This window comes from Pseudoxanthomonas sp. GM95, from assembly GCF_900109775.1.
Classification (GTDB): domain Bacteria; phylum Pseudomonadota; class Gammaproteobacteria; order Xanthomonadales; family Xanthomonadaceae; genus Pseudoxanthomonas_A.
In genome coordinates this window covers 1,201,204-1,431,889 of the sequence record NZ_FOAX01000002.1, presented here as the reverse complement: position 1 = coordinate 1,431,889, position 230,686 = coordinate 1,201,204, and the positions used below count along the sequence as shown (strand labels likewise).

Genomic DNA, 230,686 nt, shown 5'->3' with positions numbered 1-230,686 from the left:
CGGTGATGTCCGGCGTCATCGGCGCGGTCTGCGCCAGCGCGGTCATCGGCAGGGCTGCGGCAAGCAGCAGGGACAGCAGGGAAGGACGCAGCGGCGCGTGACGCATCGTGGGCAGGCTCCAGGCAGATGACGGAACCGACAGTCTATGCGGGAGTTTGGCCGGTAGGCACCTGGACTGATGGCACCCCTGCACACTTTTCTGCTTGGCAGGCCGCCTCAAATCAAAAGCTTTCGTGCCGCTTCGCGGCCCGACCTACTTTCTTTGCTTGTGCAAAGAAAGCTAGGCAAAGAAGCGCTTTTCCACAGACGCATGTCTGGTCAACACACTCCGGGCGGCACGCCCGCTTCGCGGGTTTGCTACGGGACGAGGGATTTTTGGATGGGACATCCTGTCCCGTCCAAAAACGCCGCACATCCTTGCGCGGCGCCCTGAGGGTCTTTGCTTCGCCCCTTCGCCGTGCCTCATGGAGGTTGGGAAGCGGAAGCAAGAACCTGAGCAAAAAGCCGGAGCCGGAGCCGGAGCCGGAGCCGGAGCCGGAGCCGGAGCCGGAGCCGGAGCCGGAGCCGGAAATTTTTGCTGCAGCTTTTGCTTCAAGCGGGAGCTATCCCGCCCAGGGTTCAATCAATCGCAATCGGCACGCGCGTCTGCCCTTCGCCCTGCACGACGAAGCGTTCGACCGTGAGCGCCTCCAGCCCCATCGGGCCGTAGGAATGCAGGCGCGTGGTCGAGATCCCGATCTCGGCGCCCAGGCCGAGTTCGCCGCCGTCGGAGAAACGCGAGGAAGCGTTGACCATCACCACCGCCGCGCGCAGGGCGGCGACAAACGACGTGGCGTTGGTCTCGTCGCGCGTGGCGATCACCTCGGTATGGTCCGAGCCGTAGCGGCGGATATGGGCGATGGCTTCGGCCAGGTCCGGCACCACGCGCACCGCCAGGACCAGGTCCAGGAATTCGGCGGCGTAGTCCTCGTCCGAGGCGGGCCCGGCTTCGGCCACCAGGATGCGCGTGGCTTCATCGCCACGCAGCTCCACCTTGCACGCCAGCAGCGCCTTGGCGGCCAGCGGCAGGAAGGCCTCCGCGATGTCCTGGTGCACCAGCAACGTCTCCAGCGAATTGCACGCGCTGGGGCGCGAGACCTTGCCATCGACCAGCAGCTTCACCGCCAGCTCCAGGTCCGCGCTGGCATCGACGAACAGATGGCACACACCCTTGTAGTGCTTGATCACCGGCACGCGTGCGTGCTCGGCGACGAAACGGATCAGGCCTTCTCCCCCACGCGGAATGGCAAGGTCGACGATGTCGTTGAGCTGCAGCAGTTCCAGCATGGTCTCGCGGCGCAGGTCGGTGACCAGGGTCAGCGCGGCCTCGTCGATCCCAGCTGCGCGCAGCGCGCCCTTGAGCGCGGTGGCGATCGCGGTGTTGGAGTGGATCGCTTCCGAACCGCCGCGCAGGATCACGCCGTTGCCGGCCTTGATGCACAGCGCCGCCGCATCGGCGGTCACGTTGGGGCGCGCTTCGTAGATCATCGCGATCACGCCCAGCGGCACGCGCACCTTGCTGACGCGGATGCCGTTCGGGCGCGTGTCGTTGCGGGTGACCTGGCCGACCGGATCGGGCAGCGCGGCCACTTCGCGCAGCGCGGCGGCAATGCCGGCGATGCGTTCGGGATTGAGCGTCAGCCGGTCCAGCATCGCGCTGCCGATGCCCTTGTCACGCGCAGCCTGGAGGTCGCGCGCGTTGGCGGACAGGATCGCGTCCTGCTGCGTTTCCAGTGTGGCCGCCATCGCATCCAGCAGCGCGGCCTTGTCGTGCGAGGACAGCTGCGCCAGCGCCTGCGAGGCGTCGCGGCAGGCCAGGGCCTGGGTCTTGATGTCGTCGGTCATGGCAAGGTCTTCAACGCTGGAAGTGGGAAGGGAGGAAGATTTCGTTCACGGGACGCTTTACAGCAGCACCAGGTCGTCGCGGTGGATCACGTTCTCGCCGTAGCTATACCCCAGCAGCGTCTCGATGTCGCGCGAGTGGCGCCGGGCGATACGCCGGATGTCGGCGGCCGAGTACTGCGCGATGCCACGGGCCAGCTGGCGCTGCCCATCGGCGTCGCGCAGGCTGACCAGCACCATGTCGCCGCGGCGGAAGTCGCCCTCGGCGCCGGTCACGCCGCCCGGCAGCAGCGAGGCGCCCTTGTCCACCAGCGCACCCGCCGCACCGGCATCGACCAGGATGACGCCCGGTTCGACCGGCGCATGGCGCAGCCAGCCCTTGCGCGCGGCCAGGCGGGTCTGCCCGGCATGGATGCGCGTGCCGCTGAGGCGATCGTGCGCCAGGCCGCGCACCACCTCCGCATTGCGCCCGTTGAACAGATAGGTCTCCACGCCGGCCGCGCCCGCTTTGGCCGCGGCCTCCAGCTTGGTCCGCATGCCGCCGGTACCGACGCTGCTGCCGGTGCCACCGGCCATCGCGAACACCTCCGGCGTGAGCGCCTGCACCTGGTCCAGCGGCTGGGCCGCGGGATTACTGCGCGGGTCAGCGGTGTAGAGCCCGTCGATGTCGGTGGCGATGAACAGTGCATCGGCATCGACCAGTGCCGCGACGATGGCGGCGAGGTTGTCGTTGTCGCCCAGCTTCAGCTCGTCCACCGAGACGGTGTCGTTTTCGTTGATCACCGGTAGCGTGCCCAGCCGCAGCAGTTCCAGCAGCGTGGCGCGCGCATTGAGGTAGCGACGGCGATTGCGCAGGTCGTCATGGGTCAATAGGACCTGCGCGACCGGCCGCTCGAAAAATCGCTGCCACAGCGCGATCAGCTGCGCCTGCCCCAGCGCCGCCAGCGCCTGGCGTGCGGCAATCGCCGCGCCGGCGTCAGCCGCTTTCGGCACGATCGCGCGGCCCGCGGCGATCGCACCCGAGGACACGATCACCACCTCGCGCCCGGCCTGCACATGCGCCGAAACAAACTGCGCCAGCCCCAACGCGAACTTCGGCGACAGGCCCACGCTGTCGGCGGCCAGCAGGCTGCTGCCGACCTTGAGCACGGCACGCCGCCAGGTCGGGATCGACTGCGGGGTGAAAGGCGTCGCGGCGAGAGGGGCGGAATCGTTCATGCGGGCAGTCGATGCAGGGGGGATGCGAAGAACCGGCGGATCAGCCGGGCGTGTTCCATTCGTAGACGGTCAGCTCGGACGCATCGCGCAGCACCAGCGGATCCTTGGCGACGATCGCCTTGGCCTGTTCCAGGCTGTCGATGTTCTTCAGCACATAGGCACCACCACTGCCATCGCTGAAACTCCCGGTCCGCTCAAGCTGGCTTTCCATCTTGAGGTTCACCAGGAAATCCTTGTGCGCCCCGACCACATCGGCCGGGAAGTTCTCTTTGCGCTTGGCCATCACCAGGTACAGCTTCATCTGCGTACTCCTCCATCATGCGACTTCAAGGAAGTCACTGGATCCCCACCTGCGCGGGGATGACGATCTGAAAATTTCGTGGACTGCCTGAAAAACAACGAAGTTGCTGTTGTTGTTGTTGTTGCTCAGATCTTGATCTTCAGCGCCTTAAAGCGAGCCGAGCACCGGAGCGATGACGGGCCGTAGAGGCGCCCTTGTCTGAGCGCAGCGAGTTTGGGCGCCGTGCCCGGCATCGTGAGGAGCGGAGGGCACCGGCCGAAGGCCGGCTCGTGTCGGCGCTTGCGGTTTTGGCTACTTTTGCCAAGACAAAAGTAGCTCGCTCCGCAAGGCGTGAAAGCCCCTGCCTTTGGAGAAAGGCAGAGAACGACTCACCCCTCCAACACCTCCCACCGCGCCACCAGCACCTCCAACCTCAAATCCGCCGCCGCACCCGGCGACACCCGCGCAGCCAGGCTGCCTTCCGGCGTGCGTCCCTGCCCCGCGGTATCCGACGCGGCCGCAGCGGCCTTGTAGGCCTCGCGGAACGGCACGCCAGCCACTGCGGCCTCGACGGCCACGTCGGTCGCGTACATGCCCGAATCGATCGCCGCGCGCAGCTTGTCCTCGCGCCATTCCAGGTTGGCCAGCAGCGCCGGCAGCAGTTCCAACGCGGCCAGGCCGCGGCCGAAGCCGTGGAAGATTGCGCCCTTGGACCCCTGCAAATCGCGGTGGTAACCCGACGGCAGCGACAGCAGCTGCTCGATCTCGATCTTGGCCGCAGCCACGCTGGCGTGGGTCGCGCGCATCAGCTCGATCACGTCCGGGTTGCGCTTGTTCGGCATGATCGAACTGCCGGTCGTGTACTGCGCCGGCAGCGCGACGAAACCGTATTCGGCGCTGGTGAACTGCGACAGGTCCCACGCGATGCGGCGCAGGTCCAGCGTCGCGCCACCGAGAGCTTCCAGCGCGGCCAGCTCGAACTTGCCGCGCGAGAGCTGCGCGTAGATCGGCGAGACCTGCATGCGCGCAAAGCCGAGCGCGGCGGTGGTATGCGCTCGGTCCAGCGGCAGGTTGACGCCGTAGCCCGCCGCGGTGCCAAGCGGGTTGGTATCGACCAGCCTGAAGGTGTCCATCGCGCGGGTGGCGTTGTCGATGAAGGCCTCGGCCCAGCCGGCCCACCACATGCCTGCAGAGGACACGACCGCGCGCTGGATATGCGTGTAACCCGGGATCGGCAACGCTTCTTCGGCCTGGGCGCGATCCAGCGCGACCTTGGCGACTTCACGGCTCAGCTGGGCCACGCGCAACAGCTTGTCCTTCAGCCACAGGCGCGTGGCGACCAGGATCTGGTCGTTGCGGCTGCGGCCGGTGTGGATCTTGCGGCCGGCATCGCCCAGGCGCTCGGTCAGGCGCGCCTCGATGGCCGAGTGGCAATCCTCGTACTGCTCGTCCAGCACGAAGGCGCCACTGCGAAAGTCATCGGCCAGGATCGCCAGCTCGCGCTTGAGGTCATCCAGCTCCTGCGCCGACAGGATGCCGATGTGCTGCAGGCCTTCGGCGTGCGCGGTGCTCGCGGCGACGTCGTACAGGAAGAACTCGCGGTCCAGGATGACGTCGTCACCGGCCAGGAAAGTCTGGATCTTGGCATCGACTTCGACGCCGGGTTTCTGCCACAACAGGTTTGCCATCGGTGTTCTCCTGCGATGCCGGCCGCGGCGGGCATGAACGCGCTTGTTTGAATCCCCGCACATGGAGGTGCGGGCTGTTGCGAGGGACTCGCACTACATGATCGAGGTCAGTTCATCCAGGCCCAGGGCCAGGTTGAGGTTCTGCATCGCCTGGGTGGCGGCGCCCTTCAGCAGGTTGTCCAGCGTGGACACGATCACCACGCGCTTGTTGCCCGGCGCGGTGGTGAAGGCGCCGATCTGCACGCCATGCTTCCCGGCGATGTGGCTGACCCACGGCGCCTCGTCGATTACCTCGACCAGTGGCTCGTTGGCATAGCGCGCGGTGAAGCGCGCCTTGATCGCCTCGGCGGTCATCGGCTGCAGCAGCCACAGGTTGACCGTCATGGTGATGCCGCGGAAATGCGGCGCCACGTGCGGCATGAACTCCACTGGCACGCCCAGCTGCGCGGAGACTTCGCGTTCGTGCATGTGGTTGGTCAGCGCGTACGGCATCAGGTTGTCGTGCAGCAGCTCAGGATTGTTCTTGTCCGAAGGCGTGGTGCCTGCGCCGGAATAGCCCGACACGCCGAAGCACTGCGGCGGGCCGGCCAACTGGTCCAGCAACGGCGCGATCGCCAGCTGCATCGCGGTGGCGTAGCAGCCGGGATTGCTGATGCGCTTCTGCCCGGCGTATTTGTCGCGGGTCAGCTCCGGCAGGCCGTAGTACCAGCTCGGCTCAAAGCGGTAGTCTGCCGACAGATCCACCACGATGGTCTGCGGCGCGACCGCATCGATGGCTTTGACGTAGGGCTCGGCCTTGCCGTTGGGCAGCGCCAGGATCACCGCATCGGCACCTTTGGCGGCCGCCGCGTCGGCGTCGAGATTTTCATAGTGCAACGCGCCGGCGTAGGCCGCGCTGTGGTCGGCAACGGGCTGGCCTGCGAGTTCGCGCGAGGACACGAAGGCCAGTTCCAGGTTCGGATGCGCGGCGATCAGCTTGATCAGCTCCGCGCCGGTGTGGCCGCGTGCGCCGATGATGCCGACAGTGAACGTCTTTGAAGTCATGCGTATTGGTCCAGGCGATGCTGCAGGTTCGTCCTGACGGCAGGCCATTCGTGATCGAGGATCGAGAAGATGACGGTATCGCGCAGCGAACCGTCGGCGTGGCGCTTGTGGGCGCGCAGCACGCCATCCTGGCGCGCGCCGAGGCGTGCGATGGCCGTGCGCGAAGCGTGGTTGAACCAGCTGGTTTCCAACACCACCGAGGCCGCGGCCATCGCCTCGAAGGCATGGCCCAGCAGCAGGCGCTTGGCCTCGGTGTTGAGGCCGGTGCGCTGCACGCGCGGGGCATACCAGGTGTAGCCGATACTCAGGCGCGGCACGCTGGCATCCAGGTCATAGAAGCGGGTCGCACCGGCCACGTTGCCCTGCCCGTCCAGCACGGTGAACGGCAGGCACTCGCCACGCGCCTGCGAGGCCAGCGTGGTGGCGATGTAGTCGTCGATCGCCTCGGCCTTGGGCACGCCGGTGTACCACAGCGCCGGGAGCACGCCATCGGCGACGATGGCGCGCAGACCGTCGGCGTGTGCTGCGGCCAGCGGCACCAGGCGCACGTGCGCGCCAGACAGCGTTGGCACCTCGCGCCACGCCCGGATCGAAGCAGGAACGGCCGACATGGTCCTCAGCCTTCCAGCGTCGGCACGCGCGTGCCGCAATGGGCCACGCACTGCTTGATCTGGTCGAAATCGTCCATGCCGTACCAGAACACCTTCCACTTCTCCTGCTTGAAGCAGCCGTCGGACTCGGCGTAGTAGAAGATGTTGATCTGGTTGTTGTGGCGCGAGCGCCAGAACAGCTGCGGGGTTTCCTCGCGCATCACGTTCCACACCGCGCGGCCCAGGCCTTCGCCCTGCGCATCGTCGGACACGGCGAACTTGTCCAGGTACACCATGCCATCACCCTCGGTGAGGATGATCGCGGTGCGGTAGTTCTCGCTGACATAGGCGCGCAACAGCTGGGTGGTCTCGAAGTAGTTCGACACCAGGGTGCGACGGAAGCTGGATTCGATCAGCGCCTTCAGCTTCGGCAGGTCCAGCTCGTCCCACGAAGTGGCTTTCAGCACGCGCTCGCCGCGACGGACCAGCGTGCCCGAGCCCTTGTGGGTGAACAGTTCCTTGGCCAGGTCGGCCGGCCGGGTAATGGACACCGACGATTCCATCGGCAGCTTGTCCAGCAGGTCCTTGATCTGCTCGATCTTGACCTTCATGCCGCCATGGATCCACGGCTGCGCGATCAGGTGGTCGTACTCGGTGGACAGGTTGATCGAATCGATCACCTTGCCCGCCTCGTCCAGCAGGCCGCCGGTGCCGGTCAGGAAGATGATCTTGTACGGCTGCAGCTCGCGCACCAGTTCGTTGGCGGCGAAATCCGCGTTGATGTTGAGGATCTGCCCGGCCGGGGTTTCGCCCAGGCTGGTGATCACCGGGATCGAGCCGGCCTGCAGGCTGGCTTCGATCGGCGCCAGGTTGACGCCCTTGACCTCACCGACCAGGCCATAGGTGTCCTGGTCCAGGTAGTCGGCTTCGAACACGCCGCCGGTGATCGAAGTGGCGCGCGCGCCGGCCGCTTGCAGCGCTTCGACCAGCTTGAGGTTGGACGACTGGAACACCTTGCGCACGATCGCCAGGCCTTCCGGCGAAGTCACGCGCAGGCCGCCCACGGTCTGCTTGACGATACCGGCCGCCGAAAGCTCGGCATCCAGCTGCGGACCCGCGCCGTGCAGCACGATCGGGGTCAGGCCCACTTCCTGAAGAAACGTCAGCGACGAGGTCAGGTCTTCCAGCTCATCGCGCAGCACCGCGCCGCCGACCTTCACCACCGCAAAGCGCTTGGCGTCGAGCTGTGAGAAACGCTTGAGATACTGGCTGATCTCCTTCGCGCTGGCCATGCTGGAAAGCAGGCGCACGATGGTCTGGCGGGTCTGGGCGTTGGCGACGGGAATATTCACGGTGTGCGGGCTAACTCTTGGAAAGTGGCAGGCGGCACTGGGCCGGCGGCTGGGTGCGCTAAGGACTCAGCGCCCGTTGATGATGTGGTAGACCGATTCGGTGTAGCGCTGCAGCTGCTCCAGCGTCACGAACTCATCGGCGGTATGCGCCTGGGCGATGTCGCCCGGGCCATAGACCAGCGCGGTGTAACCGCCAGCCGAGAACAGCGAGGCCTCGGTCCAGAAGTCCACCGCATTGCCGATCGGCAACCCAAGCTCGTCGGCGACGTCGCGTGCGGCCAGGCGGCGTTCTTCGGCACGGGCGATATCGCCGGACGGCAGGCTCGGCCCGCGGAAGGTTTCGGCAAAGCTGGCCGCGGCCGGTTCGGCGAAGCCGGCGAACGTGGCCAGCAGGTCGTCGATGTCCATCGACGGCAGTGGACGGAAGCCGAAGCGCAGCTCGGTCGCCGGCGCGATCATGTTGGCCTTGATGCCGCCTTCGACCCGGCCGATGTTGAAACGCAAACCGGTGAGCCCACCGAAGCGAGCGTGGCTCAGCGACTCGACATGGTCCAGCGCCTTGCCGCCCCAGCGCATTGCCTGATGCAACGCGCTGGCCGATGGATCCTGCTTGCCCGATGCATGCCCGGCGCGCCCGGCGAAATGCATCAGCACCGAGCTGATGCCGCGATGGGCCAGCACGGCTTCGCTCATGGTCGGCTCGGCCACCAGGATCGCCTCGTACGGCAGGCCGCGGGCCAGGAACGCGGCGATGCAGCGCGGATCGTTGGCTTCCTCGTCGGAAGAAAACAGGAAGGCCGCATCGCCATCGCCTGCATTGGCGGCAGTGAGCAACGCCGCGGCCGCGCCCTTGATGTCGCACACGCCAAGCCCGATCACGCGATCGGACTCGCGGCGCATCACGTGCGGATCGGCGCTCCAGTGCGGCGAGTCGGGCACCGTATCCATGTGCACGTTGAACAGGTATTTCGGCGTGCCGCGCACCGCGTACAGGCTCACCGCGCCCGCACCGTGGTCGATCACTTCCACGTTGAACCCAGGCAGGTTGGCGCGCAGGTAATCGAAGATGCCGTCGGTGCCGATCGCACGCGGCGGATTGCGGGTGTCGAAGGACACCAGCTGTTCCAGATGCGTCAGGGTACTGTCGAGAAGCGTGGTCATTGCAGAAGTCTTGTGTGGTGCGAAGGTCAGGCCGCAGCCCGCGCGTAGATGTCCATGTCGACGATTTCCATCAGCCGCTCGGGCCGCGCGACCGATCCTGTGCGTACAGACCATGCGCATCGAAGGTCGCCAGCATGAAACGGCGTAGACCCTGCAACTGCGGGTGGGCCATGATCGCGGCCACCAGCTGCTTGCTGTAGCCGCGGCCGCGATACGCCGGCAGCACGAACACATCGGCCAGGTAGGCGAACGTCGCCAGGTCGGTGATGACCCGTGCGAACGCCACCTGCCCCACGCCGTCGACATAGCCGCCAAAGCACAGCGATCCGTCGATGGCGCGCTGCACCGTCTCGCGCGGAATTCCGCGCGACCAGTACGCGTCCATCAGAAAACCGTGGATCACATCCAGGTCCAGGCGGGCCTTGTCGGTGGAGATGTCGAGTGTCATGGAACGTCCTCAAGCCTCCGGAAGCAGCGATGCCGCCTCCGGAGGGCGATGGATCAACGGTCGCCGTTGACCTGCGCGTACAGCGTGGAGCTCATGCCGAACAGCTTGATGAAGCCCTCGGCCTCTTCCACGCCCCAGTCGGCCGACTGCGCGTAGGTGGCGCCCTTGGCATTGAGCAGGTGCGGCGACTTGACCGCCACGGCCTCGACGCGGCCACCATCGCTGCGCAGCACGACTTCACCGTTGACCTTGGCCTGCGAGGACTTCAAGAACGCTTCGATGTCGGTCTTGAGCGGGTCGTGGTAGAAGCCCTCGTAGACCAGCTCGACCCACTTGCGGGCCACTTCCGGCTTGAAGCGGTTCTGCTGCTTGGTCAGCACCGCGTCTTCCAGCGCACGGTGGGCGGCCAGCAGCGACACCAGGCCCGGTGCTTCGAACACGATGCGGCCCTTCAGGCCGATCACGGTGTCGCCGGTGTACACGCCCCGGCCCACGCCGTAGGCGGCGAACAACTTGTTGAGCTTGGCCAGGATCTTCTCGCCAGCGAGCTTCTCGCCGTCCAGCGCCACGGCTTCGCCTTCGACGAAGGTCAGCGTGACCGACAGCGGCGCTTCGGGCCATTGCGCGCGGGTGGCGCACCAGCCGCGGGCGCCCTCGCCCGGGGCTTCCCACTTGTCGATCTCGCCGCCGGACATGGTCAGGCCCAGCAGGTTCTCGTTGATGGTGTAGGCCTGCTGCTTGGCGCGCACGCCGAAGCCGCGGTCTTCCAGGTACTTCTGCTCGTAGGCGCGGGTCTGGGTGTGCTCTTTCTGGATTTCGCGGATCGGGGCGACGATCTCGTAATCGCCCAGTGCCTTGACTGCCAGGTCGAAACGCACCTGGTCGTTGCCCATGCCGGTGCAACCATGCGCGATGGCCTTGGTGCCCAGTTCGGCGGCGCGCTTGAGCGCGGCATCGACGATCAGGTAACGGTCCGACACCAGCAGCGGGTACTGGCCCTGGTAGCCCTCGCCGGCCCACACGAACGGCTTGACGAAGCCGCTCCAGATCGCCGGGCCGCCATCGACGGTGACGTGGCTGGCCGCGCCCAGTTCAGCGGCACGCTTCTCGATGAAATCGCGCTCTTCGGCATCCACGCCGCCGGTATCGGCGAACACGGTATGCACGGCGTAGCCCTGTTCCTGCAGGTAGGGAATGCAGAAGCTGGTGTCCAGGCCGCCGGAAAAGGCCAGCACGATGTCTTTCTTGCTCATGATCTGTGGTTCCGAAAAGTGGGGAATTACTGGGAAATCAGGGCGGCCATGATCGCCTTCTGCACGTGCAGACGGTTCTCGGCCTCATTGATGGCGATGCACTGTGGCGAATCCATGACCGCGTCGGTGGCTTTTACATTCCGGCGCAGCGGCAGGCAGTGGCTGAAGACACCGTTGTTGGTCAGGGCCATCTTGGATTCGTCGACGATGAAGTGCTTGTACTGGTCGCGGATCGGCTTTTCCGGGCCCCAGTTGCCGAAGTACGGCAGCGCGCCCCAGCTCTTGGCATAGACCACATCGGCGTTGGCGTAGGCGCTGTTGATGTCGTGGCTGACCTGGATCGAGCCGCCGCTTTCATCCACGTTGTCCTGGGCCCAGCCCATGTAGCGCTCGTCCAGGATGTACTCCGGCGTCGGGCACAGCAGGGTCACGTCCATGCCCATGCGCGTGGCGATGGTCAGCGCCGAGTTGGCCACGGCGGTGTTGAGCGGCTTGGGATGGTAGGTCCAGGTCAGCACGTACTTCTTGCCGCGCAGGTCCTGGGTGCCGAAGTGCTCCTGCAGCGCCATGATGTGAGCCAGCTCCTGGCACGGATGGGTGATGGTCTCCATGTTGATGACCGGCACCGGGCAGTACTTGGCGAAGCTCTGCAGCACGCGGTCCTGCCGATCCAGCTGCCAGTCCACGAACTTCGGGAACGCGCGCACCGCGACGATGTCGGCATAGCGCCCCAGCACCTGCGCCACTTCGGCAATGTGCTCCTCGGTATCGCCGTCCATCACCGTGCCCAGGTCGAACTCGATGGGCCACGCGTCCTTGCCAGGCTGCAGCACCACCGCGTGGCCGCCCAGCTGGAAGGTGCCCAGCTCGAAGCTGGTGCGCGTGCGCATGGACGGGTTGAAGAACACCAGCGCCACCGATTTGCCCTTCAGCTCACTGCCCAGTTTGCTGCGCTTGAACAGCGCGGCCTGGGTCAACAGGGCGTCCAGGTCCGTACGGGACCAGTCCTGGGTGTTCAGGAAGTGCTTCAGGGCCATCGAATCATCCTTTGCTGCGTCGTGGGCGGCGCGCGATGCGCGGTTGCGGTTGAAACTTTTCGGTAACAGGAAAACGAAAAAACCCAGCCTGTTGGCTGGGTTTTTCCGGTGAACAAGCGACGACCTCCGGTGACCCAGCTAGTTGCAGGATTCCGGTCGACGAGCACGCGATGTCATGCCCGAGGCCATCCGGGCGGCACTTGCGTACTGGTGCGAAGAGATCTTCATAGGGCGCGCATCCTCGCATGGGCCGTTGCTGCGGCGCAAGGCTTACGGATTGCCTGCACGGATCTGGCCGGGCGCATACGGCATCACCGACACGCGGATGCGCAGGCGATTGCCCGGATCCTCGGCCAGGCGCGAGCGGTACTTGGTGCCCTTGTAGACGTAATCCACGTCATAGGCGATCGGCCGACGGAACTCGCGCTCGACCGTGACCATGCGGCAATTGGTACCGGTGGCAGGCGGCGCGGGCGTGGCAGAAGGTTTGGTTTCAGCAGGCGGCGCGGACTTGTCGTCACCGCCGAAGATGCCCTTGACCGAATCGACCATGCGCGCAATGCGGCCTTCTTCCTTGGGCGTGTCCTCGCCGGTCTCGCCCTTGGGCGCATCGGCGGGCTCGTCGCATTGCTGCTCGGTGCGGGTGGCGCGCAGCACCTGGTAGACCGGGTCGACCGACAGCACCTGGGCGTAATCGATGCGCACGTTCTCCATCGGCACCACGGTCGCCTGCTGTGCAAACGCCGACGGGGCCAGGCCCGACAGGCAGACAAGCAGGAGGGCGCGGGGAACTGGGGGCATGCAGCAACGCAGAGCTAGCGACGGGGTCGACGACAGCACAGTGTAGGCAGCGCAGAACACTCGGGGCTGAATCCGGGCTGTCGGCGATCCCGGCCGGTCGCTAGAATTGCGGACCTGCTTCTCCGCACCCGTTCCCCATGCCCCTGCAGCTGTTCAACACCCTGTCGCGCACCGTCCAACCGTTCGCCCCGATCGATCCGGCCTGCCCGACCATGTATGTGTGCGGGCCGACGGTCTACAACTACGTGCATATCGGCAACGCACGTGGTCCGGTGGTGTTCGGCGTGCTGGCCCAGCTGCTGCGTCGTCGCTACGGCAGCCTGCGCTACGCGCGCAACATCACCGACGTGGACGACAAGATCAACGCCGCCGCGGCCGAACAGGGCGTGCCGATTTCCACGATCACCGACAAATTCGCCGCAGCCTACCGCGCCGACATGGCCGCGCTGGGCGTGGTGCCGCCGGACGTCGAGCCGGAAGCCACCGCGCACATTCCGCAGATCATCACGATGATCGAATCGCTCATCGCTTCCAACAATGCCTATGCGGCAGATGGTCACGTGCTGTTCGCCGTGGGCTCGTTCGACAGATACGGGCAGCTCTCGCGCCGTGATCCGGACGAGATGCTGGCCGGCGCGCGCGTGGACGTGGCGCCGTACAAGCGCGATGCCGGCGATTTCGTGCTGTGGAAGCCCTCCACCGACGACTTGCCCGGTTGGGAGTCGCCGTGGGGCCGTGGTCGCCCGGGCTGGCATATCGAATGCTCGGCGATGGCCGCCGCGCACCTGGGACCGACCATCGACATCCATGCCGGCGGCGTGGACCTGCAGTTCCCGCATCACGAGAACGAAGTAGCGCAGAGCGAATGCGCGCACGGCGGCCAGACCTTCGCCAGGTTCTGGCTGCACAACGGCATGCTCAACTTCGGTGGCACCAAGATGAGCAAGTCGATCGGCAACATCGAGCGCGTGCATGACCTGCTGCAGCAGCATCCGCCCGAAGCGCTGCGCTATGCGCTGCTGTCGGCGCATTACCGCCAGCCGCTGGAATGGTCCGACGCGCTGATCGAGCAGACTGTGCGCACGCTGGATCGCCTGTACGGCACGTTGCGCGATCTGGCCGATGTCGAAGCGATCGCTGCGATTCCCGCCAGCATCGAAGCGGCGCTGGACGATGACCTCAACACCCCGCAGGCCCTGGCCGAAGTGGCGCGCATTGCCGCCGAAGCGCGCAAGGCCGAAGACAACGAGCGCGCCGCCTTGAAGTCGCAGCTGCTCGGCGCGGGCCTCGCGCTTGGCCTGCTGCAGCAGGCGCCAGCCGAATGGTTCAACCGTGGCACCTCGGCCGACGACGACACCCGCATCCAGGCGCTGGTGGAAGCCCGCAGCGCGGCCAAGGCAGCACGCGACTTCGCCCAGGCCGATGCAATCCGCAAGCAGCTGGCCGACGAAGGCGTGCTGCTGGAAGACACCCCGCAGGGGGTCCGCTGGAAGCGCGGCTGATTGGGTTGTTCCTTCTCCCTTCGGGAGAAGATGGCCCGTAGGGCCGGATGAGGGTTCGGTCGCAACGCCTACGTGACGCCAACAGTTTGAAGGCTTCGCTCGACCCTCACCCCAACCCCTCTCCCCGAGGGAGATGGGCTTGAATCCCGCATTTTGGAAGACCAATGACCGACACCGTTTTCCCGATGGAACCCACCGCCGCCGACGCACAGGCGGCGATCAAGGACGAGTTCGCCTTCTTCTCCGACTGGGCCGAGCGTTACCAGTACCTGATCGACCTGGGCCGCAAGCTGCCCGCCTTCCCGGAGGAATGGAAGACCGAGGAACACCGCCTGCTCGGCTGCCAGTCGATGGTCTGGATCGTCCCGCAGGGCAACGCTGCCAAGCTCGACTTCCAGGCGATCAGCGATTCGGCCATCGTCTCGGGCCTGATCTTCCTGGCGCTGCGCGTGTACGCCGGCCGCTCGGCCGCCGAGATCCTGGCCACCGAGCCGGACTACATCGCCGACATCGGCTTGGCCAAGCATCTGTCGCCTACGCGTAGCAACGGCCTGGCGTCGCTGCTGGCCTTCATCCGCGAGACCGCCAAGGCGCAGGCCGCATGAGCGTCCCGGCCCCGGTCGAGGGCGAGGTCACCGCCCGCGAGGTCCTGCGCCAACCTGGCTTCATCCGCACCCTGGCCTATCGCATCGGTGCGATCGTGTCCTACCAGGTGGTGTCGGTCGCGGTCGGCTGGCACATCTACCAGATCACCGGCAATCCGCTGGCGCTGGGCCTGATCGGCCTGGCCGAAGTGCTGCCGTTCGTGTGCGTGGCGCCGTTCGCCGGCTATCTGGTCGACCACCTGCCGCGGCGCAAGCTGGGCATGGCCGCGTGCAGCGGCCTGCTACTGACGGCGCTGATCCTACTGGCGGTGAGCCGAGGCTGGCTGCCGATCCAGGGCGTGTGGCCGATGTATGCGGCGGTGTGCCTGACCGGCATGGTCCGCTGCTTCCTGACGCCGGTGTACAACGCGCTGTTCGCGCGCGTGCTGCAACGCCGCCAATACGCGCGCGGCACCAGCATCGCCAACGTGTTCTTCCAGTCCGGCCTGGTGCTTGGGCCCGCGCTGGGCGGCGGCCTGGTCGCCTGGGGCGGCACGACGCTGGCCTACTCGGTGGCCGTGGTGCTGGCCGCGATCTCGATCGGCGTGCTGTTCCCGCTGAAGGTCGAGGAACCCATCGCCACCGGTCCGCGCGCACCGGTGTTCAAGAGCATCGGCGAAGGCATGCGCTTCGTGTTCTCCAACCAGATCATGCTGGGCGCGATGGCGCTGGACATGTTCTCGGTGCTGCTGGGCGGCGCGGTGTCGATGCTGCCGGCCTTCATCCACGACATCCTGCACTACGGCCCCGAAGGCCTCGGCATCCTGCGCGCCTGCCCCTCGCTGGGCGCGGTCGCCGCCGGCCTGTGGATCGCCCGGCACCCGATCGACAAGAACGCCGGCCGCATCCTGATGATCGCCGTGGCGGCGTTCGGCGTGTGCACGATTGCCTTCAGCCTGTCGCGCCACTTCTGGCTGTCGGCCGCGATCCTGGTCGCCTACGGCCTGTGCGATGGCGTGTCGATGGTGCTGCGCTCGACCATCATGCAGCTGGCGACGCCGGATGAGATGCGCGGACGCGTGTCGTCGATCAACAGCATCTTCATCAGCTCGTCCAATGAGCTGGGCGCGTTCTACGACGGTGTGATGGCGCGCTTTCTGGGACTGGTACCGGCGGTACTGGTCGGCGGCTGCGTGACGTTGTGCGTGGTGGGAATTACCGCGATGCGGGCGCCGAAGTTGCGGAATTTGGCGATTAAGGATTTGCAGTAATCACGTAGCGTCTGCGCCTCGTTTTTAAGATCGAAGAACTGAAGCTAGAGGCTTTCGTGCGGCTTCGCCGCCCGACCTACTTTCTTTGCTTGTGCAAAGAAAGATAGGCAAAGAAACACACTCCGGGCGGCACGCCTGCGCTGCGCGCAGATTCGCTACGTGACGAGGGATTTTTCAAAGGGACATCCTGTCCCTTCGAAAAACGCCACACATCCATGTGCGGCGCCCTTCGGGTCTTGTCCTCGTCCCTGCGCCGTGCCTCACGGAGGATTTAAGAGCCAAAGCTAAAGCCAACGCCAGAACAGCGGCAAAAGCGAAAGGCGATGGAGCCGATCTCGCTGAATGAACACGCAGGCCCGTATCTCTAGCGCCAAGTTCGGCAGCTTTGCTTTTGGCTGTGGCTGGTGCTCAGCTCTTGATCTTCAGCGCCTTCAAAGCGAGCCGAGCACCGCAGGCGGAAACGGCCGAAGAGGCGCGGGTGTTTGAGCGTAGCGAGTTCCCGCGCCGTGCCGTTTCCGGTGAGGAGCACAGGGCACCGATGCGCAGCATCGGCGAGTGTCAGGCGCTGGCGGTTTTGCTTCCTTTTGCCAAGACAAAAGGGAGTCGCGCCGCGAAGCGGCGCGAAAGCTCTGCTTTACATGAAAGTCTTCGACACAAAGAAAAAGCCAGACGCAAAGCGCCTGGCTCGATCAAGAAAAAATCACGACTCACGCCAAAAGCGTGAGCCCCCAAATCACCAGATCAAATCATCCGGCACCTGGTACTGCGGATCCGCATACGGATCCTCTTCGACCGTCGCATTGGGATCGACGCGCAACGCCACGGCCGGTGCGAACAGTGCCTCCACTTCGTCCAGCAGCGCCGCGGTCACCAGCAGATAACGACCGGCCTGCTGGACGATGCCCAGTTCGCCGGCGTTGAGCGCGGTGAGCTGCTCGGCGGTGACGTGGATGCGCTTGATCTTGCCGCCGTACGGGAAATGGCGAACCACCTCGGCGGCCGGATCGTTGAGCGTCTTGCCTTCGATCAGGGCGTCGACCTTGGCACGGGCTTCGCGGCGCAGGCGGGCTTCTTCCTGCTTCAGCCGCTCGGCTTCGATCCGCTCATCCTTCTCGCGCTGGGCGCGGATGGCGTAGGCCTTGGCGAGGTCAATGTCCTCGCGCGAACGCGCCGGCCTGTTCGGCCGCGACTGGCCGCCTGGCTTGCCGCCCTCATTCGGACGCGCCTGTTGCGACTGGGGACCACGCCCCTGCCCGCCCGGCTTGCCACCGCCATGCGGACGGCCTTCGCCCTTGCCGCCGGCCGGACGCTGGCCAGCATGCTGCGGGCGCCCTTGCGGCTTGCCGCCGGGCTTGCGGTCAGGGGTGCGTTCGGGCTTGGGGGCCGGCTTGAAACCCAGCCCCAGCAGCTGGTCTCGCAGTGAATCAGTCATCGTGTTCGATCAATAGTGCGGGGGCGGCGGTTCTTCGCCCGGGTCTGCGTACAGCTCGGTGCGCACCTTGCGCAGATCGGCCAACAGGTGGCCGATCATGCCGGCGTTGCGATTGCCCTCGGCCCGCGCATCAGCCAGGGCTTCGCTCAACTCGGCCAGGGCATGTTCCTGGAAGGCAAGCCTGGTCTCCAGTTCGACCAGGCGTTGCTCCAACGCGTCAGGCAGCGAGGCGTCGGTTGCCGTCATTACTTGGCGATGCCGATCAGTTCAACGTCGAAGGTCAGCGTGGCTTCCGGGCCGATCGGGCCGCCCTGCGTGCCCTGCGCGCCGTAACCCAGCGAGGCCGGCACCCAGAAGCGGTACTTGGAGCCCACCGGCATCAGCTGCAGGCCTTCGGTCCAGCCCGGCACCACGTTGGCCAGCGGGAAGGTCGCCGGCTCGCCACGATCGTAGGAGCTGTCGAACTTGGTGCCGTCCAGCAGCTTGCCTTCGTAGTTCACACGCACGGTGCTGGCGGCGGTCGGACGCTCGCCGCTGCCCTGGCGCAGGACCATGTACTGCAGGCCCGACGGGGTGGTGACCACGCCCTTGACGGCCTTGTTCTTGGACAGGAAGGCCGCGCCTTCGTCACGGTTGCGCTGGGCCAGGCCGGCCTGGCGCTCGCTGGCGTAGCTCTGCACGACCTGCTGCGCTTCGGTCTCGGTCAGCAGCGTGGGCTGCTTGGCGAACACCGCGCGCACGGCCTGCATCAGCACCGGCAGTTCCACTTCATCCTTCAGCGGGGCCAGCTTGGGGCCGATCATGTAGCCACCGATCAGGGTGCCCACGTTCTGCTTGTTGACGGCCGGCGGCTGGGTGCCCGGCGGCTGGCCAGGCGGGGTCTGGCCGGACTTGGCGGCCAGGTTGGCGCGCAGCGCGGTGTCGGTGGCCTGGGCGTCGGTTTCGCTCAGCGTGGGCTTTTCACCCTTGATGGCGCCCTGCAGGGCGGCCTGCAGGCTGGCCGGATCGATGTAATCGGACACCGGCACGAACGAACGGCCAATGTCCATGCCGATGGCATAGCTGACCTTGTCACGCTGGGTGTCCAGCGTCTTCTTTTCCTGCGCCACTGCGTTTCCTCCGATCAGGGCCGAGGCCAGGCACACGCCCGCCACCCAAGTGCCAAACGATTTCATCCGGTGCATCCCTCATGCGACAAAAAGCGCCGGTGCAGCCGGCGCGACAGACGCACATTGTGGCATGTGCGCTCGCAGCAGGCAGGCGTTGTCCGCATGTACTGCCGGGCACGCACTCAGCAGGCACTTGATCACGCATGGCCAGCGCGCATGTCACAGAGCCGATGACCGCCCCGAAACCGGCTCTCGGCCCAATCCGGGCACCCCTGTCTTTAGTTGGGTGAACGAATGATGTCAGCGGTATTGACGCCCCTTTCTTTGGTGTTATAGTTGACTACAACACCACTCACCCAAAGCAGGGGGCACGCGATGGACAGCAGGCTCAGGAGTTCCGGAACGACATGGCTCGGGCTGACCTTGGTCGCCCTGGCCGTGGTGGGCCTGATGGCCCAGCTCCATCCCCAGCAGGCCGCGGCGATGCCGGCGGCCATGGAAGCCGCCGCCGCGGACGTGGTGCTCAAGCCGGTGCTGGAAACCAGCACCGACCCGACTCCTTCCCCAGCCCAGGACGGCATCCACCCTCGGCGGCGCGCGCTGTCGATGCCCTACTTCTCTTTTGCCCGTCTGTTGCGACCCGGGAGCTGAACCCATGACACCCATCCAGTGGAGCGACGGCGCTCCCATCTACCGCCAACTCAAGGAAAAGGTCATCGCCATGATGCTCGACGGCGAACTCAAGCCCGGCGACGCCCTGCCTTCGGTCCGCCAGGTGGCGGCCGACTACCAGCTCAACCCCATCACCGTTTCGCGCGCCTACCAGGAGCTGGCCGACGAGGCCCTGGTCGAGAAACGCCGCGGCCTGGGCATGTTCGTGACCGAGGAGGCTGCCAAGAAGCTGCTGGCCTCCGAGCGCGAACGATTCCTCACAGAAGAATGGCCGGCAGTGGCCACGCGCATCGCGCGCCTGGGACTGACGCTCGACGACCTGCCCAAGGGAGGCAATGAATGAACGCCGTGACCGCACCGGTCGTGCAGGCCAACAACCTGCGCAAGACCTATCGCAACAAGGCCGCGCTGGACGGCGCCAGCTTCCTGATCGACGCCGGCCGCATCGTCGGCCTGATCGGTCCCAACGGCGCCGGCAAGACCACCGCGCTCAAGGCCATCCTGGGCCTGACCCCGTTCGAGGGCGAACTGAAAGTGCTGGGCATGGACCCGCGCCACAGCCGCGACGAGCTGATGCGCGAGGTCTGCTTCATCGCCGACGTGGCCGTGCTGCCGCGCTGGATGAAGGTGTCCGAGGCGATCGACTTCGTCGGCGGCGTGCATCCGCGGTTTGACCGCGCCAAGTGCATGCGCTTCCTCGAAGGCACCCAGCTCAAGCCCAACCTGCGTGTGCGGGAGATGTCCAAGGGCATGATCGTCCAGCTGCACCTGGCGCTGGTGATGGCCATCGACGCCAAGCTGCTGGTGCTGGACGAGCCGACCCTGGGCCTGGACATCCTGTATCGCAAGCAGTTCTACCAGCGCCTGCTGGAGGATTACTTCGACGAGGACAAGACGATCATCGTCACTACCCACCAGGTGGAGGAGATCGAGCACATCCTCACCGACGTGATGTTCATCCGCGACGGCAAGATCGCGCTGACCGCGACCATGGATGACGTCGGCACCCGCTACACCGAACTGCTGGTCTCCGAAGCCACGGCCGAACAGGCCCGTGCGCTGCGCCCCATCGACCAGCGCGCCCTGCCCTTCGGCAAGACCGTGATGCTGTTCGACGGCGTGCCGCGTGAACAACTGGCCGCGCTCGGCGAAACCCGCAATCCCGGCCTGGCCGACCTGTTCGTGGCCATCATGAAAGGAACCTACGCATGAACGCCCCTGCCCGCACCTTGACCAAGCCCGGCGTATTCGGCTGGCTGCTGCGCCGCGAATACTGGGAACACCGCGGCGGCTTCCTCTGGGCCCAGGCCATCACCGCCGGCATCGTGCTGCTGTTCGCCCTGCTGGGCGCGGTGATTGGCGCGATCCAGATGCGCAGCCATGGCACTGGCGACACGGTTGGTGACGACTGGGGCGCGATCGCCGCCGGCTACGGCGTTGCCGGCGATGTCGCCATGCTGGCCGGCTTCAGCATCGCCGGGATCGTGGTGGCTTTCGTGGTGTTTTTCTACTGCCTGGGCAGCCTTTACAACGATCGCAGCGACCGCAGCGTGCTGTTCTGGAAGTCACTGCCGGTCTCCGACGCGATGACCGTGGCCTCCAAGCTGACATGGGCGCTGCTGCTGACCCAGATCATCTCGCTGGTGGTCGGCCTGCTGATCGGCCTGGGCCTGTGGGTGATCATCGCCCTGGCCTCCTCCTTTGCCGGCATACCAGGTGCCGGGGCGATCTTCACCGCCTCGCATCCGTTCCGCGTGATCGGCACGATGCTGGCGACCCTGCCAATCTTCGTCCTGTGGTCGCTGCCGGCGATCGGCTGGCTGATGCTGTGCTCGGCCTGGGCGCGTCGCGTGCCCTTCCTCTGGGCGGTGTTGGTGCCGCTGCTGTTCTGCGTGGTGATCAGCATCATGGGCGCGATGCCGGGCCTGCACCTGCCGCTGGGCGATGTCTGGTACCTGGTGATGTACCGCGGCCTGCTGAGCGTGCTGCCGGGCGCCTGGATCCCGCCAGAAATGGCGCGCCACGAGACCGTGGAAAGCGCCACCCAATCGGTCCAGAACCCCGCCCAGGCGCTGGATATGGTCCTGCACCACACCAGCAACCCGTCCATCTACGCCAACCCCGATCTGTGGATCGGCGCGGCGGTGGGCGTGGCCCTGATCGTCCTGGCCGTCATCGTCCGTCGCCGCCGCGACGACGCCTGATCGTTCCTCCAAGGAGCTTTGCGATGAATCCGTCACGCCACTTCCTGCGTCTTCCCACCCTGGCCGCGGCCGTGCTGCTGGCCCTGCCGATGCTGGCCCAGGCCGCCGATCCTGCGCACTGCAAGTTCTCCGAGCCGCGCAGCCTCAAGCTGGACCTGGCCGGCGCCACATCGGTGCTGTTCAAGGTCGGCTCCAGCGACTTGCGGCTCAAGGCCGGCAACGGCGCAGCCGGTGCATTGAATGGCCGCGCCTGTGCTTCCAGCGCCGACCTGCTCAAGGACATGCAGATCAGCCAGCAGCGCGACGGCGACAAGCTCGTCGTCACCCTGATGCCGGAGAAGAAACTGACCTTCAGCTTCAGCGGCAGCACCTACTGGTACATGGACCTGGACGGCACCGTGCCCAACGACGTGCTGGTGCAGCTGGACGTGGGCTCGGGCGATGCCTCGCTCACCGGCGCCAAGGCCGCCAGCGCCGATGTCGGCTCGGGCGATATCGACCTGCGCGACATCGCCGGCCCGGTTACGGCCAAGATCGGTTCGGGCGATCTCAAGCTCGACGGCGCCGCATCGTTGAAGCTGCTCTCGATCGGCTCGGGCGATGCCGAAGTCAACCGCGTCGCCGGCAAGGCCGACATCGGCAGCGTCGGTTCGGGCGATCTCAAGCTGCAGCGCGTGGGCAGTGTGAGCGTCGGCTCGGTGGGTTCGGGCGACGTGGAGCTGCGCGATGTCGGCGGCGACGTGACGGTCGGCTCGATCGGTTCGGGCGACCTCAACGTCAACGACGTGCGCGGCAACCTGACCGTGCGCAGCCGCGGCAGCGGCGACATCGACCAGCATGGCGTGACCGGCACCGTCGACGTGCCCAAAGACCACTGACCTTCCGCCCCTTTTTACGGAACACCACGCCATGAAGACTTCACTGATGCACGCCGCCGCCATCGCGAGCCTGCTGGCCTTGACCGCCTGCCAACCGGGCAGTGGCCCGGTGGCCCAGGGCATGGACCAGGCCCAGAAAGGCCTCGAAAAAGCCTCACAGGGCATGGAAGGCGCCAAGCAGGAAATGTCCAAGGTCCAGGAGAAACTGGCCACCGAGAACATGTCACTCAGCGACAGCGACCACGCCCTGCCCAAGGCCGAACTCACCCCGTCCGGCGCGCTGCTGATCGACGGCAAGCCGGTGGCGATGACGCCCGAGCAGACCGTGTTGGGCAAGGCGTATCGCACCCAGCTGCAGGGCGTGGCCAGCGATGGCATCGCCATCGGCATGGAAGGCGCCAAGCTCGGCATCGATGCCGCCGCGGCGGCGCTGAAAGGCCTGATGAGCGGCCAGGGCGGCGAAGCGGCCAGCAAGCAGGCCGAAGCCCTGGCCGAGCAGCGCATCAAGCCGCAGGTCGACAAACTCTGCGCCCGCCTGCCCGAGCTGCTCAAGACCCAGCAGGCCTGGGCCGCCGCCCAGCCCGAGTTCAAGCCCTACGCCAAGATGGACCAGTCCGACGTCGAGGACTGCAACAAGAACGGGCACTGGAATTTCTGACGATCGGACGTCACCCGGCCAGGCTCAGCATCTCGGGCCTCGCCGGGTGATCGCTTACAATTGATGCATGCGTATTTCGATCAAATCCCTGTTGCTCGCCACGCTGGCGGGCCTCTCACTGACCGCCTGCGGCGACAACGGTGAGCGTGCCTCGGCCCGCGCCGAGCGCATGAAGCCGGCCACCTCGGTCACCAGCATGGAAGTGTCCATGCGCCAGCCGCCGGGTGCGGCGGTCAGCATCGGGCCCGACGGCACGCTCAAGCTGGACGACGTCGCCCTGCCCCAGCCGCCGGAAAAGCAGCAGGTGCTGCAGAACTATTTCGGCCAGCTGCAGATGCGCCGGCAGCAGGTGCTCGACCAGCTGCAGGCCAATCCGGGCAAGCCGGTCAGCATCGCGCCGGATGCGCAGATCAAGCAGCTGCAGACCGAGCTGCTGGCCGAGTTCCCGGAGTTGCGGCCTTATGCGGGCAGCTTGGAGCTGATTCGGTTGGAAAGCCGCTGACGCTGGGCTTGATGCGCTGAAGGAAAAAAGCCGACGCATGCGTCGGCTTTTTTGTGCGAGCGATAGACGATTGGCAGCGTGATCGCGTTGCCTCGCCACCTGATCTACTCAGCGCGCCGGCCTCGCGAAGCACGCGAGGCGTTCGCACGACACGCGCGGCAGTGCCGCGCAAGCGTCTCGTGCTCACCCACCCCCACCCGCCTTGCCGTGGATGCCGCCCTTGGCCAATGCGGCCGGGTCCAGCAGCGGCTTGAGTTCAGCCTCGGTCATGCCGGTGACTTCGATCGCTACCTCCATCACCGGGCGATTCTGCTTGTAGGCCTGCTTGGCGATGGCCGCGCCCTTCTCGTAGCCGATCACCGGGTTCAGTGCGGTGACCAGGATCGGGTTGCGGTCCAGCGCGTTGCGCACGTTGTCCTCGCGCACGGTCAGGCCTGCGATGGCCGAATCGGCGAGCAAACGCGCGACATTCGACAGCAGCTGCACCGATTCCAGCAGGTTGGCCGCGATCAGCGGCAGGGTCACGTTGAGCTGGAAGTTGCCGGTCTGGCCGGCAATCGTGATCGCGGTGTGGTGGCCGATGACCTGTGCGCAGACCATCACCGTGGCTTCGGGGATCACCGGATTGACCTTGCCCGGCATGATCGAGCTGCCCGGCTGAAGTGCCGGCAGTTCGATCTCGCCCAGGCCGGCCAGCGGCCCGGAATTCATCCAGCGCAGGTCGTTGGCGATCTTGATCAGGGCCACGGCCAGGGCGTTGAACTGTCCCGACAGCTCCACTGCATCATCCTGCGCGGCCAGGCCTTCGAACTTGTTGTCGGCGCTCTCGAACTTGGTGCCGGTCAGCTCGCTCAGCGCCTTGGCCACCTGCTTGCCGAAGCGCGGATCGGCGTTGATGCCGGTACCGATCGCGGTGCCACCCAGCGGCAGCCTGCGCAGGCGCTTGAGCGCGTCGGTGATGCGGTCTTCGGCCGATGCGATCTGCGCGGCCCAGGTGTTGAACTCCTGGGCGAAGGTCAGCGGCATGGCATCCATCAGGTGGGTGCGGCCGGTCTTGACGATCTTGCCCAGCACCTTGCCGCGCGCCTCGATGGTCTTGCGCAGGTGTTTCAGCGCCGGCAGCAGGTCCTCGACCACGGCCAGCTGCGCCGAGACGCGGATCGCGGTCGGCACCACGTCGTTGGAACTCTGGCCCAGGTTGACGTGGTCGTTGGGGTGGATGGCGGCCTTGCCGCCTCGCGTAGCGAGGTTGGCGATGACCTCGTTGGCATTCATGTTGGACGAGGTGCCCGAACCGGTCTGGTAGATGTCGATCGGGAAATGCTCGTCAAAATGACCCTCGGCCACTTCCAGTGCGGCCTTGCGCACGGCCTTGGCCGTGGCCTTGGGCAGCAGGCCCAGCGCGGCATTGACGTCGGCAGCGGTGGCCTTGACCAGTCCCAGCGCACGGATGAAGCCGCGCGGCATCGGCCGGCCGGAAATGGGGAAGTTCTGCACGGCGCGCTGGGTCTGGGCGCCCCACAGGGCGGCTTCGGGAACCTGCAGTTCCCCCATGCTGTCGTGTTCGATTCGGACCTTCTGCGGCATCAGCGTGTTTCCTTATGGAGAAAGGCTACGGCTGGCACGCGGTGGTCAGTCCGCAACGGCTGGCTGGAAGCCCCGAAGGATACGCCCCGGGGCGTGACCGGGGCGAGGCAGGTAAACTGTGCGGCCTTCTCCGGGGCTGCCAGGCCGCGCCCACGCGCCGCACCCGAAGACCCCTTTTCCCCTTCGCCAGTTGCCTGACATGACCAACGCCACCCTGCTCGCCCTGTCGCCGCTCGACGGCCGTTACGCCTCCAAGGTCGACGCGCTGCGCCCGATCTTTTCCGAATACGGCCTGATCCGCGCCCGCATCAAGGTCGAAGTGGAATGGCTGCTGGCCCTGGCCGCCGAGCCGGGCATCGTCGAGCTGGCGCCCTTCGACGCCGCCGCGACCGCCAAGCTGCGCGCGCTGGCCGAGGACTTCAGCGTCGAGCAGGCCGCGCGGGTGAAGGAGATCGAGCGCACCACCAATCACGACGTCAAGGCCGTGGAGTACTTCATCAAGGAGCAGCTGAAGGACGATGCCGCGCTGGGCCCGGCGCTGGAATTCGTCCACTTCGCCTGCACCAGCGAGGACATCAACAACCTCTCCTACGGCTTGATGCTGGCGCAGGCGCGACGCGACGTGCTGCTGCCCAGCCTGGAAGGCGTCGCCGCCGGCCTGCGTACCCTGGCCCACGCCCAGGCCGACCAGCCGATGCTCTCTCGCACCCACGGCCAGACCGCCTCGCCGACCACGCTGGGCAAGGAAATCGCCAATGTCGTCGCACGCCTGGAGCGCCAGATCAGGCAGATCGCCGGCGTCGAACTGACCGCCAAGATCAACGGCGCGGTCGGCAACTACAACGCCCACCTGGTGAGCTACCCGGACGTGGATTGGCAGGCGTTCGCCAAGCGCTTCGTCGAAGGCCTGGGCCTGGTGTTCAACCCGTACACCACCCAGATCGAGCCGCACGACAACGTCGCCGAGCTGGGCGATGCCAGCCGCCGCGCCAACACGATCCTGATCGACCTGTCGCGCGACATCTGGGGCTACATCTCGCTGGGCTACTTCAAGCAACGTCTGAAAGAAGGCGAAGTCGGCTCTTCGACCATGCCGCACAAGGTCAACCCGATCGACTTCGAAAATGCGGAAGGCAACTTCGGCGTGGCCAATGCGCTGTTCGAGCATTTCAGCGCCAAGCTGCCGATCAGCCGCTGGCAGCGCGACCTGACCGACTCGACCGTGTTGCGCGGGCTGGGCACCGCGTTCGGCCACAGCCAGGTGGCGCTGGACTCGCTGGCCAAGGGGCTGGGCAAGCTGACCGTCGCCCCCGAGCGCCTGGATGCCGACCTGGATGCCGCCTGGGAAGTGCTGGCCGAAGCCGTGCAGACCGTCATGCGTCGCCACGGCCTGCCCAACCCGTACGAACAGCTCAAGGCGCTGACCCGCGGCCAGGGCATCACCGCCGACTCGATGCGCAGCTTCGTCGAATCGCTGGACCTGCCCGCCGAGGACAAGCAGCGCCTGCGCGACCTCACCCCGGGCCGTTACACCGGCCTGGCCGCGACGCTGGCCAAGGCGATCTGAGCCAGCCCACGTCGATGACCGAAGGCGCGCCATGCACCTGCTGATCAACATCGACGTGCCCGACCTGCCCGCCGCCGAAGCGCTGTACACGGCGGCGTTCGGCCTGACCCTCGGCCGCCGCTTCGGCGACGGCGCGGTGGAACTGCTCGGCGCCGCCGCGCCGATTTACCTGCTGGCCCAGGCCGACGGCACGCCCGCCGCCGCAGGCGCAAGCAGAACCTACGATCGCCACTGGACGCCGATCCACCTGGACGTGGTGGTCGACGACCTCGAATCCTCGCTGGCCCGCGCGCAAACCGCAGGCCTGCATCCCGAAACCGACATCCGCACCCAGGACTGGGGCCGCATCGTCCAGCTCGCCGATCCGTTCGGCCACGGCTGGTGCCTGCTGCAGTTCACCGGGCGCGGCTATGACACCATCGCGACCCCATGAAGCCTTCCAAGAAACCCGCCAGCTCCGCCGCCCTGCCGCCCATCGAAGTCGACGCCTCCAAGCTCGCGCCGCTGGGAATGACGCCGCAGTTGTTCCTGCGCCGCTACTGGCAGAAGCGCCCGCTACTGATCCGCAACGCCTTCCCCGATTTCGTTTCGCCGATCGAGCCTGGCGACCTGGCCGGCCTGGCCTGCGAGGAAGCCGCGCTCTCGCGCCTGATCACCTACGACCGCGCCCGCGACGGCTGGTCGGTGCGCAGCGGCCCCTTCCAGGAAGACGAATTCCCCGGCATGCCCGACCACGACTGGACCCTGCTGGTGCAGGACGTGGACAAGTGGGACCCGGACATCGCCGCGCTGCTGGAGGCGTTCGACTTCCTGCCGCGCTGGCGCATCGACGACATCATGGTCAGCTTCGCCGCGACCGGCGGCTCGGTCGGCGCGCACGTGGACCAGTACGACGTGTTCCTGCTGCAGGCCCACGGCCATCGCCGCTGGCAGATCGATGCCGGCCCCAAGCCGCCACTGGGCTTCCGCGACGATGTCGAACTCAAGCTGCTGCGTGAGTTCACCCCGACCCACGAGTGGGTGCTGGGCCCGGGCGACATGCTCTACCTGCCGCCGGGCGTACCGCACCACGGCGTGGCCGAGGACCCGTGCCTGACCTTCTCGGTCGGCATGCGCGCACCGTCGTCGGCCGAGCTGATCGCCGATTACCTGGACGCCCTGGTCGCCGACGCCGACGAATCCACGCGCTACCAGGATCGCGACCTGGCCCCGCCGGCCGACCCGAACGAGATCGACGCGGTGGCGATGGGGCGCGTGGTCGAGGCGCTCAATACCTTGCGCATGAACGACCCCGATCGCCTGGGCGAATGGTTCGGCCGCTTCATCACCACCTATCGCAGCGCCGGCGAAGCCGCGGTGCCGGAAGTCGCGCCCTCGCTGATCGAGGTCGAGGTCGCGCTCGACCAGGGCGGCCTGCTGCAGCGCCACCCGATGACGCGCATGGCCTGGCGTCGCGCGGCCAAGGGCGCGGTGCTGTTCGCCAGTGGCCAGGCGCTGCCGATGAACCTGCGCGATGCCCGCCTGCTGGCGGCCGTCGGCGAGCTGGATGGCGCGCTATATCAGACCTTGGGCGAACAAGGCCGCCAGGCCGTGTTGGCTCTGGTAACGTCGGGCCATTACGTGCTGCCTGGGACCGACGAAGATGACGACGACTACGACGACTGATTTCACCCTGCGCCCTGCCTCCTTCATTTCCGACCGCGAGGCCTTGCGGGCGGTCCGCGAGACCGTCTTCGTCGCCGAGCAGCACGCCCCGCCGGATACCGAGTGGGATTCGATGGACCCGGTCGGCGACCACCTGCTGGCGGTCAACGCCACCGGTGCGCCGATCGGCACCGCCCGGCTCACCCCGGACGGCCGTTTCAGCCGCCTGGCCGTGCTCAAGGCCTGGCGCGGCAAGGGCGTCGGCGAGGCGCTGTTGCGCGCCATGATCGAAAAGGCCCGCGCGCAGGGCTGGGAACAGCTGACCCTGTACGCCCAGGTCGCCAACGAAGGCTTCTATACCCGGCACGGCTTCGTCCGTTATGGCGAGCCCTTCGACGATGTCGGCATCCCGCACCAGTCCATGCACCTGGACCTGCGCCAGCCGCAGTGAGCGTCGAGCACCAGGCCCACGCCATCGAGGTCGTGTCGGCCCTGGCCGATGCGACCCGCGGCCTGCTCTGCATCTACACGCGAGACCTGGACCCCGGCCTGCTCGACGCGCCGGCGGTGCTGGATGCCTTTCGCGCTTTGGCGGTACGCCACCGCGGCGCCGAAATCCGCATCCTCATGCAGGACCCGGACACGCCCCAGCGCGCCGGCTCGGCCCTGATCACCCTGGCCCAGCGCCTGCCCAGCAGCTTCGTGCTGCGTGCGGTCACCGAACCGGTCGACCGCGTGTACCCGTCGGCCTTCGTCGCCAGCGATGGCGGCGGCTATTACTTCCGCGCCCTCGGTCACCGCTTCGAAGGCGAAGCCGAGCTGGACGCACCCGGCCGCAGCCGCCAGCTGCGCGAAGAATTCGCACGCTTCTGGGAGCGTGCCCGCGCCTGCACCGAACTGCGCGCGCTGGGGATTTAAGACGCCTGTTCCGGCGCAACTGGCAATGTCCCGCATAGTGGGTCATTTCCCCAAACGCTCCTGACGATCCCGTCCACGGACCCGCCCGGATTCAGGCCGAGGCCTATAATTTGATGGTTTCGCGGCGACAGCACGCCTTGATCGGCGATGCACCCAGGCTGTCCCGCCCGAGTTTTCCAACCCACAAAAGACGCCGTAGGCAATCATCGTGGACAATCTTCTCAAGCAGTTTGCGCAGTCCTCCCAGCTCAATGGCGGCAGTGCCGCTTATGTCGAAGACCTGTATGAGCAGTACCTGGTCGCGCCCGACAGCGTCGACCCCAAGTGGAAGGCGTTCTTCGACGGTTTCGAAGGCCGCGAAGCCGGCGACGTGCCGCACTCGGTGGCCATCGCCCATATCACCCAGGCGTCCAAGCTGGCCGCCAATGCCGCCAACGGCGAGGCACCCTCGGACGAGCGCGAGCGCCACGTCGGCCGCCTGATCACGGCCTACCGTTCGCGCGGCCACCTCGGCGCCAAGCTCGATCCGCTCAACCTGACCGAATCGACCACGCCGCCCGACCTGAGCCTGGAATGGCACAGCCTCACCGAGCGCGACCTGGACAGCGAGTTCAGCACCGGCGGCGTCGGCGGACAGCCGCGCATGGTCCTGCGTGACCTGCTGGGCCGGCTGAAGTCGACCTACACCGGCTCCATCGGCGCCGAGTTCATGCACATCCCCGACCACGACCAGCGTCGCTGGATGTACGAACGCCTGGAACAGGCCGGCGGGAACTACGGCCTGGACGCCGAGACGCGCAAGCGCACCCTGGAGCGCATTACTGCCGCTGAAGGCCTTGAGCGTTATCTGCACACCAAGTACGTCGGCCAGAAGCGCTTCTCGCTGGAAGGCGGCGACTCGCTGATCCCGATGATGGACGTGATCCTGCGCCGCGCCGGTGGCGACGCGGTGCGCGACATCGCCGTGGGCATGGCCCACCGAGGCCGCCTCAACGTGCTGGTCAACACCCTGGGCAAGAACCCGCGCAAGCTGTTCGACGAGTTTGAAGGCAAGTTCGAGCACGCCCACGATGACCGCGCCAGCAGCGGCGACGTGAAGTACCACATGGGTTTCTCGGCCGACATCTCCACCCCGGGCGGCCCGGTCCACCTGGCGCTGGCGTTCAACCCCTCGCACCTGGAAATCGTCGACCCGGTGGTCGCCGGCTCCGTGCGTTCGCGCCAGGAGCGCTACAGCGACACCGAGCGCAAGCACGTGCTGCCGGTCCTGATCCACGGCGACGCCGCATTTGCCGGCCAGGGCGTGGTGATGGAACTGCTGCAGATGTCGCAGGCCCGTGGCTTCGCCATCGGCGGCACCGTGCACATCGTCATCAACAACCAGGTCGGCTTCACCACCAGCGCCCGCGACGACGCGCGCTCGACCCTGTACTGCACCGACGTGGCCAAGATGGTCTCCGCGCCGGTCCTGCACGTGAATGGCGATGACCCCGAAGCGGTGGTGTTCGCCGCCAACCTGGCCTACGACTTCCGTCAGCAGTTCAAGAAGGACGTGGTCATCGACCTGATCTGCTACCGCCGTTGGGGTCACAACGAGGCCGACGAGCCCGCCGCGACCCAGCCGGTGATGTACCAGGTCATCCGCAAGCACAAGACCACCCGCGAGCTTTACGCCGAGCAGCTTGAAAAAGCCGGCGTGATCGCCGAAGGCGACGCCAAGGCGATGGTCGACAGCTATCGCGACAAGCTGGACTCGGGCGAATACACCACCGACCTGGCCAAGCCCGAGCGCGATCCGCTGGCCATCGACTGGTCCAAGTACCTGTCGGGCAAGCTGAGCGATCCGGTCGACACCACGGTCAAGTCGTCCAAGCTCAAGCAGCTGGCCAAGATCATCACCACGATCCCGGAAGGCGTGACCCTGCATCCGCGGGTGGCCAAGATCTACGAAGACCGCGCCAAGATGACCGAGGGCGAGCTGGGCGCCGACTGGGGCTTCGCCGAGAACCTGGCCTACGCCACGATCCTGTCCGAAGGCCACACCCTGCGCCTGGTCGGCCAGGACGCCGGCCGCGGCACGTTCTTCCACCGTCACGCGATCCTGCATGACCAGAAGACCGACAGCTATTACCTGCCGCTGCGCCAGCTGGTCGACGACCCGCAGGACGCCACCGTCATCGACTCGCTGCTGAGCGAAGAAGCGGTGATGGGCTTCGAGTACGGCTACTCCACGACCGATCCCAATGCCCTGTGCATCTGGGAAGCGCAGTTCGGCGACTTCGCCAACGGCGCGCAAGTGGTGATCGACCAGTTCATCGCCGCCGGCGAGGCCAAGTGGGGCCGTATCACCGGCCTGGCGCTGTTCCTGCCGCACGGCTACGAGGGCCAAGGCCCCGAGCACAGCTCGGCCCGCCTGGAGCGCTTCCTGCAGCTGTGCGCGCTGGAGAACATGCTGGTCTGCGTGCCGACCACCCCGGCCCAGTGCTTCCACATGATCCGTCGCCAGATGCGCATGACCACGCGCAAGCCGCTGATCGTGATGACGCCCAAGTCGCTGCTGCGCCACAAGCTGGCCGTGTCGACCCTGGACGAGCTGGCCAATGGCGAGTTCCAGCACCTGATCGGCGACGCCAAGGCCGACCCGAAGAAGGTCAAGCGCGTCGTGGCCTGCTCGGGCAAGGTCTATTACGACCTGCTCGAGGACGCCACCAAGCGCGAGCAGGACGACGTGGCGATCATTCGCGTCGAGCAGCTGTACCCGTTCCCGCGCGAAGCCCTGACCGCCGAGATGAAGAAGTACGGCAAGGCCACCGACCTGGTCTGGTGCCAGGAAGAACCGCAGAACCAGGGTGCCTGGTACCAGATCAAGCACCACCTGCAGGCCTGCCTGGGCAGCAAGCAGGAGCTCCACTACGCCGGCCGTGCCCGTTCGCCCTCGCCGGCGGCCGGTCACCTGGCCGAGCACGTCATCGAGCAGCAGAAGCTGGTTGCCGACGCGCTGGTCAATCCGTTCGTCGACGTCGTCGCCGAATAAACCCCAAGCACTTCCCAATACCTACCCGAAGAGAAATCTAGGACGCTCCCCGCATGGCAACCGAAGTCAAAGTTCCGGTACTTCCCGAATCCGTTTCCGACGCCACCATCGCCAGCTGGCACAAGAAGGTCGGCGACGCCGTCAAGCGCGATGAGAACCTGTTGGACCTGGAGACCGACAAGGTCGTCCTGGAAGTGCCCTCGCCCGTCGATGGCGTGCTGAAGGAGATCAAGTTCGCTGAAGGCGACACCGTGACCTCCTCGCAGCTGCTGGCCATCATCGAGGAAGGCGCCGTCGCCGCTGCGGCCCCGGCCGAAGCCAAGCCCGCCGCCGAAGAAAAGAAGGCTGAAGCGCCCAAGGCGGCTGAAGCGCCCAAGGCGGCCGAAGCGCCGAAGGCCGCCAAGGTCGAAGCGCCCAAGGCCGCCGGCGACACCGCCTCGCTGCCGCCGGGCGCGCGTTTCAGCGCGATCACCGAAGGCGTGGACCCGGCGCAGGTCGACGGCACCGGCCGTCGTGGCGCGGTGACCAAAGAAGACATCGTCAACTTCGCCAAGTCCGGCGGCGTGGGCAAGGCCGCCGGCGCGCGTCCGGAAGAGCGTGTCGCGATGACCCGCGTGCGCAAGACGATTGCCAAACGCCTGATGGAGTCCAAGAATTCCACCGCGATGCTGACCACCTTCAACGAGGTCAACCTCGCCAAGGTCTCGGCCGCGCGCAAGGAACTGCAGGACGAGTTCCAGAAGGCCCACGGCATCAAGCTCGGTTTCATGAGCTTCTTCGTCAAGGCCGCCGCCAACGCGCTGCAGCGCTTCCCGCTGGTCAACGCCTCGATCGACGGCGACGACATCATCTACCACGGCTACAGCGACATCTCGATCGCCGTGTCGACCGACAAGGGCCTGGTGACGCCGGTGCTGCGCAACGTCGAGCGCCAGTCCTTCGCCGATGTCGAACAGGGCATCGCCGACTACGCGGCCAAGGCCCGCGCCGGCAAGCTGGGCCTGGATGACCTGCAGGGCGGCACCTTCACCATCACCAACGGCGGCACCTTCGGCTCGCTGCTGTCCACGCCGATCATCAACCCGCCGCAGAGCGCGATCCTGGGCATGCACGCCATCAAGGAGCGTCCGATCGCCGAAAACGGCCAGGTCGTGGTCGCGCCGATGATGTATCTGGCGCTGTCCTACGACCACCGCATCATCGACGGCAAGGACTCGGTGCAGTTCCTGGTGGACATCAAGAACCAGCTGGAAAACCCGGGCCGGATGCTGTTCGGCCTGTAAGTGCTTCGAGCCCCTCTCCCACCGGGACAGGGGTTGGGGGCGCCAAGCCGACCCTTCCCAGCTCGACCACGATGAACGAGCCGCCGCGAGCCACAACAGTGAGCGGCCGGCTGTTCACCTCAACCTCTCGCAGTGGCTCGCTCCAGATCGCCATCGACTGATAGGCGATCGCGGCACACCCTCATCCGGCGCTACGCGCCACCTTCTCCCGAGGGGGGAAGGGAAAAGAAGGAATCTCCAAATGGCAGAGAACTACGACGTCGTCGTCATCGGTGCCGGCCCTGCCGGCTATCACGCGGCCATCCGTGCCGCACAGCTGGGCCTGAAGGTCGCGTGCATCGACGCGGCGCTGGGCAAGGATGGCAAGCCGGCCCTGGGCGGCACCTGCCTGCGCGTGGGCTGCATCCCGTCCAAGGCGATGCTCGATTCCTCGCGCCAGTTCTGGAACATGGGCCACCTGTTCGGCGACCACGGCATCACCTTCAAGGACGCCAAGATCGACGTGGCGACCATGGTCGGCCGCAAGGACAAGATCGTGAAGCAGTTCACCGGCGGCATCGCGATGCTGTTCAAGGCGAACAAGATCACCCCGTACTACGGCTTCGGTGAGCTGCAGCCGGGCAACATCGTCAAGGTCGCCCAGCACGAAGGTGGCGAGATCGAGCTGAAGGGCACCAACGTCATCATCGCGGCCGGCTCGGATTCGATCGAGCTGCCGTTCGCCAAGTTCGATGGCGAGACCATCGTCGACAACGTCGGCGCGCTGGACTTCACCGAAGTGCCCAAGCGCCTGGCCGTGATCGGCGCCGGCGTGATCGGCCTGGAGCTGGGCAGCGTGTGGAAGCGCCTGGGCGCCGAGGTCACCATCCTCGAAGCGCTGCCAGACTTCCTGGCGCTGGCCGATGCCGAAGTGGCCAAGACCGCGCTGAAGGAATTCAAGAAGCAGGGCCTGGAGATCAAGCTCGGCGCCAAGGTCAGCAAGACCGAAATCACCGGCAAGGGCAAGAAGCAGGAAGTGGTCGTCACCTACGCCGATGGCGAAGGCGAGAAGACCCTGACCGTGGACAAGCTGCTGGTGGCTGTGGGCCGCAAGGCCGCCACCAAGGGCCTGCTGGCCGAAGGCACCGGCGTCAAGGTCGACGACCGTGGCCGCATCGAGGTCGACGAACATTGCCACACCGGCGTCGATGGCGTCTGGGCCGTGGGCGACTGCGTGCGCGGCCCGATGCTGGCGCACAAGGGCTTCGAGGAAGGTATCGCCGTGGCCGAGCTGATCGCCGGCCTGCCGGGCCACGTGAACATGGACACCATTCCGTGGGTCATCTACACCGAGCCGGAGATTGCCTGGGTTGGCAAGACCGAGCAGCAGCTCAAGGCCGAAGGCGTGCCGTACAAGGCGGGCAGCTTCCCGTTCGCCGCCATCGGCCGCGCCGTGGCGATGGGCGAGCCGGCCGGCTTCGTCAAGGTGATCGCGCATGCTGAAACCGACCGCGTGCTGGGCATGCACCTGGTGGGCGTGGGCGTGTCCGAGCTGGTCCACGAAGGCGTGCTGACCATGGAGTTCAGCGGTTCGGCCGACGATCTGGCGCGCATCTGCCATGCGCATCCGACCCTGTCCGAAGCCATCCACGACGCCGCCATGGCCGTCAGCAAGCGCGCGATCCACAAGGCAAACTAAGCCACCCAGGTGGCTGGTCGAAGAAGGCTTCGTCTCGCGACGGAGCCTTCTTTCGTTTCCGCCGCCTCCCTTTCGCACAGGCCTCGCATGGCATCGACCACGCAGCTCAAGATCGGCGCCGGCGCCTTGTGGATCGCCGGCCTGGCGACGCTGGTCGCGGCGCTGCTGCTGCGCCAGCCACTGTTGCTGCCGGTCGGTGCGGTCCTGATCGGCGTCGGGCGCACCGCGATGACCCGCATCCTGCGGCGCACGCTGCCGCGCTGATCACCTGTCTTTCCAAGTTCAAGCAAGAGGAATCACCCGTATGAAAACCGTCTGCGTCTACTGCGGCTCCAACGCCGGCTCCAAGCCGATCTACGCCCAGCGCGCTGCCGAACTGGGCAAGCGGCTGGCCGCCGATGGCCTGCGCCTGGTCTACGGCGGCGGCAACGTCGGCCTGATGGGCACCGTGGCCAACGCCGTGCTCGAAGCCGGCGGCGAAGTCACCGGCGTCATCCCGCAGCAGCTGGCCGACTGGGAAGTCGCGCACCGCGGCCTGACCGAGCTGGAGATCGTCGGTTCGATGCACGAGCGCAAAATGCGCATGTTCGAACTGGCCGATGGCTTCGTCACCTTGCCCGGCGGCTTCGGCACGATGGAAGAGATCTTCGAGATGCTCACTTGGCGCCAGCTGGGCATCGGCAACAAGCCGTGCGCGTTCCTGGACATGGACGGCTTCTACGCGCCGCTGATCGGCATGATCGATCGCATGGTCGAGGAGCGCTTCCTGCACGCCGCCCAGCGCGCCGACCTGTGGTACGGCGAGGACATCGACGCGATGCTCGGCTGGATGCAGGCCTATACGCCGGCGCAGGCGAGCAAGTGGATCGATGAGAAGCGCGCAAGCGTGATCAAGTAAGCCAACGCCGCGCGGCGCGATCGTTCATGCGCCGCGCATCGCTGCAGTTCTCAAAATAGGAAGTGCCAGTCCCCGGCCGACCGTAAGCCCTGTTTCCCCGGCCGTTCCCGCGCCCGCGGCGTGAACTTGATCACGTCGCGCGCGCCCTGGGCGGACGGAAGGAAGCCCGACCCGCACAGACGGCAACGCTGTCTTACGCTGCGTCATCAAACGCCTCTACAATCCGGCTGGGGACAACCAGGGGTAATTGCATGGCACGTATTCTCATCGTCGACGATTCACCGTCGCAGCTGCTGGGCATCCAGCGGATCGTGGAAAAGCTGGGACATGAGTGGATCACCGCCGAGGACGGCGCGCAGGGCGTGGAAGTGGCCAAGCGCGAGCTGCCCGACATGGTGCTGATGGACGTGGTGATGCCTAACCTCAATGGCTTCCAGGCCACGCGCCAGCTGAGCCGCGAGACCACCACCAAGCACATCCCGGTGATTCTGGTGACCACCAAGGACCAGGACACCGACCGCATGTGGGGCATGCGCCAGGGCGCCAAGGCGTACCTGACCAAGCCGTTCTCCGAAGACGAACTGTCCGAGGTGATCGAGCGCATCCTCAGCGCCAGCAGCGAGCAGCCACCGGCGGCCTGATCCAGCATCAGGATGCAAACGAGAACGGGCGCCGCGGGGCGCCCGTTTTCATTCCCGCGATGACCGCCCGGCTCAGCTGTCGGCGAAGGCCTTGGCCAGCTTCTCGTAGGCCTTGCGCTGGGCGTCGGTCTCCGCGCGCGGCGCGGTGATCTCCAGTTCGACGATCTGGTCACCCGGCGTGGTGCCCGGCAGGCCGCGGCCGCGCAGGCGCAGCTTGCGGCCGGCTTCCGACCCGGCCGGGATCTTCAGTTCCACCGAGCCGCCCAGGGTCGGCACGCTGATCGTGGCGCCCAGCGCTGCGTCCCATGGGTTCACCTGCAGCACGTGGATCACGTTGCTGCCGTCGACCTCGAACTGCGGGTCGGCCGCGTATTCCACTTCCAGCAGCAGGTTGCCACCGCCGTTGCCCTGCCCGGTCAGGCGGATCGCCTGGCCCGGCTTGATGCCCTTGGGCACGCGCAGGTCCAGCTGCTTGCCGTTGACGGTCACGCGCAGGCTACTACCCTCGTAGACCGCCTTCAACGGCACCGACAGCTTGGCGCGCGTGTCGCCGCGCGGTGCCTGGCCGCCGCCAAAACCCGGGCCGCCGCCACGACGCTGGCCGAACAGGTTCTCGAAGAAATCGCTGAAGCCGGCCCCGCCGCCACCGGCGCCGCCGAACACTTCATCGAAGTCATAGCCCTGCCCCGGCCCGCGCCCGCCGAAATCCTGCGGCTGGTATTCCTGGCCCGGCCGATAGCCGCGCGCGCGCAGCTGGTCGTAGGCGGCACGCTTTTCAGGATCGCGCAGCGCTTCGTAGGCCTCGTTGACGGCCTTGAACTTGTCTTCGGCGTCGGCTTCCTTGCTGACGTCGGGATGATATTTGCGCGCCAGCCGGCGATACGCGGTCTTGATCTCCGCTTCGCCCGCCGACGGCTCGACGCCGAGCGTCTGGTAGTAGTCCTTGAATTCCATCGCACCTCCGCAAGAAAGCCCGCGACCTTGCAGTCGCGGGCTTGATCCTGGCCCCGAAGCGCATATCCGCGCCTCGACACCCGCACATGTGCCCGGCTGAGCCGGGCCGACCTGCACAGGTTACTGGATCGACTCGTGTCCCACCTGGATCCGACGCGGCGCGACCTGCGCCCGCTTGGGAATCACCACTTCCAGCACGCCGTTGCGACCGGTCGCGACGATGCCATCGGCATCGGCCGCTTCCGGCAGCGTGAAGCTGCGCGCGAACGTGCCGTGGCGACGTTCCTGGCGCGAGAAGCGCTGGTCCTCTTCGGCCTGCGGTGCAGTCCGCTCCCCCTTGATGCTCAGGACGTTCTTGTCCATCTGCACCTCGATCGCATCCAGGTCCACGCCCGGGACGTCGACGAAGATCACGAAGCGGCTGGCTTCTTCCTTCACGTCCACGCGCGGCGACCAGCCACCCTGTTCAGCGGCCTGGTTGGCCTGGACGAAACGCTCGATGACGCGGCCCAGATCGGCCTGTGCCGGGCGACCCGCCCAGCCGTGATAGCGCACAAAACTCATTGCAGTCTCCTGTCTGGTTGCCGTCGCGGATCAGGCCCGTGCGGCAGGGGCCCGTGGCCTCCATGACCAACAGATGAGCGCCCGCCCGGCGTTTTCAAGGGTTTTGACATGCCCTTGCCATCGGCGCTCCTAGGGTGGTGTTCATGCAGGGGCCAGTGCGGCCCGGGCCTCCCACCAAGACCGAAACGATGACCATCCAGAGCGGCGAACGCATTCCCGAGACCACCCTGACCCGCATCCGCCAGGGCGTGGAAAAGGTCGATACGCCGACGTTGTTCGGCGCGCACAAGGTGGTGATGTTCGGGGTGCCGGGGGCGTTCACGCCGACCTGCTCCGAACGTCACCTGCCCGGCTACATCGCCCACTTCGACGACTTCCGCAAACGCGGCATCGAGGTGTACTGCATCTCGGTCAACGATGCGTTCGTGATGAAGGCCTGGGGTGAAGCCGTCGGCATTCCCGAAGGCCTGCAGCTGCTGGCCGACGGCAGTGGCGATCTCACCAAGGCGCTGGGCCTGGACGTCGACCTGAGCGGCAACGGCATGGGCCTGCGTTCGCGCCGCTACGCGCTCTACGCCGAAGATGGCGTGGTCAAACACCTGTGGCTGGAAGCGCCTGGCGAATTCGCCGTGTCTTCGGCCGAACACGTGCTGGAACAGCTTCCGGCCTGATCCATCTCCTTCTACTCAACCACGAGGCAAGCCAATGTCCAAGACATCAGCCACCAAGTTCAACCACACCGCCGCCAGCGAACTGGCCGACAAGGCCACGCTGCGTGCCAACGCGCGCAAGAGCATCGAGGACGGCGCGATTACCGACAGCTACACCGCCGACCGCAAGGAAGTGATCAAGCTGCTCAATGAAGCGCTGGCCACCGAATACGTGTGCGTGCTGCGCTATTACCGCCATTACTTCATGGCCAAGGGCATGCTGGCCGATTCGATCAAGGCCGAGTTCCTGGAGCACGCCCAGCAGGAACAGGCGCACGCCGGCAAGCTGGCCGAGCGCATCGTCCAGCTGGGCGGCGAACCGGACCTCAACCCGGACACGCTGTCCAAGCGCTCGCACGCCGAGTACAAGGAAGGCACCGACCTGCGCGACATGGTCAAGGAAAACCTGATCGCCGAGCGCATCGCGATCGACAGCTATCGCCAGATGATCAACTACATCGGCGACAAGGACACCACGACCAAGCGCATCCTGGAGTCGATCCTGGAGCAGGAAGAAGAACACGCCGACGAATTCGCCGACATGCTGGAAGGCTGGATCGGCAAGTAAGCGGATCTGCAAGACGCAATGTGGGAAACGGGCGCCTGGTGCGCCCGTTTCTTTTTGAGGAAACGTATGGTGGGCGCTTGCTGCGCGACTTCATCGCAACGTTACAGATGCGCGCAGCCGTCAGCCGCTTTTGTGGGAGCCGCTTCAGCGGCGATGGAAACTTCTCTGTAAAGCCTCATCGCCGCTGAAGCGCCTCCAACAACAAGCAAAAAAAAGTAGCAACGCGACAACGGCAAGCCGTTCGCAAAGATCAGTCGCTAATGCAGCACCTTGAACCGCACCGTCGCCCATGCACCGCTGTCAGCCAACGCGGTCAGCGTGTGCTCGCCGGTCTGCTCGAAGCCGTGCTCGAAGCTGCGTGCGCCGTAGGTCTGTGCGATCCAGCGGCCATCGACCAGCCATTGCACGTCGGTCTCGGTGCCTAACGCCCGCAGCCGCACCGTCGCCGGCTTCAGGCTGCCCGGTGCGCGCGCGATGGTGGCGCGCTCGTTGAGGCCTTCGATCCGTAGTGAGGCGGCGGCATCACGTCCATCGGCCGCGCAATCGGGCGCCAGCGGCGGCAAGCGCGAGGCGCCGCGTTCGGCCGCCGTCAGCCAAGGCGATGCCAACGCGGGCCAGCGGGCGATCTGTGCCTCCTGCGGCGTGTGCGGTGCCGTACACGCGGCGGACAGGCGCTGCCCGCTACGGGCGTCGCGCTGGAAGGTCTCCAGCCCGCTGCGCCACAGGCGCGCGTCGCGCTCGGCGAACGTCGGCGGCACGTTGCCATCCAGCGTCCAGGCCTGCATCCGCTTCTGGCACAGCTGCGGCGCGGCCGGATCGGGTGGCAGGCCCAGCGGCCAGCACACCTCCAGCTGCGCCACGTTGGCCGGCGCCGGCGTGGTCATGGCATCGCCGCGCCCGCGCGGCAGGCTGTCGATCACCTCGAACATCAGCGGCAGCGCGGTCACTGCGCCGTACTGACCAGGCAGCGGCGTGCCATCCGGGCGGCCGACCCAGACGCCCACCGTGTAGCGCCGCGTGCCGCCGATCGCCCAGGCATCGCGATAGCCGTAGCTGGTGCCTGTCTTCCAGGCCACGCGCGGCCGCGACGCGGTATCGAAGGTGTCCAGCGCGTAGCCCGGGCGCGGGTTGTCCTGCAGCATCTGGCGCACGATCCAAGCCGCGCCGGGCGACAGCAACCGGCGATCGTTCTTCGGATCGTCCTGCGTGTAACGCACGCGCCCGGACAACCCGTCGCGATTGAACGCGGCGAACGCACCGACCAGATCCTCTAGCCGCGCGCCGGTGCCGCCGAGGATCATCGCCAGGTTCGGCTTCGCCCCGCGCGGAAAATGCAGGTCGATGCCGGCATTGGCCAGGCGCGCGGCGAAGCGCGGCGGGCCGACGTGATCCAGCACGTCCACCGCCGGCACGTTGAGCGACAGGCGCAGCGCTTCGGCCACGCCCACCGGCCCGTTGAAGGCCGTATCGAAGTTGCCCGGCCGATAGCCACCGAAGCCCTGCGGCGCATCAACCAGCAGGCTTTCCGAATGGATCAGGCCATCGTCCAGCGCCAGGCCATAGAGGAACGGCTTCAACGTCGAGCCGGGCGAGCGCCAGGCCTGGACCATGTCGACGTGGCCGAGCCGCTTCACATCGCCGAATTTGACCGAGCCAACATAGGCACGCGCTTCCATCGTCGCGTTGTCCACCACCAGCAACGCGGCCGAAGTGCGTTCGGGCAGGTTGGAGAAATACGCGGTGACGCGCTGCTCCAGCGTGCGCTGCAGATCCGCATCGATGGTCGACGCAATGCGCGTGGCCTTGGGCTGATCCTGGTGCAGGCGCAGCGCCAGCAACGCGGCGCTCAACGGCGGTTGCAGCGAGCGCGCAACCACCGGCTCGATGCGCGCATCATCGACCTGTTCCTGCGACCACACGTGCAGCGACACCATGCGCGCCAGCACCTTGTCGCGCGCGGCGCGCGCGGCCTGCGGATTGCGGTCCGGGCGCAGCCGGCTCGGCGATTGCGGCAACACCGCCAACAATGCGGCCTCGGCATGCGACAGGCGCGAGGCGGGTTTGCCCAGGTACGCCCAGCTCGCCGCTTCCACGCCTTCGATGGTGCCGCCGAACGGCGCGCGCTCCAGGTACAGGTCCAGGATCTGGCGCTTGCTCAGGTGCACTTCCAGCTGCACCGCACGCAGCAGCTGCTTGGCCTTGCCCCACGGCGTGCGCGTATGCGGGTCGAGAATGCGCGCGACCTGCATGGTCAGGGTCGAACCGCCCGAGACGATGTGCCCGCGCGTCAGCAGCTGCCCGCCCGCCCGTAGCAGCGCCCACGGATTGACGCCCGGATGCTTCCAGAACCAGCGGTCCTCGTAGGTCAGCAGCGCCTGTAGGTAGAGCGGCGACACCCCTTCGGGCGAGACCGGATAGCGCCACACGCCATCGCGATCGGCGAACGCCCGCAGCGGCGTGCCATCACGCGCGACGACCAGCGTGCTCGTGTCGCGCGCCTTGGGGAGCGGTGGGGGGAAGGCGAAGTCGAGGGCCAACAACGTGATCAGGAAGACAACCGTCGTCCAGCGCAACCAACTCCATCCGCGTTGCCGCAACAGTCTGATCACGGCACGTGCAGCGAGGTCACTTCGAACTCGTATTTGGATGCACGTTCGCGGACACGCAGGAATAGAACCAGATCGCTTCGCCCCTCTTCGACCGTGAAGAGATCAACGAGGACTTCCCACCATTCGCCCATCCACACGTACACCGAAGTCCACCATGTTTCGGGCGGCAGTGTGTCCAACGTGCCGCCGTAGGCCGCCACGTTGTCTGACAACCATGCTCCATCAATGGAAGCACGCAGCGAGACATCGGCAATCCCGCGTTCGAGCGCAAAATCACCATCCCTGAATGCAGCGACGATCGCCGCAATCGTCGGCCGCCAAGCGGACGGAACCACCTGCTCTCGGTCCTCGTTGCGCTGCACCGGAACGATGTCGTCTGGTTGCGTCATCCCCTGGCGCTTGGCACCACGACGATCACGGCTGTACCACCGTGATCGTCGCCGGGCTCGAAGCGCCCACGCCGCGGATATCCGGCCGATACATGTCTTCCACCAGCGGCGGCGGCACGGTGTAGGTGCCGGGCGTGACGGCGCGGACCAGGTAGAACACCTTCGCCCCGCTGCCGCCTTCGGGCAGGCGCAGCGCGGCCACGTAGCGGTCGTCGCGGAACTCCTCGTGCTTGACGTCGGCCGCGTCGCCGCGGTCGGTGATGTCGATGCCATCGACCACCACGTCAGCCCATTGCTTGGCGTCGGACAGGTTGAAGTTCTCGATCTCCAGGCCGGCCGGCAGCAGGTCGGTCAGCAGTGCGTCGGGCATGGCGGTGTCGGCGGTGATGCGCAGGCCGACGATCAGCGCGTCGCCCTCCTTCAGCGTGCCGCCCTTCCACTCGGTGCCGTCGGTGTTGTAGTAGCGCCGCACCACGCCGACCTTGGACTTGTCCTCGGCCGGGGCGCTGCGCGGCACGCCGGCGATTTCCAGGCTGGCGTACAGCGGTGGCGTGCCGGTCGGGGTGAAGCTCACGCCCTTGGCCAGCGTGTCGCCATCGAAGCTGCGCGCGAACAGGCGCTGCCCGTCCACCGCTTCGCTACTGCCGTTGGCCGCCCAGGTGCCGCTGACGGCCTTCGCCTGCGCATCGCCGAGCAGCGACTTGCCAAGCCGCGCCAACGCCACCTGCTCCTGTGTGCTCAGGTAGAACCAGCTGGCCTTGCGGCGCTCGTCCAGCTCGCGGCCCAGCGAGACCACGCGCGCGTCGTACTCGGGCTTGGACAGCTTGCGCTCGCGCACCAGGGCCAGCATCAACGCGTCATCGCGCAGCTGGGTGCCGTAGTCGCCGAGATAGCGCGGACGGTCGCCGGTCTTGTCGAAGCCCAGCGCGATCGCGCGCGCGCCGCGCTTGGTATCGCCCTGCAGCGACAGCGCGATGCCCAGATGCACCAGCGGCAGCCCGGTCATCGACTTGACCCGATCGTTGTCGTACAGCGCCCGCAGCGTGCCCAGCGGCGCACGGCCCACGCGCGCCAGCACGTAGCCCTCGTAAGCCTGGTTGGCGAAGCGCAGGTGATCGCGGAAGTCCGCGCCGTAGAACTGGTTGCCGCCCGACAGCAGGTCCTCGCTCAGGCGGTTGAGCGCCTTCTGCAGGACCGCGTCTGGCACCGCGAAACCGGCATCGCGTGCATCGAGCAGGAACTCGGTGACGTACGGCGTGATGTACGGCACCACATCGCTGTCATCGCCCCACATCGAGAAGTTGCCGTTGGCCACCTGCATCGAGGTGATGCGGCCGAACGCGCCTTCCATGCGCGCACGGCGCTTCTCCGCATCCAGTCCCTTGGTGCCCAGCAGGTCAGCCGTGGGCTGGTCCAGCAGCAGCGTGCCGTAGCCCTTGCTGGTGGTCTGCTCGATGCAGCCGTAGGGATACAGCAGCAGGTTTTCCAGTGACGAGGCGAAGGGAATCGGCGGCAGCGCGCTGACCACCATGCGTGCGTTGATCGAACCAGCCATCAATCCATCGCCGAAGCCGGCGCCCATCGTGATCGGCGCCAGCGGATCGATCACCCGGCTCTCGGTCCGCACCACGCTCGGCCAGCCGGCCCGCACCGGCACGTCGTACTTGCGATCCACCTTGAAGCCACCGGCGGCGCCGTCCACGCGGATGCGCACCTGCGCGGTGGTGTAGCCCTCCCTGGCCGTCAGCGGGAAGCTGAGCGTGGTCTTGGCGCCATCGGCCAGCTGCGCGGTGCGGCTGCCTTCGCCGATCGCCAGCGGGCCGATGCCGTCCACCTGCACCTTGAAGGCGCCGGGCTTACCTGTGAAGTTCTGCACGTCCAGGGTGACCATGCTGCGGTCGCCCGGCGCCAGCACGCGCGGCAGACTGGCTTCGGCCACCACCGGTGCGCGTACCAGGGTTTCCACGTCGCGGTTGCCGTACTGGTCGTCCGAATACACCAGCGCCGAAACCCGCAGCGTGCCGTTGAAATCCGGCACTTTCAGGATCACGCGCGCATTGCCCTTGGCATCCAGCTTCACCGGGCCGGCGAACAGGTCCACCGTCTGCACCTTGGCCGTCGGTCGCTTGGCCTGCGGCAGCGGTCCCAGCGCCATGTCGCCGCCGAAACGCAGCTTGGCCGTATCGCCCTCGAAGCTCTCGATCACCCGGCCGTACACGTCGAAGCTGTCCACGCCGAACCGGCGCTGGGCGAAGAACTGGCTGGTCGCATCCGGCACCGGATAGCGGGTGATGTTGAGGATGCCCACGTCCACCGCCGAGACGGTGACGTGCGCATTCTTGCCGGCCAGCTGCGGCACGCTGACGGTGACGGCCAGGTCCTGGTCCGGCTGCATCTTCTCCGGTGCCTTCAGGCCCACCGCGACGCGACGCGCGGCACGGTCCATCGGCACGTGCGCCACGCCGACCGCACGGGCCGGGGTGATCTTGGACGGCGCGCTGCCGCCGCGGAACACCAGCGCGGTCACGTACACGTCGTGTCGCTCCCAGTCCTGCGTTACCGGGATCTCGAAGGTGCTGCCCGGCTTCACGTCGATATTCTTGACGTAGAGCATGTGGTCGGACTCGACCATCAGCACGCCCTTGCCTTCATGCGGCGGCGTGACCGTCACTTTGAGCGTGTCGCCCGCGCGGTAGCCAGTCTTGTCCAGGGAGAGCTTGACCTTGTCCGGGCGCGCATCCAGGCCGCGGTTGTCGTCGCTCCAGCTCCAGCCAGCGGTGAACGGATAACGCGTGGTCAGGCCAGTGGCCGGGTCGAACACCTCCAGCCGATAGCCGCCCCACTCCACCGGGAACTCCACGCGCGCCGCCTCGGGGCCGACATCGATCTTGCGCGTGTCCACTTCCTCGAAGCGCTGGGTGTAGTCGAACGACCAGCCGGTGTCGTCGTCATGGGTCCAGTGATAGTCGCGGCGCTCGCGCACCAGCGTGACTTTCAGATTGCTTCCGGACAGCCGCTTGCCGGCCGCGTCCATGCGCGCGATCTCGAAGCCTGCCGTGCCGTTGGCATTGGAGCCTTCCTTGTCGTCGAACAGCGGCCGCACGCCCACCAGCGCCTCGGCCGGCCACATCACCCGCTTGAGCGTGCGGTTGATCGTGCGTCCGCCGGTTTCATACACGCTGCCGGAGACGATCGCCGCCACCGGCGTGACCGGCTTGACCTCGTCGGGCAGCGCGATGTCCTCTTCGTAATGGCCCTTGGCGTCGAAGGTCGCATCGACCACGTCCTTGGCTTCCTTGGGCAGATCCACCGTGGGATCGCCGAAGAACCAGCCCGGCAGTTTGTCCAGCGGATGCTGCTCGACCGCCACCGCCAGCCGCGCGGTGAAGCGGTTGCCGTCGGCCGGCGCGCCATACAGGTAGGCCGCGTCGGCCTGCAGCGCCAGCGGCGAACCCGGCTTGAGCGTGTCCGGCGCGGACAGGTCCAGCTTCATGCGCTCGGGCAGGAATTCCTCGATGCGCAGGGTCATGCCCTGCACCGCTTCGGCACTGCCCGGATCGGTGCGGAATTCCACCTGCCAGCGCCCGGTCGGCGCCTCGGCGGGGATCGCCTGTTCGAAGGAGAAATAGCCCTGCTCGGCGGGCTTCAGCCGGGTCTCGCGGAACACCTTGCCGTCGGGCTGCTTGAGCCGCAGGTACAGCGGCTGGTCGGCCTTGACCGGCTTGCCGTCGAAATCGCGCAGCAGCGCCGACACGCGCACCGTTTCGCCGGGGCGATACAGGTCGCGCCCGGACCAGGCGAACACGTCGAACCAGGCCTGCTCGCGCCCGGCCACGGCAAACTCGGACAGGTCCAGCGCCGGCTGGTTGAACGGCAGCAGGGTCACGTCCTTGCCGCGGCTGGCGACCAGCACCTGGCCGGCGTCCAGCGTGTACTTGAGCAGCGCGTTGCCGTTGCCGTCGGTCTCGCCCTTGAGCACGGTGTCGCCCTTGGCGTCGAGCACGCGCAGCTGCGCGCCCTTGGTCGCCTCGCCGCTGGCCAGCGAGGCGGTGTGCACGAACAGCGTGTCCTTGTAGGCTCGTGCGTGCAGCCCCAGGTCACTGACGCTGAAGAACGCGGTCTGCAGGTCTTCGGAGAACCGCCCGACCCGCTTCATCACCGCGAAGTACAGGCCCGGCTCCTGCAGCTGCTTGATGTCCTGGATCGGCAGGTAGCTGAGCGCGCGCTCGTTGGGCTTGCCGTCCAGCACGAAGCGGTTGAGGTAGACCGACTCGGCCATGTCGCCCAGCGGCGTGTGGTCGCCGTAGGAGCGATCCAGGTCCCAGGCACCGCGACTGCCGCCGCGCTGGTACTGGTCGAAGAAGCGCGGCAGGTCGGCCTCGCGCACGCGCAGGAATTCCACGTCCACTTCCGGCACGTTGATCGACACCACCGGCAGGCCACGGGTGTCCTTGGCCGGCAGCACGCTGCCCTGCGAGGCGAAACCCACCGAGGGCTTGAGCGAACCGGTGTGCACCACCTGCTCCACGCCCTTGCCCAGGCGTGCGCCCGCGGCGGCCAGCAGGTCGGCGTCGATCTTCACCGTGTAATCGCGCGCGGCCTCCACCGACGGGAAGCGCAGCACCTTGCCTTCGTCGCCCAGCACCCAGCTGCCACTGACCGGCGCGCCCTTGTCGTCGGTGACGTGCAGCAGCTTGTCGAAGTCCTGCGACTCCACCAGCGCCTGGCTGAATTCCAGGGCGATGGAGACCTCGCCGTCGTCCTCGTCCGGATAGGCATTGGCCAGGCCGAAGCCGGACACCGTCTTGGCCTTCTCGACCTTGACCGCCTCGCCGGAGACCTTGGGCAGGTCGCCGGTCTTGTTGCGATCACAGCCAGCCAGCGCCAGCACCGACAGCGCCGCGGCCAGCAGCATGGCGCGCCACGGATGTCGTGTTGAAAGGGATAACCCGGGAATTGACTGCTGCGCATCCTGCGCGTTGGCCTGCGTCGACGCGCGTGCGCCACGACCCTGCGTGCTCTCCATGAAACGCATTCTCCTGCCCAAGTTTGGGCGGGAGTATAGACCGCGGCCCGACTGCTAAAACGACGCTGCCGCCTCTTTTTCAAGAGACGGCAGCGCGGTGAAGCAGACGACGATGGCGCAGCGCGGATCAGGCGTCCGGCTGGGCCTCGACGCTGGCGGCGGCGGTGTCGCCACTGCCTTCGGCCAACTCGTCCTCTTCTTCCAGCGAGGCATCCAGGCGTTCGATCGCCTGCAGCTTCTCGCCCTTGGACAGGCGGATCAGGGTGACGCCCTGGGTGTTGCGGCCCACGCGCGAGATCTCGGTCGAGCGCGTGCGCACCAGGGTGCCGCCATCGGAGATCAGCATGACCTCGTCGGTGTTGCCCAGCAGCAGCGCGCCGACCAGCTTGCCGTTGCGGGCATTGGTCTGGATGCCGATCACGCCCTGGGTGCCACGGCCCTTGCGCGGGTACTCGGCCAGCGGGGTGCGCTTGCCGTAGCCGTTCTCGGTGGCGGTCAGGATGTAGCAGCCGGATTCGTCCTGGGTGGTCTCCAGCACGGTCTCGTCGGCCGCGGTGTCGACAACGTCATCAACCGCCTCGTCCTCGGACTCGTCTGCGCCCGCACCGGCGGCACGCTCGGCCACGATCAGGCTGACCACGTCCTCGCCCTTGCCCAGGCGGATGCCGCGCACGCCGGTGGCGGTACGGCCCATCGAGCGCACGGTTTCCTCGCCGAAGCGCACCGTCTTGCCGTTGGAGGCGAACAGCAGCACGTCGCGCTCGCCATCGGTCAGGGCCACGCCGACCAGCGCATCGCCTTCGTCCAGGTTGATCGCGATCTTGCCGCGCGCCAGGCGATAGGCGAACTCGGTCAGCGGGGTCTTCTTGACCGTGCCGTTGCGGGTGGCGAAGAACACATAGCGGCCTTCCTCGTACGCACGCACCGGCAGCACCGCCTGGACCTTCTCGCCGGCTTCCAGCGGGATCCAGTTGATGATCGGGCGGCCGCGCGCGTTCGGCCCGGCTTCGGGCAGTTGGTGCACGGCCAGCCAGAACACCCGGCCCTTGCTGGTGAAGGTCAGCAGCGTGTCATGCGTGTTGACCAGCCACAGTTGGTCGATGAAATCCTCGTCCTTGGTCGCCGCCGCGTTGCGGCCACGGCCGCCGCGCTTCTGCGCACGGTAGCTGCTGGCCGGCTGGCGCTTGGCGTAACCGGCGTGGGACAGGGTCACGACCATGTCTTCCGGCGCGATCAGGTCGAGGATGTCGAAATCTTCCTCGCTCTGGCGGATCTCGCTGCGACGCGCGTCGCCGAACTCGGCCTTGACGTTCAGCAGCTCCTCGCGGATGACCTCCTTGAGCACCTCGGGGTTTTCCAGGATGCGGATCAGGCCGGCGATGGTGTCCAGCAGCAGGCGGTATTCCTCGGTGAGCTTTTCCTGCTCCAGGCCGGTCAGGCGGTGCAGGCGCATTTCCAGGATCTGCGAGGCCTGCACTTCGGTCAGCTGGTAGCGACCGCCCAGGAAACCCACGCCGCTGGGCAGGTCTTCCGGACGCGAGGATTCGCTGCCGGCTGCGGCCAGCAGCGAGCCGACCAGGCCCGGTTCCCAGGTCTTGGCCAGCATGCGCTCACGCGCCTCGCCGGGATTGGCCGAGGTCTTGATGAGCTCGATCATCTCGTCGATGTTGGCCAGCGCGACGGTCAGGCCTTCGAGGATGTGGGCACGGGCGCGCGCCTTGCGCAGCTCGAAGATGGTCCGGCGGGTCACCACTTCGCGGCGATGGCGCACGAAGGCTTCCAGCATCTGCTTGATGTTGAGCAGCTGCGGGCGGCCGTCGACCAGGGCGACCATGTTGATGCCGAACACCGATTCCATCGGCGTCTGCGAATACAGGTTGTTGAGGACGACCTCGGCCGATTCGCCGCGCTTGACCTCGATGTAGATGCGCATGCCGTCCTTGTCGGACTCGTCACGCAGCTCGCTGATGCCTTCGAGCTTCTTTTCCTTGACCAGCTCGGCGATCTTCTCGATCAACCGCGCCTTGTTCACCTGGTAGGGGATCTCGGTGACGATGATCGCCTCGCGACCGGTGCGATCGTCGACTTCCACGTCGGCCTTGGCGCGCATGCGCACGCGGCCGCGGCCGGTGCGGTAGCCGGCGATGATGCCGGCGGTGCCGTTGATGATGCCGGCGGTGGGGAAATCCGGGCCCGGGATGTATTCCATCAGCTGGTCGATATCGATCAGCGGGTTGTCGATCATGGCGATCAGGCCATCGACGACTTCGGACAGGTTGTGCGGCGGGATGTTGGTCGCCATGCCGACCGCGATGCCGGCCGAGCCGTTGACCAGCAGGTTCGGGAACCGGGTCGGCATGACCGACGGCTCCAGCTCCTTCTCGTCGTAATTGGGCACGAAATCGACGGTTTCCTTGTCGATGTCGGCCATCAGTTCATGGGTCAGGCGCGACATGCGCGCTTCGGTGTAACGCATCGCCGCGGCGGAGTCGCCGTCGACCGAACCGAAGTTGCCCTGGCCATCGACCAGCAGGTAGCGCAGCGAGAACGGCTGGGCCATGCGCACCAGTGTGTCGTAGACCGACTGGTCGCCGTGCGGGTGGTACTTACCGATCACGTCACCGACGATACGGGCGGACTTGTAATACGGCTTGTTGCTGTGCGCGCCAAGCTCGTTCATCGCAAACAGCACGCGGCGATGCACCGGCTTGAGTCCATCTCGGACATCGGGGAGTGCGCGGCCCACGATCACGCTCATGGCGTAGTCGAGGTAGCTCTTGCGCATCTCGTCTTCGAGGTTGACGGGGATGATTTCCTTGGCGAGATCAGCCATTCGATGTCCGTGCTTGTATTCGGTACTTCAGGCCAAAACCCCGGCTGCCACAGAGACTGCAGCCACTGGATTCCGGAGGGAATTTCAACCGCGCGATTGTACCACGCGCGGCACCCCGGATGCGGCCCTGGATGCGGCGTAAATCAAGCACTTGCGCGTGGAACCAGGCTTACGCCGGCAGGCTTTGCGGCATGTTCCACTCGGCGTTTTCGGCCCTGCCGCGCGGCCTGTTGTCAAGCCTGTCGTGGCACGGCTGAAGCCTCAGCCGAAGGCGGCGCGCATCTTCTCGGTGGTCGGTGCCTCGACCACGCCTTTCTCGGTCACGATCGCGTCGATCAGATCGCCCGGCGTGACGTCGAAGACCGGGTTCCAGGCCTTGATGCCTTCGGCCACGATGCGCACGCCGCCGATGCCGTGCAGTTCGCCCGGATCGCGTTCCTCGATCTCGATCAGCTCGCCGCTGGCGGTGTCCATGTCCACGGTCGAGGACGGCGCCACGACCATGAACTTCAGGCCGTGGTGGCGCGCCGCGATGGCCAGCTGGTAGGTGCCGATCTTGTTGGCGGTATCGCCGTTGGCGCAGATGCGGTCGGCACCGACCACGACCCACTGCACCACGCCGGTCTTCATCAGGTGCGAGGCCGCCGAGTCCGCGATCAGGGTCGCGTCGATGCCGTCCTGCTGCAGCTCCCACACCGTCAGGCGCGCGCCCTGTTGCCACGGGCGGGTTTCATCGGCGAAGACCTTGAGGATCTTGCCCTGGGCCACGCCGGCGCGGATCACGCCCAGCGCGGTACCGAAGCCGGCGGTGGCCAGCGAACCGGTGTTGCAATGGGTCAGCACGCCACTGCCCTCGCCGATCAGCGCTGCGCCCAGCTCGCCCATGTGGCGATTGGCGGCCAGGTCCTCGGTAGCGATGGCTTCGGCTTCGTGTTCCAGCACCGCGCGCCAGTCGGCGCCTGCGGGCTGCAGCATGCGGCGCATGCGCGCCAGCGCCCACGCCAGGTTGACGGCGGTGGGACGGGCGGCGTTGAGGCGCTGCAGGGCCGGCTCGATCTTCAGCGACGCCTCGGCGCCGTCGGCGGCGTCGATGTCGCGCCCGGCCAGCACCGTGCCCCAGGCTGCGGCGATGCCGATCGCCGGCGCGCCGCGCACGGCCAGGGCGTGGATGGCTGCGGCGACGTCATCGCTGGTGGTGCATTCCACATGCTCCACCACGAAGGGCAGCTTGCGCTGGTCGAGCAGTTGCAGGGCATCGCCCGTCCACAGGATGGGACGGATGCGGTCGTAACGGGCGTAGTCGAAGGTGTCGTTCATCGGCCCATTTTAACCGGCACGATGTGGCGATCCCGATGTAGGGCGCGCGATCAGCGCACCCGAAACAGCGCGCGGCAGCCGCCGTCGACCCAGACGCCGTCGGCATCCCAGCCCCAGCTCTGGCCCTGCACGCAGGCGGTATCGGACATCTGCCGGATCAGTTCGACCGGGGTGACGGTCACCTGTGCCGGGCAGCGCTTGCGCGCCTGGTCCTGCGATTCGCAGCGGACCACGCGGTGCTTGAGGTCGAATTCGCCGCCGTCGTCATCGCCCAGGCCGCTGACGAATTCCGCCCGGCAGCCGTGGTCCACCCACACGCCGAAGCGACCGTAGTCCCAGGTACGGCCCTTGATGCAGGGCGTATTGGAGAGCTGCTTGGTCAGGCGCACGCCGGCCGAGGCGTCCACGTCGCAGTACTTGAGGTCCGCGCCCTTGGATTCGCAGCTGAAATGCTCGACAGCCACTTCCTCGGGAGCGCGTTCGCCACCGCCGAACCAGCGCCCCACGGTTCCGCAGCCGGCCAGTGCGGTCATCGCACATGCCAGCACGCACCCACGCACCCAACCGCTGTTCAACACGGACTTCCCCCGAACGGTACGCAAACTCGAACTCCCTGCAGGCACCACATGCCAGCACATTCACGTGTTTACGGTCCGTGTATTCCCAGCGTGTGTCAGGCCCGCGCGAAATCGAAGGCCAGCACATCGGCAATGCGGGGCGTTCCCAACATCGCCATCAGCAGTCGATCCATCCCCACTGCCACGCCAGCGCAGTGTGGCATGAGTGGCAGGGCGTCGAGCAAGTGCCGATCGTGGGGGCGCTGAACGAGCCCGCGCGCAGCGCGACGCTGGTTGTCGTGGCTGAACCGGGTTCGCTGTTCATCGGCATCGCGCAGCTCGTGATAACCATTGGCCAGCTCGACCGCGCCCAGGTACAGCTCGAAGCGTTCGGCCACCGGCGGATCCCCCGCTTTCGCGGGGTCAGGCTGACGGATCTGCGCCAGCGCCGCCTGCGAGGCGGGCCAGTCATGCACGATCGTGATCGCATCGTCGGCGAACGCCGGCTGCAGGTGGTGCGTGACCAGCAGGTCCAGCCAGTCGTCGCGGCCCAGCCCGTCGGCGTCGATCTGCACCTCGCCCAGCGCCGCCTGAAGCTGCGCCTGGCTGGCGGTGAACGGATCCAGGCCCAAGCCCTGCTGGAACAGCGCGCGATAGGTCAGCACGCGCACACTGGCGCTGCGGCCGACCAGCGCGAGCGCCTGCTGCACCAGCGCGACGGTCTCTTCGGCCAGGCGCACATGATCCCAGCCGACGCGATACCACTCCAGCATCGTGAACTCGGGATTGTGGCGGCCGCCGGCCTCGCCATTGCGAAACACGCGCCCCAGTTCGTAGCAGTCGCCGATGCCGGCGGCGAGCAGGCGCTTGAGCGGATATTCCGGCGAGGTGCGCAACCAGCGCGTGCGCGCGCCGGCGCTGACGTGGCCAGTGAACGCGGCGGTGAAGCTCTCGATGTTCGGCTCGGTGTTGCCGGCCTGCGACAACACCGGCGTCTCCACTTCCAGCACGTCGCGCTGCGCGAAGAATCCGCGCACCAGCGCGTTCAGCCGCGCGCGCAGCCGCAACACGTCAAGCGTTGCGGTCGGCCCCCAGGGCTGGCTCATGCGTGCTGGTCCAGGAACGCCAGCAGCTTCGCTTCGTCCCAGACATCGATACCCAGATCCTGCGCCTTCTTCAGTTTCGAACCGGCCTCGGCGCCGGCCACGACGAAGCTGGTCTTCTTCGACACGCTGCCGGCGACCTTGGCACCGAGGGCTTCCAGTTTGGCGCCGGCCTCGTCGCGGCTCATCGCCTCCAGGCCACCGGTCAGCACGACGGTCTGCCCGGTCAGTGGGCCGGTCTCGATCGCCGCCTGCTGCGGCGTGATCGCATCCAGCGTGGCCAACGTGTCGAGCGTGCGTCGCAACAGCTGCACGTGAGCATCGTCTTCCAGCCATCCGACGAGCGCGGCGGCCGTGTCCTTGGGCAGGCCGACGCCGATCAACGTTTCCAGCTCGGCATCGACGATGTCATCGGCGTTGGGCATCGCCGCCGCCAGGGTCTCGGCACGCACCTTGGTCAACTTGGGAATTTCGAGATCGGCCAGCAGCGTGAGCAGATCCAGGCCCTCGCGCAGCAGGCCGCTGGGCACATGCGTGTCGCCGATCTGCACGCCGCGCGCCAGCAGGTCGTCGATGGCCTGCTGGTTGCCGTCCTGGGCGAAGAATCCGCCCAGCGAACGCGCCACCTCGCCCCCGACATCGGGCACGCGCTTGAACACCGGCCACGGCAGGCCGCGAATCAACTGGAGATCGCCGAACCACGCCGCCAGCGCCTTGGCCGTGCTCTCGCCCACATGATCGATCCCCAGCGCAAACAGGAACCGCTCCAGCGTGGTCTGCCGGCTCTTGTCCAGCGCCTCGATCAGGTTTTCGGCCCACTTGGTCGCGATCTTCTTCCGGTTCCAGTCGAAGGCCGGCAGGCCAGCGCGCAGCAGGTCGGCCTGCCAGGTGTCGGGTGCTTCCTCGCCCTCGCCTCGAACGCTGGCGACGGTCGCCTCCAGCTTCGCGTACGCCCCGCTGGGCAGATGCTCGCGCGCCTCGCGCAGGAAGCCTTCGGGCGTCTCCGCGCCGGTGACCAGGCGCAGCTGCAGCAGCAGGTCCAGGTCGAGCTTGTACAGGTCGGCCACGCCCTGGACCACGCCGGCGTCGACCAGCACCTCGATGAACTTCTCGCCCAACCCATCCACATCCATCGCACGACGCGAAACGAAATGCCGAATCGCCTCCTTGCGCTGCGCCGGACAACTCAGCTCGCCGGAGCAACGCCAGGCCGCCGCGCCTTCCTCGCGCACGATGTCCGAGCCGCAGACCGGGCAATGCGTGGGCATCTGCCAGGGCTGGGTGCCCGGCGGGCGCTGGGCCTCGATGACGCTCACCACTTCGGGGATCACATCGCCCGCGCGGCGCACGATCACCGTGTCGCCGATGCGCGCGTCCAGGCGTTCGATCTGGTCGGCGTTGTGCAGCGTGGCGTTGGTGACGATGACGCCAGCCACCTGCACCGGCTCCAGGCGCGCGACCGGGGTGGCCGCGCCGGTGCGACCGATCTGGATCTCGATGTCGCGCAGCGTGGTGGACTGCTCCTGCGCGGGGAACTTGTGCGCGATCGCCCAGCGCGGCGCGCGCGAGACGAAGCCCATCTCGCGCTGGCCTTCGGCATCGTCCAGCTTGTAGACCACGCCATCGATGTCGAACGCCAATCCATCGCGGCGCGCGCCGATGTCGCGATAGAACGCCAGCAGGCCATCTGCGCCTTGCACCAGCTGCGACAGGTCGCTGACCGGAAAGCCCCAGGCGCGCAACTGCTTGAGCACGCCCGAATGGCTGTCCGGCAGCGCGCCGCCTTCCACCGCGCCGGTGCCGTAGGCAAAGAACGCCAGCGGCCGCTGCGCGGTGACGCGTGCATCGAGCTGGCGCAGCGAGCCCGCCGCGCCATTGCGCGGATTGGCCAGCACCTTGCCGCCGTGCAGGCGCGCCTGTTCGTTGTAGGCCTCGAACGCCGCACGCGGCATGTAGACCTCACCGCGCACTTCCAGCACGTCGGGCCAGCCGGTGCCGCGCAGCTTCAGCGGGATCGCCTTGACCGTGCGCAGGTTGGCGGTGACGTCCTCGCCGGTGGCGCCGTCGCCGCGCGTGGCGCCCTGGACGAACATGCCGTGCTCGTAGCGCAGGCTGATCGCTAAACCATCGAGCTTGGGCTCGGCGGAGAAAGTCAGCCTCTTGCGGCCGAGCTTCTCGGAAATCCTGCGCACGAAATCGGCCACTTCCTCATCGTCGAAAGCATTGCCCAGCGACAGCATCGGGATGGCATGGCGGACTTCGGCGAACTTCGATTCGGCCAACGCGCCGACACGCTGCGTGGGCGAATCGGGCGTCACCAGTTCTGGATGCGCGGCTTCCAGTTCATCCAGCGCGCGCAGCAGGCGGTCGTACTCGGCATCGGGGATGTTGGGCTCATCCAGCACGTGGTAGCGATAACTGGCGTCATCGAGCTGTTCACGCAGTGCGGCCACGCGGGCGGCAGGGTCGTTCGCTTGGGTCATCTGGGGATTTTACGTCGTCCGGCTGCGGGCCCGGCACTGCCGGAAGTCGCTTTCTGGGACCGTGGCGACAGCACCTGAACACGGGGGGCGATAGGGTCACCAGCCACGTTCCAAGGAGCATTCCCCCGTGCGCCCTTCCCTTTCCCCTTTCGACGCGGCCACGCGCCAACTTCGTGAAATCTGCTTGCCCCAGCGCCACGCCCAGGCGGTCCATCGGTGACGGTGGCCGCCGTCGCATCCCCCGCCCGCCCTGCCAGCGCGCGCATCGAGTCGCTGGATTTCATCCGTGGCGCCTGCCTGATCGTCATCGCCTTCGACCACATCTCCAGCTTCTCGCGGAAGCTGGGCTATACCGGCCGCGAATTCTTCACGCCGACGACGCTGGGCTACTCCTCGGCGGCCGAACTGTTCCTGTTCGTCTCCGGCGTGCTGATCGGCATCCTGCACACCAGGCCGGGCGTGTCGTTCTCCAAGCGCTTCGTCAAGCTCTCGCACCGCGCGGGGCACCTGTATCTGTACAACGCACTGGCCTTCGTCGTGCTGCTGGCCGCGACTACCGGACTGGCCACCTACGCGATGGAAGCGCTGGAGCTGAGCCGCTTCGCCCATCGCCCGGGTGAATCCACGATCGATTTCCTGCTGATGTCGAGCAGCCCGCCACTGCTGGACATCCTGTCGCTGTATGTGTGCTTCCTACTGGTGTCGGTGCTGTTTGTGCCGCTGTCGCTGCGCAGCCCAGCGCTGGCCTTCGCGCTGTCGCTGCTGCTGTACGCGGTTTGCCAGTGGCCACCGGCCCGCCAGGCGCTGGGCCTGCAGGCCGAAGGCCAGGGGCTCAACCCCTATGCCTGGCAGCTTTGCTTCATGGCCGGCGTGGTGTGCGGGCAGTTGGGCCTGCTGGCGCGGCTGGAAGCACTGATGCGGCAGAAACCCGCCGTGATCCTGACCATCTCGGCGCTGGCGATCATGACGCTGGCCTTCGTCGCCGATCGCAAGCTGGGGCTGACCGATGCGTGGTGGTGGGACAAGCACGAGCTGGGCGTGTTCCGCATCCCACACGCGGCGCTGGTGCTGGCCGCCTATATCTGGCTGTCCTGCCTACTGCGCGATCCGCGCATGCCGGCAGTCGCACGCTGGCTGCATGAAGCCCTGGCCAGCATGGGCCGGCATTCGCTGGAAGTGTTCACCGTGGGCATCGCGCTGACCTATGCGGTGTCGCTGCTGGTGGGCGAGCTGCGGCCGAACACGGCGGTCTTTTACCTGATCCTGGCCGGGGTGGCGATCGTGCTGTGGCTGTTCGCGCGCTATCTGGAGTGGCGCCGCGCCGTGGCGCGCTGACGACGTGTCCATTCGCGGTGAGGCCGGTCAGATGACGTCTTGCCGTTAGAGGTGATCAGGCGCGTGCTTGCGTCCTGATCCCTGGATGTTGACATGGCCGTCTCGACGTCGGATCGCCTGGTGCCGCTGGACTTCATCCGCGGCATCTGCCTGATCGTCATCACGCTCAACCATTACTCGCTGCTGGCGCAGCTACTGGGCTATCCGGGCAAGGCGATCTGGACGCCGACGACACTGGGGTATTCGTCCTCGGCCGAACTGTTCTTCTTCATCTCCGGCTACCTGGTCGGCGTGGTCTATGCGCAACCGGGCAGGTCGGCGGGCCTGTCGTTCGTGCGCCTGAGCCATCGCGCCGGGCACCTGTACCTGTACAACGCACTGGCCTTCCTGTGCCTGCTGGCGCTGTGCGGCACCTTGCCGCCCTACCTCGCCTTCGAGCTGCGGATGGGCGACCTGATCCGGTCGCCGCACCACGCGGTGCAGACCTTCCTGATGCTGCGCGACAGCCCGCCGCTGCTGGACGTGCTGCAGATCTACGTGCTGTTCCTGCTAGCCAGCATTCCGCTGGTGCCGCTGGTGATCCGATGGCCGTGGGCGGTGCTGGCGGCCTCCGTGGCGCTGTATGCGGTGAGCCAATGGCACACCGTGGCCGAATCGCTGGGCCAGCCGATCGAATCCGGCTACTTCAATCGCTTTGCCTGGCAGCTGCTCTTCATCGGCGGCATCGTCGGTGGCCGCATGCAGGTGCTGCAGCGGCTGCAGGACCTGGTGCGTCAACCGCGTATCGCGTTCGCGGGGCTGGCCGCGCTGGCGGCGATGACGGTGTTCTTCCTGATCGACCGCAAGGTGATGCCGCTCACCGACATGCGTTGGTGGGACAAGCGCGACCTGGCGCCGCTGCGGCTGGCCCATGCGGCGCTGGTGCTGTTCGCGTGGTTCTGGCTGTGCGAAACCCTGCAACGGGCGCGCCTGCAACGCTGGGGCGGCGCGCTGGCGGTCGAGGTGTTCTGCACGCTGGGCCGCCAGTCGCTGGAGGTGTTCACCTTCGGCATCGCGCTGTCCTACGCCGGCGCGCTGATGCTTCGGGCGCTCTCGCTGACACTGGTGCCTTACCTGGCGATCGCCGCACTGCTGGTGGTGATGATGTGGCTGTTCGCGCGCTACCTGCGGCTGCGCCACCTGCTGGTCATGGCGCCGGCAAACCCGGCCTGAGCCGGTTCGAACGCCTTACCAGCGCGGCGTCTTGCTCAGCGGCGGCGCCTCGTGCTGGCGGTCGTAGCCACGCAGCTCTTCGCGGATGTGCTGGATGCGCTGGCGGCCCAGCGCGTTGCGACTGTCGTCCAGCAGCACGCCGTCAAGCAGTTCGGCCATGCGCTGCACGTTGGGCAGCATCATTTCCCAGGCATCGAGCGCGGTCATCGGCGCCGGCAGGGTCAGGAAGAATGCAATCGCCGGGGTTTCCAGCTCGCGGATCGCGGCCATGTCGAAGCTGCCGGGCTGCATGATGTTGGCCATGCTGAAGACCGGCCCGCGCTCGGGGTGATGCTCGATCAGGCGGTGAAACACATTCATGTGGCCGAAAGTCAGACCGGTCTTCTCGGCCGCCACCACGATGTCCTCGCCGCGCAGCATCTGGCCGGACTTGGCCGCCACGTACAGCGAGATGATCTTGTCGAAATCTTGGCCCGGGCGCTTGCCCAGGTCGTTGTCCGCCTTGCTGGTATCGGCCAGGCCCAGGTCAGGCTGGACCACGCCGTCGCCGTTGTAGTCGGACTGCGCGTCGTAGCCGGTGTTCTCGCCGCCGAGGCTGGGCTCGACGCGGGACGGATCACGCTCACCCGATTCCAGGCGACGTCCCTGCGGCGGCTTCTTCGGCCGGCCGAACAGGATCATCGCGGCAATCAGGATGACGCCGACCACGGCGATGCCGATCCGCAGCATCAACACATCCGACATCAGGCGCTCCTTCTCCGAAACAGGCGAGATGGTGCCACGCTTGGCGCACGGCATCCATCCCTTGGATGACGCAGCGATTGCTGCAACGCGTTACGCCGCGCCCGCCAGGCGCGAGGCTTCGGCCAGGTCGACCGACACCAGGCGCGACACGCCGGGCTCGCGCATGGTCACGCCGGAGAGCTGGTTGGCCGCTTCCATCGTCGCCTTGTTGTGGCTGACGAACAGGAACTGCACCTTCTCGCTCATCTCCTTGACCATCGCGGCCAGGCGACCGACGTTGGCTTCGTCCAGCGGCGCGTCCACCTCGTCCAGCAGGCAGAACGGTGCGGGATTGAGCTGGAAGATCGCGAACACCAGCGCCACGGCGGTCATCGCCTTCTCGCCACCGGAGAGCAGCGAGATGCTCGACACGCGCTTGCCCGGTGGACGCGCCATGATGGTCACGCCGGTGTCGAGCAGGTCCTCACCGGTCAGTTCCAGGTAGGCATGGCCACCGCCGAACAGGCGCGGATAAAGCGACTGCACGCCGGAATTGACCCGGTCGAAAGTGTCCTTGAAGCGGCCGCGGGTCTCGCGGTCGATCTTGCGGATCGCTTCTTCCAACGTTTCCAGCGCAGCGGTGAGGTCGGCGTTCTGCGACTCCAGGTACTCGCTGCGGGTGCTGGCCTCGCCGTACTCGTGGATGGCGGCCAGGTTGACCGGCTCCAGGCGACGCATGCGGCCATCGATCTGCTGCACGGCCTGTTCCCAGTCCGAGAGCTTGGCCACTTCGGGAAGGGTTTCGATCACCGCATCCAGCACGAAACCGGCCTGCTCCACGGCAGTGGAGAGCTGCTCGGCCTTGAGGACGAGGGCCTGCTGGTCCAGGCGGCGCTGGGCGATGGCCTCGCGTTGAGCCAGCGCCTGTTCGTCGCGCTGCTGGCGGGTCTGCTCGTACTGGCGCAGACCGATGTCGATGCCGTCCAGCGCGGTGCGCGCCTCGGTCAACACGCGCTCAGTGCGCACGCGCTCATGCAGCGCGTTCTCGCGCTCGGATTCCAGCGACGACACCGGGTCGTCGCCTTCGTTGAGCTGCAGGGTGATCTCGCCCAGACGGGAATCCAATTGGCCGCGCTGGCCGCCCATGCGCTCCAGCGCCTGGGTCAGCGAGGCCACCTGGGTGCGCTGCGATTCCAGGGTCAGTGCAAGGGCGTGCGTGGCCTCGCGCACGGTGCGGGCCGCTTCGCGCGCGGCATCGCGGGCACCGGTGAAGTCACGGCGCTCGGCATCGAGCTGCTGCCGCGCGTCTTCCTGGTCGGCCATGCGGGTGACGGCGTCTTCCAGGCGCAGGCGCGCTTCGGCGGCCTGATCGCGGGCTTCGTCGAGCGTCTGGCCGAGCTGGCCGAGTTCGCCATCGATGCGGTCGATGCGGTTGCGCGCCGCATCGAGCTTGCCCTGCTGGCCCTGCAGCTGACCGGCCAGTTCGGACACGGCACGGTGCGCCTGATACAGGCTGCGCTGGGCTTCCTCGCGCGCCTGTTCGCCGGCCAGCGCGGCATCGCGCAGGTTGACCAGTTCCTGCTCAGCCTGCGTTTCGCGGGCCTGCAGGGTGTCGATCTCTTCGCGCAGCGACTGGATCTCGCGCTCGCGCAGCAGCGCGCCCTGCTTGGCCGCGCCGGAGCGCTGGACGTGAATCCAGCCCTCGCCCAGGCGCTCGCCGCCCTTGGTGATGACCGCATCGCCTTCCGGCAGCTGTGGCTGCAGCGCGCGTGCGGCGGTGAGGTCTTCGGCCGCGTGCAGGCGCGCCAACAGGCGGCGCACGGCCAGCGGGCCCTGCACCTTGGCGGCCAGCGAGGTCGCGGCGAAGGTTTCGCTGCCTTCCTGCGGCGAGACCAGCGCGATGCGGCCTTCGCCGAGGTCGGCCAGGGCTTCGACCAGCGATTCGGGCGCTTCAACCAGCACGCCTTCGATCAGGCGACCGAGCGCGCCTTCGACCGCGTTTTCCCAGCCGGCGTCAACGGTGAGCGCCTCGCCCACGCGCGTGGCCGAATCCAGCCCTCGCGCCTTGAGCCACGCCACCGCCGCGCCCTGCTCCTGGCCGAGCGCGGCCTGCTGCAGGGTCTCCAGGGAGGACAGGCGACCGCGTGCCGCCTGGGCGTGCTTGCGCACGTCGGCTAGCTGCGTCTGCAGCGTGCGCTGGCGCTCGCTGAACTCGTCCACGGCCTGCTTGCGCAGCTCGACCGCTTCGTTGAGCTCGTCCAGCGAGGCCTTCTTGATTTCGTGGTCTTCGAACAGCGCCTCGTACGCCGACGCCAGCGCCTCCAGGTCCAGGCCGGCGCGCTCGGCCTTGAGCGCTTCGCGGCGGCGATCGGATTCCAGCGACTGGCGATCCAGGTAATCGACACGGGTGCGTTCGACTTCGCCGGCACGCGAGGATTCGGCGGTGGCGCGGTTGTGCGCTTCCCAGCGCGCCTGCCAATCGGACAGCTTCGCCTCGGCCTCGCGCAGCGCGTCTTGGCGCATGACGTCGTCCTCGCGCAGCTGCTCCAGCTGCGGCTCGGCTTCGTCCAGCGATTCGCGCAGGACGGTCAGGCGCGCGGTGTCGCTGTCGATGTGGGTGCCAAGTTCGGCCAACTGCGCCTGGGCTTCCTGTTGGGCCTTGACCAGGCGATTGGAGAGATCCTTCTGGTGCTGGATCTGCTGCTCGATGCGGGCCAGGTTGCTGCCGACCTGGTAGACGTCGGCCTGGGCGCGGTTGAGGGTTTCCACCGCTTCATCGCGGCGCAGGCGGTCGCCTTCGATCTGGGCCTCGGCCTCGCGCTGTTCTGCGATCAGCTGCTGCAGGCGGGTTTCCTCGACCGACAGGCCTTCGCGCAGGCCGCGCAGGTCGCCGTCCAGGCCGCGGTATTCCAGCGCCTTCCATTGCGCATCCTTGATCCGGCGTTCTTCCTGCAGGGCTTGGTACTGCTCGGCCTGGCGCGCCTGGCGCTTGAGGTGTTCGAGCTGCTTGTCCACTTCCTCGCGCAGGTCGGTGAGGCGCTCCAGGTTCTCGCGGGTGTGGCGGATGCGGGTCTCGGTTTCCTTGCGGCGCTCCTTGTACTTGGAGATGCCGGCGGCTTCCTCCAGATACACGCGCAGGTCTTCCGGGCGCGCCTCGATGATCTGGCTGATCATGCCCTGCTCGATGATCGAGTAGCTGCGCGGGCCCAGGCCGGTCCCCAGGAACAGGTCGGTGATGTCGCGGCGGCGGCATTTGGTGCCGTTGAGGTAGTAGTTGCTCTGGCCGTCGCGGCTGACGGTGCGCTTGACCGAGATCTCGTTGAACGCAGCGAATTCGCCGGAGATGGTGTGATCGGAGTTGTCGAAGATCAGCTCGACCGTGGCCTGCGACACCGGCTTGCGCGCCGAGGAACCTGAAAAGATCACGTCAGTCAGCGAGTCGCCGCGCAGGCGGCTGGCCGAGCTTTCGCCCATGACCCAGCGCACCGCGTCGATGATGTTGGACTTGCCGCACCCGTTCGGACCGACCACGCCGGTCATGTTGGTCGGCAGGTGCAACGTGGTGGGATCGACGAAGGATTTGAAGCCAGACAGCTTGATCGTGGACAGGCGCATGCGACGTAGGGTTCCAGGACAGCGGCGCCACGGTTTCGCGCGCGCTGACTTAGGTGATGATCAGGATGACGTCTGGCGCGCAATACACTGATTAGCTTGAGGAATATTGCACACAAACCAGCCGTCGATCCTGCAGTATAGCCGCCCGCGCCAAGCCAGGCCGGCGGCGCTTCCTGATCGTCCGGAGTTGCTAAAGCCTACGCCGCAGCCAGCGTGACTCAGCGCGTGGCGATGCTCAGCTCGGTGGCCGGGTCGAAGACATGCAGGCGCCCGGCCGGTAAGGCCATCGAGAGCCGGTCGCCGACCTCGGGCGAGGCCTGTGGCGCGACGCGCGAGACCAACAGGTGCGGACCGAAGCGCAGGTGCAGGAAGGCTTCGTTGCCGACGAATTCCACGCCTTCGACATCGGCCTGGAACGCAGCCTCCCCCGTGGTCGCCGGCTGCAGGTCTTCCGGACGCACGCCGATCACCACTTCGCGACCGAGCCAGTCGGACAGCGCTGCCGGCAGTGCGCCCAGCAACGCGCGTTGGCCGTCGGCCTGGACGAGCGTGGCATGTTCGACGCTGCCTTCGAGCTGGCCGCGCAGGAAGTTCATCGCCGGGCTGCCGAGGAAGCCGGCCACGAACAGGTTGGCCGGACGGTCGTAGAGCACCTTGGGCGTATCGATCTGCTGGATCTGCCCGTCCTTGAGCACCACGATCCGCTGGCCAAGCGTCATCGCTTCGACCTGGTCGTGGGTGACGTAGATCATGGTGGTGCCCAGCTGGCGATGCAGGCGCGCGATTTCGGTCCGCACCGAGTTGCGCAGCTTGGCGTCCAGGTTGGACAGCGGCTCATCGAGCAGGAACACCGCCGGCTCGCGCACCAGCGCACGGCCCAACGCCACGCGCTGGCGCTGGCCACCGGACATCGCCTTGGGCAGCTTGTCCAGCATCGCGGTCAGACCCAGGGTTTCAGCGGCGGCCTTGATGCGTGCGTCGATCGTGGCCTTGTCGTGCTTGCGCAGCTTCAGGCCGAAAGCCAGGTTTTCGGCCACGGTCATGTGCGGATACAGCGCGTAGGACTGGAACACCATCGCGATGTCGCGATCCTTCGGCGCCACGTCGTTGACCACGCGCTCGCCGATCTTGAGGGTGCCGCCGCTGATGTCTTCCAGCCCGGCGATCATGCGCAGCAGCGTGGACTTGCCGCAGCCCGACGGCCCCACCAGCACCATCAGTTCGCCATCGGCGACCTCGAAACTGGCGCCCTGCACGGCCACCTGGCCGTTGTCGTAGACCTTGCGGACCTGATCCAGCTGCACACTCGCCATCGTGACTCCCGGGACATGAAACGGATTGCTGCATCGCGGCAGATCCTCCCTGCATGCGATGCGGTGTCGAAGGCTACGCCAGCACCCGTGACGGAAGCCGGCAAGCCGCGCTATTCTGCCATGTAAGCGTTTTCAAGACGCACTCATCCAATCGTCGACTTGCCGGAGGGGGCCATGTCGAAACCTGCCTCGCATTCGTATGCGGGACGTGGCCTGAACGGGCCGCGCGCTAACATCCGCCGCGCACAGCGGTCAGCCACTGCCGTCGCGCAGGGCCACGCATCTTCATCACCTTTGCAACAGGACTCCCGCATGACCTCACCCGACCCCGCGCAGTGCGTCCTGCTGGCCGATATCGGCGGCACCAACGCGCGCTTCGCGCTGGCCGACACCTCCGCCGACCAACCGTTCCTGGCCGAGAGCGTCCGGGAATACGTGGTCGCCGAGTTCCCGTCCCTGGCCGATGCGGCCAAGCACTATCTGGATGAAACCGGGTCCAAGGCGCGCAACGGCGTGTTCGCCGTGGCCGGCCGTGTCGATGGCGACGAAGCCCGCGTCACCAACCATCCGTGGGTGATCAAGGTCTCGCGCCTGCGCACCACGCTGGGGTTCGAAGGGGTCAAGCTGATCAATGACTTCGCCGCGCAGGCCATGGCCGTGTCGCTGCTGGGCCCGGGCGATGTGGCCCAGGTCGGCCCGGCGCGCTGGAAGCCAGCGCCGTTGTCCAAGAACAAGACCTACGCGGTGATCGGCCCGGGCACCGGCCTGGGCGCTGGCGGCTTGCTGATCCGCGACAGCAAGCGCATCGCGCTGGAAACCGAGGGCGGCCACGTGAGCTTCCCGCCGGGCAACCCGGAAGAAATCGAGATCCTGCAGCGCCTGTCGCGTCAGTTCGGACGCGTCTCCAACGAGCGCCTGATCTGCGGCCCCGGCCTGGTCAACATCCATCGCGCCCTGAGCGAGATGGCCGGCGAAGATCCCGGTCCGCTCAAGCCGGCCGATGTCACCAAGCGCGCGGCCGAAGGCGATGCCCTGTGCCTGCATGCGCTGGATGTGTTTTTTGCGGTGTTCGGGGCGATCGCCGGCGACCTGGTGCTGACCTTGGGCGCCTGGGACGGCGTGTTCCTGTGCGGCGGCCTGGTGCCGCGCCTGCTGCCGCAGCTGCAGCGCTCGGGCTTCCGCCAGCGCTTCGAGCACAAAGGCCGGTTTGCGCCGGCCATGGGCGGCATTCCGGTGCTGGCCAACCTGCATGCGCAGCCCGGCCTGCTCGGCGCGGCCGCGACCGCGGTGGAAACCTTCGGGGTTCCGCGCGAAACCCCGGCCGCGCCCGCGAAAGCCTGACTGGACTCGCATTGGTATGCGTATCGCCAGCCCACTTGGCTGGCGATATCGCGCTAGAATCCGGTCAAGCGCTGCGCCAGCGGTAAGTTGCGGACCAACTGGTATTGTCACTGGTCTCCACAGCAAGGCGCGCGACCTCCTTCCCGAGTCCGTCACAAGCTGCCCGCCATGACCCTGCATCCGCGTATCGAAGCCGTCACCGACCGTATCCGCCGCCGCAGCGCGCAACCGCGCCAAGCCTACCTGGACGGCATCGACGCCATCCTCAAGACCGGCCCGCAGCGCACCCGCCTGAGCTGCGGCAACCTCGCCCATGCCTTCGCCGCCAGCGGCCCGACCGACAAGGGCCGGCTGCGTGCGGACGTGACGCCCAACCTGGGCATCATCACCGCCTACAACGACATGCTCTCGGCGCACCAGCCGTTCGAGTCGTATCCAGAGGTGATCCGCCAGATCGCCCGCGACATGGGCGCCACCGCGCAGGTCGCAGGCGGCGTGCCGGCGATGTGCGACGGCGTGACCCAGGGCCGTCCGGGCATGGAGCTGTCGCTGTTCTCGCGCGACGTGATCGCCCAGTCCACGGCGGTCTCGCTCAGCCACGACATGTTCGACGCCGCGCTCTATCTGGGCGTGTGCGACAAGATCGTGCCAGGCCTGCTGATCGGTGCACTGGCCTTCGGCCACCTGCCGGCGGTGTTCGCCGCGGCCGGGCCGATGACGCCGGGCATACCGAACAAGGAAAAGGCCGCCGTGCGCGAGCGCTACGCCGCAGGCGAAGCCACGCGCGAGGAACTGCTGGAAGCCGAATCGGCCAGCTACCACGCCGCCGGCACCTGCACCTTCTACGGCACCGCCAACTCCAACCAGACCCTGCTCGAAGCGATGGGCCTGCAGTTGCCGGGCAGCTCCTTCGTCAATCCCGATACGCCACTGCGCGATGCACTGACCCGCGCGGCGGCTGAGCGCGCCCTGCACATCACCGCACTGGGCGACGATTACCGCCCGATCGGCCACCTGATCGACGAACGCGCCATCGTCAACGCGATCGTCGCGCTGATGGCCACCGGCGGTTCGACCAACCACACCATCCACTGGGTCGCCGTGGCGCGCGCCGCGGGCATCCTCCTGACCTGGGACGACATCGACGAGATCTCGCAGACCGTGCCGCTGCTGGCGCGGGTCTATCCCAACGGCGAGGCCGACGTGAACCGCTTTGCCGCGGCCGGCGGCACCCAGTTCGTGTTCCGCGAACTGCTCGACGCCGGAATGATGCATGACATCCCCACCATCGTGGCCGGCGGCATGCGCGCATTCTGCGACGAGCCGCGCATCAGCGACGGCCGCCTGGCCTACGCGCCCGGCATCGCCGCCAGCGCCGACGAAGCCGTGGTGCGTCCGGTGTCCAACGCGTTCGAAGCCCAGGGCGGGCTGCGCCTGCTGCGCGGCAACCTGGGCCGCTCGCTGATCAAGACCTCGGCCGTGAAGCCCGAATACCGCCGCATCCATGCCCCGGCCGTGGTGGTGGACGATCCGCGCAGTCTCAACAAGCTGCATGCTGCCGGCGTGCTGCCGCACGACTTTGTCGCCGTGGTGCGCTATCAGGGCCCGAAGGCCAACGGCATGCCGGAACTGCATTCGCTGGCACCGCTGCTGGGCCTGCTGCAGAACCAGGGCCGCCGTGTGGCGCTGCTCACCGATGGCCGCCTGTCCGGCGCATCGGGCAAGTTCCCCGCGGCCATCCACCTGACCCCCGAAGCCGCAAGCGGTGGGCCGATCGCCCGCCTGCGCGAAGGCGACATGATCCTGCTCGATGCCGAGGCCGGCATCCTGGAGGCGCAGGTCGATGCCGAGGAATGGAAGCTGCGCACGCTTGCCGCCGACACCGCCACGCCCTCGCACGACATGGGCCGCAACCTGTTCGCCTTCAGCCGCGCGGTCGTGAGCCCGGCCGACCAGGGCGCGCTGTCGATTTCCTGCGGCCCGCCCTCGCCCGAGCACGGCTGGGAAGTGGATGCCGAATACGAACTCGGCGACACCCCGGCCGCCGCAAGCGCGCCGCACGAAGCCAAGGACGCCTGACCGGCGCCACGCGCCGCCTCCTCTTTCCGCACAGGACACACCGATGATCATCTCCAAGCGCCAGCAGCAGACCGAAGACCTCCTGTCCTCCGCCGGCATCCTGCCCGTGGTGGCCGTGGACACCCTGGACCAGGCCCGCGGCGTGGCCAACGCGCTGCTGGAAGGCGGCCTGCCGGTGATCGAGCTGACCCTGCGCACGCCGGTGGCGATGGAAGCGCTGGCCACGCTGAAGAAGGAGCTGCCGGGCTTCGCCATCGGCGCCGGCACGGTGCTGACCATCGACCAGATCGGCCAGTGCGTGGGCGCCGGCGCGGACTTCATCGTCACCCCCGGCACGCCGGCGCACATGGCCGAAGCGCTAGCCACCGCGCCGATCCCGGTGATCCCCGGCGCGGCCTCGCCGACCGAACTGCTGACCCTGCTCAACCTGGGCTTTCACGTGTGCAAGCTGTTCCCGGCCACCGCCGTGGGCGGCCTGCAGATGATCAAGGGCCTGCACGGCCCGGTGCCGCAGCTCAAGCTGTGCCCCACCGGCGGGATCACCGAAGCCACCGCAGCCGAATACCTGGCCCAGCCCAACGTGATCTGCATCGGCGGCTCGTGGATGGTGCCCAAGAACTGGATCCAGGCCGGCGACTGGACCCAGGTGCGCGATACCGCCAAGCGTGCCGCGGAGATCGTCAGGCAGGTGCGTGGCGGCTGAGCCGTCGCGCCTTCGCTGTTATGCAGAAGCCGCCTCTCGAGGCGGCTTTTTTGTGCGCCTGATACCGCTGGCACACGTGCTCACGCGTTCAAAAAGCATCACGTGATGCCCCATCACAGGACCGATCGCGACGCGCCCTCGACAGCGCTGCAGTGACAGTGAGGCGGCTTGCCATCGCGTGCGTCCAGACGCACGCACGCCATTCATCCCGCACGTTTCATCGCCTGATCGAGACCCGCCCATGACCCCGCATCCTGCAGCACGTCGCTCCGTAGTGGCCAACGCCATCTACGGCCTGCTTAACCCGATTCCGTTCGGCTTCTTCGTGGCCGCGCTGATTTTCGATGTCATCTACGCCCGCACCGGCGTGATCCTGTGGATGAAGGCAGCCGCCTGGCTGATCGCCATCGGCCTGGTCATCGCGATCATCCCGCGCCTGGTCAACTTGGCCCAGGTCTGGATCACCGCGCGCGCCACTGCGCTGGGCGCGGACAAACTGGATTTCTGGCTGAACCTGCTGGCGATCGTGGTCGCGATCTTCAACGCCTTCGTCCACAGCCGCGATGCCTATGCGGTGATCCCGGCCGGCGTGTGGCTCTCGGCGCTGACCGTCCTGCTACTGGCCATCGGCCATGTGGTGATCGCGGTGCGCAATACGCGCACGGGAGGCTACGCCCATGGTTAAGTCCATCGCACGCAGCACGCTGGCCTTGGCCTGCACTGCCATGCTCGCCGCCTGCAGCGGCAAGGCCGAACTCGAACCCGCGCAGCAGTCCGGCGCCGCGCCGCCGATGCCGCAGGCCAAGCAATTCCTGGTGCCGCCGATGCAGGTCCCCGATGGCGTGGGCTGGAAGGACGGCCAGACACCCAAGGTCGCCGCCGGACTGAAGATCGAAAAGATCGCCGGCGAACTGCTGCACCCGCGCCAGCTCTACGTCCTGCCCAACGACGATGTGCTGGTGGTCGAATCCAATGGCCCCGGACTCGAACCGGTGACCACGCCGAAGCAGTTGATCGCCAACATGATCAAAGGCCGCTCGGGCAAGGGCGGCAAGGGCGGCAACCGCATCACCCTGCTGCGCCGCAATGCCAGCGGCGGTTGGGACAAGCATGTCTTCCTCGAACACCTGCACTCGCCCTTCGGCGTGCAGCTGATCGGCGACGCGCTGTACGTGGCCAACACCGACAACATCATGAAATATCCCTACACCGCAGGTCAGACGCAGATCACCGCGCCCGGTGAACTGTTCGCCGACCTGCCCGGCACCATCGAACACCACTGGACCAAGGCACTGCTGGCCAGCCCAGATGGCCGCAAGCTCTATGTCGGCGTCGGCTCCAACAGCAACATCGGCGAGAACGGCCTGGATGTGGAATACCGCCGCGCCGCCGTGCTTGAAGTGGACGTGGCCAGTGCGAGCAGCCGCATCTACGCCTCGGGCATCCGCAATCCGACCGGCCTGCAGTGGGAGCCGACCACCCAGACGCTGTGGGCGATTGCCAACGAGCGCGACGAGATCGGCGCCGACCTGGTGCCCGACTACATGACCTCGGTCAAGCCCGGCGGCTTCTACGGCTGGCCCTACAGCTACTACGGCCAGCATGTGGATACGCGGGTCAAGCAGCAGCGCCCGGACCTGGTGGCCAAGGCGATCAAGCCGGATTACGCACTGGGATCGCACGTGGCCGCGCTGGGCCTGTGGTTTTCGCCGGAAAACGCATTGCCGGCCAAGTTCCAAGGCGGCGCGTTCGTCGCCGAACACGGCAGCTGGGATCGCTCGCCGTTGAGCGGCTACCAGGTCGTGTACGTGAAGTTCGAACAGGGCAAGCCGGTCGGCGTGCCCGAGACCGTGGTCAGCGGCTTCCATTCCGACGACGAGAAGCAGCTTTACGGTGCGCCGGTCGGATTGGCGCAGGACAAGGATGGCGCGCTGCTGGTCGCCGATGACGTCGGCAATGTCGTATGGCGCGTGACCGCGGCCACGCCCTGATCCCTGCGTCTTGCGTCAAAGAAAAAGCCGCCCCTCGGGGCGGCTTTTTCGTGGTGCATATGGTGTCTGGCGCTGCGCTTATGGCGCGGCCACCTGCACCTGCGCCGGTAGCTGGGTGATGCGCAGCTCATTGCCTTTCCACTTCATCGGCTTGCCGTTGAAGGTGGTCTTGCCCGGCACGCTGGCGTAAGGCCACTGCAGCACCAGCCCGCCCTTGGGCAGCTTGAAGCCCGTCGCGGGCACGTCCAGCTGCACGGTGCCCGCATCGCGCCTGAGCATGTAGCTCAGCTGGCCATCGGGCGTGCGCAGGCCGCTGATCGCGATGCCCTGCCCGTCCAGCCATGCGGCGGGGATGCCCGCCGCCAGCACGATGCTGTCGTCGTCCTCGCGCGTGTAGGCGAACATGTCCAATGCGGTGCGGACGAAGTCCGAGCCCACCCACGCATGCGGCAGGTCACCGACGAAGAACGGTTTGCGCGGCGTACGCGAAACCACCTCCGCCCACTGGTTCCAGGCCAACGGCGTGCGATGGCCGAAGAAGAAATCCACGGCGTCGTTTGCCCGCTCACGCCAACCCAACCGCACGAACGCAGCCACGTTGCGCCACTCGTACGGCGTGTAGTCCTTCCACTCGCGGCGGCCATCGGCGCGCTTCTCGAAATCGGTCCAGTAGCGCTCGAAGGTGTTGTCCAGCAGCGGTTGCGGCAGCTGCGCCTGCTCGCCGGTCGGCGCCAGCGCGATCGTGGTCGAGGTCGAATCGAAATCCCCCAGCTCGGCCGAACCCGGCAGGAAATCCAGGTTGTGCTGCTTGGCCGCCAGTTTCAGCGAGTCCATCAGGTCGGCATGGAATTGATCGCGCGAGGCGGCCATGCGCTTGGCGTCCTCGGTCTTGCCCAGCAGCTTGGCCAGTTCGACCGCGTCCTTGTAGCCACGCAGCGCCCAGAAGTTGTCCCAGTACGAATGCACCGGCTTGGCCGAATACCCTTCGTGGCTGATCGACACCGGCATCATCCCGTAGAAGGCCGGATTCTTGGCCCGATTCGCCTCGGTGCGCTCGGACAGGCGCAGCTTCTCCATGTAGCGATATGCACCCTCCACGTGTGGCCACATGCGCTGCACGAACGCCGTATCGCCGGTGTAACGCCAGTAATCAGCCACCGCGAAGATCAGCTCGCCGTGGCTGTCGTTCTCCGGCACCGGGTCGCTGCCGCGACGGTCCACGCAGCACGGCACCATGCCGTCCTTGAACTGGTACGGCGCATACCAGTCGATGTACTCGCGCACCACTTCCGGCCGGCCCATGCGCAGCAGGCCCTCGGAGATCATTGCGCCGTCGCGGATCCAGCTGCGGTTGTACGAACGCGTGCCCGGCTGCAGGCGCGGGCCCACGCGCGAGATCAGCATGTGCGCGGTCGAGGTGCGCAGCGTGTCCACCAGCGCCTGGCCGGCGGCCGGTACGGTGAACTTCACCCGGTCCAGCTTGTCTCGCCAGACCTTGGCCACCGCGTCCTGGCGCGCCTGCGCGCTGCAGTCGGCCGCGGTCACGACACTGGCGCACCTGGGCTTGCCGGTCATCGGGATGCGCAGGTCGTACTGGCGCGATTCGCCCGGGCCCAAGGTGATCTCGTAGACGAAGGCGCCGGAGGCCAACCCGGTTTCATCGACCACGCTGGTGGTGTCCGGCAGGGCATCGGCAGCCAGCTGGGCCACGTCCATGCCGCCGTCGAAGTTGCTGGCGAACACCGCATCGGGTGCCTGCGACGCATACACCCGCGGGCTGCCGTTGACGCTGGCCGCCTTGCCGTTGAAGGCCAGCGTGTCGATCCGGCTGATGCCGCCCTGCACGCTCAGGAACTGGGTCGGCGGATTCACCTGGAACGGCCGCAGCGCCAGCGCCAGACGATAGCTGTGCGGCGTCGTGCCCGGGTTACGCAGGCGATAGCGCACCACCAGCTGCGAATCGGCCGGCGTGCCATCGGCGAAGGCCGTGGTGGTCAGCTGCAGCGACGGATGGGTCCACTCCACGCTGGGGATCGGCAGGTAGCCGTCCTGCAGGGTCTGCTTCTGCTGCACATCGGCCCAGCTCAGCACGTGGCCATCGGTGACCACGAAGGGCTCGACGCTGAAACCGCCGCGACCCACTTCCACCGCGCCGTCCTCGCCGATCAGGCCCTGCTCGGTGCCGCCGTCCAGGCCGATGATGGTCCAGTACGGCTGCTGGCCACTGAAGCCGCGCGGGAACCAGCCCTTGGGCGACTGCGCCGCCACCGCCTTGACCACATCATTGGGCGTGGCCGAAAACGCCAGCGGCAGCACCTGCAGTTCGGCCAGGCCGAACGAGGCGTGCGGGCCCTCCACCGGCAGCACGCGCACGTAGCGCGCTTCGCTTTCCGGCAGCGCGATCCAGTCGGTGCCGCCGTTGCCGTCCACCACCGAGCGCACATCGCGCCACTGCACGCCGTCATCGGAGAGCTGCAGCAGGTAATCGGAGGCGTATTCGCCGTCCTTCCACACCAGCTTGAGTCCGCCGAACTCGCGCTGCCTGCGCAGGTCCAGGGTCAGCTGCGGCTCGGTGGCCGCGTCGAAGTCCGCGTACCACGCGGTCTCCGGCTTGCCATCCACGGCCTGCAGCGCGTTGCTACCGACGTTCGCGCCCGAAGCGCTGGCCGCGCCGGTCAGCGGCGAGGTGTCCTCGGCCGGCAGCGGCGTGAACGTCAGCGCGTCCAGGCACACCGAACCCTTGCCGCCGGCGTTGTTGTAGATGGTGAATTCGAGTTTGACGCTCTTGCGCAGCGTCTTGTCCGGGCTGGGCCCCCACGCCTTGTCGATATGGCGCTTGCGGTAGGTGACCTGGGTCCAGTCCTCGGGGAAATCGTAACTGGGTCGATTGACCCACCACACGTTGTCGCCCGACGCATCGGTCAGCTTGAACTGCAGGTCGTTGGCCGGCGACTGGCCTCGCAGCTGGAAATCGAAGCGGTAGTTGTCCGGATAATTGATGTCCACCATGCGCTGCACGCCGGCGTAGCCGGACACGCCGTGGTAGTCGTAATCCAGGCACAGCGCCTTGCCGCCATCCGCGCCGGGCACGCTGCGCAGCGAGGCGGTGACCTGGTTGGAGGTGACCACTTTCCAGGTCGATGCGTCGTCGAAGGCATCGATGATGCGTGCGCCGCCGACAACACCCTGGGCCGACGCCGTCATGGCGATGCATGCCAGCGACAGTCCCGCGATGGTTCTGATCATCCCTCACCCTTTCATGATCGTCATAAAACCCGGAGGCCGCCCATGCGGCCTCCGGGGAACACCTTTTACCAGTTCAGGCCGAAGGAAAGCTTGAAGGTGCGCATCGGCAGCGCCAGCAGTCCGTTGGGCGTGGCATAGGCGGTGTTGAGGTCGCTCGCCGTGCCGGTGTCGGTGCTGTAGCTGGAGTAATTGACCCAGTTGAACACGTTGATGACGTCGGCCCGCACGTTCATCTTGATGTTGGTGCCGGTGTCGATCTCCTTGTTCAACGCCAGGCTGAATTCCTTGTAGCCCAGGGTGTGGTCCGGCGTGAACTGCTCGATGAAGCACTGGTCGTTGCCGGCCAGGCAGTTGTAGCCGTACACCGGCGTCTGGCTGGCCAGCGAGAGCTTGCCCGACAGCGAGATGTCCCACCACGGCAGATCGTAGATGCCGGTGGCGACGAGGCGGTTCTTGGGAATGCCAGCAGCCTGATGCCAGCCGTAATCGGCGATCGAGGCGTAATCCAGCGCGTAGTGCTCGCCGAACTGGCGATTCTCCTGCGCATCGGAATACGTGTAGGCCAGGCTCATGCCCCAGCCGGACTCGGCGTCGTAGGGCTTCTCGATCTTCATCGCCAATTGGTTGTTGCGCGTCTCCACGCCGTTGGTGCCCAGCACGATGGTGCTGTAGCCCTCGGGCGAATCGGTCGGCGAACCCGAGGTGGTGCCATCGGCCAGGTACGAACCGTCGGCACGGCGATTGCCGCGCAGGAACACGAAGCCGTCATGGCTTTCGATGCGGCTCAGGGACACATCGGTGAACCAGTCGTTGTTCCAGAAGTGCAGCGTGTTGCGCATGCCCACGCTGAACTGGTCGGAGTACGGCACCTTGACGTTGTTGTCGATCAGGTAGATCTCGCGACCGCCGCCACCGGTGGTGTCGTTGGCCAGCGTATCCAGCCCTCCCTGCGTGGCATAGCGGTCGTTCCAAGCCACGCACGGATCGCCGTAGCACGGCGTGTTGGCGCTGCTGAAGTAGTAGCTATAGGACTTGGAGTTGTTGTTGAGCTGTTCCAGCGCCAGGTAATCGAACAGATTGCGGTCGTAGGCACGGCCGGCACCGCCGTAGATCACATGGTTCTGGTCGCCGAACAGGTCATACGAGAAGCCCAGGCGCGGCTGCCAGGCATTCTTGAACGCCTTGCGGTTGTTGCCGGTGCTGATGTAGTCGTTGATGTTGTAGTTGGCATTGTCCAGGTTGGACCAGTTCTGCAGCGCGCTGGCGACATCGGACGGCGTGACGAAGTTGAGGAACGACGGCGTCTTCTCGTAGTCGTAGCGCACGCCCAGGTTCAAGGTCAGGTGTTCGTTGACCTCCCAATCGTCCTGCAGGTAGAGGCCGTACTGCTTGTTCTTGGAGGTGACCTTGCCGCTGTCGGTATCACCCCAGCTCGCCCTGTACGGCGTATCGGTGTCGGTGAGGATGTTGTAGTAGTACTGCGGATTGGCCGGATTGATCTGGGTCGAATCCAGCTCGACCGACTTGTACTTGAAGCCCATCTTGACGGTGTGGCCGCCGTGCCAGTCGATGCTGTCCAGGGTCAGGTCGTCCTGCAGCGCCCAGCCTTCCTGGCCCTTGTTCTGGTAGCTGCTGCCCGCACCCGCGGTGAGGATCGTGGATTCCTGGCCGGCGAAGGGGACGTAGGACAGCACGTAGCCCGAACCATCGGTCAACGGATCCTGGGTGAAATACGCGCTCTCATAGCTCAGGTTGAGGTCGTTGAGAAAACGCTCGCCGCTGTACTGCCAGCGCAGGTTGGCGCGTTTTTCTTCCTGGCCATTGCGGCTGGCGTGCTCGTAGGTGGTGGTGTCGCCCAGGTCGCCCAGGCCGTCTTCCTTGCGGTACTTGCCGGTCAGCTCGAACAGGCTGTTCTCGCCCAGGGTCCAGTCGATCTTGCCGAAGTACAGGTCTTCCTTGAACGGCGAGCTCTGCGTGCGCACCAGCGGCTGCAGATCTTCGGGCAGTTCATCCACGCGGTTGGAATAGATCGAACCGGGGATCACCGTGGCCGGCGTGGTGTACTCCTTGTTCTCGTAGGCGATGAAGAAATGCGCGCGGTCCTTGAGGATCGGGCCGCTGAAGGTCGCGCCCCACTCGGTCTCGGCGAAATCGTCACGCGTGCCGGCTTCCTTCTCCAACGGGCTCTCTCGACGCCAGCCATCGTTGGTGGTGTCCCAGAACATGCTGCCGTGGAAATCATTCGTGCCCGACTTGGTCGAGGCCACGATCGCCGCACTGGAGACCTGGTCGTACTCGGCCTTGTAGTTGGAGGTGATGACCTTGTACTCGCCGATCGCCGACTGCGGGAACGGATTGCCGCGACTGGAATCCTGGCCGGACACGCCACCAGTCAGCACATAGTTCTTCTGGCTGATGCCGTCGATGTAGACGTTGGTGCCATCGGCCGAGGTCGCGCCCGAGCGCATCTTGGTATTGCCGTCGCTGTCACGCGTGAACTGCACGCTGGGCACGGTGTCGGCCACTTCCAGGAAGTTGCGCGTGGCCTGCGGCAGGCGCTGGATCTGCACGTTGGAGATGTAGGTGGCGTTCTCCGAGGTGCGCGTTTCCACCAGTGCCGACGGTGCGGCGGTGACCTTGACCGCGCCCAGATCGGTGGCATCGCCTGCCGGTGTCGCGGCGGCGGTGTCGCCCAGGTTGAGCGTGGCGGTCTGGCCCACGGCCAGCGTCACGTTCTGGCTGCTGGCCGCGCCGTTGCTGACCACGTCGACCTTGTACGAACCCGGTGGCAAACCAGGCGCGCTATAGCTGCCGTCTGCGCCCGCCTTGACGGTGCGGCTGAAGCCGGTCGCGGTGTTGGTGACGGTGATGGTGGTGTCGGGCGCTGCGCCGCTGACCTGGCCACGCAAGGTGGCGGCTGTGGACTGCGCCAGCACCGGGGCGGTGATCAGCAGCAGGCTGCCGGCCAGGGCGCAGGCCAGGGCCGAGCGCTTGAAACGATGGGATCCAGCGTGGGGGATGGATTGGACTGACATAAAAGAACCCTCTCTTTCTTATTGTTGTTTCGTCACAAAACCCGGAATCCGATGGAGCCCGGGCGACGGTTGCGGCACGTGCGTGCCCTCCCAACACCACGGCGCGAGCCGTGGCCCGTGCGGGTCGATCTTTCGTCGACACCGCGCGATACCGATCGCCGATTGGCGACACGTGATGCCTGCACACGCACCTGTGCGACCTCCCGATCGCAGCACCGACACGCGTTGACGCAAATTGCAGGCAGCACAACACCTGGCGCCGACTACGCACCCAGGCGAAAAACTCCTCCGTAAGAGCCGTCGCTGCGCGCGACGACGTGGCATTCAACTCAGATCAAACGCGTCTCCGCAGGCGCCATCGCGTGCGATGGACGCGTGCATGCAGCACGACGACGGGATGAGCTTGTCATCCCTTGACGCTTCCCAACAGCAGACCTTGGATGTAGTACCGCTGCAGCAACAGGAACAACCCCAGCACCGGCACCACCGTGACCACGGCGCCGGCCATCATCATTTCCACGTCCATGACGTGTTCGCGCGACAGCGAGGCCAACGCGACGGGCAAGGTGTATCGGTCCTGGTCGGTCAGCACGATCAGCGGCCACATGAAGTCATTCCACGCCGCCATGAAGGTGAAGATCGACAGCGTGACCAGCACCGGCTTGAGCATCGGCAGCACAATCTGGAAGAACACCCGCGCCTCGCTGGCGCCATCCATGCGGGCAGCTTCGAGCAGTTCGTCCGGGATGCTGCGCGCGTACTGGCGCACCAGGAAGATGCCGAACACCGTCGCCAGCGCCGGTACGATCACCCCGCCGAAGCTGTTGACCAGATGCAGCTGCTTCATCAGCAGGAACAGCGGCAGCATCGTCACCTGCGCCGGGATCACCAGCGCCGCCATCAGCACCTGGAAGATCCGCTCACGCCCGACGAAACGCAGCTTGGCGAACGCATAGCCGGCCATCGTGTTGAACAGCAGCGAGCCCAGGGTGATGGCGATGGACACGACCAGGCTGTTGACGAAGTTACGCGCCATGCCGGTACGTTCGAACAAGGCGTGATAGTTGGCCAGCGTGGAGGTGCTTGGCAGCATCGGCGGCGGGAAGCGACTGGCTTCGCCCGCCGGCATGAACGACACCGACACCATCCATGCCAACGGCGCCACGCTGATGAGCGCAATGACCAGCAGCGCGCCATTGACCAGCACCGCATTCCAGCGGGTGCCACCGACTTCGTGACTCATAGAAAATCGTCCGCGCACAGGGATGTGCGCTGCTCTTGTGAGGGATTCACACTAAGTCCTTCTTGCGGCCGAAGCGCAGCATCACGGTGGTAACTGCCAGGATGATCAGGAACAGCAGGAACGCCACGGCCGACGCGCGACCGAGGTTCCACCACTTGAAGCCTTCCTCGAACATGAAATACAGCACGCTGACCGTGCTCTGCAGCGGGTCGCCACGGGTCATGACGTAAGGCTCGGCGAACAGCTGGAAGTAGCCGGAGATCGTGATCACACCGACCACCAGCAGCACCGGGCCGAGCATCGGCAGGGTGATGTGCAGGAACTGCTTCCAGCGATTGGCGCCGTCGATGCGCGCAGCCTCGTACAGGTCCTGCGGGATCGCCTGCAGACCGGCCAGGAAGATCACCATGTTGTAGCCGAAGTTCTTCCACACCGCGAACAGCATGATGGTCGGCATCGCCCAGTGCGGGTCACCCAGCCAGTCGATCGGCGAGATGCCGATGTGCGCCAGTGCGTAGTTCACCAGGCCATAGCGGGTATGGAACAGGTAGCGCCAGATCACCGCCACCGCCACCAGCGTGGTCACCACCGGCGCGAACAGCGCAGTACGGAACAACGCCTTGAAGCGCGCGGCCGGTGCGTTGAGCAGCATGGCCGCGCCCAGCGAGGCGGCGATGGACATCGGCACGCCCAGCAGCACGAAGTACGTCGTGTTCCACAGCGACTTCCAGAACATCGGCGTCTGCAGCAGGTCGATGTAGTTGCCCAATGCGACGAAGCGCAGGTTGTGCAGATCGGCCAGCGCGTACAGGTCGAAATCGGTCACGCTCAGCGCCAGTGCCGACAGCACCGGCAGGCCGAAGAAGACGCCCAGGACGATCAGCGAGGGGCCTGCGAAGATCCAGCCGGCGAGTGAGTTCTGCTTCATGGGGTGGCCTTGGCCGTCTCGGCCTCGCTGGTCTTGCCGTGGTCGCGCTCGTACATCCAGCGACGCTTGCCCAGAATCTCGTCCACGCGCGCATCCAGATCGGACAGGGCCGCATCCTGGGTCTCGCCGCCGCGTACGACACGTTCGGTCGCCAGGCGCATCTCCTGCACGATCCGCTCCCACTCCAGCACCTTGGGCGTGGGCTTGACGCGTTCGAGCTGGTCGGCGAATGCACGCGCCAGCGGATCACCTTCCAGCTGCGGTGTATGCCAGGTGGAACGGCGCGGCGGCAGGTCGCCGATCAAACCGTGGAAGCGCTGCTGGATATCGGGCCGCGAGAGGAACTCGACCAGCTTCCACGCCGCTTCCTTGTGCTGCGAACGCTGGAACAGCACCAGGCTCGATCCACCGGCGATGCCGGCGCCCGGCCCATGCGGACCCGGCAGCGGCATCGTGCCCCACTGGTCCTTGAGTGCTTCCGGCGCGCGATTGCGGAACTCGCGGATATTCCAGGGACCGGAAAAATAGAACGCGAAATAGCCATTGAAGAACTCATCCCAGACGTTGGACACCTGGGTCTCGGACAGCGGCGGCGCCCACTGCTGGGTGAAGGTGTTGGCGTAGAAGCCCAACGCGCGACGAAAGCCCGGGCTCTGGAAATTCCCACGGTTGTTGTGGTCACGCAGCAGCGGATCGTCCTGCTGCAGGCCCAGCGAGAGCTGCTGCTCGAACTCGTTGAGCGGCATCAGGATCGCGAAGCGGTCCTTGCCCACGTGCGCCTTGATCTGCGCCATCGCGGTGTTCCACTCATCCCACGTGTTGATCGGCAGCTTGACGCCAGCCTCGCGCAGGATGTCCTTGCGGTAGTACAGCAGGCGCGTGTCGACGTACCACGGGATGCCGACCAGCTTGCCCTCGATGACGTTGGTCTCCCAGATGCCCGGGAAGTAATCGTCCTGCTTCACCTCGGCCGAGCGCTGCACGTACGGCTCCAGCGGCGTCAGCGCATTGAGCGCGGCGAACTCGGAGATCCACGTGTTGCCCAACTGGCAGATGTCCGGCAGCGTGTCGGCGGCGAATGCCGTTAGCAGTTTCTCGTGCGCGGCGGTGTTGGGAATCTGCTGCATGTTGACCCGGATATCCGGGTTGGCTTTCTCGAACTCGGGCAGCAGCGTGCTGATCACCTCGCCCTCGCGGCCGATCGCCCAGAAGGTCACCGTGGTCTGCTGGCTGGGCGCACCGCCGCAAGCGGCCAACAGCGAGACGCACGCCGCCATGGCCAGCCACGACAGCGTGGTCACGGCGCGCGACCGGTGGCGCCGTCCCGGCAAGGCGACGGCGAAAAGAGAACGCAAAGACAACATGGTCGGGCCTTACTCGGGCTGCTGCGGACGCTGGGCGGGTTCGGTGGTCTGCTGGTTGGCACGCGATTCGGCCGTACCCAGCGCACGCGCGGTGGCCGCATCCATCTGGCTGCCGTTTTCATTCGCCGCCGGCTTGTTGGTCTCGGCCGGCTTCGGGGTTTCACCCTCCTCCGCCGCCAGCCAGCCGCCCTTGAACCCGGCGCGCTCCAGGCCCTTGCGGATGTGCGGGTTCTTCTTCATCACGTTCCAGACGAAGTCGTCGCGGTAGTTGGCGATCATCGCCAGGATCGGGCCCTGGTCGATGCCGATGTAATCGCTGGCCACCCAACCGTTGTCCGGCACGACGCGGCCGGTCTTGATCGGGATGTCGTAAGTGAAGCTGCGGTTGAAAGAATCCAGGAAGCCGTAGCTGGAATAGATGTAGTCGCCGAAGCGCTTGTGCATCTCCTCGGTGGCCGGGATCACGATCTCCGGCGCGAACGGCAGCGAGGCGATCGCCGCAGTCGGGGCAATGGTGCCGTCGTCGAAGTTGTCGCGCAGGCCGGCGCCGCGTGCCGAGTAGTGGCGGAACTCGCGCTGCTCGCCGCGGTACTCCTGCAGGGTCTGCTGCGGGCCGTCGGACGCGGTGAGGCCCCACACGTTCTCGCCGTAGTCCTTCCACTTCATCGGGTTGGCGATCGCGTACTGCCGATGCGCGTAGGCGGCGCGGCGGCTGTTCTCGAAATAATCCATGCCGTGCTCGCGCATGAAGTCATCCTGGATCCCGCGGAAGTCCACCCACACCTGCGTGTATTGATGGGTGAACAGCGGCCCGTAGGACAGGTATTCCTGGTTCTGGTAGACGCCCCAGATCTCGTTGTAGGTGCGCGTCCACACCTGCCAGGCATCGGGCTCCACCGCGTGCGTGGGCGAGCCCAGCGCCAGGATGTAGACCATCATGCCTTCGCTGTAGCCGGTCCAGTCGTGGTTGATGAAGTCGCTTTCCGGGAACCAGCCCATCGAGATCAGCGGCGAACGCGGCTGGATCCAGGTCCAGTCCACGCGACGATAGATCTGCTCGGCCAGGTCGCGGATCTGCTTCTCGCGCGGATCGTCCTTGTCGTAGTACGACTGCGCGAACAGCACGCCCATCAGCAGCAGCGAGGTATCCACCGTGGACAGTTCGACCCAGCTGTTGAAGCGCTCGCCACTCTGCATGTCCAGGAAGTGGTAGTAGAACCCCTTGTAGCCGGCCGTACCGGTCGGCTGCTTGCCCTGCTTGAGCCCTTCCAGGAACTTCAGCGTGGTCAGGGTGCGGTCCACCGCCTGGCTGCGGCTGACCCAGCCGTTCTCGATGCCGATCGGATACGCGGTCAGCGCAAAGCCCACCGAGGCCACCGACGCGAACGGCCGCGACGGATAGCGGTCCGGCGTCATGCCGTTGTTCTCGTTGGTGGTGTCCCAGAAGAACTGGAAGGTGCGGCGCTCGATGTCGCGGAACAGCGGCGGCAGCTCGGGCTTCTTGTCTTCCACGGGCAGCTCCACGGGCGGGCGACCGGTGACCTTGACCGGTTTGACCGGCGTGGGTTCGGGCGTCTTCTGGCAGGCCGCCAGCAGCACGACAAACACGCCCACCGTCAGTGGGGCCAGGAACGAAAGGACTCTGCGCGTTTTCAAGATTCGAAATCCGTGTAAACGGTTACATCGGTAAACGGATCCCCGCCCCTGGAAAGGCGCGGTCCCGCCATGCAATGCGCCGGCCGGCACCTTGAAACCGGTGCCGGCACGGGCGCTCAGATTACCAGTCCAGCCCAAGCGAAAGCTTGAAAGTCCGGGTGATGTACTGATTGACACCGACTGCCGTGCCGTCATCGAAGTTGACGTTGTAGCTGTCGAAGTTTTCCCAGTTGAAGACGTTGAGGATGTCCGCGCGCATGCGCAGCTTCACGTCAGTGCCGGTGTCCCAGATCTTCTGCAGCGCCAGGTCCATCTGCTTGTAGCCCAGCGTGCTGTCGGACTTGTACTGGCGGATGCGGCACTGGCCAGCGGTTTCCGGCGGGCAATAGGTCACGTAGACCGGTTCGGGCGTGGCCAGCACGAGCTTGCCGGAGAGCTGCGTATCCCACGGGCCATCGACCATGCCGCTCAGCACCAGCCGGTGCTTGGCCACGCCGCCGGACGAGAACCAGCCGTAACCGGCCAGCGTCGGATAATCCAGCGCGTAGTGCTCGCCGAACTGGCGGTTCTCTTCCGCGTCGCTGAAGGTGTAGGCGACGTTAACGTTCCAGGGCGAGGCATCGGAATACGGCTTATCCAGGCCGATCAGCAAGGAATTGTTGCGGCTTTCGATGCCGTTGGTGCCCAGGATCAGTGATCCGTAGCCCGGCACGCCGTACGACGACGCCGGCGATCCGGAAATGGTGCCGGGCGCGAAGAAACTGCCATCCGGCAAGCGGTTGCCCAGCAGAAAGGCGAAGCCATCCTTGGACACGATGCGCTGCAGCGCGACCGAGCTGTTCCATTGCTGCCCGGCGATCTGGAAGCTGTCGCGGATGCCGATGCTGAACTGATCCGAGTACGGCACCTTCAGGTTGTTGGCCAGCAGGTCGACCTCACGCCCCAGCCCCGGTGCATTGGCGACCAGCGCATCCAGCGTGGCCTGGTCACGCAACGACTCGTCCCAGTTCAGGCACGTGCCGGTCCCTGCCGCGCAGGAATGACCGGTCGTGTTGATCTGGTAGGTGTAGCTGGGGAAGGTCGCCTTGGTCTGCTCCAGCGCCAGGTAATCAAAGATATTGCGATCGTAGGAACGGCCGGCACCACCGAACAGCACGTGGCTCTCGTCGCCACTCAGATCGTACGAAAAGCCGATGCGCGGTTGCCAGGCGTCCTTGAACGCTTTGCGGTTATTGCCTGTGCTGATGTAGTTGGAGATATCCACGCCGCCCAGCGCAAGCGTCTGCGCGTAGGTCTGCCCGGCCGGTGCATTGGGATCCTGGCCGTAGATCGCCGCGACCACGCTTGGATCGGTGACTGCATCCAGGTAGCTCGGCGTTTTCTCGTAATCCCAGCGCAGGCCCAGGTTCAATTCCAGGCGGTCGGTGACGCGCCAGTCATCTTGGAAGTAGATGCCGAACTGTTTGTTGTCCGACTCCACCGAACCACCGTTGGTCCCCGCCAGTGGCGAGGTGAAGCTGATGGTGTACGGAATCTCGGTGCCAGTGTTGATGTCGTAGTAGTACTGCGGGTTGTACGGCTGCTGCTCGGTGGTACGCAGTTTGATCTGCTTGTATTTCACACCCATCTTGAACGTGTGGTCTTCCAGGCCTGAATAGGTCAGGTCGTTCTGGAACGAATACCCATCCTGGCTTTTGTCCTGGAAACCTCCATTGCCCGCGCCGCTACGAAAGATCACGTTGCCGGTGGGATTATTGCCGTCGGTCAGGATGTAGCCGTTGCCGAAGCTCTGCGGCGCCAGCTCGAAACTGGCTTTCTCATACGTCAGGTGCGCATCGTTGAGCCAGTCGCCCGCGGTCAGCTGCCAGCGCAGATCCACGCGGGTTTCCTTGACGTTCTGGTCGGTGCCATAGGTCGCCGAATTCTGGTCACCGACATTGGCCACGCCGGTCTCGTCACGAACCTTGGTGGTCAGCTCCAGCAGGTTATTCTCATCCACAGACCAGTCCAGTTTCCCGAAGTACAGGTCTTCGTGGAACGGGACGTTGCTGGTGCCGACCTGGTCCTGCAGGTTGGCCGGCAGGTCGGACACGTCATAGCCAGACGCCGGGAAGATGTCCTTGGGCGAGATGTAATCCTTGCCTTCGTAGACGAAGAAGAAGTGCGCCTTGTCCTTCACGATCGGGCCGCCGAAGGACGCGCCGTACTGTTCGTCACGCGAATAGATCTTCTCGGCACCCTCGCCCTGCTCGGTCACCTTCTTCTCGCGCCAGTCGGCGTTGGTGTAGTCCCAGAAGAAATTGCCGTGGAACTCGTTGCCGCCGGACTTGGTCACCGCGGTCACTGCAGCACTGGAAAGCTGGTCGTACTCGGCCTTGTAGTTGGACGTGATGACCTTGTACTCGCCGATCGCCGCCTGCGGGAACGGATTGCCGCGGCTGGAATCCTGGCCAGTGATGCCGCCAGCCAGCACGTAGTTCTTCTGGCCCACGCCATCGACGAACACGTTGATGTTGTTGGCGCTCTGCGCGCCGGACTGCAGCTTGGTGGAGCCGTCGCCCGGGTTGGTCTCGAACTTCATGCCCGGCACGGTGTCAGCGAAAGCCAGGAAGTTGCGCGAGGTCTGCGGCAGCGATTCGATCTGCCGCTGGGTGACGTAGCTGGCCACTTCCGAGGTCTTGGATTCTATCAGCGCCGGCGCGGTGACCTTGACCGTATCCAGGTCCTTGGCGCCGCCTTCCGGCGTGACCGCGGTGCTGCCGCCGCCATCAAGATTGAGCGTGGCGGTCTGGCCGACCTGCAGCGTGACCGTCTGCGAGGTGGCCGCGCCGTTGGCGACCACGTCCACCTTGTAGGCGCCCGGCGGCAGGCCGGCGACCGAGTAGTTACCGTCCGCGCTGACCGGCACGCTGCGGCTGAATCCGCTGGCGGTGTTGGTGGCAGTGACGGTGGTGCCTTCTGCGGCACCGGCCACCTGACCACGCAGCGTGGCCGAGGTGGACTGGGCAAAGGCCAGTGGCGCGGCGCCCAGCAGCAGGCAACTGGCGAGTGCGCAGCTCAGCAGCCTGCGCGCGGGTCGTTGGATCTGGGTGGTATGCGTCATGTATCGGCCCTCCCGGGGCTTGCCCAAAACGTGACTTGGGGGTTTTCAATAACGCAGCGGACCTCGCTGCATCGGGGGAATCCGCGCCGTCACGACGCGGGGAGTCATCCCTTGGTGGCCGGCGCGGAACTGCGCACGACCAGTTCAGGGACCAGGGGTTCGGGGGCCGGCAATGGCTGGCCCTTGGCATCGATGTCCTGCAGCAGGCGCTGCAAGGCGTTGGCGCCCAGCTCGGCAATGCTGATGCGCATGGTGGTGAGAGTGGGATGGACAAAGCGCGCCACCGGCACGTCGTCGAACCCGGCCAGCGCAATGTCTTCGGGCACGCGCAGGCCGGCTTCGTTGAGCGCGAACAGGCAGCCCAGCGCCATCATGTCGTTGGCGGCAAAGACCGCATCGGGCCGCGTCTTGGCTTGAAGCAGCGCGGTGCCGGCCTCCATGCCGGAGGCTTCGTCGAAGTTGCCCGATAGCACCTGCGGCGCCACGTCGGGCAGCAGCTCGGCCAATGCGTCCTGGTAGCCGCGCAGACGCTCGGCGGCGTCGAAGTTGCCTTCCGGCCCGGCGATGAAGGCGACGCGCCGATGCCCGGCTGCGACCAGATGCTTCACCATCGCTACCGCACCGCCGTGGTTGTCCACGTTGAGGACCGGATAGGCCTCGTCGGGCAGGTGCGTGTTGATCAACACGGCTGGCAGCCCGGCCGGCAGGTTGTCGGTGAGGAAGCCCGGCTGGTCGGCGTAAGGCGAGAGCACCAGCAGACCGTCCACGCGGCCGCGCATCGCACGCAGCGCGGCGCCCTGTTCTTCCTGCGCGCCGTGATAGCTGGACACCAGCAGGTGCTTGCGACGCTCGCGCGCCACGCCGTCAATGCCGCGGATCAGTTCGGAGAAGAATTCGCCATACAGGTCCGGCAGGACCACGCCGATGGTCTGGGTGCTGCGGCTGCTCAGGCTACGGGCCGCGGCATGCGGCTGGTAGCGCAGGCGTTGGGCGGTTTCCAACACGATCTGGCGCACGTCCGGGGCCACGTTGTGGTGCCCGTTCAGTGCCCGGGAGACCGTCGCAACCGAGACCGATGCCTCGCGTGCCACGTCCTTGATGGTGATGGTTCCGCTTCGCGACACGCCCGCCCTCCGCGGTCATGGTGACGTCAGTGGGCGCGGACTGTAATCGGTTCCACGCCATCGAGTAAACCCGACGTTTGGCGAATGTTAAACATCAGCTTGATCAAGAACTTGCGAAGAAGGGAGCGTTTTCATGTCCGCCCATGCCAACCCGGTCACGGCCAGACACGCTTTCAGCCAGCGTTTTCGGCCTCGGCTGGGGTCATCGCCTCGATGCTCAACGCATGGATATCGGTCTGCATCATGTCGCCCAGCGCGGCATACACCGCGCGGTGACGCGCCAGCGGCAACTTGCCGGCGAACAGCGGGCTGACCACGCGCACCCGGAAGTGCCCGCGCCCGTCGCGCGCTCCGGCATGGCCGGCATGCAGGTGGCTCTCGTCTTCCAGCTCCAGCTGCAGCGGCGCCAGGCCGGCTTGCAGCGCGGCACGCATGCGCTCCAGCCGCGTGCTCACGGCAGCACCTTCAGGAACGGACGCACATCCACACGGGCGTAGGCACCAGCCACCAAGTAAGGGTCAGCATCAGCCCATTCGCGTGCGGCGTCGAGCGAGTCGAACTCGGCAATCACAATGCTGCCGCTGAAACCCGCCGGCCCCGGATCGGGCGAATCGATCGCCGGGCACGGCCCCGCGACCAGCAACCGGCCGCCGTCCAACAGCGCCTGCAACCGGGCCAGATGCGCCGGGCGCACGGACTGGCGCAGTGCCAGGGAATCGGGAACGTCGTGACCTTCAATGGCGTACCACATCGCAAAACTGCCTGGCTGTTTGAACGGCCGACGATTGTACGGACCCGCGCTGCTGGACACGCGCCCGGCCAGCCCGTACTCTTTGAGTCAATTCGGCACGGCACGACCTGCAGCGGCCGTCGTCCAGCGCTCCTCGCGACGCCCACGGACGACCACCCACCGCTGCCACGCGCGTTACGCAGCCAGATCACCTTCTCCTCAAGGTCCCCGCCGCCAACCCCACGGGTGTGCGCCGCCTTGGGCTTACGTGCGAAGCGCTTTCGCCACGCAAGGCTTCATCGCAGCAGTCCCGCGCGCAGCCGGCCAGGCCCGCGTGGTTTTTCGCAATCGCATGCTCCATCGGCGCAGCCCGCCGAGGACGGCACCAACCGTAGTGTTGACGCGACACGGCCCGTACCTGATGACATCGCAACCCGCGCCCGGCGCGACCGCTTCCACCGACACCAGTCCGCAGACCCCGCAGCAGCACGAGATGCCGCTGGCGGTGGTGCATGGCCAGCCGGTGCTGCAGATCCCGCAGGACCTGTACATCCCGCCGGATGCGCTGGAAGTGATCCTCGACGCGTTCGAAGGCCCGCTCGACCTGCTGCTGTACCTGATCCGCCGGCAGAACCTGGACATCCTGGACATCCCGGTCCTGGAAATCACCCGCCAGTACGTGGACTACATCAACGTCATGCAGGAGCTGCGCTTCGAGCTGGCGGCCGAATACCTGGTGATGGCCGCGATCCTGGCCGAGATCAAATCGCGCATGCTGCTGCCGCGCCCGCCGGCGGTGGAAGGCGACGAAGGCGATCCGCGCGCCGACCTGGTGCGCCGCCTGCAGGAATACGAGCGCTTCAAGCAGGCCGCCGAGGACATCGACGCCCTGCCCCGCCAGGACCGCGACACCGCTCTGGCCCACGCCCACGTGCCGGACCGCGCCGCGATCAAGGTGCCGCCGGAGGTGGAACTGAAGGAAATGCTGCTGGCGCTGCACGACGTGCTCAAGCGCGCCGAGCTGTTCACCGGCCACGCGATCAAGCGCGAGGCCTTGAGCGTCCGCCAGCGCATGGGCGACCTGCTCTCGCGCCTGGAAGACGGCAAGTTCCACCGTTTCGAATCGATGTTCACCGCCGAGGAAGGACGCCTGGGCGTGCTGGTGACCTTCCTGGCCATGCTGGAGCTGGCCAAGGAGCAGCTGCTGGACATCGTGCAGGAAGCGCCGCTGGCGCCGATCTACGTCAAGTCGCTGGCGCTGGGCAACACCAACGAGCCGCTGCAGTTCTCCAGCGAGTTCGACGATTCCGACGCGGCCAACGACGCCTGACCCGGCGCGCGGCCGATCCGACAATCCCGGTTGATCCCGGCCTCATACGACACTGCATGCAAGACGAAGCCTTCGACCACGAATCCGACTCCTCCGCCCCGGCCGCCGTCGACCAGGGGTTGATCAACCGCATCGTCGAGGGCGCGCTGCTGGCGGCGAACCTGCCGATGACCACCGCGCAGCTGGAAGGCCTGTTCCCCGAGGGCCATCCGCCGCCGGAGGGCGCGATCGCCACCGCGCTGGAACAGCTGTCCGCGGCCTGCGCCGAGCGCGGCGTGGAGCTGGTGGAAGTGGCCAGCGGCTGGCGCTACCAGGTCAAGGCCGAGGTGCACGGCTGGGTCTCGCGCATGTGGACCGAGCGCAAGACCCGCTACACCCGCGCCACGCTGGAAACCCTGGCGCTGATCGCCTACCGCCAGCCGATCACCCGCGGCGAGATCGAACAGGTCCGCGGCGTGGCCGTCAGCAGCAACATCATCCAGGCCCTGGAAGAGCGCGAATGGATCCGCGTGGTCGGCCATCGCGACGTGCCGGGTCGTCCGGCGTTGTTCGGCACCACGCGCGGCTTCCTGGATTACTTCGGCCTCAAGCGCCTGGACGAGCTGCCGCCGCTGTCCGAATTGAAGGACATCGGCGAGCTGGACCCACAGCTGCCGTTCGCCAGCGCGCCGATCGCCGCCAAGGCCGACGCCGAAGGCCAGCCGGCCAGCGACAACGCCGGCAGCGACGCAGCAGACGACACCGCCGACGCAGATGCGTCGAACGAAACACCGGCACAGGATGTGCAGGCCGACGACGGCGATGACGCCGCCGAAAGCGCAGCGCAGGACACCGCGCCTGCCGACACCGATGCACCCGACGATGACGCCGCAGCCGCGGACGACATTGCCCCCACCGCCACGCACGCTGAACCCGGCGACGAGGCGGACGACACCCAGACTTCCCAACAACCTCAAGAAGACGACGCCGAAGCGGTCTCGTCGGAGCAGAAACCATGAGTGACACCCCCCGCAGCAAGCTGTCGCTGAAGCGCGACGCCGCCGCAGCCTCCGAAGTCCGCCTGGAAGAGCGCCTGCACAAGGTGCTGGCGCAGGCCGGCCTGGGCTCGCGCCGCGCGCTGGAACAGCGCATCGCCGACGGCCTGATCAAGGTCAACGGCGAGGTCGCGCAGACCGGCATGTCCATCACCAGCGGCGACCGCGTCGAGCTGGACGGCCGCACCTTCGTCGCCAGCGCGCTGACCGAAGCCCCGCGCGTGCTGATCTACAACAAGCCCGAAGGCGAAGTGACCACCCGCGAAGATCCCGAAGGCCGCCCGACGGTGTTCGAAGCGCTGCCGGCCCTCAAGGGCGCGCGCTGGATCGCCATCGGCCGCCTGGACATCAACACCACCGGCCTGCTGCTGCTCACCACCGACGGCGAGCTGGCCAACGCGATGATGCATCCGTCCTACGAGGTCTCGCGCGAGTACGTGGTGCGCGTGCGTGCGCCGGAAGGCCAGGACACGGTCTCCGATGAACTGGTCGAGCGCCTGCGCAAGGGCGTGGAGCTGGAAGACGGCCCGGCCAAGTTCGATGAAATCGAGCGTATCGGCGGCACCGATTCGCACGACTGGTACCGCGTCGCCCTCAAGGAAGGCCGCAACCGTGAAGTGCGCCGCCTGTGGGAATCGCAGGGTTGCCAGGTCAGCCGCCTCAAGCGCACCCGTTACGGCACCGTCGAACTGCCGCAGCCGCTGCTGCGCGGTCAGTCGCAGGAACTGCTCGATACCCAGGTGCAGGCCCTGCGCAAGTCGCTGAAGCTGGAAGACGGCACTCCGGCCGCGCTGACACTGCAGCCGGTGATCGGCCAGCGCAAGGCGTCCAAGACCGTGGTCAACGCCCGCGGCGCCGGCAATGCCTACGTCAACGGCCACAACAGCGCCGCCGATGAAGGCCGCGAGCTGCGCCGCTTCGACAACGTGCGCGAAGACCGCGGCCGCGGTGGCCGTGGCAAGGGCGGCGGCTTCAAGGGCGGCCTGACCGTCACCGGCGAAGCCGCGGCCAACCAGTCGCAGAAGCCGTTCAAGACCCGCGCCGCCAAGGGCCCCAAGCCGTTACCGGAAGGCAACCCGGCCGCGTTCCGCAGCTGGTACGTGCCCGAGGGCGTGGACACTGGCCCGACCGGCCACCGCAACGCCGGTCCCAGCGGCGCCCCGAAGAAGCCCTACGGCGGCAAGCCCGGCGGCCCGCGTCGTGGCGGTCCGGGCGCAGGCCCGGGCGGCGGCAACCCGTACGGCGGCTTTGGCGGTGACGAGCGCGGTCCGCGCGGCGGCCAGGGCGCCGGCCAGGGCCAGCAGCGCAAGGCCAAGCCGTACGGCCATCCGGGCAACGCGCCGAGCTTCCCGTCCGACCACGCTACGCCGGGCGCCTACAACCCGTACGGCCAGCGCCAGGCGCGTCCGGGCGGCGGCAACCGTCCGGCCGGCGGCAATCGCCCCGGCGGCAACGGCCCGCGTCCGGGCGGTGGTAATCGCGGTCCGGGTGGCGGCCGTCCCGGCGGCGGCAACCGTGGCGGCGGGCGTGGTCCGCGCGGCGGCGGCAACGGCTGATCGCAAGAGCGGCGGGAAGGCATGGGCGCGCCCGCGCCTTCCCGCTTCGCTTCAACCCGAGGTGCCGCAGCCCTCGCCCGCCCGGCTGACAAGCCTGCAAGGCGCGACCAAGATGAGAACCACTCTCATCGTCCCGGTTATACTGCGGCCCGGACTACCCCCAACTTCGACACGATCCGCCCATGTCTTCCGCTTACGGCGCCGAAACGGTGCTTGAGGTCCGTCACTGGACCGACGACTACTTCAGCTTCACCACTACCCGCGATTCGGGTTTCCGCTTCGAGAACGGCCAGTTCGTGATGATCGGCCTGGAAGGCGAAACCCGCCCGCTGCTGCGCGCCTATTCCATCGCCAGCGCCAATTGGGAAGAGCAACTGGAGTTCTTCAGCATCAAGGTGCCCAACGGCCCGCTGACCTCGCGCCTGCAGCACATCAAGCCCGGCGACAGCGTGCTGATCGGCAAGAAACCCACCGGTACGCTGCTGATCTCCGACCTGCATCCGGGCAAGAACCTGTACCTGCTGGGTACCGGCACCGGCATGGCGCCGTGGCTGAGCGTGATCAAGGATCCGGAGACTTACGAGCGCTTCGACAAGGTGATCCTCACCCATGGCGTGCGTTTCGAGAAAGACCTCGCCTACCGCGAGTATTTCGAGAACGAGCTGCCGCAGCACGAGTTCCTGGGCGAACTGCTGCGCGACAAGCTGCTGTACTACCCGGCCGTGACCCGCGAACCGTTCCGCAACCAGGGCCGCCTCACCGACCTGCTGGCCAGCGGCCAGATGGCCGACAGCCTGGGCCTGGAGCCGATCGACCCGTCGCGTGACCGCTTCATGATCTGCGGCAGCCCGCAGATGCTGGCCGACCTGCGCGCGCTGCTGGACAGCCGAGGTTTCGAAGCCTCGCACCGGATCGGCAACGCCGGGCACTACGTGTTCGAGCGCGCCTTCGTCGAGAAGTAATCGGCTCCCGCATTAGCGAGCTTCAAACCATCGGCGCCCACGTGGCGCCGATGTCGTTTCAGCCCAGCTCGGCGTCGATATCGCCGCGCAGCGACGAGGGCGCGTGGCGCGGCCCGTAGCGCTTGACCACCTGGCCGTTGCGGCCGATCAGGAACTTGGTGAAGTTCCACTTGATCCGCTCGGTGCCGAGAACGCCCGGCTTGTCGTGCTTGAGGCGCTTCCACAGCGGATGTGCGTTGTCGCCGTTGACCTCCACCTTGGAGAACATCGGGAAGGTCACGTCGAAGTTGACGCTGCAGAACTGTCGGATCTGCGCTTCGTCGCCCGGCTCCTGGTGGCCGAACTGGTCGCACGGGAAACCCAGCACCACCAGGCCACGATCACGGTACTGCTGCCACAGCACTTCCAGGCCACCGTACTGAGGCGTGAAGCCGCAGCGCGAGGCGACATTGACGATCAGCAGGACCGAGCCGGTCCAAGCGGAGAGCGGCTGCTCGCGCCCCTCAATGTCCAATGCCGAATACTCGAAGATGCCCCGCATGCGTCCATTCCCCAACTGCTCGCGCGAATGATAGGTGGTGAATCCTGTCCTCGCCAACAATGTGCGAACTACGTCAAATTTTTGTGTGCAATTCCACTCAGCATCTTTCGGATGACAGGTGCGTCATGCAGGACTTTGGTCACGCGGGCTGGCAGGCCGCGCTGGGTTAGCCTCAGCGATCACCTTTGTCTATGGATGCTGCACCGCATGACCACCCGCCTCGCCCTGGCGCTTGCCATTGCCCTTGGAACCACCATGCCCGCCCATGCCCAGACCGGCGCGCCGGCCGCCACCGGCCAGTCCGCGAATATCTTCTTCGCCGAGAGCCCGCTGCCGCTGCACTACCCGCAGTTCGACAAGGTCACCGATGCCGACTTCGCCCCGGCGTTCGATGCCGGCATGGCGCAGCAGCTCAAAGAGATCGACGCGATCGCCAACAACCCGGCCAAGCCGACCTTCGACAACACCATCGTGGCAATGGAAAAGAGCGGCCAGGTGCTGGACCGCGCGACGACGACCTTCTTCAACTTGGTCGGCACCGATACCAACCCGACGCGCGAGAAGCTGCGCAGCGAATACTCGGGCAAGTTCGCCGCGCATCGCGATGCGATCAGCCTCAACGGCAAGCTGTTCGCGCGCCTCCAGGCGCTGTACGACAACCGCGCCAAGCTGGGCCTGGACGCGCAGGGGCTGCGCCTGGTCGAGAAGTACCACACCGATTTCGTGCGCGACGGCGCCAAGCTCTCCGACGCGGATAAGGCCAAGCTCAAGGAAATGAACGCCGAGCTGGCCGCGCTGGGCACGCAGTTCAGCCAGAACGTGCTGAAGGAAGTGAATGCCTCGGCCGTGGTCGTCGATGACGCCAAGCAGCTGGCAGGCCTGAGCGAGTCGGAGATCTCCACCGCCGCCGACGAAGCCAAGTCGCGCAAGCTGGAGGGCAAGTACGTCATCACTCTGCTCAACACCACCGGCCAACCGCCGCTGACCAACCTCAGCAATCGCGACCTGCGCGAGAAGATCTACAAAGCCTCGATCAACCGTGGCAGCCGGGACAATGAATTCGACAACACCAAGCTGGTGTAGCGGATCATGACCCTGCGCGCGCAGAAGGCGAAGATGCTCGGCTACCCGACCTACGCCGCCTATTCGCTGGAAGACCAGACCGCCAAGACCCCGCAGGCGGTCAACGACATGCTGGGCAAACTGGCCCCGGCCGCGGTCGCCAACGCCAAGCGCGAGGCCGCCGACCTGCAGGCGATGATCGATACCGAGCAGAAGGCCGCCGGCAAGCCGAGCTTCAAGCTGGAAGCCTGGGACTGGGCCTACTACAGCGAGAAGGTGCGCCAGGCCAAGTACAACTTCGACGAGTCGCAGCTCAAGCCGTACTTCGAGATGAAGAACGTGCTGGAAAACGGCGTGTTTTACGCGGCCGGCCAGGAATACGGCCTGACCTTCAAGGAGCGCACCGACCTGCCGAAGTATCGCCCGGACACCTTCGTCTATGACGTGTTCGATGCCGATGGCTCGCAGCTGGCGATCTTCATCTTCGATCCCTATGCGCGTGCGTCCAAGCGCGGCGGCGCGTGGATGAATTCCTACGTCTCTCAGTCCGGCCTGACCGGCGACAAGCCGGTGGTCGCCAACCATCCCAACATCCCCAAGCCGCCGGCCGGCCAGCCGACGCTGCTGACCTGGGATGAAGTCACCACCACCTTCCACGAGTTTGGCCACGCGCTGCACGGCATGTTCTCGGACGTGAAGTATCCGTACTTCTCCGGCACCAGCGTGCCGCGCGACTTCGTCGAGTTCCCCTCGCAGGTCAACGAGATGTGGGCCGACTATCCGTCGATCCTCAAGCACTATGCCAAGCACCACCAGAGCGGCGCAGCCATGCCGCAGGCGCTGCTGGACAAGGTGCTGGCCGCGGCCAAGTTCAACCAGGGCTTTGCCACCACCGAGTACCTGGGCGCGGCGATGCTGGACCAGCGCTGGCACCAGATCACCGAAGACCAGGTGCCCGACGCGGCCGGCGTGATGGACTTCGAAGCCAAGGCACTGGCCGCCGATGGCATCGCCTACGCACCGGTGCCGCCGCGCTATCGCACGCCGTACTTCAGCCACATCATGGGCGGCTACTCGGCCGGCTACTACGCCTACATCTGGTCGGAAGTGCTGGATGCCAATACGCAGAAATGGTTCGAAGAACATGGCGGCCTGAGCCGCGCCAACGGCGATCGTTTCCGCAAGACGCTGCTGTCGCAGGGCGGCAGCCAGGACGCGATGAAGCTGTTTCAGGACTTCGCCGGCCACGCGCCGCAGATCGAGCCGCTGCTGGAAAAACGCGGCCTGGATGCCAAGGCCGAGTAAGTCCGGTCACCGCGCGATGCAGTCAATGCGTCGCGCGGGTTCTGGAATGCAAAAAGCCCGGCCGATGGCCGGGCTTTTTGCTGCCTGCATGTTCTGCAGGAATTATTTCTTGGGTGGCTCGATGATGCGCTGGCCATCGCCGGCCGGCACCGTGGAATAGACACGCCCGGTCTTGGGGTCCATCACGCGATTGGGCGCGACCTCGACCGCGCCGGTCACTGGCTGGCCGCGCGCATCGGTGACGTGGATCGGCTTGGGCGTCGGATCGGGCTGGGTGGAGGCCGGCTGTTCCGGGCGCTGCTGGACGATGCCGGTGTCGGCAGCCACCTTGGGCGCCGCAGTGCGCTGCGAGGCATCTGAGCGCACCGAGGATTTCTGCGCCGGCTGCGGCGCAGGCAGCGTGTTGCTACCGTTGCTGGAACTGCTGATCGGACGGAACGGCTCGACCTTGTTGGGCTGGTTGAGCTGCTGCGCGCCGGCCGCCAACGGCAGGGCCAGCAGCAACGCGGAAATCAAGGGAATGATGGGCGCCTTCATGGCAAAACCTTCCTCTGTGTCGAAGCAGTCACGTTAGCGCCATAGCGCTGCATCGGCGATGAAACCGGCGGTGACACACAGGTCAGCCTGCGGCGCTGGTCCGGCCGCATTCAGCCCAGGAAAGCCGGCCTTTGCATTGCCCCACACGTTGCGGCGCACAAACAACAACGGCGCCTTGCGGCGCCGTCGTGTCGGATCAACCTGCCTGCTGGGCGGGCTCTGCGCCGCCCATGTCCAGTTCGCTGGCTGGCTTCTTGGTCAGCGCGGCCTGGCGGCGCGGCTTGCTGGGGAAGGCGTGCCGCAGGATCCGCCACATCACCTGACCGAACTGCGAGAACAGCGAGCCGGTGTTGTAGTGCTGGCCGTAGCGCTTGCAGATGGCGCGCACCTCGACCGACATCGCCGCATAGCGGTTGGCCGGGATGTCCGGGAAGAAGTGATGCTCGATCTGGTGGCTCAGGTCGCCGGTCAGCACGTCGATGGCGGCGCCACCGCTGATGTTCGACGAACCGCGCAGCTGGCGCAGGTACCAGTGGCCGCGGGTCTCGTTGCGCACGCAATCCTTGGGGAAGGTCTCGGCATCGGCGGTGAAGTGGCCGCAGAAGATCACCACGTAGGTCCAGATGCTGCGCATCACGTTGGCCACCAGATTGCCCAGCAGCACCGGCAGGAAGAACGGGCCGGCCAGCGCGGGGAAGATCACGTAGTCCTTCAGCATCTGCCGGCCCATCTTGCGGCCGACCGGGCGGAACTGCGCGCGCAGCTGCTTGAAGGTCATCTTGCCGGCGAACAGACGGCCCAGGCGCAGGTCCTGGATCGCCACGCCCCACTCGAACAGCAGGCAGAAGATCACCGCGATCGGCGGCTGCAGCAGGTTGAACGGCTTCCACTTCTGCTCGGGGAAGATGCGCAGCAGGCCGTAGCCGATATCGTCGTCCAGGCCACGCACGTTGGTGTAAGTGTGGTGGCGGAAGTTGTGGGTTTTGCGCCAGTTCTCACTGGTGGCGACGATGTCCCATTCGTAGGTGCGGCTGTGTAGCTGCGGATCGCCCATCCAGTCGTACTGGCCGTGGATCACGTTGTGGCCGACGGTCATGTTCTCCAGGATCTTGGACAGTCCCAGCAGCAGCGTGCCAGCGATGCACAGCGGCCACAGCAGCACCGGCACGAACGCGCCGCCGATCGCACCAGCGAACAGCAAGATGCGGCCCAGCGCGCCGGTCCAGCGCACGGCCGAGACCGCGCGGCGGATGTAGCGCGCGTCCGGCGCGCCCAGCTGGGCCACGGTGCGCGCACGCACAGCGTCCAGCTCTTCGCCGAAGCGTTGCAGTTCGTCCTGGGAAAGCGGGCGGTTCTTGTGAGCCATTACAGGTCCAGAGTCAGGTCGGTGGCGGCGGCGCTGATGCAGATGCGCACGGTGGCGTCGGGTTCGGCCGAACGCGCGTTGGTCTGGGTGTCGCGGGTGATGCCGGCGCTGCGGGTGCAGGCGCAGGTGTTGCACAGGCCCATGCGGCAGCCGGAAGCGGGCCGCACACCCTGCTCTTCCAGCGCCTGCAACAGGGACCGGTCACGCGGCACGGTCAGCGTGCGCCCGCTGCGTGACAGCACGACTTCGACCGTACCGGTTTCGCCCGGCAGCGCCTGCGGCGGGGTGAAGGCCTCGGCATCGAAGCGCTGCACGCGGCCTTCCAGCAGTTCGCGTGCGCGCTGCACGAAGCCATGCGGGCCACAGGCGAACACGCTGCGCTGGTCCAGCTGAGGCACCAGCGCGGCCAGATCGGCCTGGCCGATCCGCGGTGCGAACGCGCCACGGCCGTCGTCCTCGCGGGTCAGTGCCAGCTGCAGGTTGAAGCCGTCGTGCCTGGCCGCCAGTGTCTGCAGTTCCTCGGCGAAGCAGACCTCGGCGCGGGTGCGGGCCCAGTACAGCAGGTCTAGCTCCACCGGCATGCCGGCGACATCGAGCTGGCGCAGCATCGCCATCAGCGGGGTGATGCCGCTGCCGGCGGCCAGGAACAGCCACGAGCCATGCACCGCGGCCGGCAGCGTCATCGCCCCGAAGGCCGTGCCCAGGTCGAATACCTCGCCCACCTTGGCATCGCGGCACAGGTGACGGCTGACGCGGCCCCCGTCCACTTCGCGCACGGTGATTTCGATCTTGTCGCCGTCCACGGCGCTGGGGCTGTAACTGCGGGTCAGGCGCGCGCCTTCCACCTCCACGCCCAGATTGACGTGCTGGCCCGGCCGCAGCCCGGCGAAATGCCGGTTGGTCTGCAGCACCAGAGTCACGGCATCGGACGAGGCCTGGCGGCGGGCCTTCAGGCGCGCCATCGGGCGCTCCCAGCTCCACAGCGGGTTGACCTTGGCGGCCCAGAAATCGAACACCGCCGGATCGACCAGATCGCGGGCGGCACGGAACGCCTGGGACAGCGGGGCGCGGGGACGGCGGGGCAGGACGGCAGTCATGAGGGTGCACTATACAGACGTGAAAACGGATGTCTATACACTTGTATATTCACGATAAGGCTATGATTCATCCGCCGTAACGCCCGGCGAAGGACTCGCTCGCCATGCCCTCCCCGGAAACCGCCATCGACACCACCGCTGAAGACGCCTCCCCCGCCCGCCGGGCCGGCATCTCGCGCCAGGACCTGCTGGCGGCGGCATTGCGCCTGGTCGGCCCGCACCGCAGCCTGTCCTCGCTGAGCCTGCGCGAGGTCGCGCGCGAAGCCGGGATCGCACCCAACTCCTTCTATCGCCAGTTCCGCGACATGGACGAACTGGCCGTGGCCTTGATCGACCTGGCCGGCCGCTCGCTGCGCCAGATCATCGGCCAGGCCCGCCGCCGCGCCCTGCGCGCCAGCAGCAGCGTGATCCGCCTGTCGGTGGAGACCTTCATGGAGCAGCTGCGCGCCGACGACAAGCTGTTGCACGTGCTGCTGCGCGAAGGCATGGTCGGCTCGGATGCGTTCAAGGCGGCAGTCGAGCGCGAGCTGACCTATTTCGAGGACGAGCTGAAGGTCGACCTGATCCGCCTGGCCGCCGCCGACGGCGCGACCCTGCACGAGCCGGCACTGGTCTCCAAGGCGATCACGCGCCTGGTTTTCGCCGCTGGTGCCAGCGCCATGGATCTGCCCCCCGCGCGCGACCCGGAACTGGTGGACCAGCTGTCGACCATGCTGCGGATGATCCTGACGGGATCGCGGGCGATGGCCGCTGAAAACGCGCCCCGCTGATTCAATCCATCGACCTGCGCCTCCCGTGCTATCGCTTGACGACCCAGCTTGGTCTGATCTTCAGGACGCTTACGGAAGCGCGGAAGCAATTCCCCTGCTTCTGGCGCAACTGAAAACATTTCCAGATAAATCCCACGCAGAATCTGAGCCGTGGTTTTCGCTGTGGAGCGCGCTGTGCCACCAAGGCGATGTCTATCAGGCATCCTTTGCAGCAGTTCCTCATATCGTCGCCACGCTTGCGAGTGCACCGAGGCGCGCGTCGTTCGACTACTTCCTGATTGTTGCCTGCATCGAAGTGGCGCGACACGAGCGGAACGTCGAAATTCCCAAAGCATTACGCGATGCATACCTTGAGGCGTTGGCACAGATGCCTGCCCTGGCTGGAAAAACATTGGTTCCAGGAGTGACCGCCGAACTGTGCATCAGCGCATTGGCAGCAAGCGCGGCTGCTGCAGGCCAGTTGGCAACTGCAGCGCTATTGACTGATATGGAGCTGGATGACATCGACGCGATGAGGGACTGGATCTTCAATCGCTAATCCCGCTTCTCCGTGCCAGTTATTGGACGCACTCACCCGCCCTGCTGGAACGTCACCACCTTCACATCCACATCAACGCATTGCGGGTCGTGGCAGACGCCATTGATCCAGACCTCGCCCGAACCTAGCATCACGCCGTTCTGGCTGACGAACAGCTCAGCATAGCGTTGCTTGGCGATGGCCTGCGCCACGACCGGCGTGACAATGTCCGGGTAATGCGCGATGAAATCCTTCGCGTTGTCCACCTGGATCTTGCCGGTCAGCGTCGACACCGCCAGCGGATAACGCACCAGTGCGGCGACGCCTGAACGATCGTCGGTGCCGACGGCGGCCTGAAGACGCTCCAACGCGCTGCGATAGGCCTTGTGATCGCCGAGCACCTTGTCGATGCGCGCGTCGACTTCAGCTTCCTTGCCTGCATCAGCAGGCATCGAAGGTTGTGCAGCTTGAGCGGGCGCTTCCGAAGCGGCAACGGAAGCCGGAGCCGCCATTGCATCGACAGGCGCCGCCGATGCGGGCTGCGCAGTCGCCTGTTCATCTGAATGGGCCGCACAAGCGGCCAGCGAGAGCGCCACCAGCGCGGGGCACAACAACAGCTTCATCCGAAGGTCCTCCTATAGCGAATGCGGGCCGCAGCTTGCCCGAGGGTGCGTTGACGCCACGCGAGGTCGGCGGGTCAGCCGGCGTTGGGCCGGGTCTCAGGAACTGAGACGGGCGAACCCAACGTTGTCGGCCTCTGCACAACCCGGCATGCACCCTGCCCGCTCATGGCCATTGCTTCCCACGACCTGATCGTCCTGCGCCCGGAAGGGCTGTACTGCCCGGCCGGCGACTTCCACATCGACCCGTGGAAGCCGGTGCCGCGCGCGGTCATCACGCACGGCCACGGCGACCACGCCCGCACCGGCATGGGCCGCTATTGGGCAACACGCGAGAGCCTGCCGATCCTGCAATGGCGGCTGGGCGAGCAGGACTACGCGATCCACGACTACGGTGAGGCTTTCCAGATTGGCGATGCGAAGGTTTCGCTGCATTCGGCCGGGCATGTACTGGGTTCGGCGCAGGTGCGCGTGCAAGTGGGCGATGAAGTCTGGGTGGCCTCGGGCGACTACAAGCGCCAGCCCGATCCGACCTGCGCGCCGTTCGAGGTCGTGCCGTGCGACACCTTCATCACCGAGGCGACCTTCGGCCTGCCGATCTATCGCTGGCCGGATACGCGCGAGGTGGCGCGCGACATCGTCGCGTGGCGCCGGCACTGCGCCGCGCGTGGCGAGGCGGCGATCCTGTACTGCTATGCGCTGGGCAAGGCGCAGCGGCTGTTGGCCGAACTGCGCGATCTGGACGATCAGCCTGCGCTGCTGCACGGCGCGATCCAGGTCGGCGTGGACGTGTATCGCGGCGCGGGCATCGCCATGCTCGACACCTTGCCGGTATCGGAGACGGCCAAGGGCAGCGATTACGCCGGGCAGTTGATCCTGGCGCCGCCTTCTGCCGCCGGCAGCCCGTGGATCCGCCGCTTCCGCAAGGCGCAGCAGGGCTTTGCCTCGGGCTGGATGCGGGTGCGCGGCAACCGGCGGCGACGCAACTACGACCGTGGCTTCGTCGTGTCCGATCACGCCGACTGGCCCGATCTGCTGCGCACCGTGCGCGAAACCGGCGCACGCCGCGTCATCGCCACGCACGGCAACACCGACGCGATCATCCGCGCGATGAACGAAGCCGGCATCGAGGCCGAGGCGTTTCGTACTGATTTCGGCGGTGGGGAGTGACCGCGGTCGGCATTTCGCAATCGTTCTCATGCCGTCATCCCCGCGACCGCGGGGATCCATGGACGTTGCGCTGCGGTTCCGCAGCGCAAAAAGCAGCGTCGCTGGGTTCCCGCTTTCGCGGGAATGACGTCTTCAAGGTGGCCTGCGTGCGTGATGCGCTCGACCTCGGGAGCTGCCACGCATGAAACGCTTCGCCGACCTCTATCGCGAACTGGACGAAAGCACCGCCACGGGCGACAAGCGCGCGGCGCTGATCGCGTATTTCCGTGACGCGCCGCCGCGCGATGCGGTGTGGGCGCTGTACCTGCTGTCCGGCGGCAAGCTCACCGGCGCACGCCAGAAGATCGCCGGCACCAACGAGCTGCGCGCGTGGATCGCGCAGGTCTCGGCCACGCCCGACTGGCTGGTGGACGACAGCTACGACCACGTCGGCGACCTGGCCGAAACGCTGGCGCTGCTGCTGGATGATCCGACCGATCCTCCGCCGGACCTCGGCCTGGCCGAATGGATTGAGGAACGCCTGCTGCCGGTCGCCAACCAGGATGAGGCCGTGCGCCGCGCGGTGGTGGTCGATGCCTGGCAGTCGCTGCCTTACGGCCAACGCCTGGTGTTCAACAAGCTGCTGACCGGCGCCCTGCGCGTGGGCGTCTCGCAGCGCCTGGTGCAGCAGGCGCTGGCCGAGATGAGCGGCATCGACATCTCACGCATCGCCCAGCGCATGCTGGGCACGTGGGCGCCGACGCCGCAGTTCCTGCAGGACCTGCTTTCGGAAGAAGCCCTGCCCAGCGATCGCCAACAGCCGTACCCCTTCTTCCTCGCCTCGCCGTTGGAGGCCGATGTGCAGACGCTGGGCGAGATCGGCGACTGGCGACTGGAATGGAAGTGGGATGGCATCCGCCTGCAGCTGATCCGGCGTCATGGCGAAGTCGCGCTGTGGTCGCGCGGCGAGGAGCGGCTGGATGGGCGCTTTCCCGAGATTGAACAGGCGGCTGCCACGCTCGCGCGCGACTGCGTGATCGATGGCGAACTCATGGCGTGGCGCGATGGTGAAGACGCGCCGATGCCCTTCACCGCCTTGCAGACCCGCATCCAGCGGCGCAAGCCTGGCGCGAAAACACTGGCCGACACGCCTGCGCGCGTGCTCGCCTACGACCTGCTGGAACTGGATGGCGAGGACCTGCGTGAGCGACCGCTGGACGAACGCCGCGCCCTGCTCGCCGGGTTGCTGGAGGCGCATGGCGATCCGCGCATCGTGGTCTCGCAACAGGTGCAGGCCGACAGCTGGGAAGCGGCAGCGCAACTCCGCAAAGGCTCCCGTGAGCGCGGTGTCGAAGGCCTGATGCTGAAGCGCGGCAGCTCGATCTACCAGGGCGGGCGCAAGCGCGGTGACTGGTGGAAGTGGAAGATCGACCCGCTCACCATCGATGCGGTGCTGATCTACGCGCAGGCCGGCCATGGCCGTCGCAGCACGCTCTACACCGACTACACCTTCGCGCTGTGGGACGGCGACGCGCTGGTGCCGGTGGCCAAGGCGTATTCGGGCCTGGACGATTCCGAGATCATGAAGCTCGACAGCTGGATCCGCGCGCACACCACCGAGCGCTTCGGCCCGGTGCGCGCGGTAACGCCGCATCATGTGTTCGAACTCGGGTTCGAGGCGGTCAACCTGAGCAAGCGCCACAAATCGGGCGTGGCCACGCGTTTCCCGCGCATCCTGCGCTGGCGCCACGACAAGCCGATGGCTGAGGCCGACCGGCTGGAAGACCTGAAGGCGCTGGCGCGGTGAGTGAAGCCAAACCACGCACACCGGCGCGCAAGGTCGCGCGGTTGAAGAACAAGCCGGCTGTTTCAGCTATCAAAGAAAAGCCTGCACCGCACAGCCGGCGATCGATCGAAGCGCCGCTGCTGGACTGGTTCAAGACGCGCGGCTGGAAGGCGCTGCCATTCCAGCGCGAAGTCTGGAGCCATTATTTGCAAGGCCGCTCCGGCCTGCTGCATACGCCGACCGGCAGCGGCAAGACCTTAGCCGCGTTCGGCGGGCCGCTGCTGGAAGCCGTGCGCGAGCGCAAACAGCTGACCACCGCGCTGAAGAAGAACCGCGTGCGCCCGCTGCAGGTGCTGTGGATCACGCCGCTCAAGGCGCTGGCCGCCGACACCACGCGCGCCCTCAACAAGGCCATCGCCGGCGTCGGCCTGGACTGGCAGGTGGGCCAGCGCACCGGCGATGCCAGCGCACGCGACAAGCGCCTGGCGCGTGCGGGCAAGCTCGACGTGCTGGTGACCACACCGGAGTCACTCGCACTGCTGCTGTCCTACCCCGACACTGCACCGCAGCTGCAGGACATCCGCGCGGTCATCGTCGACGAATGGCATGAGCTGCTGGCCAACAAGCGCGGCGTGCTGTTGCAGCTGGGCCTGGCGCGGTTGCGCAAGCTATCGCCCGGCATGCGCACCTGGGGCCTGTCGGCGACGCTGGGCAATCTGGAAGAAGCGCGCGATGCGCTGCTGCCCAACACGCCTGACGCGCCGATGGTCGCCGGCGTGCGGCCGCGCACGCTCACGCTGGAGACGCTGCGTCCCAAGGCCGGCGAACGCTTCCCCTGGTCTGGTCATCTCGGCCTGGCGCAGCTCTCGCGCGTGCTGGAAAAACTGCTGGCGGTGAAGACCAGCCTGGTGTTCACCAACACCCGCGCGCAGGCCGAGCTATGGCATCAGGCGCTGTCGTCGGTCTGGCCGGAAGACCCGGCCACGCTCGCCCTGCATCACGGCTCGCTCAGCCCCAAGTTGCGCAATGAAGCCGAACAAGGCCTGCGCTGCGGCACGTTGCGCTGCGTGGTCGCCACCTCCAGCCTGGATCTGGGTGTGGATTTCCCCGCCGTCGATCAGGTGCTGCAGATCGGCAGTCCCAAGGGCATCGCGCGACTGCTGCAACGCGCCGGTCGCGCGCGCCATCGGCCGGGCGAGGCTGGCCATGTGGTGTGCGTGCCGACGCATGCGCTGGAGCTGGTCGAGTACGCCGCCGCGCGCCAGGCCATCGCCCGCAACGAAATCGAACCGCGCCACGCGCCACGCCTGTCGCTGGATGTGCTGGCCCAGCATTGCGTGACGCTGGCGTTGGGCGGCGGCTTCGATCCCAATGCCTTGCTAGAAGAAGTGCGCGGCACCCAGGCCTTCGCCCAGCTGGACGATGAAACGTGGCAGGCCGTGCTGGACTTCATCGAACGCGGCGGCAGCGCGCTGGACCGCTATCCGGATTACCACAAGGTCGTGCGCGACGAAGATGGCGTCTATCGCGTGCACGACCGCAAGGTCGCGCTGCGCCATCGCCTGTCCATCGGCACCATCACCAGCGATGGCAGCGTGCAGGTGAAGTTTCTGCGCGGCGGCGGGCTGGGCTCGATCGAGGAACTGTTCGTCGGCCGCCTGCGCCGCGGCGACCGCTTCCAGTTCGCCGGCCGGATGCTGGAGCTGGTGCGGCTGGAGGACATGACCGCTTACGTGCGCATGGCCAAAGGCGGCGATGGCACCGTGCCCAAGTGGATGGGCGGGCGCATGCCGCTGTCGTCCGAGCTGGGGCGCGAGGTGGAAGCGGTGTTCGGCGGCGATCACGCGGCACCCGAGCTGCGTTCCATCGCGCCGCTGCTGGCCCTGCAGGAACGTCTCTCCGCCCTGCCCGCACCCGGCACGCTGCTGTGCGAACAGGTCAAGGCGCGCGACGGCTTGCACGTGTTCCTGTATCCGTTCGCCGGCCGCCAGGTGCACGAAGGCCTGGCCGCACTGCTGGCGCTGCGCTGGGGTCGCCTGCAGTCCAACACCTTCGCCTTCGCCGCCAATGATTACGGGCTGGTGCTATCGCCTGCGAACGCTGCCGAATTGGACAAAGCCGCGTTGCACGCGTTGTTGCAACCCGAACACCTGATCGAAGACCTCACCGCCAGCCTCAACCTGGGTGAACTGGCACGGCGCCAATTCCGCGAAATCGCACGCGTCTCCGGCCTGCTGCCGCCATCGCTGCCGGGCAAGACGCCGCGCAGCATGCGCCAGCTGCAGGCTTCCAGCGGGCTGCTGTTCGACGTGCTGACCCGCCACGATCCCGATCATCTGCTGCTGGGGCAGGCGCGCCGCGAGGTCTTCAGCGGCACGCTGGAACTGGACCGCCTGGCCGCCACGCTGCACGATTGCGCCCAGCGTCGGCTGCGTCTGCACCGCCCCACCAGCCTGACGCCGCTGTCCTTCCCGCTGTGGGCCGAAAGCCTGCGCGGGCAGCTCAGCACCGAGGACTGGAAGACGCGCGTGCAGCGCGCCGCGCAGCAGTTGGAAAAGAAGCATGGCCGTTGAGCTGGACCTGGAGATTGCCGGTGAACCGATGCGCGCCCTGGGCGACCGCGCCCTGTACTGGCCGGCGCGCCGGCGGCTGCTGATCGCCGATCTGCACCTGGGCAAGGGCGATGTGTTCCGTCGTGCCGGCATCTCCCTGCCCAGCGGCGGCACCTCGCACGATCTGGCCCGCCTGGCCGCATTGCTGGCGCACACAGATGCGCAGGAGCTGTGGATCCTGGGCGATGTGCTGCACGGCCCCGCGCCGCAGGCCAGCTGGCGCCGCCGCGTGGACGAATGGCGCCGCCAGCACCATCGCGTGCGCGTGGCTGCACTGGCGGGCAATCACGATCGTGCGCTGGCCGCCGCCACCGACCTGGGCTTCGAACTGCTGCCCGACAGCGTCGACGATGGTCCGTTCCAGCTACGCCACGATCCACATCCGCACGAGGAACTGCACGTGCTGTGCGGCCATCTGCATCCGGTGTTCAAGACGCCGGGCACGACGCAACGCTGGCCGGCCTTCCTGCTGCGCGAGCGGCTAACGGTGCTGCCGGCGTTCTCGCAGTTCACCGCCGGCGTGGAGCCGGACCTTGCGACGGGCGAACAACTGATCGTCTGCGTCGAAGGCGAGGCCATCGCGCTGCCTGCGGCTTAGGGCATCTCGGCCGCTGCCAGCGCTGGCACTGGCGCCGGCAGCACCGACACGTTCGCCAGCGCTTCGAGAAAACCCGGCGCCAACGCCAAGCGGCCGAACAACCCGCGCTGGGTGCCACTGAGCACGCGCAACATATGGCCGCGCCCACCGGGCATGCGCCCCAGCGGCAGGAAGGCGGCGTCGCGCAGCGCGGCCACGCGATCGCGGTTGGACTGGAACAGCGGCGTCAACCAGCGGCTCCAGAACTGGTAGATCGCCACATGCGCCTGGCGCTGCTGCTGGTAGCGCGCCAGCGCCGCGGGCAGCGCGGCTTCGGCACGCAACGCGTCGCGCAGGGCCGCCGCGTCCATCAGCGCCATGTTGACGCCCTGCCCCAGCTGCGGGCTCATCGCATGGGCCGCATCGCCCATCAGCAGCAGGCGGTCGCGATGCCAGGTGTGCAGCACTGCATCGCGATACCCGGCGCGCGCCAACTGCGTGCAGCCGGTCAGCTGATGCAGGCGCGCATCGGCCTGCGGCCACATCGCCGCGACCTCTTCGCGCCACGCGGGCATGCCGCCCTGCTCCCAGGCCGCGAACCCATCGGCCGGCAGGCTCCAGAAGAAACTCAGCCGCGGCGTGTCATCGCCCGGACGCGTGCCGACCGGCAACATGCCGATCATCTTGCGCGCGGCGATGTAGCGCTGGCGCAGCTCGTGCGGCCAGGCCCAATCCTCCTGCGGCACCAGACACCACAGCGCGCCCCACGGATAGGCCGCATCCGAACGCACGCCCTGCGTATGCCGGCGCAGCGCCGAGCCCGCGCCGTCGGCGGCGATCACCAGGTCGAACGGCCCATGCCAGGTGCCAGATGCATCGCGCACGCGCCGGGTGTCGTCGCTCACTTCCGTGATGCGCGTGCCGCAGCGTACGCCGCCGAAGCCGCTCCAGGCCTGCGCCAGCAGCGAGAACAACGCGCCACGCTGCATGCCCAGCCCGAACAGCTGCGGGTCCAGATCGAGATAACGCATGTCCATCACCGCGCGGCCGGCGGGCGTTTCGCCATACAGGCGCTCGATCCGGCGCCCATGCATCAGCGCCTGGGGCAGCAGGCCCATCTCCCACAGCACCTGCAAACCGGTGGGCTGCAGCAGGAAGCCCGCACCGACCGGCCCCAGTTCCGGCGCCTGTTCGAATACTTCAACCTGATGGCCATCGGCCGCCAGCAGCGCCGCGGCCGTCTGGCCTGCGGTGCCGTAACCGACGATGGCGATGCTGTGCCGTGTCCCTGGCATGTCGTGATGTCCTTCAGTCCTGTTGGCACATGGTCGCATGTGCCAACAGCGTGCTGCGATCAGGCCACGTAGATCGTCTTGATATTGGTGAACTCGTGCATGCCGTGATTGGCCAGTTCGCGGCCATAGCCCGAGCGCTTGCTGCCGCCGAACGGCAACCGCACATCGCTCTTGACGATCGCATTGACGAAGGCCGCGCCGCACTGCAGCTGCTGGGCCACGCGCTCGCCACGCTGCGCATCGGCCGTCCACACGCTGCCGCCAAGGCCGAAGCTGGTGTCGTTGGCCACACGGACCGCATCGGTCTCGTCCCGGACCCGCAGGATGCTGGCGACAGGCCCGAACAGTTCTTCCTCGTAAGCCGGCATGCCGGGCTGCACGCCGTCCAGGATGGTCGCCGGGTATTCCGCATGCCCTTCGCCCGGCTTGCCGCCCAGCAACACCGTGGCGCCATTGGCCACGCTGCTGGCGACCTGGTGATGCAGTTCGTCGCGCAGGTCTTGGCGCGCCATCGGTGCCAGGGTGGTGGCCGCGTCGTTGGGATCGCCGGTCTTGAGCTTGCCGGCGGCTTCGACGAAGCGCTGCACGAAGGCGTCTGCAATCGCATCGACCACGATGAAGCGCTTGGCCGCGATGCAGGTCTGGCCTGCGTTGTCGAACCGGCCTTTCACCGCGGCCGCGACGGTCTTGTCCAGATCGGCATCGTCCAGCACCACGAAGGCATCGCTGCCGCCCAGTTCCATCACGCACTTCTTGAGCACGCTACCGGCGGTGGCGGCGATCGACTTGCCTGCGCGCTCGGAGCCAGTCAGCGTGATCGCGGCCACGCGCGGGTCCTTGATCACTTCGGCGGCCTGGTCATTGTCGATATGCAGCACGCCGAACACGCCTTCCGGCACGCCGCCTTCGCGCAGCGCATCGGCAATGGCATCGGCGCAGCGCGGCACGTTGCTCGCATGCTTCAGCAGCACCGTGTTGCCCACCATCAGGGTTGGCGCCAGGAAACGGAACACCTGCCAGATCGGGAAATTCCACGGCATCACCGCGAACACGCAGCCGATCGGCTCGTAGCGCACATAGCTGGACTGCGCCTCGGTCTTGATCGGCTCGTGCTGCAGGTACTTGGACGCATTTTCCGCATAGAAATCGCAGGCGTCGGCGCACTTGTCGATCTCGGCCAGCGCCTCCTTCTTCAGCTTGCCCATCTCGGCGGTCATGACCTGCTGGATGGCGTCGCGACGCGCACGTAGCGCGGCCCCGACATTGCGCAACACCGCGCCGCGTGCGTCGAGCGAGCGCTGCGCCCATTCGGGGAAGGCCGCCTGCGCGGCATGCAGCGCGGCCTCCACCGCGTTGGCGCCCATCAACGCCTGTCGATGCTCGACCTGGCCGGTCGCGGGATTGGGGACTTCGGTCATCATGTGCGGCTCCGCAAATCTCGGAAACAGGCGCACATGATCCGCTCCGGCCTGTTACCCAGCCGTGGGCGGGCTGTTCTCGTGCAAGCGCCACACTTGTGAGAGCTGCTTCAGCAGCGATGGGGCTTTCTCAGGAGTGCCTCATCGCTGCTGAAGCAGCTCCCACAACAGCAGTTCCTCGTGGCCTTTAGCGGGCCGCGCTGTCCTGCTGCGCCGCGCCCGGTACCGGCGCGTCCTGCCAGCCCAGGCCCAGGCTCTTCTGCAGGGCCACGTAATCCACCAACAGCTGCACCTGCGCCTGCACGGCGCTGTCTGAGGCGTTGAGCTGCTGGCGCTGCACGTCCAGCAGGTCGATCAGCGAGGATGCCCCCGCGTCGCGTCGCTGCTGCATCAGCATGGCCGCGCGGTCGGCCGAGGTCTGTGCCTGCTGCGCGACCAGCACCTGCTTGCGCGCCGAACCGAAATTGGACAGCGCGGTATTGGCGTCCTGCAGCGCGGTCAGCACGGTGTTTTCGTATGCCGCAGCCCGGCCTTCGGTACCGGCACGCGCCTGGGCGACCTGCGCCTTGATCCGGCCGAAATCCAGGATCGACCAGCGCAGCACCGGCGCCACCACCGTCGCGGCCGAATCAGCGCCCAGGTCGCCCGGCGAGGTCGCCACCGAGGCCAGGCTGCCGTACAGCGTGACCTGCGGGAAATAGGCGGACAGCGCTTCGCCGATCTGCGCGTTGGACCCGGCCAGTTCGCGCTCGGCCTGGCGCACGTCGGGGCGGCGGCGGATCAGCGCCGCCGGGTCGTCGACCGGGATCTGCGCCGGCAGCCTCGGCAGGGCGTTGGCTTGTGCGAGCCGGTCATCCAGCGCGCCCGGCGCCTGGCCGATCATCAGCGCCAGCTGGTCCAGCGCGGCATCGCGCTGGGCTTGCAGCGGCAACAGCATCGCCTGCTGTTGCTGCAGCTGGCCGCGCATGCGCTCGACCTGCAAATCAGACGCCGCGCCGCGGCTGCGCCGCTGCGCGGTTAAGTCCAGCGACTGCTGCGCACTGTCCACGTTGCGTTGCCCGAGTTCGATCCGCTGCTGCAGCCCGCGATAGTTCAGATAGACCTGGCCGATCTCGGCGGCCAGGCGCACCTGCGCATCGGCCAGCTGTGCCTGCGCGGACTCGGCCTGCGCGGCCGCACCTTCCAGCGCACGACGGCGGCGGCCGAAGAAATCCAGCTCCCAGCTCGCATCGAACCCGGCCACGTACATGTTCGTGTCCAGGTCCGCGTCCTGCGTCGCCTGGCGGATGGCGGTGCCGGTGGCCGGGTCGGTGGCCTGGGCGATGCCCTCGCCCGCATCGCGAAGGCCATCCTTCACCGAATCCGGCGCTTCCACGCGCGCGTAGGCGCCGAGCGCGCCGACCTGCGGCAGGCGTTCGGCACGGCGCTGCGCGGACAGGCCGCGCGCGGCGCGCACCTTGGCATCGGCCGCACGCAGGTTGGGGCTGTTGGCCAGCGCGGTCTCGATCAGCCAGTCCAGTTGCGGATCGTTCAACGCGCGCCACCACTGGCTGGGCGGCGCGGCGTTGACCACGCCGGCGTTCGCGGCGCGGCGCAGCTGCGGTGCGTTGACCGCTTCGGGCGCGACGTCCGGGCGCACGTAGTCCGGCCCCAGCACGCAGCCGGACAGGATCAGGACGCTGGCCACGGCCAGCGCAGGGAGCGCGCGGCGCCAGGGAGCCTGCCGGGCTTGACCCGGCCGGTCTGCAAATCCGCCTGATGCGGTCCATCTTTCCGCCGCTTCTGGGCCCGTAGCCCCGCTACGCGCCGGCGAATCGTCGAAAACCTGGCCTCGCACAGGCGGATTTTCGACTCGACCGGTCAAACCCGGCAGACTCCTGGAATCAGTGCATCGCAAGGTGCGCCCCTTTCGGCAAAGGCTTGAGCAGGAAGGCCAGCGGGATCGAACAGCCCACGATCACGCCGAAGATCCAGAACAGGTCGTTGTAGGTCATCACCAGTGCCTGCACCTGGGTGATGCGCGCCAGTGCGCCGATGGCCTGCATCGCCGCATCGCCGCCGCTGCCGTGCAGCGCGCCGGTGATCTGCTGCAGGAAGTCCTGGCCCATCGGCGAGTTGGCCGTGGTCGAACTGCCCAGCACCTGCGTGTGATAGGTCAGGCGCCGGTCCTGGAAGGTGGAGATCAGCGCCAGGCCGATCGAGCCGCCCAGGTTGCGCGCGGCGTTGAACAGGCCCGAGGCATCGCCGGCCAGCTCCTTGGGCACCGAGCTGATCGCGGCCTGGTTGAGCGACATCATCGCCAGCGCCAGGCCCACGCCCTGCAGCAACTGTCCGGCGACGAAGGAGCTGCCGACGCTGGTCGAGGTCAGGTCCATGTTGATGAAGCAGGCGATGCCGAAGCACAGCAGCCCGCCGATCACCAGGATCCGCACGTCCACCGTTTCCAGCAGCTTGGGCATGAACGGCATCAGCAGTACCGTCGGCAGGCCCTGCAGCAGCAGCACGTAGCCGGACTGCTCGGTGTTGTAGCCGGAGACCATCGCCAGGAACTGCGGGATCATGTACATCACGCCGAACAGGATCATGCCCACGGCGAGCATCATGAAGAACACCGCGCCGAAGCTGCGGTTGAGCAGCACCTTGAGCTGGATCACCGGCTCGCGGCTGAAGACCTGCGACAGCAGCAGCGCGGCAAAACCCACCGCGGCCAGCCCCGACAGCCACAGGATGAATTCCGATTCGAACCAGCGCTCGCGCTGGCCTTCCTCCAGCACCACGGTCAGCCCGCCCAGGCCTGCGGTGAGCCCGAAGATGCCGAGCCAGTCGGCGTCCAGCAGCCCCGCCCAATGCGCCTTTTCGTGTTGCAGGCCCAATAGCAGCAGCGCCAGCAGGCCGATGCACACCGGCACATTCAAGAAGAACGCGTAGTGCCAGCTCACGTTCTCGGTCAGCCAGCCGCCCAGCAGCGGGCCGATCACCGGCCCCATGATCACGGTCATGCCGAACAGCGCCGTGCCCATCGTCTGCTGCGCCGGTGGCAAGCGCGTGGCCACGATGGTCAGCGCGGTGGGAATCAGCGCGCCACCGGCAAAGCCCTGGCCGATGCGGCCGATGATCATCATCGGCAGCGAGGTTGACAGCCCGCACATCACCGAGAACGCGGTGAACATCACCGCGCAGATCACCAGGAAGTTGCGCAGGCCCAGCGTGCGCACGAACCAGCCGGTGAGCGGGATCATGATGATCTCGCTCACCAGGTACGCGGTGGAAATCCACGTGCCCTCGGTGCCGCTGGCGCCGACCTCGCCCTGGATGGTCGGCAGCGCGGCGTTGACGATGGAGATATCCAGCGTCGCCATGAACGAGCCGATCGTGCCGGCGGCTACGGCCAGCCACGCGCCGGCGTCGGCCTTCTGCACGGCTTGCGGTGCAGCGTCGCCAGCGCTGGCGCTGGTGCTGCTCACGGCTTGTCGCGGTCCTGCGCGTCGGCGCGATCGGCTTCGTCCTGGGTCCTGTCCTTGGCATCCTTGGCCGAACGCGTATCGACCGTCGCGGTCACCGACATGCCGGGCACCAGCACCTTGCGCGCCTCGGCGCCGGCATCGACGCGGATGCGCACCGGCACGCGCTGCACGACCTTGGTGAAGTTGCCGGTGGCGTTCTCCGGCGGCAGCAGCGCGAACTGCGAGCCCGTGCCGGGCGACAGGCTTTCGACATGGCCGCGCAGGGTCACGCCGGACAGCGCATCGACCTTGATCTCGACCGGCTGACCTTCGCGCATCAGGCCGACCTGGGTTTCCTTGAAATTGGCGGTCAGGTACAGCGCATCGACCGGCACGATGGTCATCGTGCGCGCGCCGGCGCTGAGGAACTGGCCCACCTGCACGGTCTTGTCGCCCAGGCGGCCGGCGATTGCCGCCTTCAGGTGCGTATCTTCCATCGCGACCTGAGCCTGGTCGACGTTGGCCTGGGCCTGCTTGAGGCCCGCCTGCGCCTGCTCCAGCTGTGCCTCGCCCGCGGCGATCTGGCTGTCGGCCCCGGTAACCTGCGCGCGCGCGGCGTCGTACTGCGCCTTGGCCTGGTCGCGTTGCTGGTGCAGCTGTTCCTGGTGCTCGTGCGTATCGGCACCCGACGCGGCCAGCGGTGCGAAGCGCGCGACTTCGGCGTTGGCGAACTTCAGCTGCGCCGCGGCCGAGGTCACCTGCGTGCGCGACTGCGCCAGCTGCGCGCGATAGCCGTCCACGCCCGCCTGCGCGGCCACGATGTCGGCCTGGCGCACGGCCACCGCGGCCTGCGCCTGTTCCAGCTGCGCGCGATAGGTGCGGTCGTCGATCTGCAGCAGCGGCTGGCCCGCCTTCACCCAGGCGTGATCCTGCACGAACACCTGGGTCACATAGCCATTGACTCGCGGCGCCACGGCGACCGAATCGGCCTGCAGGTAGGCGTCGTTGGTTTCCTGCAGATAGCGGCCGACCAGCAGGTGGTGCACCAGCCAGACGATGAACAGCACCACGGCCAGCAGGCCGAGAATAATCAGGGTCCACTTCACCCGCGGGTTCTTCAGCGGCGAGGGCTTCTTGTCTTCGCCCTGCCCGTCCTGGGGTTCGGAAGCGCGCGCGTCATCGTGGCGGCGGTCGTCGTCGTGGCTGCTCAAGGTCGCGGATCCTGCGCGGGGGTGAGGTGGTCAAGGCGCCCGGCCTGGATCAGCGCCGGACGCCCTGCACGAAGGCCGCAGGATCCCAGATCACCGCGACCGTATTAGTCGCGCAAGTGAAACTCCAAGTACCACTTCCTGTCAACCGTTGTCCTGCAGCGCCAACTGCATGTCCAGCTTGCGGCGCTTCTCGCTGCGGTACATCAGCCACCAGCCGATGAAGGCGCAGACCGAGACGATCACGATCATCAAGGTCGCCAGCGCGTTGATCTTCGGGCTCAGGCCCAGCCGCACCGAGGAGAACACCTTCATCGGCAGCGTGGTCGAGCTGGGGCCGGAGACGAAGCTGGCGATCACCACGTCATCCAGCGACAGCGTGAACGCCAGCAACCAGCCCGAGACCAGCGCCGGCGCGATGATCGGCAGCGTGATCAGGAAGAACACCTTGATCCGGTTGGCGCCAAGGTCCATCGCCGCTTCTTCCAGCGACTTGTCCAGCTCGGCCATGCGCGAGGACACCACGACGGTGACGAAGGCCAGCGCGAAGGTCGTGTGGGCGATCCAGATCGACATCATCCCCTTGGGCTGGAAGTGAAACAGGTCACCCAGCGAGACGAACATCAGCAGCATCGACAGGCCGATGATCACATCGGGCATCACTAGCGGCGCGGTGATCAGGCCGCCAAACAAGGTCTTGCCGGGGAAGCGACGCATCCGCGTCATCACCAGCGCCGCCAGCGTGCCCAGCACGACCGAGGCCGTCGCGGTCCAGAACGCGATCCGCAGGCTGACCCAAGCCGCATCCAGCATCGACTGGTCGCGCAGCAGTTCGCCATACCACTTGAACGAAAACCCGGCCCAGACCGTCGCCAGGCGCGAACTGTTGAAGCTCCAGATGATCAGCAGCAGCACCGGCAGATACAGGAAGGCAAAGCCCAGCCCCAGGATCGTCCAGGTGGGCCAGCGCGCACGGCCGACGGTACTCATGTCAGCCTCCCTTCGATCTCTTTCTGCTGGACCCGGTTGAAGATCAGGATCGGGATCATCAACAGCAGCAGCATCGCGATCGCCACCGCCGAGGCCAGCGGCCAGTCGCGGTTGGCGAAGAACTCATTCCACAGCACGCGGCCGATCATCAGCGTGTCCGGGCCACCCAGCAGTTCGGGGATCACGAACTCGCCCACCGCCGGGATCATCACCAGCATGCAGCCGGCGATGATGCCGGCGCGCGACAGCGGCAAGGTGATCTTGAGGAAGGCCTTCCACGGCCGTGCGCCCAGGTCGTAAGCCGCTTCCAGCAGGCGCCCGTCATGCTTGACCAGGTTGGTGTACAGCGGCAGCACCATGAACGGCAGGTAGCAGTAGACGATGCCGATGTAGGCGGCCAGCGGGGTGTACAGGATCTGCCGGCCTTCGATCCAGCCCATCGACTGCAGCGCGTCGATCACGCCGAGCTTTTCCAGCAGCTGCCCGCCCGGACCACTGCTCTTGAGAATGCCGATCCACGCGTACACGCGAATCAGGAACGAGGTCCACGACGGCAGCACCACCAGCATCATCGCGATGTTGCGGCTGGACGGTGGCAGCTTGGAGATGACATAGGCCATCGGGTAGCCGACCAGCAGCGTCAGCAGCGTGGCGATCGCCGCGATCTTCAGCGAACTCCAGTACGCGGCGATATAACCGTTCTGCAGCGCGCCTAGCTGCAGGAAGTTGGACAGGTTGAGCTTGAGCGCGACCTCGGCGTTGTCCACTTCCAGGATCGGCGTATACGGCGGCATCGCGATCGCCAACCGCGCGAAAGAAATCTTCAGCACGATCAGGAACGGGATGGCGAAGAACACCAGCATCCACAGGTAGGGAATGCCGATCACGCCCCAGCGCGGGCCGGGCGTCACCTTGCGCAGCAGTTCGAAGAGGGTCGGCGTGCTCATTGGGTCAGCACCACGCCATCGTTGTCGCCCCACCACACCCAGACCGTGTCGCCCCAGGTCAGGCCCTCGCTGGCCCAACGCTGGACGTTGGCGAAGTTGGCCATGATGGTGAAGCCGCTGGCCAGTTTGACGTGATAGACCGAGTGGCTGCCGAAGTAGGCAATGTCCTCGATCACGCCCTTGGATTTGTTGTGCGGCTGGGCCGGCTCACTCTTGGCGATGCCGAGTTTTTCAGGACGGACCGCGAAGGAGACTTCCTGGCCTTCGAATCCCGAGATGCCGTGGCCGATGTAGATATCGGTGTCCAGCTGCGGCGAGCGCAGGGTCACGAACTCCGGCTCGTCCTGGTCGATCACCGCGGTGATCATGTTGACCGAACCGATGAAGCTGGCGGCGAAGCGATTGGCCGGCTGCTCGTAGATTTCATCGGGCGTGCCGACCTGGCGGATACGGCCGGCGTCCATCAGCGCGATACGCGTGGCCATGGTCATGGCCTCTTCCTGATCGTGGGTGACCATCACGCAGGTCACGCCGGTCTTCTCGATGATCGACACCAGTTCCAGCTGCATCTGCGTACGCAGCTTCTTGTCCAGCGCGCCCATCGGCTCATCGAGCAGCAAGAGCTTCGGCCCCTTCGCCAGCGAGCGTGCCAGCGCCACGCGCTGCTGCTGGCCGCCGGAGAGCTGGTGCGGCTTGCGCTTGGCCAGCTTGTTCAACTGCACCAGCGAGAGCATCTCTTCCACGCGCCTGGCGATATCCGGCTTGGACATGCCGTCCTGCTTGAGCCCGAAAGCGATGTTCTGCTCGACCGTCATGTGCGGGAACAACGCGTAGGACTGGAACATCATGTTGATCGGCCGCTCATACGGCGGCAGGCCATTCAATTCCTGGCCGTCCAGGAAGATATGCCCAGCAGTGGGATGTTCGAACCCGCCCAGGCAGCGCAGCAGCGTGGACTTGCCGCAGCCCGAGCCGCCCAGCAGCGCGAAGATCTCGCCCTTGCGGATCGACAGGTTGGTGTCGTCCACGGCCAGGAAGCCGTCGAATTCCTTGCGCACGTTCTCGATGCGCAGGTAACCCTCTGCGCCCGGCGTGGGTGATGGCCCGTGGCCTGCAACTGCCTGTTGTTCCACTGCTGCCATGTCGATCCCCGTCAGTGCCTCGTGCCGCCCGGCGCGCGTGGCGCCGGCGGTGCGTGCTTGCGTTCACTGGCGCGTGTGCGGGCCTTGCGCCCGCCACACGGCAAGCGGGGCAGGCCTTGCTGGCCCGCCCCGCGGTGGTCTTACTTGTTGGTCTTCAGGTCAGTCCACAGCCTGGTGTACTGCTTGTCCACTTCCGGCGGGATGATGGCGAAGGTGAAGAGTTTTGCGGCCACTTCCGGCGGCGGATAAATCGTCGGATCGCTGGTGATCTGCTTGTCCATCAGGTCCTTGGCCTTGGGAATGGCGTTGGGATAGCTGATGAAGTTGGAATTGTTGGCCATCACCTGCGGATCGAGCAGGTAGTTGATGTAGGCGTAGGCGTTGTCGACGTTCTTGGCGTCCTTCGGGATCGACAGCATGTCGAACCAGAGCGGCGCGCCTTCCTTCGGGATCGAGTACGCGATCTTGACGCCGTTACCGGCTTCCTCGGCGCGGTCGCGCGCCTGGATCACGTCACCGGACCACCCCACCACCAGGCAGGTATCGCCGTTGGCCATCGCGTCGATGTAGGACGAGGAATGGAACTGGCTGATCGAAGGCCGGATGGTCTTCAGCAGCGCGGCGGCCTTGTCGATCACCTTCGGATCGGTGCTGTTGGGGTCTTCGCCCAGGTAGTTGAGCGCGATCGGCACGATCTCGCTGGGCGTATCCAGGAAGGTCACGCCGCAGTCCTTGAGCTTGGCCAGGTTCTCCGGCTTGAACACCAGGTCCCAGCTGTTGGTGACATCGGTGTTGCCGAAGATCGCCTTGATCTTGTCCACGTTGTAGCCGATGCCGGTGGTGCCCCACATGTACGGCACGGCGTACTTGTTGCCGGGGTCCTGTTTCTCGATCCGTTTCATCATCTCCGGGTCGAGGTTGGCCAGGTTGGGGATCTTGGCCTTGTCCAGCGGCAGGAACACGCCGGCCTGGATCTGGCGGCCGAGGAAGTTCAGCGTCGGCACCACCACGTCGTAGCCGCTGGAACCGGCGAGCAGTTTGGCTTCCAGCACCTCGTTGCTGTCGAACACGTCATAGGTGACGGTGACACCGGTGGCCTTCTCGAAGTTGGCGTTGGTGTCCTCGGCGATGTAGTCGGACCAGTTGTAGACGTTGACCGTCTTGGAGCCTGCGGCCGGTGCCGCGCCCTCGCCCGCGGCTGGCGCCGCCCCGTCCTTGCCGCCACCGCCGCAGGCGGCCAGCGTGGCCGTCGTCAGCATCACACCCAGCATTCGCAACTTCATCGTGTCTCTCCACTTGAGGCCCCATCCATGCGGGGCATTGAGCAGGCAGGACGGACCGCAACATCGCAGGCCGTGCGTTTGGTCCCTCCCCAGGGAAACGTCACACGCCAATGGCCTCGGCCGTGTCTTCCAGTGCGGCCCAGGCTTTCTCGAACAGCTCGTCGACCTGCGCGCGTGTGATCACCAGCGGCGGTGACAGCAGCATCGAATCGTAGGTCGCACGGAGGATCAATCCATGTCGCAACGCGTGGTCACGGCAGAGCGCCCCCACTGTACCGCGCTCGTCGAAGGTTGTGCGCTGGCCCTTGTGCGGGACCAGTTCGAGCGCGCCCATCAGCCCGGCAATGCGCGCCTGGCCGACCAGGCGATGTTCGCCCAGCTCGGCCCAGCGCTGCGCCAGGTACGGCGCGATCTGCGTCTTGGCTGTCTCCACGATGTGTTCTTCCTGGAGGATGCGGATGTTCTCCAGCGCCACCGCCGCGCACACCGGATGGCCGGAATACGTCGCGCCATGCGCCAGCTCGCCACCCTGCGCCTTGAGCACGCCGGCGACGCGATCATTGAACATCGCCGCGCCCAGCGGGATGTAGCCGGAGGTGATGCCCTTGGCGATCGTCATGACATCGGGCATGAAACCGAAGTGTTCCGAGCCGAACCATTCGCCGGTACGGCCGAAGCCGCAGATCACTTCATCGGCCACCAGCAGCACGTCGTACTTGCGGCAGATGCGCTCGATTTCCGGCCAGTAGGTGCGCGGCGGGATATAGACGCCGATCGCGCCCATGATCGGCTCGCCGATGAAGGCGGCCACGCGCTCGGGGCCGAGTTCTAGGATCTTGTCTTCCAGCCGGCGCGCGGCGACCAGGCCGTATTCGTCTTCGGAGAGATCGCCCCCGTCGTAGAACCAGAACGGCGGTTCGATATGCGCGATATCCGGGATCGGCAGGCCGCCCTGCTTGTGCATACCCTTCATGCCGCCCAGGCTGGCACCGGCCATCGTGGTGCCGTGGTAGCCGTTGTGGCGACCGATGAAGATGTTCTTTTCCGGCTGGTCCTGCACCGCCCAGAAGTGGCGCACCAGGCGCAGGATGGTGTCATTGGCTTCCGAGCCGGAATTGACAAAGAACGCGTGGTTGAGATCGCCCGGGGTCAGCTCGGCCAGCTTGGCCGCCAGCCGGATCGTCGGCTCGGTCGTACACTGGAAGAAGCTGTTGTAGTAGGCCAGCTGCGTCATCTGTTTCGACGCGGCCTCGCCCAGCTCACTGCGGCCATAGCCGACGTTGACGCACCACAGCCCGGCAAAGGCATCGAGCAGCTTGTTGCCTTCGGCATCCCAGACGTAGCAGCCCTCGCCCTTGGTCAGGATGCGCGTGCCCTTCTGCGCTAGTGCGGCGTTGTCATTGAACGGATGCAGGTGGTGGGCGGCATCGAGGTCTTGGAGGATGCGGGTCTGCTGGGTATCCATCACTTGTTTCTCAACTTTTGAAGGCAAGGGCAAGCGCTTTCGCGCTTGCAGCGCGAGCTACTTTTGTCATGGCAAAAGTAGCCAAAACCGTGGGCACCGCCTCAAACAGGGGGTGGTCAACGCAATCCGATGCTTCGCATCGGTCCCCTGTGCTTCTCGCAGGCCCGGGCACGGCGCCCAAACTCGCTTCGCTCAAACAAAGGCGCCTCTTCGACCCGAACCTGCTGCGATGCGCGGCTTGTTACACGTTTAACAGCAAGAACTCGCGTTCCCACGAACTGATCACCCGGAAGAACGTCTCGTATTCCTTGCGCTTGACCGAGATGTAGGCGCGCACGAAGCGCGGGCCCAGCAGTTCGTGCAGCGCGGTAGCGCCTTCCAGTTCGTCCAGCGCCTCGCCCAGCGAGCGCGGCAACTCAAAGCCGAAGTCCTGCGCGCTGGACGCCAGCGGCTTGGTCGGGCTGAGCTTGCCCTGGATACCGAGCAGGCCGCAGGCCAGCGTCGCGGCCATTGCCAGGTAGGGATTGGCATCGGAGCCGGCGAAACGGCTCTCCACGCGCGTATTGTCCAGCGTGTCCTTGGGCACGCGCAGGCCGCAAGTGCGATTGTCGTAGCCCCACTGCACGTTGATCGGCGCCACCTGGCCGATCGCCAGGCGGCGGTAGGAATTCACGTTGGGCGCGAAGAACGCCATCGTCAGCGGTGCGTACTTCTGCAGGCCGCCGATGTAATGGTGGAAGGTCTTGCTCTCCTTGCCTTCCACCTTGCCGGCGAAGACGTTCTTGCCGCTCTTGCGATCCAGCACGCTCTGGTGGATATGCATCGCGCTGCCGGGCTCGTTCTCCATCGGCTTGGCCAGGAACGTGGCGTAGATGCCGTGGCGCAGCGCGGCCTCGCGCATGGTGCGCTTGAACAGGAAGACCTGGTCGGCGCGGCTGAGCGCGTCGGCATGGGTGAAGTTGACCTCCAACTGCGCGGCGCCGGATTCGTGGATCAACGTGTCCACGTCCAGCTCCATCGCGTCGCAGTAGTCGTACATCAGGTCCAGGATCGGGTCGAACTCGTTGACCGCGTCGATGGAGTACGACTGGCGCGCGGTCTCCGGGCGGCCCGAGCGCCCGGCCGGCGGCAGCAGCGGGAAATCCGGGTCGGTGTTCTTCTGCACCAGGAAGAACTCCAGCTCCGGCGCGACCACCGGCTGCAGGCCTGCTTCCTCGTACGCCTTGAGCACGCGGCGCAGCACGTTGCGCGGCGCCAGGTCGTGCGGCTGGCCGTCCTTGGTCCAGCAGTCGTGGATCACCTGCGCGGTCGGATCAGCCGCCCACGGCACCATGCGCACCGTCGAAGGATCGGGCCGCAGGAACATGTCCGAGTCCGACGGACTGGTCAGCTCGTAATAGTCGTCCGGGTAATCGCCGGTGACGGTGGTGGCGAAAATGCCTTCGGGCAGGCGCGTGCCGTAGTCATGGCTGAATTTGTCGGCCGGGATGATCTTGCCGCGGGCGATGCCGGTGATGTCCGGCACCAGGCATTCGACCTCGGTGATGCGTCGCTCCTTGAGCCAGCGCCGCAGGGAGTTCTCGGGCTGTTCGATCGGCGTGGATTGCTGGGTCTGGCGACGGCTCATGCGAAGGCAGGTTCCTGGCGAAGACGGGCACGGGCGCGGCAGGCATCGCCGAAGGCGCGGAAAATACCGGTGTAGAAGGCGTTCTGGGTGACCTTCCACTCCGGGTGCCATTGCACGCCGAGCAGGAAGGTCTCGCCAGCATGGCGGAAGGCTTCGATCAGACCATCGGGCGCGGTGGCTTCGACGATCAGGCTGTCGGCCAAGCGTTTCACGCCCTGCCCGTGCAGCGAGTTGACGTGCTGCTGCGCACCGCCGAACGCCGCCAGCACGCCACCAGGCGACAGCGCCACCGCATGGGCCGGGCCGTACTGCGCATCCAGCGGTGCGTCCTTGTCCTCGCGATGATCCATGAAGCCGGGCACCTCGTGCACTTTCTGGTGCAGCGTGCCGCCCAGCGCCACGTTCACTTCCTGGAAGCCGCGGCACACCGCCAGCACCGGCACCCCAGCCGCCAGCGCCGCGCGGACCAGGGGAAGCGTGGTGCCGTCGCGCGCCGGGTCATGCAGGTTGCCGTCCCAGCTGGGTTCGTCGGAATAGTGATGCGGCTCGATGTTGCTGACCGCGCCGGTGAGCAGCAGGCCATCCACGGTGTCCAGCAGCACGGCCGGATCCAGCGCCGGCGTCAGGGCCGGCCACAGCAGCGGCACCCCGCCTGCGCCGTCGACCACCGCCCGCACGTATTTCTCGCCGACGGCCAGAAACGGGTGCAACCCGATCTGCTTGCGGTCGGTGGGAATTCCGATCAGCGGCGGCTTGGCCATGCGGGATGCAGCTCGCGTGGGGCGTTGCCGCAAAGTAGCGTGGGCGTTTTATTTTTACAACACGGCAGCCGCCAGCGCCTGGATTTCGCGGACTGGATGGGCTTTTGCGGCCAGGACCGGCGCGCAATGTTGAGTATTCTTGACAGCGCCACGCCCTGATAAGCTGGCCCGAACCGCTGCGTAAGGCTGCCATGACCGCCCGTTCCGACGCCTCCGACGACGCCCTGCGCGCCCGCGATGCCGCCACCCTGGCGTCCCTGCCCGACCTGGAATCGGTCGACCTGCTGCTGCCGGACATGAATGGCCTGCTGCGCGGCAAACGCATCACCGCCGATGCGCTGGACAAGATCTACCGCGATGGCGTCTGCCTGCCGATGTCGCTGATCGCCACCGACATCACCGGCAACACGGTCGAGGAGACCGGCCTGGGCTACGACATCGGCGATGAGGACCGCATCTGCCGGCCCGTGCCCGGCTCGTTGCGGCCGGTGCCGTGGTCGCCGCGGCCGATGGCCCAGCTGCTGCTGGCGATGGAGGACGGCCACGGCGGCGTGTTCGAAGCCAACCCGCGCGAGGTGTTGCGCCGGGTCGTACAGCGCTTCACCGAGAAGGGCCTGACCCCGGTAGTGGCGATCGAACTGGAGTTCTATCTGTTCGACCGCCTGCCCGGTATCGATGGCCGCCCGCAGACCGCGGTCAACCCCAACACCGGCGCGCGCAATGCGTCGACGCAGGTCTATTACATGGAAGACCTGGACGACAACCGCGGCTTCATCGATGCGGTGTCGCGCGCGTGCCAGGCGCAGGACATCCCGGCCGATACCGCGGTGGCCGAATACGCACCGGGCCAGTTCGAGATCAACCTCAAGCATCGCGCCGACGCCGTGCGCGCCTGCGACGAGGCGGTGATGCTCAAGCGCACCATCAAGGCCGTGGCCCAGCAACAGGGCCTGCAGGCGAGCTTCATGGCCAAGCCGCACGTGGACCAGGCCGGCAGCGGCCTGCATGTGCACGTGAGCGTGCTGGATCGCGAGGGCCACAACATCTTCGCCGGCAGCGAAGCCGCGCCGGCCGACACATTGCGCCACGCTATCGGCGGCCTGCAGCGCAGTGCGCGCGACACCATGTTGCTGTTCGCCCCGCACGCCAACAGCTATCGCCGCTACGTGCTCAACGCCTTCGTGCCGCTCGGCGACACCTGGGGCTTCAACAACCGCACTGTCGCGATGCGCATCCCGCACAGCGATGCGAAGAACGCCCGCATCGAGCACCGCATCGCTGGCGCCGATGCCAACGTCTACCTCGCCTGCGCCGCGGTGTTGGCCGGCATGTTGCATGGGCTGGAGCAGCAGTTCGATCCGGGCCCGCCGATCGTCGGCAACGCCTACGAGCAGACCGAAAACCGCAGCCCGTACTGGCGCCAGTCGATCGACGACTTCCTGGCCAGCGACTTCATCGCCAGCCAGTTCGGCGAGCGCTTCCGCCATATCTACGGCCAGCAGAAGCTGAAGGAACTGCGCAGCTTCGAAACCCAGGTCACCGACCTGGAATACGCCTGGTACCTGCGTGCGGTCTGATCCCGCGCACGCCGGTTATCCGCCCAGCTGGTACGCCGCCAGCGTCGCTCCACTGCCGCCGCAGCCCGCGCTGGCAGGCCGCGTCGAGTGCGATGTCTGCATCCTCGGCGCCGGTTACACCGGCCTGTCTGCGGCGATGGAACTGGCCGAAGCCGGCTATCGCGTCGTGGTGCTGGAAGCGCAGCGCATCGGTTGGGGCGCCTCCGGTCGCAACGGCGGCCAGGCCATCGTCGGCTTCGGCTGCGGTGAAGAAAAGCTGGAAGCGCTGGTGGGGGCGGACGACGCCAAGCGCATGTTCGACCTGTCGCTGGAAGGCCTGGATTGGCTGCATGCGCGCCTCGCCCGCCATGGGATCGAGGCGCATTGGCGCCCCGGCCACGCGACCGTGCCGCTCAAACCCCGCCAGCAGCGCGACGTGCAGGCGATGGTCGAACACTTCAACACGCGCTACGACCATCCGGTCGCATGGTGGGACCGCGAACGCCTGCGCGAGACGTTGGCCAGCGACCGCTACCTCGGTGCGCTTTACGACCCCATCAGCGGCCACCTGCATCCGCTGGCCTATGCGCTGGGCCTGGGCCGCGCCGCCATCGCCGCCGGCGTACAGGTCTTCGAGCGGTCAGAAGTGACCCAGCTGGTGCGCGGTACGCGCCCCGTCTTCAAGACCGCCCAGGGCGAAGTGCACTGCGATTTCGCGGTGCTGGCCGGCAACGCGTTGCTGCACGGGATCGCGCCGGAACTGGAAGCGCGGATCATGCCGGTCGGCACCTATATCGCCGCTACCGCGCCGCTGGGCGAGGCAGGCGCGAAGGCCTTGATCGGCAACGACATGGCCGTGGCTGATACCGCCTGGGCGCTGGACTATTACCGGCTCAGCCACGATCACCGACTGCTGTTCGGCGGCCGCGCCAGCTATTCCGGGCGCGATCCCGGCGACCTGCAGGCGATCATGCGTCGGCGCATCGCGGGCGTGTTTCCGCAGCTGGGCGATATCGCGCTGGACTACGTGTGGGGTGGTTTCGTCGACATCTCGCTCAACCGCGCCCCGCACTGGGGGCGGCTGCAGCCGAACCTGTATTTCGCCCAGGGCTTCTCCGGCCACGGCGTGGTGGCGACCGGGCTGGCCGGCAAGCTGATCGCCGAGGCCATCGCCGGCCAGGCGCAGCGACTGGACCTGTTCGCGAAGATCAAGCACGCGCCCTTCCCCGGCGGCCAGGCCTTGCGCACGCCGCTGCTGGTCGCGGCGATGAGCTGGTACAAGCTGCGCGATGCGCTGTGGTGAACCAGCCGCCACATTGACGCGGCAGAAAAAGAAACGGGCCCGGTGTTTCCACCGGGCCCGTTGCGTTTGAAGCGATGCCGCTGGATCAGTGCTTGACGCTGTCGTGGCGACGGATTGCCAGCAGCGCCACGATCGTGATCACACCGGCCGCGCTCAGGTAGAAGCCCACCGACTGCACGCCATAGGCATCGGCCAGCATCTTGGCCACGTACGGCGCCGGGGCGGCGCCCAACACGCTGGCCAAGTTGAACGACAGCGACGAGCCGGTGTAGCGCACTTCGGTCGGGTAGACCTCCGAGAGCAGCGTGCCGACCGGGCCGTAGGTCCAGCCCATCACGAACAGGCCGATGCACAGGAAGGCGATCACCAGGCCCGGATGCCCGCCCTGGAACAGCACCGGGAACAGCAGGCCGAAGATCACGATGCCCACGCTGGCCACGATCATCGCGCCGCGTGCGGTGAAGCGGTCGCCGAACTTGGCCGACAGCGGGATGCCGGCGGCGAAGAACAGCATGCCCACCATCTGCATCAGCAGGAACTGCTGCTTGGTGTAGCCCAGCACGCCGGTGCCGTGGCCCAGCGCGAACACGGTCATCAGGTAGAACAGCACGAAGGTCGCCAGCGCGCCCAGCGTGCCCAGCACCAGCGGGCCGAGGTGCTGCGAGAACACCGCGCGGAACGGCACGCGAAGGCGCTCGTTACGCTCGATCGCCTTCTGGAAATCCGGCGTCTCGTTGATGCTCAGGCGCACCCACAGGCCGACGATCACCAGCAGCGCCGAGGCCAGGAACGGCACGCGCCAGCCCCAGTCGGAGAACTGCTCGGGGGTCAGCGACGCGCCCATGATCAGGAAGGTCGAGGCCGACAGCAGAAAGCCCAGCGGCGCGCCCAGCTGCGGGAACATGCCGTACCAGCCGCGCTTGCCCGGGGGCGCATTCTCGGTGGCCAGCAGCACCGCGCCGCCCCACTCGCCGCCCAGGCCGATGCCCTGGCCGAAGCGGCACAGGGTCAGCAGCACCGGCGCCAGGATGCCGATGCTGTGGTAGGTCGGCAGCAGGCCGATCACCACCGTCGAGATGCCCATCGTCAGCAGGGCCGCCACCAGCGTGGCCTTGCGGCCGATGCGGTCGCCGAAATGGCCGAACAGTGCCGAGCCCACCGGGCGCGCCACGAACGCCACCGCGAAGGTCGCGAGCGAAGCAAGCTGCGCCGCCACCGGATTCTCCGGCGAGAAGAACAGGTGCGGGAACACCAGCACCGCAGCGGTGGCGTAGATGTAGAAATCGAAAAACTCGATGGTGGTGCCCATCAGGCTGGCCAGCAGGACGCGGGACGGCTTGTTGGCGGGGACGGCGGCGACGGAGGACATCTTCAGGATTTGTTCCGGTAACAAAGCGGGCGGATTCTGTCACGTTTGATCCGCTTCGGCGCCATTGGTTGCAGCGGTGACCGTTGGACGCGCGGAACAGGACGATTTACGGGTCGAGCCCTTCCACCGCATCGCGTGCCAGCGGCACCAGTCCGTCGCCGCCTTCGCGCACGTAGCGCAGCAGTTTGCGGCGCATGCCGGGCTCCCAGAACCGCACCAGATGCTGGCGCACCCCCTCAGCGCCGGCGGCCGGATCGGCCTCGGCCTGGAAGTAGGCGGCGATGTCGTTGGCCATCTCGACCAGTCGCACGGTGCGTTCGCTGCCATCGCTCATGGCGCGGCCTCCTGTTCGATGAAACGCCGGGGATGGGTGTAGACCGCATGGCCGTCGTCGCGGGCAAAGCCGAGCAGGGTCAGCCCGGTGCGTTGGGCCAGCGACAGTGCCAGCGCGGTCGGCGCGGAGATGGCGGCCATGAAGGCGATGCCGGCGCTGGCCGCCTTCATCGCCATCTCGTAGCTGGCCCGGCTGGTGACCACCAGGAAGCCGGCCTGCGGAGCGTGCCCGGCGCGATGCATCGCGCCGATCAGCTTGTCCAGCGCGTTGTGGCGACCGACGTCCTCGCGCACCAGCACCACGCGCCCATCGGCCAGCGCCCAGCCGGCCGCATGGGTCGCACCGGTGCGCGCATTGAGCGGCTGCAGGCTGCGCAGTTCGCGCAGGGCGCGCTGGAGCGCGGTGGACGTCACCGCGATGCCCTCGCCCACCGGTGCTGGCGAACGCAGCGCGGCTTCCAGCAGTTCGCTGCCGCAGACGCCGCAGCCGCTGCGCCCGCTCATGCTGCGCCGGCGCTGCTGCAGGACCTGCTCGCGCTCGACGGGAATGCGCACGCGGATCTCCACGCCTTCCAGCAGATGTTCGACCGAGGTGACCTGCGCATCATCAAGCGATTCGACGATCCCTTCGCTCAGCGCGAAGCCCTGGGCGAAGTCTTCCAGGTCGCCCGGCGTGGCCATCATCACGGCGAAGGGCGCGTCGTTGTAGACGAAGGCCACCGGCACTTCTTCGGCGATGTGGTCGTCCACGGTGCGCGCGGTATCGCCGCGGCGCCGGGCGACGCTGCGCACGACGCTGCCGGCATCTTCGTTCAACACAGATGTTTCTTGATGGGTCATCGCCCTAGTCTGCCGCAGGCAGCAGCTGCTCCTGTAACGAATCGAACGCCTTGTGGCGCTGCTGCCAGTCCGAAGGCTGGCTGACGCGGGTGACCTGCACGGCGGTGACCTTGTATTCCGGGCAGTTGGTGGCCCAGTCCGAGTTCTCGGTGGTGATCACGTTCGCGCCCGAGCCAGGGAAATGGAAGGTGGTATAGACCACGCCCGGCTGCACCCGGTCGGTGATGCGCGCACGCAGCACCGTGTCGCCGGCACGGCTGGCCACGCCGACCCAGTCGTCGGCGGCGATGCCGCGCTCCTCGGCGTCATGCGGATGGAGTTCCAGCCGGTCCTCGTCGTGCCAAGTGGAGTTTGGCGTGCGCCGGGTCTGCGCGCCGACGTTGTACTGGCTCAGGATGCGCCCGGTGGTCAGCAGGAGCGGGAAACGCACGTTGACCTTCTCGCGCGTGGGCACGTACGGCGTCAGCATGAACTTGCCCTTGCCGCGCACGAAGCCCTCCACGTGCATCGTCGGCGTGCCATCGGGATGCGCCTCGTTGCACGGCCACTGCAGGCTGCCCATCTCTTCCAGACGCGCGTAGCTGACGCCGGTGAAGGTGGGCGTCAGCCGGGCGATCTCATCCATGATCTGCGATGGATGCGTATAGGCCATCGGGTAGCCCATCGCATTGGCCAGCAGCTGGGTGATCTCCCAGTCGGCGTAACCGGCCTTGGGCGCCATGATCTTGCGCACGCGCGAGATGCGGCGTTCGGCATTGGTGAAGGTCCCGTCCTTCTCCATGAAGGAACTGCCCGGCAGGAACACATGCGCGAACTTGGCGGTTTCGTTGAGGAACAGGTCCTGCACCACCACGCACTCCATCGCGCTCAACGCGGCGGTGACGTGCTGGGTGTTGGGATCGGACTGGCCGATGTCCTCGCCTTCGATGTAGAGGCCCTTGAATTCGCCATCCAGCGCGGCCTCGAACATATTGGGAATACGCAGGCCCGGCTCATCGTGCAGCGGCACGTTCCATTCCGTCTCGAACAGGGTCCGCACGGCCACGTCACTGACATGGCGATAGCCCGGGAACTCATGCGGGAACGACCCCATGTCGCACGAGCCCTGCACGTTGTTCTGGCCACGCAGCGGATTGACGCCCACGCCGGGCCGGCCGACGTTGCCGGTGGCCATCGCGAGGTTGGCGATGCCCATCACCGCGGTGGAGCCCTGCGAATGCTCGGTCACGCCCAGGCCGTAGTAGATCGCCCCGTTCGGCGCGCCGGCATACAGGCGCGCGGCGCGACGGACCAAGGCCGGGTCGACGCCGGTGTCGGCCTCCAGCGCTTCGGGCGAACGGCTCGCATCGGCCACGTAGGCGCGCCACTTCGCAAAGGCGTCGGCCTCGCAGCGCTCGGCCACGAACGGCTCATCGACCAGGCCTTCGGTGACGATCACATGGGCCAGCGCGTTGAGCATGGCCACGTTGGTGCCGGGGCGCAGCTTGAGATGCACATCGGCCGCGCCATGCGGCGTCTTGACCAGGTCGATGCGACGCGGGTCGATCACGATCAGCTTGGCGCCCTGGCGCAGGCGACGCTTCATCTGCGAGGCGAACACCGGATGGCCATCGGTCGGGTTGGCGCCCATCACCAGGATCACGTCGGCAAACTTCACCGAATCGAAGTCCTGAGTGCCGGCCGATTCGCCCAGCGTCTGCTTCAGGCCATAGCCGGTCGGCGAATGACAGACACGGGCGCAGGTATCGACGTTGTTGTTGCCAAAACCGGCACGCACCAGCTTCTGCACCAGGTAGGTTTCTTCGTTGGTGCAGCGCGAGGAAGTGATGCCGCCGATGGAGAACTTTCCGTACTGCTGCTGCAGGCGCTTGAACTCGCTGGCGGTATAGGCGATGGCCTCCTCCCAGCTCACCACCTCCCACGGATCGGTGATCTTCCTGCGGATCATCGGCGTGGTGATGCGGTCCGGATGGGTGGCGTAGCCCAGGGCGAAGCGGCCCTTGACGCACGAATGCCCGTGATTGGCGTGGCCATCGGCGTTGGGGGCCATCCGCACCAGGGTGTCGCCCTGCATTTCGGCACGGAACGAACAGCCCACGCCGCAGTACGCGCAGGTCGTCACCACGCTGTGGTCGGCCTGGCCGAGCTGGATCAGCGACTTCTCCGACAGCGTCGCGGTCGGGCACGCCTGCACGCAGGCGCCGCAGCTGACGCACTCCGATTCCAGGAAAGCCTGGTCCTGCCCCGCCGAGACCTTGGAATCGAAACCGCGGCCCTGGATCGTCAGCGCGAAGGTGCCCTGCACTTCGCTGCAGGCCCGCACGCAGCGCGAACAAACGATGCACTTGGATGGATCGAAGCTGAAGTAAGGGTTGGACGCATCCTTGCCGACGAACAGCGGATTGACGTGGCCGTCCTGGCTGACCGGCTTGGTGTGGTTCGCGCCCTCGTAGCCGTAACGCACTTCGCGCAGGCCAACCGCGCCGGCCATGTCCTGCAACTCGCAGTGGCCGTTGGTGGGACAGGTCAGGCAATCCAGCGGATGGTCGGAGATATACAGCTCCATCACCCCGCGCCGTAGCTGGGCCAGCGTGGAGGACTGCGTGCGCACCACCATGCCTTCGCTGACCGGCGTGGTGCATGAGGCTGGGTAACCCTTGCGGCCTTCGATCTCGACCAGGCATAGCCGGCACGAACCGAAGGCGTCCAGCGCGTCGGAGGCACACAGTTTCGGGATCTTGGTTCCCATCAACGCTGCGGCGCGCATGACCGAGGTGCCGTCGGGCACGTCGATCCAGTGACCGTCGATGGAGACGCTGACTTTCTTCAGCGGCTGCAGCTGGAACAGCTGCGGGTTCGGGGTACCAAGATCGGTTTCTGCGATGGAACGCATGTCAGCCTCCTAGGCAGCATTGTTCTGCCGGATGCGGTCGAAATCTTCGGGGAAATGGTCCAGCGCACTGAGCACCGGGAACGGGGTCATGCCGCCGAGCGCGCACAGAGAGCCGTGCAGCATGGTCTGGCAGAGATCGCGCAGCAGCGCCTCCTGGACGGCGCCATGCGTGGCGAAGCGGTCGATCACTTCCACGCCGCGCGTGGAGCCGATCCGGCACGGCGTGCACTTGCCGCAGGATTCGGCCGCGCAGAATTCCATCGCATAGCGCGCCTGTTGCAGCATGTCGACGGTGTCGTCGAACACCACGATGCCGCCGTGGCCGATCATGCCGCCGACCTTGGCGAACGCTTCGTAATCCAGCGGCGTATCGAACAGGGATTCCGGCAGGTACGCGCCCAGCGGCCCGCCGACCTGCACCGCGCGGATCGGCCGGCCCGACGCAGACCCGCCGCCGTAGTCGTAGAGCAACGTGCGCAGCGTGGTACCGAAGGCCAGCTCCACCAGCCCACCGCGCGCGATATTGCCGGTGAGCTGCAGCGGCAGCGTGCCGCGCGAGCGGCCGGTGCCCTGCGCCTGGTACGCGGCCGCACCATCGGCCAGGATCGCCGGCACCGCGGAAAAGGTGATCACGTTGTTGATCACCGTCGGCTTGCCGAACAGCCCTTTGATCGCCGGCAGCGGCGGCTTGAAGCGGACCATGCCGCGCTTGCCTTCCAGGCTTTCCAGCAGCGCGGTCTCTTCGCCGCAGATGTAGGCGCCGGCGCCGAGCCGCACTTCCAGGTCGAAGCGCCTGCCGGAACCGGCGATGTCCGGCCCCAGCCAGCCGGCGGCATACGCGTTGGCGATCGCGGCATTCAACGCGCGCCAGGCATGCGGGTATTCGCTGCGCAGGTAGATGTAGCCGTGGGTGGCGCCGACCGCGAGCCCGGCAATCGTCATGCCTTCGACCAGGCACAGCGGATCGCCCTCCATCAACATGCGGTCGGAGAACGTGCCGGAATCGCCTTCGTCCGCATTACAGACGATGTATTTCTGCGGCGCCTCGGTGTCGTGCACCGTCTTCCACTTGATGCCGGTCGGGAACGCCGCGCCGCCACGTCCGCGCAGGCCCGCATCGGTCACCGCCTGCACGATCTGCGCAGGCTCCATGGCCAATGCCTGCTGCACGCCACGCCAGCCGCCATGCGCCGCGTAATCCTCAACATCCAGCGGATCAATCACGCCCACGCGCGCGAACGACACGCGCTGCTGATCCTTGAAGTACGCATGCTGGGTGATATCGCCTAGCCGCAGGCCGTGTTCACCCCCGTCCAGCCAGCCGGCATCGAACAACGCGGCCACGTCCTCCGCAGCGACCGGCGCATACGCGATGCGGCCGGACGGCGTCGCGACTTCCACCAGCGGCTCCAGCCACAGCAGGCCGCGCGAGCCGTTACGGACGACGCGTACCTCGACACCACGCGCGTCCGCTTCGCGCACGACAGCCGCGGCAACCGCATCAGCACCAACCGAAACCGCCGCAGCGTCACCCGGCACATAGACCGTGACCGCGCTCATGCGGCCTGCTCCTCGCGGCCTGCGCACTCAGCCAGCAGCGCGTCCAGTCGCGCCGGCGTCACCCGCCCGTGCAGCTGGCCATCCAGCAGCAACGCCGGCGACAGCGCGCAGTTGCCCAGGCAATACACCGGCTCGACAGTGAAGCGGCCATCGGCAGTGTGGTGCGCGTCCGGCGACAGGCCGAGCTGCGCGCGCGCATGTGCCTCGAGTCCGCGTGCGCCCATCGACTGGCACGCCTCGGCCCGGCACAGCTGCAGCACGTGCCGGCCCGGCGGCGCGCTGCGGAAGTGGTGATAGAAGCTCACCACGCCGTGCACATCGGCGCGGGTCATGTTGAGCGCCGCGGCGATCGGCGCGACCGCGCCTTCAGGCACGTGGCCCAAGGCGTCCTGCACCGCATGCAGGATCGGCAGCAAGGCGCCGGGGCGCCCGCGATGCCGGGCGATGGCCACCTCCACCGGCATGACCTGCTCGGCGTCCAGCTGCGGCACGACTTCGGTGACCGATTCGATATGCCTAGAGCGCTTGCCCATGGGTCTGGTCTCCTTTCAAACAGCGCTAGTGGAACAACGCGAGCGCCTTCTGCAGCGTCATCCACACGCCCCACAACAGCGGCACGCCGACGGCGATCCACGAGACCGCCACCAGCACGCCCTGCCCGCCGGCCACGGCCACCGGTGCGCCACCGGCCACGGCAATCGCGGCCTTGGGCGGCTCGGTCTCGCGCAACTGCGCTTCGGTCATGTGGTACTTCGAGTTGACCGGGCGGATCGCCAGGTTGCACAGGAAGCCCAGCAACAGCAGGCCGGCCAGGATGTACATGGTCTGGTCGTAGACGCGCGCCGGCGGCAGGCCGCGGCCCAGCTGCCAGTCGCGCAGGTAGTTGACGATCAGCGGGCCGAAGATGCCGGCCGCGGCCCACGCCGTGAGCAGGCGGCCGTGGATCGCACCGACCATGCGCGTGCCGAACATGTCGGCCAGATAGGCCGGCACCGTTGCGAAGCCGCCGCCGTACATCGACAGGATGATGCCGAAGCCCAGCACGAACAGCGCCACGCTGCCGGTGGCACCCAGATGCGGCGCGGCGGCGTACAGCACCATGCCCAGCACGAAGAACACCGCATAGGTGACCTTGCGGCCGATCTTGTCCGACAGCGAGGCCCAGACGAACCGGCCGGCAATGTTGAACAGGCTCAGCAGACCCGTGAACGCCGCGGCGATGGTCGCCAGGCTCTTGAGCTGGGCTTCGTCCAGCTCGCGGAAGCCGGCGTCCACGCCGATCAGGCGTCCGCCGAACACTTCCTGCAGCATGGGCGAGGCCATGCCGATCACGCCGATGCCCGCGGTGACGTTCAAACACAGCACGGCCCAGATCAGCCAGAACTGCGGCGTGCGCCAGGCCTGGTGCAGGTGCACCTGCGCAGTGGTGATCATCGCGTTGGCGCTGGCCGCCGGTGGGGTCCAGTTGGCGGGCTGCCAGCCCGCGGGCGGAACGCGATACCCCAGCGCGCCGCACAGCATCGCCACGAAGTAGATCAGGCCCATCACCACGAAGGTCTGCCACACGCCGACCGACGTCGCATCGGCGAAATGCTTCATCAGCAGGTCGGCCAGCGGTGAGCCGATCATCGCGCCGCCGCCGAAGCCCATGATCGCCATGCCCGTCGCCATGCCGCGGCGGTCGGGGAACCACTTGATCAGCGTCGACACCGGCGAGATGTAGCCCAGGCCCAGGCCGACGCCACCGATCACGCCCGAGCCCAGCCACATCAGCCACAGCTGGTGCATGTACACGCCGACCGAGGAAATCAGCAGGCCGCCGCCCCAGCACACCGCCGCGACGACGCCGGCCTTGCGTGGACCGGCCTTTTCCAGCCAGCCGCCCCACAGCGCCGCCGAACACCCCAGCAGCACGAAGAACAGCGTGTACATCCAGCCCAGCATCTTCACCTGCCAGTCGCAGGTGGTGGTGAACAGCTGCGCCAGCGCGCTCATTTCGGCCGGGCACGCGACCGGCGCGGTCACGCCGATGGCCTTGGACAGCGGCAGCCAGAACACGCTGAAGCCGTAGGCCATGCCGATGCACAAGTGGATGGCCAGCGCGGCTGGCGGCACCAGCCAGCGGTTGAAGCCGGGCTTGGCGACGATGCGTTCGCGCGAGAGCAAACCGGGCGAAGCGAGACGGGAACCGGGTACGACGTCTGATGTGCTGGCCATGAACTCTCCCGAAGCGGTGGCTGGCGATACAGGCGTCATCGGGTGCGGCGCATATGTTCCCGATGACATAAGACGCGTGGGGTGCGCCGGATTCTAGACCCGTCCAATGCGGCGCTGCGGCGTTTCAACGCCCGCCAATGGTCGAATAATCGGCTCTGCAGGACCGATAGCACCGGTCAACATCCTGCGCTGCCCTGCACCACCGCCCGCCGAGGAGGCCCGCCCGTGTACAAGGTCGAGATCCGCCCGCAATGGACGCTACAGACCGTCGAGGGACAGGCCCTGCCGCCGCGCCTGATCGACCTGCTGCTGGCCGTGCACGAGACCGGCTCGCTGGCCGCGGCCAGCCGCAACGCCAACCTGTCCTATCGCTACGCCTGGGGGATCCTGCGCCAGGCGCAGGCGCTGTTCGGCATGCCGCTGCTGCGCTCCACGCGCGGTCGCGGCGCCCGGCTCACGCCACTGGGCGAGCGCCTGGTCTGGGCCGACAACCGCATCGCCGCGCGCCTGTCGCCGATGCTCGACAGCCTGGCCACCGAGCTGGAAGCCGAACTCTGCCGCAACCTGGCCAGCGCCGCCGCGCCACTGCGCCTGCATGCCTCGCACGGCTTCGGCGTGGAAATGCTGCGCAAGACAATGGCCGCGCTGGAACAGCCACTGGACCTCAAGTACCGCAGTCCCGACGACGCGCTGACTGCGCTGCGCGCCGGCGCCTGCGATCTGGCCGGCCTGCACCTGCCCATCGGCGGACTGGAAGGCGAACTGCTCCGCCATTATCAGGATCGGCTGGACGAGGCCGGCGATCGCGTGATCCATCTGGCGATGCGCCGGCAGGGTCTGGTCGTGGCACCAGGCAACCCAAAACGCCTGCGCGTGCTGAGCGACCTGCTGCGCGACGATGTGCGCTTCATCCATCGCCAGCCGGGCTCGGGCACGCGCCTGCTGCTGGAATGCATGCTGGCGCGCGAAGGCCTGCCGCTGTCGGCGATCCACGGCTGCGATGTCGAGGAACTCACCCACGCCGCGGTCGCCGCCTACGTGGCCAGCGGCTTGGCCGATGTCGGCCTGGCGCTGGAACCGCCGGCCCGGCGCTACGGGCTGGACTTCATCCCGATGATCACCGAGCACTACTTCTTCCTGTGCCAGGAACCTGCACTGCACAGCGGCCAGTTGCAGCCGATCCTGGAGCTGCTGCGCAGCGATCGGTTTCGCCACGAGCTGGGCCAGCTGCCCGGCTACGACCCCAGCTACTGCGGCACGGTGCAGACGCTGGCCGATGCGTTTCCTTCGATGGCGTCGGCCAAGGCCGATGCCATTTCGACCTAACGCCACGCAAGTCAGATGCGCCGCACGTGCGCGGCGCGCGGGCTTACGCCAGCAGGCCGGATTCGCGCATTGCGGCTTCGACCTTGGCCTGGTTGGCCGGTTCCAGCTCGGTCATCGGCAGGCGCAGGGTGCCGCCGCAGTGGCCCAGGCGCGACACCGCCCACTTGACCGGGATCGGGTTGGCTTCGACGAACAGCTGCTTGTGCAGCGGTAGCAGGCGCTTCTGCAGGGCGACGGCGGTGGCGACGTCGCCGGCGATCGCGGCCATGCACAGTTCGTGCATCAGGCGCGGGGCGACGTTGGCGGTGACGCTGACGTTGCCATGGCCGCCCAGCAGCATCAGCGCCACGGCCGTGCCGTCATCGCCGGAATAGATCGAGAAGCCTTCCGGCGCCTCGCGGATCAGCCACTGCGCGCGCTCGATATTGCCGGTGGCTTCCTTGATGCCGATGATCCCCGGCAGCTGCGCCAGGCGCAGCACGGTGTCGTGCGCCAGGTCGGCCACGGTGCGGCCGGGCACGTTGTACAGCACGATCGGCAGGTCGCCGGTGGCCTCGGCAATCGCGGCGAAATGGCGGTACTGCCCTTCCTGGCCGGGCTTGTTGTAGTACGGCACCACCTGCAGCTGGCTGTCGGCGCCGACTTCGCGCGCGAACTTGGCCAGCGCGATGGCCTCGGCGGTGGAATTGCCGCCGCAGCCGGCCATCACCGGCACGCGGCCAGCGGCCTGCTCGACGGTGACGCGGATGATCTCGCAGTGCTCTTCGACATCGACGGTCGGCGACTCGCCAGTGGTGCCGACCACGCCGATGCAGTCGGTGCCTTCGGCCACGTGCCAGTCCACCAGTTTGCGCAGGGCGGCGTAGTCGACGCTGCCGTCCTGGTGCATGGGGGTGACGAGCGCGACGATGCTGCCGCGCAGAGGGGCATGGGAAGTGGTCATGAAGGCAACTGAACGGGTGACGGAAAAGAAGAGCGCAGATTCTAAGCGCCGCAGCGCAGCATCGCGCGCCTTTGGATCCGTGATTTGCTGTAATGCCCGGCGGTGTCACTTGCAACCATTTATCCAGGGTCACCGCATGCTGTGAGCGCGTCGATTTCCGGCCCGCCGGTTCGTCATGGTCAAACAAGCGCACAGATCGCGCGCGCAACGCATACCCCAAGGAGAACGTTCGTGATCCCCAAGAACCTGCTCTGCCTCTGGTATGACGGCACCGCGCTGGATGCGGCCGAGTTCTACGCCAAGACCTTCCCCGACAGCCACGTCGGCCCGGTGCATCGCGCGCCGGCGGATTTCCCGTCCGGCAGGGGCGGCGACGTGCTCACCGTCGAATTCACCGTGATCGGCATTCCCTGCATCGGCTTGAACGGCGGACCGGCGTTCAAGCACAGCGAGGCGTTTTCGTTCCAGGTCGCCACCGACGACCAGGCCGAAACCGACCGCCTGTGGAACGCCATCGTCGACAACGGCGGCCAGGAGAGCGAGTGCGGCTGGTGCAAGGATCGTTGGGGCCTGTCGTGGCAGATCACGCCGCGCGCCCTGACCGAAGGCTTCACCGATCCGGACCCGGCCGTGGCCAAGCGTGTGTTCGAAGCGATGATGACGATGCGCAAGATCGACATCGCCAAGATCGAAGCCGCGCGCCGCGGCTGAGCGCCGCGCCCAAACAAAAACCCCTGCCCGCCTCGCGGCGGACAGGGGTCTGGTCTTACACAACGAAAACGTGAATCAGGTCTTCGGCAGCGCGTAGGCCACGACGTAGTTGCCGCGCTTGGTCTTCATGAAGTGATGCCCGGTGGCGGTGATCACCACGTACTCGCGGCCATCCTGCTCGTAGATCATCGGCATCGCCTGGCCACCAGCCGGCAGCTTCGCGGTCCACACGGTCTTGCCGGTCTTGACGTCGATCGCGTGGATCAGGTCATCGGTCGCCGCGGCGATGAAGGCCAGGCCCGACTTGGTCACCACCGAACCGCCGTTGTTGGGCGTGCCGATGTTGATCGGCAGGCCGGTCGGCAGGCCGAACGGGCCATTCTTGCGCGCGGTGCCGAACGGGCGATCCCACACGGTGCGGCCGGTGCGGATGTCGATGGCGCGGATCCCGCCGTACGGCGGCTCGGTGCAGAGCATGCCGGTGTACTTCAGCTGCCAGCCGGCGTTGACGTCCACGGCCACCGGGATGCCTTCCTGCGGATCGCCCGCGCCTTCGGCGTGTGCGTCGGCGGCCGGATCGTTGAGGATGTCCTTGGCTTTCCAGCCCAGCTTGTCGGCCACCGCACGCGGCACCAGCTTGGTGTAGTTCACCATGTCGTTGTAGTTGGCGATGATCAGGCCGCGGGCCGGATCGAACGCCACGCCACCCCAGTCGATGCCGCCGTTGTAGCTCGGGTAACCCAGGATCGGGTGCTCGGTGCTCGGCGGAGTGAACTCGCCGCGGTAGTCGGCCTGGTGGTACTGGATGCGGCACACCAGCTGGTCGATCGGGGTCAGGCCCCAGGTCTTGGCCGGGGTCAGCTCCGGCTGGGCCACGGTAGCGAACTTGGAGAACGGCTGGGTCTTGGTGCGCTCGGACGGCTCGAAGCCACCCTGCGGCACCGGGCGCTCTTCAACATCGAACAGCGGCTTGCCGGTCTCGCGGTTGAGAACGTAGATCTCGCCATTCTTGGTCGGGAAGATGATCGCCGGCGTGCGGCTGCCATCCTTCTGCGGGTAGTCCACCAGCGTCGGCGGCGAACCCGGGTCATAATCCCACACGTCGTTATGCGTGTTCTGGAAGGTCCAGCGCGGCATGCCGGTGTCGATGTCCAGCGCGGTCAGCGACGGCGAGTACTTCTTCTCGTTGGCGTTGCGGGTCGACGAGTAGTAATCGCCCGAGGCATTGGCCACCGGCAGATACACCAGGCCCAGCTTGTCGTCGCCGGTGAACGAGGTCCACACGTCGGGCGAGCCGCGCTTGTAGAGGTCCTTGCCTTCGCGCGGGGCGGGGTTAAGCGGATCGGCCGCGTCCCAGGCCCACTTCAGCTTGCCGGTACGCACGTCGTAGGCCTTGGTCACGCCGGCCGGGCCGAACGCACGCTGGCCGTCGACCGTGGTGTGCGCGACCACCAGCGTGTCGCGGATCACCGCCGGCGGCGAGGTGATGGCGACATAGCCCTGGTAAACCTCGCCCATGTCGTCGGTGATGCTGATCTGGCCGTTGTCGCCGAAGCCGGTGCAGCGCTTGCCGGTGTCGGCGTCCAGTTCGATCACGCGCGCATCGAGGGTGCCGACGATCACGCGACGGTCGCACAGCGCGCCGGTCGGGGCCGATGCGGCGGCGACCTGCTGACCGTCAGCGGCGGCCGGCGTTGCGGCGGTCGCGGGCTCGGCGAAGTACGCCATCGAACGGCACGAAGGCGTGTACGGCACCGACTGCGGGGTGATGCCCGGATCGAATTCCCACTTGTGCTCGCCCGTGGCCGCGTCCAGCGCCACCACCTTGTTGAGGTAGCCGCACACGTAAACCAGGTTGCCGATCTTCAGCGGGGTGTTCTGCACGCCCCAGCGGGTGTCGGTCGGGATGTCGCCGACTTCGGCCTGCCAGGCGACCTTGAGGTCCTTCACGTTGGCCGGGGTGATCTGCGCAGCGGACGTGTAGCGGGTCGTGGCCTGGTTGCCGCCGTAGGCCGGCCAGTCGGTGGAGGCGATGTCATGCCCCACGCCCGTGCCGGTCTGCGCTTCGAAGGTCGGGCTGTCGCCATCAGGCACGTCCGAGGCTTCAGTCACGTGGTGCGGCACGAAGGCCAGGCCACCGGCCACCAGAAAGGCAGCGACCAGCACGCCAGTCACGCCATTGGCCTTCGCCCGCGAGACACCAGCATGCAGCGCCGGCAGCAGCAGCGAGAACCAGATGCCGAACACCAGCACCAGCGCGAAACGCGGCACCCAGCCCCAGTAATCCGTGCCGGATTCCCAAATCGTGAACAGCAGGGTCAGCACGAACAGCGTGCCGAACCAGCCGGTCGCGCTCGCCCGGCCACGCCAGAGCTGGACTGCACTGCCCAGGCTCAGCACGCCGGCGATGGCGTAGTACCAGCTGCCGCCCAGCGCGATCAGCCAGAGGCCGCCGCCCAGCAAGAAAAGGCCGAATGCGCATAAGCAAAGCGCAAGCAGCCACCGCCCCGCGCGTGCGGGGACCTGTGTGGATGTCGTCATGTTCATCACCTGAAGAAAACTCCAACGCGCTTCCGCTCACGGGGCGCGTTGATCGTGGGAGGGTTGCAGGCGGAAACCGCCTGTTCCTGCCGGGACGTCGGGGGCCTTGCGGGTCCGGGGGCGTACTGGCGTGGCTTACGGCCGCAATGCATCGCGGTTGGGCCTGTTCAGAAGATTACTGAAGCGTCATTCAGGCGAAAGTGAAGACATCGCATCATCCGTCGGGCGCGATTGACGCAATTTCGGCAGCGCACCGGCACGTAAAGAAATAGAAATTACAATGAAGGGTTGAGTTTGCCGTGGGCCGCACGAGCCGGCCGATCTGCGCCAGCGTTGCGCTTGAAGTGTCCAGGTCGGCCGATCACCGCTGAAGACCGGGCATTCCCGGGACTTCGTGCAGGTTCGACGGCCCGCGCTGACCGCGCGGTTCTTCACTGTCGCGGCCGGCAAGCGCACGGCCAGATCAGACGGCCAGCGTCGCCCCTCGTAGAACAATGCTTGTCGCCAAGCACGACACGCCGCTTTCGCTGGACGGCACAGTCCCACGCCCGCCGCGCTCGCGGCGCGGATGAAAGCAGCTGGCGGAGCGCGCCAGAGGCGCCCCACCAGCGGCGAAGCTCAGCCTTCCAGATTGATCCAGGTCGCCTTGATCTCGGTGTACTTGTCGAAGGCGTGCAGCGACTTGTCGCGGCCGTTGCCGGACTGCTTGTAGCCGCCGAACGGCGCGGTCATGTCGCCGCCATCCCAGTAGTTCACCCACACGCTGCCGGCGCGCAGCTTGCGCGTGACGCGATGCGCCCGGGCGATGTCGCGCGTCCAGACCGCAGCGGCCAGGCCGTACTCGCTGTCGTTGGCGAACTTCAGCGCCTGCGCTTCATCGGTGAAGCCAATCACCGACAGCACCGGCCCGAAGATCTCCTCGCGGCTGATCGTGTGCCCATGCTGCACGCCGTCGAAGATGGTCGGCGCGATATAGCAGCCGCCCTCCTCCACCTGTGCCTGCTGCCCGCCCAGCGCCAGGCGCGCGCCTTCTTCTTGGCCCTTGGCGATATAGGCCATCACCCGCGCGACATGGCCGGCATCGACCATCGCGCCCATTGCGGCGCCCGGCGTGAACGGATGCTGCGGCTGCAGCTTCCTGCCGGCCTCGACCACGCGCGCGACGAACTCCTCGCGGATCGACTCTTCCACCAGCAGGCGCGAGGCCGCGGTGCACACCTCGCCCTGGTTGTAGAAGATCGCCGAGGCCGCGGCCTGCGCCGCCTTGTCCAGGTCCGGCGCATCGGCGAAGACGATGTTCGGGCTCTTGCCGCCGCATTCCATGTAGGCGCGTTTCATGTTCGACAGGCCGGCGCACTGCAGCAGGCGCTTGCCGACCGCGGTCGAGCCGGTGAACACCAGGCCATCGACATCCATGTGCAGCGCGAGTGGCTCGCCTGCGGTCTTGCCGAAACCCGGCACCACGTTGAACACGCCAGCCGGAATGCCCGCCTCCATCGCCAGCGCCGCCAGGCGCAGCGCGGTCAATGGCGACTTTTCCGAGGGTTTGAGCACCACCGAATTGCCCATCGCCAGCGCCGGAGCGATCTTCCAGGCCGACATCACCAACGGGAAATTCCACGGCACGATCGCGCCGACCACGCCCAGCGGCTCGCGCGTGATCATGCCCAGCTCGCCCGGACCGGTCGCCGCCACTTCGCCGTAGACCTTGTCGATGGCCTCGCCGGTCCAGGCCAGGCAGCGCGCCGTGGCCGGCACGTCGTAGCCCAGGGCATCGTCGACCGGCTTGCCCATGTCCAGCGACTCCAGCAGCGCCAGCTCGTCGGTATGCGCAGTGACCAGTTCGCCGAACTTCTGCAGCACCTTCTTGCGATGCACCGGCGTGGTGTTGGCCCAGTCGCCGACTTCGAAGCTGCGCCTTGCGGCCATCACCGCCTTGTCGATATCGGCCGCGCCGCCGTCGGCCACCTGCCCCAGCACGCGCCCGTCGATGGGGCTGATGCAGTCGAAGGTCGCGCCGCTGGCTGCATCCACATAGCGACCGTCGATGAAGGCCTGGGTGGCGATGGACAGCGTGGCGGCCTGGGTCTTGCGGGATTCCAGCGTGGCACTCATGGGCATGTCCTGTGGAGGCGCGGAAAGTCAGAAGGTGGCAGGCGTATTGGCACTGACGATGACGGCCTCGGCATCGCTTAAGTTGCGGAACCGGTGCGGCACGCGGCTTTCGAAGTAATAGCCTTCGCCGGCCTGGAGCACGCGCACCTGGTCGCCGACGGTCACCTCGACAGCGCCGGAGACCACCACGCCGCCTTCCTCGCCGGCATGGACCAGCATCGTCTCGCCGGTATCGGTGCCCGGCGGCATCACCTCGCGCAGGATGCACATCTGGCGCTGGGTCACGCGCTGGCCGACCAGGAAATAGTGCACGCCGTTGCTGCCCACATCGGGCGTGTCGGCGACGGTGTAGAACGGGCTGTCCGGCGGTCCGGCATCCAGGTCCAGGGTGAAGAAATCGGCCAGCGAGATCGGGATGCCATCCAGCACCTTCTTGAGCGAACTCACCGACGGGCTGACCTTGTTCTGCTCGATCAGCGAAATGGTGCTGTTGGTGACACCCACGCGCTTGGCCAGCTCGCGCTGGCTCAGCTGTTTGGAAGTCCGTACCTGCTGCAGGCGTGCACCGATGTCCATCGACCCGTGGCCCTCGAACGTGTTGCGGATTCTTGACACTACGGCCGCATTGAGCCCCTTTCCAGGCTTGGTTGTAAAGTTTTTTCAACGCGATACGCTAGCCCGACCCGCCCTCTTGGGCCGACTGCCGGAGTACGCATGAGCGCCGATTCGCTGTCCCCGAACGCCGGCTACGCCGCCCATTACGCCGAGCTGGGCGCGCAGATGCCGGCCTCGATGGAGGCGTTCTGGATGCCCTTCACCGCCAACAAGGCGTTCAAGGCCAAGCCGCGCCTGCTGGCCAGTGCCTCGGGCATGCACTACAAGGACGTCGAGGGCCGCGAAATCCTCGATGCCTGCGCCGGCCTGTGGTGCGTCAACGCCGGCCATGCGCGCCCGCGCATCGTCGAGGCGATCAAGCAGCAGATCGGCACGCTGGATTTCGCGCCCAACTTCTCCATGTCCTCGCCGCTGCCGTTTGTGCTGGCCGAGCGGCTGGCCGCGCTGACGCCGGGCAAGCTCAACCACGTCTTCTATACGAACTCCGGCTCCGAATCGGTGGACTCGGCGCTGAAGATCGCGCTGGCCTACCACCGCGCCCGCGGCGAGGGCCAGCGCACGCGGTTGATCGGCCGCGAGAAGGCGTACCACGGCGTCGGCTTCGGCGGCATCGCCGTCGGCGGCCTGCCCAACAACCGCAAGTGGTTCGGCCCCGGCCTGCCCGGCGTGGACCACCTGCGCCACACGCTGGACATCGAACGCAACGGTTTCTCGCAAGGCCTGCCGCCGCACGGCGTGGAATGGGCCGACGAGCTGGAGCGCGTGATCACCCTGCACGATCCGTCCACGATCGCCGCGGTGATCGTCGAGCCGATCTCCGGCAGCGCCGGCGTGATCCTGCCGCCCGATGGCTACCTCAAGCGAATCCGCGAGATCTGCACCAAGCACGGCATCGTGCTGATCTTCGACGAAGTGATCACCGGCTTCGGCCGCGTCGGCAAGGCGTTTGCCTCGCAGCGCTTCGGCGTCACGCCTGACATCATCACCGCTGCCAAGGGCATCACCAACGGCTGCGTGCCGATGGGCGCGGTGTTCGTCTCGGAGGACATCTTCGATGCCTTCACCCACGGCCCGGACAGCGCGATCGACCTGTTCCACGGCTACACCTATTCCGGCCATCCACTGGCCTGCGCGGCCGCGCTCGCCACGCTGGACACCTACGCAGAAGAACAGCTCTTCGAAAAGGCGATCGACCTGGGCGACTACTGGCAGCAAGGCCTGCATTCGCTCAAGGGCCTGCCCAACGTGATCGACATCCGCAACTTCGGCCTGATCGGCGCGATCGAGTTCGCCCCACGCGCCGATGCGCCGGGCGCACGCGGGTTCGAAGTGTTCCGTCGTGCGTTCGAGGATGGGCAGATGCTGACCCGCGTGACCGGCGATGTGATCGCGCTGTCGCCGCCGTTGATCCTTGAGAAGGAACACATTGATCGGATCTTCAATGTGTTGGGGGATGTGATTCGGGCGACGGCGTAGGCCGTCCTTTTTATTGAGCAGAAAAAGCAAAGGCTTTCACGCCGCTTCGCGGCGCGAGCCACTTTTGTCTTGGCAAAAGTAGCCAAAACCGCCAGCGCCTGACACTCGCCGATGCTGCGCATCGGTCCCCTGCGCTCCTCGCCGGAAACGGCACGGCGCGGGAACTCGCTTCGCTCAGACACCCGCGCCTCTTCGGCCGTTTCCGCCTGCGGTGCTCGGCTCGCTTTGAAGGCGCTGAAGATCAAGAGCGAAACCAAAGCAAAAGCCAAAACCAAGGCAGCCGGGCTTGCTCGGCTGCCTTGCTGTTGCCGCTGTTGCTTCTGTTTCTCTGGCTTGCGCTCTCAAACCCTCCGTGAGGCACGGCGGAGGGGCGAGACAAAGACCCGCAGGGCGACGAGCATGGATGCACGTCGTTTTTGGAAGGGACAGGGATGTCCCTTCCAAAAAATCCCTCGTCACATAGCGCACCTGCGAAGCAGACGTGCCGCCCGGAGTGTGTTGACCAGACATGCGTCTGTGGAAAAGCGCTTCTTTGCCTACCTTTCTTTGCACAAGCAAAGAAAGTAGGTCGGGCGGCGAAGCCGCACGAAAGCTCTCGCTCCAGAGAAAGGCGACATCAGACACCAGCAATCAAACGCGCGGTAACACCACCACCGCCACCGCCCCACCCTCACCATTCCCCAACGACACGCGGCCGCCATGCAACCGCACCACCTCGCGCACGAACGGCAGCCCCAAGCCCGTTCCGCGCTGCCCGGTCGCCGGCGCCGCCAGTGAATAGAAGCGCTCGAACACCCGCTCCAGCGCGTAATCCGGCACGCCCGGCCCGCCATCACGCACGCTGATCTTCACCTGATCACCGTCCGCCACCGCGGACAACCCGATCCGCCCGCCGCGGGGTGAAAACGCAATCGCGTTATCCAGCAGGTTGGACAACGCCTGGCGTAGCAGGAAGCCGTCACCCTGCGCCGCCAGCCCTTCGGCGACGTCGATGTCCAACGCCACCTCGGCCGCGCGCAGCCGGGTACCAACCGCCTCGGCCGCTTGCGCGAACACCTCGGCCAGCACCACGCGCTCGCGCGTTTGCAGCCAGCCGTGCTGTTCCACTTCGGCCAGGGCCAGCAGCTTGTCGATGGTCAGGGTCAGGCGCTGCTGCTGATCCAGGATGTTGCGCGCGAAGCGCTGGCGCTCGGCCTCTGGCAACGGCTCCTGCAGCAGCTCGGCCGCGCCACGGATGCCAGCCAGCGGGCTTTTCATCTCGTGGGTCAGCGACTGCACGTACTGCTCGACGTAGTCCTTGCCTTCCAGCTTGCGGCGCATGGTTTCCAGCGCACGGCCCAGGTCCCCGATCTCGTCGCGACGCGGCTTGGGCGGCGCCACCGGCTGGCCGGCGCTGACCGCCTGGGCATAGCGATTGAGGCGGCCGATGCCGCGCGACAGCCACCAGGTCATCAACAGTCCGATCAGTGCGGACAATCCGATCAGCCAGCCACCGCGACGCAGGATGCTCTGCTGGCTGGCCGCGATGAAGGGCTCGAAGGTGCGATTGGGCTGCGACAGGGTCAACACGCCGATCAGTTTTTTAGGCGTCATGCCCGGCGCATAGATCGGCGCGGCCACGTGCATCACGGTGTGGACCTCGTCCTGTGGTGACTCGGGGCTGGAACGCGCGCCGTATTCACCGCGCAGGGTGCGATAGACATCGTTCCACTGCGAATTGTCACGCCCAAGGTCCCGCCCGCGCGAGTCGAACACCACCACGCCGTGCGCGTCGGTGATGCTGACCCGGTAATCGACGCGCTTCTTGGGGATCTGCCAGATATGCGCATCCACCTCGCGCTCGGCCGCCGCTTCCATGTCGCGGGAGAACGTACCGCCGTTGATCCTGCCGGCCGCTAGGTCGTCGGCCGCCATCACCGCCAGCACGTTGGCCGTGTCGACCAGCGTCGATTCCATCGCCTGGCGCACGCCAGGCTTCACTTCATTGACGAAGACGCGCATCACGAAGAACGCGGCCAGGCCGGTGATCAGGAAGAACCCCAGGAACAGGCGAAGGCCGATCTTCACCCGCTACAGCTCCAGCGAATAACCGATCCCCCGGTGCGTGCGCACTGGATCGGGATCGACGCCGGCCGCGCGCAGCTTGGCGCGCAGGGTCTTGATGTGGGTGTCCACCGTGCGATCAGCGCTGTCGGCATCGCGGTCCCAGCCGCGGTCCATCAACTGGGCGCGGCTCAGGATCGCGCCGGGGCGCTGCAACAGCGCGGCCAGCAGTGCGTATTCGTAGCGGGTCAGGTCCAGCACGAGATTGCGATAACGCACCCGGTGGCCATCGCGGTCCACGCTGAAGTCGCCCTGCGCCGGCGCTTCGACCGGCGCGGCGTTGCTGCGACGCAGGCGCGCGCGCACCCTGGCGACCAGCTCGCGCGGCGAGAACGGTTTGGCGATGTAGTCGTCGGCGCCCAGCTCCAGGCCCAGCACGCGGTCGATCTCGTCGTTGCGCGCGGTCAGGAACAGCACCGGCACATCGCTGAAGCTGCGCAGCTGCCGGCACACGTCGAAACCATTGCCATCGGGCAGGCCCACGTCCAGCACCACCACATCCACGCCGCCCGCACGCACGCGCGGCACCGCCTCGCGGGCCAGCGTCACATGTTCGACCTGCAGGCCTTCGCTGCGCAGCGCGTAGAGCACGGCGTCGGCAATGGCGGCTTCATCTTCGACGACCAGCACGTTGGGCATGGCGCGCAGCATAGCCGTGGCCCGCTGCGACCTCTATCCTCTACCGATGAATTACCGACACGCCTTCCACGCCGGCAACCACGCCGATGTCCTCAAGCACATGGTGCTGGTCAACCTGATGGAGGCGCTGAACCGCAAGGACAGCCCGTACTTCGTGCTGGATACCCACGCGGGCCGCGGCCACTACCTGCTGGCCTCGCCGGAAAGCCGCAAGACCTCCGAGGCCGAGGACGGCGTGCTCAAGCTGTTCGGCCAGGCGCGCCTGCACGAAAGCATCGAGCGCTACCTGCGCGCGGTGCAGTCGCACAATCCGGTCGGCGCGCTGGTGGCCTATCCTGGCTCGCCGCTGCTGGTGGCCCAGCACCTGCGCGAGCAGGACCGCCTGGCCGCCTGCGAGCTGCAGCCCGAGGAAGCCACGGCCCTGCGCGATCTGTTCCACCGCGACGCACGCGTAGCCGTGCACGGCCGCGATGGCTACAGCGCGATCAAGGCGCTGCTGCCGCCGCGGATCGGCGAGACCAAGTTCGGCCGGGGCCTGGTCCTGATCGACCCGCCGTACGAGGCCCAGGACGCCGAATATCCACAGATCATCGCCAGCGTGCGCGAAGGCCTGACCCGCTGGCCCAACGCGACCTGGGCGATCTGGTATCCGATCAAGCAGCGCCGCACCCTGCTGCCGTTCTTCCGCAAGGCGGCCGCGCTGCCGGCCAAATCCATCTGGCTGGCCGAGCTGCAGGTGCGGGCGGACGATTCGCCGCTGCGCCTGGCCGGCAGCGGCATGCTGATGATCAATGCGCCCTGGCAGCTGGAACAGGAGATCGCCCCGGCCCTGCCGATCTTGCAGAAACTGCTGGGCGACACCGGCGCCACCACCCGCCTGGAATGGCTGAAACAGCCGGAATAAACCTGTCCGTGGCGCCTCGCACGATGTAATTTTCTCGTGTAATCCGGATGTCAAATCGGCTTTCACTCCACGCGTGCCAGCATCGAATCCATGAGCGCGCAAAAGCGATTGCCGCCTTGGCACGAGAAATTCCGGCTGCGTGATGGCCGGGAACTGTTGATCCGCCCCATCAGGCAGGAGGATGCGGCGCCAATCCGTGGTGCATTCCCGCTGCTGGAGCCACACGAGATCCGACAGCGTTTTCTCACGACCATGGCTGAACTCCCGGCAGAACAGGCGGCCCGCCTGTGCAGTCCGGATCCCCGTAGCGAATTCGCACTGGTTGCGGCCGAGCCACTCCCTCCAGGCGAGGCTTTGGTCGGCGCGGTGGCGCGGGCCCGGGTGCCTAACGGCGCCCGGCATGCCGAGTGCGCCATCCTGGTCAGCCGCTTCATTGCCGGCCAGGGCGTTGGTCGGCATCTGATGCGTCGCCTGGTGAAGTGGGCGCGCGGGCGCAATCTGCAGCAGCTGCATGGCGATGTGCTGGACGACAACCAGCCGATGCTGCAGCTGGTCAAATCGCTGGGCTTCCGCGTCCTGCCAAGTCATGACACGCCGGGGCTGGCACGGGTGGTGCTTGACCTTGAGACCGCGGGCGACAAGGCCGGCGATCCGGATCCGCAGCCAGCGGCTTGATTCGACCTTGCTCGCGTCGGGCGCATCCGACACGACAGCGGGCTGACGGACCCTTGCACTTCCCGCAGGCATGGTCGACTCAAGGCTATGCCGCTGCGCCATAGCGCGCTGTCACGCGGTTTGCCCGGCCCGGCACGTTAAAATGGGCGACTGATGAGCAAGTCTTCCCCTTCCCTGCCGCTGCCGCGTGCCGGCCAGTCGCGCGCCTGGTGGCGCGCCCCTTCGTCTCCGACCGCTCTGGCCTGGTATCTGATCCAGGCCGCGCGCGCGCACGACGGCCCGCTGCTGGCGATTGCCGCCGACAACCAGGCCGCGCACCAGCTGGAATCGGACCTGCACACCCTGCTGGGGCCCGAGGCCGACCTGCCCGTGCTGCCGTTCCCGGATTGGGAGACGCTGCCCTACGACCGCTTCAGCCCGCATCCGGACATCATTTCCCAGCGCCTGTCGGCCTTGAACCGCCTGCCCACGCTGGGCCGCGGGATCGTGGTGGTTCCGATACAGACATTGATGCAGCGCCTGCCGCCGGTGGCGCGCATGGCCGGCAGCAGCTTCGACTACAAGGTCGGCCAGAAGCTCGACTTCGACGCGGAGAAGCGCCGCTTGGAAGCGGCCAGCTACCGCAACGTGCCGCAGGTGCAGGACCCGGGAGATTTCGCCGTGCGCGGCGGCCTGCTGGACGTGTACCCGATGGGCGCCAAGGCGCCGCTGCGGATCGAGCTGTTCGACGAGAACATCGACACCATCCGCGCGTTCGATCCGGAAACCCAGCGCTCGCTGGACAAGACCGACGCCATCCGCATCCTCCCTGGGCGCGAAGTGCCGCTGGATCCGCGCAGCGTCGAGAAGGCCATGAACACCCTGCGCGAGCGTTTCGACGTGGATACGCGCAAGAGCGCGCTCTACCAGGATCTGAAATCCGGCATCGCCCCGGCCGGGGTTGAGTATTACCTGCCGCTGTTCTACGACCAGACCGCGACGCTGTTCGACTACGTCGGGCCCAAGGCGCTGCCGCTGCTGGCCGAACCGGCGCTGGCCAACGGCGATGCGTTCTGGCTGCAGGCGCAGTCGCGCTACGAGCAGCGTCGCCACGATGTCGAGCATCCGGTGCTGCCGCCGGACGAGCTGTACCTGGCGCCCAATCCGCTGCGCGAAGTGCTCAACACGCTGCCGCGCATCGAGCTGTGTGGTCCGACGCATCCACGCTTCGAAGAGTCCAAGCCGCTTGGCGATGTCGCCCTGCCGCCGCTGCCGCTGGCCCCGCGCGATGCGCCGGCAGGTGAAGCGCTGAAGACCTTCCTGTCCGGCTATCCGGGCGGGGTGATGATCGCTTCCGATTCGGCCGGCCGCCGCGAGGCGCTGATGGAAGTCATGCAGTCCGCCGGCCTGGTGCCGGAGGTCGTGGCCGACTTCAACGCCTTCCTCGGCAAGACCGGCGGCAAGGCCAAACCCTTCGCCATCGCCGTGGCGCCGTTGGAAGACGGCTTCGCGCTGGAAGACCCGCGCATCGCCGTGCTCACCGAGCGCCAGCTGTTCCCCGAGCGGGCCAGCCAGCCGCATCGTCGGCGCCGCAGCGGCAAGGAACCCGAGGCGATCATCCGTGACCTGGGTGAGCTGTCCGAAGGCGCGCCGATCGTCCACGAGGATCACGGCGTTGGCCGTTACCGCGGCCTGGTCACGCTGGAAGCCGGCGGCATGCCGGCCGAGTACGTCGAGATCGAATACGCCAAGGGCGATCGCCTGTACGTGCCGGTCGCGCAGCTGCATCTGATCAGCCGCTATTCCGGCGCCTCGGTGGAAACCGCGCCGCTGCATTCGCTCGGCGGCGAAGCCTGGACCAAGGCCAAGCGCCGCGCCGCCGAGAAGGTGCGCGACGTGGCCGCCGAACTGCTGGAAATCCAGGCCCGCCGCCATGCGCGCGCCGGCCTGGCGCTGGACGTGGACCGGGCGATGTACGAGCCGTTCGCCGCGACCTTCCCGTTCGAGGAAACGCCCGACCAGCTGCACGCCATCGACTCGGTGCTGCGCGACCTGGCCAGCAGCCAGCCGATGGACCGCGTGGTCTGCGGCGACGTGGGTTTCGGCAAGACCGAAGTCGCCGTGCGCGCGGCCTTCGCCGCCGCAAGCGCCGGCAAGCAGGTCGCCGTGCTGGTACCGACCACGCTGCTGGCCGAGCAGCATTACCGCAATTTCCGCGACCGCTTCGCCGACTGGCCGCTGCGCGTGGAAGTGCTGTCGCGCTTCAAGACGCCCAAGGAGATCAAGGCCGAGCTGGCCAAGCTGGCTGACGGCCAGCTGGACGTGATCGTCGGCACCCATCGCCTGCTGCAGCCGGACGTGAAGTTCAAGGATCTGGGCTTGGTCATCGTCGATGAGGAACAACGTTTCGGCGTGCGCCAGAAGGAAGGCCTCAAGGCGCTGCGCGCGAACGTCCACCTGCTGACCCTGACCGCCACGCCGATCCCGCGCACGCTCAACATGGCCATGGCCGGCCTGCGCGACCTGTCGATCATCGCCACCCCGCCAGCCAACCGCATGGCGGTGCAGACCTTCGTCACCGTGTGGGATGAGGCGTTGCTACGCGAGGCGTTCCAACGCGAGTTGGCGCGCGGCGGCCAGGTCTACTTCCTGCACAACGACGTGGAAAGCATCGGCCGCATGCAGCGCGACCTGCAGATCCTCGTGCCGGAAGCGCGCATCGGCGTCGCCCACGGCCAGATGCCCGAGCGCGAGCTGGAACAGGTGATGCTGGGCTTCCAGAAGCAGCGTTTCAACGTGCTGCTGTGCTCGACGATCATCGAATCGGGCATCGACATCCCCAACGCCAACACCATCATCATCAACCGCGCCGACCGCTTCGGCCTGGCCCAGTTGCACCAGTTGCGTGGCCGCGTCGGACGTTCGCACCATCGCTCGTACGCGTACCTGGTCGCACCGGAAACACGCTCGCTGACCGATGACGCGCGCCGTCGCCTGGAGGCGATTTCCTCGATGGACGAACTGGGCGCGGGCTTCATGCTGTCCACCCACGACCTGGAAATCCGCGGCGCCGGCGAGCTGCTGGGCGAAGACCAGAGCGGCCAGATGGCCGAGATCGGCTTCAGCCTGTACACCGAGCTGCTGGATCGCGCGGTGCGCTCGATCCGCAAGGGCCAGCTGCCCGACGTGGACGCCGGTGAATCGCGAGGCGCCGAGATCGGCCTGCACGTACCCGCGCTGATCCCTGAGGATTACCTCCCCGACGTCCACACGCGCCTGACCCTGTACAAGCGCATCTCCAGCGCACCGGACGTGCACGAACTGCGCGAACTGCAGGTCGAGATGATCGACCGCTTCGGCCTGCTGCCCGATCCGGTGAAATACCTGTTCGCCACGGCCGAACTGAAGCTCACGGCCGACGAACTGGGCATCCGCAAGCTGGAGCTGGGCGAGAACGGTGGCCGCATCGTGTTCGACAGCAAGCCCAAGGTGGACCCGATGACCGTCATCCAGATGATCCAGAAGCAACCGCGCATCTACGCGATGGACGGCCCGGACAAGCTCAAGATCAAGCTCCCGCTACTGGAAGTGGCTGACCGGTTCAACGCGGCGAAGGGACTGCTGGCGGCGCTGGCGCCTGCGGCTTGATTCTCCCAACGTCTGCCGCGTTCGACACCACCAAGATTCCTGTTTCTGTCTAGGATGCGAACAACGACGCTAGGAAGACGGTGAGATGGGTGCCAAGACATGGATGCTGGTCCAATCGGAACAAGACGCCCGCTACGCCCTCGCAAAACAGCCTGGACTGGATCGGGCCGCAACGCATCAACTTGCGGCACGCATGTTTCCCGGCGAGATGTTGGAGTTTGTAGGCGAAGGGAGCTTAAGTTTCACCAGCCCGCCAGATGACGAGATCTACCTAGGGTGTTTCCCAGGCGTCTCGATCGTCGCTGCTGCCGAATTCGCGCTCGACTACCCATCGCAACTTCCGATGCGTTTCATTGAACGCATCGGTGCGGGAACCGTGACACTCCACGCGATGCACAGCGTGGTCGATTGGCTGGCCTTTGCGCAGTGGCGCGACAGGCACCTCATTCGTAGTTTGAGCCTGTCTCCGGACAGCGGCGTGCTGGAAAACATCGGTTCTCCGTTCAAGTTCGAAATGCCTTTCTGGGCAGGTGATCACCCCGCGATAGATCCAGCCGAGGCCCAGGCCGGCGAAACCTATCCCTTTGTCTTCCATCCACTTGAACTCGGCGAAGCTGCGCTGGCGGCATTCTTCGGTTATCAATTGGAGGGCGTGTACGGCACAGCGTTAGCACCGTTAGATTCCGAGTCAATTCCTCTATTGATTTTCAAGCGAGTCAAAACGCACAAGAAAGCTTGGTGGAAATTTTGGTGACCGCCGTTCTCAAATCCACCAAGCACTCTGACGAAAGCGGGACCATTCATTTCCTGGGAGAAGAATCATGAAACGTGTCACCGGCATTGGCGGCATCTTCTTCAAATCGCCTGACCCGAAAGCGCTCAGCGCCTGGTATCGCGATCACCTTGGCCTCGACGTCAGCGAATGGGGGGGCGCGGTGTTCCAGTGGGGAGGCGCGGATAGTGCGGCCGGCATGACGATCTGGAGCCCGTTCGCGCACGACACCAGTTACATGGAACCCAGCACCGCCTCGTTCATGATCAACTTCCGGGTCGATGATCTGGATGCGTTGCTCGCCGTCCTGCGCGAAGAAGGTTGCGACGTCGTGGACAAGATCAGCGATTCGGAACAAGGCAAGTTCGGCTGGGTCATCGACCCGGACGGCAACAAGGTCGAGCTGTGGGAACCGCCGGTCGGCGGATAACAAAAAGCTCGGTAAGCATCGCTGGATCAAGCAACCACGAACAGGATTTCGATGCCACAGTTCCTTGTGATTCCCATGGCCGCCCATGTCGCATGGGCGGCGCTGTTGTACGTCGCCCTGACCGTGGCGCGGGCGCCGGCGGTGTGGGGCGTGGGCCGGCGGGCCGATGGCAGCAATCCCCTGGCCGGCGTGGAGCCGCGCATCAGCGCCAATCTCTCCAATCAGTTCGAGTGGCCGCTGTTCTTCCACGTGGCCTGCGTGCTGTTGATGCTGTTTCCCATGGGCACGGGCGCCGCGGCGCAGGCGCTGGCCTGGGCCTTCATCGCCGGACGGGTGCTGCATAGCGGCGTGCAGATCCTGACCCGCAACGTGCGGCTGCGCGGGCTGGTGTTCACCTTCAACTTCCTGGCAGTGCTGGGGTTGTGGGGCCTGCTGGTCGCAGGTTTCGTCACGCGGCAGGCCTGAATCGCCAGCACCTTGATTGCGATGCGATTGCCAGCGGCCACGTCCTGTTCGGGTTTGCGAAACCGTACTCCTGCGGCTGGGCAATAATTCGCCGCGGCGTGTGGCTGGTGCATGGTGTGCCGGCCGCGCAACGCCGCTTTCCAGGGAGGGATGCCACCGATGCAGCACATGGGGGACCAGGCGCTCGATTACGCACCGCCACAGGCGCGGGTGGCCGACGACTGGCGCTGGCGTGCGCCGCGGCCGCATCGCCGCTTCTGGCTGACCTGTCTGGCCAGCGTGCTGCTGATGCCCCCGTTGGCGATGATGATCGGGTTTTCGCCCGACGCGCCGGGCCTATCGGCCGCTTTCCTTGTCGTCTGTTGGGCCCTGCCAACGGCTTGGTACCTGTGGCCCGAAGTCAGTGAAGGCCAACTCGGCAACGGCCGCGTCCTGATGGCCTCGTTCAAGCTCGTGGCTGGCACCTTGTGCCTGGCCATGGCGCTACTCTTCGTCGCGCTGGTGGGCTCGCTGCTGTCTCTGCAGCTGGAGACTTACCTATGAGTACCGCTGTCTTCCGCAACTCACACGGAGTGCGCGCCTGATGGACCTGCCCCAGCGCCAGGCGTGCCCGATCTGCAGTACCGAGGTCATCCCCAGTCCGCGCTATCCGCGCTACCTGTGCCCGGCCTGTGCCGCGCGCGCCGCCGATCGCGATGGACATCGCCTGGTGTTTGCCAATGCATCGTTGTCCGGTGGCTTCATCGCGCGCTATGCGCAGTCCGGCGCGCCCTACGCCAGCCATGACTGCTATGTGGATGGCATTGCCTGCCGTGCCGACGAGGCGCGTTTCGGCGGGATCGTGATCCAGGCAGTGGACGTGACGACGGGACCGCGACACTGATCGGAGAACGCGGCATCGGCTTGCTCGAACACCGTGCGTGACTCAAGCCGCAGCGCTGACCCTGCCAACCCGCTTACTCCGGCAGCAAGGCCTGCAGGCGTGACGCGCGCCCGGTCAAGCTTGCCAGCACTTCGGCACGCGTCTCGGCATCCAACGGGACCAGCGCCTCGAAACGATCGCCGATCCAGGTCGCCACCGGGATGCCGTCGCGGAACACCACGCGGTTGCCCGGCACGCGCGCCACGCGGTCGCCCGGCAGCACGCTGCCCAACAGGTTGGCCGGGTCCGAGGCCGACAGACTGATGAAGCGGCCATCGTGTGCCCGGCGGCGCGTCTCGCGCAGCAGGCCGATCGCCTCGGGCAGCGCGAACTGCTCGCCGGACAGCCCATCGATGAAACGCCCGCCGCGGATCTCGCCACGTGCCTCCAGCCGCTGGTAGACGCGCACCAGTTCGCGCCAGGCCGGCAGCCAGCCGGCTTCGCGTTCCAGCAGGCGCCAGCCCACCACGCCATAGCGCTGCAGCAGCAGGCGGGCGATGTGTTCGACCGATTCGCGGCGGGCTTCAGCTTCCAGCGCGCGTGCATCGGGGGCAGCCGCATCGACGGTCGGACGCGCGCGGACCAGCGCCCAGCGCCCCGCATCCTGAATACCGAACAGGGGCACCCGCCGACGCCGGCGTGACAAGGCAGAAGGCCGCTTGGAGGCCGGCACCAACAGCGCGCGCAGGCCGCCGAAGCTGTCGCAATGCACCCGGCCACGGGCGACCAGTTCGGACAACGCGTCCTCCAGCTCGGTCGACATCAACCGCGTGCCGTCGGCGATCTCGTCGAAAAACGAGGCGCCATGCGTGGCCAGGTAATCGGCCACGCGCTGCGCACGCGATCCCAGCGCAGCCTCGCCCTCGCCTTCCGGCGCCAGCCGTGTCCAGTGGCCCGCGCTGCGCCGTGGCAACAGCAGCAGCGGCGTCGAACGCAGCGAGGTACCACCGCCTTTCCCTACCGTATTCGGCGGCGGTCGCAGGCGCGTCCACAGCGTGCGCCCGGCGACGCAGAGTTCGTCCAGCCACGCCGGTGCATAGTCGTGCACGCGGGCCGACAGCAGCTCGCTTTCCCAGACCGCAGCCTGGGCTTCGTAGCCTTCCAGCTGGGCCAGCACGCCGGCCAGCGCTTCAGGCCCAGCCACGCGCGTATCGGCATCGACGTGCTGCCACTGGAACAGGAACCGCGCGTAGTCGCGCACCGGCACCGGTTCGATCTCGCGCCGCAGCCGCCCCAGCGTGTAGCGATGGATGCGCGCCAGCAGGTGCCGCTCGCACCATTCCTCGTGTTGTGCGCCCGGACTCAGGCGCCCGGCGATCACGAAGCCATCGCGCTGCAGGGCCAGCAGCGCCACCTCCACGTCGCGCTGCGGCAGGTGCAGGTCGGCGGCGAGCACCGCCGCCGGCACAGGGCCGAAGCCGGACAGCCGCGCGCGCAGCAGTTCGCGCAGCGCGGTTTCCGGCTGCCAATCCTCCACGGCATGGCCACGCGGCACGCGGATCGGTGGCGTGGGATGCGCCTGCGGATACAGCGGGCCGAACTGGGCCAGGCGCTCCGCGCCGATCCACAGTCCGGGCGCGCCTGCGCCGTCGCACAACCGGGCGGCGCGGCCGTCCTTGGCCAATGCCGCCAGCCACGCGTCCCAGCCCACGTTCGCGGCGACCTCGTCCGGCGTCAGCAGGCCCAGACCGGTCAACGCCTCGTGCATCTCGTCGGCATCGCGCACCTGCGGCCAGGCTTCCACGCGCACGGCGGCAATGGCTTCCGGATCCAGGCGCCCCAAGTCGTCGACCGTGTCCGGATCGGTGTAACGCCGCGCCCGCACCGCCTGGGTGCGACGCTCCTCCAGCGGCGCATCGTCGAGGAAGGCGTATGGCTTGGCCTGCAGCACCTCGGCCGCCAGCGGCGATGGCGCCGCCAGGTCGCGGGCGAGCAGTTGCACCTGCCCCGCTTCCATCCGCGCCAGCAGCGCCAGCCAGCCTTGCGCGTCCATGGCCTCGTGCAGGCAATCCTCCAGCGTCTGCGCGACAAGCGGGTGATCGGGCACTTCGCGCTCGCCCACCAGGTTTTCGGCGCAGGCCACCTGGTCCGGGAACACCGTGGCCAGCAGGTCTTCGGACTTCATGCGCTGCAGCTGTGGGGCGACCTTGCGCCCGCCGGTGAAGCGCGGCAGCGCCATGGCATTGGTGGCGTTCCATCGCCAGCGCGCGCCGAACAGCGGCGCATCCAGCAAGGCCTGCACCAGCACGTGCAAGGCACTGCCAGACTTGAGGTAATGCCAGACTTCTTCCAGCGGAAAGCTGTGACTGGTGGAAAGCGAGAGGATGATCGCGTCTTCGGTCGCGGCGGCCTGCAGCTCGAAATTGAAGGTGCGGCAGAAGCGCTTGCGCAACGCCAGGCCCCAGGCGCGATTGAGCCGGCTGCCGTACGGACTGTGGATCACCAGTTGAGTGCCGCCGGAACCGTCGAAGAACCGCTCCATCACCAGTTGTTGCTGGGTCGGCAAGGTGCCCAGCGCCAGCGAGGCAGCGCACAGGTAATCGGCGATCTGGCGGGCCGCTTCGGCCTCCAGCGCCAACGCATCGCGCAGCATGGCCAGCACGGCGTCATGGCCGCCGCGAGCCATCGCCTCGCTCACCTGCGTGCGCAGGCGCGAGACGGCATGCGAGAGCTCATCGGTACGCCCGGGCGCTTCGCCGATCCAGAACGGGATGTTCGGCGCCGCGCCGCGCGCGTCCTCCACCCGCAGCCGGCCTGGTTCGACGCGCAGGATGCGGTAGCTGGTGTTGCCCAGCTGGAACACGTCACCGGCGAGGCTCTCGATGGCGAAGTCTTCGTTGACCGTCCCGATCGTGTCCGACTGCGGCTCCAGCAGCACGCTGTAATCGCCGGTCTCGGGGATCGTGCCGCCGCTGGTCAGCGCGGTCATGCGCGCGCCGCGGCGCTGGCGAAGGCGGCCGTTGACCGCGTCGTGGTGTACGTAGCCGGCGCGCTGCCCGTTGCGGGTGGCAAAGCCTTCGGACAGCATCCGGACCACCGCGTCGAAGTCCTGTCGCGACAACCGTGCATACGGCCACGCGCGCCGCACCAATGCGAACAGGGCGTCCTCGTCCCAATCCTGCGCGGCGATCTCGGCGATCAGCTGTTGCGCCAGCACATCGCGCGGCGCTTCGGGGATGCGCAGCGCATCCAGCTCGCCACGCTTGATTGCATCGAGCAACGCCGCGCACTCGACCAGCTCGTCGCGCGATTGCGGGAACAGCCGCGCCTTCGGCGTGCCGCCCACCGCATGGCCCGAACGGCCGGCGCGCTGCAGGAAGGTGGCGATCGAGCGCGGCGAGCCGATCTGGCAGACCAAGTCGACATCGCCGATATCCAGGCCCAGCTCCAGCGAGGCGGTGGCGACCAGCACCTGAAGCTGGCCGGCCTTGAGGCGCTGCTCGGCCAGCAGCCGCGCGTCGCGCGCCAGGCTACCGTGATGCGCGGCCACGACCTCCTTGCCGAGCAGTTCGCCCAGATGGCGGGTGACGCGCTCGGCCATGCGCCGGGTGTTGACGAACACTAGCGTGGTGCGATGGGCACGCACCAGCGTGGCGATGCGTTCGAATACCTGCTGCAGCTGGTCGCCCGACATCACCGCCGACAGCGGCGTGGGCGGCAGCTCCAGTGCCAGATCGCGCTGGCGGGTGTAGCCGATATCGACGATGGCGCAGTCGGGGATGCCATCGGTCACCTGCGCCGCGCCGACCAGGAAGCAGGCGACGTCCTGGATCGGCTTCTGCGTGGCCGACAGTCCAACCCGGGTGAGCGGTGCGGCGCACAGGTGCTGCAACCGCTCCAGCGACAGCGCCAGATGGCTGCCCCGCTTGCCCGCGGCGACGGCGTGGATCTCATCCACGATCACGGTCTGCACGTGGCGCAACGATGCCCTGCCCGACTCGCTGCCCAGCAGCACGTACAGCGATTCGGGCGTGGTCACCAGCACATGCGGCGGCAACCGGCGCGCCGCGGCACGCTCACGCTGCGGCGTATCGCCGGTACGTACCGCGGTGCGGATCGCCACGTCCGGCAACTGCAGCTGCGCCAACTGCGCGCGAATGCCCGCCAGCGGCGCCTCCAGGTTCAGATGAATGTCGTTGGATAACGCCTTGAGCGGCGACACGTAGACCACGCGCGTCTGGTCGGGCAGCACGCCGCCTGCTTCCACGCCTTCGCGCACCAGCGCGTCCAGCGCAGCGAGGAAGGCGGTCAGGGTCTTGCCCGATCCCGTCGGTGCCGCGACCAGGGTGTGGCGTCCGGCCTGGATCGATGGCCAAGCCTGTACCTGCGCCTGCGTTGGCGCGGCGAAGGTCGCGTCGAACCAGCGCTGCACGGCAGGATGGAAGTGCTCGATCGCGGACATGACCAGGCGCACGAAAGTCAGGGAGTGGATCCAACATGGGGGCGCCGATCACGTCGGTCAATGTGCGTTGCGGTACTGCTGTGACCGCTCGCCTGACACGAATTGGGATGCAGGCCACATCTGTACACGCTGCCTGAAGGTTTTGCCAACAACCGGTTGCCACATGTTTTACGTCTTGGTCGATAGCGTCGTGGTTGCCCGCGTAGGCATCCCCCGACTGCGCGACACAAGAGGACGAACACCGATGATGGCTCTCAAGCATGGATACGAGGAAGACACGCTAGAAGCACCGCGCTGGTCCCAAACCGGCAACGACCACACCGAAGCACCCGAGCTGCAACCTGCCGTCTTCGAGCAGGAAGATCCCCGCGCCATCGCACGCGCCCTGAAGCAATCCGCTGAATCCAGCATGCGCCGCAAGGCGCCGCCGTTCCGCTCGGCCATGTCCATGCTGGTCTTCTACATCAACCGCGCAGGCAAGACCTTGCCGCAACGTCGCGTGGACATCCTGGAACAGGCCAAGGACGAACTCCGCGACCTGTACGGCAAGCCGCGCAAGGCGGCTTGAGCGTCATTCGCCCTCCTGGCCGTATGCCATGCATGCGGCGCAGGCTTGGGGTGTCGTCCTACTTGAGGAACAGTCCGGCGTAGTCCGGCGCCACGTAGGCCTGCAGCACCTGCGCCGGCACATCCACGGTCTGGGTGCCGTCGGCGTACGAACCGACCTGGTAGGGCGGGAACACGAAGCGGATCGCCGCGATATGGCCGTCCGCATTCATCACCGGCTGGAACTGGCTGAAGTTGGCCGCGTCCGGGCCGGTGCCTTCATCGATCATCTTGTTAGCCGACTGCAACAGCTGCGCGCGGTCTTCCGGCGTCATGCCGTCGCCATCGGCGCGCAGCGAAGCGCTGGTGTGCAGTTGCTCGCGCACATAGCTGCTCACGGCCTGCAGGCCTTCAGGCGTTGGCAGCATGGTCTGCGTGGTCAGCAGGGCTTCGTGCTTCGGCAGCCAGGTGAAGCGCGCGACCAGCGGTTCGCCATGGGCGCCGCCGGTGTACCGGCCGCCATCGGCGGAGACCGAGACGACTTCGGGCGTATCAGCCACCATCTCGAAGGCCAGCGACAGCTCGTACGGTGCCGGTGGCTTCTCGCTCCCCAGCCCGTTGACGGCCTGCATCAGCTCGGCGCGCGCGGCGTTGGCGTAATCGCCGACGGCCTTGGCCAGGCCCGGGTACTGATTGATCTTGTCCGGATAGCTGATCCCCACGACGTAACGCGGATCGGATTCGGCGACGTCGTGCAGGGTCGTATCCGTTGCAGGCGTCGCAGCAGGTACTTCGGCTGGCGTGGACGCAGGCGGCGGCGTGCTGCCCGTGGGCGTGGCAGGCGGCTGGTTGCAGGCGGCCAGCAGGCTGGTCAGCAGCAGCGACACGACGATGGTCTTTCCGGTTCCCACGTTCGACATCCTTACCAAGACGGGTACCGCGGAAGTGTACCCATCTGTCAGTGGCCCGATGCTGCGACCAGCGTGGCGTATTCGGGATGGCGCTGCAGAAAGGCAGCCGCATAGGAGCACGCCGGCACCACTTTCAAACCCTGCGCGCGTGCATGGGCCAGGGCGGCTTCGGTCAGCTCGGCCGCCAGCCCCTGGTTGCGCAGCGCCTCGGGCACCACGGTGTGCACCAGATGCATCCGGCCCTCGACCATGCGGTAGTCCAGGATCGCCGACTGACCTTGGACCTCCAGCCGGAATCGGCTGGCCTGTGGCTCGTGCTGGACACGCGATGGCATACGCCTGGACCTGTCTGGAAGGGAGAAACATGCCGGCCGGGCCAGGACTGACGCAGCCTTCGCCAAGGATGGCCCAATTGCGTCACTTTCCGGCAAAAAGCCCGCCACTGCGGGCTTTCCGGGGCAGCCAAACCCCGACTGAACGCTTGGCACGCTTCCTGCATTGACCACCCCGAGATCATCTGGACAGGGGAAGTGCAATGAGCCACATCGAAGACGCGTTTCAAAGCAGTGGTGGACCGAGCGACTTCACGCTGCTCGAGGGGTTGTACCAGCTTGCCGTGACCGGCCATACGCAGGATTGGGAATTCGAGCGCCTCAACAATGCGGTGTATGAGCGCCTGATTTCGTCCTACGAGAACGAAGACGTCACCTTTGCCCAGCACAACAGCGCGCTTGCCGGTTCCTGATTTGGCAAGCCGCCCAGAACACCAGCTTCAATATTGAAACAACGGGTGACGGGGGTCGCCCGTTTTTTTTGGCCGGTGCGCTGGGAGGGAAACCGCGGCCTCAGCCGCGGTTGTCACGCTTGCCCTGGTTGCGGCGATCCTGCACCGAGGCACTGCCCTGCACCGCCTTGACCCGGCTTTCGGCCAGATGCAGCTCGTTGGCCTTAGCCGCGGCCTCCAGCGGAACGAAGCCGCCGTCGGAGGTGTGGCCCACAGTGTCGTCCAGCAGCTGCCACGGCTGCGGCTGGCGATCGTGTTCCTGCTTGGCCGCCAGCAGTTCCTGGGTCTTGGCCAGCGCCTGCTCCGGCGTCACCTTCTTCTTGCGCGGCGCCCTAGGCGGCTTGCGCGTATCCAGCACCCGCGTCTTGGAGACAGGCGTGCGCTTGGTGATGACGGCGGCCTTCTTCGCTGGCGCCTTCTTGGCGACCACCTTCTTGAGCGCAGGGGTCTTGGCGGCCTTCTTGGCAACGGCCTTCTTGCCCGCTTTCTTCGCGACCTTCTTGGCGACGGATTTCTTCGCGACCTTGGCCGGCGACTTTTTCGCGAGCGTTTTCTTGGCGACCTTGCGCGCGACCTGTTTGGTCGCTTTCTTGGTCGCTTTTTCCGCCGCCTTCTTGACCGTGGACTTCTTCACGGCCTTGCGCGCGGCGGTCTTGACAGCTGACTTTTTCACAGCCTTCTTGACGACTTTCTTTGCGGCCTTCTTGGCGACCTTTTTGACGACCGCCTTCTTGGCGGCGGTCTTCTTGGTGGCTTTCTTCGCGGCCTTCTTGGTCGCGGCCTTGCGGGTGCGTGTTGCCATCGTGCAGTGCTCCTGATTGCTCACACACGGTCTTGGATAACACGCGAAACATTCAGAAGCAGTGAGCCGTGCGCGCCGGGATTCAGGCCCCAGCGCGCGCTTGCAGGCCCGTCAGAACGTCGGCCGGCTCATCTCCGACAGGAAGTGCTGCAGCACTTGCGGACGCATGATCAGCATGAACATCAAGCCGTAGGCCGCCCCGGCCAGGTGCGCGCTGTGGTTGACGCGGTCGCCGCCGCGGCGGTCCATCCAGATGCTGTAGGCCACGTAGAGGATGGCGAACAGGATCGCCGGCATCGGGATGACGAACACGAAGATCTTGGACCACGGTGCCAGCAGGATGAAGGCAAACAGCACCGCCGACACCGCGCCCGAAGCGCCCAGGCTCATGTAGTTGGGGTCCTTCTGGTGCTTGAGGTAGGTCGGCAGGATCGCCACCACCAGCGCCGAGAGATAGAACAGCGGGAACACCCACAGCGTGCCGGTCTGGTCTTCCATGAAGCCTTCGATCTGCCGGCCAAAAAAGAACAGGGTGAACATGTTGAAGAACAGGTGCATGAAGTCGGCATGGATGAAGCCATGCGTGACCAGGCGGTCGTACTGGTGCTTCTTGTCGATGGCCGGCGGCCACAGGATCAGCCGGTCGGCGATGCGGCGGTTGTTGAGGGCCAGCAGCGACACCACGGTGGTGACGGCGATGAGGATCAGAGTGAACATCGAAACCCTAGCAGTGAGCGTTGGAAGCCCGCCCGGTCAGGCGGTGCGGTAATTGTCCTGCATCGGATAGCGTCGTGCGTACCAGGCGAAGGCCAGCGTCGCCACCAGGGCGAAGCCGGCGAAGAAGAACATCAGGAAGGCGTTCTCGCTCAGGCCCGCACTGGTGATCTGGCGGGTGACCGCCTCGTTGCGCACGCCGGCATTGGTCAGCAGCACCCACAGGCTGCCGAAGGTGCTGGCCAGGTACCAGAAGGCCATGATCACGCCCTTCATCGCCGCCGGCGCCTGGCTGTAGGCGAACTCCAGCGCGGTGGCCGACAGCAGCACTTCGCCCAGGGTCAGCAAGGCATAGGGCACGATCTGCCAGGCCAGCGACACCGGCACGCCGCTGTCCATCTCCAGCTGCAGGCCGCCGGCGAACACCCAGGCCAGGCACGCCAGGCCGATGCCCACGCCCATGCGCCGCAGCGGCGTAGGTTCGATCCCGATCCGCCGCAGCAGCGGATATAGCACCAGATTGTTGAACGGGATCAGCAGCATCACCAGCAGCGGATTGAGCGCCTGCATCTGCGCGGCATCCTTGACCAGCCAGCTCGGCCACCAGGCCAGGTGGTGCGGAATCACCATCGCCTGGCCCTGCAGCACCCAGGTGGAAGCCTTCTGGTCGAACAGCGAAAAGAACGGCGTGGTCAGCGCGAACACGATCAGGATGCGCAGCACTGCACGCACGCCGTCGACCGCTTCACCCGGATGCAGCGCGCGGGCGCGCTCCAGTTGCAGGGAGGCACCCGCACCGCCAAAGGCGATCACCAATCCCAGCGCCAAGCAGGCCGACGCGACGAAGCCCAGCACCGGAATCGCCGCCAGCGCCCCCAGTGCCAACACCCCGCCAAGCCCAGCCACGATCAACCCCGGACGGCCCTGCCCCGGCGCACGCGCCAGCAGTGCCGAACGCACCACCTTGAGGAAAGCATGCGGATCGGCCGCGGCCGGCGGCACATGCACGTACCGCTTGCGCCCCAGCCAGAACACGATCGTGGCGATCAGCATCAACACGCCCGGCACACCGAAGGCCACCGCCGGCCCGTGGCTGCGCAGCAGGATCGGCGTCAGCAACGCGGCAAAGAACGAGCCGAAATTGATGATCCAGTAAAAGGCATCGAACACCATCCGGGCCAGATGCTTGTTGCTCTGGTCGAACTGGTCGCCGACGAAGGACACCACCAGCGGCTTGATCCCGCCCGAGCCCAGCGCGATCAGGAACAGCCCGGTGTAGAACCCCTGCCGGTGGTCCTCGAAGATCGCCAGGCACGCGTGTCCGGCGCAGTAGATCAGCGAGAACCACAGCACCGTGTTGTATTTGCCGAAGTAGCGGTCGGCCAGCCAGCCGCCCAGCAGCGGGAAGAAGTACACCCCGATGACGAAGCTGTGGAACACATCCTTGGCCATCGCCGCGCGATCGGCTTCCGGCGCATACAGCAGCAGGGTGCCGATCAGGAACGAGGTCAGGATATTGCGCATCCCGTAGAAGCTGAAGCGTTCGCAGCCTTCGTTGCCGATGATGAAAGGAATCTGGCGCGGCAAACGGGCCGCAGGCTGCAAGGCGTCGGTCATTACGGAACTTCGGACAGGAATCATCCAAGCCTACCCGAGCCCCGCCGCGACCTCGCTGACCACCCTGTCATCGATACGCGGCGCCATGTGTCTTTGGTCGACTCGGCGAAACCGCGTCGCGCTGGCATCATGTGCCGGCCTTGAAAACGATTACACGCTGATCCGGCTCCGCCAACGCCATCGCTCGCCCGCCGTCTTCTGCGGCAGGAAGCCTCGCCCCGCGACCAGGTCTCCACTGACTCCGATTCCATTCCTGGGAGGGAAACCGCATGTCCATCCACCCGATGCCCCTGGCCCTGCTGCTGGCCGTCTCCGCCGCCCTGCCTAACGCTGCACGTGCGCAGGAGGCCGCGCCCGCCGGCACCACGCCGGCCTGGATGGACCGCAGCCAGTCGCCCGACGCCCGCGCCAAGGCCTGGGTGCAGGCGCTGACCGAAGACGAAAAGTACCGCCTGCTGCGCACCGAGTTCGGCTTCGATTCCAACAAGGGCAAGCAGCCCCAGGGCAGCTACGGCGCGGCCGGCTACATGCCGCCGATCCCGCGCGTGGGCATCCCGGCGATCCAGGAATCCGACGCCGGCCAGGGCACCGCGCATCCGGGCGCCTCGGGCACCGGCTCGACCGCCCTGCCCGCCATGCTCGGCGTGGCCGCCAGCTGGGACCCGGCCATCGCCCGCGCTGGCGGCGAGATGATCGGCCGCCAGGCGCGGCAGAAAGGCTTCAACGTGCTGCTGGCCGGTGGCGTCAACCTGGTGCGCGACCCGCGCAACGGCCGCAACTTCGAATACGCCGGCGAAGATCCGCTGCTGGCCGGCGCCATCGTCGGCAACGCGATCGCCGGCGTGCAGTCCAACCATGTGGTGTCCACGCTCAAGCACTTCGCGATCAACGACCTGGAAACCCACCGCAACTTCCACAGCGCCGACATCGACGAGACCGCGCTGCGCGAATCGGACCTGCGCGCGTTCAAGATCGCCTACGACATCGGCCAGCCCGGCGCGGTGATGAGCGCCTACAACAAGGTCAACGGCACCTATGCCGGCGAACACGCCTGGCTGCTGACCACCGTGCTCAAGGGCGAATGGAAGTTCCCCGGTTATGTGATGAGCGACTGGGGCGGCGCGCACACCGCGGCCAAAGCGGCACTGGCCGGGCTGGACCAGCAGTCGGCCGGCGAGGTGTTCGACAAGCAGGTGTGGTTCGACAAGCCGCTGCGCGCGGCCGTGGCCAAGGGCGAAGTGCCGCAGGCGCGAATCGACGACATGGCCCAGCGCGTGCTGCGCACACTGATTGCCCACGGTGATGTGGACTACCCGATCAGCGTGCCGCAGACGGTGGATTTCGAGGGCGATGGCCGGGTGTCGCGCGACGCCGCCGAAGCCGGCGCGGTGCTGCTACGCAACCAGGGTGCGTTGCTGCCGCTGTCGAACAGCATCAAGGCGATTGCGGTCATCGGCGCCCATGCCGATGCCGGCGTGTGGAGCGGCGGCGGTTCGTCGATGGTGCGTCCGCCCGAAGGCAACGCCGTGCCCGATCTGGAGCCGACCGGCTGGCCAGGCCCGGTGATGATCCTGCCTGACTCGCCTTTGAAGGCATTGCGCGAGGCCGCACCGAACACCGAGATCACCTACAACGACGGCAAGGATCCAGCGGCCGCCGCTGCACTGGCGGCGAACTCCGAGGTCGTCATCGTCGTCGCCCAGCAGTGGGCCGCCGAGAGCCTGGACACGCCCAGCATGACCTTGAGCGACCACCAGGACGCGCTGATCGAAGCCGTGGCGAAGGCCAATCCGCGCACGGTCGTGGTGCTGCAGGCCGGCAATCCGGTGCGCCTGCCGTGGCTGTCGCAGGTGCAGTCGGTGCTGCAGGTGTGGTTCCCCGGCAGTCGCGGTGGCCAGGCCATCGCCCGCCTGCTGACCGGCCAGGCCGAGCCCGGCGGCCGCCTGCCGCTGAGCTGGCCGCAGAACGAAAGCCAGCTGCCGCGCCCGGTGATCGTCGGCTCAGGTGCGGGCAACAAGACCACCCCGGACTTGAACATCGACTACAACATCGAAGGCGCCGACGTCGGCTATCGCTGGTTCGCGCGCGAGGGCTACCGGCCGCTGTTCCCGTTCGGCTACGGCCTGGGCTACACCCGCTTCCGCTACGCAAACCTCAAGGTCAGCCAGGACGGCACGCAGCTGGTGGCCGAACTGGACGTCACCAACACCGGCGCCCGCGCCGGCCACGCGGTGCCGCAGCTCTACGCCAACGCGCCGGACGGCAGCCCGCTGCGCCTGATCGGCTTCGACAAGCTGGAACTGCAGCCCGGCGCCAGCCAGCACGTGCGCATCGCCATCCCGGCCGAGCGCCTGGCCCGCTACGACGCCAGCGCCAAGGCCTGGAAGGTCGCGGCCGGCACCTACAAGGTGTGGCTGGGCAGCGACGCGGCCACGCCGCTGGAAGCGATCACGCTGGCCCTGCCGGCGCAGACGCTGGAGTGATGAACCCCGTGGCGCCGGCCGACGCGGGCACCACGATCGGTTTCAACATCGCATCCGGTTGACCGATCGCCACAGCCCGACCCGTTTACAAGCGCGTGTCATCGGCCGACACTTCGGACCTCAACCTGAACAGGGGAAGCGCATGTCGCGTCGGGGATCGCGCACGCGTCCGTACCGGGGAACCAAGACCTGGAGCAGCGTGCTGGCCGCCGGCGCACTGGCGTTGGCTGCGTTCTGGTTCCAGGGGCCACATGGCAACACGCCTCATGAGGCTGGCCGACCGGGTACGGAAGCCCCTAGACCAACCGCGCCAAGCACCGCGAATCGCGGCGACGCCCTCCCGACATTTCTTCCCGCAGAAGCCCGCCAGACATTGGCCCTGATCGCCCGCGGCGGGCCGTTTGCGCATCCGCAGGACGGCGGCGTATTCGGCAATTACGAAGGCCACCTGCCCCAGCAGCCGCGTGGCTGGTATCACGAATACACCGTCGAGACGCCGGGGCTTGCGCACCGTGGCGCAAGGCGCATCATCACCGGCGGCACTCCGCCAAGCACGTACTGGTACACGGACGACCACTACGCCAGTTTCCGTCCCTTCCAGGTCTCCGGGCCATGAGCAGCCACGATCCGCATCTTGAAGATCCCGCCCACGCCGGCGTGTTCTTCGTCAGCGGGCAGGACCTGGACGTGCTGGCGGCATTCGCCTTCGATGCGCAGCTGCTGGTGCGGCGGGTGGACCTGATGGGTGCCCGCGACAAGCGCACCCTGCTGCTGCGGATGGCGGTGGCGCTGGATTTCCCGATGTCGTCGGGACGGAACTGGGACGGCCTGCTGGACAGCCTGCGCGACCTGGCCTGGCTGCCGGCGCCGGGCTACGTGCTGTTGCTGGAAGGCGCCGGCGAGCTGCACGTCCACAACGAGCCGGACTTCGACACGCTGGTGGCGATCCTGGACGAGGCCCAGCGTGCCTGGGGGGCGCGCGAGGTGCCGTTCTGGGCGTTCCTGGCGCTGCGCGACAAGGACATGGCCGAACTCGAAGACTGACACCGCGCTTCGCAGCCACGGCCGAAGCTGCGATCATGGCGGATGGAAGATTTCTCGACTCTGCCGCTGTCCGACGCGCTGCGGCGCGGCCTCGACGCCGCCGGCTATACCCAACCCACCGACATCCAGGTCCGCGCCCTGCCGCCGATCCTGGACGGCCGCGACGTCATCGCCCAGGCCCCGACCGGCAGCGGCAAGACCGCCGCCTTCGCCCTGGGCCTGCTCACGCGCATGGACACCAACCTGGTCAAGACCCAGGCGCTGGTGCTGTGCCCGACGCGCGAACTAGCCGACCAGGTGGCGCGTTCGATCCGGCGCCTGGCCGTGGGCCAGCCCAACCTCAAGGTCACCCTGATCTGCGGCGGCATGTCGCTGGAACCGCAGCTGGCCTCGCTGGAACACGACCCGCACGTCATCGTCGGCACGCCTGGCCGCGTGCAGGAGCTGATGCGCAAGAAGGCGCTGCACCTCAACGGCGTGCGCGTGCTGGTGCTGGACGAAGCCGACCGCATGCTCGACATGGGCTTCGAAGACCAGATCCGCGAAATCGTCGGCCGCACGCCCAAGGCCCGCCAGAGCCTGCTGTTCTCGGCGACCTGGCCCGACGCGATCCGCGCCATCGCCCAGGACAGCCTGAAGGAACCGGTCGAAGTCGCCTCCGATGAAGCCACCACCGCGCCGCCGGACATCCTGCAGCGCTTCTGCGAGGTGGAACCGGCGATGCGCCAGAAGGCGCTGGCCGGCCTGTTGCTGCAGCAGCGCGTCGAACCGGCGGTGGTGTTCTGCAACACGCGTAAGGACGTGGACGAGGTCGCCAACTCGCTGCAGGGCTTCGGCTTCTCGGCCCTGGCCCTGCACGGCGACATGGAACAGCGCGACCGCGAGGAAGTGCTGGTGCGCTTCACCGGCGGCAGCTGCAATGTGCTGGTCGCCAGCGACGTGGCCGCCCGCGGCCTGGACGTGGAGGACGTGGCGGCGGTGTTCAACTACGAGCTGCCGACCGATACCGACACCTACACCCACCGCATCGGCCGCACCGCGCGTGCCGGCCGCAGCGGCCTGGCCTTCAGCCTGGTCACCTCGCGCGAGCTGCCGCGTGCGCGTGCGCTGGAAGAACTGGCCAGCGCCCCGCTGGAATGGATGAAGACCCCGCTGGCCACCGGCCGACCACAGCAGCCACCGCGCGCACCGTTCGTGTCGCTGCGCGTGGACGGCGGCAAGAAGGACAAGCTGCGTCCGGGCGACATCCTCGGCGCACTGACCGGCGACGCCGGCCTGCCGGGCAGCGCGATCGGCAAGATCATCATCGGCCCGGTGCGCAGCTACGTCTCGATCAAGCACGCCCAGGCCGACAAGGCCGTGTCACGGCTGTCGACCGGCAAGATCAAGGGTCGCAGCTTCCGGGTGCGCGCGATCTGACGCGCGTTTTCCGCTGCGTAAAAACAGCGAAGCCGGGTCGCGAGACCCGGCTTCGTGCGTTTCAGGTCTGCACTGCTCAGGGATAGCGCAGCGTGGCCGTCAGCGGCAGGTCGGCCTGCCAGCGGCCGCGGCCACCGAGCGACTGCAGCTCGATCAGCACCGCCGCGCCTAGCACATCGCAACCGGCCTGGCGCGCCAGCGAGTGCGCCGCATGCAGCGTGCCGCCCGAGGCCAGCACGTCATCGACCAGCAGCACGCGCGTGCCGCTGGGCAAGGCATCGACCTGCATCTGCAGGGTGTCGGTGCCGTATTCCAGGCCGTATTCGACGGTCAGCACGTCACCCGGCAACTTGCCTGGCTTGCGCACCGGGACGAAGCCGCATTTCAGCGCTCGCGCCAGTGCCGCGCCCAGGATGAAGCCGCGCGACTCGATGCCCAACACCGCCTGCACGCCGGCCTCGCGCCAGGGCGCGGCCAGCGCGCCGGTGGCGGCGGCAAAGGCGGCAGCATCGGCCAGCATTGGGGTCACGTCCTTGAACAGGATCCCCGGCTTGGGGAAATCAGGCACATCGCGGATCAGACCCGCCCATTCGTTTTCGCCGGACATCAAGGTGCTCACGTACGTGGATGAACGTCGATCCTACTGCACCCGGCCGCCGCTGCCAGCCCATGTGGTCGCTTCGGTCATCAGGAACTGCACGACAGCATCGAGCAACCGGCCTTGGTGCGCGCCCAGTCCGGCCGTTTGCGCGCGAACCCCTCCCTGCCTGGCTGGTCGTCGTACGGTCGGCGCAACACCTCCAGCAGGTCGTGCACGCCACCCAGGTCGCCGGCGTGGGCGCGGTCGATCGCTTCCTGCGCCAGGTAGTTGCGTAGGACGTAACGCGGATTGGCCGCGCGCATGCGGGCGCGACGCGCGGATTCGTCGCCGTCCTGCGCACAGCGCAAGGCATAGCGCTGCAGCCATTGCCGGAAGGCATCGGCATGCGCGTGGTATTTGGCGTCGTCGTAGAACGCGTCATGCAGCGCATCGAGCGCTTCGGCACCTGGCGGGTCTTCGCCCAAGCCGCGGAAGAACAGCGCCATGTCCACTTCAGCCGCCCGCAGCAGGTTGCGCAGGTCGGCCATGAGGCTCAGGTCTTCCGCGCGGCATTCGGCCAATCCCAACTTGGCGGCGGTATTGATCTTGTCGGCGGCGGCATAGGCATCGGCGTAGCCCTGCAGCGCAGCCTGCAACGGCGCCGCATCGGTGAACAGCGGCGACAGCGCGCCCGCCAACCGGCTCAGGTTCCAGAACGCCACCTGCGGCTGCCAGCCGAAGCGATAGCGTCGCCCCTGTGCATCGGTGGTGTTGGGCGTCCAGTCCAGATCGAAGTCGTCGATCCAGCCGTACGGGCCGTAATCGATCGTCAGCCCGGTGATCGAGAGGTTGTCGGTGTTCATCACGCCATGCACGAACCCCACCCGCATCCAGTGCGCCATCAGCGTCGCGGTACGCGTGCAGACCTCGGCAAACCACGCCGCGTCGCGGGCCTCGCTCACAGGACCGTCCAGATGCGGGAAGTCACGCGAAATCGTGAAATCCACCAGCTGCCGCAACAAGGCGGTATCGCCGCGCGACGCCGGCAGCTCGAAATGCCCGAAGCGCAGGAACGACGGCGCGACCCGACACACCACCGCGCCCGGTTCCGGCGCGGCATGGCCGTCGTAGAACATGTCGCGGACCACGTCTTCGCCCGTGCCCAGCAGGCACAGCGCCCGCGTGGTCGGCACGCCCAGGTGCGCCATCGCCTCGCTGCACAGGAATTCGCGGATCGACGAGCGCAGCACCGCCCGGCCATCGGCGAAGCGCGAATACGGCGTCGGCCCCGCGCCCTTGAGCTGCAGCTCCTGGCGTGAACCATCGGCCGCGATCACCTCACCCAGCGAGATCGCCCGCCCATCGCCGAGTTGCCCGGCCCAGTTGCCGAACTGATGGCCGCCATAGTTCGTCGCATACGGCGCCATGCCCCGTAGCAACCCATTGCCGCCGAAGACCTGCGCGAACTGCGGATCGTCGATGTCCGGCGCCGTCAGACCCAGCTGATCGGCGACCTCGCGCGACCAGGCCAGGACACGCGGCGCCCTTACTGCGGTGGGCGTGACGCTGGACCAGAGCGCGCCCTGAACTTGGCGGACGTGCGGCCCGGTCAGCGGATCGCCAGGTAATTCCGCCAGCAGGCGGTTGTCGAAGTGCAGGTGCATGCGCACAGCCTACGCGTCGCTCGCCGAATGCGGTGCCAATGCTGGCGCACAGCAGCGTTGCGCAACGCCACTCTTGAAATCCAGGCATAAAAAAACGCCGGGACAAGCCCGGCGTCTTTCTCACACAGGTGACGCAGTGAGGCGGTCGGTTAGACGGCCTGCACCTGGTCAGCCTGCATGCCCTTCTGGCCCTGGACGGCCACGAAGGTGACAGCCTGGCCTTCCTTCAGCGACTTGAAGCCGTTGCCCTGGATCGCGCGGAAATGCACGAACAGGTCCGGGCCGCTCTGCGGGGTGATGAAGCCGAAGCCCTTGGCATCGTTGAACCACTTGACGGTGCCCGACTGGCGCGAGGAATCGTTCATTTTTACTACTCCTGAAAAACATTGATGGGTAATCGCAACCACGAAATATCGCAATTGAGACTGGGTTTGCAGGCGTAGGAAAAACGCAAACGATGTAGCCGATCTGTCGATCTACCGCATCAGGTCTCACGATTCACGGTGAGCCTGGCAAGCACAGTGGGCGCACCATACTCAGGTTGCTGGAAAAAAGCCAACACAATTCCAAGCCTGTTCATCCGGCTGGAAACGAAATCTCAAGCGTGTGCAAACATCTGTCGCGTAAATTCGAATTATTTCCATATAAATCAAATATTTGTATAAAGAAATTGCCATTTCCGGCCCTGCATTTCAAAGCCTGAAGCTGCTTTGAAAATGCCGCACTGCACCAGATGTCGGGTCGACAAAGGCCACGGACCGGGCCAACAGTTTCAGCGGATGCGCGAAATCGTCGGCCTCTTCCTGGTCGCTGGCCAGCGCCGGATACCAGGGATCGTGGCGAATCGGCGCGCCCAGTGCCGCCATATGGACGCGAAGCTGGTGCTTGCGGCCGGTGACCGGCTCCAGCCCGTAGCGCCAGTCGCCTGCACCCTGCTCGAGCACTTGGATGTGGGTCAGGCTGTTCGGCTCGCCGGGGACTTCTTCGGTGGTGAAGAACGGCTCGCCGCGTGCCAGCCGGGAGCGCCGCTCCATCGGGAACACCGCCTCCGGCAGCGCAGGCGCAAGCGCCTCGTAGCGCTTGGTGATCGCGTGCTCGCGGAATAGCGCCTGGTAGGCCGCACGTGACTGACGATTGACCGAGAACAGCACCAATCCGGCGGTCAGACGGTCGATCCGATGCAAAGGCACCAGATCCTGGCAGCCAGTCTTAAGCCGCAGCCGCGCCAGCAGCGTTTCATGCACGAAGCGGCCGGCAGGCACCACCGGCAGGAAATGCGGCTTGTCGGCCACCAGTAGATGCGCGTCGTGATGCAGCACCTGCTCGGTGAATGGAATCGGCGTCTCGTCCTCGACTTCGCGGAAATACACCAGCTCCAATCCGGCGCGCCACGGATGGTCCGCGGCCAGCGCCACGCCGTGCGGGTCCTGCACGCAGCCGCGCGCGAAGCGCGACGTCCACTGTTCTCGGGAGATGTGCGGAAAACGCGCGCACAAACCTTCCAGCAACGTCGCCCAAGGACCGGGCGGCAACTGCAACCGGCTTGCGACCGGCACTGGAGAATCGGGAGGCAACATGGCGGAAAACGCGGAATCTGCGCCTCGAAACAGGCGAACCCGTATCATGGTGCCTGTTTTTCATCGGGACCCGCATGGCTCTCTCCGCCACGATCCGCAAGGTCGAACTCCAGATCAGCGACCTGGACCGCAATCATTACGCCAGCCACACCCTCACCCTGGCCCAGCATCCTTCCGAAACCGACGAGCGCCTGATCGCCCGGCTGCTGGCCTTCGTGCTGCATGCCGACGAGCGCTTGGAGTTCGGCCGCGGCCTGAGCAACGAGGACGAACCCGACCTGTGGCGGCGCGACTACACCGGCCAGATCGAGCAGTGGATCGACCTGGGCCAGCCCGACGAGACGCGCCTGCGCAAGGCTGCGGGGCGCTCACGCGAGGTGGTGGTGGTCAACTACGCCGGCAACCCGGGCGATGTGTGGTGGCAGAAGAACGCCGCCTCGCTGCGCCGCATGAAGCAGCTCACCGTGATCGACCTGCCGCATGCGCAGATCAAGGAATTGGCCGAACGCATCCAGCGCACCATGCGCTTCGACGTGCTGGTGCAGGACGGCGAGACCCAGCTGATGGGCGACGACCTGCAGATGGTGCTGGTGCCCACCGTGCGGCATTCGCCACAGGGCTGAAGCGTGGTGTTCACCCATGACGTGCTGGTCATCGGCGGCGGTGCGGCCGGGCTGATGTGCGCGGCCACCGCGGCCGGCAATGGCCGCAACGTGCTGGTGATCGAACATGCCAACCGCGTCGGCAAGAAGATCCTGATGTCGGGCGGCGGGCGCTGCAATTTCACCAATACCGGCACCACGCCAGCGAACTACCTGTCGAGCAATCCGCATTTCTGCCGCTCGGCGCTGGCGCGCTACACGCCGCGCGACTTCATCGACCTGGTCGAAAAGCACCGCATCGCGTATCACGAGAAAGAGCTGGGCCAGCTGTTCTGCGACGACTCGTCCAAGCAGATCGTGGCGATGCTGCTGGCCGAATGCGCCCAGGCCGGCGCGCGCATCGCCACCAGCTGCAGCGTGGACCGCGTGCAACAGCAAGACACTGGGGGCTACGCGGTGCACACCTCGCAGGGCGTGTTCAGCGCGCCCTCGCTGGTGATCGCCAGCGGCGGCCTGTCGATCCCGTCGATGGGCGCCAGCGGCTTCGGCTTTGCGCTGGCCAAGCAGTTCGGTCACACCGTGCTGCCGACCCGCGCCGGATTGGTGCCCTTGACCCTGAGTGGACGCCCGCAGGAACAGTTGGCCGACCTGGCCGGCGTCGCCCTGCCCGTGCGCGCGACCAGCGGCAAGACCGCCTTCGAGAACGCAATGCTGGTAACCCATCGCGGGATCAGCGGCCCGGCGATCCTGCAGATTTCCTCGTACTGGCAGCCCGGCCAGCCGCTGCACCTGGACCTGCTGCCCGGCCGCGACGCGCTGGAGGTGCTGCAACAACAGCGCACTGAACGGCCCGCGGCCGAACTCAAGACCGTGTTGTCCGACCTGCTGCCGCGTCGCTTCGCCCTGCGGCTGTGCGAGCACTGGCTGCCGAACAGGCCGATGAAGCAGTTCAACGAACCGCAGCTGCGCCAGGCCGCCGACCTGCTGCGCGCCTGGCCACTGGTGGCCAGCGGCACCGAGGGCTACCGCACCGCCGAGGTCACGCTGGGCGGCGTGGAGACGCGTGAAATCTCGCAGGCCACGTTCGAGTCCAAGCGCGCGCCGGGCCTGCATTTCATCGGCGAAGTGCTGGACGTCACCGGCTGGTTGGGCGGCTACAACTTCCAGTGGGCGTGGGCGTCGGGACACGCCGCCGGGATGGCCGTCTAGACCAAAGCATTACTGCGGCGCAGCACGCCGATTTTGGCGTGCGTGGCATGATCGACGCACCGCAACACACCGCGTGATCCCCGTGCACCAACCGATCAAAGGCAAGGCCACGTCGCTGGATATCGCGCACCGCGCCGGCGTCTCCCAGCCCACCGTGTCGCGCGCCCTGCGCGGCAGCCCGATGGTCAACGAGGAAACGCGTCGGCGCATCCTGGCCATCGCCGAGGAACTGCATTACAAGGTCGACAAGAACGCCTCCAATCTGCGCACCCAGCACACCGGGACGCTGGCCCTGCTGTTCTTCGAAGACCCGACGCCGGACGAATCGGCGATCAATCCGTTCTTCCTGTCGATGCTCGGCTCGATCACCCGCGCCTGCGCGCTGCATGGCTACGACCTGCTGATTTCCTTCCAACAGCTTTCCAACGACTGGCAGGCCGATTACGAGGACAGCAAGAAGGCCGATGGCCTGATCCTGCTGGGCTACGGCGATTACCTGCAGTCGCGCGTGCGGTTGGAGCGGCTGCAGCAACAGGGCACGCGCTTCGTGCGCTGGGGCGCGGTGCTGCCTGGCCAGCCGGGCGTGTCTATCGGCTGCGACAACTTCCAGGGCGGGCACGACATCGCCGCGCACTTGATCGCGCAGGGGCGACAGCGCATCGCGTTCGTCGGCCATGCCTCGGCCCATTACCCCGAGTTCCAGGAGCGCCATCGCGGCGTGGTCGCGGCCTTGGCCGAGGCCGGCATCGCGGCCGATCCGGCCCTGCAGGTCGATGCGGAAACCAGCGAGCAATCCGGCTACGACGCGGCGCGCACCTTGCTGGAGCGAGGCGTGGCCTTCGATGCGCTGTTCGGCGCGAGCGACCTGATCGCCATCGGCGCGATGAAGGCGCTGCTGGAAGCCGGATGCCGGATCCCAGACGACGTGGCGGTGGCCGGTTTCGATGACATCCCGCTGGCCGGCTTCGTCGCGCCCGGCCTGTCCACCGTGCAGCAGGACACGCGGCAGGCCGGCATGCTGCTGGTGGACACCCTGCTGCAGCTGATCCACGGGCAGCCGGTGGAGAGCCAGACGATCCCGGTGAAGCTGGCCCTGCGGGGTTCGACGCGCTGCCGTTGAACGACACATCAGGCATGAAACAACGAAGGCGCCCGAGGGCGCCTTCCTGCTTTCTGGCGAACACCACGCTCAGTCGCGCAGCCGATGGCCCATGTCTTCGGCCAGGCGCCCGCGCAGGGCCGCGTTGTCCAGCGGCTGGTCGTAGAACAGCACCCGCACGCCGTGCGCCGGCACTTCGATCCGCGCCGCTTCGGCCACCTGCACCGTGGATGCATCGAAACCATCGCGCCACACGCCGGGCTGCAGCAGCTTGTCCAGCATGACCGTCGACGCGGCATCGGCCTTGTTGAGCAGGACCAAGGCGGTTTGCGCTTTGCCGTCGTGCTCATACACGCGGTAAAACGCGGCGGTGTCGCCCTTCATCGCCAGATTGAGCTGCAGCCCGCGTTGCAGGGCGATCGAATCGCGACGCAGGTTGGCGATGCGCTTGAGGTTGCGATAGATCGCGCTGTCGTTCGCCGCGTTGACGCGTTCCTGCCCGTAATAGTTGCGGTTGCCGGCGTGTTCAGCCGCGCCACGCATGAAGCCGGTTTCCGAACCGTAGTACACGGCCGGAATGCCGCGCGCGGTAAACAGCCAGTTGTGTGCGTCGATGAAGCCGTTGTCACTGGCATCCAGGCGCGCCATGTCGTGGTTGTCGTAGAAGGTGACCAGGTCGTACGGATTGGCGTACGGGCCGTCTTCCAGATACAGCGTGCGCTCCAGCTCATCAAAGCCGCCGCCGTCCTTGCCGAACACCTTGGACAGCTTCCCGCGCTGCGGGAAGTCCAGCACGCTGTAGTGGCCGTTGCGATCCAGCGTATGCCCGGCGATGAACGCCGCGTCGTAATCGAAGGCCTCGCCGAACATGAAGAAGCCCGGCCGCTTGGCACGGATGCGATCGGCGAATTTCTTCCAGAAGCTGTGCGGCATCCAGCCGATGGTGTCCACGCGGAACGCCGCGGCGCCCTGGTCGATCCACTGCGAGTAAGCGCCGACCAGATACTCCAGCACCGCCGGATTGTCCTCGGCCAGGTCCGACAGCTCGGCCAGGCCGCCGCCAGTGTTGTAGAACGCGTGCATCGGGGTGTGCTGCGGATCGAGCTTGGCCGGGTCGAGGTTCTGGTGGTCGGCCAGCTTGTGGCCGTCCTTGTCGAAGAGCTGGCCGAACTTGGGCTGCGCCTTGGGCATCGAGAACGCGGGCGAGCCGTGATTGGCGACGATATCCAGCACCACGTCCAGCTGCTGGCCCTTCATGGCCTTGGTGAAGCCGGCGAAATCCAAACCCTTGCTGGGCAGGTGCTCATCCAGCTTGTAGAAGTTCACACCCCAGTAGCCGTGGTAACCGGTCTTGCCCTGGTCAGTCAGCGAACTGCCCCAGCTCACCGGCTTGCCGCCGGTGAAGGCCTCGTCCGGGTTGTCCACGATCGGCGTCACCCACACTGCACTGAAGCCCATGTCGCGGATGTAGCCGGCGTTGTCGACGATGCCTTTGAAGTCGCCGCCGAGGTAGCCGATGTTGTCGCTCTGCCCCGCTGGCGCGCCCGGCGTGGGGATGTCGAAGGTGCGGTGTTTGCCGCCCTGATTGCGATGGTCGTTGGACGGATCGCCGTTGACGAAGCGGTCGGTCACCACGAAATAGATCGACTCGCTGGCGAAGGGTTCGAGCGTGCCGTACAGGTCGTCGACTGGCGTCTGCTGCGCGTGGGCGGGCAGCGCCAGGATCGTGGCCAGCGCCAGTAGCGAGATCGGGAAACATTTCATGCGTGGGATTCCAGGCGGGGTTCGCGGACGCGCAGCGTGCACAGGCCGGCCACGACCAGGCTCAGGCCACCGACGGCCAGCGCGTTGATCGGCGCGCCGCCCAGCACGGTCTTGACCAGCAGGCCCAGGATCGAGGCGGCCACCAGCTGCGGGATGACGATGAAGAAATTGAAGATGCCCATGTACAGGCCCATCTTCTGCGCCGGCACGCTGTCGGACAGCAGCGCGTAAGGCAAGGACAGGATCGACGCCCAGGCGAAGCCCACGCCGGCCATCGACAGCAGCAGCCAGTGCGGATCGCGGAAGACCAGGAAGGACAGGAACCCTGCCCCGCCCAGGCACAGGTTGAGCAGGTGGCTCCAGCGCAATCCGATCGCACGCACCATCCACGGGATCACGATCGCGGCCAGCGCAGCGAAGCCGTTGTAGGCGGCGAAAAGCACGCCGACCCAGTTCGCGCCCTCGTTGTAGGCGATCGAGGTCGTATCGCTGGTGCCGAAGTGGGTGCTGGTCACCGCATCGGTGGTGTAGATCCACATCGCGAACAGCGCAAACCAAGAGAAGAACTGCACCAGCGCCAGCTTGCGCATCGTCGTGGGCATGTCCATCAGGTCGTCGACGATGGCGGCATACATGCCGCCGCGCGCGTAGCGCCGGCCGAGCAGCAGCGCGCCACACACCGCCGCGCCGCCGCCCAGTACGTAGAGCTGCTTGTCCAGGCCGAACACGGCGACCAGCGCACAGCCGGCCAGGCCCAGCACCAGGGCGGCCATCCCGATGCGCACGCGCACGGCAGCATTGACGGGCGACCCCGTGCGTTCGATCTCCGCCGAGGGCGCTTCGAGCTCGCCCGCCAGCTGGCCCGGCGGGTCCTCGCGCGTGGTGAAGACCGTCCACAGGATGGTCAGCAGCAGCACCGCGCCGCCGAAGTAGAACGCGTAACGCACCGTGTCCGGCACCTCGCCCGGGCCGGCAGTATTGGCCACGCCGAAGTGCGCCAGCAGCCACGGCAGCAGACTCGCCACCACCGAACCTACGCCGATGAAGAAGCTCTGCATCGCATAGCCCGAGGCGCGCTGGCGCGTGGGCAACAGGTCGCCGACGAAGGCGCGGAACGGCTCCATCGAGATGTTGATCGAGGCATCCAGCACCCACAGCAGGCCCGCGGCGATCCACAGCGCCGGCGAATGCGGCATCGCCAGCAGCGCCAGCGTGGCCAGCACCGCACCGACCAGGAAGTACGGCCGGCGCCGGCCCAGCCCGGTCCAGGTGCGATCGGACAGGTAGCCGACGATGGGCTGCACGATCAGTCCGGTCAGCGGCGCAGCCATCCACAGCACGGGAATGTCGTCCACCGACGCGCCGAGGGTGTGGAAGATGCGGCTGACATTGGCGTTCTGCAGGGCGAAGCCGAACTGGATGCCAAGGAAGCCGAAGCACATGTTCCAGATCTGCCAGAACGACAGGGTGCGGGTACGGGTCATGACGCGTGGAGTTCCCCTTGCGACGGCGCGCCTGGCGTCTTGGACAAGGCCAGCGGGTCGCGTGCCGACATGGTGACGGTTGGCGTCGCGGTTTCCATGCTGCAGTGCAAACAACGTCGCATTGCCCGAAGCGCACCGCGACGACCGCAACGCGCCGATGCAATTGCGCACGAAACCGCCTGATTCAAGGCGTTTCTCGCTGCGGATGAAGCATCGAAGGTCCCCTTGCGATACCGATCTTCGACCGCGCACGCGACCACGCGCTGCATACGTATTCATGGCCGCACATGACCTTGGGACCGCGACGACCGCAGGCCCGCATGGAATAGTGGCGCCCGCTTCGGCCAGCGCGCTTCGTCCACGCGCGCGGCCAGATCTATCGGGGAACGGCAATGAACAACTGGTGGCGCGGCGCGGTGATCTATCAGGTCTATCCGCGCAGCTTCAAGGACACCAATGGCGATGGCGTGGGCGACCTGCCCGGCATCGTCGAGGGGCTCGACTACATCGCCGCGCTGGGCGTGGACGCGATCTGGATCTCGCCGTTCTTCAAGTCGCCGATGGCCGACTTCGGCTACGACATCGCCGACTACCGCGATGTCGATCCGCTGTTTGGCACGCTGGCCGATTTCGATGCGCTGCTGGCCAAGGCGCACGGCCTGGGCATCAAGGTCATGATCGACCAGGTGCTGAGCCATTGTTCGGACCAGCACGCCTGGTTCCAGGAAAGCCGCCAGAGCCGCGACAACCCCAAGGCCGACTGGTACGTGTGGGCCGATCCGCAGGAGGACGGCACTCCGCCCAACAACTGGATGTCACTGTTCGGCGGCGTGGCCTGGCGCTGGGAACCGCGGCGCGAGCAGTACTACCTGCACAACTTCCTGGGCGCGCAGCCGGACCTGAACTTCCACAACCCGGCGGTGCAGCAGGCGACGCTGGACAACGTGCAGTTCTGGCTGGACCGCGGCGTGGACGGCATGCGCCTGGACGCGATCAATTTCTGCTTCCACGACGCGCAGCTGCGCGACAACCCGCCCAAGCCCAAGGACAAGCGCGTGGGCCGCGGCTTCAGCCCGGACAACCCTTACGCCTACCAGTACCACTACTACAACAACACGCGCCCGGAGATGCTGCCGTTCCTGGAGCAGCTGCGCGCGTTGATGGACCGCTATCCGGACGTGGCGGCGCTGGGCGAAATCTCCTCGGAGGATTCGCTGGCCACCACCGCCGAATACACCGGCAAGACGCGTCTGCACATGGGCTACAGCTTCGAGCTGCTGGTCGATGACTTCAGCGCGGCCTACATCCGCGAGACTGTCTCGCGGCTGGAAACGGCGATGGGCGACGGCTGGCCGTGCTGGGCGATCAGCAACCACGACGTGCCGCGTGCGGTCTCGCGCTGGGGCGGCGCCGGCGATGACGCCTTTGCCGCGCAGCTGGTGGCGATGGTGTGCTCGCTGCGCGGCTCGGTGTGCCTGTACCAGGGCGAGGAACTGGGCCTGAGCGAGGCCGAGGTGCCGTTCGAGCTGCTGCAGGATCCGTACGGCAAGACCTTCTGGCCCAACTTCAAGGGCCGCGACGGCTGCCGCACGCCGCTGCCGTGGCGCGATGCCGACGCCGGCGGTTTCAGCAGCGGCCAGCCGTGGCTGCCGGTGCCGGCCGAACATCGCGCGCGCAATGTCGCCGCGCAGGAAGCCGATACGGACTCGGTGCTGCAACACGTGCGCCGCTTCCTGGCCTGGCGGCGCCAATACACCGCGCTGGTCGAGGGCGAGATCACCTTCTTGCCCACCGACGAACCGGTGCTGGCGTTCCTGCGCGAGCACGACGGACAGCGCCTGCTGGTGGTGTTCAACCTGTCGGCACAATCGCACGCCTGGACGCTGCCGGAAGGCTTCGCCGCGACAGCGCTTGACGGTCACGGCCTGTCGGCCGCGACGCTGGACCACCGCATGCTGGACCTGCCCGCGCGCGGTAGCTGGTTCGCCACACTGGCGTGATGGGCGTGCGCGCCACGGCCAGGCTGGCCGGGCTGCTGCTGGCGGTGCACCTGGCCGCGCCAGCGCGGGCAGATGCACGGTCCGATTGCGACGGCCCCGCGTTCGCGCGCGTGCTGCAACCGAGCACGCAACCGGCCATCGACAAGACCGCCAGCGCGTACTGGCTGGATGCCGCGCACCTGCGATGGCCCGGCCATCCGCAGGAGGCGCGTTACGCGTTGTTCGTCGCCGACGCGCCAACCTTGAAGTTGGAAGGCGACCGCCTGCTCGGCGCGGATCGCCGCATCGCGTTGCAGCGCTTCGACGCGCCGCTGACCGATGACCTTACCCAGCGGTTCGGCTTCATCGGGGCCGGCGCCACGCTGGCGCTACCACCCGCTATACAGGTCGAGCTCGACACGCTGCTGCAGGGCCAGGTCGTCCTCGCGCAGCTCGATGCCAACGGCCGCGTGATCGATCACACCGCCCTGCAGTTGCCCGGTGCGCTGGATGATCGCTATGCCGCGGCCGCACAAGTCCCGCTGGGCGCGACGCTCACCGCCAACGCCACGCAGTTCGCGCTGTGGGCACCGACCGCGCGCGCGGTGCAGCTGTGCCTGTATCACGACGACGCCAGCGATGCGTTCGAGATGCAGCCGATGACGCGCGATGCTGCTACGGGCGTGTGGCAGCGCCACTTTGCCGGCAGGCGCGGTGGCACGTTCTATCGTTTTCTGGTGGACGTGTTCGTGCCCGGCACCGGGCTGGTGCGCAATCGGGTCAGTGATCCCTACGCCGTCAGCCTGGGCGTGAATGGCGAACGCAGCGTCGTGCTCGATCTGGATGACCCCGCACTCGCCTCGCCGGGCTGGCGGCAGCAGTCGCGCCCGCCGGCGGCGGACGACAACAGCCAGTTGTCGATCTACGAGCTGCATGTGCGTGATTTTTCGCGCGACGATGCCAGCGTGCCGGCCGCGCACCGCGGCAAGTACCTCGCGTTCACCGACACGAGCAGCGACGGGATGCACCATCTGGCCGCGCTGGCGCAGGCCGGCCTGACCGATGTGCATCTGCTGCCCGCGTTCGATTTCGCCAGCGTGCCGGAAGCCGGCTGCGTCACGCCGCAGATTCCGCAGACGCCCACCGATAGCCAACTGCAGCAGGCCGCCGTGATGGCCAGCGCCGCACGCGACTGCTTCAACTGGGGCTACGACCCGCTGCACTTCGGTGCGCCGGAAGGCAGCTATGCCAGCGACGCGGCCGATGGCACGCGACGCGTGATCGAGTTCCGGCAGATGGTGATGGCGCTGCACGCGCTGGGGCTGCGCGTGGGCATGGACGTGGTCTACAACCACACCTCGGCCTCGGGCCAGCAGGCGTCGTCCGTGCTGGACCGGATCGTGCCTGGCTACTACCAGCGACTGGATGCCCAGGGCCGCGTCGCCACCTCCACCTGCTGCGCCAACACCGCGACCGAACACCGGATGATGGCGCGGCTGATGATCGACACCGCCGTGCGCTGGGCACGCGACTACCGCGTCGACGGGTTCCGCTTCGACCTGATGGGCCACCAGCCGCGCGCCGCGATGGAGGCCTTGCAGCGCGCCGTCGATGCGGCAGCCGGGCGCCACATTCCGCTGCTCGGCGAAGGCTGGAACTTCGGCGAGATCGTCGATGGCGCGCGCTTCGTCCAGGCCGCACAGGGGCGTCTTGGCGGCACCGGCATCGGCACGTTCTCCGACCGTGCACGCGATGCGATCCGCGGCGGGACACCGGGCGATCGCGGCGACGCGCTGCGCGACAACGTTGGCTGGCTCAACGCCGACTGGCGACGCGACGCCGATTCACCTGCCCTCGCCCATGCCGCCGACCTGCTCAGGCTCGGCCTGGCCGGCACGCTGGTCGACTTTCCCGTGCCCACGCACGACGCGCGCACGGTGCGTGGCGATGCGCTGGACTATCGCGGCCAGCCAGCCGGCTATGCGACCGCGCCGGGCGAGGTCGTCAATTACGTCGAGAACCACGACAACCACACCCTGTTCGATATCGACGCGCTGCGTGCGCCAGACGGCACTACCGCGATGGACCTGGCGCGCATGCAGGCGCTGGGATTGGCGACCGTCGCCTTCAGCCAGGGCGCGGCGTATTTCCATGCAGGCGGCGAACGACTGCGCTCCAAGTCACTGGACCGCAACAGCTTCGATTCGGGCGATGCGTTCAACCGGCTGACGTGGACGGGGGCCGACAATGGCTTCGTCCACGGCCTGCCGCCGGCGCCGGACAACCAGGCCGACTGGCCGCTGCTGGCGCCCAAGCTCGCCGATCCCAACTTGAAGCCAGGCGCTGCGGAGATCGCGTTTGCCAGCGCGCGCTTTGAGGACTGGCTGCGCATCCGTGCCAGCTCATCGCTGTTTCGCCTGCGTACCGCCGACGAGGTCCGCGCGCGCCTGCGGTTTCCCGCCCTGTCGGGCGATACCGCGGCGTGCGTCGTCGTGGGCCATCTACACGGCGGTGAACTCGACGGACAGCGCATCGGCAACGATGGCTTCGCCGAAGTGCTTTACCTGTTCAATGCCTGCCCGGATGCGCGCGCCCCCGTGGTCGCCGACGCGCGTGGCAAGCCTTACGTGCTGCATCCGGTGCAACGCGAGACGCGCCCACGCGCCGATCCACAGCTGGCCCAGGCCCGTTTCGACCGCACCACCGGGCGCTTCACCCTGCCCGGCCGCAGCGCCGTGGTCTATGTGATCGAACGCGCCCGCCAATAGCGCGATCAGCCGATCGCGCAATTGGCCGCGATGAACTGTTCGTGCGTCGGCATGCTCTGCACGCAGGCATGGATGACGCCGCGGATGTTGTCCAGGTACGGGCCGATCTTGGCTTCCGGATACACGTCCACCAGCGGGTGATAGCTCGCCGGACGCATGCCCTGGCCATGCATCACCTGCAGCCAGCTGACCTCGGCGAACATCTCGTTGGCGTCGCGGAAAATGCGTCCGCTGCTGCGGAACAGGTCCATGCGCTGTTGAAGCGAATCCGGGATCGCCATGGTCCGGCACTGGTTCCAGAACGGCGTGTCGTCGCGGTCGGTGGCGTGGTAATGCAGGATCAGGAAATCGCGGATGCGATCGAACTCGAAATCCGCATGCGCGTTGAAGGTGGCGATGTCGACCGGATCGAAGCCCGCATGCGGGAAGAACGCGGTCAGGCGCGCGATCGAGGACTGGATCAGGTGGATGCTGGTCGATTCCAGCGGCTCCATGAAACCGCTGGAGAGGCCAATGGCGATCACGTTCTTGTCCCAGAACTTGCGCCGTTTTCCGGTCACGAAACGCAGCGGCTTGGGGTCGGCCAGCGCCTCGCCGTCCAGGTTGGCCAGCAGCGTGGCGGCGGCCTCGTCATCGCTGATGTGCGCGCTGGAATAGACGTAGCCGTTGCCGGTGCGGTGCTGCAGCGGGATGCGCCATTGCCAGCCGGCCTCGCGTGCGGTCGAGCGCGTGTACGGCGTCAGCGGGCCGGCCGACGCGCACGGTACGGCCAGTGCACGGTCGCATGGCAGCCAGTGGGTCCAATCCTCGTAACCGGCCTTCAATGTCTGCTCGATCAGCAGGCCGCGGAAGCCGCTGCAATCGATGAACAACTGGCCTTCCAGCGACTGGCCGTTGTCCAGCTGCACGGCGGTGATGAAGCCATCCTCGCCGCGCTGCTGCGCGTGCACCACCCTACCTTCCACGCGCACCACGCCGCGGCGTTCCGCGTACTGGCGCAGGAAGCGCGCATACAGCGCCGCGTCGAAGTGATACGCGTAGGCGATGTCGGCCAGTGGCGAGTTGGGCCGATCCAGCGTCGCGCGCATGAAACGGTTGTCGTGGCAGGCCGCGGTATTGATGGAGTACTGCTCCAGCGGCGCGGCCTTGCCCTGGGCGAACATCTTCAGCCAGTAGTGGTGGAAGCTGACGATGCCCAGATCGCGGCCGATCTTGCCGAAGCCGTGGATGTACGACTCGCCCTTGCGCCCCCAGTCGACGAACTCGATGCCCAGCTTGAAGCTGCCGCGCGTCTGCCGGATGAAGTCATCCTCGTCCAGGTCCAGCGCCTGGTTGTAGAGCTTGATCATCGGGATCGTGGCCTCGCCCACACCGACGATGCCGATCTCCTCCGACTCGACCAGGGTGATCTTCGCGTAGCCGCCCAGCACCTTGGACAGGGCCGCGGCGGTCATCCAGCCGGCCGTGCCGCCGCCAACGATGACGATGTCGCGGATCTGGGAGTGCGTCATGGATAGTCCTGCAGCGTAGGAAGAAAAGCGCGTATGCCACGAATGCTACGCACCTGTGCGAACGGTTCACGCCGCCGCGCAGCATCGCCGGACTGGATCGCGATCATGGCGCGGACTGTGCCGGCAGCACCAGCGTCATCTGGTCCATCCACAGCGGATCGTGGCGCCCGTCGCCGCCACCGAAGGCCATGCCCTGCGGCGATGGCACCAGGGCGCGATAGCCGCCGTCGTAGTCCCAGGTGTTGATGACCAGCGTGCCGCCATCCGGCAACGCAGACGTGGGCACGGTGAGGATCACCTCGCCATGCTCCGGCACGGCTTCGACGCGCGGCGCCGGCAGCAGCGGCGTGCCTTCGTTGCCGGCATCAGCCCCCTCGGCGGAGGTCAGCACCGCACTGGCGCCGTGCACGCGCAGGCGATATTGCCAATGCAGGCCATCGGGTAGCACGTCGTTCTGCAGCGGCATCGCGGCAGGACCCGGCATCCCCGGCACGGAAAGGTAGACGGTGAACGCCACATGGTCGAAGCCGTTGGGAAGCTGCCACACGTCGAGCATGCGTTCTGTGCGCAGGGTCAGGCGCAGGACATTACCGGCACGCTCCACCTTGGCCGCGCGTAGGTCCAGCGTGCCGCGCGTGTCGCGGCCGGGATCCTTGAAATAGCGATAGCGCCCGCTTGGACCGCAGTCATCGCCAGCCGGATCGTCCACCGCGGCGACCGGCGTCCATTCGCGATTGATCCGGAACACCTGCGGCGCCGAGGCCTGACTGCCATCCCAGGCCACGCCGCGATGCGGCACGTCCGGATCGGCCAGGCTCGACGCATCGGCGTCGAGCTTCCAACGCCCCTGCGCATCAGCCTGCGCGGTGGCGGCCTGCGCCAGGTCGCCATCGACGACCCAGGCGATCTGCGTGCCGGGGGCCGCCTGCCCGCTGACGGCATAGGCGCGCGTGGGCGGCGTGGCGGGCAGCGGATCGACACGCGGCGCGGGGCTTGCCGACGCGGGTTTGGCTTTCGTGTTCGCGTCCGCCTGCACGGTCCACACCAGGCCTGCCTGCGGCGGCAGCAGCAGGTTCAGGCGTCCCTGCCCATCGACCTGCAGTGCCTGGCCCGGCGCGTCGGTGGAGAACGCAGGCACCAGCCTGGCGCCTGCCGCAAGCCCAGTGTCCATCGCATCCACCAGCACCGGATGCGCGGCCGTGTTGAACGCCACCAGCCGCTGCTGGCCCTCGAAGTCGATGCGATACACCAGCCCGCCGGGTCCGGTCGCACTGCTGGCCAGCACGGTCGGATTGCCGCGCGACAGCGTCTTGTCGCCGCGCCGCAGCGCGATTACCGATTCCAGATACGCGTACAGCGGCGCCTGCATGTCGAAGTGATCGCGCCCCTGCGCGCCGAAGCCGCCCGCGAACATCGCCGTCCGCTGGCCGGTATAGCCCTGCTCGGTGCCGTAATAGATGACCGGGATGCCGGGCAGCGTCATCAACATCAGCAACGCCTGCTTCAGCGCCGGCGTGCTGCCGTTGGACAGGAAGCGGTCGACGTCGTGGTTGTCGATGAAGCTCGGCATGCGATGCGGATCGCGATGGACCTGCATCATGTTGGTGATGCGGAAAGCCAGGTCCGCGGTCGGTCTGCCGCGCGCGAAGACCTCGGTCGCGGTGCCGTACAGCGGGAAGTTCAGCATGCCCGGCATCAGCGGCTTGCCGGCCGCATCGCGCACATAGGTTTCGATCCGCCTGGCCTGCGTGTCCTCGCCCGGACGATCCAGGCCGAAGCCTTCACCGAAGGAGAGGAAGTCATCGCGCCCGGTCTGCCGCGCCACCACTTCCACGCCCGGATGCGCCGGATCGGGAGCGTGCAGGAACGCATCGAAGAACGCCGGCGGCACATAGAACGCCGTATCCACGCGGAAGCCGTCCACGCCCACTTTGCGCACCCAGTCGGCGTAGGTATCGCGCAGCACCTGCTGCACGCGTGGATTGTCGGTATTGAGGTCGTCCAGCCCGGCGAGCTGCCAGTCCAGCATCTGCGCCTGGTCGGCGAAGCTGCGGATGTCCGGCGTCCAGTGATAGATCGCCTCGGCACGCTGGGCTGGATCGCGCGCATCGTTGCGGTCGAACGGTGCCTGCACCGGCGCCTGCCGCTTTTGCGTGTCGGTCTGGCGGAAGAAGTGCCTGGCCGGGTCCTTCGGGTCCCACGCGCCGTCGTAGCCGAACCAGTCGCCGGTATGGTTCACCACGATGTCCTGCACCAGGTACATGCCACGCCCGTGCAGGTCGCGCGACAGCGCTTGGTAATCGGCCAGCGTACCGAAGTGCGCATCGACCGCGGAAAAATCGCTGGCCCAGTAGCCGTGATACCCGCCGTAGCGCACGCGCGGATTCCACCACTGGTTGGCAACCGGCGGGGTGATCCACAGCGTGGTTGCGCCCAGGCCAGCGATGTAATCCAGCCGCTGGCGCAGGCCGGCCAGGTCGCCGCCGCTGAAGCGTGCGCTGTCGGCCGGATCGTATTCATCGGCGTGCTGGTCGTTGTTGCGCGGATCGCCATCGGCGAAGCGGTCGATCATCGCGAAGTAGATGACCTGGTCGCGCCAGTCCGGTGACGGCACGTGCAGTGGTCCTTCCTGTGCATTGACCGCGCCACTTGCCAGCACACCCGCTGCCAACGCGATGCGCAAAGCGCTTCGTGCAATGCAGCATGTTGCGCCCGCAGGCCGCTGAAACCGTTTCTTCCTCGCCATATGCGCATTCCTCCGCCCCGATGCGGAACGCACCGTAGCAATGCGTAGCGCGCCGATCGTCATCGTCGCGTCATGAATACGTATGCAGGCCGATGCATCGGCGCGAGCCGGCACTACCATTGCCGCCCATTCGAAAAGGCCATGTTTTTCTGCCTTGGCGAAGCACCGGCCCAGAGGGGGAGCCGGTCCGCAACTTGAATCGCAGTACCAACATTGACTGGAGGGGAAAATGTTGACTCCCAAGCGCAACCTGCTGTGCGTGGCCCTGGCCTCGGCGCTGACGCTGGCCACCACCCATGCCGCCGCGCAGAGCGCGCCGACCGATCCGCCGGGCACGCCCGCCGACGACAGCACCGACAAGACTGATGGCAAGGCGACCGACCTGGACCGGGTCAAGGTCACCGGCATCCGTCGCGGGATCGAGGCGGCCATCGATACCAAGCAATCGATGGACAACATCGTCGAGGCGATCTCGGCCGAAGACATCGGCAAGCTGCCCGACGCCAGCATCGCCGACTCCATCGCGCGCCTGCCCGGCCTGACCGCGCAGCGCTACAACGGCCGCGCGCAGCAGATCAACATCCGCGGGTTTGATGGTGGGTTCGCCACCACCAACCTCAACGGCCGCGAGCAGGTCAGCCTCAACATCAACCGCGGCGTCGAGTTCGACCAGTACCCGTCGGAACTGGTGAGCCAGGTGGTGGTGAGCAAGACCGCCGACGCCGCGCAGATCAACCAGGGCCTGTCGGGCACGGTGGACCTGCAGACGGTGCGTCCGCTGTCCTTCGACGAGCGCGTCACCGCGGTCAACTACCGCCGCGACATGAACAAGATCGAGGACCAGAAGAAGTTCGGCGAGCGCTACAGCCTGTCCTACATCGACCAGTTCGCCGACCGCACCGTCGGCCTGGCGCTGGGCTACGCGCATCTGAACAATCCGGGCCAGGGCTACGAGTTCAACTCCTGGGGTTACGACGGCAACGGCGGCCTGAGCGGCTCGGACCTGTTCACCTATGAGCGCGACAACACCCGAGACGGCTTCGCCGCCACGCTGCAATGGGAACCGAACGAGAATTTCTCCAGCGTGCTGGACGTGTTCTATTCCAAGTTCGACCGCGACGAGAACAAGCGCGGCGTGCAGTTCGGCCTCGCCACCGACACCGTGGGCCAGACCAGCGGCAACGGCACCGTCACCCAGGGCACTGCCACGGCCAGCCCGGTCGTGCTGCGCAACGATTACAACGGCGCCAATGACAAGCTGCTGTCGATCGGTTGGAACAACAAGCTGAAGTTCGCCGAAGCCTGGACCCTGAGCACCGACATCAGTACCTCGATCGGCCATCGCGACGAAACCGTGCTGGAAACCTATGCTGCCAGCGCCGCGCCGGTGGAACTGGGCTACACCTACAACCCCGATGGCTATTTCGACTTCGACTTCGGCCAGGACTTCACCGACCTGGATGCGTTCTCGCTGATGGATCCGGGCGGCTGGGGTGGCGACCGCGCCCAGGCCGGTTACCTGAAGAAGTTCAAGGTCAAGGACCAGCTCACCGCCACGCGGATCGACCTGGAACGGTCCTTCGACGAAAGCATGTTCAGCAAGATCCGCTTCGGCGCCAACTTCACTGACCGCGTCAAGTCGCGTGATTCACAGGAGTTCACCCTGTGCATCACCCAGGAGTGCACCGAGAACGTGCCCGGTGCGATCACCAGTGACCTGGCCACCGTGCGCGGGCTTGGTTTCGCCGGCCTGGATTCGTTCGTGTCGCTGGACCCGATGCAGCTGGTGGACACCGTCTACTACCAGCTGGAGAAGGATCACCCGGACATCGCCAAGAAGGATTGGGAAGTGCGCGAGCGCGTGGGCACCTTCTACCTGCAGGCCGACATCAACACTGACCTGGGCTCGATCCCGGTCAAGGGCAACGTCGGCATCCGCGCGGTCAATACCGACCAGTCCTCGTCCGGCACCGCAACCTATTCGGGCAATGCCATCGGTGAGGAAACCAACGCCGGCCTGAGCTACATGGAGTACCTGCCCAGCCTCAACCTGACCTTCCAGTTTCCGGCCGACCAGTATGTCCGCCTCGGCCTGGGCCGGCAGATGGCGCGCCCGCGCATGGACGACCTGCGGGTGAACTTCGACATCGGCTACGACGCGACCCAGGAGATCTGGACCGCTACCGGCGGCAACACCAAGCTCAAGCCGTGGATCGCCAACGCGGCCGACCTGTCCTACGAGTGGTACTTCGGCGGCAACAAGGGCTATTTCAGCGCCGCGTACTTCTACAAGGACCTGCGCTCCTACATCGTCAACGCGATCACCGACTTCGATATCCGCAACACGCCCTACCCGGCCGCGCAGTATCCGGCCGACGCAGGCTTCGCCGGCAAGTTCACCCAGCCGATCAATGGTGAGGGCGGCAAGATCCACGGCTACGAGCTGGCCCTGTCGATGCCGTTCGACCTGCTGTGGTCGCCGCTGGAAGGATTTGGCCTGCAGACCAGTTACTCCGATACCACCAGCGCGATCGAGCCCCAGAATGGCTTCGACCGACTGCCCGGCCTGTCCAACTACGTGTCCAGCACCACGCTGTACTTCGAACGCTGGGGCTTCTCGGCCCGCGCCAGCCGGCGCACGCGCTCGCACTTCGTCGGTGAGGTCATCGCTACCGGCGGCGACCCCGCGCTACAGACCTTCGACGCCGAGGCGGTGGTGGATTTCCAGCTGGGCTATGTCTTCCAGTCCGGCCCGTTGAAGGACCTGTCGTTCCTGTTCCAGGTCAACAACGTCACCGACGAGCCGTTCAAGCAATACAACACCTTCTCCGATCGCCCGGCCAAGTTCTCCGAGTACGGCCGCACCTACCTGCTGGGCATGAACTACAAGTTCTGATCGGTCACCGCTTGGATAGACATGGGCGCCACGGGATTCGTGGCGCCCTTTTTTTGCGCGGCGCTCAGGCGCCGTCGGCCGGCTCCAGGCGCGGGGTGATCGCATCCTGGCGTGGCAGGCGTCGGCCGGCGCGGCGATCGGCTTTCCAGCACAGCCAGCCGGCGATGAAGAATGCGGTGGCGCCCAGCGACAGCTTGAGCGGCTCGTGCGCGACCAGCGGCGACAGCACGCCGGCCACCACCGCGTTGAGCGTCAGCTGCACGAAGGCCTGCAGCGACGAGGCCAGGCCGCGCTGGCGCGGATACAGGTCCAGCACCGCCAGCGCCAGGATCGGGAACACCAGGCCCATGCCGGTGCCGGCCACGAAGATCGGCAGCACCGCCCACGGCACTTCGAAGGTGGGCGATAGCGACGCATAGGCGATGCTGGCCGCGCTGGCCACCGCGCAACAGATGAAGCCCACGCGCACCTGGGCGGCGGGCTTCAACTTGCCGGCCATGCGCCCGGACAGCCACGAGCCCAGGGTCATGCCGCCGATGGTCGGGATGAACAGCCAGGCGAAATCCTGCTCGGTCTTGTGCAGCAGGTCCATGACGAACACCGGCGCCGAGGCGATGTACAGGAAGATCCCGCCGAACATGAACGCACCGGCCGCGGCCAGGCGCTGGAAGCGGCGATCCAGCGCGATCGCCTTATAGCCTTGCCACAATCCGCCGACAGAAAGCGGCGTGCGCGCGGCGACCGGATGGGTTTCCGGCAGCCACACCTGGGTGGCCACCAGCAGGACCAGGCCGAAGGCGACCAGGAACCAGAAGATCACCGGCCAGCCCGCGCCGGCGCCCAAGATCCAGCCGCCGATGATCGGCGCGATCGCCGGCGCGATGCCGAAGATCATCGACACCTGGCTCATCAGCTTCTGCGCCAGATGGCCGTCGTAGAGATCGCGGATCACCGCGCGGCCGACGATCATGCCGGCGCCGGCCGAAAAGCCCTGCAGCGCGCGGAACGCCAGCAACGTCCCCAGATCGCGCGACAGCGCGCAACCCACCGAAGCGCCCACAAACACCACCAGCCCGCCCAGGATCACCCGCTTGCGGCCGAACGCATCGGACAGCGCGCCGTGGGCCAGGCTCATCACCGCATAGGCCAGCAGGTAGACGCTGACCGTCTGCTGGACCGCCATCTGGTCCACGCCCAAGCGCTGGGCCAGCTGCGGGAAGGCCGGGAAGATGGTGTCGATGGAAAACGGCCCGAACATCGCCAGCCCCGCCAGCAGCAGGGCGAGACGACGGGTCGAGGTGGCAGGCAACGGCATGAAGGATCCTGGAAGGGCGGCCGCCCGGCGCGCGGAAACGGCAAGGCGCAGGCCGCGCAAGTAGCGCGCGGCCCGGAGACGACAAGGGAAAGTGCGCAAATGATAGGCGCTGCGCCCGCCGCCGGTCACGGCCCATGGGCCGGACAGGCCGTTTCGTGACCGCATCGCCGGCCTGCCGCGCCCGGGCATACGCGCGCGCGGCCGGCCCGTATAATCGGCCCGTAGTTCAGGTGGGAGAAGCGGCGCAGGCCTTCGGGCGGCGGCCGCTGCCGAAGGCGCAACGCCCGTAATCGCTCAGGCCCGATACCACCGCAGGCAGCACACACTCTGGAGAGACCGGCCGCCCGAGAGGGTCGGCGCCGGCGCCGAAGGGGCACGAAGCGCAGCGTGACCGCGCTTTTAAACTCTCAGGCAGAAGGACAGAGGGGCGCGAGGAAGACCGTGGTCGTTCCCACAGGTCCGCATGGCGGATCGCGGGCAGGCCGCGGCTTCCAACTCTTTCGCGTGCCCCACCCTTCGGATGCCTGCCATGTCCCAGAACACCCCCTCGCTGCGCGACCTCGAACACCACTCCGCGTTCGTCGAACGCCACATCGGCCCCAACGACGCCGAAATCGCGCAGATGCTGTCCGTGGTCGGCCATCCGACCCTGGAGTCGATGACCGACGCCATCGTCCCGGGCAAGATCAAATCCCCGGCGCCGCTGGCGCTGCCCGAGGCAATCACCGAAGAAGAAGCGCTGGCCAAGATCCGCCAGATCGCGGTGAAGAACCAGGTGTTCAAGAGTTTCATCGGCCAGGGCTATTACGGCACCCACACGCCCAAGGTGATCCTGCGCAACATCCTGGAAAACCCGGCCTGGTACACCGCCTACACGCCCTACCAGGCCGAGATTTCGCAGGGCCGCATGGAAGCGCTGATCAACTTCCAGACCCTGTGTGCCGACCTGACCGGCATGGAGATCGCCAACGCCTCGCTGCTGGACGAAGCCACCGCCGCCGCCGAAGCGATGACCCTGGCCAAGCGTTCGGCCAAGTCCAAGTCGGACGTGTTCTTCGTCCATGACGCGGTGCACCCGCAGACCCTGGAACTGCTACGCACCCGCGCAGAGCCGCTGGGCATCGTGCTGGAGCTGGGTACGCCGCAGCAGGCGATGGACGCTGAATGCTTCGGCGTGCTGCTGCAGTACCCGGACACCTTCGGCCATATCGGCGACTACAAGGCGCTGGCCGATGCGGTGCACGCGCGCCACGGCCTGGTCGCCGTGGCCACCGACCTGCTGGCTCTGACCCTGATCGCCGCGCCCGGTGAATGGGGCGCTGACATCGTGGTCGGCAACTCGCAGCGTTTCGGCGTGCCGTTCGGCTTCGGCGGCCCGCATGCCGCGTTCATGGCGTGCCGCGATGCGTACAAGCGCTCGATGCCGGGCCGCCTGATCGGTGTCTCGATCGATTCGCAGGGCAATCCGGCCTATCGCCTGACCCTGCAGACCCGCGAGCAGCACATCCGTCGCGAGAAGGCGACTTCCAACATCTGCACCGCGCAGGTGTTGCTGGCGGTGATGGCCTCGATGTATGCCGTCTACCACGGCCCCGAGGGCCTGACCCGCATTGCCCAGCGCACCCATCGCCTGGCCGCGATCCTGGCCGCCGCGCTGCGCCACGCCGGCGTTGAAGTCGGCGAGCACTTCTTCGACACCCTGCACGTCAAGGGCGTCGACGCCGATGCGATCCACGCCAAGGCCCAGGCCGCGGGCATCAACCTGCGCGTGATCGACAGCGAAGCGCTGGGCATCAGCCTGGACGAGACCACCACGCGCGCCGACCTGCTGGCGCTGGCTGGCCTGTTCTGCGCCACGACCGACGAAGCCGATGGCAGCGCCAACGCCGGGGAAGACGCCTCGCCGGATGCCATCATCGACGCACTCGATGCCGCCACCGCCGATGCACTGCCGGAAGGCCTCAAGCGCACCAGCGCGTTCCTGCAGCATCCGGTGTTCAACACCCACCACAGCGAGCACGAACTGCTGCGCTACATGCGCGCCCTGGCCGACAAGGACCTGGCGATGGATCGCACCATGATCCCGCTGGGCAGCTGCACCATGAAGCTCAACGCCACCGCCGAGATGATCCCGGTGACCTGGCCCGAGTTCGGTGCGATCCATCCGTTGGCCCCGTCGGCACAGTCCACCGGCTACAAGCAGCTGATCGACGAACTGGAAGCCATGCTGGTCGAGTGCACCGGCTATGACGCGGTAAGCCTGCAGCCCAACTCCGGCGCACAGGGCGAGTACGCCGGCCTGCTGGCGATCCGCGCCTACCACCGCTCACGCGGCGAAGGCCATCGCGACATCTGCCTGATCCCCGAATCCGCGCATGGCACCAACCCGGCCTCGGCGCAGATGTGCGGCATGAAGGTCGTGGTCACCAAGTGCGATGCCAACGGCAACGTCGATGTCGAAGACATCCGCGTGCAGGCCGAGAAGTATTCGGACCGCCTGGCCGCGCTGATGATCACCTACCCGTCCACGCACGGCGTGTTCGAAGAGGACGTGGTCGCCATCTGCGAAGCCGTGCATGCACACGGCGGCCAGGTCTACACCGACGGCGCCAACATGAATGCCCTGGTCGGCGTGGCCAAGCCCGGCAAGTGGGGCTCGGACGTGTCGCACCTCAACCTACACAAGACCTTCTGCATCCCGCACGGCGGCGGCGGCCCGGGCGTGGGTCCGTGTGCGGTCAAGTCGCACCTGGCCCCGTTCCTGCCGCGCACGCTGGGCGGCGAAGGCGATGTCGGCATGGTCTCGGCGGCGAGCTTCGGTTCGGCCTCGATCCTGCCGATCAGCTGGATGTACATCACCATGATGGGCACCGGCGGCCTGCGCAAGGCCACGCAAGTGGCGCTGCTCAACGCCAACTACATCGCCAAGCGCCTGGCGCCGCATTACAAGACGCTCTACACCGGCCGCAACGGGCTGGTGGCGCACGAATGCATCCTCGACGTGCGTCCGCTGGAGAAAGCGACCGGCATCAGCGCCGAGGACGTGGCCAAGCGCCTGATCGACTTCGGCTTCCACGCCCCGACGTTGAGCTTCCCGGTCGCCGGCACGCTGATGGTCGAGCCGACCGAAAGCGAATCCCAGCACGAGCTGGATCGCTTCATCGACGCGATGATCCAGATCCGCGAGGAAATCCGCGCAGTCGAAGACGGCCGCCTGGATCGCGAGGACAACCCGCTCAAGCACGCCCCGCACACCGCCGTGCAGGTCTCCGGCAGCGAGTGGACCCACGCCTATCCGCGCGAGCTGGCCGCCTTCCCGCTGGCCAGCCTCAAGCAGGCCAAGTACTGGCCGCCGGTGGCGCGCGTGGACAACGTCTACGGTGACAAGAACATCATGTGCGCCTGCATTCCGGTGGATGCGTACAAGGATGACGTCGAGGCCTGATCCGCTTGACGGTGAATGAAGAAGCCCCGCTCATGCGGGGCTTTTTCTTGGCCACTCGGCAACGTCAACCCGGTCGGCATCCCGGCGCAGATCCACCTGCCATCTGGACGCCACCGGACATTTGGCTTCTGATGTGGCGACATCGCCCTCACACCGCACCGTGCCAAGCCATCGCCAGGCGCCTGTTCGCAAGACGCGGGCCGACCCTCACCCTGCACGGAACCTTGCATGACAACGCATTCCCTTCGATTCGATCAATCACGCGCCACGGCACGCATGATCCGCCGTGCCCTGCTGTTGCTCGCCCTGCTGTCGCTGTGCACGGCGCATGCCTGGGCCGCGTCACCGGCCGAAGGGAAGCCCAGGTCCAAGCCTGGCCACGGCTACGTGATGCCGTCGACCGAGGTCTTCGACCTGACCTCCGACGGGGGTGAGGTGTATCGGATCTTCGTGTCCTTCCCCGGCAGCGGCGAGGCGCCCAAGGACGGCTATCCGGTGCTGTACGTGCTGGATGGCAATGCGTACTTCGGCTCGTTCGCCGCGGCACGCTGGGTGCAGGAATTCGAGCCGGTCGGCCAGTCGATCATCGTCGGCGTCGGCTATCCCGGCGATGCGGCCTGGGACGTACGGCGCATGAACGACTACACGCAGCCGCTGCTCGATCCGCCGCCCAAGCAGTGGCGCGAGCTGGCCAAGTACAAGAGCGGCGCGCGCAAGCCGTTCCTGGACTTCCTCACCGGCAAGCTGCGCACCGAGATCGGCAAGCGCTACACCGTCGATGACACGCGCAATGCCTTGTTCGGCCATTCGTTCGGCGGGTTGTTTGCGCTGTATGCGCTGTACGAGCGGCCCGAGGCGTTCAATACGATCGTGGCCGCCAGCCCGTCCTCGGAATGGAACGAGCAAGGCATGCTCAAAGAGGAACGCGCCTTTACCGAGCGCCTGACCAGCGGCCAGATCGGCAAGACCAGCAAGCTGATGGTCGTGGTCGGCGACCAGGACAAGGACGACGATCCCGAACCCGCGCGCGCCCTGGTCGATCGCCTGGACCGGCTCTCCGGCTACGGCATGCGCGTGCGCCTGCATCGCTACGAAGACGAAGTACACGTGACCGTGCCGGCGCGTTCGGTGACCGATGTGCTGCGGTTCTCCTTCGAGATCCGCTGAAGGCCTGAAACGCTAGAACTCGAACGCCGGCACGCGCTGGCCGGCGTCGTAGCCGGCGTGACGGATCCGGTTGCGGCCTTCGGACTTGGCCTGGTACAGCGCGCGGTCGGCGGCCTGGAACAGGGCGGTGGTGGTGTCGTCCTCGCCCATCCAGTCATGCCGGCGGATCGCCACGCCGATGCTGACGGTCACGTGGCCCAGCGGCGAGGCCGGATGCGGAATCCGCATGTGCGAGACCGCCATCAGCAGCCGACGCGCCATCTCGTCGGTGGCCTCCGGGCTGCAGTCCGGCAGCACCACGGCGAATTCCTCGCCGCCATAGCGGGCCACCATGTCGCTACTGCGTTGCAACGTCGACTTGAGCGCGGCGGCAACCTTGACCAGGCAGCGGTCGCCCAGCACGTGGCCCTGGCTGTCGTTGAACTGCTTGAAGTAATCGATGTCGATCATCATCAGCGAGCAGCTCACGCCGCTGGCCAGGGTTTCGCGCATGCGCGCGTCCAGCGCGCCGCGATTGGCGATGCCGGTCAGCGGGTCCACGCCCAGCTGGCGCTGCAACTGCTGGTTGCTGCGGTCGGCCAGGTCGGCCTGGTCCTCGTGCTGGCTCTGGATCACCGCCACGCGCAGGCCATACATCACCGCGGCCAGCAGCACCGCCGCCGCGCCTCCGAAGAAATTCAGCCGCGACAAACTGATCCCCAGGATCAGCACGCCCAGCGCGATCGCCACCGGCGCGAACGCCGCGATCGTCCGCACCGTCTGCAGTGAAGGGCGATAGCGGCGCAACCACGTTGGCGGCGCGCGCCAGGCCATCAGCGCCACCAGCACGAAGGCCAGGTCGATGATCGTCGGCCCCCACCAGGTCTGGCCGCTCATATCCAGGCGATTGAAGACGGCCGCGGCGGTCGCGTTGCACCACAGGAACACCGAGGTGATCCAGTAGAAGTAGCGCCGACTGGTCGTGCCCGCACCGAACAGGCGCACGCTGGCCAGGATCGCCAACGAGAAATCAATCGCGTCGGCATGCCAGATCGCCAGCCAGATCGCCGCCGGATCGCCGGGGTTGTCACCGCCCATCACGGTGGAGATCAGCAGGATCAGCAGTGCCGCCAGCAGCACCGACATGCCCGCGTCCAGGCCCTTGACCAGGGCCGGCTCGCGGCCGGTGAAGGCGCTGGTGATCAGATACATGCAGGGGATGGTGTACATGGCCGACAGCACGTTGGCCCCCATCCCCAGTCCCTGTGCATGAGCCGGCCACAGCACCGAAGCCAGGATCATCAGCGCCCACAGCACCTGCATGGTCAGCGCGAGGGCCAGCAGCAGCCATAGCGTGCGTGCCATGCCGTGGGCACGCACGCGCCGGTGCAGGGTCGCCCCGACGGCACTGCAGAACACGCCGATCCGCAGCAACTGGCCGGTGACCTCTGCGTGCGCACCGCCGCCTGCCGCCACCCACAGGTGCAGCAGCATCAAGCAGAAGCCGATCGCGGCAAAGCGCATGCTCAGACGTTCCCCAACGCCATCTCCCCCGGCGCAATCGCGCCTGGCTGCAAAATGGTAGCGCACCGCCCTGCGGGCGGCCGTGCACGCCAGCACAGGCCCAGGTCGGTGAGCCCAGGTCGAAGCGGCGTCATGACGCCACGGCGCGGGCGGCGGATGCGACCGGCGCGACGTCGCTTTCCCAGCGATTGCGGCCGTCGCCCTTGGCGCGCTGCAGGGCGGCATCGGCATCGCGCAGCAGCGGCCCGACGCGCTGGCGACGCCAGGCCGGCCGGCTGGCCACGCCGATGCTCACCGTCACCACGCCCGAATCGGTCGCCGCATGGCCGATGCCCAGGTCCTGCACCGCGCGCAGCAGGCGCTGGGCCACGACCGGCGCGTGGGCCGCCGAGGTATTGGGCAGCACCACCAGGAAACAGTCCTCGCGCCAGCGCGCGACCTGGTCGCCGGCCCGCATCAGGCTGGACTGCAAGGTGTCGCCGACGCGCTCCAGCACTTCGTCGCCGGTCTCGGTGCCGTAGCGCAGGTTGAAGGCAGTAAAGCGGTCCACATCGACCATCAGCACCGTGCAGGTGCTGTCGCTGCGACCGCGTTCGCCGAGGATGCGCTGCAGGTGCAGGCGCACCGCTTCGCGCGCCAGCACCACCGCGGCGGACATCCCATCGGGCGCGATCTCGAACCGGCGCTCGTCGCGCACGCGCAAGGTCTGGTGCATCGCGCACAGCACCAGCGCCAGCACCGAGGCCACGATCGTGGAGACATGCCCGTGCTGCCACAGCAGCAGGCCGCAGCTAGCGATCGCCAGCGCCACCAGCATCGGGATGCCCCGGCAGAGCCGCCGCGCCAGTTCTGGCAACAGGCGCCACCGGCGCACGCGACGCGGCAGGCCCAGCGCCACCGCCCAGCTCAGCACGAACAGCGGCCACGCCGGTGCCAAGGTGGCGCCGATGGACTGCGCATCGCCCAGCCCGCCCAACGCCGGCCGCCCCTGCACGGCATCGGCCAGCAGCACCACGAACACCGCCAAAAACAGATTGCCGCGTGCCAGGTCCGCCGTGGCCAGCAGGCGCACCAGCGCCATGAAGCCCATCAGCATCCACGCCACGCCGCTGCCGTGCAAGCTGGCCAACATAGCGAACAGCAGCGCCAGCAGCACTTCCAGCACCAGCACCGGCGAGACGCCGCGGCCGCTGGGCGCACTGGTCACCAGCCAGGCCGCGCCGGCCAGTTCAACCGTTGCGGCGATCGTGACCCATGTTTGCAGCCCGGCCGCGGCGGCGATCAACCCCGCGACACGGGCGCAGACCAGGCCGCCCACCATCCACCACTGCCAGCGGCCGGCCAGGCTTTCGCTGGCGCGGGACCGCCAGCTCACGCCCAGCAACGCCAGGAATCCCAACACCACGGCAAGGAAAAGGGAGAGCGCGCCGGTCCCCGCACCGGACTGCACGCTCAATCCCACCCCCACCCAGACCACCGTGCCCAGCACGGCGAAGACCAATCCCAACAACCGCCCATGCGCAACCACGGGTCCACGCAAGACCGACGGTTGCCCATCCCCCTGATCCGTTACCTGCATCCGTGCCTGTCGTGCTGCCTCCTGCTGGTCCAGCCCATCGCGCATTCCCACTCCGAAGCGGTGGGCGCCCTGGCCCACCATCCTGTTGTGGGCCGTATTCAGCAATTTCCGTGCCGACTTTATTTTTCGCCAACCACCTCACATTCCCGAGTCGGAAGTTCCGTTCGCCGCGTCGCTGCATGACGCTGCACGTCACCGGGGTGATCGGCACCGGCACACGCCACGCGCTTGCGTGACGCGCGCCACCTCACCAGTCCAACCGAAGCCCCGCATTGCCCTGCAGGGTGCGCCGGCGCTGGTCGTCTGTGCTTCCCAGGTTGCGGCTGTAGTCGGCGACGAAGAACACGCTCGCATGCGCGCCCAACCGCGCGGCCACGCCCGCGCCGAACTCCAGCATTGGCGCATCGCTGCGGGTGCGGAGCACGTCCTGATCGAACGCCACCCGATCCGTGCCGCCGCTGCCCTGCCACAGGTTGAGCTTCAGATATGGCTGCCAGCGGTCGCGCGTGGTCGGGTAATCGCCGGCCAGGCGCAGGCCGATGCGGCCGATCCACTGCGCGTCCGCATCGAAAGCGATCTGCGCGTAGGGATCGGCCTGCCGGTCGAAGTCCAGCCGCTGCCAGACCAGCTGCGCCTGCGGCTCCAGCGACCAGTGCGACTCGTCGCGCCAGCGCACCGGCTTGCCGACTTCCAACGAGGCGGTCAGCCCATCGCCGTCGGTGTCGATCCCGATCCCGCGCGCCGATGTGGAATGCCCGTCGAAACGATGGCCCATCAGCACCGCATCCAGATAGGCGCCCTCCGCACCCACGCGCGTCCAGTAGAGACCGAGGTGATCGTCATCCATCTCCGCACGACCGGCCTGCAGGTGGTTCCACCCCAGCGCGAAGCCGCGCACGTCGCCCTGCATGCGGCTGTGTCCGACGAACACGCCGACCTGGTCGCGGCGCCCGGCGTCATCCACGCCCGCATACAGATCCAGGCCCACCTGCGCGCCGGACAGCGATCCGTCGAAAGCCGGCGCCGCATCGCCGCGCCATGCCACCTCATCGCGCTGGCCGAAAACCCGCAGCCAGGCCGCGCGGGCCACGCCCTCGCCTTGCAGCAAGGCCTGTTCGCCCTGCCGCTCGTGGAACGTGCCCAGCGCTGCCTGCGCCAGTTCGCGCGCCAGCGGCACGGTCGCCGCGTACACCGGCACTTCGACGCGATAGAGCGGGATGACCTCGCCCTGCGCCGCCACCGCGCCCGGCGTTGGCGGCGCGACCTCGCCTACCGGCAGCGGCGCGGGCGTGACCGGCACTGGTGGAATGGCCGGCGACGGTGTCGGCGGTTCGGCTGCGACCGGGTCGGCTGGTGGCTCGGGCGGCACCGGTGGCGGCACCAGCGGATCGGGGTTGTCCGGCACGTCAGGCGGCGCGGTCGCGATCGGCGGCGGCGCGGGCGGCGTGGGTTCGGGCTCGACCGGCGCCGGCGGCGACACCGGCGGCTGGGCCGGATCCGGCGCGGGCGCCGGCGTGCTCGGCGTGGGCGTGTTGACCAGGGTCGAGCGCAGGTACCAGTTCTCGCCGGTTCCGGCCGACACGCCGCCCTTGAACAGGAAGTATTCGAACGCGCCGGCGGCCACCGTGCGATCCAGCGCGAACGCCGTGGCGCTGGAAGTCGCGCCATTCACCCCCTGCACCACCAGGATGCCGTCGGCCAGCGTCGCCGCGCCGGTGCCGCCGGCGTTGACGATGCCCAGCCCGGTCGTGCCGCTGGCAGAGCCGCCGTCGAGCACCAGCCGGTCACTGGCCGAGGCATCGTCGCCCAGCACCGTGTCCAGGAAGATCGTGCCGTTGTTGCCCGCGTAGTTGCCGGTGATGGTGAACGCATCACCGACGCGCGCCCCGTTGGTCAGGTCGATCCTTCCGGCGTTGACGACGTTGACCAGAGCGCCAGCGGTGAACGGCGCAATCGCCGTGTCCATGCCGCCGGCGTACACGGTGCTACTGGCGTCAATCTGCAGCGCGCCGGTGCCGGTGCCTGCATCGCCCAGGCGCAAGGTGCCATCCATCAGCAGTTCGGAGTCGTTGTTGAGCGCGACGGTTTCCCAGCCCGTCAGCCGCGCGACGCCGCTGAAGTCCACGTTGTCCAAGGTCAGCGCATCGGTGCCGCTGCCGCCATCGAGCTGCGGCAAGGCGCCGAGGTTGGCGGCGGTGAGGTTGGACAGGGCCGCCGTGTCGTTGCCGTCGGCCAGGTCGACGATGCCGTAGACGATGCCGCCGTTGTCCCAGCTGAAGGCATCGTTGCCGAAGCTCATCCGCACCTCGCCGCGGACCACGCCGCCGGTGATCGCCACGCGGTCGTCGCCCCCGCTGACACTGATGTTGCCGCCGATGTAGCCATCGCGCAGGTAGATCGTGTCGCGCCCGAACCCGGTCACCAGGTTGCCGTCGATCGTGCCACCGGACATGTCGAAGGTGTTGTCGTCCAGCTTCATGTTGACCCGGCCGATCCGGCCGCCGGTCATCTCGGCATAGTCGCCATCCTCAAACGCACCGACGATGCGCCCGCCGGTCATGCGGAACGTATCGAGGTTGTCGCCCTGCAACAGCGCGCCGACCTGCCCACCGCTCATGACGAAGTCATCGACACCCGCCCCCTGGCTGACGATGCCGTCGATGGAGCCGCCGCTGATCTGCACACGATCGGCGCCGGCGCCCTGGTCGAGGCTGGGCAGACGCCCATCGGACATGACGAACGCATCGTCGCCATCGCCCTGGGTAACCGCGCCGGTGATCGCCCCGCCCTGCATCTCCAGCCGGTCGGCACTGCTGCCCGTGCGGATGCCGCCGGCGCCGCCACTGATGCTGCCGCGATTGACGATGCTGGACGCGCCCGCGCCTTCGAACGACACGCCCCAGCCCGCCGCGGCGCTGATGCTGCCGTCGTTGATCAGGCTGCCGCCACCGGTCGAACGCAGGCCGTGCGCGCCCGCTCCGGTCACCACGATACTGCCGGCGTTGTCGAATACGTTGCCACTGCCCCCGTTGAAGAACACGCCATTGGCACTGGCGCCGCTGGTGACGATGCGACCGCCGGCGATCTGCTGGATCGTGTTGTCGTTGCCGTCGGCCTGCACCGCATCGGCCGTGGCACCTGCGGTTTGCAGCAGGCCGCTTTGCTGGACCCGGTTGCCGCTGCCCTGCAGGTAGACCGCATCGAAGGCATTGCCCGCGCCCAGGGTGATGCTGCCGGCGCTGTCGAGCACGCTGGCATCGCGCAGGGCGACGCCGGCGCCGCTTGCGGTCTGGATCTGCGCGCCGGCAAGCAGGTTCACGCTGACGCCGGCGCTCCCCGCGACTGCCTGGACACCGTTGGGATCGGGATTGGGCGCCTGCGCATCGCAGGTCACGGACTGGCCGCTGGTCGGCGTCGTTGTGGAACAACCGGCCTGGGCGTTGGGGGACCAGCCAGTCGCCAGGGCGCACAGCACGCTGGCGAGGGCGCCGGATAACGGCGAAACACGGGGCGCGTGCATGCAACTCCTCCCTGATGCCAGGCGATGCACGTTCCATCGCTGGCCTGACCCGCCCCTGTGTCACCGGCTTTTACAGGAGGTGTCGGTCGACGCCACGTGAGGCCAAGCGCGCGATTCGCGCCCCGCACCCGACGCAGTGAAGCCTGCGCTTCGCATGGATGCGGCGCACAGCTGCGTCGTGCGCTGACGCCCTGCGTCACTTCAGGCGTGATTCCAAGGGAATTGAACGCGCCACGCCGGGCCTTGGAGGCCAGCGGCCGATGCCGACACGATGCGTATGAATGGCGGAATTTCGCGCGTATGCGCGTCCTGTGACGCAACGCTCATAATGGGTGGCACGCATTTTGCTGATTCCACCTATCCCCCATTCCTCTGGCCGGCAGGCAACTGCCGGCATCCCTGCGCGACATGTCCGGAACCTACAACCCTCTCATCGTCCTGGCGTCCTATCTGGTGGCGGTCTTTGCCGCCTACGTCGCGCTCAGCATGACCGGCCGCATCACCGCCAGCACCGGCCGTGCGGCCAAGGCCTGGCTGGTCGGCGGCGCCTGCACGATGGGTTTCGGCATCTGGTCGATGCACTTCGTGGGCATGCTGGCCTTCAAGTTGCCCGTCCCGCAGGGCTACGACCTGCTGATCACGCTGTATTCGCTGGCGATCGCCATCGTCGCCTCGGCCTATGCGCTGTGGATGGTGACCCGCGCGACCCTGCCGACCAGCCAACTGCTCGGCGGCGGCACGATCCTGGGCGTGGGCGTCGCCGCGATGCACTACTTGGGCATGGCCGCCATGCGCATGCAGCCCGGCATCGATTACGACCCGATCTGGTTCACCCTGTCGGTGGTGATCGCCATCGCGGCCGCGATCGCGGCGCTGTGGCTGTTCTTCCGCCTGCGCAGCGAACGCATCGCGCACCTGTTCGCCTTGCGCGTGGCCGCGGCCGGCGTGATGGGCCTGGCCATCATCGGCATGCACTACACCGGCATGGCCGCGGCGAACTTCCCGCCCGGCAGCCTGTGCGGTGCGGCGTTGAACGGCGGCATCTCGCCGCCGCTGCTGGCCGCGTCGGTCGGCATCTCGACCTTTGCCATCCTTGGCATGGCGCTGGTGACGACCGTGCTCGACCGTCGCCTGCAGGAGCGCACCGCCGCGCTGGTCGCCTCGCTGGAAAAGGCCAACACCGAGCTGACCCACCTGGCCCTGCACGACGGCCTGACCCGCCTGCCCAACCGCGTGCTGCTGGAAGACCGCCTCAACCAGGCCATCGAGAACGCGCGCCGCGCCAAGCGCCGCTTCGCGGTGATGTTCATCGACCTGGACGGCTTCAAGGGCATCAACGATGCCTACGGCCACCACGTCGGCGACCGCCTGCTGCTGCAGCTCTCCTCCAACCTGCTGGAGAGCCTGCGTTCGGAAGACACCGTGGCCCGGTTGGGCGGCGACGAGTTCGTCGTGCTCACCGCCATCGATGCGCCCGAAGACGCCGCCACCATCGCCCACAAGCTGATGCAGCTGGCCAGCCTGCCGCTAGAGATCGACCGCAACGAGATCGCCGTGTCGGCCAGCATCGGCGTGGCAATCTATCCCGAGGACGGGCGCCGCGTGCAGGACCTGATGGCCAATGCCGATGCGGCCATGTACGCGGTGAAGGAACGCGGCCGCAACGGCTACCAGCTGTTCGAGCCGGATATGAACCAGGGCGCGCACGAGCGCATCGCCCTGACCCAGGACCTGCGCCGCGCGATCCAGCGCAACGAGCTGTATCTGGACTACCAGCCCAAGCTGGTCGCCCCGGCCGGCCCGATCACCGGCGTGGAAGCGCTGGTGCGCTGGCGCCATCCCGAGCGCGGGCTGATCATGCCCAACGACTTCATCTCGCTGGCCGAGCGCTCCGGGCTGATCATCGAGCTGGGCCGCTGGGTGCTGGAAGAAGCCTGCCGCCAGCTGGCCGAATGGCGCGCCGACGGCTATCAGCTCGGCAGCATCGCGGTGAACCTCTCGCCAACCCAGTTCCGCTCGGACCTGCTCTACCACGACGTGCGCAGCGCGCTGACGCGCCACGGCCTGCCGCCGGCGTCGCTGGTGCTGGAGATCACCGAGTCGATGGCCATGCACGATCCGGAGAGCAGCCTGGAGATCCTGCGCAAGCTGTCCGAGCTGGGCGTGAGCATCTCCATCGACGACTTCGGCACCGGCTATTCCAGCCTGATGTACCTGAAGAAGCTGCCGGCCAGCGAGCTGAAGATCGACCGCGGTTTCGTCCGCGACCTGACCACCGACAGCGACGATGCCGCCATCGTCTCGGCCATCGTCGCGCTGGGCCGCACCCTGGGCCTGCAAGTGATCGCCGAGGGCGTGGAAACCAGCGAGCAGCAGGCGCTGCTCACCTCGCTGGGTTGCACTTCGCTGCAGGGCTACCTGCTGGGCCGGCCGAACGACTCGGCTACCGTGCGCGGTGGCTTCCAGCGCCAGCAGGCGCCACGCGACGACGATCGCGATGCGGATCCGGACATCGCGTTGGACGGCCTGGTCCCCAGCTTCAGCTGATGGCATCCGGCGCCAGGCGGGCGCACGGGACACCTCCGCGTGTGCGGGCGCACACCGGGCGCTGCCGCACGGGATCGTCCGCGCGGTAACAGCGCATCAAAGATGCCGGGCGTGAAGAAATCCTTCGGCTGCGGGCACGGTGTGTTGACACCACCATCGTGAGCATGGGGTTCCCCCGCCAGCCACATGGAGTCCTGTTGCCATGGCCGCCCGCAAATCCGCCACACGCTCTGCCCCCGCCGCCAGAACCGCCGACCTCCGTGGCCAGGGCGATGAACTTCATCAGCAAGCGGGCGGCACGCATCCGCCCCTGACCACCAACCAGGGCATCCCGGTCAGCGACAACCAGAACTCGCTGCGCGCAGGTCCACGCGGGCCGACGCTGCTGGAAGATTTCGTGCTGCGCGAAAAGATCATGCATTTCGATCACGAGCGCATCCCCGAACGCATCGTCCATGCCCGCGGCACAGGCGCACATGGCTACTTCGAACTGACCAAGTCGCTCTCCCGATACACCACCGCCAAGATCCTGACCGAGGTCGGCGAGAAGACGCCGCTGTTCACCCGCTTCTCCACCGTGGCCGGCGGCGCCGGCTCGGTCGATACCCCGCGCGATGTGCGCGGCTTCGCGGTGAAGTTCTATACCAAGGAAGGCAACTGGGATCTGGTGGGCAACAACATCCCGGTGTTCTTCATCCAAGATGCGATCAAGTTCCCCGACCTGATCCATGCGGTGAAGATGGAGCCGGACCGCGGCTTTCCGCAGGCAGCCAGTGCACATGACACCTTCTGGGACTACATCTCGCTGACGCCCGAGGCGACCCACATGATCATGTGGGCGATGAGCGACCGCGCGATCCCGCGCTCGCTGCGCATGATCGAAGGTTTCGGCATCCACAGCTTCCGCCTGCTCAACGCGAAGGGCGAAAGCACGTTCGTCAAATTCCACTGGCGACCCAAGCTTGGCCTGCAGTCCACCGTGTGGGACGAGGCAGTCAAGCTGGCCGGCGCCGATCCGGATTTCCAACGGCGCGACCTGTTCGAAGCCATCACCGCCGGCAACTTCCCCGAGTGGGAACTGGGCGTGCAGCTGTTCACCGAACAGGAGGCCGAGGCGTTCCCGTTCGATCACCTGGATCCGACCAAGCTGATCCCGGAAGAACTGGTACCGCTGCAGATCGTCGGCCGCATGGTGCTGGACCGCTGGCCGGACAATTTCTTCGCCGAGACCGAACAGGTCGCCTACTGCCCGGCCAACATCGTGCCCGGCATCGACTTTTCCAACGATCCGCTGCTGCAGGGCCGGTTGTTCTCGTACCTGGACACACAGCTTTCGCGCCTGGGCTCGGCCAACTTCCACCAGATTCCGGTGAACGCGCCCAAGTGCCCGTTCGCCAACAACCAGCGCGACGGCCACATGCAGACCCAGATCCCGAAGGGTCGGGTGGCGTACGAGCCTTCCTCGTTGCAGGACGACAGTCCCCGCGAAACCCCGACGGGCTTCCGCAGCCATGCCACGGCCGACGATGGCGTCAAAGGTCGCGTGCGCGCGGAAAGCTTCGCCGACCACTACACCCAGGCACGGTTGTTCTATCGCAGCCAGAGCAAACCAGAGCAGGCGCACATGGCCTCGGCACTGGTCTTCGAGCTGTCCAAGGTCGAAACGCCGCACGTGCGCGAAGCCGTGGTCGGCCAGCTACGCCACGTCGATGGCGACCTGGCCCAGCGCGTCGCCGATGGCCTGGGCATGGACGGATTGCCGCCCGCGCCGCCAGCCGCCGTGGAGGCACAGGACATGCCGCCCTCGCCCGCCCTGCAGCTCATCGGCAAGATGAAGGACACGCTGAAAGGTCGCACCGTTGGCATCCTGGTCCACGACGGCTCCGATGCCGCAACGGTCAAGGCCTTGCAGAAGGCCGCCACCGCAGCCGGTGCAAGCTGCAAGCTCGTGGCGCCCAAGCTGGGCGTGCAGCTCTCCGATGGAAAAAGGCTGGCCGCCGATGGTCAGCTGGCCGGCACGCCGTCGTTCGTGTTCGATGCGGTGGCGGTGATTCTCGATGCCGAAGCCGGCAAGCGCCTGGCCAAGGATGCGGCCGCGATCGATTTCGTCAGCAATGCCTGGGCGCACCTGAAGGCCATCGCCAGCGATGCGGGCGCGCAGCCATTGCTCAAGGCCGGCAACGTTGGCAAGGACGCGGGTATCGTCGATGCGGCCGACGCCAAGGCGTTCATCACTGCAGCCAAGACCCGGCAATGGGCGCGCGAACCCAAGCTGCGCATGCTCGCCTGACGCTGAGCTAGTCCTACCGATACAAGAAGGCCGCGGAAATCCGCGGCCTTCTTGTATCGTGCGGCGCTCCAATCCGCAGTCTGAATCCCGTTATTCGCACGTCTTCGGCCTATTGGCCACGCGGGGGATGCGGCATGCCGTCGGTCGAAGCAGGCTGCATGTTGGCATCGTTGCGCTCGTCGTTGGTCCGCTTGCCGGTCTGCTCGCCCCGGTTCGGCGCCTGCCCATTCGGCATGCGCGCCTGCTCGATCACGTTGTGCGGCGGAACAGGCGCTTCGGGCGATGTGTCTTCTGCATGTTTGTCGTGCTGGCTCGTCATTGCAATCTCCTGCGGCATCTGACCGCTTAGGCGTTGTGCTTGCGGGTGCGCGCGGCTTTCCTGGCGGCCGCTTTGCGCACGGTGGGGCCTTTGGTGCTGGCCGCTTGTTTGGCAGCTGCCGACCGGCTGCTCGCGGTCCGCTTGCCTGCGGCGCGCTTGGCCTGCGTGGACAGCGCCTGCTGACCGACGGTCTTCTTGGCGGTGGTCTTCCTGCTCGCCGTCTTGAGCGCTTTCTTGGCAGCGGCTGCACGTGGAGGCGACGCCTTTTTTGCGACGCCCCCCTTCTTTGCAGCCTTGCTGTCTTGCGCGGCCTTCTTCTTCACCGCCTTGGATGCCGTCTTCGCAGGTTTGGCGTCAACTCCGTCCCGACGGGCCTTGGAAAGTCCGATGGCAATGGCCTGCTTGGTGCTTTTGACGGCGTGCTTGCCGTCGCGGACGTGGTCGATTTCTTCACGAACGTACTCGCCGGCCTGCGTGCTGGCGGATTTGCCTTGCCGCTTGTCGCGGGCGACAGCCTTGCGGGTGCGGGCTTCGGGCATGTGTGTGCTCCCACGGTGGATCCGAACACCTCGAGATGTAGCAGCCCTTCGGTAAACCTGCTGTCTCGACTGCAGCAGCCGGCCGGCATGCCTCGTTAACGACCGAACAGGCGCGAACACGCCTAGCAAGACGCCGCACGCGCGTCACGCCACATGCCGCACGTGGCATGACGACCTTGATGCAGGCATGTCATGCCGCCACCAGCGTCGGTGATGCAAGGCGAACAGGTTGCGATGCAGCACCCCCGCGTGAGCGCAGGACGAGGCCGTATCGCCCAGCGCACTTAAAAATTTTAGGTCACGACCTTCGTCACAGGTCGGCTCCAGACACGCGAAACAGCCGGCCGCTGCGTGATACGGTCCGTGTCCGCCATCACAACCGGGGACCACGGGCATGCGGCATCAGCAGTTATCCGGCATTGCCGGGCGCCAAATTTTGAACGTTTTAGGTTTGCTCGGCTGCCTGGTCGCGGCGCCGACGCTGGCCCAGGCCGCGACTGGCCTGACCGCCGCGCAGCAGCAGGCCTTCGACGCGGTCGATCCCTTTATCGGCAGCGGCGGCGAAGGCCACACCTTCCCCGGCGCCACCCTGCCCTTCGGCATGGTCCAGCTTTCGCCCGATACGCAGATCAAGTCGCGCAAGGATGGCTACGGCTGGGCCGCGGGCTATCGCTACAGCGACAACACGATCGTCGGGTTCTCGCACACGCATTTCTCCGGCTCGGGCCATTCGGACCTGGGCGATTTCCTGATAATGCCGACCACCGGCGAGGTCAAGCTGGAGCGTGGCGAGATCGACAAGCCGGGCAGCGGCTTCACCTCGCGCTTCGACCACGCGACCGAAACGGCCAAGCCCGGCTATTACGCGGTGACGCTGGCCGACTCCGGCGTGCGCGCCGAGCTGACCGCCACCGCGCGTGTTGGCCTGCATCGCTACACCTTCCCGAAAGGCAAGCCGGCGCACGTGATCTTGGACATGCGCACCAGCATGTACGACTACCCGGGCAAGGTGCTGTGGTCGCGCGTGCGCGTGCGCCCGGACGGCACGGTCACCGGTTTCCGCGAAACGCGCGGCTGGGCACCGGGCCGGCAGCTGTATTTCGCCATGCACTTCTCCAAGCCGATCACCGGCCAGTCGCTCAACGACACCGAGAAGGACGTGATCTACAAGGGCTTCGCCACGCCCGGTGACAAGGACCCGACCAAGCGCGCGCAGATCGAGGGCCGCCAGCTGGTGGGCAACTTCGACTTCGGCGATGCGGGTGGCCAGGTGCTGGTGAAGATGGCGATCTCGCCGGTCAGCGAAGACAACGCCATTGCCAACCTGGAAGCCGAAGCCCCGGCCTGGGATTTCGACGGCGCCCGCGAAGCGGCCAAAGAAAAGTGGGCCACCGCACTGGCCGCGGTCGAGGCCAAGGGCAGCCAAACCCAGCGCACCCAGTTCTACACCGCGCTGTACCACACCTTCCTGGGGCCGACCTTGTTCATGGACGTCGATGGCCGCTATCGCGGCCCGGACAACGCCGTGCACCAGGCCAAGGGTTGGACCAACTATTCCACCTTCTCGCTGTGGGACACCTACCGCGCCCTGCATCCGCTGCTGACCCTGGTGCAGCCGCCGGAGCACACCAACGACATCGTCAACTCGCTGCTGGCCTCACGTCGCGAAAGCCCGTACGGCATCCTGCCGGTGTGGGCGTTCAACGGGCTGGAGACGTGGTGCATGATCGGCTACCACGCCGTGCCGGTGATCGCCGATGCCTACATGAAGGGCATCCGCGGCTACGACACCAAGGAAGCCCTAGACGCGATGGTCGCCAGCGCCGACTACGGCCCGTACGACGGCATCGCGCAGTATCGCGAGCTGGGCTACGTGCCGATCGACGAAGAAGGCGAAGCCGCGTCCAAGACGCTGGAATACGCGTTCGATGACTGGACGATTTCGCAGGTGGCCAAGGACATGGGCGATGCGAAGATCGCCGGCGAGTTCGACAAGCGTGCCGGCAACTGGAAGCACGCCTTCGATCCGTCCACCGGCTTCATGCGCGCGCGCAAGCGTGATGGCGCCTTCCGCGAGCCCTTCGATCCGACCGCCAGCGGCTACGGCACCGACTACACCGAAGGCAACGCCTGGCAGTACTCGTGGTACGTGCCGCAGGACGTGGCTGGCCTGATCCAGGCGCACGGCGGCGCGGACAAGCTGCTGGGCAAGCTGGACGAGGCCTTCGACGCGAAGGTGGATCCGAAGATTTTCGAGCACATGGAAGACATCACCGGCCTGATCGGCTGGTATGCGCACGGCAACGAGCCGGGCCACCACGTCTCCTACCTGTACGCCTACGCCGGCCAGCCCTGGCGCACGCAGCAGCGCCTGAAGCAGATCATGGACACGCAGTACAAGGACGCGCCCGATGGCCTGGCCGGCAACGACGACCTGGGCCAGATGTCGGCCTGGTACGTGTTCAGCACGCTGGGCTTCTACCCGGTGACGCCGGGCAGCAACCAGTATGTGATCGGCCGGCCGTTCCTGCCCAAGGCCACGCTCAACCTGCCCAACGGCAAGCGCTTCACGGTCGTGGCCGACGCGCTGGACGCCAAACACACCTACATCGGCAAGGTCACGCTGGACGGCAAGCCGCTGGACCGTGCCTACATCACCCATGAAGAGATCATGGCCGGCGGCGAACTGCACTTCACCATGCAGGCGCAGCCGAACAAGGAATGGGCGACAGACCTGACCAAGCTGCCGTATTCGATGTCGGCCAACTGATCGACATCAACACGTGAAAAAACGCCGAAGGGCTGGTCGCAGGACCAGCCCTTCGCTGTTTTAGTGCTTGCTCGTCGTACGCGTGGCGTTGCTTATCTGCTGTGCGGATGCGCCTGCGCAAGCGGATCTTCAACCGCGGAATCGGCTTCCTCCTGGCCGTCGTGTTGTGCAGGCGCCTGCTCGGGCATGGGCTCGGCGGCGCGCGGGTCCATGTCGGAGGGCGGGATCGGGTCGGTTGGATGGGTCGGCATGGGCGCACCTGTTCGCATCGGAAGCGCACAGGCTGCGCCGCGCGGTGTCATGACCGCGCCAGCACGGCGTGAAGCCAGCTTCAAAGATGCGGCGCGAGGGCCTGGTTGAAGTTGGCCGGCAGGCCTGCGGCCGTGACGACGGCAGCCTGGCGCGACGGGGAGCCGGATTCGATCGCCGCCTGCAGTTCTAGTTCGCCAGAGCGCGCACTGGACGGCCCACGCCACGGCTCGATCGCGGCCTGGGCGAACGCCGCGCCCGGCGTGGCCGCCGGGCGCAACAAGCCCATCACTGGCCGCTGCAGGACCGGCATCGTGACGAACAGCATCGTCACGGCCATCGCCATGCCACCCAGGCCGATCACCGCGCGCAGCGGCCAGGCCGGGCGCGTGGCCTCGCGCAGCGACAGCACGGGCACTTCGACAGGCAGCGGCTGGACGGCAGGTGCGGCGGCCTCCAGTGAAAGGCTCAAGTCGTGTTCTTCCACCAGCGCCAGCTGGTTGTGGTGCAGCGCCGCCTGGTAGGCCGCGACGGTGAAGCCAGCCGCGCCGATGAGCACGCTGCGCGTGGCACCGGCCTCAAACGCATCCATTGCCAGCTGCCGCACCGCGCCCTGCGGGAGCGGACCATGCACGCGCGCGTAGGCATGGACCAGCACGTGGTCGCGTCCCTGGTGCAGCATCAGGATGGCGTCGGGCAGATTGGCGCGTGCGTCATCGGGCAACGCCAGCGCCTGCACCTCGAACTTCCGCGCGCGGTAGATTGCGGCCAGCCGTTCGGCAGCGGTCGTCTGCACGCCGTTGGCACCGGCATGGCGCCGGCTGGTGGAAGTGAAGCGCTGCATGGTGAAGCCCCTGTTCTCCAGGTCCCCTGATCAGAGAACTTGAAGGTGATGTACTGGAGCGCGGCCGCCGCGACAAGCGCGGTGTTGCACCGCGTCACCGAACTCCGACTGCTGTCTCAATCCGGCCGTGCGCGGAATACCACACTCACCCGCGGCGACACCGGGCGCGTGGTCTTGGGAATGCCGTGCTCGTGGGTGAGCTGGCTGGCATGACTCATCACCAACAGGCTGCCCGGCGCCAGGTCCAGCGTCCAGATGCGGCGCGTGCCGTGCATCGCGCGGATGTGCATGCGTCGCGTGCCACCCAGCGACAACAGCGCGATCGGCTGGCCCGGTTGCAGCATGTGCAGCTTGTCGTGGTGCATCGCCACGCTGTCGCGACCATCGCGATAGAAGTTCAACCCCACGCCGGTGTACGGCGCCGGCACCCTGCCCTGCACCACGGCCAGCATCTCGGACAGCGGCAGCGATGTGGGCAGCTCATCCAGCGCATAGTGCGCGCGCAGGCGCGGCACATCGACGATGCGGTCGTACATCGGCCGGCGTTCGTGCTTCCAGTCGGCGTGATCGCGCAAAGTGTCGAACCAACGCGACGCCGTCGCGGGATCGACCACATCGGGCCAATAGCGCATGCCGCCTTCGGCATCGTCGAACACCGTGATCGGCGTCGGCGCGAACAGGTCCCCCATCGTGGCGTTCAATGGAAATCCCGCGATGGCAGCGACAGTTCGCCCAGCAGCGCGCTCATGTCGCGCAGGTCGCCGGCGATGAGGTGCTCGACACCATCCACGCGCTCCCAGCGCCCGCGAACCGCCAGCAGGCGCGACTCCAGCAGGGCGCGTCGGCGGCGCATCGCCAGGTGCGACCACACGATCACGTTGATCATGCCGTGCTCGTCTTCCAGCGTGACGAAGATGGTGCCCTTGGCCGTGGCCGGACGCTGGCGCTGGGTGACCAGGCCCGCCACATGCACGCCGCTGCCGCTGGGACGGCTTTGGAGATCGCGTAGTCCCAGAATCCGCTGCGCACGCATCTGCGGACGCAGCAGCGCCATCGGATGCGCCTCCAGGCTCAGGCCGACGCTACGGTAATCGGCGGTGATGTCCTCGCCGATGCGCGGCGCAGGCAGTGCGATGGGCTGCTCTTCCGGGCTGCCTGGCAGCAACGGTCGCTGGCGTTCAATGCCCGCCACGGCCCAGCGCGCGGCATTGCGATTGCCGACCAGCGATTGCAGTGCGCCGGCTTCGGCCAGCGCGGTGCGGGCTTTTTCGTCCAGACCGGCGCGCAGGCTCAGGTCTTCGACGCTGGAAAAGGGGCGGCGCCTGCGCGCGGCCATGATGGCCTCACCGATTTTTTCGGAGAGGCCTGCGATCTGGCGAAAGCCCAGGCGGATGTCCGGCTGCTCGCCCTCGTCTTCCTCGCTGCGCCACGGACATCCACCGACCAGCGTGTTGTCCCAGTCGCTGCGCATCACATCGACGGGCAGCACCGTGACCGACTTGCGCCCGCCCCGCCCCCGGCGCGCGTCCTGCACAAGTTGGCTGGGCGAATAGAACCCCATCGGCTGCGCGTTGAGCAGCCCGCAGGCGAACGCCGCCGGCTCGTGTCGCTTCAACCAGCAGCTGGCGTAGACCAGTTTGGCGAACGAGGCCGCGTGGCTCTGCGGGAAACCGTACGAGCCGAAGCCCTTGATCTGCTCGAAGATCTGGTCGATGAAAGCCGAGGCATAGCCTCGTGCCTCCATGCGCTCACGGATGCGGGTGCGATGCGACTCCATGTCGCCGCCACGCTTCCAGGCCGCCATCGAGCGGCGCAGGTTGTCAGCTTCGCTGTCGGTGTACTCGGCCGCATGCATCATCAGTTCCATCACCTGCTCCTGGAACAGTGGAATGCCGAGCGTGTCTTTCAAGATGTCTTTGACTTCCTCTGACGGATATTCCACAGGCTCAAGCCCTTGGCGACGCCGCAAATATGGGTGGACCATGTCGCCTTGGATCGGGCCGGGCCGCACGATGGCCACCTCGATCACTAGGTCATAGAACCGCGCTGGTTTGAGTCGCGGCAGCATCGCCATCTGTGCCCGCGATTCGATCTGAAACACACCGACAGTGTCGGCCGCTTGGATCATTCCGTAGGTCGACTGGTCTTCTGGCGGGATCGTCGCGATCTCGTAATCTCGCCCACGATGCACGCGAATCAGATCCAAGGTCTTGCGGATACAGGTCAACATGCCCAACGCCAGGCAATCCACCTTGAGCATACCCATCGTTTCCAGATCGTCTTTCTCCCACTGGATGATGGTGCGGTCGGCCATGGCCGCGTTTTCGATTGGCACTACGGTCGAAAGTGTTTGTTCTGCGATCACGAAGCCGCCAACGTGCTGGGAAAGATGTCGCGGCTTTCCCTCAAGCAGTGACGTGATGGCCAGGATCTTCATGATCAACGGATTGGCCGTATCGAACCCGGCTTCCTCCAATCGCTGCTCCATCGGCGTCTCGCCATTGCCCCAGCCAAAGCAGTTGGCCAATAACGAAATCTGGTCCGGCGGCAAACCGAATGCTTTGGCCACGTCGCGCACCGCGCTCTTGCCACGATAGGAAATCACCGTCGCAGCCAAGGCCGCACGATGCCGTCCATACTTTCCGTAGACGTATTGAATGACCTCTTCGCGCCTTTCGTGTTCGAAATCCACATCGATATCGGGCGGTTCGTTGCGTGTTTCGGACAGAAAGCGCGCGATCAGCAGGCGGGTTTCGTCAGGATTGACAGCAGTGATGCCCAGCGCAAAACAGACCACAGAGTTGGCTGATGAACCGCGGCCTTGGCATAGGATTTTTTTTGACCGTGCAAAGTGCACCACATCCTGTACGGTCAGAAAGAATGCTTCGTACCCTTTGAATTCGACCAGCGCCAGCTCTTTCTCCACTAGCGCGCGGACCTTGTCTGATACTCCCTCTGGGTACCGCCATTTCAGTCCAGCCTCGGTCAGCTCACGCAGATAACTCGTCGCGGTATGCCCCGCCGGCACCAACTCGGCTGGATAGTCGTATTTCACGTCACGCTTGAGATCGAAGCCGCTGCAGCGCTGCGCCACCTCCACCGCCGCCTGCAGCAACGCCGCTGGATAGATGTTGCCCAGCGCGCGGCGCGAGCGCAGGTGGCGCTCGCCATTGCGGAACAGGACCGCACCGGCCTCGGCCAGCGGCACGGTATGGCGGATGGCGGTGACCGTGTCCTGCAGCGCGCGGTCGCGGCGATTGGCCATGTGCACGTCCCCGCTGGCCAGCGGCGTCATGCGCAGTTGGCGGGCCAGCGTTAGCAGCGATGCCAGGCGCGCCGCATCGTCGCACTCCCGATGCAGCTCCACGGCCAGGTAGGCGCGTTCGCCGAACACCTGCTGCATCCATTGCCCTTCCTCAGGCTGCGGCACGCCGCCCGGTAGCCACAGCGCGAAGAGTTCCGGCGATGCATCGCGGAACTGTGCTTCCACGTCCGCACGCGTCAGCGTGTAGTGGCCCTTGGTCGCGGCGCGACGTGCGGTGGTGATCAGCGCACACAGCTGCGTGTAACCATCGCGCGTTTCCACCAGCAACACGAAACGGGTGCCGTCCACCAACGCGAACTCGCTGCCGACGATCAGCTTGACGCCGGTGGCTTTCGCCCCTTCCCAGCCGCGCACGATGCCGGCCAGCGAACATTCGTCGGTGATCGCCAGTGCCCAATAGCGACAATGGCGGGCGCGTTCGAACAGCGCTTCGGCATCGGAGGCGCCGCGCAGGAACGAAAAATCCGACAGGCAATGCAGCTCGGCGTAAGCCGGCAGGCCGTCGTCTTCCTCGCCATGCAGCACATCGTCGTTGGCCGCCTGCTGCAGGCGCTGGGCCATGCGCCAGGCCCGCGGCATGCGGCCGCCGGGCGTATCGCGGTCCACGCCGTCGATGGCATCGTCCCAACTCATGCGAACCAGCCGTGCAGCATCCAGCCGGCATCACGCACGCCGGCCGGCTGGAATGCCCAGGCACGTTGGCCGCGTGCGGTTTCCACCACGTAGTAATCGCGGCGTGCATCGCCGTCGTCCCACCAGCCGCTTTCCAGGCGCTCGGGGCCGGAGATGATCTTCGGCGTGCCGTGCAGCGGCTGCGGCTGCGACAACAGCCAGGTCGGGCGCGGTGGCCGTGCAGGCGCGGCTTCGATCCCACGTGCTGGTGCATCGCCGATGGCGCGGCGCCAGGCGCGTTCCGGGCGCGGATCGCCTGCCGGTTCGACGCGATACACCGATGCATCGCCCAGGCGCGCACGCAAGCGCTCACGCAGCTGCGGCCAATCCACCGCCTGTTGCGGGCGCGTGTCGAACAGATCACGCGCGGCGGGCACGAACGGCGGCAGCTGGCGCGCCAGCAGGCGCACGCCCACGACGGGGCGATCGATCGAGACACGCTCCAGCCGGTTGCGCGCCAGTTCGAACAACATCGCCTGTTCGCGCTCGGGCGCCAGCAGGCCCACGTCCACATCGGTGTGGCCCTGCTCGTGTTCCAGCCGCAGCACGAAGCGCTGCACGCCACCGTCGCGGATCGACAGATAGGTGCACAGGTCGCCGATCAGGCGCCGCAACGGAAACAGCAACGCCATGTGGTTCTCGACCTCGTAGCCCATTTCCACGCGCGCATCGAAATGGTCCGGCGGCGCATACCAGCTGAGCGGATCGTCGGCCTGCCCGTACAGGCGATCCAGGTGATCGAGCAGCGCCACGCCGAAGCGCCGCCGTACCGCATCGCGCGGCAGTTCACGCAAGGCCGCCAGCGTGCGCAGGCCCATGCGGTGCAGACGCTCGCCGCTGTCATCGGGCAACTGCGCGCGCCGCACCGACACGCCATCGAGCACCTGCTGCAGGCGTTCGATCCGGGCGATTGCCAGGCCGTCTTCCAGCCCGGCCAGCACGTGGGCCGCGCGCGGCGTGGGTGCCAGTGCAAGGCGATGGCGAAAGCCCAGCGCATTCAATTCATTGCGCAGGCGCTGGGCGAACTGCGGCCACGGCCCGAACAACCGGAAACTCGCGCGCGCCTCCAGCACGATCGCGTGCGGCCATTGCTGGCTGACCAGCGAGCTGTGCCGATACGCCCAGTTGGCCAGGAAGCGCTGGCTGCGCGCTTCGTCCTGCGCGTCGAAATCGACCGTGCGCACCTGGGTCATCAAGGCATGCGCGGCGGACAGGCGCATGCCGGATTTCAAACCGGACTGCAGGGCCGCGGCGTTGACCGAATGCAGGCGGCGCAGCTGCGCCGGGCCCTCGACCAGGACCAGCGGCGCAGCGCGTTCTTCGTCCGGGCGACGCCGCAGCACCGTGTCCATCGCCAGGTGCGGCAGCAGGATGCAGGCCCACAGCATCAGTGCACCGCCTGCAGTGCGCGTGCGGCGTCAGCGTCGGTGCGGGAAGCCGGATTCCACGGCAATGGACGATGCAATGACATGCGCGGACCTCAATGCACCAGCCGCAGCGGCTGCGCAGGCACCTGTCCGCCGCGGCATTTGCGCACGCGCCAGGCGGCTTCCTCGCTGCGGTATTCCAGTCGCAGTGCAGCCGGCGAAGCGTTGACCGCATGGCGCGCATCGCGCAAGGCAAAACCACAGCAGTCGCCGCTGTCGGCCGCCACCTGCAGGCGACGCAAAGCGCGCTCATCGGCCGTCTGCGGCCAGCCAAGTACCGCAGCACACGATCCGCTGCGCAGGCACTGCTCGAATGCCCACAACGCATCGCGCGGCGCGGCGTCGATCACTTCCAACTGCGCCAGATCGAGGCCGCCGCCCTGCCAGGCCGGCGCGTAAGGGATGTAGGGCGGCGCGACCAGCGCCACGCGCCCGCCAGCGGCCGTCATGCGCGCCAGCGTGGGAAGCAGCAGCGTGATCTCGCCGATGCCATCGGCCGGCAGCAGCAACTCGGTCAACGCCTTGCGCGGCCAGCCCGCGGTCGGCAGCACGGCGTCCAGCGCGGCATGGCCGGTCGGCTCGCCGGCGTGATGCACGCCGCCTCCGCGCCCGGCCCGCCACACGGTGCGCGCGGCCAGCAGATCGTCCAGCGGCATCGCCGCAGACGACACCACCGACAACGCGCGACGTGGCACTTCGGCCATCGCGTCAGCCTCGCCGCACCAGGCCGCAATACAGACCTTCGATAGCGAAGTCCGCACCGGCCGGCACCACGATCGGCGCGTGCGCAGGATTGCGCGGCAGCAGGCGGATCTGGCGCGGGCCGCGTTCCAGCCGCTTGATCGTCAGTTCGCCCTCGACCCGCGCCACCACGATCTGCCCGTCGCGCGCCTCGGCACTGCGATGCACGCCGACCAGATCGCCATCGAGGATGCCGTCGTCGATCATCGAATCGCCCTGCACCTTCAGCAGGTAATCCGGCCGCAACGAGAACACGCCTGCATCCAGCAGCAGCTGTTCGTCCAGACCGATGTCCGCCCCGATCGGTACGCCGGCAGCGACCCGGCCCAGTACCGGCAGCGACAGCAGCGCCGCCCGACGATCCGCACCCGGCACGCGGATGCCGCGCCGCTGCCCGGGCTGCAGGTTGATCAGCCCAGCTTCGGCCAACGCCTGCACGTGTTTCTGCGCGGCGTTGCGCGAGGAAAAGCCGAACTGCGCGGCGATTTCCGCCAGGCTGGGCGTGTGGCCGCGCAGCGCTTCCTCATGCAGGAAGGCCAGGACCGCGGCGCGCTTGGGAGGCAAAGTGTTCATGGGTGTACATTTGTACACCCCCTGCGTCGCACAGGGCGAGATACAGACGCGCGCGTCCGCTGGACGGCTTTGCGCCGTGGCGGGAACCGCTTTAAGCTGGGCGTATAACGTCTGTTATAACCATTTTGGTAATGCCATGAAACTCAAGATCACCACCATCGGCAATTCCGCTGGCGTCATCCTGCCCAAGGAGTTGCTGGCCCGGCTGCGGCTGGGCAAGGGCGATGAGCTGTACGCGCTGGAGACGCCTGATGGGGTCAAGCTGACCGTATTCGACCCCGAGCTGGCCAAGCAGATGGAAGTGGCTGAGCAGGTGATGCGTAACCGGCGCACCCTGCTCCACAAGCTCGCGCAGTAGGCTGCGGCGATGATCACCTGGATCAGCCGTCCACTGGTGCTGGCCATCCACGACCGCCAGCTTGCCGAACATGGCGGCGGGACCGGTGTGCGCGACGATGCGCTGCTCGACTCGGCCCTCGCGCGGCCGCATCAGCTATTTGCCTATGGCGATCCACCGCCGGATCTGGCGGCGCTGGCCGCCAGCCTGGCGTATGGCTTGGCGCGCAACCATCCCTTCATCGATGGCAACAAGCGCACGGCAGCCGTCGCGTGCGAAACCTTCATCCTGCTCAACGATGCGGAACTGGATGCCGATGACCTGACGCTTTATCCGGTCTATCTGGGTCTGGCCGACGGCACCCTGAGCGAAGCCGACTTCGCCGACTGGCTCCGCGCCCACCTCATGCCCAAACCCGGCACGCAGGTCCACGAACCCGCCACCGCCTACGGCCGCTGATCCGAACGCGGTCCGGCAACCAGCGCCACCACGCAACAACCCGCGCTAGGCCGGCCGCTGCGCCAGTGCCGCATCGAAGGCGACTTCCAGCTGCGGATGCACGCCGCGCACCCGATCCACCACCTGCGCGGCCCAGTCGAAGTACGCACGCCGCCGCGCCGGCTCCCACGCGGCCGGCGGCGACTGGGCCAGGTCGCGCAGGTTGGCGATCTTGTCGGCCAGCTTCACCAGCTTGGCGCCGTCGGGCGCGTGCCCGGCGTGCTCGACCTGCTGGCGTTTGCGCTCGGCTTTTTCCAGGGTTTTGTCATCGGTGACGGCGTCCACGTAGGCCAGCACCTGCGGGCCGAACCGCTCGCCGACCAGTGCGCGACCGTCGTCCAGTGAAGGCTGCCCGGCCTGGCCGCAGCAGTCTTCCAGGTAATCGTGCAGGGCCGCGGCGCACAGCACGTCGGCATCGTCCACGCCGCCTTCCAGCAACAGGATGCGCATCAGCGCGAGCGGATGGTTGATGTAGGGCGAAGCGTCGACGTCCTTGCGGCGCTGGTGGCGATGGGCCTCGGCGGCGAAGGCCACGGCATCGATGACGCGTTGCAGGTCGGTGGGCTGGTGCATCGTCTTCTCCAATCAGGGGAAAGCAGCGGCGATGGCCAGCGGATCGTCGGGGACCTTAAGTCCCCGGCCGCGCCACCACCTTGGGTTCGTGGACTTCCTCGCCGGGCTTGGCACGACCGGCCATCTCGGCGCCGGCATCGGGCGCCAGCTTCCACATCGTCCAGACCGAGCTGGCCGAGACCAGGCCGATGGTGAGGAAGGCGAAAGTGAAGTTGATCGGCGCGCCGGTGGCCTGCCCGGTCGCCAGGCTGGCCGCGCTCAACGCATAGCCACCCAGGGTCACGCCCAACGCCAGCGAGACCTGCTGCACCATCGCCGCCAGGCTGGTGGCCTGGCCCATGCGCGCCTGGTCCACTTCCGAATAGATGATCGCGTTTAGGCTGGTGAACTGCAGCGAACGGAAGCAGCCGCCCACCAGCAAAATGCCCACCATCAGCAGGTACGGCGTGTCGGGCCGGAACAACCCGTAGGTGCACAGCATCAGCGAGGCTGCCACCGCGTTGAACACCAACACCTTGCGGAAGCCGAAACGCTTGAGGATGCGCGCGGCCAGCGTCTTCATGAACATCGCGCCAGCAGCCGAGGTGAACGTCACCGCGCCCGATTCCAGCGGGTTCAGGCCGAAGCCCAGCTGCAGCATCAGCGGCAGCAGGAACGGGATCGCGCCGATGCCGATGCGGAACAGCGAGCCGCCCATCACCCCGATCCGATAGGTCGGCAGCTTGAGCAGATCCAGATCGATCAGCGGATGCGGATGACGGCGCGCATGCAGCACGTAGGCCACCAGGATCGCCACGCCCGCCGCCACGCAGGTCAGTGCGACCCACGTGCCGACCATGTGCCGGCCCAGCGTGGCCAGGCCGAACATCGACAGCGCCAACCCGGCGCCGGACAGCACGAACCCGGTCCAATCCAGCGGCTTGACCTCGCCCTTGAGCAGCGGGATGTATTTCCAAGCCAGCCAGATGCCCAGCGCGCCCATCGGCAGGTTGATGAGGAAAATGAAGCGCCAGTGGCTGTAGGTGGTGATCAGGCCGCCCAGCAGCGGACCGAGGATCGGGCCGAGCAGCGCGGGGATCGTCAACCAGCTCAACGCACGGACCAGCTCGGCCTTGGCGACGCTGCGCAACAGCACCAGGCGCCCGACCGGCACCATCATCGCCCCGCCCATGCCCTGCAGGAACCGCGCGGCAACCATCCACTCCAGCGAGGTCGATGCCGCGCAGCCCAGCGAGCCCAGCAGGAACACACCGATGGCGGTCATGAAGGTCGGCTTGGCGCCGAAGCGGTCCGCCACCCAGCCGCTGATCGGGATGAACACCGCCAGCGCCAACAGGTAGGTCGTCAGCGCCAGCTTGAGTTCCACCGGCTCTACGGAAAGATCCGCGGCGATGGCCGGCAGCGAGGTCGCAATGGCGGTCGAATCCATGTTCTCGATGAACAAGGCCGTGGCGACGATGAGCGGGAGCAGGCGTTCGGGTTTCAACGGACCGTGACACAGCAGCGAAGGCCACCATTTTCGCGTAAGTGGCCGTGCGCCGATGTGATTCCCCGCCGCGGCGGCACTGCTTCGGCCCGCCAGCCGGCACATCGCTCACCCACGACCGTACCAGCGCGCGATGCGTGGCGACAGGAACGGCTGCGGGTCCAGGCCCAGCGCGCGATAGCCATCCAGCACATCGCGCAGTTGCTGCTGGACGCGGGTCTGGCCGGCCAGGCCGTCCGTCTCGTCGAGCGTTAGCTGGGCTTCGGCCCAGTCGTGCAAGCGATCGCTGCGCGCCAGCAGCGCAGCGCGCAACCAGTCTTCCAGGCGATGCACGCGATGGCCTTGGGCCGCCAGCGCATGCACGGCCTCGGCCAGCGCCGCGTTGGCGCCGCGCACCCATTCGGTCTTGCCGCCGGCACGCACGGCGATAGTCATTGGGGCCGGCGCACGGTGCGCGCGAAGTGGGCGGCGCAGGGCAAGTTCCAGGTCGCGCGCTTCTCGCTCGCGGTCGGCTTCCACCAGCATGCCGGCCTGCAGGTCGAAGAATTCATACCAGCGCGGATGCAGCTGGCCGATGCGCACCAGCGGATCGCGCGAGAACCCGATCTTGCAGAAGTCCTCCCACGCGCACGGAAACACGTAGGTGAAGTAGCGACCGTCCAGCGACACGGCCGGCGGGTCGTCCGTCGTCATCGCGGCACAAGAACGGAAAGGCGTGGCATGTCCCCAGCATGCACCCCGCTGGTCGCGACGGATGCGACGCGCGTGCTGCGCTGGATCGCCAGCACCACCCGCACCTCATCACGACCGGACCGCCTCAGACGTAACGCGGAATCGGCCCCAGCTGCGGCGTCTGGTCGGGCAGTTCCACCTCGGTGTCGTCCACGTAGCACCAGCCCCAGCCTTCGGGCGGGTCGTAGCCTTCGATGATGGGATGGCCGGTCGCGTGGAAGTGGGCAGTCGCGTGGCGATGCGGCGAGCTGTCGCAGCAACCCACGTGGCCGCAGACCCGGCACAGGCGCAGATGCACCCATGGGCTGCCGATGGCCAGGCACTCCTCGCAGCCCTTGGCGCTGGGCATGACGTCGACGATTTCATCCAGATGCGTGCAACGCGACATGGCGATTCCTCAGGTGGTGGCGACGGGCGCCTCGATGGTGGCCAAATACTGGTGGATCTGCGCGACCACGGCGGCCCCCTCGCCCACCGCCGCGGCCACGCGTTTGACCGAGCCGGCGCGCACATCGCCGATGGCGAACACGCCGGCGCGATCGGTTTCCAGCAGCGCAGCGCCATTGGCGCCGGTCACCACGAAGCCCGCCGGATCCAGCGTCACGCAGTCCTTGAGCCAGTCGGTATTCGGATCGGCGCCGATGAAGAGGAACAGATGGCGCAGCTCGCACGCGTGCGTGGCCCCGGTGGCGCGGTCGCGATAGGTCGCCCCGCACAGCGCGCCCTGGTCGTCCGCCTCCAACGACAGCAACTCGGTGCCGGTGTGCAGCTCGACATTGGGCAAGGCCTTGATGCGATCGATCAGGTATTTGGACATCGACGCTTCCAGGCCACGCCCGCGGATCACCAGGTGCAGCTTCTTCACCTTGGGCGCCAGGAACACCACCGCCTGCCCAGCCGAATTGCCGCCGCCCAGCAGCGCGATCTCCTCGCCGCTGCACATGCGCGCCTCGATCGGCGAGGCCCAGTACGACACGCCGCTGCCTTCGAAGCGGGCCAGCTGCTCCACCTGCGGCCGGCGATAGCGTGCGCCGGAGGCCACCACCACGGTGCGCGCCTGCACGGTGAGGCCGTTATCCAACGTGAGCCGCAGCGGTGCGTGGGGGGCTTCCGCCGTCGCCTCGCAGCGTAGCGTCTGTACCTCCAGCGGCAGCGCCAGCTCGACGCCGAACTTCAGCGCCTGGTTGTAGGCGCGCCCCGCCAAGGCCTGGCCGGAAATCCCGGTGGGGAAGCCCAGGTAGTTCTCGATCCGCGATGAGGCGCCGGCCTGGCCGCCGATGGCGCGCTGCTCCAGCACCAGCACCGACAGGCCTTCGGACGCGGCGTACACAGCCGTGGCCAGGCCGGCCGGTCCCGCGCCGACCACGACGACGTCGTGCACAACGGCCGGATCCAGGTCAGGCGTCATCCCGAGGCAACTGGCGGCCGCAGCATTGGTTGGGCGTTTGAGCACTGTGCCGTTGGGACAGATCATCAGCGGCAGCTCGTCGGCGTGGATGCCCAGGCGCTCGACCAGCGCACGGCCTTCTTCGTCCTGGCTCGCATCCAGCAGCGCGTTGGGATAACCGTTGCGGGTGAGGAAGCCCTGTAGCCGCACCAGCTGGGTTTCGCCCGGCCGGCCGACCAGCACCGAGCCGACCGCATCGCTTTCGATCAGGCCCACGCGGCGCAGGATCAGCGCGCGCATCACCACTTCGCCCAGCTCGGCCGCGCCGATCATCAAGGCGCGCAAATGCACCGCATCCAGCGGCACTGCCGTGCAACCCTGCGCGCCGGCGATGCCGCCAGCCAGCGAACTGCGCCCGGCCAGCTGGCTGACCTCGCCAGTGAAGCTGCCGACGCCGTGCTCGGTGATGCCGTGTTCGTGCCCCAGCCCGTCGCGCCGCGACACCGCGATGCTGCCGGCCAGCACCAGCCACACCGGCGCCGGATGATCGCCCACCGCGAACACCACTTCGCCCGCGGCGAAATCCCGCTCCGGCCCGCTGGCGAAGCGCCGCGCCGTGGCCATCTGCGCCGCATCCAGCGCAGGAAACATCTGGTGCTGCCGCGTATCGATCAAAGCCATGCACGCCCTCCCACGCGGCAGCGCCCGCCGCAAGCGTCCTTTCTACCACCGCACGGTGATGGGCTCTTGCACGCGTGTGCGGCCGACCGGCGCAGCCCCGTGCTGGCGCGAAAACAAAAAGCCCCGCGACTGCGGGGCTTCCGGTTTCAACTGCGGATGGGATCAATACACCAGCGTCTGGATCGCGTGCGCCGGGATCTCCACCTGCGTGGACGCCTCGCCCACGTAGTAGTTGTAGGTGATCGCCTTGTCGCTGGCGTTCATCACCACCGTGGCCAGCTTGTTGTCCTTGTTGAGGAAGGACGTCGTAGCCAGGTTGCTGCGGCTGCTGGCGGCGCTGACGCGCTGCGCTTCGGGGCGGATGAACTTGGAGAAGTGGCCGATGTACCAGTAGGGCGGTGTGTAAAGCAGCTCACCGGTGCGCGTATCGGCCTGCAGCGGCGCGAAGCAGTAGTTGCCGACGTGGTTGGGACCGCCCTGCTCGTCCAGCAGGATGTTCCAGTCGGTCCACGCGACGGCGCCGCCATTGAAGTCGTGGATCATCGAGGTGCCGTAGCGCTCGCCGTTTGCCCAGTCCTGGATGCGGGCGAAGTCGAACTTCTCGATCGAGGCTTCGGTCAGCAGCAGCGGCTTGTCCGGATACGCGCGCGCCACGTTGGCCACGTTGTCGGTCATCGGGTCGAAACCGGCCCAGGTTTCGTACCAGTGGAAGCCCATGCCCCAGGCGTACTTGGACGCTTCCGGGTCATCGAAGATCGTGTTGGCGCGATGGACCATCATGTCGCGGTTGTGGTCCCACACGATGATCTTCTTGTCGCTGTAGCCCGCCTTGGCCATCGTCGGGCCAAGGTGGTTCTTGAGGAAGTCGCGTTCCTCTTCGGCCGAGAACTGCATCGACTCCCACTTCTGGATCGCCATCGGCTCGTTCTGGATGCTGATGCCCCAGATCGGGATGCCTTCCTTCTCGTAGGCCGCGATGAACTTGGTGTAGTAGTTGGCCCACGCATCGGCGTACTCCGGCAGCAGGTGGCCGCCCTTGAGCATGGTCTTGGTGTCCTTCATGAAGGCTGGCGCGCTCCACGGGCTGGCGAACATCGGCAGCGTGCCGCCCGCAGCCTTGATCGCCTGCTTGATCATCGGGATGCGGTACTTGCGATCGTGCGCGACGGAGAAGGACTTCAGGTCCTTGTCGCCTTCCTTGATGTAGGTGTAGCTGGCGCTGGAAAAATCCGAACTGTGGATGGTCGTGCGCGCCCAGGTGTAGCCGATGCCTTCGTTGGGGTCGTAATAGGCCTTCATGAATTCGGCCTGCTTGGCCTTGCTCAGCTTGGCGTAGGTTTCGGCGGCCGAATCGGTGATCGCCCCGCCCACGCCCATCACCGTCTGGAAGCGCTTGGTCGGATTGACGAAGATCGAGTTCTCGACCTCGGTCAGCTTGTGCCCGGCCTGCAGCGGCGCGACCTGGCTCTGCACCATCTGCTTGGGCGCGCCCTGCGCGCTGGTGTACACCGTCACCGCACCGCCGGCAGGCGTGTACGCCGCCGTGCTGACCTCAGCGGCCTGCACGCTCGACGCGGCCAGCAGCGTGCCCAACGCCGACAAAAGAATGGTCTGCTTCATCGCGCCCTCCCAGGCGAAGTAGTCGGCGCGAGGATACCCGCTCCGCGCCCCACAGCGGCTTGGACCAAGGGCGTAAGACCTATTGCGGGCCAGGGCTTAAGACGCTGACCTAGGCGTCAGCTTCAGCGGTCTCCACCAATTACTGCCCCAGATGCGGGTAGGCGAAGCGGTGCAATTCCAAACACGAGCGATACCGACCAATTTCAGCAGAAAGGCCCCGCTTTCGCGCGGCCTTTCTTTTGCCACAATTGCTTCGAACTCAGCCCTTCTGCTGCTTCAACCACTCCTTGATCTGCGGCAGGCATCCAGCAGCGCCAGCAGACGATGCAACGTTCTTTCTTGTTAGCTCCTCAACAGCCATCCCCTCACCCTGCCCTCCCCCCCCCCCCCGCAAGCGAGTGAGAGGGCGCGAAGCGCGGCACGTAGTGAAGAGAAATAAAGGCGGTTCACTACTTCAGTTCCAACGCCACCCGCACTGCATCGCAAGCCGCGATCAGATCCAGTACCAGCCGTTCGCTCACGTCCAGTTCGCCTTCGTACTCGGCCACGTTGCGCTGGTGGTGACACTTGTCCAGCACGCGCCACACCTCCGGACCTAGGCCCAGGGTGTGGGGCAGCACCTGGAACACGATGTAGCGGTTGCTGGCGCGATAGCCTTTGCTGCGTAGCGCAGCCAGGCAGAGCGCATGGGCGGCGTTGTAAGCCAGGTCAAAGCGACTCTCCAGTGCCAGCGATGCATTCTTTGCGTCCTCCAGCCTGGCCAGACCAGAGCGCTTGAGGCCTTCCAGCTCGCGTGAATCGGGCGGCTCGGGCGCGAGGGCCTTGCCGGGCCCTGACAGATTCTCAAGTGGCGAGTTCATCCATGCCTCCAATCAGCCAGATCTTGGGTTGCTGCAACACGCGTTGTAGAAAGGCGTTCTGGTCGCGCAAGCGTTTGGCATAGTCCTGACGCGTGTACAGGGTGGGATTAATCGGGCGGCCCAACCTGGTTGACACACCATCCAGCGCCTGCATCAGATCCGCATAGCCGAGCGCGTCAGAGACCACCATCAGGTCGATGTCGCTGCTTGCGGTGTCGCTACGCTTGGCGACCGAACCATAGACGAAGGCGGCCACGATATCGCCAGCCAAGGGCTGCAGTGCCTGGCCCATCGGCCCGGCCAGCCCGATGGTCTTCTGCACGATGCCCAGCAGCTCATGGTGAATGGGAGCATGCACATTGGCTTGGTAGCGCTTCTGATTGCCCGTGAGGACAACGCTGAGCAGGCCGGCGTTGACCAACTTGGCCAGCTCCCGCTGGACCGCGCCCGAGCCTGCGCCGGTGGCGGCGATCAACTCACTGACACTGAAATCGCGCTGTGACTGACCATAGAACAACCCAAGGACGCGTTGCTGAGTCTGGGTGAACAACGCATTGGCCATGCCCACGCCTGCCGCGCCGGCAGATTTCATCTGCCCGGACACTGAACTCGTCTCGTCGCTCTCGATACCCATATTGGGCACATTAATGCCCATATTGGGCATTTGCAAGCGACACAGTACTCCCCTGGCCGCGAATGAAAAGGCCCCGCTTTCGCGGGGCCTTTTGCGTTACCACTATCGCTTCGAACTCAGCCCTTCTGCTGCTTCAACCACGCCTTGATCTGCGGCAGGCGTTCGGCGCGCAGCTTGATGCGGGTCTTGATGCCGGTCATCGCGCTTTCCGAGGCGCGGCGCGAGGTCGGGGCGATGTACTGGTCGGCGTAGGCCTTGATCTTGTCGATCATCTCCGGCTTGGTCGAACCGGCACCCAGGCGCGGGTAGTAGCGTGCGCGCGAGGTGGAATCGACCAGCTTGTCGACCTGCTCACGGTGGCCGACGGCGAAGTCGAACGCCATGTCCGGATGCTCGCGCGCGACGCTGCCGATCATGCTGGCAGCGTTGGTGGCGCCGGGTTCGTCGGTCAGCGCCATGGCCAGCGCCTTCTGCGCCAGCGCGTCGTCCTTGGCGCCAGCCAGCAGCCCGTAATACTGGTCGCGGATCATCGACGAGGTTTCCTTCTTGGCCATCGCGTGCAGCGTGTCCCAGGTGGCGGCGTCGGCGTTGCGGGCGACGATGCCCAGCACGGTGCGGCGCAGGTCCGGCGACAGCGACTTGGGATCGGCCTGGAAGGCAGCGAAGCGACGCTTGGCTTCGGCCAGCACCTTGTCATCGCCCATCGCGCTGAGCACGGCGATCAGGCTGGAACGCAGCTGCTTGGTGGTGGACGAATCATCGGCGCGGTTGTCCCAGCCCAGCTGCTGGAACTTGGGCGACAGGCGCGCGATGGCGTACTTGCGCCACGCGGCCTGTTCCTTGGCATCGCCATCGAACATGTCGTCGAAGCCGCCCAGCGTGCCGGCCACCATGCGCCACAGGTCCGGCGAGGCATCCAGCGGCACCTTGGTGGTCAGGTCCAGCATGTCGCGCTCGGGCTGCAGGCCGACAGTGGCCAGCGCGCCGGCATCCATCATCACGCCCAGCTGGTCCACGACGGGCAGCTTGTTGAAGCCGGCGCTGAGCGTCTTGAACTGCGCCGGCGCATACAGCGTGCGGTAGTAGCCTTTCTGGCCGGCATTGACCAGCACGGGGCCATCGCAGCCGGGCAGCTTCACTTCGGCCTTGCCATCGACCAGCACGCGCACGTCCTTGCCATCGCTTCCGCGCAGGGCCACCGGCACGTGCCACTTCAGCGGCGTCTTGTCGGGGCGATCGACGGTGTATTCGCCCTGCTCCAGGGTGACGGTCGTGGTGCCAGCGGCGCAGCTGGTGCTGGCCTTGATCAGCGGGATGCCCGGCTGCAGGGTGAAGTCATGCGCGACCTGGGTGAAGTCCTTGCCAGGCGCAGCCTTGTCGATCTCGGCCCACAGGTTGTCGGTGACCGCGTTGCCGTGCGCGTGCGCCTTGATGTAGCTGCGCACGCCGGTGCGCCAGTTGTCCGAACCGACGTAGTCCTCCAGCATGCCGATCACCGCCGAGCCCTTGCCGTAGGTGATGCCGTCGAAGGCCTGGCTGGCCTGTTCGACCGTGGCCACGTGCTGCACCACCGGATGGGTGGTGGCGTAGGCATCCTGGCCCATCGCGCCGCGGCTGGTGTAGGCCGCATCGGTCTTGTCGATGTCCCACTCCGGATGCAGCTTCTGCGAGGTGCGGCCTTCCATCCAGGTGGCGAAGCCTTCGTTGAGCCACAGGTCGTCCCACCACGCCATGGTCACCAGGTCGCCGAACCACTGGTGCGCAATTTCATGCGCGGCGGTGGTGAATACGCGCTGCTGGTCGTTGACGTTGGACACGGCCGGGTCCAGCAGCAGCGAGTATTCGAAGGTGAAGATCGCGCCCCAGTTTTCCATCGCGCTGAAGAACTGGCTCTGGCCCGGCGCGGCGATGTTGTCCAGCTTGGGCAGCGGGTAGTCCACGCCGAAGTAGTCGTTGTATTCGTGCAGCACGTCGCGGCCGGCGTCCAGCGCGAACTTGGCCTGGTCGACCTTGCCCTTCTGCGCGATCACACCGATCTCGGTGCCGTTGTCGGCCTTGGTCGTGGCGCGCTCGAAGTCGCCCAGGCCGAAGAACAGCAGGTAGGTCGACATCTTGGGCGAGGTCTGGAAGGTCGTCTTCTTCAGCCCGCCGCCGATGTCCTTGGACGTGGCAATGGGCATGTTGCTGACGGCCATTTCATCGGCCGGCGCATTGACGGTCAGGTCGAAGGTGGCCTTGAAGTTGGGCTCGTCCCAAGACGGGATGAAGCGGCGCGCGTCGGAGTTCTCGAACTGCGTGTAGAGGGCGCGCTTCTGGCCATCGGCGGTGGCGTAATCCAGCGCAAACAACCCATTGGCCTGCGTGTTGATGATGCCGCTGTAGTCGGTGGCCAGCACGTACCTGCCGGGCTTGAGCGGCTTGTCGAGCGCGAAGCTGGCGGTCTGTGCATCGGCATCGACGGTGACCTTGGCGGCCATCGGCTTGCCCTTGGCCGCGGCCACGGTGCTGTTGGCGAAGGTCAGGTTGGCGGCCTGCAGCACGATGGTGTTGGTCGATTCCAGCACCTCGATGTCGATGCTGACCTTGCCGTCGAAGGTCATCTTGTCGGCGTGCGGGGTGACCTCGACCGTGTAGTGGCTCGGCTTGGCCGTGCGCGGCAGCTGGGTGGTCACCATCGCGGCGCTGGTGGCGGCCGGCGTAGCGGGCGTGGCGGGGCCGGACTGGGCGGCGGCGGTCAGGCTGGCACCGGCCAAAGCCAGTGCAATTGCGGTCACCAGGGTCTTACGCATGGACATCCTTCGAGAGTGGAGCGGCGCGAAACGCGCGCCGTACATACCCCGATGATCCCCCTGCCCCACCCGCGCCCGACACCGCCGGAAGTCATGTCAGGCCTGTCAGAAAGACCGTGCCCCGGCCCGGCGTTCATTCAGGGGCCGGTGGCCAACGCATCAGCGCTCCAGGAAAGTCCGCAGTCGCGCCGCGCCTTCTTCCAGCCGCGCCAATTCCTTCGAAGCGAAGCACCAGCGAAGCCAACCCTCACCGTCGGTG

177 protein-coding genes, 4 pseudogenes and 1 riboswitch (2 of these 182 running past the window's edge) are annotated in these 230,686 nt (G+C 66.8%); of the genes and pseudogenes, 74 read left to right on the top strand and 107 right to left on the bottom strand.

Annotated features, from left to right (window positions below; all coding sequences use genetic code 11):
* The 13 genes and pseudogenes from BMZ17_RS14250 to BMZ17_RS14185 form a co-directional block, all read right to left on the bottom strand.
* Positions 1-106: the beginning of a CocE/NonD family hydrolase gene (locus tag BMZ17_RS14250; RefSeq protein ID WP_093139188.1), read on the bottom strand. 1,817 nt of this gene lie to the left of the window's left edge; only the first 106 of its 1,923 coding nucleotides appear in the window; its start codon is at positions 104-106; the stop codon falls past the left edge of the window.
* Positions 107-618: 512 nt separating this feature from the next.
* Entirely contained in the window at positions 619-1,884 is a 1,266-nt protein-coding gene (locus BMZ17_RS14245) for a glutamate-5-semialdehyde dehydrogenase (RefSeq protein ID WP_093139187.1), read from the bottom strand.
* Positions 1,885-1,941: 57 nt separating this feature from the next.
* Positions 1,942-3,099: a glutamate 5-kinase gene (gene proB / locus BMZ17_RS14240; RefSeq protein ID WP_093139186.1), complete on the bottom strand. Its 1,158-nt coding sequence runs from the start codon at positions 3,097-3,099 to the stop codon at positions 1,942-1,944.
* Between the two features lie 40 nt (positions 3,100-3,139).
* The gene (locus BMZ17_RS14235) at positions 3,140-3,400 is read right to left on the bottom strand and encodes a YciI family protein (protein ID WP_093139185.1); all 261 of its coding nucleotides are present in this window, start codon (positions 3,398-3,400) and stop codon (positions 3,140-3,142) included.
* Positions 3,401-3,768: 368 nt separating this feature from the next.
* On the bottom strand, positions 3,769-5,067 hold the full coding sequence (gene argH / locus BMZ17_RS14225; protein ID WP_093139184.1) for an argininosuccinate lyase: 1,299 nt from the start codon (positions 5,065-5,067) through the stop codon (positions 3,769-3,771).
* Between the two features lie 93 nt (positions 5,068-5,160).
* Positions 5,161-6,111 carry an N-acetyl-gamma-glutamyl-phosphate reductase gene (gene argC, locus BMZ17_RS14220; protein WP_093139183.1) on the bottom strand — a complete coding sequence of 317 codons (951 nt, stop codon included), beginning with the start codon at positions 6,109-6,111 and terminating at the stop codon, positions 5,161-5,163.
* Positions 6,108-6,722, bottom strand: coding sequence for a GNAT family N-acetyltransferase (locus tag BMZ17_RS14215; RefSeq protein WP_093139182.1), 615 nt, complete (start codon positions 6,720-6,722; stop codon positions 6,108-6,110). The genes argC and BMZ17_RS14215 overlap by 4 nt, the downstream gene beginning before the upstream one ends.
* A gap of 5 nt (positions 6,723-6,727) precedes the next feature.
* Positions 6,728-7,993, bottom strand: coding sequence for an acetylglutamate kinase (locus BMZ17_RS14210; protein WP_254775336.1), 1,266 nt, complete (start codon positions 7,991-7,993; stop codon positions 6,728-6,730).
* 126 nt (positions 7,994-8,119) lie between these two features.
* A complete protein-coding gene (locus BMZ17_RS14205) occupies positions 8,120-9,214 on the bottom strand; it encodes an acetylornithine deacetylase (protein WP_093139180.1) in 1,095 nt (364 codons plus the stop codon).
* Positions 9,215-9,240: 26 nt separating this feature from the next.
* Positions 9,241-9,662 (bottom strand): annotated as a pseudogene (locus BMZ17_RS14200) (GNAT family N-acetyltransferase).
* Between the two features lie 53 nt (positions 9,663-9,715).
* Entirely contained in the window at positions 9,716-10,915 is a 1,200-nt protein-coding gene (locus BMZ17_RS14195; protein ID WP_093139179.1) for an argininosuccinate synthase, read from the bottom strand.
* Between the two features lie 26 nt (positions 10,916-10,941).
* Positions 10,942-11,952 (bottom strand): N-acetylornithine carbamoyltransferase, encoded by a 1,011-nt coding sequence (locus BMZ17_RS14190; RefSeq protein ID WP_093139178.1) that lies wholly within the window; start codon positions 11,950-11,952, stop codon positions 10,942-10,944.
* A 270-nt stretch (positions 11,953-12,222) separates the two neighbouring features.
* Positions 12,223-12,753, bottom strand: coding sequence for a hypothetical protein (locus BMZ17_RS14185; protein ID WP_175485594.1), 531 nt, complete (start codon positions 12,751-12,753; stop codon positions 12,223-12,225).
* A gap of 137 nt (positions 12,754-12,890) precedes the next feature.
* On the opposite strand from BMZ17_RS14185, the gene cysS reads away from it, so the two are divergent.
* The 4 genes from cysS to BMZ17_RS20980 all read left to right on the top strand — a co-directional run bounded on the left by cysS (position 12,891) and on the right by BMZ17_RS20980 (position 16,834).
* Positions 12,891-14,255 carry a cysteine--tRNA ligase gene (gene cysS / locus BMZ17_RS14180; protein WP_093139176.1) on the top strand — a complete coding sequence of 455 codons (1,365 nt, stop codon included), beginning with the start codon at positions 12,891-12,893 and terminating at the stop codon, positions 14,253-14,255.
* Positions 14,256-14,419: 164 nt separating this feature from the next.
* Positions 14,420-14,860 (top strand): SufE family protein, encoded by a 441-nt coding sequence (locus tag BMZ17_RS14175; protein WP_093139175.1) that lies wholly within the window; start codon positions 14,420-14,422, stop codon positions 14,858-14,860.
* A complete protein-coding gene (locus BMZ17_RS14170; protein ID WP_093139174.1) occupies positions 14,857-16,110 on the top strand; it encodes an MFS transporter in 1,254 nt (417 codons plus the stop codon). The genes BMZ17_RS14175 and BMZ17_RS14170 overlap by 4 nt, the downstream gene beginning before the upstream one ends.
* 415 nt (positions 16,111-16,525) lie before the next feature.
* The gene (locus BMZ17_RS20980; RefSeq protein ID WP_139202928.1) at positions 16,526-16,834 is read left to right on the top strand and encodes a hypothetical protein; all 309 of its coding nucleotides are present in this window, start codon (positions 16,526-16,528) and stop codon (positions 16,832-16,834) included.
* Positions 16,835-16,843: 9 nt separating this feature from the next.
* Here BMZ17_RS20980 and BMZ17_RS14165 read toward each other — a convergent pair whose 3' ends face one another.
* From BMZ17_RS14165 to BMZ17_RS14155, 3 genes are read right to left on the bottom strand one after another with little or no spacing between them, the layout of a single operon-like run.
* Positions 16,844-17,542: a DUF2058 domain-containing protein gene (locus tag BMZ17_RS14165; protein ID WP_093139173.1), complete on the bottom strand. Its 699-nt coding sequence runs from the start codon at positions 17,540-17,542 to the stop codon at positions 16,844-16,846.
* Positions 17,543-17,551: 9 nt separating this feature from the next.
* On the bottom strand, positions 17,552-17,788 hold the full coding sequence (locus BMZ17_RS14160; protein WP_093139172.1) for a SlyX family protein: 237 nt from the start codon (positions 17,786-17,788) through the stop codon (positions 17,552-17,554).
* Positions 17,788-18,717, bottom strand: a complete 930-nt coding sequence (locus tag BMZ17_RS14155; RefSeq protein ID WP_093139171.1) for an FKBP-type peptidyl-prolyl cis-trans isomerase — start codon at positions 18,715-18,717, stop codon at positions 17,788-17,790. The genes BMZ17_RS14160 and BMZ17_RS14155 overlap by 1 nt, the downstream gene beginning before the upstream one ends.
* Before the next feature lie 309 nt (positions 18,718-19,026).
* On the opposite strand from BMZ17_RS14155, the gene BMZ17_RS14150 reads away from it, so the two are divergent.
* The 7 genes from BMZ17_RS14150 (at position 19,027) to BMZ17_RS14120 (ending at position 23,565) form a co-directional block, all read left to right on the top strand.
* Positions 19,027-19,302 (top strand): hypothetical protein, encoded by a 276-nt coding sequence (locus BMZ17_RS14150; protein WP_093139170.1) that lies wholly within the window; start codon positions 19,027-19,029, stop codon positions 19,300-19,302.
* Positions 19,303-19,306: 4 nt separating this feature from the next.
* Complete coding sequence (locus tag BMZ17_RS14145; RefSeq protein WP_093139169.1) at positions 19,307-19,666, top strand: GntR family transcriptional regulator; 360 nt, start codon at positions 19,307-19,309, stop codon at positions 19,664-19,666.
* Complete coding sequence (locus tag BMZ17_RS14140; RefSeq protein ID WP_093139168.1) at positions 19,663-20,535, top strand: ABC transporter ATP-binding protein; 873 nt, start codon at positions 19,663-19,665, stop codon at positions 20,533-20,535. The genes BMZ17_RS14145 and BMZ17_RS14140 overlap by 4 nt, the downstream gene beginning before the upstream one ends.
* A complete protein-coding gene (locus BMZ17_RS14135; RefSeq protein WP_093139167.1) occupies positions 20,532-21,527 on the top strand; it encodes an ABC transporter permease in 996 nt (331 codons plus the stop codon). Before BMZ17_RS14140 ends, BMZ17_RS14135 begins: the two co-directional genes overlap by 4 nt.
* Positions 21,528-21,571: 44 nt before the next feature.
* Positions 21,572-22,405, top strand: coding sequence for a DUF4097 family beta strand repeat-containing protein (locus BMZ17_RS14130; protein WP_093139877.1), 834 nt, complete (start codon positions 21,572-21,574; stop codon positions 22,403-22,405).
* 31 nt (positions 22,406-22,436) lie between these two features.
* Complete coding sequence (locus tag BMZ17_RS14125) at positions 22,437-23,063, top strand: YggN family protein (protein WP_093139166.1); 627 nt, start codon at positions 22,437-22,439, stop codon at positions 23,061-23,063.
* Positions 23,064-23,130: 67 nt separating this feature from the next.
* Entirely contained in the window at positions 23,131-23,565 is a 435-nt protein-coding gene (locus BMZ17_RS14120; protein ID WP_093139165.1) for a hypothetical protein, read from the top strand.
* Positions 23,566-23,748: 183 nt separating this feature from the next.
* Here the strand turns inward: BMZ17_RS14120 and BMZ17_RS14115 are convergent, their stop codons facing one another.
* Entirely contained in the window at positions 23,749-25,152 is a 1,404-nt protein-coding gene (locus BMZ17_RS14115; protein WP_093139164.1) for a class II fumarate hydratase, read from the bottom strand.
* Between the two features lie 199 nt (positions 25,153-25,351).
* Between BMZ17_RS14115 and purB the strand changes: the two genes are divergently transcribed.
* From purB to pilH, 11 genes are all read left to right on the top strand, one after another.
* Positions 25,352-26,719 (top strand): adenylosuccinate lyase, encoded by a 1,368-nt coding sequence (purB, locus tag BMZ17_RS14110; protein WP_093139163.1) that lies wholly within the window; start codon positions 25,352-25,354, stop codon positions 26,717-26,719.
* A 31-nt stretch (positions 26,720-26,750) separates the two neighbouring features.
* Positions 26,751-27,152: a VOC family protein gene (locus tag BMZ17_RS14105; protein ID WP_093139162.1), complete on the top strand. Its 402-nt coding sequence runs from the start codon at positions 26,751-26,753 to the stop codon at positions 27,150-27,152.
* Positions 27,149-28,384 carry a cupin domain-containing protein gene (locus BMZ17_RS14100; protein WP_093139161.1) on the top strand — a complete coding sequence of 412 codons (1,236 nt, stop codon included), beginning with the start codon at positions 27,149-27,151 and terminating at the stop codon, positions 28,382-28,384. The genes BMZ17_RS14105 and BMZ17_RS14100 overlap by 4 nt, the downstream gene beginning before the upstream one ends.
* On the top strand, positions 28,362-28,814 hold the full coding sequence (locus tag BMZ17_RS21300) for a GNAT family N-acetyltransferase (RefSeq protein ID WP_254775306.1): 453 nt from the start codon (positions 28,362-28,364) through the stop codon (positions 28,812-28,814). The genes BMZ17_RS14100 and BMZ17_RS21300 overlap by 23 nt, the downstream gene beginning before the upstream one ends.
* Positions 28,811-29,281, top strand: a complete 471-nt coding sequence (locus BMZ17_RS21295) for a DUF7931 domain-containing protein (protein WP_254775305.1) — start codon at positions 28,811-28,813, stop codon at positions 29,279-29,281. Before BMZ17_RS21300 ends, BMZ17_RS21295 begins: the two co-directional genes overlap by 4 nt.
* Before the next feature lie 208 nt (positions 29,282-29,489).
* Positions 29,490-32,315: a 2-oxoglutarate dehydrogenase E1 component gene (locus tag BMZ17_RS14090; RefSeq protein WP_093139160.1), complete on the top strand. Its 2,826-nt coding sequence runs from the start codon at positions 29,490-29,492 to the stop codon at positions 32,313-32,315.
* A gap of 53 nt (positions 32,316-32,368) precedes the next feature.
* Positions 32,369-33,598 (top strand): dihydrolipoyllysine-residue succinyltransferase, encoded by a 1,230-nt coding sequence (sucB, locus tag BMZ17_RS14085; protein ID WP_093139159.1) that lies wholly within the window; start codon positions 32,369-32,371, stop codon positions 33,596-33,598.
* 241 nt (positions 33,599-33,839) lie between these two features.
* Complete coding sequence (gene lpdA / locus BMZ17_RS14080) at positions 33,840-35,276, top strand: dihydrolipoyl dehydrogenase (RefSeq protein ID WP_093139158.1); 1,437 nt, start codon at positions 33,840-33,842, stop codon at positions 35,274-35,276.
* An 87-nt stretch (positions 35,277-35,363) separates the two neighbouring features.
* Positions 35,364-35,540, top strand: coding sequence for a hypothetical protein (locus tag BMZ17_RS21175; RefSeq protein ID WP_175485593.1), 177 nt, complete (start codon positions 35,364-35,366; stop codon positions 35,538-35,540).
* 40 nt (positions 35,541-35,580) lie between these two features.
* The gene (locus BMZ17_RS14075) at positions 35,581-36,174 is read left to right on the top strand and encodes an LOG family protein (RefSeq protein ID WP_093139157.1); all 594 of its coding nucleotides are present in this window, start codon (positions 35,581-35,583) and stop codon (positions 36,172-36,174) included.
* A gap of 251 nt (positions 36,175-36,425) precedes the next feature.
* Positions 36,426-36,815, top strand: coding sequence for a twitching motility response regulator PilH (gene pilH / locus BMZ17_RS14070; protein WP_093139156.1), 390 nt, complete (start codon positions 36,426-36,428; stop codon positions 36,813-36,815).
* Between the two features lie 72 nt (positions 36,816-36,887).
* Here pilH and BMZ17_RS14065 read toward each other — a convergent pair whose 3' ends face one another.
* Together BMZ17_RS14065 and BMZ17_RS14060 are read right to left on the bottom strand one after the other, a co-directional pair.
* Positions 36,888-37,769, bottom strand: coding sequence for a DnaJ C-terminal domain-containing protein (locus BMZ17_RS14065; protein WP_093139155.1), 882 nt, complete (start codon positions 37,767-37,769; stop codon positions 36,888-36,890).
* A 120-nt stretch (positions 37,770-37,889) separates the two neighbouring features.
* On the bottom strand, positions 37,890-38,333 hold the full coding sequence (locus BMZ17_RS14060) for an Hsp20/alpha crystallin family protein (protein ID WP_093139154.1): 444 nt from the start codon (positions 38,331-38,333) through the stop codon (positions 37,890-37,892).
* A 188-nt stretch (positions 38,334-38,521) separates the two neighbouring features.
* On the opposite strand from BMZ17_RS14060, the gene BMZ17_RS14055 reads away from it, so the two are divergent.
* Entirely contained in the window at positions 38,522-39,004 is a 483-nt protein-coding gene (locus tag BMZ17_RS14055; RefSeq protein WP_093139874.1) for a peroxiredoxin, read from the top strand.
* Positions 39,005-39,038: 34 nt separating this feature from the next.
* Positions 39,039-39,611 (top strand): ferritin-like domain-containing protein, encoded by a 573-nt coding sequence (locus tag BMZ17_RS14050; RefSeq protein ID WP_093139153.1) that lies wholly within the window; start codon positions 39,039-39,041, stop codon positions 39,609-39,611.
* A gap of 257 nt (positions 39,612-39,868) precedes the next feature.
* Here the strand turns inward: BMZ17_RS14050 and pbpC are convergent, their stop codons facing one another.
* The 8 genes from pbpC to ligA form a co-directional block, all read right to left on the bottom strand.
* A complete protein-coding gene (pbpC, locus tag BMZ17_RS14045) occupies positions 39,869-42,211 on the bottom strand; it encodes a penicillin-binding protein 1C (RefSeq protein ID WP_254775334.1) in 2,343 nt (780 codons plus the stop codon).
* A gap of 5 nt (positions 42,212-42,216) precedes the next feature.
* Positions 42,217-42,609, bottom strand: coding sequence for a DUF7668 domain-containing protein (locus BMZ17_RS14040; protein ID WP_093139151.1), 393 nt, complete (start codon positions 42,607-42,609; stop codon positions 42,217-42,219).
* Positions 42,610-42,634: 25 nt separating this feature from the next.
* A complete protein-coding gene (locus BMZ17_RS14035) occupies positions 42,635-47,524 on the bottom strand; it encodes an alpha-2-macroglobulin family protein (RefSeq protein ID WP_175485621.1) in 4,890 nt (1,629 codons plus the stop codon).
* Between the two features lie 238 nt (positions 47,525-47,762).
* Entirely contained in the window at positions 47,763-50,468 is a 2,706-nt protein-coding gene (gene gyrA, locus BMZ17_RS14030) for a DNA gyrase subunit A (RefSeq protein ID WP_093139150.1), read from the bottom strand.
* A 261-nt stretch (positions 50,469-50,729) separates the two neighbouring features.
* Complete coding sequence (gene mtnA, locus BMZ17_RS14025; protein WP_093139149.1) at positions 50,730-51,785, bottom strand: S-methyl-5-thioribose-1-phosphate isomerase; 1,056 nt, start codon at positions 51,783-51,785, stop codon at positions 50,730-50,732.
* Positions 51,786-51,835: 50 nt separating this feature from the next.
* Entirely contained in the window at positions 51,836-52,318 is a 483-nt protein-coding gene (locus tag BMZ17_RS14020; protein WP_175485592.1) for a DUF3011 domain-containing protein, read from the bottom strand.
* A 140-nt stretch (positions 52,319-52,458) separates the two neighbouring features.
* The gene (epmA, locus tag BMZ17_RS14015; protein ID WP_093139147.1) at positions 52,459-53,448 is read right to left on the bottom strand and encodes an EF-P lysine aminoacylase EpmA; all 990 of its coding nucleotides are present in this window, start codon (positions 53,446-53,448) and stop codon (positions 52,459-52,461) included.
* Positions 53,445-55,928: an NAD-dependent DNA ligase LigA gene (gene ligA / locus BMZ17_RS14010; protein WP_093139146.1), complete on the bottom strand. Its 2,484-nt coding sequence runs from the start codon at positions 55,926-55,928 to the stop codon at positions 53,445-53,447. The genes epmA and ligA overlap by 4 nt, the downstream gene beginning before the upstream one ends.
* Before the next feature lie 216 nt (positions 55,929-56,144).
* On the opposite strand from ligA, the gene opgC (BMZ17_RS14005) reads away from it, so the two are divergent.
* Entirely contained in the window at positions 56,145-57,263 is a 1,119-nt protein-coding gene (gene opgC / locus BMZ17_RS14005; protein ID WP_175485591.1) for an OpgC domain-containing protein, read from the top strand.
* Positions 57,264-57,356: 93 nt separating this feature from the next.
* Positions 57,357-58,475 carry an OpgC domain-containing protein gene (gene opgC / locus BMZ17_RS14000; protein ID WP_093139144.1) on the top strand — a complete coding sequence of 373 codons (1,119 nt, stop codon included), beginning with the start codon at positions 57,357-57,359 and terminating at the stop codon, positions 58,473-58,475.
* Positions 58,476-58,490: 15 nt separating this feature from the next.
* Here opgC (BMZ17_RS14000) and zipA read toward each other — a convergent pair whose 3' ends face one another.
* The 3 genes from zipA to ugpC all read right to left on the bottom strand — a co-directional run bounded on the left by zipA (position 58,491) and on the right by ugpC (position 64,126).
* A complete protein-coding gene (gene zipA / locus BMZ17_RS13995) occupies positions 58,491-59,219 on the bottom strand; it encodes a cell division protein ZipA (RefSeq protein ID WP_093139867.1) in 729 nt (242 codons plus the stop codon).
* 90 nt (positions 59,220-59,309) lie between these two features.
* Complete coding sequence (gene smc, locus BMZ17_RS13990) at positions 59,310-62,813, bottom strand: chromosome segregation protein SMC (RefSeq protein WP_093139143.1); 3,504 nt, start codon at positions 62,811-62,813, stop codon at positions 59,310-59,312.
* 218 nt (positions 62,814-63,031) lie between these two features.
* Complete coding sequence (gene ugpC / locus BMZ17_RS13985) at positions 63,032-64,126, bottom strand: ABC transporter ATP-binding protein (RefSeq protein ID WP_093139142.1); 1,095 nt, start codon at positions 64,124-64,126, stop codon at positions 63,032-63,034.
* Between the two features lie 312 nt (positions 64,127-64,438).
* Here ugpC and glk point away from each other — a divergent pair, with 312 nt between their 5' ends.
* The 5 genes from glk (at position 64,439) to BMZ17_RS13960 (ending at position 70,240) form a co-directional block, all read left to right on the top strand.
* Positions 64,439-65,467: a glucokinase gene (glk, locus tag BMZ17_RS13980; RefSeq protein ID WP_093139141.1), complete on the top strand. Its 1,029-nt coding sequence runs from the start codon at positions 64,439-64,441 to the stop codon at positions 65,465-65,467.
* Between the two features lie 168 nt (positions 65,468-65,635).
* Positions 65,636-67,546 (top strand): phosphogluconate dehydratase, encoded by a 1,911-nt coding sequence (gene edd, locus BMZ17_RS13975; protein ID WP_093139140.1) that lies wholly within the window; start codon positions 65,636-65,638, stop codon positions 67,544-67,546.
* A gap of 43 nt (positions 67,547-67,589) precedes the next feature.
* Entirely contained in the window at positions 67,590-68,249 is a 660-nt protein-coding gene (gene eda, locus BMZ17_RS13970) for a bifunctional 4-hydroxy-2-oxoglutarate aldolase/2-dehydro-3-deoxy-phosphogluconate aldolase (RefSeq protein WP_093139139.1), read from the top strand.
* 241 nt (positions 68,250-68,490) lie between these two features.
* The gene (locus tag BMZ17_RS13965; protein WP_093139138.1) at positions 68,491-68,934 is read left to right on the top strand and encodes a DUF2231 domain-containing protein; all 444 of its coding nucleotides are present in this window, start codon (positions 68,491-68,493) and stop codon (positions 68,932-68,934) included.
* The gene (locus BMZ17_RS13960) at positions 68,927-70,240 is read left to right on the top strand and encodes a PQQ-dependent sugar dehydrogenase (RefSeq protein ID WP_175485590.1); all 1,314 of its coding nucleotides are present in this window, start codon (positions 68,927-68,929) and stop codon (positions 70,238-70,240) included. The genes BMZ17_RS13965 and BMZ17_RS13960 overlap by 8 nt, the downstream gene beginning before the upstream one ends.
* A 78-nt stretch (positions 70,241-70,318) precedes the next feature.
* Here the strand turns inward: BMZ17_RS13960 and BMZ17_RS13955 are convergent, their stop codons facing one another.
* The 10 genes from BMZ17_RS13955 to BMZ17_RS13910 form a co-directional block, all read right to left on the bottom strand.
* Positions 70,319-73,444: a discoidin domain-containing protein gene (locus BMZ17_RS13955; protein ID WP_093139860.1), complete on the bottom strand. Its 3,126-nt coding sequence runs from the start codon at positions 73,442-73,444 to the stop codon at positions 70,319-70,321.
* A gap of 107 nt (positions 73,445-73,551) precedes the next feature.
* Positions 73,552-76,521: a TonB-dependent receptor gene (locus BMZ17_RS13950; RefSeq protein WP_093139137.1), complete on the bottom strand. Its 2,970-nt coding sequence runs from the start codon at positions 76,519-76,521 to the stop codon at positions 73,552-73,554.
* Between the two features lie 406 nt (positions 76,522-76,927).
* Positions 76,928-77,764 (bottom strand): carbohydrate ABC transporter permease, encoded by an 837-nt coding sequence (locus BMZ17_RS13945; protein WP_093139136.1) that lies wholly within the window; start codon positions 77,762-77,764, stop codon positions 76,928-76,930.
* Positions 77,765-77,810: 46 nt separating this feature from the next.
* The gene (locus BMZ17_RS13940) at positions 77,811-78,692 is read right to left on the bottom strand and encodes a carbohydrate ABC transporter permease (RefSeq protein WP_093139135.1); all 882 of its coding nucleotides are present in this window, start codon (positions 78,690-78,692) and stop codon (positions 77,811-77,813) included.
* Positions 78,689-79,969 (bottom strand): sugar ABC transporter substrate-binding protein, encoded by a 1,281-nt coding sequence (locus BMZ17_RS13935; protein ID WP_093139856.1) that lies wholly within the window; start codon positions 79,967-79,969, stop codon positions 78,689-78,691. Before BMZ17_RS13935 ends, BMZ17_RS13940 begins: the two co-directional genes overlap by 4 nt.
* Positions 79,970-80,065: 96 nt before the next feature.
* The gene (locus tag BMZ17_RS13930; protein WP_175485589.1) at positions 80,066-81,712 is read right to left on the bottom strand and encodes a glucoamylase family protein; all 1,647 of its coding nucleotides are present in this window, start codon (positions 81,710-81,712) and stop codon (positions 80,066-80,068) included.
* A 121-nt stretch (positions 81,713-81,833) separates the two neighbouring features.
* Positions 81,834-84,815, bottom strand: a complete 2,982-nt coding sequence (locus BMZ17_RS13925) for a TonB-dependent receptor (RefSeq protein ID WP_093139134.1) — start codon at positions 84,813-84,815, stop codon at positions 81,834-81,836.
* A gap of 104 nt (positions 84,816-84,919) precedes the next feature.
* Positions 84,920-85,939 carry a LacI family DNA-binding transcriptional regulator gene (locus tag BMZ17_RS13920; protein WP_093139133.1) on the bottom strand — a complete coding sequence of 340 codons (1,020 nt, stop codon included), beginning with the start codon at positions 85,937-85,939 and terminating at the stop codon, positions 84,920-84,922.
* A gap of 173 nt (positions 85,940-86,112) precedes the next feature.
* Complete coding sequence (locus tag BMZ17_RS13915; protein ID WP_093139847.1) at positions 86,113-86,373, bottom strand: BolA family protein; 261 nt, start codon at positions 86,371-86,373, stop codon at positions 86,113-86,115.
* A gap of 17 nt (positions 86,374-86,390) precedes the next feature.
* Positions 86,391-86,690 (bottom strand): YciI family protein, encoded by a 300-nt coding sequence (locus tag BMZ17_RS13910; protein ID WP_093139132.1) that lies wholly within the window; start codon positions 86,688-86,690, stop codon positions 86,391-86,393.
* Positions 86,691-87,090: 400 nt separating this feature from the next.
* On the opposite strand from BMZ17_RS13910, the gene BMZ17_RS13905 reads away from it, so the two are divergent.
* The 4 genes and pseudogenes from BMZ17_RS13905 (at position 87,091) to BMZ17_RS13890 (ending at position 91,551) form a co-directional block, all read left to right on the top strand.
* A complete protein-coding gene (locus BMZ17_RS13905) occupies positions 87,091-87,999 on the top strand; it encodes a segregation and condensation protein A (protein ID WP_093139131.1) in 909 nt (302 codons plus the stop codon).
* A gap of 56 nt (positions 88,000-88,055) precedes the next feature.
* Positions 88,056-88,832 (top strand): annotated as a pseudogene (gene scpB, locus BMZ17_RS13900) (SMC-Scp complex subunit ScpB); the annotation flags it as partial.
* 161 nt (positions 88,833-88,993) lie between these two features.
* A complete protein-coding gene (locus BMZ17_RS13895) occupies positions 88,994-90,589 on the top strand; it encodes a pseudouridine synthase (protein WP_093139129.1) in 1,596 nt (531 codons plus the stop codon).
* A gap of 182 nt (positions 90,590-90,771) precedes the next feature.
* On the top strand, positions 90,772-91,551 hold the full coding sequence (locus tag BMZ17_RS13890; protein WP_093139128.1) for a ferredoxin--NADP reductase: 780 nt from the start codon (positions 90,772-90,774) through the stop codon (positions 91,549-91,551).
* 58 nt (positions 91,552-91,609) lie between these two features.
* Here the strand turns inward: BMZ17_RS13890 and BMZ17_RS13885 are convergent, their stop codons facing one another.
* On the bottom strand, positions 91,610-92,092 hold the full coding sequence (locus BMZ17_RS13885; RefSeq protein WP_093139127.1) for a glutathione peroxidase: 483 nt from the start codon (positions 92,090-92,092) through the stop codon (positions 91,610-91,612).
* 207 nt (positions 92,093-92,299) lie between these two features.
* Between BMZ17_RS13885 and BMZ17_RS13880 the strand changes: the two are divergent.
* Positions 92,300-94,459 (top strand): annotated as a pseudogene (locus BMZ17_RS13880) (M3 family metallopeptidase).
* Between the two features lie 102 nt (positions 94,460-94,561).
* On the opposite strand, the gene BMZ17_RS13875 reads toward BMZ17_RS13880, so the two are convergent.
* From BMZ17_RS13875 to BMZ17_RS13865, 3 genes are all read right to left on the bottom strand, one after another.
* Positions 94,562-94,996 (bottom strand): hypothetical protein, encoded by a 435-nt coding sequence (locus BMZ17_RS13875; protein ID WP_093139126.1) that lies wholly within the window; start codon positions 94,994-94,996, stop codon positions 94,562-94,564.
* Positions 94,997-95,192: 196 nt separating this feature from the next.
* Positions 95,193-96,362, bottom strand: coding sequence for a fatty acid desaturase family protein (locus BMZ17_RS13870; RefSeq protein WP_093139125.1), 1,170 nt, complete (start codon positions 96,360-96,362; stop codon positions 95,193-95,195).
* Positions 96,362-97,459, bottom strand: coding sequence for a ferredoxin reductase (locus BMZ17_RS13865; protein WP_093139124.1), 1,098 nt, complete (start codon positions 97,457-97,459; stop codon positions 96,362-96,364). Before BMZ17_RS13865 ends, BMZ17_RS13870 begins: the two co-directional genes overlap by 1 nt.
* 104 nt (positions 97,460-97,563) lie before the next feature.
* Between BMZ17_RS13865 and fabR the strand changes: the two genes are divergently transcribed.
* Positions 97,564-98,229 carry an HTH-type transcriptional repressor FabR gene (gene fabR, locus BMZ17_RS13860; protein WP_093139123.1) on the top strand — a complete coding sequence of 222 codons (666 nt, stop codon included), beginning with the start codon at positions 97,564-97,566 and terminating at the stop codon, positions 98,227-98,229.
* A gap of 25 nt (positions 98,230-98,254) precedes the next feature.
* Complete coding sequence (locus tag BMZ17_RS20975) at positions 98,255-98,767, top strand: hypothetical protein (protein ID WP_139202927.1); 513 nt, start codon at positions 98,255-98,257, stop codon at positions 98,765-98,767.
* Between the two features lie 32 nt (positions 98,768-98,799).
* Here the strand turns inward: BMZ17_RS20975 and BMZ17_RS13855 are convergent, their stop codons facing one another.
* Positions 98,800-99,369 carry a hypothetical protein gene (locus tag BMZ17_RS13855; RefSeq protein WP_139202926.1) on the bottom strand — a complete coding sequence of 190 codons (570 nt, stop codon included), beginning with the start codon at positions 99,367-99,369 and terminating at the stop codon, positions 98,800-98,802.
* A 165-nt stretch (positions 99,370-99,534) separates the two neighbouring features.
* Between BMZ17_RS13855 and BMZ17_RS13850 the strand changes: the two genes are divergently transcribed.
* The 4 genes from BMZ17_RS13850 to pdeM all read left to right on the top strand — a co-directional run bounded on the left by BMZ17_RS13850 (position 99,535) and on the right by pdeM (position 105,511).
* Positions 99,535-100,536 (top strand): ligase-associated DNA damage response exonuclease, encoded by a 1,002-nt coding sequence (locus BMZ17_RS13850; RefSeq protein WP_093139121.1) that lies wholly within the window; start codon positions 99,535-99,537, stop codon positions 100,534-100,536.
* A gap of 181 nt (positions 100,537-100,717) precedes the next feature.
* Positions 100,718-102,322 carry an ATP-dependent DNA ligase gene (locus BMZ17_RS13845; RefSeq protein WP_093139120.1) on the top strand — a complete coding sequence of 535 codons (1,605 nt, stop codon included), beginning with the start codon at positions 100,718-100,720 and terminating at the stop codon, positions 102,320-102,322.
* Positions 102,323-102,426: 104 nt separating this feature from the next.
* Positions 102,427-104,874, top strand: coding sequence for a ligase-associated DNA damage response DEXH box helicase (locus BMZ17_RS13840; RefSeq protein WP_093139843.1), 2,448 nt, complete (start codon positions 102,427-102,429; stop codon positions 104,872-104,874).
* Positions 104,864-105,511 (top strand): ligase-associated DNA damage response endonuclease PdeM, encoded by a 648-nt coding sequence (gene pdeM / locus BMZ17_RS13835; protein WP_093139119.1) that lies wholly within the window; start codon positions 104,864-104,866, stop codon positions 105,509-105,511. The genes BMZ17_RS13840 and pdeM overlap by 11 nt, the downstream gene beginning before the upstream one ends.
* Here the strand turns inward: pdeM and BMZ17_RS13830 are convergent.
* The 12 genes from BMZ17_RS13830 to BMZ17_RS13775 all read right to left on the bottom strand — a co-directional run bounded on the left by BMZ17_RS13830 (position 105,508) and on the right by BMZ17_RS13775 (position 121,069).
* The gene (locus tag BMZ17_RS13830) at positions 105,508-106,785 is read right to left on the bottom strand and encodes an FAD-dependent oxidoreductase (RefSeq protein WP_093139118.1); all 1,278 of its coding nucleotides are present in this window, start codon (positions 106,783-106,785) and stop codon (positions 105,508-105,510) included. The two genes, pdeM and BMZ17_RS13830, sit on opposite strands and share 4 nt — an antisense overlap.
* 59 nt (positions 106,786-106,844) lie before the next feature.
* On the bottom strand, positions 106,845-108,206 hold the full coding sequence (locus BMZ17_RS13825) for an NAD-dependent succinate-semialdehyde dehydrogenase (protein ID WP_093139117.1): 1,362 nt from the start codon (positions 108,204-108,206) through the stop codon (positions 106,845-106,847).
* Between the two features lie 184 nt (positions 108,207-108,390).
* Positions 108,391-109,890: an efflux transporter outer membrane subunit gene (locus tag BMZ17_RS13820; protein WP_254775304.1), complete on the bottom strand. Its 1,500-nt coding sequence runs from the start codon at positions 109,888-109,890 to the stop codon at positions 108,391-108,393.
* 196 nt (positions 109,891-110,086) lie between these two features.
* Positions 110,087-111,667, bottom strand: a complete 1,581-nt coding sequence (locus tag BMZ17_RS13815) for an MDR family MFS transporter (RefSeq protein WP_093139116.1) — start codon at positions 111,665-111,667, stop codon at positions 110,087-110,089.
* Positions 111,664-112,857 carry an HlyD family secretion protein gene (locus BMZ17_RS13810; RefSeq protein WP_093139115.1) on the bottom strand — a complete coding sequence of 398 codons (1,194 nt, stop codon included), beginning with the start codon at positions 112,855-112,857 and terminating at the stop codon, positions 111,664-111,666. The genes BMZ17_RS13815 and BMZ17_RS13810 overlap by 4 nt, the downstream gene beginning before the upstream one ends.
* Positions 112,858-112,998: 141 nt before the next feature.
* Complete coding sequence (locus BMZ17_RS13805; RefSeq protein ID WP_093139114.1) at positions 112,999-113,844, bottom strand: ABC transporter permease subunit; 846 nt, start codon at positions 113,842-113,844, stop codon at positions 112,999-113,001.
* Complete coding sequence (locus BMZ17_RS13800; protein WP_093139113.1) at positions 113,841-114,791, bottom strand: ABC transporter permease subunit; 951 nt, start codon at positions 114,789-114,791, stop codon at positions 113,841-113,843. The genes BMZ17_RS13805 and BMZ17_RS13800 overlap by 4 nt, the downstream gene beginning before the upstream one ends.
* Positions 114,788-115,933, bottom strand: coding sequence for an ABC transporter ATP-binding protein (potA, locus tag BMZ17_RS13795; protein ID WP_254775303.1), 1,146 nt, complete (start codon positions 115,931-115,933; stop codon positions 114,788-114,790). The genes BMZ17_RS13800 and potA overlap by 4 nt, the downstream gene beginning before the upstream one ends.
* A 140-nt stretch (positions 115,934-116,073) precedes the next feature.
* Positions 116,074-117,216: a polyamine ABC transporter substrate-binding protein gene (locus BMZ17_RS13790; RefSeq protein ID WP_093139112.1), complete on the bottom strand. Its 1,143-nt coding sequence runs from the start codon at positions 117,214-117,216 to the stop codon at positions 116,074-116,076.
* A gap of 100 nt (positions 117,217-117,316) precedes the next feature.
* Entirely contained in the window at positions 117,317-118,681 is a 1,365-nt protein-coding gene (locus BMZ17_RS13785; RefSeq protein ID WP_093139111.1) for an aspartate aminotransferase family protein, read from the bottom strand.
* Positions 118,682-118,922: 241 nt separating this feature from the next.
* Positions 118,923-120,308: a glutamine synthetase family protein gene (locus tag BMZ17_RS13780; protein ID WP_093139110.1), complete on the bottom strand. Its 1,386-nt coding sequence runs from the start codon at positions 120,306-120,308 to the stop codon at positions 118,923-118,925.
* Positions 120,305-121,069 carry a gamma-glutamyl-gamma-aminobutyrate hydrolase family protein gene (locus BMZ17_RS13775; RefSeq protein WP_093139109.1) on the bottom strand — a complete coding sequence of 255 codons (765 nt, stop codon included), beginning with the start codon at positions 121,067-121,069 and terminating at the stop codon, positions 120,305-120,307. The genes BMZ17_RS13780 and BMZ17_RS13775 overlap by 4 nt, the downstream gene beginning before the upstream one ends.
* 191 nt (positions 121,070-121,260) lie before the next feature.
* Between BMZ17_RS13775 and BMZ17_RS13770 the strand changes: the two genes are divergently transcribed.
* Positions 121,261-122,646, top strand: a complete 1,386-nt coding sequence (locus tag BMZ17_RS13770; protein WP_093139108.1) for a glutamine synthetase family protein — start codon at positions 121,261-121,263, stop codon at positions 122,644-122,646.
* Positions 122,636-123,928, top strand: a complete 1,293-nt coding sequence (locus BMZ17_RS13765) for an NAD(P)/FAD-dependent oxidoreductase (protein ID WP_093139107.1) — start codon at positions 122,636-122,638, stop codon at positions 123,926-123,928. Before BMZ17_RS13770 ends, BMZ17_RS13765 begins: the two co-directional genes overlap by 11 nt.
* A gap of 85 nt (positions 123,929-124,013) precedes the next feature.
* On the opposite strand, the gene BMZ17_RS13760 is transcribed toward BMZ17_RS13765, so the two are convergent.
* From BMZ17_RS13760 to BMZ17_RS13730, 7 genes are all read right to left on the bottom strand, one after another.
* Positions 124,014-125,297 (bottom strand): MFS transporter, encoded by a 1,284-nt coding sequence (locus BMZ17_RS13760; protein WP_175485588.1) that lies wholly within the window; start codon positions 125,295-125,297, stop codon positions 124,014-124,016.
* Between the two features lie 106 nt (positions 125,298-125,403).
* Positions 125,404-125,631, bottom strand: a complete 228-nt coding sequence (locus BMZ17_RS13755) for a formate dehydrogenase subunit delta (RefSeq protein ID WP_254775302.1) — start codon at positions 125,629-125,631, stop codon at positions 125,404-125,406.
* Positions 125,628-126,470: a formate dehydrogenase accessory sulfurtransferase FdhD gene (gene fdhD / locus BMZ17_RS13750; RefSeq protein ID WP_093139106.1), complete on the bottom strand. Its 843-nt coding sequence runs from the start codon at positions 126,468-126,470 to the stop codon at positions 125,628-125,630. Before fdhD ends, BMZ17_RS13755 begins: the two co-directional genes overlap by 4 nt.
* 4 nt (positions 126,471-126,474) lie before the next feature.
* A complete protein-coding gene (fdhF, locus tag BMZ17_RS13745; RefSeq protein ID WP_093139105.1) occupies positions 126,475-129,363 on the bottom strand; it encodes a formate dehydrogenase subunit alpha in 2,889 nt (962 codons plus the stop codon).
* 9 nt (positions 129,364-129,372) lie between these two features.
* Positions 129,373-130,923, bottom strand: a complete 1,551-nt coding sequence (locus BMZ17_RS13740) for a formate dehydrogenase beta subunit (RefSeq protein WP_093139104.1) — start codon at positions 130,921-130,923, stop codon at positions 129,373-129,375.
* Positions 130,920-131,456, bottom strand: coding sequence for a formate dehydrogenase subunit gamma (locus BMZ17_RS13735; protein ID WP_093139103.1), 537 nt, complete (start codon positions 131,454-131,456; stop codon positions 130,920-130,922). Before BMZ17_RS13735 ends, BMZ17_RS13740 begins: the two co-directional genes overlap by 4 nt.
* Before the next feature lie 25 nt (positions 131,457-131,481).
* The gene (locus BMZ17_RS13730; protein ID WP_093139102.1) at positions 131,482-133,140 is read right to left on the bottom strand and encodes an OFA family MFS transporter; all 1,659 of its coding nucleotides are present in this window, start codon (positions 133,138-133,140) and stop codon (positions 131,482-131,484) included.
* Positions 133,141-133,365: 225 nt separating this feature from the next.
* On the opposite strand from BMZ17_RS13730, the gene BMZ17_RS13725 reads away from it, so the two are divergent.
* Positions 133,366-134,466, top strand: coding sequence for a helix-turn-helix transcriptional regulator (locus BMZ17_RS13725; RefSeq protein ID WP_093139101.1), 1,101 nt, complete (start codon positions 133,366-133,368; stop codon positions 134,464-134,466).
* A 43-nt stretch (positions 134,467-134,509) separates the two neighbouring features.
* Here BMZ17_RS13725 and dapA read toward each other — a convergent pair whose 3' ends face one another.
* Positions 134,510-135,409 carry a 4-hydroxy-tetrahydrodipicolinate synthase gene (dapA, locus tag BMZ17_RS13720; RefSeq protein ID WP_093139100.1) on the bottom strand — a complete coding sequence of 300 codons (900 nt, stop codon included), beginning with the start codon at positions 135,407-135,409 and terminating at the stop codon, positions 134,510-134,512.
* Positions 135,410-135,640: 231 nt separating this feature from the next.
* Between dapA and BMZ17_RS13715 the strand changes: the two genes are divergently transcribed.
* Positions 135,641-136,120: a VOC family protein gene (locus BMZ17_RS13715; protein ID WP_093139099.1), complete on the top strand. Its 480-nt coding sequence runs from the start codon at positions 135,641-135,643 to the stop codon at positions 136,118-136,120.
* A gap of 75 nt (positions 136,121-136,195) precedes the next feature.
* Here the strand turns inward: BMZ17_RS13715 and BMZ17_RS13710 are convergent, their stop codons facing one another.
* The 3 genes from BMZ17_RS13710 to BMZ17_RS13700 form a co-directional block, all read right to left on the bottom strand.
* Positions 136,196-138,661 carry a membrane-bound PQQ-dependent dehydrogenase, glucose/quinate/shikimate family gene (locus BMZ17_RS13710; protein ID WP_093139821.1) on the bottom strand — a complete coding sequence of 822 codons (2,466 nt, stop codon included), beginning with the start codon at positions 138,659-138,661 and terminating at the stop codon, positions 136,196-136,198.
* A 618-nt stretch (positions 138,662-139,279) separates the two neighbouring features.
* Positions 139,280-140,776 (bottom strand): aldehyde dehydrogenase, encoded by a 1,497-nt coding sequence (locus BMZ17_RS13705; protein WP_093139098.1) that lies wholly within the window; start codon positions 140,774-140,776, stop codon positions 139,280-139,282.
* Between the two features lie 27 nt (positions 140,777-140,803).
* On the bottom strand, positions 140,804-141,352 hold the full coding sequence (locus tag BMZ17_RS13700; RefSeq protein WP_093139097.1) for a cupin domain-containing protein: 549 nt from the start codon (positions 141,350-141,352) through the stop codon (positions 140,804-140,806).
* 204 nt (positions 141,353-141,556) lie between these two features.
* On the opposite strand from BMZ17_RS13700, the gene BMZ17_RS13695 reads away from it, so the two are divergent.
* Positions 141,557-142,867 (top strand): omega-aminotransferase AptA, encoded by a 1,311-nt coding sequence (locus BMZ17_RS13695; protein ID WP_093139817.1) that lies wholly within the window; start codon positions 141,557-141,559, stop codon positions 142,865-142,867.
* Positions 142,868-143,497: 630 nt separating this feature from the next.
* On the opposite strand, the gene creC is transcribed toward BMZ17_RS13695, so the two are convergent.
* Positions 143,498-144,934 carry a two-component system sensor histidine kinase CreC gene (gene creC / locus BMZ17_RS13690; RefSeq protein WP_093139096.1) on the bottom strand — a complete coding sequence of 479 codons (1,437 nt, stop codon included), beginning with the start codon at positions 144,932-144,934 and terminating at the stop codon, positions 143,498-143,500.
* A gap of 3 nt (positions 144,935-144,937) precedes the next feature.
* Positions 144,938-145,621: a two-component system response regulator CreB gene (creB, locus tag BMZ17_RS13685; RefSeq protein WP_093139095.1), complete on the bottom strand. Its 684-nt coding sequence runs from the start codon at positions 145,619-145,621 to the stop codon at positions 144,938-144,940.
* Positions 145,622-145,655: 34 nt separating this feature from the next.
* Here creB and rlmJ point away from each other — a divergent pair, with 34 nt between their 5' ends.
* The 8 genes from rlmJ to BMZ17_RS13645 all read left to right on the top strand — a co-directional run bounded on the left by rlmJ (position 145,656) and on the right by BMZ17_RS13645 (position 153,365).
* Entirely contained in the window at positions 145,656-146,513 is an 858-nt protein-coding gene (rlmJ, locus tag BMZ17_RS13680; RefSeq protein WP_093139094.1) for a 23S rRNA (adenine(2030)-N(6))-methyltransferase RlmJ, read from the top strand.
* A 90-nt stretch (positions 146,514-146,603) separates the two neighbouring features.
* Positions 146,604-147,188, top strand: coding sequence for a GNAT family N-acetyltransferase (locus BMZ17_RS13675; protein WP_093139093.1), 585 nt, complete (start codon positions 146,604-146,606; stop codon positions 147,186-147,188).
* A 150-nt stretch (positions 147,189-147,338) separates the two neighbouring features.
* Positions 147,339-150,815: a transcription-repair coupling factor gene (gene mfd, locus BMZ17_RS13670; RefSeq protein WP_093139092.1), complete on the top strand. Its 3,477-nt coding sequence runs from the start codon at positions 147,339-147,341 to the stop codon at positions 150,813-150,815.
* 85 nt (positions 150,816-150,900) lie between these two features.
* Positions 150,901-151,569, top strand: coding sequence for a DUF6928 family protein (locus BMZ17_RS13665; protein WP_093139091.1), 669 nt, complete (start codon positions 150,901-150,903; stop codon positions 151,567-151,569).
* A gap of 67 nt (positions 151,570-151,636) precedes the next feature.
* Complete coding sequence (locus BMZ17_RS13660) at positions 151,637-152,017, top strand: VOC family protein (protein ID WP_093139090.1); 381 nt, start codon at positions 151,637-151,639, stop codon at positions 152,015-152,017.
* A 51-nt stretch (positions 152,018-152,068) separates the two neighbouring features.
* Positions 152,069-152,482: an MAPEG family protein gene (locus tag BMZ17_RS13655; RefSeq protein ID WP_093139089.1), complete on the top strand. Its 414-nt coding sequence runs from the start codon at positions 152,069-152,071 to the stop codon at positions 152,480-152,482.
* A 159-nt stretch (positions 152,483-152,641) separates the two neighbouring features.
* Entirely contained in the window at positions 152,642-153,025 is a 384-nt protein-coding gene (locus BMZ17_RS13650; protein WP_093139088.1) for a hypothetical protein, read from the top strand.
* Between the two features lie 40 nt (positions 153,026-153,065).
* Positions 153,066-153,365, top strand: coding sequence for a hypothetical protein (locus tag BMZ17_RS13645; RefSeq protein ID WP_093139087.1), 300 nt, complete (start codon positions 153,066-153,068; stop codon positions 153,363-153,365).
* 73 nt (positions 153,366-153,438) lie between these two features.
* Here BMZ17_RS13645 and BMZ17_RS13640 read toward each other — a convergent pair whose 3' ends face one another.
* Positions 153,439-157,806, bottom strand: a complete 4,368-nt coding sequence (locus BMZ17_RS13640) for a DEAD/DEAH box helicase (protein WP_093139812.1) — start codon at positions 157,804-157,806, stop codon at positions 153,439-153,441.
* A gap of 175 nt (positions 157,807-157,981) precedes the next feature.
* Between BMZ17_RS13640 and BMZ17_RS13635 the strand changes: the two genes are divergently transcribed.
* Positions 157,982-158,374: a DUF3175 domain-containing protein gene (locus BMZ17_RS13635; RefSeq protein ID WP_254775299.1), complete on the top strand. Its 393-nt coding sequence runs from the start codon at positions 157,982-157,984 to the stop codon at positions 158,372-158,374.
* Positions 158,375-158,432: 58 nt separating this feature from the next.
* Here BMZ17_RS13635 and BMZ17_RS13630 read toward each other — a convergent pair whose 3' ends face one another.
* Together BMZ17_RS13630 and BMZ17_RS13625 are read right to left on the bottom strand one after the other, a co-directional pair.
* A complete protein-coding gene (locus tag BMZ17_RS13630) occupies positions 158,433-159,272 on the bottom strand; it encodes a DUF3298 and DUF4163 domain-containing protein (RefSeq protein ID WP_093139085.1) in 840 nt (279 codons plus the stop codon).
* Positions 159,273-159,310: 38 nt separating this feature from the next.
* Positions 159,311-159,598: a GNAT family N-acetyltransferase gene (locus BMZ17_RS13625; RefSeq protein ID WP_093139084.1), complete on the bottom strand. Its 288-nt coding sequence runs from the start codon at positions 159,596-159,598 to the stop codon at positions 159,311-159,313.
* A 200-nt stretch (positions 159,599-159,798) separates the two neighbouring features.
* Between BMZ17_RS13625 and BMZ17_RS13620 the strand changes: the two genes are divergently transcribed.
* Positions 159,799-160,008 (top strand): hypothetical protein, encoded by a 210-nt coding sequence (locus tag BMZ17_RS13620; protein ID WP_093139083.1) that lies wholly within the window; start codon positions 159,799-159,801, stop codon positions 160,006-160,008.
* A 100-nt stretch (positions 160,009-160,108) separates the two neighbouring features.
* On the opposite strand, the gene BMZ17_RS21170 is transcribed toward BMZ17_RS13620, so the two are convergent.
* The 3 genes from BMZ17_RS21170 to BMZ17_RS13605 form a co-directional block, all read right to left on the bottom strand.
* On the bottom strand, positions 160,109-160,849 hold the full coding sequence (locus BMZ17_RS21170; protein WP_175485587.1) for a hypothetical protein: 741 nt from the start codon (positions 160,847-160,849) through the stop codon (positions 160,109-160,111).
* A 111-nt stretch (positions 160,850-160,960) separates the two neighbouring features.
* Positions 160,961-161,566, bottom strand: coding sequence for a rhomboid family intramembrane serine protease (locus BMZ17_RS13610; RefSeq protein ID WP_093139082.1), 606 nt, complete (start codon positions 161,564-161,566; stop codon positions 160,961-160,963).
* Positions 161,567-161,602: 36 nt separating this feature from the next.
* Positions 161,603-163,180 (bottom strand): POT-type proton-dependent oligopeptide transporter, encoded by a 1,578-nt coding sequence (locus BMZ17_RS13605; RefSeq protein WP_093139081.1) that lies wholly within the window; start codon positions 163,178-163,180, stop codon positions 161,603-161,605.
* A gap of 269 nt (positions 163,181-163,449) precedes the next feature.
* On the opposite strand from BMZ17_RS13605, the gene BMZ17_RS13600 reads away from it, so the two are divergent.
* The 4 genes and pseudogenes from BMZ17_RS13600 to dbpA all read left to right on the top strand — a co-directional run bounded on the left by BMZ17_RS13600 (position 163,450) and on the right by dbpA (position 168,126).
* Positions 163,450-165,663 (top strand): beta-glucosidase family protein, encoded by a 2,214-nt coding sequence (locus BMZ17_RS13600; protein WP_093139080.1) that lies wholly within the window; start codon positions 163,450-163,452, stop codon positions 165,661-165,663.
* A gap of 307 nt (positions 165,664-165,970) precedes the next feature.
* Positions 165,971-166,279, top strand: a pseudogene (locus BMZ17_RS13595) (ribonuclease domain-containing protein); the annotation flags it as partial.
* Positions 166,276-166,707, top strand: a complete 432-nt coding sequence (locus BMZ17_RS13590) for a barstar family protein (RefSeq protein ID WP_093139078.1) — start codon at positions 166,276-166,278, stop codon at positions 166,705-166,707. The pseudogene BMZ17_RS13595 and the gene BMZ17_RS13590, both read left to right, overlap by 4 nt.
* Positions 166,708-166,749: 42 nt before the next feature.
* Positions 166,750-168,126, top strand: coding sequence for an ATP-dependent RNA helicase DbpA (gene dbpA / locus BMZ17_RS13585; RefSeq protein ID WP_093139077.1), 1,377 nt, complete (start codon positions 166,750-166,752; stop codon positions 168,124-168,126).
* 76 nt (positions 168,127-168,202) lie between these two features.
* Here dbpA and BMZ17_RS13580 read toward each other — a convergent pair whose 3' ends face one another.
* From BMZ17_RS13580 to BMZ17_RS13565, 4 genes are all read right to left on the bottom strand, one after another.
* Positions 168,203-168,733 carry an adenine phosphoribosyltransferase gene (locus BMZ17_RS13580; RefSeq protein ID WP_093139076.1) on the bottom strand — a complete coding sequence of 177 codons (531 nt, stop codon included), beginning with the start codon at positions 168,731-168,733 and terminating at the stop codon, positions 168,203-168,205.
* Positions 168,734-168,813: 80 nt separating this feature from the next.
* On the bottom strand, positions 168,814-170,370 hold the full coding sequence (locus BMZ17_RS13575) for a protein adenylyltransferase SelO (protein ID WP_093139075.1): 1,557 nt from the start codon (positions 170,368-170,370) through the stop codon (positions 168,814-168,816).
* A 149-nt stretch (positions 170,371-170,519) separates the two neighbouring features.
* A complete protein-coding gene (locus tag BMZ17_RS13570) occupies positions 170,520-170,735 on the bottom strand; it encodes a cold-shock protein (RefSeq protein ID WP_093139074.1) in 216 nt (71 codons plus the stop codon).
* A gap of 327 nt (positions 170,736-171,062) precedes the next feature.
* Positions 171,063-171,947, bottom strand: coding sequence for a pseudouridine synthase (locus tag BMZ17_RS13565; protein WP_093139073.1), 885 nt, complete (start codon positions 171,945-171,947; stop codon positions 171,063-171,065).
* Between the two features lie 74 nt (positions 171,948-172,021).
* Between BMZ17_RS13565 and BMZ17_RS13560 the strand changes: the two genes are divergently transcribed.
* From BMZ17_RS13560 to BMZ17_RS13550, 3 genes are all read left to right on the top strand, one after another.
* Positions 172,022-172,570 (top strand): YaeQ family protein, encoded by a 549-nt coding sequence (locus tag BMZ17_RS13560; protein ID WP_093139072.1) that lies wholly within the window; start codon positions 172,022-172,024, stop codon positions 172,568-172,570.
* Positions 172,571-172,573: 3 nt separating this feature from the next.
* Complete coding sequence (locus tag BMZ17_RS13555) at positions 172,574-173,758, top strand: BaiN/RdsA family NAD(P)/FAD-dependent oxidoreductase (protein ID WP_256371055.1); 1,185 nt, start codon at positions 172,574-172,576, stop codon at positions 173,756-173,758.
* A gap of 82 nt (positions 173,759-173,840) precedes the next feature.
* Positions 173,841-174,878 (top strand): LacI family DNA-binding transcriptional regulator, encoded by a 1,038-nt coding sequence (locus BMZ17_RS13550; protein ID WP_254775298.1) that lies wholly within the window; start codon positions 173,841-173,843, stop codon positions 174,876-174,878.
* A 69-nt stretch (positions 174,879-174,947) separates the two neighbouring features.
* Here BMZ17_RS13550 and BMZ17_RS13545 read toward each other — a convergent pair whose 3' ends face one another.
* The gene (locus BMZ17_RS13545) at positions 174,948-176,621 is read right to left on the bottom strand and encodes an alpha-amylase family glycosyl hydrolase (protein ID WP_093139071.1); all 1,674 of its coding nucleotides are present in this window, start codon (positions 176,619-176,621) and stop codon (positions 174,948-174,950) included.
* Positions 176,618-178,105: an MFS transporter gene (locus tag BMZ17_RS13540; RefSeq protein WP_093139070.1), complete on the bottom strand. Its 1,488-nt coding sequence runs from the start codon at positions 178,103-178,105 to the stop codon at positions 176,618-176,620. The genes BMZ17_RS13545 and BMZ17_RS13540 overlap by 4 nt, the downstream gene beginning before the upstream one ends.
* Positions 178,106-178,497: 392 nt before the next feature.
* Between BMZ17_RS13540 and BMZ17_RS13535 the strand changes: the two genes are divergently transcribed.
* Together BMZ17_RS13535 and BMZ17_RS13530 are read left to right on the top strand one after the other, a co-directional pair.
* The gene (locus BMZ17_RS13535) at positions 178,498-180,105 is read left to right on the top strand and encodes an alpha-glucosidase family protein (RefSeq protein ID WP_093139069.1); all 1,608 of its coding nucleotides are present in this window, start codon (positions 178,498-178,500) and stop codon (positions 180,103-180,105) included.
* Positions 180,106-180,110: 5 nt separating this feature from the next.
* On the top strand, positions 180,111-182,852 hold the full coding sequence (locus BMZ17_RS13530) for an alpha-1,6-glucosidase domain-containing protein (protein ID WP_254775297.1): 2,742 nt from the start codon (positions 180,111-180,113) through the stop codon (positions 182,850-182,852).
* 5 nt (positions 182,853-182,857) lie between these two features.
* Here the strand turns inward: BMZ17_RS13530 and BMZ17_RS13525 are convergent, their stop codons facing one another.
* The gene (locus BMZ17_RS13525; protein ID WP_093139067.1) at positions 182,858-184,363 is read right to left on the bottom strand and encodes a tryptophan halogenase family protein; all 1,506 of its coding nucleotides are present in this window, start codon (positions 184,361-184,363) and stop codon (positions 182,858-182,860) included.
* Positions 184,364-184,466: 103 nt separating this feature from the next.
* Positions 184,467-186,977, bottom strand: coding sequence for an alpha-amylase family glycosyl hydrolase (locus BMZ17_RS20970; protein WP_175485586.1), 2,511 nt, complete (start codon positions 186,975-186,977; stop codon positions 184,467-184,469).
* Between the two features lie 361 nt (positions 186,978-187,338).
* Here BMZ17_RS20970 and BMZ17_RS13510 point away from each other — a divergent pair, with 361 nt between their 5' ends.
* Complete coding sequence (locus BMZ17_RS13510) at positions 187,339-190,005, top strand: TonB-dependent receptor (protein ID WP_093139065.1); 2,667 nt, start codon at positions 187,339-187,341, stop codon at positions 190,003-190,005.
* A gap of 64 nt (positions 190,006-190,069) precedes the next feature.
* Here BMZ17_RS13510 and BMZ17_RS13505 read toward each other — a convergent pair whose 3' ends face one another.
* Entirely contained in the window at positions 190,070-191,320 is a 1,251-nt protein-coding gene (locus BMZ17_RS13505) for a multidrug effflux MFS transporter (protein WP_093139064.1), read from the bottom strand.
* Positions 191,321-191,637: 317 nt separating this feature from the next.
* Positions 191,638-191,753: riboswitch (glycine riboswitch) on the top strand.
* Positions 191,754-191,840: 87 nt separating this feature from the next.
* Between BMZ17_RS13505 and gcvP the strand changes: the two genes are divergently transcribed.
* Together gcvP and BMZ17_RS13495 are read left to right on the top strand one after the other, a co-directional pair.
* The gene (gene gcvP, locus BMZ17_RS13500; RefSeq protein WP_175485585.1) at positions 191,841-194,765 is read left to right on the top strand and encodes an aminomethyl-transferring glycine dehydrogenase; all 2,925 of its coding nucleotides are present in this window, start codon (positions 191,841-191,843) and stop codon (positions 194,763-194,765) included.
* Positions 194,766-194,993: 228 nt separating this feature from the next.
* Positions 194,994-195,932, top strand: coding sequence for an alpha/beta hydrolase (locus BMZ17_RS13495; protein ID WP_093139063.1), 939 nt, complete (start codon positions 194,994-194,996; stop codon positions 195,930-195,932).
* Between the two features lie 12 nt (positions 195,933-195,944).
* Here the strand turns inward: BMZ17_RS13495 and BMZ17_RS13490 are convergent, their stop codons facing one another.
* The 3 genes from BMZ17_RS13490 to BMZ17_RS13480 all read right to left on the bottom strand — a co-directional run bounded on the left by BMZ17_RS13490 (position 195,945) and on the right by BMZ17_RS13480 (position 202,534).
* Complete coding sequence (locus tag BMZ17_RS13490) at positions 195,945-197,435, bottom strand: GGDEF domain-containing protein (RefSeq protein WP_139202923.1); 1,491 nt, start codon at positions 197,433-197,435, stop codon at positions 195,945-195,947.
* Positions 197,436-197,565: 130 nt separating this feature from the next.
* Positions 197,566-198,942, bottom strand: coding sequence for a GGDEF domain-containing protein (locus BMZ17_RS13485; RefSeq protein ID WP_175485583.1), 1,377 nt, complete (start codon positions 198,940-198,942; stop codon positions 197,566-197,568).
* A gap of 319 nt (positions 198,943-199,261) precedes the next feature.
* Positions 199,262-202,534, bottom strand: a complete 3,273-nt coding sequence (locus BMZ17_RS13480) for an autotransporter family protein (protein ID WP_139202921.1) — start codon at positions 202,532-202,534, stop codon at positions 199,262-199,264.
* A gap of 408 nt (positions 202,535-202,942) precedes the next feature.
* On the opposite strand from BMZ17_RS13480, the gene BMZ17_RS13475 reads away from it, so the two are divergent.
* A complete protein-coding gene (locus BMZ17_RS13475; RefSeq protein ID WP_093139059.1) occupies positions 202,943-205,081 on the top strand; it encodes a putative bifunctional diguanylate cyclase/phosphodiesterase in 2,139 nt (712 codons plus the stop codon).
* Positions 205,082-205,283: 202 nt separating this feature from the next.
* Entirely contained in the window at positions 205,284-207,371 is a 2,088-nt protein-coding gene (locus tag BMZ17_RS13470; protein ID WP_093139058.1) for a catalase, read from the top strand.
* 109 nt (positions 207,372-207,480) lie between these two features.
* Here the strand turns inward: BMZ17_RS13470 and BMZ17_RS13465 are convergent, their stop codons facing one another.
* On the bottom strand, positions 207,481-207,690 hold the full coding sequence (locus BMZ17_RS13465; protein ID WP_093139057.1) for a hypothetical protein: 210 nt from the start codon (positions 207,688-207,690) through the stop codon (positions 207,481-207,483).
* A 26-nt stretch (positions 207,691-207,716) separates the two neighbouring features.
* Positions 207,717-208,229 (bottom strand): DUF6496 domain-containing protein, encoded by a 513-nt coding sequence (locus tag BMZ17_RS13460; protein WP_093139056.1) that lies wholly within the window; start codon positions 208,227-208,229, stop codon positions 207,717-207,719.
* 436 nt (positions 208,230-208,665) lie between these two features.
* Here BMZ17_RS13460 and BMZ17_RS13455 point away from each other — a divergent pair, with 436 nt between their 5' ends.
* Positions 208,666-210,999 (top strand): GH92 family glycosyl hydrolase, encoded by a 2,334-nt coding sequence (locus BMZ17_RS13455; protein ID WP_256371054.1) that lies wholly within the window; start codon positions 208,666-208,668, stop codon positions 210,997-210,999.
* Between the two features lie 92 nt (positions 211,000-211,091).
* Here BMZ17_RS13455 and BMZ17_RS21165 read toward each other — a convergent pair whose 3' ends face one another.
* The 7 genes from BMZ17_RS21165 to lexA all read right to left on the bottom strand — a co-directional run bounded on the left by BMZ17_RS21165 (position 211,092) and on the right by lexA (position 218,830).
* A complete protein-coding gene (locus BMZ17_RS21165; protein ID WP_175485582.1) occupies positions 211,092-211,250 on the bottom strand; it encodes a hypothetical protein in 159 nt (52 codons plus the stop codon).
* An 80-nt stretch (positions 211,251-211,330) separates the two neighbouring features.
* Positions 211,331-212,092, bottom strand: a complete 762-nt coding sequence (locus BMZ17_RS13450) for a restriction endonuclease (RefSeq protein ID WP_093139054.1) — start codon at positions 212,090-212,092, stop codon at positions 211,331-211,333.
* Between the two features lie 116 nt (positions 212,093-212,208).
* Positions 212,209-212,781, bottom strand: a complete 573-nt coding sequence (locus BMZ17_RS13445; RefSeq protein WP_093139795.1) for an alpha-ketoglutarate-dependent dioxygenase AlkB — start codon at positions 212,779-212,781, stop codon at positions 212,209-212,211.
* Between the two features lie 8 nt (positions 212,782-212,789).
* Complete coding sequence (locus tag BMZ17_RS13440; RefSeq protein ID WP_175485581.1) at positions 212,790-216,050, bottom strand: error-prone DNA polymerase; 3,261 nt, start codon at positions 216,048-216,050, stop codon at positions 212,790-212,792.
* Complete coding sequence (locus tag BMZ17_RS13435) at positions 216,047-217,477, bottom strand: Y-family DNA polymerase (RefSeq protein WP_093139053.1); 1,431 nt, start codon at positions 217,475-217,477, stop codon at positions 216,047-216,049. Before BMZ17_RS13435 ends, BMZ17_RS13440 begins: the two co-directional genes overlap by 4 nt.
* A 92-nt stretch (positions 217,478-217,569) precedes the next feature.
* Positions 217,570-218,220, bottom strand: a complete 651-nt coding sequence (gene imuA / locus BMZ17_RS13430) for a translesion DNA synthesis-associated protein ImuA (RefSeq protein WP_175485580.1) — start codon at positions 218,218-218,220, stop codon at positions 217,570-217,572.
* 4 nt (positions 218,221-218,224) lie between these two features.
* On the bottom strand, positions 218,225-218,830 hold the full coding sequence (gene lexA / locus BMZ17_RS13425) for a transcriptional repressor LexA (protein WP_093139052.1): 606 nt from the start codon (positions 218,828-218,830) through the stop codon (positions 218,225-218,227).
* 136 nt (positions 218,831-218,966) lie between these two features.
* On the opposite strand from lexA, the gene BMZ17_RS13420 reads away from it, so the two are divergent.
* Both BMZ17_RS13420 and BMZ17_RS13415 read left to right on the top strand, forming a co-directional pair.
* The gene (locus BMZ17_RS13420) at positions 218,967-219,188 is read left to right on the top strand and encodes an AbrB/MazE/SpoVT family DNA-binding domain-containing protein (RefSeq protein ID WP_093139051.1); all 222 of its coding nucleotides are present in this window, start codon (positions 218,967-218,969) and stop codon (positions 219,186-219,188) included.
* 9 nt (positions 219,189-219,197) lie between these two features.
* Positions 219,198-219,626: a type II toxin-antitoxin system death-on-curing family toxin gene (locus BMZ17_RS13415; protein WP_093139050.1), complete on the top strand. Its 429-nt coding sequence runs from the start codon at positions 219,198-219,200 to the stop codon at positions 219,624-219,626.
* A gap of 45 nt (positions 219,627-219,671) precedes the next feature.
* On the opposite strand, the gene BMZ17_RS13410 is transcribed toward BMZ17_RS13415, so the two are convergent.
* From BMZ17_RS13410 to BMZ17_RS13365, 10 genes are all read right to left on the bottom strand, one after another.
* Positions 219,672-220,238 (bottom strand): HD domain-containing protein, encoded by a 567-nt coding sequence (locus tag BMZ17_RS13410; protein ID WP_217645799.1) that lies wholly within the window; start codon positions 220,236-220,238, stop codon positions 219,672-219,674.
* Positions 220,239-220,293: 55 nt separating this feature from the next.
* Entirely contained in the window at positions 220,294-221,724 is a 1,431-nt protein-coding gene (locus tag BMZ17_RS13405; RefSeq protein WP_093139049.1) for an MFS transporter, read from the bottom strand.
* 108 nt (positions 221,725-221,832) lie between these two features.
* Positions 221,833-222,417 (bottom strand): GIY-YIG nuclease family protein, encoded by a 585-nt coding sequence (locus tag BMZ17_RS13400; RefSeq protein ID WP_093139048.1) that lies wholly within the window; start codon positions 222,415-222,417, stop codon positions 221,833-221,835.
* A gap of 124 nt (positions 222,418-222,541) precedes the next feature.
* Complete coding sequence (locus tag BMZ17_RS13395; protein WP_093139047.1) at positions 222,542-222,844, bottom strand: UBP-type zinc finger domain-containing protein; 303 nt, start codon at positions 222,842-222,844, stop codon at positions 222,542-222,544.
* Between the two features lie 9 nt (positions 222,845-222,853).
* Complete coding sequence (locus BMZ17_RS13390; RefSeq protein WP_093139046.1) at positions 222,854-224,524, bottom strand: FAD-dependent oxidoreductase; 1,671 nt, start codon at positions 224,522-224,524, stop codon at positions 222,854-222,856.
* Between the two features lie 162 nt (positions 224,525-224,686).
* Positions 224,687-226,144 carry a glycoside hydrolase family 30 protein gene (locus BMZ17_RS13385; protein WP_093139045.1) on the bottom strand — a complete coding sequence of 486 codons (1,458 nt, stop codon included), beginning with the start codon at positions 226,142-226,144 and terminating at the stop codon, positions 224,687-224,689.
* A gap of 449 nt (positions 226,145-226,593) precedes the next feature.
* The gene (locus BMZ17_RS13380; RefSeq protein ID WP_093139044.1) at positions 226,594-227,004 is read right to left on the bottom strand and encodes a hypothetical protein; all 411 of its coding nucleotides are present in this window, start codon (positions 227,002-227,004) and stop codon (positions 226,594-226,596) included.
* On the bottom strand, positions 226,988-227,638 hold the full coding sequence (locus BMZ17_RS13375) for a transcriptional regulator (protein WP_217645798.1): 651 nt from the start codon (positions 227,636-227,638) through the stop codon (positions 226,988-226,990). The genes BMZ17_RS13380 and BMZ17_RS13375 overlap by 17 nt, the downstream gene beginning before the upstream one ends.
* 116 nt (positions 227,639-227,754) lie before the next feature.
* A complete protein-coding gene (locus BMZ17_RS13370; RefSeq protein WP_093139777.1) occupies positions 227,755-230,427 on the bottom strand; it encodes a M1 family metallopeptidase in 2,673 nt (890 codons plus the stop codon).
* Between the two features lie 159 nt (positions 230,428-230,586).
* On the bottom strand, positions 230,587-230,686 hold the final stretch of the coding sequence (locus BMZ17_RS13365; protein ID WP_217645797.1) for a pyridoxal phosphate-dependent aminotransferase. The gene runs 1,067 nt beyond the window's last position; 100 of the gene's 1,167 nt are visible here — the last part of the coding sequence; its start codon lies off the right edge, out of view; the stop codon is at positions 230,587-230,589.

What these genes read in the sequence shown, in the direction of transcription:
- BMZ17_RS14245 (WP_093139187.1), bottom strand. Translation starts at nt 1,884, where the DNA reads ATGACCGACGACATCAAGACCCAGGCCCTGGCCTGCCGCGACGCCTCG.
- proB (WP_093139186.1), bottom strand. Translation starts at nt 3,099, where the DNA reads ATGAACGATTCCGCCCCTCTCGCCGCGACGCCTTTCACCCCGCAGTCG.
- BMZ17_RS14235 (WP_093139185.1), bottom strand. Translation starts at nt 3,400, where the DNA reads ATGAAGCTGTACCTGGTGATGGCCAAGCGCAAAGAGAACTTCCCGGCC.
- argH (WP_093139184.1), bottom strand. Translation starts at nt 5,067, where the DNA reads ATGGCAAACCTGTTGTGGCAGAAACCCGGCGTCGAAGTCGATGCCAAG.
- argC (WP_093139183.1), bottom strand. Translation starts at nt 6,111, where the DNA reads ATGACTTCAAAGACGTTCACTGTCGGCATCATCGGCGCACGCGGCCAC.
- BMZ17_RS14215 (WP_093139182.1), bottom strand. Translation starts at nt 6,722, where the DNA reads ATGTCGGCCGTTCCTGCTTCGATCCGGGCGTGGCGCGAGGTGCCAACG.
- BMZ17_RS14210 (WP_254775336.1), bottom strand. Translation starts at nt 7,993, where the DNA reads ATGGCCAGCGCGAAGGAGATCAGCCAGTATCTCAAGCGTTTCTCACAG.
- BMZ17_RS14205 (WP_093139180.1), bottom strand. Translation starts at nt 9,214, where the DNA reads ATGACCACGCTTCTCGACAGTACCCTGACGCATCTGGAACAGCTGGTG.
- BMZ17_RS14195 (WP_093139179.1), bottom strand. Translation starts at nt 10,915, where the DNA reads ATGAGCAAGAAAGACATCGTGCTGGCCTTTTCCGGCGGCCTGGACACC.
- BMZ17_RS14190 (WP_093139178.1), bottom strand. Translation starts at nt 11,952, where the DNA reads ATGGCCCTGAAGCACTTCCTGAACACCCAGGACTGGTCCCGTACGGAC.
- BMZ17_RS14185 (WP_175485594.1), bottom strand. Translation starts at nt 12,753, where the DNA reads ATGCCCCCAGTTCCCCGCGCCCTCCTGCTTGTCTGCCTGTCGGGCCTG.
- cysS (WP_093139176.1), top strand. Translation starts at nt 12,891, where the DNA reads ATGCCCCTGCAGCTGTTCAACACCCTGTCGCGCACCGTCCAACCGTTC.
- BMZ17_RS14175 (WP_093139175.1), top strand. Translation starts at nt 14,420, where the DNA reads ATGACCGACACCGTTTTCCCGATGGAACCCACCGCCGCCGACGCACAG.
- BMZ17_RS14170 (WP_093139174.1), top strand. Translation starts at nt 14,857, where the DNA reads ATGAGCGTCCCGGCCCCGGTCGAGGGCGAGGTCACCGCCCGCGAGGTC.
- BMZ17_RS14165 (WP_093139173.1), bottom strand. Translation starts at nt 17,542, where the DNA reads ATGACTGATTCACTGCGAGACCAGCTGCTGGGGCTGGGTTTCAAGCCG.
- BMZ17_RS14160 (WP_093139172.1), bottom strand. Translation starts at nt 17,788, where the DNA reads ATGACGGCAACCGACGCCTCGCTGCCTGACGCGTTGGAGCAACGCCTG.
- BMZ17_RS14155 (WP_093139171.1), bottom strand. Translation starts at nt 18,717, where the DNA reads ATGAAATCGTTTGGCACTTGGGTGGCGGGCGTGTGCCTGGCCTCGGCC.
- BMZ17_RS14150 (WP_093139170.1), top strand. Translation starts at nt 19,027, where the DNA reads ATGGACAGCAGGCTCAGGAGTTCCGGAACGACATGGCTCGGGCTGACC.
- BMZ17_RS14145 (WP_093139169.1), top strand. Translation starts at nt 19,307, where the DNA reads ATGACACCCATCCAGTGGAGCGACGGCGCTCCCATCTACCGCCAACTC.
- BMZ17_RS14140 (WP_093139168.1), top strand. Translation starts at nt 19,663, where the DNA reads ATGAACGCCGTGACCGCACCGGTCGTGCAGGCCAACAACCTGCGCAAG.
- BMZ17_RS14135 (WP_093139167.1), top strand. Translation starts at nt 20,532, where the DNA reads ATGAACGCCCCTGCCCGCACCTTGACCAAGCCCGGCGTATTCGGCTGG.
- BMZ17_RS14125 (WP_093139166.1), top strand. Translation starts at nt 22,437, where the DNA reads ATGAAGACTTCACTGATGCACGCCGCCGCCATCGCGAGCCTGCTGGCC.
- BMZ17_RS14120 (WP_093139165.1), top strand. Translation starts at nt 23,131, where the DNA reads ATGCGTATTTCGATCAAATCCCTGTTGCTCGCCACGCTGGCGGGCCTC.
- BMZ17_RS14115 (WP_093139164.1), bottom strand. Translation starts at nt 25,152, where the DNA reads ATGCCGCAGAAGGTCCGAATCGAACACGACAGCATGGGGGAACTGCAG.
- purB (WP_093139163.1), top strand. Translation starts at nt 25,352, where the DNA reads ATGACCAACGCCACCCTGCTCGCCCTGTCGCCGCTCGACGGCCGTTAC.
- BMZ17_RS14105 (WP_093139162.1), top strand. Translation starts at nt 26,751, where the DNA reads ATGCACCTGCTGATCAACATCGACGTGCCCGACCTGCCCGCCGCCGAA.
- BMZ17_RS14100 (WP_093139161.1), top strand. Translation starts at nt 27,149, where the DNA reads ATGAAGCCTTCCAAGAAACCCGCCAGCTCCGCCGCCCTGCCGCCCATC.
- BMZ17_RS21300 (WP_254775306.1), top strand. Translation starts at nt 28,362, where the DNA reads ATGACGACGACTACGACGACTGATTTCACCCTGCGCCCTGCCTCCTTC.
- sucB (WP_093139159.1), top strand. Translation starts at nt 32,369, where the DNA reads ATGGCAACCGAAGTCAAAGTTCCGGTACTTCCCGAATCCGTTTCCGAC.
- lpdA (WP_093139158.1), top strand. Translation starts at nt 33,840, where the DNA reads ATGGCAGAGAACTACGACGTCGTCGTCATCGGTGCCGGCCCTGCCGGC.
- BMZ17_RS21175 (WP_175485593.1), top strand. Translation starts at nt 35,364, where the DNA reads ATGGCATCGACCACGCAGCTCAAGATCGGCGCCGGCGCCTTGTGGATC.
- BMZ17_RS14075 (WP_093139157.1), top strand. Translation starts at nt 35,581, where the DNA reads ATGAAAACCGTCTGCGTCTACTGCGGCTCCAACGCCGGCTCCAAGCCG.
- pilH (WP_093139156.1), top strand. Translation starts at nt 36,426, where the DNA reads ATGGCACGTATTCTCATCGTCGACGATTCACCGTCGCAGCTGCTGGGC.
- BMZ17_RS14065 (WP_093139155.1), bottom strand. Translation starts at nt 37,769, where the DNA reads ATGGAATTCAAGGACTACTACCAGACGCTCGGCGTCGAGCCGTCGGCG.
- BMZ17_RS14060 (WP_093139154.1), bottom strand. Translation starts at nt 38,333, where the DNA reads ATGAGTTTTGTGCGCTATCACGGCTGGGCGGGTCGCCCGGCACAGGCC.
- BMZ17_RS14055 (WP_093139874.1), top strand. Translation starts at nt 38,522, where the DNA reads ATGACCATCCAGAGCGGCGAACGCATTCCCGAGACCACCCTGACCCGC.
- BMZ17_RS14050 (WP_093139153.1), top strand. Translation starts at nt 39,039, where the DNA reads ATGTCCAAGACATCAGCCACCAAGTTCAACCACACCGCCGCCAGCGAA.
- BMZ17_RS14040 (WP_093139151.1), bottom strand. Translation starts at nt 42,609, where the DNA reads ATGACGCAACCAGACGACATCGTTCCGGTGCAGCGCAACGAGGACCGA.
- BMZ17_RS14035 (WP_175485621.1), bottom strand. Translation starts at nt 47,524, where the DNA reads ATGCTGCTGGCCGCGGCGCTGTCGGTGCTGGCGCTGGCTGGCTGTGAT.
- gyrA (WP_093139150.1), bottom strand. Translation starts at nt 50,468, where the DNA reads ATGGCTGATCTCGCCAAGGAAATCATCCCCGTCAACCTCGAAGACGAG.
- mtnA (WP_093139149.1), bottom strand. Translation starts at nt 51,785, where the DNA reads ATGAACGACACCTTCGACTACGCCCGTTACGACCGCATCCGTCCCATC.
- BMZ17_RS14020 (WP_175485592.1), bottom strand. Translation starts at nt 52,318, where the DNA reads ATGACCGCACTGGCCGGCTGCGGAACCGTGGGGCGCTGGTTCGGCGGT.
- epmA (WP_093139147.1), bottom strand. Translation starts at nt 53,448, where the DNA reads ATGAGCCAGCCCTGGGGGCCGACCGCAACGCTTGACGTGTTGCGGCTG.
- ligA (WP_093139146.1), bottom strand. Translation starts at nt 55,928, where the DNA reads ATGACCCAAGCGAACGACCCTGCCGCCCGCGTGGCCGCACTGCGTGAA.
- opgC (WP_093139144.1), top strand. Translation starts at nt 57,357, where the DNA reads ATGGCCGTCTCGACGTCGGATCGCCTGGTGCCGCTGGACTTCATCCGC.
- zipA (WP_093139867.1), bottom strand. Translation starts at nt 59,219, where the DNA reads ATGTCGGATGTGTTGATGCTGCGGATCGGCATCGCCGTGGTCGGCGTC.
- smc (WP_093139143.1), bottom strand. Translation starts at nt 62,813, where the DNA reads ATGCGCCTGTCCACGATCAAGCTGTCTGGCTTCAAATCCTTCGTCGAT.
- ugpC (WP_093139142.1), bottom strand. Translation starts at nt 64,126, where the DNA reads ATGGCGAGTGTGCAGCTGGATCAGGTCCGCAAGGTCTACGACAACGGC.
- glk (WP_093139141.1), top strand. Translation starts at nt 64,439, where the DNA reads ATGACCTCACCCGACCCCGCGCAGTGCGTCCTGCTGGCCGATATCGGC.
- edd (WP_093139140.1), top strand. Translation starts at nt 65,636, where the DNA reads ATGACCCTGCATCCGCGTATCGAAGCCGTCACCGACCGTATCCGCCGC.
- eda (WP_093139139.1), top strand. Translation starts at nt 67,590, where the DNA reads ATGATCATCTCCAAGCGCCAGCAGCAGACCGAAGACCTCCTGTCCTCC.
- BMZ17_RS13965 (WP_093139138.1), top strand. Translation starts at nt 68,491, where the DNA reads ATGACCCCGCATCCTGCAGCACGTCGCTCCGTAGTGGCCAACGCCATC.
- BMZ17_RS13960 (WP_175485590.1), top strand. Translation starts at nt 68,927, where the DNA reads ATGGTTAAGTCCATCGCACGCAGCACGCTGGCCTTGGCCTGCACTGCC.
- BMZ17_RS13955 (WP_093139860.1), bottom strand. Translation starts at nt 73,444, where the DNA reads ATGACGGCGTCGGCCCAGGGTGTTGTCGGCGGCGCACGCATCATCGAT.
- BMZ17_RS13950 (WP_093139137.1), bottom strand. Translation starts at nt 76,521, where the DNA reads ATGTCAGTCCAATCCATCCCCCACGCTGGATCCCATCGTTTCAAGCGC.
- BMZ17_RS13945 (WP_093139136.1), bottom strand. Translation starts at nt 77,764, where the DNA reads ATGAGTCACGAAGTCGGTGGCACCCGCTGGAATGCGGTGCTGGTCAAT.
- BMZ17_RS13940 (WP_093139135.1), bottom strand. Translation starts at nt 78,692, where the DNA reads ATGAAGCAGAACTCACTCGCCGGCTGGATCTTCGCAGGCCCCTCGCTG.
- BMZ17_RS13935 (WP_093139856.1), bottom strand. Translation starts at nt 79,969, where the DNA reads ATGGCGGCGTGCGTCTCGCTGTTGGCCGCTTGCGGCGGTGCGCCCAGC.
- BMZ17_RS13925 (WP_093139134.1), bottom strand. Translation starts at nt 84,815, where the DNA reads ATGACGCATACCACCCAGATCCAACGACCCGCGCGCAGGCTGCTGAGC.
- BMZ17_RS13915 (WP_093139847.1), bottom strand. Translation starts at nt 86,373, where the DNA reads ATGCGTGCCGCGCTGCAAGCCGGCCTGGCGCCGCTGCAGCTGGAGCTG.
- BMZ17_RS13910 (WP_093139132.1), bottom strand. Translation starts at nt 86,690, where the DNA reads ATGTGGTACGCCATTGAAGGTCACGACGTTCCCGATTCCCTGGCACTG.
- BMZ17_RS13905 (WP_093139131.1), top strand. Translation starts at nt 87,091, where the DNA reads ATGACATCGCAACCCGCGCCCGGCGCGACCGCTTCCACCGACACCAGT.
- BMZ17_RS13895 (WP_093139129.1), top strand. Translation starts at nt 88,994, where the DNA reads ATGAGTGACACCCCCCGCAGCAAGCTGTCGCTGAAGCGCGACGCCGCC.
- BMZ17_RS13890 (WP_093139128.1), top strand. Translation starts at nt 90,772, where the DNA reads ATGTCTTCCGCTTACGGCGCCGAAACGGTGCTTGAGGTCCGTCACTGG.
- BMZ17_RS13885 (WP_093139127.1), bottom strand. Translation starts at nt 92,092, where the DNA reads ATGCGGGGCATCTTCGAGTATTCGGCATTGGACATTGAGGGGCGCGAG.
- BMZ17_RS13875 (WP_093139126.1), bottom strand. Translation starts at nt 94,996, where the DNA reads ATGAAGGCGCCCATCATTCCCTTGATTTCCGCGTTGCTGCTGGCCCTG.
- BMZ17_RS13870 (WP_093139125.1), bottom strand. Translation starts at nt 96,362, where the DNA reads ATGGCTCACAAGAACCGCCCGCTTTCCCAGGACGAACTGCAACGCTTC.
- BMZ17_RS13865 (WP_093139124.1), bottom strand. Translation starts at nt 97,459, where the DNA reads ATGACTGCCGTCCTGCCCCGCCGTCCCCGCGCCCCGCTGTCCCAGGCG.
- fabR (WP_093139123.1), top strand. Translation starts at nt 97,564, where the DNA reads ATGCCCTCCCCGGAAACCGCCATCGACACCACCGCTGAAGACGCCTCC.
- BMZ17_RS13855 (WP_139202926.1), bottom strand. Translation starts at nt 99,369, where the DNA reads ATGAAGCTGTTGTTGTGCCCCGCGCTGGTGGCGCTCTCGCTGGCCGCT.
- BMZ17_RS13850 (WP_093139121.1), top strand. Translation starts at nt 99,535, where the DNA reads ATGGCCATTGCTTCCCACGACCTGATCGTCCTGCGCCCGGAAGGGCTG.
- BMZ17_RS13845 (WP_093139120.1), top strand. Translation starts at nt 100,718, where the DNA reads ATGAAACGCTTCGCCGACCTCTATCGCGAACTGGACGAAAGCACCGCC.
- pdeM (WP_093139119.1), top strand. Translation starts at nt 104,864, where the DNA reads ATGGCCGTTGAGCTGGACCTGGAGATTGCCGGTGAACCGATGCGCGCC.
- BMZ17_RS13830 (WP_093139118.1), bottom strand. Translation starts at nt 106,785, where the DNA reads ATGCCAGGGACACGGCACAGCATCGCCATCGTCGGTTACGGCACCGCA.
- BMZ17_RS13825 (WP_093139117.1), bottom strand. Translation starts at nt 108,206, where the DNA reads ATGATGACCGAAGTCCCCAATCCCGCGACCGGCCAGGTCGAGCATCGA.
- BMZ17_RS13805 (WP_093139114.1), bottom strand. Translation starts at nt 113,844, where the DNA reads ATGAGTACCGTCGGCCGTGCGCGCTGGCCCACCTGGACGATCCTGGGG.
- BMZ17_RS13800 (WP_093139113.1), bottom strand. Translation starts at nt 114,791, where the DNA reads ATGAGCACGCCGACCCTCTTCGAACTGCTGCGCAAGGTGACGCCCGGC.
- potA (WP_254775303.1), bottom strand. Translation starts at nt 115,933, where the DNA reads ATGGCAGCAGTGGAACAACAGGCAGTTGCAGGCCACGGGCCATCACCC.
- BMZ17_RS13790 (WP_093139112.1), bottom strand. Translation starts at nt 117,216, where the DNA reads ATGAAGTTGCGAATGCTGGGTGTGATGCTGACGACGGCCACGCTGGCC.
- BMZ17_RS13785 (WP_093139111.1), bottom strand. Translation starts at nt 118,681, where the DNA reads ATGGATACCCAGCAGACCCGCATCCTCCAAGACCTCGATGCCGCCCAC.
- BMZ17_RS13780 (WP_093139110.1), bottom strand. Translation starts at nt 120,308, where the DNA reads ATGAGCCGTCGCCAGACCCAGCAATCCACGCCGATCGAACAGCCCGAG.
- BMZ17_RS13775 (WP_093139109.1), bottom strand. Translation starts at nt 121,069, where the DNA reads ATGGCCAAGCCGCCGCTGATCGGAATTCCCACCGACCGCAAGCAGATC.
- BMZ17_RS13770 (WP_093139108.1), top strand. Translation starts at nt 121,261, where the DNA reads ATGACCGCCCGTTCCGACGCCTCCGACGACGCCCTGCGCGCCCGCGAT.
- BMZ17_RS13760 (WP_175485588.1), bottom strand. Translation starts at nt 125,297, where the DNA reads ATGTCCTCCGTCGCCGCCGTCCCCGCCAACAAGCCGTCCCGCGTCCTG.
- BMZ17_RS13755 (WP_254775302.1), bottom strand. Translation starts at nt 125,631, where the DNA reads ATGAGCGATGGCAGCGAACGCACCGTGCGACTGGTCGAGATGGCCAAC.
- fdhD (WP_093139106.1), bottom strand. Translation starts at nt 126,470, where the DNA reads ATGACCCATCAAGAAACATCTGTGTTGAACGAAGATGCCGGCAGCGTC.
- fdhF (WP_093139105.1), bottom strand. Translation starts at nt 129,363, where the DNA reads ATGCGTTCCATCGCAGAAACCGATCTTGGTACCCCGAACCCGCAGCTG.
- BMZ17_RS13740 (WP_093139104.1), bottom strand. Translation starts at nt 130,923, where the DNA reads ATGAGCGCGGTCACGGTCTATGTGCCGGGTGACGCTGCGGCGGTTTCG.
- BMZ17_RS13735 (WP_093139103.1), bottom strand. Translation starts at nt 131,456, where the DNA reads ATGGGCAAGCGCTCTAGGCATATCGAATCGGTCACCGAAGTCGTGCCG.
- BMZ17_RS13730 (WP_093139102.1), bottom strand. Translation starts at nt 133,140, where the DNA reads ATGGCCAGCACATCAGACGTCGTACCCGGTTCCCGTCTCGCTTCGCCC.
- dapA (WP_093139100.1), bottom strand. Translation starts at nt 135,409, where the DNA reads ATGACCACTTCCCATGCCCCTCTGCGCGGCAGCATCGTCGCGCTCGTC.
- BMZ17_RS13710 (WP_093139821.1), bottom strand. Translation starts at nt 138,661, where the DNA reads ATGACGACATCCACACAGGTCCCCGCACGCGCGGGGCGGTGGCTGCTT.
- BMZ17_RS13705 (WP_093139098.1), bottom strand. Translation starts at nt 140,776, where the DNA reads ATGAGTGCCACGCTGGAATCCCGCAAGACCCAGGCCGCCACGCTGTCC.
- BMZ17_RS13700 (WP_093139097.1), bottom strand. Translation starts at nt 141,352, where the DNA reads ATGGACATCGGTGCACGCCTGCAGCAGGTACGGACTTCCAAACAGCTG.
- BMZ17_RS13695 (WP_093139817.1), top strand. Translation starts at nt 141,557, where the DNA reads ATGCCGGCCTCGATGGAGGCGTTCTGGATGCCCTTCACCGCCAACAAG.
- creB (WP_093139095.1), bottom strand. Translation starts at nt 145,621, where the DNA reads ATGCTGCGCGCCATGCCCAACGTGCTGGTCGTCGAAGATGAAGCCGCC.
- rlmJ (WP_093139094.1), top strand. Translation starts at nt 145,656, where the DNA reads ATGAATTACCGACACGCCTTCCACGCCGGCAACCACGCCGATGTCCTC.
- BMZ17_RS13675 (WP_093139093.1), top strand. Translation starts at nt 146,604, where the DNA reads ATGAGCGCGCAAAAGCGATTGCCGCCTTGGCACGAGAAATTCCGGCTG.
- BMZ17_RS13665 (WP_093139091.1), top strand. Translation starts at nt 150,901, where the DNA reads ATGGGTGCCAAGACATGGATGCTGGTCCAATCGGAACAAGACGCCCGC.
- BMZ17_RS13660 (WP_093139090.1), top strand. Translation starts at nt 151,637, where the DNA reads ATGAAACGTGTCACCGGCATTGGCGGCATCTTCTTCAAATCGCCTGAC.
- BMZ17_RS13655 (WP_093139089.1), top strand. Translation starts at nt 152,069, where the DNA reads ATGCCACAGTTCCTTGTGATTCCCATGGCCGCCCATGTCGCATGGGCG.
- BMZ17_RS13650 (WP_093139088.1), top strand. Translation starts at nt 152,642, where the DNA reads ATGCAGCACATGGGGGACCAGGCGCTCGATTACGCACCGCCACAGGCG.
- BMZ17_RS13645 (WP_093139087.1), top strand. Translation starts at nt 153,066, where the DNA reads ATGGACCTGCCCCAGCGCCAGGCGTGCCCGATCTGCAGTACCGAGGTC.
- BMZ17_RS13640 (WP_093139812.1), bottom strand. Translation starts at nt 157,806, where the DNA reads ATGTCCGCGATCGAGCACTTCCATCCTGCCGTGCAGCGCTGGTTCGAC.
- BMZ17_RS13630 (WP_093139085.1), bottom strand. Translation starts at nt 159,272, where the DNA reads ATGTCGAACGTGGGAACCGGAAAGACCATCGTCGTGTCGCTGCTGCTG.
- BMZ17_RS13625 (WP_093139084.1), bottom strand. Translation starts at nt 159,598, where the DNA reads ATGCCATCGCGTGTCCAGCACGAGCCACAGGCCAGCCGATTCCGGCTG.
- BMZ17_RS13620 (WP_093139083.1), top strand. Translation starts at nt 159,799, where the DNA reads ATGAGCCACATCGAAGACGCGTTTCAAAGCAGTGGTGGACCGAGCGAC.
- BMZ17_RS21170 (WP_175485587.1), bottom strand. Translation starts at nt 160,849, where the DNA reads ATGGCAACACGCACCCGCAAGGCCGCGACCAAGAAGGCCGCGAAGAAA.
- BMZ17_RS13610 (WP_093139082.1), bottom strand. Translation starts at nt 161,566, where the DNA reads ATGTTCACTCTGATCCTCATCGCCGTCACCACCGTGGTGTCGCTGCTG.
- BMZ17_RS13605 (WP_093139081.1), bottom strand. Translation starts at nt 163,180, where the DNA reads ATGACCGACGCCTTGCAGCCTGCGGCCCGTTTGCCGCGCCAGATTCCT.
- BMZ17_RS13600 (WP_093139080.1), top strand. Translation starts at nt 163,450, where the DNA reads ATGTCCATCCACCCGATGCCCCTGGCCCTGCTGCTGGCCGTCTCCGCC.
- BMZ17_RS13590 (WP_093139078.1), top strand. Translation starts at nt 166,276, where the DNA reads ATGAGCAGCCACGATCCGCATCTTGAAGATCCCGCCCACGCCGGCGTG.
- dbpA (WP_093139077.1), top strand. Translation starts at nt 166,750, where the DNA reads ATGGAAGATTTCTCGACTCTGCCGCTGTCCGACGCGCTGCGGCGCGGC.
- BMZ17_RS13580 (WP_093139076.1), bottom strand. Translation starts at nt 168,733, where the DNA reads ATGTCCGGCGAAAACGAATGGGCGGGTCTGATCCGCGATGTGCCTGAT.
- BMZ17_RS13575 (WP_093139075.1), bottom strand. Translation starts at nt 170,370, where the DNA reads ATGCACCTGCACTTCGACAACCGCCTGCTGGCGGAATTACCTGGCGAT.
- BMZ17_RS13570 (WP_093139074.1), bottom strand. Translation starts at nt 170,735, where the DNA reads ATGAACGATTCCTCGCGCCAGTCGGGCACCGTCAAGTGGTTCAACGAT.
- BMZ17_RS13565 (WP_093139073.1), bottom strand. Translation starts at nt 171,947, where the DNA reads ATGTTGCCTCCCGATTCTCCAGTGCCGGTCGCAAGCCGGTTGCAGTTG.
- BMZ17_RS13560 (WP_093139072.1), top strand. Translation starts at nt 172,022, where the DNA reads ATGGCTCTCTCCGCCACGATCCGCAAGGTCGAACTCCAGATCAGCGAC.
- BMZ17_RS13545 (WP_093139071.1), bottom strand. Translation starts at nt 176,621, where the DNA reads ATGAAATGTTTCCCGATCTCGCTACTGGCGCTGGCCACGATCCTGGCG.
- BMZ17_RS13540 (WP_093139070.1), bottom strand. Translation starts at nt 178,105, where the DNA reads ATGACCCGTACCCGCACCCTGTCGTTCTGGCAGATCTGGAACATGTGC.
- BMZ17_RS13535 (WP_093139069.1), top strand. Translation starts at nt 178,498, where the DNA reads ATGAACAACTGGTGGCGCGGCGCGGTGATCTATCAGGTCTATCCGCGC.
- BMZ17_RS13525 (WP_093139067.1), bottom strand. Translation starts at nt 184,363, where the DNA reads ATGACGCACTCCCAGATCCGCGACATCGTCATCGTTGGCGGCGGCACG.
- BMZ17_RS13510 (WP_093139065.1), top strand. Translation starts at nt 187,339, where the DNA reads ATGTTGACTCCCAAGCGCAACCTGCTGTGCGTGGCCCTGGCCTCGGCG.
- BMZ17_RS13505 (WP_093139064.1), bottom strand. Translation starts at nt 191,320, where the DNA reads ATGCCGTTGCCTGCCACCTCGACCCGTCGTCTCGCCCTGCTGCTGGCG.
- gcvP (WP_175485585.1), top strand. Translation starts at nt 191,841, where the DNA reads ATGCCTGCCATGTCCCAGAACACCCCCTCGCTGCGCGACCTCGAACAC.
- BMZ17_RS13495 (WP_093139063.1), top strand. Translation starts at nt 194,994, where the DNA reads ATGACAACGCATTCCCTTCGATTCGATCAATCACGCGCCACGGCACGC.
- BMZ17_RS13490 (WP_139202923.1), bottom strand. Translation starts at nt 197,435, where the DNA reads ATGCGCTTTGCCGCGATCGGCTTCTGCTTGATGCTGCTGCACCTGTGG.
- BMZ17_RS13480 (WP_139202921.1), bottom strand. Translation starts at nt 202,534, where the DNA reads ATGCACGCGCCCCGTGTTTCGCCGTTATCCGGCGCCCTCGCCAGCGTG.
- BMZ17_RS13475 (WP_093139059.1), top strand. Translation starts at nt 202,943, where the DNA reads ATGTCCGGAACCTACAACCCTCTCATCGTCCTGGCGTCCTATCTGGTG.
- BMZ17_RS13470 (WP_093139058.1), top strand. Translation starts at nt 205,284, where the DNA reads ATGGCCGCCCGCAAATCCGCCACACGCTCTGCCCCCGCCGCCAGAACC.
- BMZ17_RS13465 (WP_093139057.1), bottom strand. Translation starts at nt 207,690, where the DNA reads ATGACGAGCCAGCACGACAAACATGCAGAAGACACATCGCCCGAAGCG.
- BMZ17_RS13460 (WP_093139056.1), bottom strand. Translation starts at nt 208,229, where the DNA reads ATGCCCGAAGCCCGCACCCGCAAGGCTGTCGCCCGCGACAAGCGGCAA.
- BMZ17_RS21165 (WP_175485582.1), bottom strand. Translation starts at nt 211,250, where the DNA reads ATGCCGACCCATCCAACCGACCCGATCCCGCCCTCCGACATGGACCCG.
- BMZ17_RS13450 (WP_093139054.1), bottom strand. Translation starts at nt 212,092, where the DNA reads ATGCAGCGCTTCACTTCCACCAGCCGGCGCCATGCCGGTGCCAACGGC.
- BMZ17_RS13445 (WP_093139795.1), bottom strand. Translation starts at nt 212,781, where the DNA reads ATGGGGGACCTGTTCGCGCCGACGCCGATCACGGTGTTCGACGATGCC.
- BMZ17_RS13440 (WP_175485581.1), bottom strand. Translation starts at nt 216,050, where the DNA reads ATGAGTTGGGACGATGCCATCGACGGCGTGGACCGCGATACGCCCGGC.
- BMZ17_RS13435 (WP_093139053.1), bottom strand. Translation starts at nt 217,477, where the DNA reads ATGCTGTGGGCCTGCATCCTGCTGCCGCACCTGGCGATGGACACGGTG.
- imuA (WP_175485580.1), bottom strand. Translation starts at nt 218,220, where the DNA reads ATGGCCGAAGTGCCACGTCGCGCGTTGTCGGTGGTGTCGTCTGCGGCG.
- lexA (WP_093139052.1), bottom strand. Translation starts at nt 218,830, where the DNA reads ATGAACACTTTGCCTCCCAAGCGCGCCGCGGTCCTGGCCTTCCTGCAT.
- BMZ17_RS13420 (WP_093139051.1), top strand. Translation starts at nt 218,967, where the DNA reads ATGAAACTCAAGATCACCACCATCGGCAATTCCGCTGGCGTCATCCTG.
- BMZ17_RS13415 (WP_093139050.1), top strand. Translation starts at nt 219,198, where the DNA reads ATGATCACCTGGATCAGCCGTCCACTGGTGCTGGCCATCCACGACCGC.
- BMZ17_RS13410 (WP_217645799.1), bottom strand. Translation starts at nt 220,238, where the DNA reads ATGCACCAGCCCACCGACCTGCAACGCGTCATCGATGCCGTGGCCTTC.
- BMZ17_RS13400 (WP_093139048.1), bottom strand. Translation starts at nt 222,417, where the DNA reads ATGACGACGGACGACCCGCCGGCCGTGTCGCTGGACGGTCGCTACTTC.
- BMZ17_RS13395 (WP_093139047.1), bottom strand. Translation starts at nt 222,844, where the DNA reads ATGTCGCGTTGCACGCATCTGGATGAAATCGTCGACGTCATGCCCAGC.
- BMZ17_RS13390 (WP_093139046.1), bottom strand. Translation starts at nt 224,524, where the DNA reads ATGGCTTTGATCGATACGCGGCAGCACCAGATGTTTCCTGCGCTGGAT.
- BMZ17_RS13385 (WP_093139045.1), bottom strand. Translation starts at nt 226,144, where the DNA reads ATGAAGCAGACCATTCTTTTGTCGGCGTTGGGCACGCTGCTGGCCGCG.
- BMZ17_RS13380 (WP_093139044.1), bottom strand. Translation starts at nt 227,004, where the DNA reads ATGAACTCGCCACTTGAGAATCTGTCAGGGCCCGGCAAGGCCCTCGCG.
- BMZ17_RS13375 (WP_217645798.1), bottom strand. Translation starts at nt 227,638, where the DNA reads ATGGGTATCGAGAGCGACGAGACGAGTTCAGTGTCCGGGCAGATGAAA.
- BMZ17_RS13370 (WP_093139777.1), bottom strand. Translation starts at nt 230,427, where the DNA reads ATGCGTAAGACCCTGGTGACCGCAATTGCACTGGCTTTGGCCGGTGCC.